Raw genomic sequence first — 201455 nt, forward strand, 5'->3', positions numbered from 1 at the left:
AAGGGCAGGTAGATGGGCCAGCTGCAGTCCTTGGGTGCCGCATGGTTTATAGGTGCCAGATATCGGCGTTGTACTGGGCGATGGTGCGGTCGCTTGAGAAGAAGCCTGCGTTTGCGATGTTTTTAACCATCTTGCGGCCCCATGTAAGGCGATCTTCGTAGTCGGCGAAGGCTTTTTCTTTGGTCTTGCAGTAGTCCTTGAAGTCAGGGAAGGTCATGAACCAGTCCTTGTTGAGGAGTTCGTTGTAGAGACGCTCAAGGTTCTCCTTCTGGCCTACTGCAAGAAGCTCGTCCGATACGATGAAGTCAACGCACTTCTTGAGGTTTGCGTCTTTTTCGTAGTAGTCGCGTGAGCAGTAGCTTGCATCTGCGTAACGCTTGATTACTGTGTCTGAATCTTCACCGAAGATGTAGATGTTGTCATCACCTACAAATTCGTGCATTTCTACGTTGGCGCCATCCATTGTACCGATTGCTACGGCTCCGTTGAGCATGAACTTCATGTTTGAAGTACCTGATGCTTCCTTTGAAGCAAGGGAAATCTGCTCGTGGATATCGCAGGCTGGGATAAGCTTTTCTGCAAGTGTTACGTTGTAGTTTTCAACCATAACAACCTTGAGATATGGGCTTACCTCTGGATCCTTTGCAATGATTTCTGATAAGCAGAGGATAAGATGAATGATATCCTTTGCGATAACGTATGCAGGTGCAGCCTTTGCGCCAAAGATAACTGTGATTGGACGAGCAGGCTTTTTGCCTTCTTTGATTTCGAAATATTTGTTTATTACGTAGAGGGCGTTCATCTGCTGACGCTTGTACTCATGAAGTCTCTTAATCTGAATGTCGTATACGCTGTTGTCGTCAATTTCGATGCCTTGAGTCTTTGCAAGATAGTTCTTGAGAACAGTCTTGCGTGCGTTCTTTACATCAAGGAAACGCTGAACAACTGCATCGTCATTCATATACTGTTCAAGCTTCTTAAGCTCTGTTGCATCCTTCTTGAAGCCAGGACCAATAAGCTCTTCGATAAGCTTAGAAAGCTCTGGGTTGCAATATAGTAACCAGCGACGGAATGTGATTCCGTTTGTTTTGTTGTTGAACTTTTCAGGATAGAGCTCATAGAATTTATGTAGCTCTGTCTCCTTTAATATTTCAGTATGAAGGGCAGCAACACCGTTGATTGATATGCCATAGTGGATATCCATGTGTGCCATGTGTACAAGACCATCCTTGATGATGGCAACATCTGGGTCTGCAACCTTCTTTGCAATGCGGTTGTGAAGCTCGCGAATGATAGGCATGAGCTGTGGAACAGCCTTCATCATAAAGTGGATAGGCCACTTTTCAAGGGCTTCTGCGAGGATGGTGTGGTTTGTGTAAGCTGTGCACTTTGAAACCACATCAATTGCCTCGTCCATTGTAAGCCCACGAATCTGAAGGAGTCGAATGAGTTCCGGTATAACCATTGATGGGTGTGTATCGTTAATCTGAATTACAGCATAATCTGCTAAATCATAAAGGTTTGAGCCCTTTTCTACAGCTTCATCAAGTATGAGCTGAGCAGCATTTGAAACCATGAAATACTGCTGATAAACACGAAGTAATCTACCATTGTCATCAGAATCATCTGGGTATAAGAACAATGTAAGATTCTTTGTAAATTCGCTCTTATCGAAATTAATTCCATCTTTAATAATTGATTCATCTACTGTATCTACATCGAAAAGATGGAGCTTTGTTGTAACTGAATCATAGCCAGTTACATCTATATCATACATACGAGATGTTACATTGAAGCCACCAAAATCAACCTGGTATGTGCGCTCTGTTTTTGTCATCCAGCTGTGCTCTGACATCCATGGGTTTGGTTCTTCATTCTGAAGATTATTATTGAATACCTGCTTAAAAAGTCCCATGTGGTATGCCAATCCAACACCATCACCATTAAGACCAAGTGTTGCAATTGAATCAAGGAAGCAAGCTGCAAGACGACCAAGTCCACCATTTCCAAGTGAAGGCTCAACCTCAATCTCCTCTATTTCTGCAAGAGACTTTCCACAAGCCTCAAGCTCAGCCTTAACCTCATCATATATTCCAAGATTAATAAGGTTGTTTGAAAGGAGCTTACCAATCAAAAACTCAGCGCTGATGTAATAAAGCTTTTTCTTGCCTCCAGCAATCTCCTTGCTCTTAGCCTTATCTTTTACATACTCAAGTAAGCCAACATAAATCTCTTCATTTGTACACTGATCCATGTGGCGACCAAATCGAATCTTAATATACTCATTTGCAGTCATAATTACCCTCCTCGGTGATTAATTAGTTACCATTTACTTGGATTATACTGCTCATATATGGGCTATTACTTGCACAAACCCACTATAAAGTGATACTATTCTATCAAAATAGGAGATAGACACATGATAAATATTAACGATTATCAGTCCATACATGAGGTCACTAGCCACTTTGACTACAACATTCCATACAACACATATCCTTGTACTATTCCGCTGGATTTCGATTCGGTGCCACTGCACTGGCATGAGGATGCAGAGTTTATCTATATAAAAAAGGGTACAGGAATCATTATCATCGACGGGAATGAAAACACTGTAACTGCCGGGGATATAGCGTTAATTTTGCCAGGCAAGGTCCACGGTATTTATCAGCTTTCGGATAATTCTATGGAATACGAAAACATCATTTTTGATTCAAAGATGTTTGCTTCCAACCTGGATGAGTTCTATGACAGATTTCTCATGCCATTTTTCGAGAACACCGTGGATATTCCCCAAGTTTTTAGGCCTGGCGTCACCGGATATGAAAGTATAAAGAAGTATCTGGATAGCAACGACAACATCTCCAGCCACAGAGAAGGGGCATGGGGGCTGGCCATCAAAGGCAATCTCTATCTACTTCTATTTAATTTAGTAACGCTTTATGAAGATAAGATTGATACGAAGAATAAGAAGAAAATCGACAAGCTAAAGCCTGTCATCAAATATGTAGAATTGAATTATGGTAATCAAATCACCGTTGCTGAAATGGCAGATTTGGCAGGTTTTTCTGAATCTCATTTTATGCGATTTTTCAAAGAAGCCTTCGGCGTAAGCTTCATCACCTATCTAAACGACTACAGGCTTTCCATGGCCTCCCGCCTGCTTTTAGAATCTGAGGAGACAATCCTTACCATATCCCAGCAGGTTGGCTTTGAAAATCTCTCCCACTTCAACCGTCAGTTTAAACGCAAATATAATAAAACTCCTAGAGAATACAAAAAAGCATAGCAGCCGTAACTGCTATGCTTTATTTTTACCATTCTAATTAGTACCAACCGTAGGTGTCGTAATCCTCATCCTCGTAGTAGTAATCGTCGTAGTCATAATAGTCATCATAATAATCATCGTAGTAATAATCATCATAATAGTAATCATCGTAGTAGCTATCATATCCGTACAAGCCAAGGATCATCATGTAGATAGCTTCATCATCGCCAGACTTTAATGTCTCACTGATTGTCTTGAGAACCTCAACGTATTCGCTAGGTACCTTTGCTGCCTCAAGGTTGCTAACTGTTGATGACAAATCAACGATCTTGAGAAGGTCAATCATCTCTTCTGAATCCATATTTTCAAGGTCGTAAACTGTTCCGGCCTTTGACATATCTGGCACATCTTCCATTGAGTATGAAAGATTTACCTGAAGAAGTGAATCGTTGTCTGCCATTACATTCATGTCGATTTTACCAGTAGTGCCTTCTGCCTGAACTACGAAATCGTACTGAGCTAATGCAAGGAACTGCATGTCATCCTCGTAGATCGACTCAGTCATTCCTTCGCCAAGTGTAACAAGGAACTCTGCGTTAACGCCGCGTGTCTTTCTATATGTCTTCTGATCGAAGTTCTTAACATCGACAGTAAAGTATTCTTCGTCATCTAATGCAACTGTGTATGTTCCGTTTAAGAACTCATCCTGTGATGTGCCCTTACCATCAATTGTAAGTGTTTCACCCTCTGAATCAACAATCTTTAACTTAAGACCTGAATCAGCGCCATCCTCTGGCATGTATAATGTAAATACTTCGCCATCTGCGTCGTCGTCATATGAGATACCCTTGACGTTGAATGAGCTATCAAGGTAAACATAAAGGACACCAACATCCTTGTTCTTCTTAGGATTCTTTTCAATCTTCTCTAATGTCTTCTTAGCATCCTTCTTTGCATCAGAAATCTCTGATGTGATCTCATCCCAGTACTCTTCTGCATCTGTGTACTCAGAATACTCATCTGACTGAATCTCTGCCTCGAGGAATGGCATAAGCATTTCCTTAAGGTCATCATCTTCCTCAAATGCCTCAGCTAAATCGTATGTAAGCTGAGCATCTGTCTGTGCGTCGATTGTGATAGCGAGCTCTGTGTATGTAGCCTTTACGCCGCTTGCCTTGATTTCCTTTTTGCCCTTTGTGATATCTGCGCCTGCAAGATCCTTCTTGATGATGCTTGCGTAGTTATCAGCAGTTGTGCTCATCTGAGCAGGTGTTGGATATGTCTCTGCGTATGTTGAAAGCTGTGTTGTGTAATCAGCGATTGCCTTAACAATTTCCTGCTTGTCAAAATCTGAACCAACAAGGAATGATGCATCAGAAACAACTTCTGGAGCTGAAATGTAAGCCTCGCCTGCATTTGCATCAATAAGTGCCTGGAATGTAGTAATGTGTGTGCCGTTGATGCTTGCATCTACATCAAGTCCTAATGACTTATCCTGAACATCCATAGCGATTGTTGCACCTGCGCTATTGAACCAAGAAATATCTTCTGCTGTCATGCCCATCTGGTCTGCTAAAAGGCTCTTGATTTTGTCGCCAAGTGTAAAATCTACTGAAAGAGTCATATCGCCATTTAAATCAGCGTATGATTCCTGGATGGAATTGTAGCTAACCTCATATTCCTCAACAAGGCTGCCTGACTGATTGTCGATTGCTTTAGCAAGCATCTTTGCAGGATTGTTGATGAATTTATATGCGAAGAATCCGCCTACTGCAAGAAGTGCAATTACAACCACTACAACGATAGCGATGATAATTCCTTTCTTGCCCTTCTTAGGAGCTGGAGCTTCCTCAGCTGGTGGAATTGGTGACCACTGTGGAGCTGGCTCTGGAGTAGGCTGCTCTACTGGAGCTTCTGCTGCTGGCTGCTCCTCAGCCTGGGCAGACTGCTCAGAAAGCACTTCATCTACTGTAAGAACTTCTTCTGTATTTTCCTCTACTGGAGTTTCCTCTACAACTGGAGCTTCTTCTGTCTCCGATACTTCCTCTACTGTCTCTTCTACAATCTCTTCTACTGGTTCCTCAGCCTGAACCTCTTCTACTTGTGGTTCTTCTACTTCTGGAGCAGCCTCAACAACTGGTTCCTCAACAGGGGCTTCCTGTGGTGCTGGAGCTACAGGCTGCTTTGCTGGAGTTCCACACTTTGGACAGAACTTCGCTGTGGCGCTAAGCTCAAATCCACATTTAGTACAAAACATAAATCTTCCTCCCTCTCACTTTGAGTGTCGTTTGATGGTATTAATTATATACCATAAAATTAAAAAAGCAATACCATAAATTAATAAACTTTTTAAATAGTATAAATCATGGATGCTATATAAATAGTGGAATGTTGGGCAAAATCGCTGTAATGCACGACCTTCTTTGAAGTCGATGAACACAGGCGAAAGCATTGCCGATGCCATGATAAGAATCGGTGTAACGATTCCAAGTCCCTTAATGCTGTGAATGATTTCTCTTATAAAAATGGCCACCACGATGACAACAAAATCATATGCAGCAATGGTCGCAATCTCTCTTCCCAGGGATGTGAAAACACCTCCCCAGTACAAGCCAACAAGTACCATTATTGTCGGAATAAAAATTATAACTAGATAATAAAGCAAATCTCTGAGTACAAAGCACCTGGTCTTCCACCAGATAAACAAACCGCTTGCCTCATCCTCAAGATAATACATGGATGCTGCGATTCCACAAAGGAGAAGCCACAATGCCAAGATTCCACGAAGAGGCATCATCAGATAGTTAGTATCTTCAGATGAATTGTCTGTGCCATCAACATAGCCCATCTCAAAGAGATTGCCATTAATCTCGTAATTATCATATGTTTCGATGATATGATTCAACTGGTCCTCAGTTGGATTATCACCGTACACATTTTTTGAAATATAGTAAATAGCCATTTGTCTGGCGATCATAGGATAAACCCTGCTGGAGAGAACCTCCCTGCCAAGCATGTGGGTAAGACCACTTTCTCGGATAACAATTTCTATCTTTGTTTTGGTCTTGCCCTTTGTGGCCATGTTACCCACAAGGGCATCCAAATCCTCGGGCACAATCCACCCTTCGGTAAGCTGCTGTGACTCCACATCCTTCACCACCGCATCTGCATCGTCATAAAACTTAAAGAGCAGACTTCCTGGATTGGATTCCAGATTCTCTTTCAGCCATTTGGAGCAACTGTCATCACCTGGAATGTAAACGCCGATTGTCATAAGCCCCGATGGTGCAGCACTCATAGCATTTAGCATGAGCACCATCAATGGAACTACCAAAAGCATGGCTATGTAACTTTTCTTTTTTAATAACCTTTTTAATAGTAGTAAGTATTTCATCCTTATTTCATCTTCTGTCTTCTCACAACCATTGCAATTCCAAGGAATGCCACGGTGTAAGCGCACATAATCCAAAAGTATAATCCTGTCTCATCGTCGGTAGTCACACCGCCCATGTATGAAAAAGCCACACCTGACGGAATGAACTCGCCAATTCTTTGGACAATTGCAGGGAAGAATGTCTTTGGATAGAAATATCCAGACACGTATCCCATTACAATGTAAAGCATAAATGCCACCAGAATTTTGTTGATGACACCTACAAGAATTTCAAAAATCATAAATCCTAATGCAGCAAACATGATGGATACAGGAAGCAATTTGCCTGCAATTTCGCCTAGGGCTTTCATCAGATTTACATCTGTCTCCACAGAATCAAGCACTCCAAAGTGTATAGCCACTGCCATCAGTCCAAATATCACTGCCATGCAAATGATGTTGATGGTCAAAAATGGGATATACTCACCAAACACCTGAGCCACCGCACCGATGCCCTTTGATTTCATGAACCTGATTCTTCCATCCTTTTGGCCAAGGAAAAATGAGATGGCACAGAATGAAAGCAGAAGCATGAAGAACAAAAGTATTCCAAGGAAATAATAGGCTGGTGTGGATAGTCCATCAGAAAGACCAAGCTCTGTGATTTCTGCCACATTGGTTCTAACGATTAGCGCCGAAATATATCGCATAAACAAATCGTTTATTTTCTCGGAGCGATAGTTTTTATCGAAGCCCTCTTCCTTCATCAACTGCCTGAGGGTAAGTATGCCTGTCTCGGAATAAATAATGATGTGAGTTGCAATGGATGAAATCTCGTCCATCATTACATTTGAAATACCCTTCTGTCCGGATGTGGCATAGTATTTTAGCTTCGCATCATTTGTCATTGCATCAAGCGCATTGCTAAACTCCTCCGTAATTATGATATACGCAGAAATATCAGCGTTTCTAAGAGCCTGCTTGGCAGCCTCTTCATCATCGTACTCTACCAGCTCAATCATGTATCGGCTCTCATCAAGGGTGCCTACCATGTAGATTCCAAGGCTTATCATTTCATCGTCAGTGTCACCAACAACACCCAGCTTATAGCGCTGCTGCTCAGAGGCATAAGTGTCGCTATAGATAAGTGCATACCCTGTTACGGACAGCAAAAAAGCCACCACTATAATCATTGCGAGTATTCCGGGTAGCAGTTTAAATATTCGTTTATATTGAATTAGCAAATAATCTTTAAACTTTACCATAACTCTATAATCTTCCTATCAAATGAGGAATGTCCCCGTCGTACTTGTAAGGCACAAGCTTCCCTTCCTTAAGGATGAAGCATTTGTCGCAAAGCTCTATCTCCTGCACCTCGTGTGTTGCAATGATCAAAGAACCGCCCTGGCGCTTGAACTGCTCAAAGTAAGTGTAGATTCTCTCCTTGCACACCAAATCAAGAGCCGCTGTTGGCTCATCCAAAAGCATAAGCTTTGGATTGGAATTGATAGCGCAACCGATAGTGAGACGCTTCTTCATACCGCCTGACATTTGATTTACAGGAACCTTTATAAACTGGTCGATTCCAAGCATCGCCAGAAAACCGTCCTGAAGCTCCTTCTTCAACTTGTCAGGTTTGTACCACATGCGCAGATTGTCCCAGGCGGTAAGCTCTGTTATCAGAGGCGTCTCCTGTGGAACGTAGGCCACAAGCTCATTTCTTAATTTTGTATTTTTCAGCAAATCCTTGCCATCAATGTTGAAAAAGCCAGAATTAGGCTTTTGAAGTCCCGCTAGAATTGTAAGAAGTGTAGATTTTCCACTACCATTCTCCCCAAGGATTCCCACAATCTCACCAGGCTCTACCGTAAAGTCGATACCTGCCAAGACTGTGTGCTTCCCATATTTCTTTTTAACATTTTTTATTTCAATCATTACTCAAATAACCCCTTGTAATTGTAGGTTGTATAGAAATCAAGCTCTACATTAATGTATTCCTCGTAGTTGTCCTTAGTAAGTTCATCTGTGCCAGAATACATCCAACCTAAAATCTGTGAATTAATCCAATCACCATGATGACATTCATCACTGTAATTGTCCAGATTTGTTGTGATATCAAACTCATTATTGAATGAGAATAGATGGATATTGTCGCACTCAAGCATTAGCTCGATTGCATATTTTTCCGCTGCTATCCATCTTTGAACTGTTCCAAGCTCATTTTGTGAGCCCCACCATGCAATGGAGTATGGTGTGAAATAATAGTAAAACTGAATGTCCGGATTGTCCGTTGCAAGCTGGACAACATTCTGTGTGATGTTTTCCTCAACCTGCTGCTTTACCTCATCAACAAATGGCTCTCTAGAGGTTGGCTCCGCAAATTCGGTTCTATCTCCTAAAACTACATCCGCTCCAAACTCCGCTGTGTCCATCCAGTTGGCATAATCATCGAAGCTTGTGATACCTGCTTCTTTTCCAGCTGCTGCATCGGCAAGCATTGGCATGCAGATATCGAACAGTACCTCTTTATTGAAGAAATAGTTTACGTCATTGAAGATGTTGTCGTCATATAAGTAATCTGGATAATCACCCAAATCATCACGAATCCTGTTGGCATCATCCATAATGTAGGAATAATCCAGGGGACGAATCACAAGCTTAAGGTCTGGATTCACTTCAATGGCATTTGCAATGTTGTCGTTAAGCTCCTTGTAAGTACCACCAGCAAATGTGGTCTTAATTGAATTAACACCAAACAGCTCATCAACTTCGCTAGTCTTGTAGTTTTCCGCCATGGATGTGCCAATCACCATCGCATCGTAATCAAAGTGCTTGATGATTCCATCGTTCTGGCTTCGCTCGTTATTCAATTCGTAATAAAGGCCTGAAAGTGGTCCGTGATAATGGAAGTATGGATCCACCACAATTATCACACTGGCAAATCCCACCAACAATATCATCAACACCGCTAGCATAGCGGCCATCCATTTTTTACTACTTTTAAACATATATAATCCTAAAAATTAAAATATAAAAATGTGCTGATTCCGCTAAGCGAGAAGATGCTGAGGGCAATCAAAAATGCTGTCCAAAGCATAGTGCTTATCTTTAGCTGGAACGCCTGCATCTTTTGGTTTGAATTCTTTGCACCAAGCACAATAAACAGCGCAAGGAAATAATAGATTCCAACATAAATAAATGGAAGTGAATTTGTAAGTGCAGTTCCATCCAGGAAGTATTTCAACACTGGTGTCTGGAATGCGCTAAGGATGTTCACATCGATGTTGGTGAAATCTACATATAAAATCTGCTTTATAAACTCGATTGCATCGCCGATTGTATCTGCTCTGAAAAAGATAAGTGACATAGCAAAGAATACCTGTGTCAGCATCCATCCAAGGGCAGGGTGCATTTCATCGAAGGTCTTTTTGTTCATGCGAGTGATGATAACAAAGATGCCATTTAAAACTGACCAAACTACAAAAGTCCACTGGGCACCATGCCAGAATCCACTGAGCAAGAATACGATGAAAAGATTGAAGCATGTCCTTACATTTCCACGGCGATTGCCACCGAGAGGGATGTACACATATCTGGTGAAGAATCGACCAAGTGTGGCATGCCAATGATTCCAGAAGCTTGCAATGTTGAGCGTCTTGTATGGACTGTCAAAGTTAACTGGCAAATCTATGTTGAGCATCTTTGCAAGACCTGTGGCCATGTCGCAATATCCGCTGAAATCAAAGTACAGCTGGAAGTAATATGCAATCATTACAAGGATTGCGTTGGTCGCCTTCAGATCTGCCACCTGAGTGTAGCCCCAGTTTACAGCCACACCAAACACATCTGCTATCAATATCTTTTTACCGAGACCCATGGCAAACATGTAGAAGCCCTTTGCCATATTGTCCCAATCCACAGTCTTTTTACTTGGATTTAATAGCTGAGGAATCATTTCATCATGAGTAACGATTGGGCCGGCAACCAGCTGTGGGAAGAAGGTGACATAGCAAGCATATGTAAGAAAATCATACTTAGGCACCTGTCCTCTGTAAGTATCCACGATAAATGAAATCTGCTGGAATGTGAAAAAGCTGATTCCAAGAGGAAGCACTATGTGCATAAATGGCCAGTCGGTTTTAAATATCGTATTTACGTTATCAATAAAGAAATCCATGTACTTGAAATAAAAGATTATTCCTAGGTTCACTGCCACGCCAAGTATCATCACCGGCTTGCAGGATTTCAAATAGCCAACGTTATCTATGGTGACTGAATCCAACTCCGAATTCATTGTAGTCGCTTCAAGTATGGCACCGTTTTGCAATCTTTTCATCCACAGGTAAAACAGATAATTTACGATTACACTGGAAATGATAATCAGCAGATACCCCGGATTGAAATAACCATAAAACCACAATGACATTCCAAGCAGAAAAACAAGACCAAGCTTGTATCGCTTAGTCTTATTAAGTAAAAAATATCCTAGTATGCAAATTGGTAAAAAAACAAAAATAAAAATATAAGAATTAAATAACATCTACTTCCTAGTCCGCAAGTTACGGATACAAGCCTTGGTATTGCTTCGTTCCGAGATTGGTCACTTCAGCAACACCAAGAGCTTGTTTCCTACTTGCTCATCTAAATATTATATTTTTTATTAACCACGGTTAGTGGAGAGCTTGAGCTATGTCGGCGATGAGGTCTTCGCTGTCCTCGAGGCCGCAAGATACGCGGATAAGGCCTGCTGGGATGCCAGCTGCCTCAAGCTGCTCATCTGTCATCTGACGATGTGTTGATGTAGCTGGGTTTAAGCAGCAGCTTCTAGCATCTGCAACATGTGTCTCTATAGCGATGAGCTTGAGCTTCTTCATGAATGATTCTGCTGCAGCTCTGCCTCCGTTGAGTTCAAATGAAACTACGCCGCATCCTCCGTTTGGAAGATACTTCTGAGCCATCTCATAATATTCATCTCCCTCAAGGTTTGGATAAGTAACCTTCTTTACCTCTGGGCAAGACTGAAGGAATTTTGCAACAGCAAGTCCGTTTTCAGCATGACGAGGCATACGAACGTGAAGTGACTCCAATCCAAGGTTGAGTATAAATGCGTTCTGTGGAGACTGGATGCTTCCAAGGTCACGCATGATCTGAGCTGTAGCCTTTGTAATGAAAGCTCCCTCTTTACCAAACTTCTCTGCGTATGTGATTCCGTGGTAGCTGTCATCTGGAGTGCAAAGTCCTGGGAACTTATCTGCGTAAGCCATCCAGTCAAACTTTCCTGAATCAACAATACATCCACCAACGCCTGCGCCGTGGCCATCCATATATTTTGTAGTTGAGTGTGTAACAATATCTGCGCCCCACTCGATTGGACGGCAGTTTACTGGTGTTGGGAATGTGTTATCAACAATAAGTGGAACGCCGTGAGCGTGTGCCACCTTTGCAAATTTTTCTATATCTAAAACTGTAAGGGCTGGGTTTGCAATTGTCTCGCCAAACATTGCACGTGTGTTGTCCTGGAATGCTGCGTTCAACTCTTCCTCAGATGCATTAGGTGAAACGAATGTAACATCAACGCCCATCTTCTTCATTGTAACAGCGATAAGGTTAAATGTACCACCATAGATTGATGAAGATGCAACGATATGACTGCCGCACTCGCATACGTTGAATAATGCGTAGAAATTGGCTGCCTGTCCGCTGGATGTAAGCATTGCAGCTGTACCACCTTCAAGTGCTGCGATTTTTGCAGCTACATAATCGTTTGTAGGATTCTGAAGTCTTGTATAAAAATAGCCTGATGCCTCAAGGTCAAAAAGCTTTCCCATATCCTCGCTAGTGTCATACTTGAAAGTTGTAGATTGTACAATTGGAATCTGTCTTGGCTCACCATTTCCTGGTGTATAACCTGCCTGCACACATCTAGTTCCAATTCCCTGCTTATTCATGTCTTGCCCTCCTGAAATACTAAATAATACAAAAATGGAGTATGAGGTGAATAGTAACGTTCTTTCACCACATACTCCTAAACTTTACCATATTAAAGCGGCATTTTAAATATTAATTCTATCTAATTATTTCATCATAACGGGCTGAAACCTTGGACCAATCAAGCACTTCCCAAAATGCTTTGATGTAATCTGGGCGCAAGTTTTTGTACTTGAGGTAATAAGCATGCTCCCAAACATCAAGTGCAATGATTGGTGTCCAACCTTTGCCCTCTGATAATGGATTGTCCTGATTCAAAGAATTTGATGCATGAAGCTCTCCATTTGAATCTACCGAAAGAAATGCCCAACCTGAGCCAAACTGAGCTGCTGCAAGTTTTGAAAGCTCTTCCTTGCAAGCCTCCACACTGCCAAAAGCTTTGTTTACTGCATCAGCAAGCTTGCCTGTTGGCTCCTTCGCAGCATCAGGAGAAAACATTTCAAAATAAAGATTGTGATTATAATATCCGCCACCCTGATTTCTGATTCCTTTACACAAGGTCTCATCGGAAATCTTATCTAAATTTGCCAGAACTTCCGCTGCTGGCTTGTCATCCACACCAGCTTTAGCTGCAAGATCATTGAAATTGTTTGTATAGGTTGCATGATGCTTGCCATGGTGAGTCTCAATTGTGAGCTTATCAATATATGGCTCCAAAGCATCTGTCGCATAAGGCAATTTGATTTGTTCGTACATGAGTATTCTCCTTTCCTGTTCAGCTGGGCCATTCCTGCCCCTTGGATTTGTATACACATTTTAACATATTGCCTACGCAATTATAATCAAATCTATGTAAAATGTTTCTATAGTTTAGCTAGCCTTAAGTCGCTTACCATTATCCCATAATTCATCACAGGACAAATCAAAATCATCATTCCAGATAATTCCATATCCACCAACATCAACTGATACTGATTCAAATAAAGAACTATCCTCCATTAGTTGATTAAAAGCTGGTATTGTCTCTGCTAAATCTTTAATACTATATTCCTTTGTCTGGCCTTCAACAAAATGAACTTGTAATTTATAATCAGGCATCGCCTTTACATCTTTTATCTTATGAAACATATTTACCTCCTATTCAAGAGAACGTTCCTCTTTTATGGAAATATATCACTATACTTTGACGTGAACAAGAAGAATATTTCCCTCTTACGCTCCAAAAGTATTGAATTTATCATATCCAAAGATTTAATACCTGAAATGCTGTATTTCCAGCACATTTTGGGCTTCAAAAGTATTAAATCAAAGATATTTTTCATTTTAATACTTCAACTCGCCATTTTTATCACCATATTCAACATTGTGACGTTTATCCTAGTATTAAAAATCAAAATTCTTCAATTTAAATACTTCTGAACCTCTATTTCCATCAAAAATCACTGATTTCACGTATTAAAAAATGAAATCTCCTCATTTCAATACTTTTCATTTTTTGCCAAGTATTAGAATTCAATAAATCTTTCTTTCAATACTTCGCACGCCACTAAACGTCCAGTATGCAAGCACCACCTAAGTAATTAACCCTGTGGCTTCGCCACAGTCCAAGTTTCAATCCTGCTTGACTAACATTTATCTGACAAAAGTTATGAAGTCAAGGGAGCGAAGCTCCGAAGGCTTGCCCTTGACTGAAATAACTTGGCAGATATGATGTGTCTAGCAGGTTGAAACAAAAAACCTACCCCAATACTAGGGGTAGGTTTTAGCTAACAATAATTATTCTATTGTAAGTGTTTTATCAGTAGGTACCTTTTCGTATTCCATCACATGGCCATACTGATTATCATCATTTGAAATTCCAACCGATACAGCAATTGTTCCGTCACCATTTTCTTCGATATTCATTCCAATATCATATACTGTTTCGTTTGTTCCATTAACATCGATATATTCATATGTTACTGTTGCCCAGCTATGAGTACTCATATACTCACTCTTCTCAGCTTCGCTTTGGAATCTATGTACGTCAAGGTTTTCTCCATTATTAACATACTCTCCAACTAAATCTTTTCTAAGCTCATATGTAGCTGTACTATCAACATTTACATTATTCCAAACATCTCTCACACTATCAATGTCTGATTCAGCACCAACTGAAACTCTAACACCACTTGTTGGGAAATCCTTGGTAGTAACCTCATAATAAGGCCCATTCTCTTCTGAATTGTTTTCAAATGGCTTAACTTCCTGAAGATTTGGAGTAACCTTTAAGATTACATTCTCAGTAACATCATCTGGAGCCACGTAATTCTCAGTTGCATAAACATAAGATGCACTTAAGTCATGATAAGCACCATATCCAGACTGACCTTTTACGATAAATAACTCATACTTTTGATCACCTACAGTGATTTCGCCAACCTTTGTAAGTTCCTTTGCAATTGCATATGCCGACTTTGCTTCTGGAATTGCAATTACAGCTGCACCTTCATTGCTACTTTCTGCTGCCTTCTGAGCTGCAACAATAGCGCTCTGAATCTGGCTGAAGTTCTTTAAACCAAACTGCTCAGCCATTCTATACTGCTGAGGTGTGATTGTGATTGAAGAATCAGCAAGTGATGTGACAGGAATTCCCGCATGAGCACATGCCTGTAAAGTTGTTAATGTTCTGTTTTCTGCCTTACCAACTGTTGCATAATGAATATAATACTTTGCAATGTCATTTCCATACATTGCCTTTAATTCACCATATGCACTTGAGTAAGCTGATGGATCAAAATTCCAATTACATGTACGACCTTCAAAAATACCATATGAGCAGAAGTGATTAAATAATGCATTGTAATCATCTCCTAATAACTTAACGAGCTCTGGATTCTGAAGCTTATAATATTCAAAATCAAACATTGTAGACATAACAGCTACATCTTCAGCTGAAAGTGTTCCATAGTCTACCATATCTGCATTAGTAGCCTGAGTAAATCCTTCGGCATTTGCTGTGTTAGTTGTTACATTTACTGCAGCAACTAACGATAATGCTGCAATCATCCATAATACGCTTTTCTTCTTCATTAAATCATACCTCCTAAAAAGCTTTTCAATTACAACATTATTCTCCTTAAATCGTTGTTCAGTTTACACTCTAGCGTTATAAATGTCAATATATTTTTAATATTACAGCAATATATAATGTTGCGTATACAAAAACACCTCAGCCTTAGCTGAGGTGTCATAATCATTACTCTGTGTATGCGTTCATTGCGTCGATGACCTGGTTGATTTCGTCGTCGGTGAGCTCTGGGAACATTGGGATTGTTACGCCGTGCTCTGCGAGGTCCTCGGCAACTGGGAAGTCACCGTGTTTGTAGCCGAGCTTGCCGAAGCACGCCTGCTCATGCATTGGAACTGGGAAGTAAACGCCTGTGGCGATGCCCTTTTCTTCCATGTATGCTCTAAACTTTGCTCTGTCGTTTACGCGAAGTGGGTAAACGTAGAAGATGTGCTCGTTGAAGTCAGCAACTACTGGCTTTGCAAAAGCTGTGTTAGTAATCTTCTCGTTGTAGATTGCTGCGATTTCACGGCGGCGAGCGTTCCAATCATCAAGATGTGGAAGCTTAACTGAAAGCATTGCTGCCTGGAGTGCATCAAGACGAGAGTTGAAGCCTACAAGGTAGTTGTAGTACTTTGGAAGATTTCCGTGGAAATCAATCTTTGACTCGTCGAACTCCTGACCGTTTAATCTAGCGTATGTGTAAGCGCCGTTGAGACCTGAACCGTGAACACGGAAAGCCATAGCAGCCTTGTATAAATCTTCGCTATCAGTAACGATGATACCAGCATCGCCTGCTGCACCAAGGTTCTTTGTAGGGAAGAAGCTGACGCATGCCATATCACCAAGTGAGCATGTGTGACGTCCCTTGTATTTAGCGCCTGCAGCCTGTGCACAGTCTTCGATAACAAGTGCGTTGTGGCTATGTGCGATTCTACAAATCTCATCCATATCTGCAGCCTGGCCGTAGATGTGAACTGGAATAACTGCCTTTGTCTTTGATGTAAAAGCAGCCTCAAGCTTGCTTGGATCCATTGTGTAAGTCTCTGGTGTGATGTCTACGAATACTGGAGTAGCACCAACCTGAGCAATTGCCTCTGCTGTAGAAACAAATGTCATAGCTGTTGTGATAACTTCATCACCTTCACCAATGCCTGCTGCAAGAAGTGCAATAACAAGGGCATCTGTACCATTGCCTACACCTACTGCATACTTTGCACCACAGTATGATGCAAATTCATTTTCAAAATTCTGAACCTTTGGTCCTAAAATATATCCGCCTGAGTGAAGCACCTCAAGTGCTGCTGCATCAAGCTCATCCTGCAAAGAAGCGTACTGTCTTTGCACATTCATAACTGGTATCATAATTTCCTCCTAATTTATCCTTTTATTCTACTAACCACTTTACCCTTAACATACTCAACCTCTTCGATTCGCATCATCATGAGGATGACGATGTAGCCACCGATGCCAATTACGGCTGAGAGGCCAAAGATAAGGATGTTGCTATCAAACAAGTGCTTCATCAAAAGCACAACAAGGACTACAAATATAGCTCCTGGAATCTGCTTAAGCAGAACAGGTATGTGTTCAAGGAATCTGTAGTTTTTGATGTGGCGCTTTAGCATCTGTGAGTTAATCAAAAAGTTGACTGTCAAGCTGATGGAGCTGGCAATGGAAATACCCATAACTCCAATGACATGTGACAGCGCAATACTGAAGATGATGTTGGCGCCTACTGCGAAGATTCCTGAAATCATCGCTCGCTTGGTGTCCTTAAAAGAATAAAGTCCTCTTAAAATAATATCACGTACGCCCATACTAGTAAAACCGACAGCGTAACCAATGAGAGCTGCGCTTGTAAGGGCGATGGATTTCTCGCCGAAGTTACCTCGTCCAAAGGCGATAGTAACGATTTCTCTTGCACACATACAAGTGACAAGTGTGATTGGAATCATGATGCAAATCATGACGTTGATGGCCTTTTTCATGGTGTCGATAAGGCTGTCATAATCACCCTCGGCTGTGTATGTGGAGAAGTTTACATATAAAACATCAACCAGGTTGTTTACCAGGATGATTGTTACGAAATCTTCCAATGATACTGAGTATGATAACGCTGATACATTTCCGTGGCCGAGACCTGTGGAAAGGGCACTATCAACAAGCTTGTTTATCTGTGAAACGGAGTTGCCGATGAATAGTGGCACCGCCGTCAAAAGTACTGTTTTAATCTCGGGCACATCCTTGAAGGCTACGAAGGTGAACTTGAAATATCTACGTCCACGAATCAATAGCAATGAGCCGAAGATGATGTAGCTTAAATACTGGGCAATAATCAATGATGTAACTGCCTGCACATTGTAGAGAATCAGGATGCACAGGATGGTTGTGATGCTGGTGATTGCTGATTCGGTACGGCTGACTACGAAATCTTTGTTGGCGTCCATCATGGATGTCCAAACCAATGTGACTACCGCAAACAAGAAGAATGGATAGCAAATCTTTAGGTATTGCTGTAAGTATTCCAGCTCTGTTGGTGTGTAGCCCTGGCCAAGTGCTGATGCGATGTAAGGTGTAATCATGTAAACAATCAGCAACACGAAAAGCACTACCGGAAGCAAGATTTCCAAGCATGCGCTCATCAGCTTTGAAGCCGCTTCCCTACCGCGCTGCACCAAGCAGTGGGTGTAGATACTTACCAGAGAAATGGTGATGGCCCTGATAAAAGCAGATGAAAGCGTGCCTACGAAATTGAAGGCTACAAAATATATATCTGTTTCAAATGTTGTGCCGAAGAAATAAGCTATGACCATCTGCTTAACGAAGCCAAGTAGCTTAAAGCACAAAGTAAGTATCGTAATTACGATAGTTGTGCTTACGATACTTTTTGTCTGTTTACTCATATTTAATTCCTACTAGAAAAGTGATGTGATTGCTGTAAGGATATCTGAGCCGAAGCTTGCAATAACGATACCGAGGATGATAACTAACAATCCTGTTGCTTTCTTCGCTCCAATTTTTTCCTTAAGAAAAATCTTTCCTAAAACTGCTACCCAAATGTAACCTGTTGCCTCAAGGATTGGTCCTAAAGATAAATCCACGCCCTTGTAGCCGATTACTGAGCAAAGTGATGCTCCAAAGAAAACAATGTATGCTCCCATAACCATTGGGTTAAGGTACTCTGCAATTTTGCTTGGGTATTCTTTTTCAGCTGCCTTCTTTAAAACGATTTGTGAGCAAGAGGCGATGAAAGTACCAGTAAGCATGATTAGCATAAATTTATTCATTTGCGCTTACCTCCTCTTTGCCAGCTTTTCCGTTGACTTCCTCATCACCGCTAACAACAAGATATACGCCGATGATAACAACGATTGCACCGATTACTTTTTGAATTGTAATCTGCTCACCAAAAATCAATGCACCCCAGATGAGGCCCCAGATTGTGGTGGCTGCTTTGTTAGCATATGTAGTGATAAGTGGCAGATGCTTAAGAACCTGCTGCCAAGCAATAGCATAAAATCCAAGGATACAAACAACAAGCCCATAAAAGATAATCCACTTGAAGCTTAAAAACTCATAGCCTGAAGCCATCTTGGAACAAATGCTATTTACTGAAAATATCAAAATAATTACATGTAAAATGGCGAACCACTTTATAGTATCTTTTTTCATGAATTTGTCCTACTTTCTTAATTCTTATAAACCATTACAGTATAACGCTAGCTATGCTGAAAATCTAGTTTTGATTATTCAAACGATATTTCTTAAATATTTCATACTGCCTTTGAAGCTCGGTCTCTTCATCTGTCAATAAGCCTTTCGCCTCCAAAACTCTTTCAATAGCCTGAGAAACATCGAGTGTATGATATGGTAAAAACAGTCCTCGCAGTTCCTTAGGCTTTACAATTTTATAGGCTCTTGATGAAGAGATTTCATAAGAATAACAAAAATATCTATAGAAATACCCAATCCAAAACATTTCGTTATTTGTGTATTTCACTGATCCATAATTGGATGTTCCATACTGCTCATTTACTGACTCTAAGATATCAACCGCTTGTAGATTGGTTTCCAACAATGAACCATTATCCAGCTTTTTCGCAATATCACTATGCATATATCTTCTGATGAAAATTTCTGAGCTTGAATTCATTTTTTCTATCGACAATTCAAATGTTTTTGCCTGTATATCACATAGCAATAAGCCATCTTTATCAATTTTTCTTGCCTTCATATTTCATCTCCTTCTCGAGAATTTCATCTATATATTTTCCCTGACCTCTGTAAGTTCTTCTGGCCAACTTTACCTTATCATCTCCAAGTTTGGCCTCTTCTGTTCTTATCTTTTTATAGTAATCCCTCTCGCTTTGTGAAACATAACAACGTTCCAATAACTTTATATGACTAACAGCTTTCTCACTAATAAACACATATTGATTTCCAAGATTTGTAGCTGCCAGGCAATGTTTGCACTGTTCATCAGTGATTTCCCCATTTATAAAGGAGTTTATTATTTGGAACATCCTATTGTCGGCTATTGGGGCAATAATGTAATCACATTCTCTGGATTCTTCAATTATCTTTTTAATTCTGGGATGATTCTTATATTCATCTAAAGCTCCCCGATAATAGGCAATAGTCATCATCCATTCCTGATTCACCTTGTATTCCTTAGACATTAGTCCTTCAGGATTAAAATCTATAATATATGCAGAAGATTTATCAAAGCCCGACACAAAAGATACAGCCTGCTCATAATTTTCTCCAGTATAAAACCCTTTTCCAAAATCGTTATTATCTCTTCCATAGCAAACGTCTATTTCACCTTTAATCTCACTTTTCGCTCCATGAAATAGCTGCTTATGATTGATAGGCAAATTATCTCTACATAGCATTTCTTTCAGTCTATTAATCTTTATATTATTTTTAAAAGCATATTCATATACCATCTCCAATAACTGCTCACTAGGATTTGTAACACCACTTTCATTACGGGATAATGTTATCTGCTGTACACCTAACTCCTTAGCAAGTTCTTCTTGGCTGATACCTAGAATTTCTCTTATAGACTTTAAATCTTGTGAAAAATTATACTCCATTGTGTACCTCCAACTTATTTATATCACATTACTTAAAGAAGTTCAATAAACTTGTTTATATCACATTACTTAAAGAAGTTTGGTGTCCTAATAAAAGCGAGGCCTGCGCCTCGCTTCCTTTTTTTACTTATTCCAGTTTGCAAGCATCTCTCGTACGTAGTCAGTTGTCATGATTTTATCTACTGTGCCCTGTACATCGAGGCGCTTTGTGTTGTGTGATGTGTAGGCATCAGATGCCATTGTGTGAACCTGGCCATCTACGAAGAACTTGTCATAGTTGAGGTCACGGCCGTCTGGAAGTACACGATAGTAGTTGCCCATATCTACGGAACGAACGCACTCTTCGTTTGTCATAAGTGTCTCGAAAAGCTTCTCGCCGTGGCGTGTTCCGATGATTTTTGTGCCTGTATCACCGAAGAGCTGCTGAACAGCCTTTGCAAGGTCGCCGATTGTAGAAGCGTCAGACTTCTGAACAAAGAGGTCACCTGGCTCGCCATGCTCGAAAGCAAACATAACAAGTGCAACTGCCTCATCAAGATTCATGAGGAAACGAGTCATCTCTGGATCTGTGATAGTGATTGGGTTGCCTGCTTTGATCTGGTCGATGAAAAGAGGGATAACTGAACCACGTGAGCACATTACGTTGCCGTAACGTGTTGTGCAGATTGTAGTCTTACCGGCTGCAACACGTGCGTTTGCGCCGATAACCTTTTCCATCATAGCCTTTGAAATACCCATTGCGTTGATTGGGTAAGCTGCCTTGTCTGTTGAAAGGCAAACAACTCTCTGAACGCCTGCCTCAACTGCTGCATGAAGAACATTGTCAGTTCCCTCAACGTTTGTACGAACTGCTTCCATTGGGAAGAACTCGCAAGAAGGAACCTGCTTTAATGCTGCTGCATGGAAGATGAAATCAACACCTGGCATAGCATCCTGAACTGAGCGCATGTTACGAACATCGCCAATGTAGAACTTTACCTTGCCAGCAAGGTCTGGATGCTCAGCCTGAAGCTGATGTCTCATATCATCCTGCTTCTTCTCATCACGTGAGAAGATACGAATCTCCTTGAGGTCAGAATCAAGGAAATGCTTTAAAACTGTGGAACCAAATGAACCTGTTCCGCCAGTAATCATCAAAGTCTTATCTTTAAATAATTCACAATTCATTTCTATACTCCTAGTCCGCCAGTAAATTTACTCTTTCAAAGCTCCCGCAAGCCATCCAAGTTTATGATACTGGCTCATCTAAATTATTTACATTTCTTTGCGCCACACCATTTTGTTAACCACGCCGGTGTAAGACTGAATAATCTTTACTACCTTTGTGGAAACATTTTCCTCTATATAATCAGGAACAGGAATACCATAGTCCTGATTCTCGTTCATGTCAATTGCAGTTGTTACCGCCTGTAATAAAGAATGCTCGTCGATTCCAGCCAAGATAAAGCAAGCCTTATCAAGGGCCTCTGGGCGCTCGGTAGATGTACGGATGCACACTGCTGGGAATGGCTTGCCGATGCTTGTGAAGAAGCTTGACTCCTCAGGAAGTGTACCTGAATCTGAAACTACTGCGAATGCATTCATCTGCAAGTGGTTGTAGTCGTGGAAGCCAAGTGGCTCATGCATGCGAACACGTGGGTCGAGCTTGAAGCCTGTAGCTTCGAGACGCTTGCGTGAACGTGGGTGGCAGCTGTAAAGGATTGGCATGTCGTACTTTTCTGCCAATGCATTGATAGCTGTGAAAAGGCTTGTGAAGTTCTTTTCTGTATCGATGTTTTCCTCGCGGTGAGCTGAAAGAAGGATATACTTCTTTGGTTCAAGGCCAAGTGTCTCAAGAACGTTGCTTGCCTCGATTTGCTCAAGATTTGCATGAAGAACCTCTGCCATAGGAGAGCCTGTTACGTATGTGCGCTCCTTTGGAAGACCACACTCTGCCAAGTAGCGGCGAGCGTGCTCTGAGTATGCCATATTTACATCTGAAATAATATCTACGATACGACGGTTTGTCTCCTCTGGGAGGCACTCATCCTTACATCTGTTTCCAGCTTCCATGTGGAAGATTGGGATGTGAAGACGCTTTGCAGCAATAGCTGAAAGGCATGAGTTTGTGTCGCCAAGAATCAAAAGGGCATCTGGCTGAATTTCAACCATGAGCTCGTATGACTTTGCGATGATGTTGCCAACTGTCTGACCAAGATTGTCACCAACAGCTTCCATATAAACATCAGGATCATCAAGCTGCAAATCCTTGAAGAATACTCCGTTTAGATTATAGTCGTAGTTCTGACCTGTGTGAGCAAGTACACAATCGAAGTACTTGCGGCATTTCTTGATTACAGCTGCAAGTCTGATAATCTCTGGACGTGTTCCTACTATTATCAATAACTTTAGTTTTCCGTTGTTCTTAAACATTTATACATCCTCTCTATATGTATCTGGTCTATCCGCCTCAAGTAATTCGTTGGCCCACATAAGGGTTACCAAATCCTGAGAATCGGAAAGATTGATGATATTGTGGGTGTAGCCAGGAAGCATGTGAACTGCCTGAATCTTTTCCCCTGAAACTTCGTATTCAATCACTGGGAATGGGTTGCCGTTTTCATCAACTCCCACGCGGCGCTGCTGGATAAGACCATGGCCGCTGACAACGATGAAGAACTCCCATTTAGTGTGATGCCAATGCTGGCCCTTTGTGATGCCAGGCTTTGAAATATTAACAGAGAACTGACCTTTGTCAGTAGTCTTTAAAAGCTCTGTGAATGAACCGCGGTTGTCCACGTTCATCTTTAAATCAAAGCACGCCTTTTCTTTTGGAAGGTATGAAAGGTATGTGCTGTAAAGCTTCTTTGCAAAGCTGCCATTTGGAATGGCTGGCATAATAAGTGAATGAGGCTCTTCCACAAAGCTATCAAGAAGCTCCACAATTTCGCCAAGTGTCACTGTGTGTGTGACTGGCACGTGGCAATAGCGACCGTCTGCTGCCTCTACCACCTGGCCCTGGTCATCGTAATTGCAACGATGCTCCTGACCACGAAGTGCTGCAACCATTTCGTTAACCAAATCATCAATATATACAAGAGTGAGCTCTGTGGCTGGGTCGTTTACTGTGATGTCCAAGCCGTTTGCCTTGTTGTGGCAGAATGTGGCAACTGCTGAGTTGTAGTTTGGGCGGCACCATTTTCCAAAAAGATTTGGGAAGCGGTAAACCAAAACCTTCGCCCCTGTCTCCTGCTGATATTTGAAGAAAAGCTCCTCACCAGCAAGCTTGCTTTTGCCGTAATCACTGCCGGCATATCTACCAAGAAGTGTGGCCTGGATAGATGATGAAAGCATAACCGGGCAAGTGTTGCCGTGCTTTTTCAAAGTATCCAAAAGAGTGCTGGCAAAACCGAAGTTGCCTTCCATAAACTCCTCTGTGTTCTGAGGGCGATTGACACCTGCAAGATTGAAAACAAAATCGCAATCAGCGCAGAATCGATCCAACTCCTCTAATGAAGAATTTCTGTCGTATTCATAAATTATCAGGTCCTCATCAACAAAATGGAACCTGTCTCTTCCATCTGCTGCACACTTAAGAGTCTCTACAAGATTCTTTCCAACAAAGCCTGCAGCCCCTGTAATTAATATTTTCAAATCTACTCTCCAATTTGCATAATTAAACTCATTAATTATAGCACAACAATAAAATAAGTGCATTAAACTAAAAAGAGTTCGAAGACAAACTTAATCTGCCCTCGAACTCATGTAAATTATATTGTAAAGAACTGTACGCTTTCGTTGATTGAATCTGCTGCAACTGCAACTGATGAAGCTGCGTTTGAAACAGTGTTACTTGATTCAGCAACGTTTCTTGAGCTTTCAGTTAACTGGTTAACTGTGGCTGTGATTTCCTGGCTTGTAGCCGACTGCTCTTCAGATACGGCTGCCATGTTTGCTGCCACATCATTTACAGTTCCCATTCGCTCAGCCATCTTTGATAATGTGTCACTTGCATCTGACAGTGCAGCTGTGATGGTCTGGAATGTTGTTGCTGCATTATCAATTGCCTCTGAACTATCGTGAATCATCTTTGTGTTGGACTCTGAACGCTCTGCAAGGTCGCGAACCTTCATAGTCATCTCATCAATGATTTCACCGATTTTTCTAGTTGCCTCGGCACTATCATTTGCAAGCTGACCGATTTCGGAAGCAACTACCGCAAATCCTCGGCCGTATTCTCCTGCACGGGCAGCCTCGATTGAAGCGTTCAATGAAAGAAGATTTGTCTGGGATGCGATGCCGCTAATCATATCGATAATCTGGTTAATTTCTACTGCTGCCGCGTCTACAGACTGAACTGCCTCATTCATACCGTTCATAGAAGCAACTACATCTTCCATTCCCTTGCGAACATTTGTCATGTCCTCTGCGCCTACATTGGCCTTATCAACAAGCTCAACCATGCTTGTCTCAATCTGATTTTCAGACTCTGTAAGCTCTGAAACAGTCATTGAGAGAGATGTGGCATTTTCGGCTACCTCTGTAACTGACTCTGCCATGCTTTCCATGTTTGCAAGAATTGTTTCCATGGATCTAGACTGCTCGTTTGCTTCTGTATTTAAAACTCCAGCTGTGGACTGAGAATTCTTTGAATCAGTTTCAAGCTGAGTTGAAATGCCCTGAATGTTGCTTATAATTCCGCGCATGCTTTCGATGAATTTGTTCATAGACTTATTCATGTAAGCAATTTCGTCGTTACCTCTGTCGTCGATTGTAACTGTGAAATCGCCCTGGCTGATATGCTCGATATTTTCTGTCAAAGCAGCTACCGGCTTACGAATCATTTTATTCAAAGTTACATTGAATAAAGCTGCCAGGATAATCATCATTGCAACTACTGCCCCGATGACAATAAGAAGCATGTATAACACATCTGCTAAAACATCTGTTGCCTTAGCATAATTTATAACTTTCCAATCAGTGCCTTCTACTGTGTAAGTTGAAACGAAGTATTGTCCGTCTGCACCATTCACCTTGGCAACCTGACCATCCTCGTTTCCAAGGACAGATGTCATGTTGTTAAATAATTTATTATCAACGTCTACTAAATTCTGACCGCACATCGCTGTATCCTCAGCACTTAGAATCAAGCCCTGTGAAGTAGCCATCATTGCACGACCTGTACCGTATAATGTGACGCTGTTTAAGTAGTCCTGGCATGCAGACATCATAAGATCTGCTGCAATTACACCTTCTCTTCCATCCTTTAAATGAACGTGACGGAGAACTGTTGCACATAGATTTCCTGTGTTCAAATCAAAGTAAGGAACATCATAGAAATAATAATATGAATCCGTATATGCGATACCTTCTTGATACCATGGCTTTTCACGGATATCCATTCCTGGATCCCAACCTGTCAATTCAATGAAGGCACCATCTGATAATGATAGATATGCACCAGTTGGAATCATATCGTAGCGTCCCTTTGTCTGCTGTAAAAAGGCGCGAATCTCAGTATCGTCCTCAAACTGCTGAACCTCGATTGAATCAGCAATAGCATTCAAATAATAAAAGGTAGATTTTAACTCACTATTAATTTCCACCGCATCTGATTTAACAGATTCCTCAAATGATGTGTAAAGAAGCTCATGAATGAGTTTCGTGTCAAATATGCCTACAAGCAATACTAATAACGCTATTCCAACTGCAACAACAGGTAGAAATATCGAAATCAACTTATTGCTAAGTCTTTTAATTTTTCTGTCTTTTCCTATACCATTCGTTTTCAAGTTCTTTCCTCCAGTCAGTAAATCTTGATGCCTCACGAACTCCCCGGTATAAAAAACTAGTTGATTATTATACAGTTTTCACACAGAAAATTAAGTTACCACTTTAGTTTTCAAATTTCAATATGTACTGGCTTTTGTTCATAATCTGCCACGTTGATTGTGTAAGTTTTGTTGCCCTCGGCATCCTCACTTTCAAGAGTGAAGCCATAGTCTCCATAGAAATCCTTCACCATGGAGTTTTTAGCAGTTGGATAATAGTGGGCCACGATTTTACCAACACCCTTTTCCTTGCAGCGGCTGACAAATTCGTTCATCATCAAATCTTCCATGCCACGCTTTAAAACTCGACAGCTCATAAGCCACAATTTGATATCTACAGTGCTGCCATCAATCTCTCCTGCAACAACTGTGACGATGCCGTTGTCGGCGAACTTATCAACAAGCTTGCCTGCCATGCAGATGTGTTTTCCACCTTCCTGCATCTGGCGGATGTCGTCCTCGCTGCAGCGAAGTGTGGTGAGGTTGAACTGATTTGATTTATTTGTAAGCTGTGCCACGCGCTGAATCATGATTGGCTCGAAGCCTGTGATGTAGGCTGTCATATCAAGACTGTCCAGATACTGACCGTAGTCTGCGAAAGCTGCCTGAGCCTTCTTGGCCTCAGCCTTGGCGTGATACATCTGAGTTTTTTTCATGTCCTCGCCGGAGAAGTTGGTAACCTCGAAATATCCTCCGTGGTCAAGAACCTTGATGTAGTTTTCTGCACCATCCATAGCAGGAGTCTCTACACCAAGCTGGCTGTGAACGATCTCTCGCTCCGCCGGATTGTCATCCGCAAATACGAAGCTATCCACTCCAAGTGTGAGCTCCGAAGCCATCTGAGAAAGATTCAAATCCTTTGGATCCCAGTTGGCCTTGATTGAAACGAAATCATCTGGACGAAGGATGCCGTCTGGATGATTGAGGCCAGCGATTGCATTTGCCTCGTCGTTTTTAGAATCAACAGCAAGGACAACGCCGATGTCCTTGAGATTCTTGCAGTAGCTTTGGAACTCAGCATACACCTGTCCCGCTGGAACCTCTGGGCCGATGGCGATGCCTTCCACTCCATCATCACCTACGATGCCGCCCCAAATGGTGTTGTCCAAATCAAGGGCAAGAACCTTTTTGTTGCGTCCGTAGATGGACTTTATAATAGAAGCAACGGACTGAGCCACATAAGGGATGGCGTCCATATTCATGGCGCACTTGTACATGTGCCAATATTTGGCGTCGTTCCACTGAGAAAGGCCGTAATCCTGTGCCAGATAATCGATATCGTTGATGTAAAAGCCTGTGTGATTATTTGCATAATCATAGAAACGCTGATTCAATCTTGAGATGAAATTGCTGCGACCTCTGTAGTCCCAGATGTCACGGTTGCCCATCAATCTGTAGTTTGGTCGGTCAAAATTGTTCTGGATAATTGGGCAGTGGAACTTCTCCTCAAGGGCTGTCCACATAGCCTCGAAATGCTGATACTGATTTTCAAGCAAATCATCCACTGTGGATTTATCCATATCCATCTGTGGAAAATCAGTGATATTTCTCCAGCTGGTGTGGATATATATGATGTCCGGATTCATGGCATCTAGCTCAGGGCTGCCGAACATGGCATCCTGCCAGTACTGACCGTACTCAGACTGATAGAAGCTGGCCTTGATTCCGTGATTCAACAAAAAAATAGAAAGCATATCTACCACATCGTTTGTAGTGGAACCGCCCAGCACTGCAATCTTCTTTTCGATGAGTCCTGGCTTTTCAGATAGCTCTCTGTAAATCTTGGCGCGCTTTCTGCGCAATGTTTTTGTATCTAAAGGATAATTAAAACAATCCATTTTTACTCCTTTTTATAATCTACTTTTGTTTAAATCTATGCTTATTTTAAGGGATTTTATGGTATTATTCTAGTATGAAAAAATACGGACTTGATAGAACACAATTAAAAATTCTGGCAATCATTGCCATGGTGGTTGATCACACCGCTTGGGGATTTGTAGATTTCATGTCTCCTTTAGGACAGTTAATGCACATTTTCGGAAGGCTTACACTTCCTATCATGTGCTTTTTTATCGCCGAGGGATACAGGCACACCAAGAGTCTACAGGAATATATCTATAGGATGCTGGCCTTTTCTGCCATCTCCATAATTCCATTTTATATTTTCTTTCATGAGGAATATGGCTATCGCCAAAATATCATTTTCGATTTGACGCTAGCGCTGCTTTGCCTTTGCGTTTCCGAGGGAAAGATTTTCAAAAAATGGATGAAGATATGCTTGATTGCATTGCTTGTGCTGATTTCTTTTGTCATAGGCGGATGGGTTGTGATGCCAATCATCTACGTTTTCATCTTTTACTATGGAAAGAATTTCAAGGATAAGGCTATCAAATTTACTGGTGCCACTGTGCTTATGAGTGCAGTTCTTTCAGTGATGATAGTACTCAACCAACAGTATCATTTCTCCCAGTATGATTGGACCGTTCAGGAAAGACTTTATTTGCTTGGATTCGTATTTGCGTTAATTCCTTTGTATTTTTACAACGGCGAAAGAGGCAAGGATTTATTTGGCGGTTCCGGCATAGGCAGATATTTCTTCTACATCTTTTATCCTAGCCACTTTTTGCTGCTCGCTTACATAAGACACATCGTTCACGGATATACCTTGCAAAATGCTTACATCGATATCCATGTGCTAGCACTTTTGATTGCGCTGATTATCCTTTCATACGTGCTCACTTTGCACACCACTCGCGCTCAGATGGCAGTTACATTTTTCATGACTAGCGCGACCATGTATTTATTCGGATTTGTAATGGAGATTACCACTTACGACATCGAGGGTGTTTACACTGCCACCAAGCTTCAGTACTTTGCTGAATGCTTTGTGTTTATTGCAATCACTCTTTGCATTCAGGAATTGACTCACACCAGATTGCCATATCCGGTTTATGTTTTTGAGTTTGTTTTCTCCACATTCGTCATGTATTGCATGTTCACCTGGCGAGAGAATCACCTGATGTACAAGGATGTGATTATGGACTATGATGGTCCATTCCCACGAATGTACGTTGTGGAATATGGAATTGTCTTCTATGCATTTGTGTTATACTGCTTGGCCATTTGCTTGATGGCTGTGGTCGTGGGATTTTACTCACTTCGTAATCACGATAATTTACAGAGAAAGCGTCTAAGACTTTTGCTTCTTGGAATGATTACCATGTGGATTCCATATATCAGCAAGATGATTGGTCTTTTTGACAAGTATGAAATCCCTGCTTTAACTATTCCATTTACAGCATATTTCGTTGTTCGTTCTTTGAAGAAATACAGCTACCTGGATTCTGTTGCCTTGGATTTTTCAAATGCAATTAATCGTGGTAATGAAGGAATCCTGGTGGTCGATAGAAACTTCAGCATCATGTATCACAACGAAGTGGTGCACCAGGTATTTGGCCAATTTATGAGATTTGATTCTGCAAAAAACGTGCCTGGGCTTTATGAAGCTCTCACAAGTGGAGAATCTACAATCACAAAGGACGGTCACACTTACGAGACTAGGGTTGAACCTCTTACAGAGCAAGGCCACAATATCGGTTCCATCCTTTGGATTTTTGATTTAACCGAGCATTTTGAATATCTTAGCTCTATAGAGAAATCCGCAAATACGGATTCACTTACAGGACTACTTAATAGAAAAGCTTTCGAGAAAAAAGTGGGCGAGGCCCTTGAAAGGAAGGAAGGCGGCGCCTTCTTTATGGTGGATTTGGACAACTTTAAGCACGTTAACGACAACCACGGTCACGACGCTGGAGATATTATTCTGACTACCCTTTCAAATGTAATCAAGCAAGAACAGACTCGTGACATGAATCACAACCTGATTGCGGGACGTGTGGGTGGTGATGAATTCACCCTCTACTATGAAGGCATCACCGATAAGCGAGCTCTCAGCAATTTCGCTCACTTGCTTATCGACAACTTTGACAACAAACTGCTGGCCACTGATTATCCTGGTGTTACATCCATTTCACTTGGAATTTCCATTACAGGCGGCAGCGAGCTTGCACCAGCCAAGGCATACAATCAGCTTTACAAAGAGGCTGACGAAGCACTATATATTGCCAAGGGTGCGGGCAAGAAGACATTTGCATTTAGGTAAGAATTTCTAAATAAAAATAAGAGCTATCTGTTGGCAATGGCCTTCAGATAGCTCTTTTGTTTTTGCATTAATTTTAGTTATGCGTGGCTAGCCACTACATCCACAATGCTGCCTACATTTTTAAGACCAGCAACTTCGTCCATTGTGAACTGGAATTCAAATTCATCCTCAATCATTTCGATGAGGTTCATCTGCATAAGTGAATCCCATCCTTCAATGTCGTTTGCTGTAGTAGATTCGTTGATTTCAAGGCTTTCATCGTCGAAGGCATCCTGAAAGATTTCGTTTATTTTAGATAAGATTTCTTCTCTGTTCATGGTAATCTCCTTTATTCTAATCCTTTTACTTCGTAAGGAAGGGTCTTTGGCTTTGACCAGTCCAAGGTGTAGTTTTCGAATTTTAGTGTGTTGGCTCCATCGGCGCGCATATCTGCAGCGATGACTGGATAAGCTGCTCCAAGGTCGCAAACGCAAAGACCAAGGCTGTGGCTTTCGCCAGCTTTTGCTACACCATTTGAAACAAGCCATTCATTAGTGATGCTGATTTCCTGGATGACGTCCAAATCACGGACGTACATGCAGTAGCAACGCTTTTCTGTGACACCATTTTTATCTGTGTAATCACCAAAGAAATACTTTGGATGACGATAAGGTACATCAACACACTGCTCTACATAGTGACCGAAGGTGATTCCTTGGTGAGCTTCAATATCAAAGAACAGCTGCTTGCCGTCGTTGTCACGAAGATAGGTGAATGGGCCTGCATCGCCCCAGGCATCCTGATTGCTCATGGCTGCAAGGCGATGTGCGTTCTTGCCCCAAACCATAAAGGAATACATTGGGTGCTTGGTGCGGATGAAATCGGTTCTGTTTTTAAGAATCCAATTGTTGAGGGCACCAACCTCGCCTGGTGTGTTTAAATAGTCGAAGCCATTGCCTCTGCAAAAGTCCCAGGAGAAAACTGGAAACAGAAGTGTGCCTTCCTCTCCAACTAAATCCTGTAACGTATTTACGAATTCATTTAAGAAATCATTTCTCTGTTTTACCTTAACCTGGCATTCGTTTTTGGCAACGAATAAAAGGTTTGTGATGTCGCTGGCAACGTAAACCATGTCGCCGCGGGCAATGCCCAGGGATGCGATTTCGTTTTTTATATCATTTAATAATTCTTGTGATGTCATTTTATCCTCTTATTTTACTTCTACCAAGCCATTTTCATGAAGCTTGTGAGCGATGTCGATTAGCTCTTTTACTGGCACTCCTGTGATTTCCGAAATGCCAATCAAATCGTTGCGACCATCGGCGTAAGTCATGAAATACATCATGGCCATGACTGCATCGTAACTTCCCTTTTTGCTGACTGTTGGGAAAAGACCGCGCTTGCCAAGCTGTGGCTCGCAAGGTACTGTCATGACAAAAGTCTTGTTGTTTTCAAGGGCGTCTACCACCTGAGTGACAACATCATATGCTCCCTGGAATCCCTCTGGGCTAACGAGAGTCATATCATCGGCACTGGTGTGGTACTCTGGGTACTCGCCAAACTTGCTGCGGCAGAAGCAAACCACTGGAAGGTCCACACCTGCGGAATTGTACTGGCGCTCGTCTGAGCCGCGCTTCAAAAAGCTGTAGTCGCTATATTTTCCTTCTGTATGAGTTTTTAGAACATTCGTAAGAACTCTGTCAGCAAGGGTATCTGCGTATTTACTATGTACAATTGAATAATCTCTGTCGTCGCCTACGCAAGAAAGATTAAATCCTGCAACGATATGCTGCTTCATGTGCTGCAAATGATTGTCTGTAGCGATGTATGTGATCGAACCGATTGTCTCTGGAATGATGATGAATCGGTATGTGTAATGACGATTCTGTATCGTTTTTACGTATTTAATAAGCTCACACATCAGCACTGGACCAGAGACCTCGTTGTTGGCCATGGATGGGTGGCAGTCGTATGTGGAGAAGAAAATCTCCTCATCTGATTCACCTGGAAGGACAAGCTCTGCGTAAGTGAGGTTGCCTTCGAAAAGCTCTGAATCGATGTACATGTGATACTTGCCAGGCTTAAGACTATCAAGCTGATTCTGGCTCATGCAGAATCCGTAGCGCTCCTTGTAGTAGCTGGTTACGTATGGAACGATATCAGGCTGATCTGGCAAAGTGAAAATGTGCTGCTTCAACTCATCTAAATCAACCCACTCATCGATTGGGGTAGAATAGCCCATCACATGGAGGTTGCTAACAGCCATATCTACGATGTGATTGCCTGCCTCGTCCTCGATGTAGGCTGCGTTTATCTTCCATTCCTTTGGCACATTCCAGTCGAAAACCTGGGTGCCGCTGGCAACATTTTTTATTTCGAAGGTGATTCCATCATCGCCTGCAATCCTATCGGAACACATCTTTAAAGTCTGGCGAACGCCCTCACCTGTGATGCTTCGGTTGATAGGAAAAAGCTCTGTGGCAAAATCATACATGCTCTGTCCGATTGAACTCATGAATTACTCTCCTAGCTTAACAATTACTTTTCCGTCAATCACTGCGATTGAACCGTCGTTTGGATATGTTGGCATAGCCTGAACCTCAGCACTGTCGGCGTATGTGCCGTCGTCCTCGATGAGAAGGTCGTTGCCAAATCCAAGGTGCTCCTGCATGAAATATCTTGAGCCGCCGTAAGTGATGATGTCGGTGAAGCGAGGATATTTTTCAAGCTGAACTGCCTCAAGCTGGTCCACTGGATCCACCTTGGCATTGGTGCCGTCGGAAAGATTTTCCCAACCAACAAAGACGATTTCCATATCATCGGAAAAGCCCTCAGTGGCTTTGATGTTTGCTACAAGCTCGGTGTAGTAGGCAGTGGCCTGCTCCTCTGCGATTTCTGCCTTCATGTAGGCAGCGTTATCAAGATATATGTACCCCACAGTGAGAACTGCAAGTGAAAGAATCTGAATCCATGTGGCGATTGATGTAAGGCTGCGAATGATGCCTGCCTTAAACTCCTGGGCATCCAGCATCTCAATCAAAAATACTGGAAGAAGGAACACGAAAATATTGCCGTAAACCATAAGTGAATCTACGTGATATTCCTCACTAGTAGAAAGAAGGTAAACCACGTTCATTCCGATTGGAAGGAAGATGAGACCAACCAATGAGACGATTTTCACTGCCGCTTTATTAGCGCTGCGGACCAGCATCACTACAAGCTGGATGATGGTAACGACAACAACAAGCGCTGTGAAAGCTCTGAGATAAAGGAGCGCGTTGATGCCAGCCTGACGGAATCCAAAGAAAGCTGAAAGGCTTTTGATAATCTGGTTTGGAAGAATGGCAAGGCTATAGCCATCGTCCATTCCCTTGTAATCAACGGCTTCGATGCCTTTGATGTGCTGGGTGATAAAGCGCATAACACCCCAGATACCAAGGCCTACAACAAGCTCTGCTAAATATGTGAAACCGCGTTTTGCATACTCACCGATAGAAGTGATTTCATTTTTCAAAACGCCAAGTGTAAGTGACACAAGAAATGCTGCGATTGTAACAGCAAAAAATGCCTGGTAGATACCAAGGCTAAGTGATAAAACAACAGCAGAAAGGATGAAATTTTTCACTGATAAAGACTTGAGCAAAATCTTTGCTGCAAGAACCGCAAGAAGGAGTGCCAGGAAGTATTCCCATGCTGTAAACATGAATGAGAAGATGCTGGTGACTACCGGATATACGGACATGATTGCGCCGATGAAAGCAGCTGCAACCTTTGACTTAATCTGGAACATATCCACAATAAGCATCGCTGCAAAGCCGATAAAAATCAAAGACAAAATGCCGTTGAACACAGGCACTGAGAAAAGCTTTGTGGTCATCATCTGAATGTCGTAGATGAAACCAAGAACCCATCTGCCGGATTCGTATGTGCCTCCAAGTGAAAACAGGCAGGCTGCATTGTCATGATATGAAATGCGGTTGAACAAAACATATCCATGGGCAACAAGACCAGCCACTAAAACAGAAATCATGGCTGTGATCTGTGTGGCTGTGAAATGATTTTTGATTTTCGAAAATGCTGTCTCTATCTGAGATGTGAAATTCATATTATTGCAATTCCTCTCCATCTTTTGTGATTATGCTATCAACGATGTAAATTGGGCGATTCTTCACCTCGGCAAAAATAATTGCAAGGTACTCTGAAACGAATCCAAGAATGATGAACAATACACCAAACATAAAGCAAAGTAAAACAATGATTGTTGAGTATCCATCAGGTGCAGTGCCAAGGAAGTACTGAACGATGGAATAAATCATCAGGATAAACGCAGCCACAAGTGACAGAAGGCCTGCGTAAATTCCCATCTTAAGTGGCGCATCTGAAAAGTTGCAGATGGCATTAAGCGAAAGGGCGATGAGCGACTTAATGTTGTAGTTGCTTTCGCCGGCGATACGTGATGACGCCTCAAACTCAAGTGTTGTCTTTCTAAAGCCAACATTTTGAACATATCCACGAAGGAAGCGAACGCGCTCGCGGTAATCCTTCCTTAAAACAAGGGCAACTCTGCGGGAGATGCCGAAGAAATCTGATGAGTTGTTTTCGAACTTTGTCTTGCCGGAAAGCATATTCATGACTTTGTAGAAGCCCCAAGATGTGACGCGCTTGATAAGACCGGCGTCCTGGCGGGCTGTACGAATCATAGAAATAACATCATATCCCTCATCAAACTTGCGAGCCATATCTGCAAGAGATTCTGGTGGATGCTGCAAATCTGCATCCATGCAAACAACTGCATCGCCGGTAGAATAATCGATACCGGCAATCATGGCAGCTTCGTGGCCACGGTTGGCTGCAAAATTTACAACCTTCACATGATCATCCTGGGCAGCAAAATCACGAAGGATATTGATGCTATCGTCGCGACTGCCATCGTTTACAAAAATGAGCTCGTAGTCCCAGCCAGTCTGAGCAAAATCAGTGGCAAGGAGCTGATTGGTATGCTCGTAAAACTGATGCAAACCAAGGGCCTCATTATATACTGAAACAACAATTGATAATTTCTTAGCCATTTTGGATTAATCCTTTCAGCCTTTGAATGTAGGCACTGTTTCTCTGATCTTCTGTACAACCTCTGGAGCCTCGTTGCTGTATGCAAGAGTCATGAGGCACTGAAGATTCTTTATGAATTCCTCTGAATCAAACTTGATTGGCTCTGCAACGTGAATCAGATGGTTTTCTGTTTCCTTAAGACCTTCCTCGCTCATAAGCTTTTCTTCGTAAAGCTTCTCGCCTGGGCGAAGGCCGATTTCTTCGATTTCAATATCAACGTCTGGACGAAGACCTGCAAGCTCAATCATATTGCGGGCAAGATCCAAAATCTTTACAGGCTCACCCATATCAAGGACGAAGATTTCGCCGCCTGATGCATTTGCGCCTGCCTTAAGTACAAGGCTGACAGCCTCTGGGATAGTCATGAAGTAGCGGATAATGTCGCGGTGTGTAAGTGTGACAGGGCCGCCCTCTGCTATCTGCTTCTTGAAAAGAGGCACAACTGAACCGTTGGAACCAAGCACGTTTCCGAAACGTACTGCAACGTACTCTGTGTGGCCGCTGCCTGCTGGCACCTTTTCAGAATCTGCTGTATCGATATCAACCTGATGAGTGATAAGTGTTGGAAGCATATCCTCGTGGTTGTTGCGAACCATGTTGTCAAAGGTCTGGATGATCATTTCGCATATACGTTTTGTAGCACCCATTACGTTTGTAGGGTTAACAGCCTTGTCTGTGCTGATAAGAACGAAACGGTCGCATCCATATTTCATGGCAGCATAAGCTGTCTTGTATGTACCAACTGCATTGTTTTTGATTGCCTCGCAAGGGCTGTCCTCCATAAGAGGCACGTGCTTGTGAGCTGCAGCGTGGTAGCAGATGTTTGGTCTGTATGTTTCAAAAACTGATTCGATACGACGGGCGTCCCGGACCGAACCGATAAGTGTAACTAAATCAAGCTCTGGATATTTGTGCTTGAGCTCAAGCTGGATATCGTAAGCGTTGTTTTCATAAACATCAAAAATGATGAGCTGCTTTGGACCGTACTTTGCAATCTGGCGGCAAAGCTCGGAACCGATGGAACCGCCACCACCTGTAACAAGAACAACCTTGCCCTGAAGCTGAGCAGCAACATCCTCCTGGTGAAGGCTGATTGGATCACGTCCAAGTACATCCTCGATAGTGATATTCTGAAGATTGCCAGCGCTGATGATGCCAGCCTTTTCAGCGTACATATTTGGAAGCTGCTTGATGCGGCAGTTTGTTTCCTTACAAAGGTTGATAAGGTTACGCTTTTCGCTAGGTGCAAGTGTTGCGATAGCGATGTAGATTTCTTTTATCTCGTACTTTTCAACGGCATAAAGGATTTTGTCGCGGCCACCGATAACCTCTACTCCATCGATGTAACGTCCCCATTTGTTAGGGTTGTCGTCGATGATGCAAACAACCTTAGCAGAACCATTTGCTCCGCCATTTACGAAATTGACATCGCGAAGAATCATACGGCCTGCTGAGCCAGCGCCGATAAGAAGTACGTTTGTATCAGCATTGCCTGCCTCGCGGCTGTCGCGAAGAAGCAAGATAAATCGATATGAAAAACGGATAACCACGCCAAAGAAGAACTGGAACCCGATTCCGAATACGTAGTATGAAATTGGCATTCTGTAGATGAATGCTGTGACGATAACTGCGTTTGCTACGAGTGTTACGGCTGTAGAAAGAACCAATTTCTTGAGCTCGTAGAAGCTGGCGAAACGCCAGATGCTTCGGTACAAGCCAAAAAGCTGGTAAATCACAACTGTAAAGATAGCGTATGGAATGATGATAAGATAATACTTTTCAAGATAATATGGTTCGATATGAGAAAACTGACAATCGAATCTAAGCCACAGTGCAAGAAAATACGAAAGCACAACGGTAATAAAATCGTAGGCAAGTAAGAAATATGCCACCTTGTGCCAATGCTTCATTTTATTCATAATCTCCATTTAAGATTAATCCTCCAGTAAATAAAAAATACGATATCTGGGTAATCGATACTATTCACAGTACCTAAACTACATTCATAATTGAACTCCTTCAGAGTTCTATCAAGTGCTAAAGCACTTGTAATTATTCATGTAGTTTAGGTCACTGATTCCAGTTAATAAATATTTAAGTATTATTCTCTTACAAGCAAGCTTGACAAGAATAAATACTTAAACATTTATTACTGTGAATAGTAACACTGTAAGCCCATGATATCGTATTATAACACATATTAAGTCTAATAATATAGGTAATGACTATTATTTCAAACCAGTTACTTCGTATTCCTGAGTCACAGGATCTGGAATCATTCCATAGTTCTGTGCACAATATTCCTGAAGATCCTCACCAAAGTTTGGACCGTATGTAACTGTAATCTTATCTCCATTTGAAAGACCAGATGATGTATCTGCACGGAATGTGATTCCTTCGTAAATATCATCATCGGATGTGATTTCAAGCTCTACAACACCCTCGCCATCATTTCCAGAGAATGTAACCTTGAGGTCGTCGAAAGGATTGAATGTAACAACATCCTCAAGACCAACTACTGAAAGCTCCTGAGCATCTGCCTCAAGCTTGATACCGTAGTGCTCTGCGATGTAGTCCTCATCGATGCTCCATGAAAGCACAACCTCATCACCGTTTGAAAGGTCTGTAGATGTGTTGAGCTCGTATGTGATACGTGACTGCAAATCAAGATCTGCAAATAAGCCTTCCTTGAAGATGTCCTGTGTGTCTGTAAGGCCAAGCTTATCAGCCTCGCGCTGAATCTTTGAATCAAGCTTTGCATTCTGTGAGAAATCATACAAGAACTCATCATTATCAAATGTGACTGTAGCTGTTCCCATTGAATCGTAACCTGAGAATTCAACTGTAACATAGTCGTTGATATTCATCTTCTTTGGAGCGTTGAGGAAATAGAATACACCACCTGCAACTGCTGCAATTACAACTAATATCGCAATTATAATAAATTTCTTACTTCCTTTTTTCTGTTCATTTTCTGCCATAATAAACCTCCTTAAATTTGGTTTTAGCACTTCAAGAATGATACTACAAATCCACGGGTGAATGCAAACTTATTATGGAAAGCTTTAGAAAGTTTTAGGAATTGCCAGGCATTGGGCGGCGCTTTGCTGTGAGCTCCTCCACATCAATTCGCATAACCGTTACAATAGAAACCATTCTCTCGTCAAACTGGAAATCATCCTTGCCAGTTTGAGTCTTCATGAGAGCTACCAGGGCAGCTATTTTTTCCTGTGGGTCCTCTACAATTGTGACCTTACCAAAGCCCATAGCGCATTCGTAGACTGTGCCGTACTGGCAAGCCATGCGGCCTTCGAAAGGAGCCACATTGCACTCCATTGTGAAGCAGCAGTTTGGGTTCTTCCTAATTATATCCAGCTTGCGCCCCTCGTGAGCACCGTGAAGATAGATGATGTAATGGCCATCTGCCTGGTCCTTCACCACTCCATAGTTGAGTGGCACAACGTATGGCATGCCGTCATCCACCAGCCCCAGGTGCAGGTACTGGCTTGTGTTTAGGATTTCGTCTATTTCTGCTGGGTCTGTGATTTCTCTTTCTCTACGTCTCATTGTGGGTCTCCTTTTTGTATAGTGTTGTTTTCTACTGGCTTAATCATCAGGTTATCTGCTATCGCAGACTTCTTTGAAAACTTCAATGTAGTGTAACCAATGATACTGAATGCTACTGCGCCAACTAAGTTTACTAGTAAGTCCTTCATGGTGTCGATAATTCCAATATCCAGATAGCCTCCAGGCACTGTGTATGATTGGCCATCGGCTGTGTTGATTACTGTGTCTGTAATGTTTTGTATGATAAATGGCATGCCGCTGTCGTTTGGATCAAGTGTGACTGAGCCGATGGTCTGCACTATGAAGTCCTTTTGCATATCAACATAGAAAAGCTGATCCATTGCAAATTCAAAGAATTCCCAGATTACACCTACCGTCATAGAGAAGCAAAAGGCGACAAGCGTCAAATAGAATGGAGACAAGTTAAAATGCTTGCTGCCTCTGTTCAGCAAGTAAATAAGTGAGAATCCAATAGCAGCACACAGGAATCCATTCATTGTATGAAGCATTGTGTCCCATCCTGGGATAATCACGTAATAGTGATTCACTTCACCTAGGATTTCTGCTGCGTAGATGAAGCCAAAGATGATAGCCTGAAACACTGCGGGGAATTCTATCTTCATCTGCTTTTGTAACACTGCTGGCATCAAAAATAATAGAAGCGACAGTATACAGATTGCAGCACTTTCGTAGTTCTGCGTTATGATACATCTGATAAGTGTAAGTATAACCAGCCCACGTAAAATCAAATAAAAGATGAAAGTTCTCTTATTCTTTTTATAGCTATCCACTAGAGAATTCTTGTAATCTATTATCTTCATTCTGCCACCTCATTTCTTGTTAAACTCTTATGGTCAGAATATCAAACCTGGTGTCCAATATCAATGAATTAAATACTAGGAAGATGTGCGAACACCTTAACAGCAATAAGCCCTGTCTATTTTTTACTCTCAGTTAAGTGAAAATCACAGGCTTCTGGCTAGCCACTTAATTTTTTATAAGTGGGGATAGAGGAATCTGATTTTACACTTAACTTTGCAAAATCCAGTTAAGTGGATTTTGCAAACACTATTTTTTTCACTTATATAATTTGCCAAAAAGTTAAGTGAAATTCAGCAGTTTTAATTTTCCACGCAACAATTTTGGGATTTTTGTTAAGTGAATTTTCCAGTCTAGATTTCCCACTTAAGAATGTTAAGTTTTTAAAAAATTTCTTTTATTACACTTAACTCTCCCCCAAAAAGTGCGTTTTTTCTTGAGTTTTCCAAAATCCACTTAACTTCCCCGCTCCCCACATAAAAAAGGCCATGCCGGCGGAGCCGGACATGGCCTTGGTAGCCCAAGAACTGTGATGATTCAAAGACTATGGTTATTCAAAAACTTGTTTTATTCAAAGCAAGCGCGGATAACTTCGATAATTCTATCCTGCTGCTCTGGAGTCATTTTGTTGTCGCTAGGGAGGCAGAGGCCGCGGGCGAAGATGTCGCTGCCCATGTCAAGTGGCTGGCCGTCGGTGCCGAGGGCGCCGCCTGCGATGTATGCGTTGGTAACGGCGCGGCCGTTGCCTTCGCGAGTGATGAATGGGTTCAAGCGATAAATTGGCTGCATGTGCATTGGCTTCCAGATTGGGCGGCCTTCTGCGTTGATGCTTGCGATAGCATCAAGAATTTCAGTAGGGCAGCTCTTGCCGTGCTCAGGTGTGTAAAGCACATCCTGCTCTCCTCGAACCTGTGGGCACATAGCGTCTTTGTCGATGATCATGCATGACAACCAGTAGTTTGGCTCAGAGTTCTCAAAGTCGATTGGGTTCATCTGAACTGGAAGTCCCTTGAAGCCGTCGCGGTATCTTTCGTAGATAGCCTTTTTCTGGGCGATGTGCTCCTCAAGGTGAGGGAACTGGCCGCGGACAACACCTGCGATGACGTTGCTCATGCGGTAGTTGTAGCCAAGCTCCTCGTGCTGGTACCAAGCTGCAGCTTCGCGGGCCTGAGTAGACCACTTGCGAACCTTTTCAGCAGCCTCCTTGCTGTCTGTAAGGAAGCATCCACCAGCTGAGCCAGTGATGATTTTATTTCCGTTGAATGAGATGGTGTTGAACTGACCGAATGAACCAGTCTGAACACCCTTGTATGTAGCACCAAGAGATTCGGCAGCATCCTCAACAAGGATAGCGCCGTGCTTTTCGATGATTGCGTTTAGCTCATCGAGCTTACCAGGTGTGCCGTAAAGGTGAGCGCAAACTACAACCTTTACCTCTGGGTAGATTTCGAATGCCTTTTCAAGGGCAACTGGATCCATGTTCCAAGTGTCAGCCTCAGTGTCGATGAATACAGGGATACCGCCTTCGTAAACTACAGGGTTTACAGTTGCATCGAAGGTCATATCTGTACAGAAAACGTGATGGCCTTCGAGAGCGCCGTGGCCTACCTGAGGCATGCCGTAAGCCTGAATACCAGCAAGCTTGCAAGAAAGATGAAGTGATGCTGTGCCTGCTGAAAGTGCAACGGCATATTTCACTCCTACCTTTTCTGCAGCAAGACGCTCAACCTCTGTGAGGTTTGCACCTACTGTGGACATCCAGTTTGTATCGTAAGCTTCCTGCACGTATTTGATTTCTTCACCGTGCATTGTTGGCGATGAAAGCCAAACCTTATCTTCAAATTTATCAAATGATTTTGTAAGCATATTTATCTCCTTGTTCAAAAACAAAAAATAGCTGTGGCGAACCACAGCTATCATTATACTACAAAATATTTATTTTTCGAGTGGCTTATCCTTTGACTGCTCCGCCGGTTACACCTTCAACGTAGAATTTCTGCATGATGATGAACAAAATAGAGATTGGTACGGCAATCATAAGTCCACCGCAGCAGAAGTATGTGAAGTACTGGTTAACCAGGGCTCTCTGTAAAAGATTAAAAAGGCCTAGAGCCATTGTCCAGTCTGATGCGTCCTTTGACTTAATCATCAAACGAACCATAACGAAATCCATCCATGGATTCAGGAAGGAATTAATTACGGTGTAAACAATCATTGGCTTTGAAAGTGGCACCACAATCTTTGCGAAGATGGTGGCTTCCGATGCGCCCTCAAGCTTTGCTGCTTCGTGCAAAGATACTGGAATTGTGTCGAAGAAGCCTTTCAAAATCAGATAGCCAAGTCCTGATGCACCTGAGTAAAGAATGATAAGTCCTACCACGCTATCTGTCAGGCCAAGCATCTTCAGGATGAAGTACATGGCAATCATTGAAAGTACGCCTGGGAACATGCCGAGGATCAATGAAAAGCTCATGAGCTTCTTTCTACCTTTGAACTCGATGAATGAAAACGCATATGCGGTCATGATTACAAAGATAGATGAAACCAGGCAGCTGAATACACCGATTATCATAGAGTTTTTGAACCATGCTGGGAAGTTAGCAGTTGAGTCTGGTTCAAAAAACAGCTGGTGATAGTTGGCAAGTGTCCAGTGTGCAGGGAAAAAGTGGTTTGTGTTGATTCCCTTTTGTGTGCTGAAGGTGGTGACAACCAGCCAGAAAACTGGTATCAACCAAATGAAAGCCAAGATAGCTAAAAATACGTGTCTTCCGATTATTTTACCTGTTTTTTTCATTATCTATATACCCCCTCTTTATCTCCACCTATCATTCTTGAGAAAGTAAGAAGTGAAAGGGCTGCACAAACTATGAATGTTATGATACCGATAACTGATGCCATCTTGAAGTTCGAGTACTCGTTTGTCAGTCTGAATAGCCAAGTGATGAGCAGGTCAACTTCGGTGGCATGTGAGTTTGCCATAGACATGTTTGTTGTCTTGTAGTTGTATGTTAGCAAATAAATAACGTTGAAGTTGTTGATATTTGCAATTACTGACTGGATTAATGATGGGCCGGTGATGAACATTACGTAAGGCATTGTAATCTTCCAGAAAATCTGGAATTTGTTGGCGCCATCGATTTTTGCTGATTCAATCTGGTCTGATGGGATGTTCATAAGGATACCTGTTGCAACAAGCATCTGATATGGAATACCAACCCAGATATTTACCAGGATGATGGTCACGTGAGCCCAGCCTGGTCGTGACAAGAATGGAATGAAGGCATCGCCTGCGTTTAGTAGTCCGATGTTCTTGAAGAAATCAAGAATACCTACATTTGCACAAAACGTATTTACGATACCATAATCACCAAACATCTTGCTGATAAGAAGCAATGTTACGAACTGTGGAATACCGATTGTGATAACAAAAAGTGTTCTCCACATGCCCTTTAGCTTTGTATCGTCGTGGTTGATGAACTGAGCCAAAAGGATTCCACCAAGGAATGTTGTTGCTGTTGCAAGGACAGCCCAGATTAATGTCCAAACCAAAACTCTTACAAACGCGTAGCCAAATGTGATGGTCTGGCTGGTTGTAAAGAGGTTTACAAAGTTCTTAAATCCAACCCATGTGAACAGATATGTTGGTGGCTGGTGATTCTCATCGTAATTCGTAAATGCGATACCTACCATGAATAGGATTGGAATAATGTTGATAAGAATTACTCCAATACTTGGCAATGTAAGAAGAGTGATGTGGAAGCGCTCGTTTTTGAAGCTCACGATATCTTCCTTAAATGTACTTAGGTGCTCCCCTTCTTCCTGCATCTTTTGAAGGCGATAAACGGCCTTGATGTTTGCAATATATAGTGCCAGAAACGCGATGATAACAAGGATTCCGATGATTCCGTAAAGGAGAATCAGCAGTGAGTTATCAAAGTCATTTACTGTTTTTTGCATAGTTAGTGGATCAAAGATTTCCTCTCTTTGGACTGTTCCAAGAGTATTAAGCTTTGACATGTATGGGGCGAAAACGCGAAAAATTGAGGCGATTACTCCTACCTCAAGCAAAGTCATCAGTATTCCGCGGGCTATTTGTTTTCGTCCGAAATATCCAGCACCCATAATCAAAAGGGAGAGCTTAACCCAGATGTCGCCTTTGGCTATGGATGTGAAAAAGTCTTTAAAATAGTTGCCAATTTTCTTCATAGAATTCTTCCTCTGATTTATAAAAGGGCTTCTCCATTCGGAGAAGCCCGAAAAAGCATTAGTTTTATTCCACTGGCTGAGTAATACCAGCTACTGCATCATCAAGAACTTCCTGACTTACTTTGCCATCGAGGATGTTCTTTCCAAGTGACTCTGCTGGTGTCCAGTAGTTGCCGCCAACTCTCTGAAGCTCTGCGAATTCTGACTGAGCTGCAAGAGCATCAAGTGCTACTGAAGAAGCCTGTGCAAGTGCCTCTGTGTTTGAAGGGCCTTCGCCTGTAGCTGCATAAACAGCTTCCTGTGTCTCAGCGTTTGTAAGGTACTCAGCAAGAAGCATTGACCAACCTGTGTTCTCTGCGTATGCATTAACACCTACGAACTTGTAGCCTGAGTATGAAGCCATCTGCTTGTCTTCGCCGTTAACCTGGAATGTAGGAAGCTTTGTAGCTGCGTAGCCATCGCCATAAGCCTCTGAGAATGCGTTAACATTCCATGTACCAGAAACGTATGCTACAACCTTGCCATCGTTAAGGTTTGCAAGAAGATCATCGTTGCCATAGCTCTTGAATGCGCTTGAAGATGCGATGCTCTGAAGTGATTCTGCAGCTGCAAGACCGTTCTCAGAGTTCCAATCGCAGTTGTTTGACTGATCTTCATTTTCTGTAAGTGTACATCCAGCGCCCTGGAAGATACCGTAGAGGTACCAGCCGTTTGCAACTTCGAAACCAACTTCCTTGCCAAGCTCCTCAGCCTTAGCTGTAAGTGCTTCCCAAGATGCTACATCTTCCTCTGAAAGCTGTGATGAATCATAGTATAAGAAATAACCGTTTGAAGCTGTGAATGGGTAGCCATACTGCTTGCCTTCATACTGTCCAGCTTCAACTGTTGCTGGTGTATCTGCTTCGTTCATATCATATGTGTACTGAGCTGCTACTTCGTTAAGAGCGCCTGCCTTAACAAGTGCCTCGAGCTGATCGTCTGGGAATACATAAACATCAGCTGCTGCCTCAACATCCTCAAGTACACGATCCTTCATATCAGCTTCTGATACGGCACCGATTGTGATGTTGAAATCTACATCAGGATACTCAGCTTCGAAAGCGTCGCAACGCTCTTTCATTACTGTCTGATATTCCTCTGTCTCTGAGCACCAAAGCTCGATGTTTACTGTGCCTTCTGTTGCAGCGATAAGATTTGCGATAGCATCCTCAGATGATGCATCCTCTGTAGCTTCTGTAGATTCCTCTGTTGTTGAACCTGTCTCAGCTGTAGTCTCTTCTGCTGCGCCCCCGCATCCAACAAAAGCTGATGTAGCCATTGCTGAAACAAGAAGTGCTGATAATAACTTCTTCTTCATTATTACTTCCTCCATTTTCTTCATTTTTATACTCCGGTGATTGCGACTTTGCGCAATCGGTTGTTCTTCATACATAATCCTAATGCTTATGTCGTTTTTCGTCAATTAAGCATTTCTGACAACTATTTTATGACATTTTTGTGAATATTACTAATTTGTGCTGTCTCTCATTTGGATATTAAAGTCGCTTAAAGTGAGATTTGTGACATCTTCCCCATCTAAGTTGCGCATAAGCATAGACAAGCCCTCGGCTCCCAGCTTTTTTGCATCGAAATACAAACTGGTGATAGATGGTTTGGATGTAGATAGTAAATTTGAATCGTAAAAACTACACAGCTTGATGTCATCTGGGACAGATAGACCATCATTGTGCAGACAATTAAGAACTGAATTGCAAAGCATGTCGTCCATGCAGACTATGCACTCGGCTCCCTCTGCAATGGCAGTCTTCAAGACTTTGTCCATGCGGTCACTTTTGTGCATATTTAGATAAATCTGATTTTCATCAGCCTTCATTCCACGATTAATAAAGCCCTGGCGGAAACCTGCCAGACGGCTGTGAGTAACGTTGATATTTTCACCACCGCCAATAAGGGCCATGCGAGTGATGCCCTTGTCGATAAGTGTCTCTATCATGCGTGTGGCTGCCCCCTCATTATCGTGATCGATAAAAGGAACACCTGGCTCCATTGGGTCGCCCACTACGATATATGGAATTGCTGCGTCTTTTAGGAAATTGATAACTTTAGAATCCTGCTCGCAACGGCTGACCATAACAGCGTCGATTTTTTTGTTGCGCACTGCGTGCTTTAACGCTGATATGCCGTCGTTATCTGCAAGAATGATAAGAACGTCGTATTCGTATTCCATGGCTCTGTCGCAGACACCTGTCATGAGAGTCTGGAAATATGGCATCTCGCCGAGAGCTGAATCGGCAGGAAAAACCAGCCCCACGTTGAATGTGCGGCTAGCTGCCAAAGACCTGGCAACGGCGCTAGGTCTGTAATTTATTTCTTTGATGAAGGCGTTAACCTTCGCTCTAGTTTCCTCGGAAATTCTACCTTTACCAGAGATTGCTCTGGAAACTGTTGTTTTAGAAAGCCCCAATTCTTTTGCGATTTTATCTAATGTATAACCCATAGTTTCCCCCTAATACTGTGGTCTTCTATCAAGCTATCACAATAGAATCAGTTTTGCAAACGGTTGCGCACATTTTGTTAAATAGTAACAAAATTTGGTGCTGCTATTCGAACAATGCGTCATAGTCATAGTTGCCGTAGAAGTCTTCCATGAAGTCGAAATAGTCCTGGACATTATCCTCAGTGATCTCGTCCTTGCCAGCTGCAATCATTTCCAAAATCTCTGTGTTGTATTCTGGGACGAAGTGGCTCATGTCCTTGAACATATCCAAGTTTTCTGCCACATCTGTTTCCTGAAGGAATGAGTAAAGGTGGACATTGTCATAGCCAAGAAGCATGTTTATAGTATAGCGCTCAGCTGCCATGTAGCGCTCAAGGTTGCCCTGCTGATTCAGGTAGTCGAAATAGTACATGCTGAATGGTGGGAAGAAAATGTAGAAATCCACATCAGGGTGCTCTTCTATCTGTCTGATGAAGTTTTCATTAATGTTTTCTTCCACGATAGCCATGTCTTCCTCTGTAAACTCCAGAGTCTCTTCGCTTTTTTCCTCGCGGATGTAGCTGTCATCCAAAACATCCTTGCCAAACTCAGAGTACATGCCCCAGTTTGAATAGTCATCGAAGGATGTGCCAGCATAGCCTGCGCGGGTAAGGCGCAGGTCGTCGTAAACATCCTGGATTGTGTATTTGTTTAAAAGATATTCCACATCATCAAATGGATCATTGTCGTAGAGGTATGTTGGGTAGAGGCTTTCGTCGTAGCGCATCTGCTCCGCAGTGTTGAGGAGTCCCAGGTAATCCACTGATCTAAAAACCATCTTGATGTCGTTGCCACTTTCAAAAACTGCATCTAAAGTGTCGCTGATTTCCTTATTGGAACCGCCCAAATATGTGAGCTTGATAGAGTTTGTCCCAAAAAGGCGGTCGATGTCGCTGGTCTTGTAGTTTGATGCCATGGATGTGCCAACCAGCACTGCATCGTAATCAAAGTGCTTTGCGATACCGTTGTTCTGGTAGCGCTCCTTGCTAAGGATGTAGGAAATGTGCTGATTCTGTCCGTGATAGTGAAAATATGGATCGATGTAGATGACAACAGCACTCACTGCAGCAAGGCCCACTAATATTACAGCCAAATAGGCGATTATCCAATTTTTAAATTTCCCTTCCATTATTACTTCCCCTAAAAATTGAAATATAAAAATGTGCTGATTCCTGAGAATGAAAGAATGCTCCAAATCATCAAGCATGACATGACAAGCATGTTGATGACGTTTGGCTTGAACTCCTTCATCTTTTCAAAGCCGTTCTTTGGAATCAGTGCGATAAATAGCGCAACCGCAAACATGCCTACCACATCTATGTAGGCGAAGTTTTTGATAACTGGCAGCTTGTCCAAAATCAGGTGAAGCTCCCAGAATGTAAACTGTGATGTGAGCTCCGCGCCAATTGGATCAAAGTGTCCGCCGAAGGCACGGCGGATAAGCTCTGTGGCAGTGGCGATGGAATCTGCTCTGAAGAACACCCACATAATATTTACAAAGAAAAATGTAACGGCCCAGCCGATAATCTTTGGAACCTTGTCGAAAAACTTGCGTCCCATTCTGTGGATGATTGATGCGATGCCGTGGCCCACACCCCAAAGAATGAAAGTGAAGCCGGCGCCATGCCAGAATCCGCTGACAAGGAAAACGATGAAGATATTCACATAGGTGCGAACCTTGCCCTTGCGATTTCCACCAAGTGGAATGTAGATGTAACGTGTCAAAAATCTGGTAAGGGTCATGTGCCATCTGTCCCAGAAATCGTCGATGGAAACTGCTTTGTATGGGCTGTTGAAATTCAGTGGCAGGTCGATGTTGAACATCTGGCCAATACCGATGGCCATGTCGCAGTAGCCACTGAAGTCAAAGTAAATCTGAAGTGTGTAGGCCAGGATGACAACGATTGCCTCGGTAGAGTTGATGTTTAGAATCTCGTCATAGCCGTAGTTTACTGCGCAGCCAAGAGTGTCGGCGATGAGCACCTTTTTTGCCATACCGATAGTGAAAAGATAGATGCCGCGAGCAAAGTTTTCAGCATTGATGTGCTTTTTACTGTCGTCCATAAGCTGTGGAACTAGCTCGTCATGAGTGACGATTGGACCAGCAATGAGCTGTGGGAAAAAGATGACGTAGCAGGCATACTCTAAGAATGAGTAGCAGGCCACATCCCCCTTGTAGCTATCCACGATGAATGATATCTGCTGGAATGTGAAAAAGCTGATACCGAGAGGCAACACGATGTAAAGCAAATTGAACTCTGTCTTGAAGAGCATATTTACTGTGCTGATGAAGAAGTCCATGTATTTGAAATAGAAAAGGACTCCCACATTTCCGCAAACGCCAATAACCATAAGGACTTTTTTCTTGTCCTTATGGCTATGCATTAAGCGGTATATTAAATAATTAAAACATACACTGGAAATGATAATTATGAGATACCATGGATTGAAATATCCGTAAAACCAAAGTGACATGCCCAGCAAAAAGACATTTGCCAGCCTGTACTTCTGGAAAAATCCCAGCACATAGTAGCCTACCAAGCAGTGTGGTAGGAAAAGTAAAACAAAAATATAAGAATTGAATAACATTATAAACCCCTGATAGTACCCTTATTTTTTATCTATAGAGATGCGATTGCGGTTAGCCGATTAACACATGCTTTCCCTCGAATGCGAACCCATAATGATATATCATATCTTCTTGAATGCCTTTATTCAACAGATCTGCATCATAATTTTTATCTTTTATCTGTTTCAAAGCATTTTTGACGGTATCTTCCAAAGTCTTTTCATCATCTGAATCATGAACTTTAAACTCTAAAATATATGCAGGATAATCCTTTTTAATTGGCTCAAGACATACATCATATCTGCCAAATCCACTCTCCCTGTTTGACACTATATGATATTTATCAGCTAATTCAACCAACAAACCTAGCACGAATCCATGATAAAACCTTTCTGGCTCAGCATACTCGGAAGGACGATTTCCAACATCGAATGATGAAAAAGTATTTAACGCAACATCGTTCATGAACTTATTCATGTACTTTACATCATTTTTCAGAAGGGCTTCAATGAAATCATTGTATCTGCTACTTCCACCTTCAAACCAGCGTCGTACCATATCTTCATACATGTGCATTACTTCGTTATTCGTAACAGCGATACGACATTTCTTTCGCATGCCGATTTCTCCAAGCTCTTCCACAATTTTCAAATAGCCTGATGCTAGAAGCATACTGAATACGCCGGATTCATTTCTATCAATCAAATTGAAAACTATTTCTTCATCTATTAAGGTCTCTATAGATTCTCCTTTTAACAGAGCCTCAAACTGCTTTTTAATATCAGAACTTCCCTCGCGAATAAGCTTATCGATCAGCATGTTGCTACTGGTGTTTGCCCAATAAGCATCAAGCTTCTTTGAATCCAAAAACTGGGTGATTGACCATGGATTGTAAATATCATTTTTCGTACCTATTTTAAATCCATCGTACCACTTCTGAACCTCTTTCTTTTGACTAAGCAAATCATATTCATCAAGGGCTGACATTACTTCTTCGCTGGTGAACCCAAAAGTAGATTCATATTTTGCTGTGGTAAGAGATGCAACCTTTAAATTGTTCAGGTCAGAAAAGATTGATTCCTTGCTGACTCTGGTTATTCCGGTCATTATGGCACGCTCCAAATAAATATTGGTTTTAAAGGTAGCGTTAAAAATATTTCTGACAAAGGATGTGATTTCATCCCAGAAACCATCTACATAAGCCTCCTGAAGAGGAGTGTCATATTCATCCATAAGTATGATAACTTTTTTGTTGTATTTTCTATATAAAAGCTCGCAAATAAAATTGATAGCATTGCTGGCCACGGCATCTGGCATATCGTAGCCCACCATATTCCAGTAATCCCTATCCTTGTCAGTTACAAAATCGCTTTCGATAAGATACTGATTTTTGCGATACAAGCTAACGATTTCCTGGATAATCTGCTGCTTAGCCATTTCGTATGTATTGCCTTTGACCGATGCAAAGCTTAATAACAGAGTAGGGTATGTACCCTGGATGTCACGATATTTAGACTCATTCCATATAGCAAGTTTTTTGAATAAATCCCTGGTATCGTCATAAGCGTTAGAAAAGAAATAGTCGAGCATGCTCATATTCAACGTCTTTCCGAAGCGACGAGGACGGGTAATAAGAGTGACAACATCCCCACTCTCCCACCATTCTTTGATGAACATGGTCTTATCTTTATAAAAATAGTTATTTTCTATGATGGTCTTAAAATCCTGATTACCAATAGAGATTTCCCTTGGATTATCTCCGGCTGTGTGTTCAGAAATGTGCCCTGGGTACAAAACTTCTTCCAACGCTGCAATAGTATCCAAACGAGGAGATTCTATTTTCCCACCCAAAACTTTTTGCACTGTACTAAGATTAACCCCTGATTTCGTTGCAATCTGCTCGTAAGTTAACCCCTGTTCAGCTTTTGCCTTTTTTAGATTTTCAATACGTTCATTCATATAATCACCACCCAAATTGCAATTTTGATCTCATAAAATTGCAATTAATTGCAATTTCTTAATTGGAGTATAACAAAAAATTGCAATTTTGTTAACCAAAATTGCAATTTATCATTTCAATATTAAATTCTTATGGCTGCATAGCCTACAGTCATTACGTACATGAAGATCATTATTAGACCTTCTTTTCTCGTGATTTTTCTTTCGGTGAAGGCGTAGCCCCAGGAGACTATGGTTATTACAAGTAGAATCAGAATGTCATATACCGATGCGACGTTGACAGCGACAGGTGAAATAATCGCTGAGACTCCGAGGATGAATAGCAGGTTGAAAATATTTGAGCCCAGGACATTTCCCAGGGCGATACCTAGCTGGCCTTTGCGGGTGGCGATGATGGAAGTGACCAGCTCAGGGAGGGATGTGCCGATGGCTACAATCGTAAGGCCTACCAAGGTTTCTGACATGCCAGCCTGAAGGGCTAGCGTTTTAGCGCTGTAGACTACAAGCTTTCCTCCGGCGATTATCATGATAAGGCCTACGATTATAAATACTGCGCACTGCTTGTTGGAGTATATTCTGACACTGGACATATCCTCCAAAGCACTATTCTTTTCTTTCATGAATATCCAGGCAACATATAGGATGTATGAAAGTAAAAGCCCAGCTCCGCCAAGGCCTGAAATAGTTGTAACATTTTCTGTTACAACCGGGCCAGTTGATTTAAAGTGGCTGATTATGGAAAATCCTCCAATTGCCACAAACACCGCCAGCGTCGACACTGCTGCAACTTTAAAGTCTCTTTTGATGATTCCTTTCTCTACCACCAGTGGGGACAATACAGCGCAGATGCCAAGGATACCAAGCATGTTGAACATATTGGAGCCTATGATATTGCTCAGTGCTATCTCGCTAGATTTTTCAGCTGCTGCCGTAACACTAACCGCTAGCTCTGGAGCGCTGGTTCCGCAGGCCACAATAGTGAGTCCTATAATCAAACCTGATACTTTAAAATTCTTCGCCAATGCAGCGCTGCCATCCACAAATTTGTTGGCGCCGAACACGAGTAGTGCGAAGCCCACTAATAAAATTAAAATTGTAATAATCATCATGCTGGCATTATAGAATGACAAACTAAAGTTTATGTAAGATGCCTAAAATCAATACCACTTTACATAGCTTATACCTGCCTAGCGCATATTTAACTTGTATCTAATAACACTTTAATTGAGGAGGTTTTTATGAACGAGGAATTAACTTGCCCACAAAAAATATTAAGATTTGTTCCTATGGTTGCGTTGCCGCTGATTGTGGGAGGAATCAGCGCATTACTTACAGGAAATGCCATGGATTCGTATCAAGTGATGATACAGCCGCCACTGGCACCCCCTGCCTGGCTATTTCCAATAGCATGGACAATTCTATATATCCTGATGGGCCTAGGTAGCTATTTTCTGTTACTAGCCCCAGCAGATACTACAGAAAAGAAAAGTGCCAAGTGCATCGCCATGATAGTTTACTTTATCCAGCTCTGCTTCAACTTTGTATGGTCGCTGATATTTTTCAACGCAGCGCAGTATACACTAGCCTTCATTTGGCTTATGATTCTATGGGTGATGATTATCGTGATGATATGGAAAACTTCTAAAGTATGTTGGAAAGCCACATTGATGTTTGTCCCTTATCTTCTATGGTGTACCTTTGCAGCCTATCTAAATCTGATGATTGCAATATTAAACTAATCAAAAGTGGGAGCCTTTTGGCTCCCACTACCTTGTTCTAAAACTGAATTAATTCAGCCCAATTATAATCTATTATTTCCCCATCCTTGGTCTTTTTATATGCCTCTTCTGCATGCATATAATCAACTACATCCTTCGTTTTCATCGTATCAAATTTCGTTATAACAGAATTAATAATGCTCTTCTCTTCATTTGACAAAGTTTTTAAATCAAGCTTTTCGTTGTACATTATATGGTATCGCACATTATCATAATCCTCTGCAAGCTCTTCTTCGAAAACAACATTATCCAGTTGTAAAATAGCATCATGACCTATTGGAAGCGCCCCCATATTTGCATGCTGATACACAAGACCTGTCAGAGATTTTTTATTCTTCTGATAAAATAGGATATCAGTATACCAAAGCATTTTCATTAGTTTCACCTTATACAAATACTTCACATGCTTCGCTAGATAGTTAATTACTAATTCTAATTTATCAATATTTAATACCTGAAACCCATTTGTGATAGATGGTTCCATATAGTTCAAATAAAAGCTTTCAAGTTTGTTGCGAGCAATGTTTTCTCTTCCATGCTGTGAAAGTTCTTCATTTATTCTTTCAAGAAAGATAGCTTCTTTATTTTTATTGAAGTTTTCTTTATTTCTAATATAAAAATAATAAAGAACTAATGGATTATTTTTAATCAATCTCAAAATATTGTCATATGGAGCATCCTGAATAGCTTTGCTTTCATAACGGGAAATAGTTGCTTCTCCCCATCCCAGTACCTGTGATAAATCCACTTGAGATAATCCATATCTCTCCCTTATCTCAACAATCTCATACGAAGTTAGTAGTCCCTTTTGCTTGCGATAAGCGTTTCTTGCATTTAGCAAATTTTCATTTTCCATGCTACCCGTTGTAAATTCATTGTCCCCTTTTGAATCTGGACAGATATAATACTTTTCATCATACTCTACTTTTAAGCCTTTTATAATTGTAATTGCTTTTCTTTGCTTAAGCTCTACTTCATGATTCTTTCCACAAATTGGACAATTTATAATAGCCCCCTTTACTATCAATTGATAGTAACACTATTGTACTATCAATTGATAGTATGTCAATTAATATTTCATGAAGTATTAATGAAAAGTGGGAACCTCCCTGAGGTTCCCACTTCCTTTTTACATCAGCACAGTAACCTTGGTTCCTGCGCCCAGTTCACTTTCGATTTGGATTTTGGCGTCGTGGATTTCCACGATGTGCTTTACGATAGCAAGGCCAAGGCCGGTGCCACCGGAGGCTTTGGAGCGGCTTTTGTCTACGCGGTAGAAGCGCTCGAATACTCGGTCTAGGTCACCGGCAGGGATGCCGATGCCGTCATCTTCTACGATGAGCTTTTTGTAGCCGTATTCTTCAAGAACTGAGACTGCCACATGTCCACCTTCATTGCCGTAGCGGATAGAGTTTTGCACAAGATTGTCGATTAGCTCGCGGATAAGATCTGGCCTGCAGCGCACTGTGGTGGATGAACCAGATAATGTGATATCAATGTTTCGCTGGCTGGCAGCCATAGATAATGAATCAAGCTCCTCGGCGGCCAGCTCATACAAATCCACAGTTTCGAACTGCTCGTCATTATCATCACTATCCAGCTCGGAAAGCTTGATGATGTCCTCTATGAGGGCCAGCAAACGATTTGCATTCTTATCTATTTCATCAGCAAAGTGCTTTCTCTTTTCCGCAGGTGTATCATCCGAGCCTAGCAGCTGAGCGTAGCCAGAGATGGCTGTAAGGGGCGTCTTCAGCTCGTGACTAACGTTAGCTGAGAAATCCTGGCGCACCTTTGCGGCTGCCAGCACTTCCTCGTGTTGCTTGCGGATTTTGCTTATAAATGGGTAAAGCTCTGGATATGGCGAGTCCACAAAATCATCGTTGAGCTTGCCTGCCACATCCTCGATTGGCTTCATGAGCTGGCGAGTGAGGATGCGTGAAACCAGCACACATACAAATGATATGAGCAAGATCAGGCCGAGGCAAAGTGGCAATCCACTGGCAAACACCACCCATACTGCGTCCACCTCCTGAGCGATACGCAAGATACGACCGTCGTTTAAGCGTAGGGCATAATAATAGTCCTTCAGCCCCATAGTGTCGGACTGTCTTTCAATCTCTCCGGAACCAGTCTCCATAGCGCTGACAATCTCAGGCCTGTTGGCATGATTATCCATCTGCTCCGCATTTACGGTATTATCAAAAAGCACTGTACCGTCAACATCTATCAAGGTAACTCGCAGTTTTGCGTCCATCAGCTTTGGATTGTCCTCCAAGGCTGCCACATCTGCGGTGTCAAAAAATTCTGTATCTTTAAAAATCTGTGCGGTGACCTGCATATCCTGGTGAACCTGCCGCTCGAACAAAGCGTAGTAGGCCAAGGTCACGCAGAGGGATGTGCAAAGCACTGTGGCGATAATCAGTGCCAAAAATCTAAGGTAAATTTTCTGTGCCATGATACCTCCACTTTACTCAATCACATATCCAACGTTTCTAACTGTGCGAATCAGGCTTCCGCAGCTACCAAGCTTGGTCCTAAGGGTCTTGATGTGCATATCCAGGGTGCGGGATTCCAGCTCGTAATCTATTCCCCAGATTTTGTCCATTATCTGAGTTCGTTTTAGGACAATGCCACGGTTCAGCGTCAGGTATTTCAGCAGCTCGTACTCTTTGTAAGTAAGCTCTATAGTCTGGCCAGCCACTGTCACCTGGTGACGCTGGTCATTTATGGTAAGATCATCGATAGTAATGATTTCCTGAGAAGCCTCCATGGTGCGGCGAAGCAAAGCCTTTACCCGGGATGTGAGTTCCATCACTGAAAATGGCTTTTTGATGTAATCGTCAGCTCCCGTTTCCAGGCCTCGGACCAAGTCGATTTCGCCAGTTTTGGCGGTGACCATAATCACCGGAATGGCGGCAGTAATTTCACTGGAGCGAAGCTGCCTTACTATTTCAAACCCGTTTTCATCAGGAAGCATGATGTCCAGCAGGACAAGGTCGGGTAGATTGTGTTCCAAAACATCAAAAAAGTCTGCCCCGTTGGCAAAGCTGTCGACCTGATAGCCGGCATTTGCCAGGGCAAACTCTTCTATTTCTCTGATATTCTCGTCGTCTTCAACAATGTAAACAAGAGCCATAGTGACCTCCTTCATATGTACATAAACAATCAATCTATGTGATACTATAGTATGATTATCTAAATTTTATGTAAAGAGGAATAACCTGTGCTCACACGATCATCTGGGACTGTGTATTCTGCCAGGCGCACCAGATGCTTCGAGAATGGATAAATTATCATGGTGCTTCCTACGTTAAAAACAGAATGAATAATCGCAATGGCCACCGGCCCAACAGCCGCCGTTAAGAATTCAAAATTAAAAATCATGTTTAATCCATAAAAAGCTAACGTAAATACGGTAACACCAACGACATTAAAGTATAGGTGAATCATGGATGCTCGTCTGGCATTTTTGCTAGCTCCCACTGATGATAGCAACGCTGTGGAGCATGTGCCGATATTCTGGCCCAGGATGATAGGAAGTGCTGCGCCAAAGCTGACTGCTCCCGTCAATGACAGTGCCTGCAGGATTCCAACCGATGCCGATGAGCTTTGGATGATAGCAGTAAACACCATACCAACCAGGATTCCAAAGAATGGATTTGAAACTGCTACCAACATATTTTCAAAATATGGGCTGTGGGCAAGTGGCTCCATAGAAGCGCTCATTGCATCCATTCCAAATATCAACACGGAAAATCCAATTAGCAGATGTGCGATGTTGGTCTGCTTCGCATTTTCCTTTGCCTTCATGTAAAGCACAACGCCGATCATGGCAAGGATTGGTGCGAAGGATGATGGCTTGAGCAGTTTGATAAACACTGCATCGCTTTGGATGCCCACCATGGATAACATCCAGGATGTGACTGTGGTGCCGATGTTGGCGCCCATGATTATGCCAACCGCCTGACGCAGGCTCATCACACCAGAATTTACCAGGCTTATCACCATTACTGTGGTAGCCGATGATGACTGAATCACCGCTGTGACACCAGCGCCTAACAGCACACCATAAATAGTTTTGTTGGTAAGACGCTCCAGTATCTGAGCCATCTTCCCCGAAGCTAGCGCCTGTAGACCGTCTCCCATGAGCTTCATGCCATACAGGAAGAGAGCCAGCCCACCCAGCAGCTTCAGAATCATAAAAATGTCCATTTCATGCCTCCTTAATACAAGAAATTTTCCAAATGGTTGCACTTGTATTATGGAGGGGAAATGTAAAGGGTGGGTAAAATTCGGATTTGTAGCATTGGATAAGATTTGTTATACTTTCCATGTGCTAAATGAAAGTGGCGTATATCAAATAAATCTTATCCGCCGCTGGATTCAGGAACTAAGTTTTACTTAGTTCCTTTTTATATATAAGGTTTTTCCTTATATCCTTTATTAGTAGACTTCATTTTCAGATAATCTGTAAAAGATTCCCCTGGCAACTTTCGATTCTTAGCAAGCATCTTCGACCAAATATCATTTCCATCTTCTTCATTAATCAATCCTTTATTCAATGCTTCTACCAATATCATGCCGGTATCAATATGCTTCAAGTCATATTTATCAATATACGGCGATATATCCCGATAATTATTACTAGCTAAAACACCTTTATAGGCTTTAGCAAGAGCTATTCCCGCCGCCTCTCCATTACCAATTGACTTACTTCCAGCGTTTCCTGAAACAAGTGCTTGATAAATATCATATTCCTCTGTACCTACTTCTATATCCTGAATCCTTGCACTGTTGTCTTCTAACAGACTTTCAGCTCTCCGCTTCAAATGTGGAATAGCTGGATTAGATAACTCATCATATACAGGACTTGGGAATATTATTCGTCCTCCATAAAGTTCCTTTAATATATTTGTATCGTTTATCCACAGAAATGCTGATAAACAATCCGTATCGAAGAAATATTCATTAGTCATTCAAGTTACCTTCCTCCTCTTCGAGATTGTACACAATATCAGCCCTGTAGCCATCCAATAATAACTCTTCTCTCTTGCCGTTTGATATTAGACCTTCGCTAAATAATTCTTCTATTTTACGAATATATTCTCCTGTGGCAAAATATTCTCTATTCGATGATGCTGGTTGGTATAATTCCTTGCCATATCCCAGCAATGCCGCCTCTCTGGAAACAGCGATATCTTTAAAATTCTCTTCTTGCTTTTCATCAATGAAGCCATTGCTTACTAATCTAAACAACATAGCCATATGGCTTACTTGGAAGAACTGCTCTGCTTCTATAACTTTTGCAAGTGTCCACTTTCCATTATTATTTGTTACGTATTGATACAATGCGTCATATGGCATCAACAAATAGCTTGCGAATTTATCAGCTTCCTTTTCAGATTCTGATTGGTTATCGCTCATATTTTTATTACATATTACTTGGCCAACTATATCTTCGTATAATACATGGTATAGTTCATGTGCAAGCGTAAATCTCTGTCTACCATATGATGTTTTTGAATTAATACAAATCACTATATCATTGTCCACTCGGGTACACATACCACTTATTCTATCTGATAATGGATATCTAAGAATAGTAATGTTTTTTTCCTTCCACCCATTAACTATTCCGAAAATATCAATAGGCGAATATCCATCTTCATTCCAACCCCTTCTAGTTTGCAATGCAAGTGAATTTAATTCCTGATCTGTCTTCATCGCTATTTCTCCAATAAATTATTCATAAATCTGATATTTCGTGCTATTTTATTAACTGCCGCTATACTTTCTAGATCCTCCGCTTGAATGCAATTTGCCCTAAAAGCAAATGTCACTGGGGTGTATTCCTCATCTCTTCCAAATAAGTACGCCTCTGTACAACAAAACAAACTACATATTTTTTCAATCAATGACACATTAAGAGCCCTAGTTCCATTTTCAAGTTTTGTAACCATACTTTGATCCACACCAAGATATTGAGCCATTTGCTCCTGAGTCAATTTACTATTCTTGCGCAATTCTTTTAGCCTATTGCTTTGAATATTGTCATCCATATCGAATCCTCCATTTCTTAATTCTATTATAGAGCGCCTTTGTCATAAATTCAATATATTCATTTTTGTTTTTTATGACAATTTCTCTATACATTTGTCGTACCTCCTTTTATTACAGCTTACTACGACACAATTTATTTTTCTCACCTCTGAGGTTTCTTTTTTCCGTATTTTTCATTATTATAAAAGCCATTTTTGCAGTTTTTACGCAAAAATGGCTTCTATATTTGTCACTTTAAACTTTTTATCTCCCACAGCACTTCTTATACTTTTTTCCAGAACCACATGGACATGGATCATTAGGATAAACCTTCTTGCCCAGCTCCACAGGAATACCCATGGCCGATAGTTGAGGTTGAAGCTCCCCAAGTATAGATGCTGCTTTAGAACTTCCTGGAACAATTGTTGGAATTCCTGTGAAGTTATTCGAATGAAGCTCCAACGGTTTGTGTCCACGATTTTCGATGAGGCGAGTGTTATTGTGGGCATCCATTAGAAGATTCATAAATTCACCTATCTGGTCTTCCCCATCAAAAACTGCATCATGCTCATTTAAATCTTTTATTATCTCTGTAGGGCTGTCTCCATTGTAGCTATTCATCCATACATTAAGGCACCATGTTGTAGCTAGCTCACTTTCCATATGTAATTTCTTCATGAAAAATGTGTGCAGCTTCTTATATGCCAGTGAACTAGATTCATAGCAATCGTGTGTTATTTCTTCTATTTGAGCAGCAGATGGAATATAGAAATCCTTGCCAACCTGGCTACGTAGCAGAGGATAGACTTCTCCACTTTCAAATATATCAAAATGTACTAGTAGCCCATACTCTGTATGTAGCTACTTATCTATTCCAGCTTCATTAACCTGTAATTCATCTTCTGGAAAAACAGTGCAGCCTCGGATATCCAGTGGAATCTCTAAGATAATTCCGAGCATGTCCTTTATGCTATCTTTCACTTTGAGATGATATAGTTTATAGATTACCTCCAGCGGTGCCACACCATAGTACTCTCTGAAAAATCGGAGGCACTTTATGAACCAGCCCTTTTTCTTTCGCTCTAAAAGAAAATCTTCATCTTCAATTTTGGAATATACTTCCTTGATTTCATCATAGATTACAAGATCGTCTGTCTCTTCTTCGAACTCTCCGAGGAAGTACATATACAGCTGAAAGCTGTCCATGATTCTATCAATCCCTGTATCCTGAGACGATTTGATTGCCTTTTTAAGCAATGCTAGCTCTGAATCTGTAAGACAAGCCAAGCGTGTTCGCATTATTTCTGGATTGCTCATCCCCGCAACCAGTTTATCAATCATCTCTGCCTTCTTAAGCCTAGAACTGAGTTTGATTTTAAAATTGTCTGCCAGCACTAACAAATCATCTTTGGTGTATTCGTTTAGACGTGATTCTAGTTTCATTGGTTCTCCCTTTTTGTTAACTCTATATTCCTACATCTCTTCCTCAAAATCCTTCTCATAGAACAGATACTTACGACAAGCCAAAAGAATCGCAATACAAACTATACGTATCATTGTTTCCAATGGAGCTTCATGCCCAACTACTAGTCCCCTGGCGATGGCAAATATCAAGACTTCGACTATAGTGTTCATGGAATGCTTTATAAGCATTCTGATGAACTCTATAACAATAACTGCATTAAATGCAGTTATTAAAATATCTTCGATATATTCATCAAATGCCAGCTCAGTCAGGGATACCACATGTATTCCCAATTGGATGCAGCTGTACGCAACACCAACCAACAATATGGCTGCCACTATCTTTTCTAAGAAGCTTGGCATTTTCAGGATGAAATCATGTGCTTTTTCTATGATAGATTTTTTCATGTTGATTCCTTTTTACCTTTGTTCTATTTTCTCAAAGTCTGCCTTAGGATGTTTGCAGATAGGGCAGATGAAATCGTCTGGTAGTTCCTCTCCAACCCACTCGTATCCACATATACGACAGCGCCAGATAGTCTCTCCCTTTGGAGTGGTTCCAACTGCCTCTGGCTTTGGTTTAATGTTGCTTTGATAGTATTCATATGTTGCAGAGGCTGCTTTCGAAAGAACTTCCATGGCTACTGGCTCGCAGATAAAAAGTGTATGAGAGCCCAGGTCTATAGTCTGTTCTACCTTCAATGAAAAGTACGCGTTGGTTCCTACTGTAATATATGGAATGCCGTTTTCTGAGGTCTGGTAATTCGCGGCTGGATAATCAGCAAACTTATCTACATCTCTTCCGGATTGGAAACCGAAATGCTTGAATAAATCAAAAGTAGCATCCTGGCTAATGACTGAGATATTGCACTGTCCAGTGGCTTTCACCATATCGTGAGTATAGTTTGCCTTGTTAATAGCTACCGAAATACGGTTTGGCTCTGATGCGATTTGAATAGCTGTGTTGACAATACAGCCATTAATCTTGTCGCCTTGTACTGCCGTACACACAAACAGCCCATAAGATAATTTGTACATCGCCTTTGTGTTCATTTCACCCATATGCTACCTCCTTTTAAATTGAAGAATATGTAATTAATATAGTTATCTAGTGTAAAGTCGATGTAATAATAAACCCTAATTCTCCCACAACACGTTCTCACCATGTCTCAGCGGATATGTACTCAGCTTTGTTCCATCCAAATCCGCTTTATGCATATCCACTGCAGTAATCTGGTGGTTTTCATAGGTATTGTAATAGTAGATTCCCTTGTCCAAATTACAGCAGGATGTGTAGATGGTGATTTCATACGCATCTTCACCTAGATGTACACATCCCCTCTGCTGGTCCACCGAACCAAGGATATGGAAGAATTGGCTTACACTTTCCAGCTCTGATTCGCCTGATACAGAATTCATCCGGGTGAATGCCGCTTTCACAAAACGGGATGTGGATGATAAATCCCCAGGCAAGCCGATGGCTCCCATGCCTCGGCTATACTGTTGCAAGGATAAGTTTTTAGCAAAAGTATTATGTGCCGGCTCAGTAGAAAGAGCCATATATTTGTTTAACTCAAAGAGCTGAATATCGAAGGTTGGATTATTAGTCATTACTCCAACAGGATTATCGTAAATACGAAGGCCCTCTTTAGTTTGCTCCACAACTATAGACTCTGTTTTATCAGATATCATCCAGTGAAGTGGGGATAAAGGAAGCTGCTCGCTAAAATTCTCATTAATGAGATTGATTCTTTCAAGCAATGTTCTGGCTTCCTTCACAGAAGCACACTGTCCCAAAATCCATGGAATAAACTCGAAGGGAGCAATGTTATCTTTGTCAGGATTCATTTCCTTGTAGTCTGCATTGCCAGGGAAGTTCAGCCCAGCCATACCAACACCTTTTTCATTGATGGCATCATAGAAAAGAGGATAGTCGTCCACCACAAAAGCCATTCCTATTAGCGCATAATGGCTATCCAAATCATTCTGATGCCTAATAGGGAACCTGTAGTTCCTAGGCATGATAGTTACTGTCTCGTGATAAGAAAACTCCAAATCCAGATTTCTACCAAAGTAATGATCTTTGCTATAGTATGTTGCTGCAGTACACATAATAACCTCCCCAAATATTGTTATTCTGTCTTTACCTAGGCGCCTTCCACTGGCTCACCACACCGTCCGGTGTCCCCATGAACTCCTCCATGGTGGCAGATGTTTCGGAGCTGATGCCGTCGCGTTTCACAACAGCCTTCACTGTGTCTACAATGATTTGGAAATCCAGTGCAAATGAGATGTTACGAGCATACCAGACATCCATTGCGAATTTGTCTTCCCAGCTGACTGAGTTGCGGCCGTGGGCCTGGGCGTAGCCGGTGAGGCCTGGACGGACGTCGTGACGGTGGCGTTGTTCCTCGTTGTAGCGAGGAAGATAGCGGACCAAAAGCGGACGTGGGCCAATGATAGCCATGTCGCCAACTAGGATATTAAACAGCTCTGGCAATTCATCCAAAGATGAAGCTCTAAGAAAACGTCCATATTTGTTTAAGCGTATTTCGTCTGGAAGCAGTTCACCGTTTGCATCACGGCGATTGTCCATGGTACGGAATTTAACCAACTTGAACACACGCTCATGAAGACCAGGGCGTTCCTGTGTAAAGAATGGATTTCCGCCCATGAATACTGCTCCTAAAATGATTAGTATTAAAAGTAAAGGGGACAGAACAACTATCCCCACTAATGCTAAAATGAAATCTATTAATCTTTTAAAAAACTTTGCGTACATGCAGCTTACCTCTGCTTATTTAATCTTTGCAGCCGGCACTCCCACATAGGTTCCAGCTTCTTTCAAATCCTTTACTACTACCGCACCGGCGCCAATCATGCAATCATCGGCGACAGATATATTATTGCTTACTACAGCACCAATTCCAAGCCAACATCTTTCTCCAAGTGTTACGGTGCCTGCAGTATGTGCTCCCACTGATATATGTGAGAAGTCTCCGATGGTATTGTCGTGATCCACCGATGAGCATGTATTGATGATACAGCCATCACCTATAGTAGTGCCGGGATTGATGACCGCTCCTGCCATAACAACAGTACCGACACCAATAGTCACATCATATGCAACTACAGCCTGTGGATGAATCAAAGTAACAACATTACACCCATCCTGCACCAATGATTTTTGCATCCTTTGTCGAATAATAGCATTGCCTATTCCAACAAAGAAATCGTATCCATCTGCCTTTGGTCCTGATGTTTCAGATGTCTTTCCGACAACAGAATACTCGCCCAATGTCTTAATGCTTTCATCGTCATCCAAAAAGACAATTTCATCATATCCATTTAACAACGCTGTATCAGCTATAACTTTACCGTGGCCGCTGGCCCCGAGTATCGCAAGTTTTTTCATTTATTTAAAAGCCTCCAAATTAAATATCCATAGCCTTTATTGTATCTTCTACAACTTTCTTCTTATCAAAGATTTCTACCATCCTCTCACGACCTGCTAAGCCCATAGCTTTACGCTCATCTAAAGATAGAGCTAAGAACTTTTTCATGCCTTCATAGAGTGATACAGCATTCTGCTTCTCAATTAAAAATCCAGTAACTCCATTCTCCACAGATTCCATGCAGCCATGAATATTAGTAGTTATGACAGGGCGGCCAGATGATGCCGATTCAAGATTAGTGTTAGCCATACCCTCGTGCCATGATGGAAGTACGAAACAGTCACATGCTTCGATAAAAGGCTTAACGTCATTCTGGAAACCGTGGTTTGTAAGCCAGCCTTCTGCCTGATATTGATTCAATGTATCTGTATAGTCTTCCTCACACCATCCTACCACGTCAAGATGACAAGCTATTCCATCTTTTAATAGCATCTGCATTGCTTGGAACAATTCCTCTACGCCTTTTTCTTTCATAACGCGTCCAACGAACAGGAACTTTACTTCGTCTGTATGATTAGGATAAGGAACCAATGAGTATAAATCTGTATTCACGCCTGCACCATGAAGAACATGAGTCCTATCCTCAGTGATGATATGATTTTCCAAAAAGACCTGTCTATTTCCTTCATTTTCAAACAAAACTACTTTTGCTTTCTTCAATGCCTTTTTATAAAGACTAACCACAAAGCTCTTTAACAAACCATCTTTTTGAAATGCAGTTCCAAGGCCTGTAATATTCACTACATATGGAACTCCTGCCTGTTTACATGCAAGACCTCCATAGATATTTGGCTTTATTGTGTATGTGATGACTAAGTCAGGTGATACTTCTTTTAACACCTTTTTATACAACTTGAACAGTGCTATATCCTTTAGCGGATTCATTCCACGACGCTCAAGTGGAGTATCAATAAATTTACATCCTATCTGGACCAAGTCTTCTACTTTTTCGCCATATGGCAATGCGATATGAACTTCATTGTTCTTTAGTAATTCTTTTATTAAATCACGACGAAACTGATACAGTCCTACGTCATTGTTTGCGATAATTAATATATTCATTCCTTCTACTCAACCCTCAACGAATTAAATCCATAATAATTACTCATATCCACATTTACCCAATCTGCTGGGTCCATATCGATATAGAAATTCTTATAGTTCTCAATATCTGCTGGCATCTCTTGCAATGAAACCACAACATCACTGCCTTCCTCATATGTATCCAGCTTATCCAATATTTTGCTAACAGCACTATGATAATCTTGGAATACTCCATCTTTAAGTTGCGACGCCACTTTGTAAGAAACATTATTCTCATAAGTGAAATTATCTAGCGCCATGCTTGTAAATATGATAACCACCATAAATGTGACTATGAGCTTTCTATTCTCTTCCGTCATCACATTATGCTTTATGAAATCAGATACCACCAATGCTATTACCAGCAGAACGAAGATGATTGATACATCAAGAACAAACAACACTCTATTTGGCATGTTATCGCCTTGGCCCAATGCGACAGGGAACACTGCTACAAACGGAAGAAGAATTGTCCCACATAACATAAGTGCAATATTCTTAACTGATAATCCTTTAGCCTCATAGAATAATAAGCCGCATAAAATCATCAACATGAATACAGTCCAGATGCTTGTGTTACTGTTGAACCATTCTATTCGAGAAACATAAACCTTGATTGATGTAATTATTGCTGAAAACGGATGGATTCCTGAAGAGTCTGCGACATCATGTCTAACATAGTTTCCAGGTGCTGCCACATTCACTAATGCACCTATAACCCAGACAGCGAATATACAAATGTGCCCAATATTAATCTTTTTACACTTAATTGCAAAATACACAACCAGTAACAGAAGTGCATAGCAACCAAAGCCTGATATTATTAAAGAACCACCCATTCCCAGAAAGCCAAGTAACGAAATCAGTACCGCATATACGATATTAATTCTCACATTCTTCCTAATAAATAAAGCCAATCCTACCATTGTAATTATTAAAGGCATTGTATATACTGCCATGCCAGTAAACCAGTAGATGCCCTCATAATATGAATTGTAGGCAGTGAAAACAAAGACAGATAGCAGTATAAACAACACTCTAGTCACCAATGATTTCTGCTCAAAAACTTCCTTAAGCACGGAATTGCAAAGAAAAATGAATGATCCAAATAGTGCAATCGAATTAAAAACTGCAATATACTTTAATCCGTCCAATCCTCCATGCAAAATAGGAGATAATATCGCTATTATCCCCAATCCAGTATATGTTCCTTGCCATGAATTATAATAGTACTTAATATAATTAAAGCCAGTATAACCTCTTTTAAACATGCTTCCCGCACTAAAGTCATCGGCAATCATGACAGAATAAGCACTTGATATTACAGTTGGTGCAATCAAGACTATCAATATAAGAATTCCAACACCTGAAATAAGCGCGTTCCTTCTATTTTTTGAATCGCTCATGATATGCTTATATAATTCTCCAATTCTATTAATCATGTAACTATTTCCTTTTTATTGTCTTACTCCATAGCATTTTCTAGCAAATCCTATAACTGTCTTAACGATGTATTCAATAAGAATGCTTCCCATTATCATTATTGAAAAATAAACTATTCTAGCCACCCATAGATTTTCAAAACTCATGTTATCCATAATGAATGCTCTAAACATTTTATGATATAAGAAAATATAGAGAGTATGCCTTCCTAACACTGATACTTTTGTCCAAATCAAATTTAATGCATTCAAGTTTACAGCCATCAAAACTTGTTCTAACAAAAATACTACAACAAATATTAGAAATGCATATATTAACAAGCTTACACTAGGCGGATTTAAGCCTGCACCAAACTTAAATCTTTGATCTAATTGAAATCTGTCTATGCATATAAAATTTCTCCATAATATCAACAATACTATTCCAACGACCAATAGAAAAACCTTTGTTATTGACTTCAAGCCTGTTAGTGCATTCTTATACTTCTCAAAAAACATTCCCACAAATAATGCAATAATATATGTACCACCAAGCAATTTGCCTCCGCCGCCATAGATGTCTTTAATATTTGTATATAATGTTGTAACCGAAGCAAGATATACCAAACCGCACGCAGTAAGAACAGTAACAATCATCTGTTTCCAAGCATTGTCGCTGTAATTCAATAATCCAAACAAAATCGGACTCACTATAATAAGATGAATATAGAGCAAAACGTAATAATATGGAGCATCTGCACTAAATGTAAGCACCTGTTCCCAGTACATATTGAAATCAAACATTCTGTAATAGTATACAAATACTATAAATGAAGCTATCAAATATGGATAAGTAATAGCCCATACTTTATTCCATATTTTCCTTGGTGTAACACAATTGCAGTATGATTTGTAAGTTGTAACGCCCATCAAGAAAATAAATAAAGTAACACTGTAATAGGAACTAAATGCAATATCCTGATTAAAATATAGAATATTATTTGTATGATCAATAATAACTCCAAATATTGCAATTATCTTAGCTATATCAATCCAACTTTCTCTTTTCGATGTCATGGCTTTCCTTCTTAGAATTTATTAATAGCCTCTATTACTCTATCCTGCTCCTCTTTTGTCATTCCATTATAGAGAGGAATTGAAAGAACTGTCTTTGCATAGTTCTCTGTGATTGGAAGTGAACCTTCTTTTACGCCGAGATACTGATATGCTTCTGAAAGATGTGGCGGAATTGGATAATGAATAATTGTTCCTATTCCATTTTCATCTAAATATTTAATAAGCTCATCTCTATAATCAGACTTGATTACAAACTGATGCCAGATATGAGTAGCGCCCTCACGAATCTGAGGTAACTTAATCTTATCATTATGAAGTTCATTCAGATATCTCTCGCAAATGACACGTTTTTCCTCGGCGAGCTCATCAAGATGAGATAAACGAACTCGTAGCAATCCAGCTTGCATTTCATCAAGACGTGAATTTGCTCCTACAACTTTGTTATAATAACGCTTCTCTGAGCCATAGTTTCTAAATACTCTTGTGTCCTCTGCTATTTTGTCATCATTAGTGACAATAGCTCCCGCATCACCAAATGCACCAAGATTCTTTGAAGGATAGAATGAGAAACATCCTATATCTCCAAATGTACCTGTTGTTTGCCCATTAAACTTTGCCCCATGAGATTGAGCACAGTCTTCTACTAAACGAAGATTATACTTTTTACATAAATCAACTACAGGTGCCATGTTCGAAGCTTGTCCATATAAATGCACAACGAGTACAGCCTTTGTCTTATCTGTAATCTTTTCCTCAATTTTCGAAGCATCAATATTATAATACTCATCTGGCTCAACAAATACTGGTGTTGCTCCATTCATTGTAATGCCCATAACACTGGCTATATATGTGTTACCTTGAACAATTACTTCATCACCTGCACCAATTCCTAGAATTCTAAATGCAATCCAAAGCGCATCTAAACCGCTCGCTAAACCAACGCAGTGCTTTGCTCCAACATAATTTGCAAACTCTTCTTCAAACTGCTTTACCTCGTTTCCAAGTACGTACCATCCAGAACGAAGTACCTCAATCGCTTTATTTTCAAATTCATCCTGATATTTGAAAAAACCTCTATCAAGTCTATTTGGCATTATCTTTTCCATATATCTCATTCCTTCCTTCAATTACATTTCAAATTCCTCAGCTAATATTCCATATAGACACCAATCTACATATTTGCCATCTTTGTATATGTGTTTGCGTAATTGACCTTCTTTTTTAAAGCCACATTTTTCATATAAATGAATGGCTCTTTCATTATCTGCCAGCACAGTTAAATATACCCTATGTAAACCATACTCATTAAATGCTTTATCTAGCAATTCCTTAGATGCAGCTTTCGCTAATCCTTTTCCCCAGGACGCTCTTCTAAGACTAATTGCATATTCTGCAGATTTATTATTCAAACTTATATCCTTGAGACTTATTGTGCCCTGATATTCATCATTTGAATCTGCTATTGCAAAATGAACGCTAACGCCTTCTGTTAATTCTTCCGGTATTTTAGATGATTCACAAAAAGATATCGCATTATCTATTGTCATATCCAACATCTTTTTTTGGAAGCCTTTTTGCACTTCCTCATCATGCATCCACTCCAACATAAGTGGAGCATCATCTACTTTTAATTCACGTAAAACTGTATTCATATATTCTTAATCCCTCTGATGATAAAAAATCATTTGTTCTTCTTTGGTAAGCTTTGTAGTTTCTTCGATATAGCTATTATATTCTTCTGTGTCATTATCTCTTTTGATTAAGTTTCTCGTAAATCCATTTGAAATCACTGCCACGAGAACCGATACTATCAAGAACGTACCAAGAACAATCCCCTGTACTCTAGCTTTTTTGATTGAATTTATCTCACATAGATTAGTACATCCAATTGCTGCTATTGGCATAAAAAACACATAATACCATAGTGTATTTTGCGGATTAGCTTCCCAAATAGAATGAAATAAAAATCCGCCAATAAATACTATTGCAAACAATACAATATTCTCTGGATTTTTAAATTCTATTACTAGCCCAATCATACTGAGCATTAAAATCATAAATTGTAAATAATTTAATAGTTTACTTATATTATATACATGTGGCTCATATAATAGTCTATCACTACCAGCATGTGGTTGCTCATCATACCTATACATGAACTGATTAATCCAAAAACAATCAAAAGTAGGGTTGTTCCACTGTGACGCATTTTTACCCGTAAAGAACTTAACAGCATGTTTCGGATCATGCTTAAAATCATTTACACGCTCTGACAAAAACTCATGGGCAATTTTCTTATGTTCATCGTGATTAAACCCACTTTCTGCATATGTATTAGCGGCATATCCATTATACCAACCGTCATATCGTCTATCCGGCTGCTCAATTAATCCTTCTGCAATCCAAGACTCCGAAGCCATTCCCTTGCCCGCATGTAAGCCACTTATTGAATAGGTTGTAATGTCAACTATCTTATTTGTGCTAACTAGTACTAAAATCAAGGCAAGAGCTATAAATGCTTTTCGCAATTCGAATTTTTTGATTGTTATTAATAGCCAATAAACAAATTCTGCAAAAACGAAAATAAAACTAGTTCCACGAATAAATATAGCCAAGCAGGCAGCTATGAGCGCCATTACTATATTGCTTGTCTTAGCATAATCCCTGTAATCAAGTAGATTTATAATCGATATTGCACACAGCGAAGTGCTTATTATATTTCCATATACAAATGTAGTGTATAGGATAGGCGGAATGAATACGCAGCATAAGATTTGAAGCATTATTTTTGCTCGCACAGAATAATGCTGTTCGATATATCTACACATAACAGCGTACATGGCAACCAACATTAATGTATTGACTAGTCTGTACGCTATAACTGCATGTATACCAAAAATCTTAATAAAGAAATATAACAGGATTATTATTCCTTGCTGCTGTGGATATCTATCAAAATATCCACCTTGTGCAAAAGTGCTTTCAAAGTCGCCACTAGCCCAGCTTTTAGCAATGCCAAACACAGCTCCCTGATCACCAATTGGTCCACTTGGTAAAGTGAGGACTACAAGAAGTGCAATTATAATCATCACCGCATATAACACATATGATATTATTTTCGCGTATCTAATAAATCTATCCTTTAGAACTTTATCTACGATATTTAACAAAACAACTAAAAGTGCAAATGCAAACCAATTTATCACTATGCTGTCTTTTACCATAAAAGTCTTCTGTTCAATATCAAGAAAGCTCGTACTAAATCCTGCAAGTAATACGAGCCAGGCTACAATTCCTATCAGGATGATAATAACTGCTTTTTCTAACCAATCAGCAATTTTGACGTTCATTACTCTTTTTCATCCCCCTTTTCAACTATATAAGGAGGTCTATTTCTAGATGCGTCAAATGTACGCCATACGTATTCACCAAGTATTCCCAAGGAAATCATAACTATTCCAAAAGAAACAAGATTAAATATAAACAAAGTAGTCCATCCTTCAACTTCAATCATACCTGCAACCTTTGCAACTATTTCAAAGATTGCCCATATCAGTCCTATTACAAAGGATGCAAAACCTACAACTTCAACAAATCTTACAGGCATAGTTGAAAAACTGAACAATGTATCTGAAACAAGCTTAATTTTCTTTTTAAGAGTCCACCTGCTAGTTCCTATCTCTCTAACCTTGCGTGTATAATAAACAATTCCTGTTTTGAATCCACTCCAAAGAATTTGACCAGTGATTGCACTGTTCTTCTCATCTAATGAATCTAAAACATTAATAACTTTTCTGTCCAATAAATAAATATCGAATCCGTTCTTTGGCATGTTTGGAAGGGATGTCTTTCTAACTAGCCAATAGTATAGATTTGCAAAACCTGTCTGTGCTTTACTTTCCTCACGAGCCTCACGACAAGCAAGTACAACATTGTTTCCTTGCTTCCAGCTTTCTACCATATCTAGAATTAATTCTGTTGGTTCCTGTAGGTCTGCAGCCTTGATAATTGCACAATCTCCTGTAGACCTCGAAAGGCCACACAGGCATGCTGCGTGGCTTCCAAAATTTCTAGACAGACTATATATTTTAACATGACTATCTATAGCGGCAATTTCCTGCATTACTTGCCAACTGTTATCACCTGAACCATCGTTAACCATCACAATTTCGTAGTCATAGTCAATCTTATTAATAAACTTTTCTTTTAAATCTTCGTAAAGAGGATGAAGATTCCCCTCATTATAGTAAACGGGAATCACTAATGATACTTTCATATTTACTCTTGCTCCCCTTCTTTATTCATAATTTCTACAAATTCATCATAGTCTCTAATGTATTCGCTAGCATCATAATGAGTGCTTGCTAAGCACAATAAAACTGAATCCTCACTGAACTCATACATATCTTTCCAAACCATTTTAGGCAAATATATGCCGGTATGTGGTCGATTCAATGAGTAAACTGTTTCATTTCCCTTGCCATCTTTTACTCGCACTTTACTTGTACCTGCTACATTTATTAGCACGAACTCACTATTGCGATTGGCATGCTGCCCTCTGACCACTTCTGAATCCGAGCCATATATGTAAAAGATCCTCTTAATATCAAATGGAATATCTATTCCACCTTCACATATTACGAGGTGACCTCTGTCATCACCTCTTTCTGTAAATTCCAGCATTTCAGTCTTATTTTGCACATTCATATATCTTTTCTACTCCATTCACATTAAAAAATGCTCGATTCATTTGTCTTTATTCCCTTGACATTATCAATATCAATCTCTGAATAATCATACAAATAGTCTTTTAGCTTCTCTTCGATAATTTTAACACCATGATCATTTGGGAACTTTTCCCACAATCTAGTATTTACAATCGAACGCTGTGGGTTCATTTTTGTATACTGTTTGTCGTGCAATTCTGCTTTTAAACCAGCAGCTTTTTCTACACGAGCTACAGTCTCGTCGTACTTATATAAAAGATCCTCAAATTGAATCTTAATTACATGCTCCGACTCCTCAATTACTCCCTTTCCAGCTTTTCTACAATATAAAAACCAATCACAGAACTTATCTGGATCTGTTGGAAGAACTCCCTCTTTCCAATAGTACTTTTCAGATAAATAAATATCTCTAGGATCTCTATCCACTACAAACACAAATACTTCATCTTCAAAATATTTCATTACTTGCTCTATATTGGAAGACGGAAGAATTTGATCAATTTCCAAATACTCTTTATCTTCTTTATTTAAAGCTCGAAGTAATCTTGAAATATATTTTTGTGTATACTTCAAAAAATCCTGTTCTGTTGGATGGGAATATAATGTTTGTTCATTTTTTAAAATCTTAAATGGTTGACCTGGTATTCTTCTGAAGAAATGATTTGCCAACTGATATAAGTAATATATCTTTGGTCCTTTATCATATAAATCGTAGAACCACCATCCTGTACATTCAAAATCTGTCAAATCGTTAATATAATCAGCAGTAATATCTCTATACTCATTACCATCAAAGAAATTCGAATATCTTTTGCTCATGAAATTACCTTCATTAAAATGAGCCAATTTAGCAAATCGCTTTAATGCATGTCCAGAATTGTGGCGATTATGATTTTCAACTAGATGATATTCCAAATCTCTTACTCCGTCTGTATCATGTAAAAAACGAAATTCAAAATTTGATAAATCCTTTACATTTGAATATTCTGCCACTAAATCTGTAAGTGCACTAGACCCACTTCCATAGTAACTTGCACAGGTTATTACCTTCATTAAATGTTAACTCCTTACTTCGCTATTCTTTTTCCCGAATAAAATTTAAGCATTCTTTTATTAGACCCCATATCATAACTATCATTATTATTCCGATTGGAAACGCTGAAATAATACTAACTGACTGAATATTAGACATGGAACTTTCAGAGAAAATTAATGCTATTGGTAATACAATCAATAATATACACCATAGCAACTGTATAAATACATTTGGTACTTCATCCTCGCCTAAGTTCCTATAGCTATAACTTGCTGCTGTAAATGCAATAGAATCAAATGATGTGGCATAAAAGGCCATCATAGTAAGCAGTAATACTATCATCACTAATGTAGGGAAAGGCATTGTATCTATAACACTTAATATCATATCATACAAATCGCCAGTTGCAGAGTATTCAGCAATAAAATCTTTTGCACCTTTCACCTGGAGCGATAATGAATAGTTTCCTAGAATTATAAAACTAATTATTGTAGAGCCAACTCCAAAGCAATATCCGCCTATTATAGTCTGCTTTATAGTTCTTCCTCTAGATATATTTCCGATAAAAAATGGAGCTGCGATACACCATACCATCCAATATGCCCAATAATATATTGTCCAGTCCTGTGGAAAATTATTCTGGCGCTGTGGATCTACATATGTTGATAATCCAATAAAGTTTTGTATCATTCTACCAAAGGATTCAAAACCATTTTCTATTATATATCTTGTTTGACCTCCAAATAAGAAAACAAATGCTAAAAGGCCAAAGAATAAGAACATACATGCCTTTGCCAGGAGACTAATTCCTCTCATTCCATGGATAACTGCATAAGTATATACGATACAGGTAATAACTAAAATGATTATTGTTATCACTGAACGATCTACATTAATTCCAAATAATCTGGAAACTATTGTCGCCATCAATGGTGTAGCTACGCTAAATGTAGTAGCAGTTCCTGCCAAAAGTGCAAATATAGCAAATAAATCGATAACTCTTCCCAATAATCCATCTGCTTTATTTCCAATTACAGGCCTACAAGCTTCTGAATATCTCTGTCTATTTACTTTCTTGACATGCAACATAAAGCCAAAAGCAACTGCAAGAACTAAATAGAAAGACCAAGGGATGAAGCTCCAATGAAACAATGTATATACATTTGCCCATTCTGATATTGAGCCCAGTTCAGCAACATGTGGATTTGTGGCATACATAATCCATTCAGCAAACGAATAGAAAAGAATATCTGCTGCAAGGCCACATGTAAACATCATACTTCCCCATGTCCAGAATGAATACTTAGGCTTTTCATCCTGACCACCCAGTCGGATATCTCCTATTTTTGAAAAACTCAAATATATCGAAATCAAAAATACACCAATGCCAATTATCAAATAGTATACACCTAATGTGTCTCCAAAAAAGAATCTAATTTTACTGAGTATTTCATTTGATAATTCCGGCTGAATAAAGAATGACCCCGCAACAGTCATAATCAAAATAAATGGTAAAAAAGTTATAAGCCAGTCAATTCTACTTTTATTGTTCATTATTTCCCCCTATCTATTAAATCGTATACTTTGAATATGTATTATCAAGTTTAACTAAGTCTTGAAAACTATCTATTTCTACTAAATCCTCTTTACTAATAGGATTTATACCCAAGGTAAATTCTTTAAAATGACAAAACATTGGCACATCGTCCCAATATATCTGTCTGTTGTCATTTTCAAATTCCAACTGAACAAATTTCTTTAATTTCAATGCATCATCCTTGGTCCAACGACTGATACTATAAAGCTGCCATCCTTTTGAACCTCCCGTGCGAGAGCATTCTGTTACTACTCCATCCTTTTCTTGCATCAACCATTCGTCTGTGTCATTTTCAACCCACGCACCACTATATCCTGATAAATCAAACTCAGGTGCAAGGATTTTATCATTATAGATTAGCTGATCTCCATCCAATATTATGCAAGCTCTGTCTAGCTTGTCCCTTACAGAATAAAGTGATGAGATATTGTTATATTGGTCATAATATCTGTTTTCGACAAGATTGATATTTGGGTACTTTTCCTTAAGTATTTCAAAACATTCCTTCTTATACCCAACGACAATAGTTATATCATTAATTCCATTTTTCATTAAACCATCTATGACAGTATCAATCATGCGAGTTCCATTTACTTTTACCAGTGGTTTAGGTATTTCATCAGTAATAGGACGCATTCTATTTCCAAGGCCTGCCGCCATTATAATTGCACGTTCAACTTTATTTTTCATTAAGCTTCTCCATTTCCTCTATGGCAATCTTGTAATACTCTTTCGCATATCGATATTGCCTAATAGCGTATTCTCCGAATTCTACCCCTAGGCTTAGCTTGTATTCGCACCAGTTTGACCATAATAGACCAGCTATTGCCACATAACAATATATCTTTATTCTATTTTGAACCGAACATTTTTCTTCAAAATATATATCAATCAACTTATCAATCCGTTCTTTATCATACATGCTATAGATACAAAACATAGCAATATCCACGTGCGGATCTTGCATGCCTGCATATTCCCAGTCTGTTAATTGGAGCTGTTCCACCCCAGTTTCATCTGTATAAAAAAGGAAATTATCCGGAACTGCATCAATATGTGTAAGAGCTCTTCTTTCGACATGTTTATCAACATATTCTTTTAACTTCAAGATATTAGCTTTCGTTGTACTATAATCTCGATATATCGACGTTGTATCCCTTAGTTTTTCATAAAACTCTATTTCCTCATACATATCAAAGATATGTTGCACTTCAAGATTTAGGTTGTGAAACTCCCTAAGTTTATCCATGCACCTACGGATATCTTTGTCATCATTAGAATCAGCGGGTCTAACCCCATCTAAAAACTTGGTAATCTTATATCCATTATCTGCATTAATATAAACAGGATCGTCACAAATTCCTTTTCCAGCAATTGCCTTATATACGCTTTGCTCATGATATCTGTTTATTAGCTTATCTGTTCCTTCACCAGGAATTCGCATTATATATTTTTGCCCCAGTGCCTCGAATAAGAACGATCTGTTTGTCATTCCTTTTTTTAATACTTTTATATTTTCTATATCACTTTTTCTGCAATTAAGTGTCTCTGATATAATCGATATTACATCCGATTTAAGACTGTTGGATTTATTATCTAACTCTCTCAATTGCTCGTATGTATTTATCTCGACAACATTGGCTGCATTTATCATTTTCGCATTAATATACATTCTGTCCTTGTCAAATAATGCATCCTCCCAAAATGCATTTTTATTTTTACTGTCATGTTCTAATTCTTCGATTCTTTTTTTAAGCTGTATCGAGTCCTCTCTATTAATATATGAAACTCCAACCATAAAATTGTTATGTGATTGATCATGTGTCTTTACCAATTCCAGTTTTCTATTTATATAGACATTGCTATTATCATTCTGTTCATTTGAAATCATGTACCATGAGTATGCTTCAACTTTAGAAAAAGGATTTGAGAAAAAGTAGATATCAGAAGGCAATATATATGTGTTTGCAATCTTTTCTTTTACTAAATACAGTGAGTGCAAATTATTCTTATCGGCATATTCTGTATTTATAGCCAATTTAATATCATATAAGTCAATAAGATATTCGAAGGCCTCTTTCATAAATCCAACTACTACTGTAATTTCATGTATGCCAACCTCTTTTAATTGTTTAATTAAACGCTCTATTAATGGCTCTCCATCTACTTCCATCAATGCCTTAGGCATGTTCTTCCCAATAGGAACCATCCTCATTCCGTATCCTGCAGCAAGGATAATTGCGTTATGTGGTCGATTAGCTACGATCAATTCAGCACCTTTACTTAACACCTGTAAATCATCATTGATATAATCCTGCTCACAAAGAACTTTTATAGCTTTATTAACACGTCCCAAAGAATATCCAGTATTCATCGCCACTGTTCTTTGGCTGCATTCCTGATTCAAATATATGTTTTTAAGAATATCTAATTCGATTCCGTTCACGTTTTTCTCCTTTCTTATTTTCATGAACATTTTGACAAAAATAACAGTTGCTGTCAACTGTATCAGGAGACATATATTCCTGACAACATAAATCCAGCAACTGTATTTGCCTTGCATACGATATTTATATCGAAATAGTATTATGATTCTGTTAAAAACTCCTCAATCTGCCTATCCATAACCTCAGCCACATCATCCCCATTCATATATGCAACGGACCACTCCACAATCTTTTCCATGGCAGTCTCTACATTCCATACAGGCTTCCAGCCAAATGTATTTTTGAGCTTACTACAATCAAGCTTAAGGAAATTTGCCTCGTGTGGTCCACCATCATGTTTGTTAATCCAGGATGCATGGCCAAGAGAAGTTACGTCAGTTACCTTGTTCCACTTGTTGCAGAACAACTGTACTAATTCACCAGTAGTCCAGCAGTCAACATCATCAGGACCGACATTATAGCTGCCAGCCAGACTTCTGTCTTTATACTGAGCCTCTGCAATCATTAGATATGCCATAACTGGTTCTAATACATGCTGATATGGACGTGTGGAATATGGATTACGAACCACAATCTCTTGTCCTGAAGAGACAGCTCGAATGCAATCTGGAATAATTCTATCATTGGCGAAATCGCCTCCACCAATAACATTACCTGCGCGGCAGGTAGAAACTGCGGGAGCATCACAGCCATATTCCTTCTGATATTCAACATCAGTAAAGAAAGAGTTCTTATAAGAAGATGTTACTAACTCTGAACAAGACTTTGAATTCGAATATGGATCAAATCCATTTAGCTCCTCGTTCTCACGATATCCCCACTGCCATTCTTTGTTTAGATAAACTTTATCTGTAGTCACATTAACAAATGAACGAACGCTTGGTGTCTGACGAACAGCTTCACATATATTAACCGTTCCCATAACATTAGTCTCATATGTGTACACCGGATCTTTGTATGAATCACGAACTATAGGCTGTGCAGCCATGTGAATCACTATCTCAGGCTGAATCTCTTTGAACACCTTTAACAACTGCTCTAAATCGCGAATATCTCCTTCAATAGAATTCATCTGTGATTCCAAATCACATAATTCAAATAAAGAGGGATTTGTAGGTGCTGATAGTGCATAACCTGTCACCTCAGCTCCAGCATTTATAAGCGCTTTACACATCCAGGAGCCTTTAAATCCTGTATGTCCTGTTATTAATACTTTTTTATTCTTATAAAAATATAAATTCACAGCTTCACCTCTACCAACAAATCTATTGAGCCTGCCCCAAATCTCTTAATTCATATTCTGATTTTAATTCTAACCAATCTTTATAATCATCATTCAAATATGAATACCTATCGTCTTTTCGTCTATCTGGCACTCCCAATTCAGAAACAAGATATTCCGAAAAATGCTTTGTAACTTTTTCTGCACCTAAGGCATCAAAATGATTAATACTCCAAAAATCAGATGTATAATCCAATCCTATCTCATCTATATCTCCCGAAAAATCAGCAAATTTAAACCCTGATTTTTCAATCTGCTTTTTTATATAATTCTTTTTGCCAAATTCTGTAGAATTTCTAAAATAAACTGGAGCACAATAGAATACGACTTCAGCATCTATAGTATCTGCAGTTTCTATTAACTCATCCAAATAAAACTGCTCTCGCTCATTTAATGGTTGTTCACTTCCATCATCTATTGCTGTGTCCTCAAGAGAAAAGGCACCGCCTTGATTATGTTCTAGATAACCATAGCCATATGTTATGTCCTTTTCCGAATTATTAAAGTGATTATAATTCACATAATTTGTATGGTATCTATCGATATCAAAATAATAATACCAATATGATTCAAAATCACCTTTCATGTCGTCATTTATTTCTTTTACCAATTTGAACCTATCTAATGTATATTTTCTACTATCCAAATTGTACTTGATAAATAACTCATGATTATCATCATCCCAATCCTGATTACCTGCATAATGTGAATACAAGAACGGAGCAATATCCACCATAATCACCTGTGGTTTTTGTGTTCTTTCAATATCTACCAATGAATACTTCAACGAATTTTCAAATTGGACATTCGTACAATAATTATACGCCACGATACCATAATCATTCCAAGCTTCCATAGGCATAAATGCGGAAAATGTAACCGATGTTCCGCAAAAAACGACATCTACGCTATTATCTTTTAGACTATAGAATCCCATTAACTTTGTATAGCCTCTCACCATGTACGAATAGTGGATTACACTGAATAGTAATAGCACAACGCCTATTACTGCAATAATTAGATTTTTAATTCTTTTATGCATGCTATTACCACCTATCAAAACTGAAAATATATAAACTGCTGAGGATTATATGCAAGGCCATAACAACCATAAGTCAAAACAAAGATTGCTAACGCAATAACAATAACATATCTAAACCATACATCCTGGACAATTATCTTATCAACAACACTTACATTTTTATATTTTTCAAAATCTATTATTCCAAGTATTATTAATGCCACTGTAACACCTTGAACCATATTGACAGGGAATCCCCATGCAATTCTAATAGATTCATATTTCAGCCCTTCAAAATTATCAATATTAGTTATAAAATTGTTTATAATAAACTTAGCCTGTGACCATGATCCTGCTCTAAAAAACAGCCATGCAAAGTCAATTAAAACAAATGTAATGACTGTATCAAGTGCTTTTCTGCAAAAAAGTACAGTTCTTTTCTCATCTTTTCTTAAATGCTTCTTTATGATATCTCCAATTATTTGGTAAATGCCATTTATTATTCCCCATAGAATAAACGAAAATGCAGCTCCATGCCACAAGCCACTTACTGCAAATACAATAAATAAATTAATATACTTTCTTATTGTTCCTTTTTTATTTCCGCCTAATGGTATATATAAATAATCTCTAAACCATGTAGATAAAGAAATATGCCATCTTCTCCAAAATTCCCGAACTGATTTAGCCAAATATGGAGCCTCAAAATTGCTCATCAAATTAATTCCGAGTAAACATGCTGAACCTTTTGCGATTATAGAATATCCATAAAAATCACAATATATTTGAAATGCAAATGCAATTGTAGCAGTGACAATATACCATCCCGAATATGTAATAGTGTCGGAGTATACAGCGTCCACATACATTGCCAAATTATCTGCTATTACCATTTTAACCATCAGACCATAGAGGATGTAATATATTCCCCTTTGAATGTTTTCATACTTAAAACTACTATGTGTCTTTAGTTGTATTAATAGATTCTTGGAACGTTCAATTGGCCCCGCAACTAACTGAGGAAAGAAAGATACAAATAAGGCATAAGTGAAGAAATTTTTCTCACAAGCTATATCTCCACGATACACATCTATTAAATATCCCACTGCCTGAAGTGTAAAAAAAGAAATTCCAACAGGAAGAATTAAATCAAACCCTTGCATTGGTTGTTTTCCAATAATTACAAATATGTTATTAATCCATCTTATAACCATAGCGGAATACTTGAATATTCCAAGTATTCCGAGATTAATACATAAACATACTATCAAACAGGCTCTTCTTTTTAACTGACTAGCGTTACTTTCTGCTAATCTTGATATAATTAATGCACCTAAATATGTTACTGCAGTTGCTGAAAACAATAGTAGCGCATAGCGTGCATTCCAATTCATATAGAAATAATAACTTCCAACAAGAAGCCATAGATTTCTGATTGAAGTCTTTGGTATTAAATAGTAAACCAACACCATTACTGGCAGGTAAACCAAATAAGTTATTGAATTAAATAACATTTATGGTATATATCCCTTTCTAACACCTAGTATATACAGGTATTAACTGTCTATCTCCATATCTCAATATCACAATTGAAATAATGAGAAGGCTTTCTTATAGAATAAGGTGGATAATTCATTATAGATGCAAGTCCACCATAGTGCATTGCAGTAAATAATCCATCTGGATCTTTTGGTATCTTAACATCAATTCCGTGAAGCATACCATGTCCACCTTCTTCAAAGAATTCCTTTTTAAAGGTTCGTTCAATACATGTAATTGCACAAGAGTTCATAAAATATGAATCACACTTCTTGTTCCAGTTAGCACTTTGACTAAAGCATTCGTACATCCATATTAAAAACTGAAGTGGCAAAATGCTTCCTATAGCATGCAATGTCTTCATAAGCATCAGTATACCTTTAGAGACATATCCTTCGTATTCACTATAATCCTTAACACCTCTATGTCCCATACAAAGATTATATATTCCCTTCATACATCCCATGCAGAATGAATGTACCTTGGGATTTGGATGAGCATTGTCCATTACATATATATCTAAGAACATTCTATCCGCAACATCTGCAGTCGCTTTTCCTTGTACCTTTTTGAAGACCTTTGTTGGTAACTTGGATTTAAGATAGAATAGTCTAGGCATACAATCTAAAAACGCACCTCCGCCATAATCTTTATAATCTAGGAATTTGAATGTATCATTATCCCAACGTTTCTTGGCAATCTTTTTCAACTTATTATAGTCTGCGCGAGGCATAGCAATATCGATATCATCATCCCATGGGACCATATCCTGATGGCGCAACACACCTATTAATGACCCACAAATAATGTAGTAATGGAGCCCATATTCATCACAAACAGACTTAAACTCCTCTACTAGCTTATAAAGAATATTGTGAGCCTTTACAATATAATCTTGCTCATCATGCTCAACAACTCCAAAGTTTTCTAGAAGCGCTATTTCCTGACGATATACCATAGTTAAATAATGGAAATCACCATATTCATGTATAGTAGAAATAATGTTATCGTAATCTTTTGCACATATGATAACAACCGTATTATCTATAACTTCATCCCTAAGTTTCACTGGAGAATACACTATTAAATCACCAAATGTATTTCCCCACAAATCTGGATTACTATCGATAGCATATGCTACAGGGCAATCTGGATACTCTTGCAAAAACTTCTGAGCATATAATCCAGTTCCATATATAACTATTTTCTTTGTTGTAGTATGAATGTTATCTATTCCAAGTTCTAATGGGTCACCAGGCACTTTGCCTAAGCGCCTATCAGGAATAGCACTTATAAACTCTACTCCTTGCTCCATACAGTACTTCTTATCAGACTCAAATTCTTTTCCATAAGTTGAGCCATATAGACAAGCATCAAATTGTAACTCTTTATGCATCTCTGGATATCGTAAATGCGAATAGTCCAAAGTAACTACATCATCTATCCACTCTCTAGATAATAAAGAATCTGTTAATATATTCGAATTATATCCTCTAGCCTCTGTATATAAGCGTCCCATAATTAAATCATTTGGAATTCCTATAACAAATCGTTTACAAACTCTTGCAAAGTTCCTTATATATTCTAGCTGCTCATCACCTTTATCATCCATTATTGCCATGGCATATCCCATCTCGTATAGTTTCTGAACTGGTTGATCAACTCTTAATACTCTAATGAATTCCTCAGCTATACCGATTTCTTTCAGTTGTTGTAATATAGCTTCATAGTCCTTGACAGCGATAATAATTCTAACTCTATCTATATTTATTTTTGATAACACTTGTGGGTTCTTAATCTCGCATCCAAAATAACTATTGCCCCACTTACCGGAATTATTATCAACCATAAAAATTGGTTTACGATACTTTCCGTATACTTCCATATAATACGAAGCATACCTCCCCGTTCCAAATAATACTATGTTTCTATTATCACTATCTTCAAATATATTAAATAATTGCGACATTGTAATTATTTACTCCTTTCAATCTCAGCCCAAATAGCAGACTGATTTGCGTACAACATCCATTGTCTGTTGTACCAAAAAATGTAATAATCTTCAAAACCATTATCTTTAAGAATGGATTCAGCTCGTCTAGAATCACCCGAGCAAATAATAGCTCTATATGATTCTCTAGGTACTTTTAATTCTTCAAATTCATCCCAAGAGTATACTTTCATTCCCATTACAGATTCCATTTTTGATTCACCTGGCAATTGCACAAGGTATATAATGTTTACTCGCGACTGATAATACTCTAGACAACCTTTAAACACACTACCATCTCCGAATAGAATAATTGGTTCTGAAATAGTAGATGGATATTTTAGCCCTCCAAATCGCTTTTTATATACTTGGTATGGGACATTAACATCATAAAACCCATGGCGTTGTTTCCATTCGTTGAAGCCAGGTTTCTCAAGGTAGCCTTCGCCATAAGTACTTATCAAAACGTTGTTCCAACCTGCAGGAACATCTAATAATTGCCCCTCATAATTAAGACTGAATGTCTTTTTGAAATCCTTTTTATTGAAATATTTAGCTATATCTAACCTACCATTATAGTGGCAATATATAGCATACTTGCCAGATTCCTTTTGCCCTTCATTCATTTTTGCATAAAGTAAATCTACAAGCTTTTTCTTATCGAACAGCTTTCCAACATATTTATAGGATTTCCATTTCAACATTGGCATATCTCGGAACTGCCTGAAATATCCATATGATTTAGCAAACAACAGCCTTTGCAGAAATCTAATTATTCTTTTCTTACATTTTTCCTTAAAACTATTAGCAAAAACATTGTCCAACGGAAAAATATCTATTCCAATACCTTCACAGACATCTACAAACTCATTTTGAGGATGAATTGCAGTAGTTGATTTATTGCGAAGTTTTAAATATCCACCATAAAAACAATTGTCGTTATATGGTGTCTGTAAAAAATAATCCCCAGAAAACTCAGCTCTTAATGCTGCAAGCTTATCAAAGTCTTCTCTAGGCATAGCAACATCCACGTCATCATCTCCTGGAATCATCCCTCCGTCTCTCATGATTCCGAGTAGTGTACCATAAATTGGATATACCCTAAGCGAATGCTCCTTACAAAAACATAACAACTCAGACAGTAAATCTATCTCTACCTTTTTCACATTGTCGATTAAAGCGATATCCTGATCAAATACTTCTCCACCACCAAGTGGTAGCCAGTTATTCTTAACCCATTCGCTATCGACAAGCTTGTTACGATTTGATTCAATCTGTACTGGCAAAATGTTTTGAGGTTCAAATGAATTCCGACTTGATTCGATGAATAAATAGCCTGTTCCCAATGGGTCAATACTGTTTTGATATACAAAGCCATTTTTATATAGTATACGCTTTAAATCATATGCCTTGTCTCCTCGAGCCATAACAATAAGTTTTGCCTCTTTAGATAGATGCGCATTAGCAATTTTTAACAAATTATCTACTTCATAAGAATTATTCCAGTCATAATCCCAATTGTCTTCAAGATATACTATTACGCAGTTATATGAAGTCAGCTGGCTAAAATCGTTTACACCATAGGTATAGACATTCAAATTATTTCTTTGAGAATAGCGGAATTTAATAGCCTCTGCATACTCACCAGCATCTACTAATACATCAACTTTATTAGCCTTATCGCAGACTGCACCGATAATAGCCCCAAAGTCATCTCCTAAAACCAATACTTTACTATCATCAATAAAGAAATACCAATCTAAAGAATTCCTTCTAACGCAAGAAAGATTCCAGAAAAATCTTTCTCTGGAATCATATCTTAAATAGTCGTCGTAATACTCGCCTTTATTTGTTTTTATAACATTTATTAATGTTATGTTTTGTTGTGGTATTTTCAATTATTGTCTCCTCATTCAATCATTTTGGTGATACCTATAAAAGTTAATACGAATAGATTTAATGTGTTCTATTAAATCATACATAAAAAGGAGGTGTTCATATGTACACTTATACTCGTTATAACAAAGAATTCATAAAAATTTATTTGATTTTAATCCTAACGACAAAACTCAAGCTGCTCTTTATATAGAATACTGCGTAGGCCTACAAACTTTGTTTCTTTGGATTACGTAATACTCTACCATCGAGAATGATTATGACCAAATACTAGCTACTAAACAGATTTCTATACTTCATCAGCTTAACGCTCAACTTGAAACAGAAAATGTGATCTAAAAGAAGCGATTACCCTCCCCTCACTCTGGCAACGATTATATTCTGTCCGAGCGCATCTTAACAAGCTTGTTATCTTAAAACTAAAGGTTCTCCTTATGTTAACCCTTGCTATGAACGTATATTAAGCAAATGAAAAATGAAAATAAAAACTCGGTTGTCAAGGCTCCACCCCTGTAAAAGACTTATATCTTTTTTATTTTGTATATAGATACAACCCAAAGTAACCACATTCTTCGTTAGGTCATTTGACTCCTATTAACATAAAAAAATCATTTAAAACTAGATGGCAATAACCTGACTTCCTAGATTTTCCCCAATCAAATTGAATCTACTAACTTTATTGTATTCCAGTTTTATTATTTACAATACCTTTTGCGTGTTTGAAAATAAAAATCTTTCATGCAAACTACAATTGCTGACTTAAATTGTACTCCTCAAGGACTTCACTTGTTGGTCCAATCTTCATAAACTGTCCGTCATTTATCCATAGAACTCTATCACAGAACTTATCTAAAGTATTCGTAGCGTGAGAAACGATTAAAACTGTTCTATCTGAACACATCAATTCTTCCATTTTTGCAAATGATTTTTGTCTAAAATGCTCATCACCAACAGATAGCACCTCATCAACTAGCATAATATCAGTATCAAGAATTGCTGTTACTGAAAATGATAATTTCGAATACATACCTGAAGAGTAAGTTCTAACTGGTCGGTCTATAAAGTCTCCAAGCTCAGAGAATTCAATAATCTCATCCATGCGTTCTTTAACATAATCATAAGAGCAACCAAGTAACATACCTGACTTTAATATATTTTCTCTACCTGTATTGTTTCCATTGAATCCAATCCCAATTGCCATTAATGATACCCTGTTTCCATGCGTATCAATATTCCCTTCATCAGGTTGGAAAATACCCGCAATTGATCTAAGTAATGTGGTTTTCCCAGAACCATTTCTACCTACAATTCCAACGATTTCACCTTGTTTTACCTCAAATGAAACATCATTAACTGCGCGAACAATCGTACTTCGAGGCACACCACCTCTTCGAATACTTTTCGCTAGCGACATATGCGAAATATCTCTATAATCAATACTCACATGATTACATGTTAACGCAATTTTATTACTCATATTAAATCACCTTTACATAGCTATTCTCGTGTTTAAATACAATATGTATACCAATGTAACTTATCATTAATGCTAACACAATCCACACGCATACTAATGGTACATTGGAAATTGTCCGATACAGAAGCGCATTCCTCATACTATCAATAAAAACTGTACACGGATTTAAGCAAAGCATGACACTGTTTAATGGAGCAGTTAATGCTGTGACAACATCAAAAAAGATACCTGTCAAAAACATTGCCATTTGCAAAAGAATACTTACCGCATAGCTCAAATCATCTACAAAAACTCCAAAATGCAAAAGAACCATTCCAACACCAAATGAGAGAATTAGCATCAATACATACGCTGGAATACAATAAAGAATCTCGATTCCTATATGAACTTTAAAAATCAGTAGCATAACTACTAATACTACGCACGAAAAAAGTAGCTTGATAAAATTTAGTACCATATTGGTCAGCAGTAAAACATACTTTGGGACATAGATCTTTGTTACTATGTCTCTATTAAATCTTACGCATTTTACGCTGTAATTAATAATATGATTGAAATAATTCCACATTAAGAGTGCAGAAAAAATAAAAGTTGCATAATTCTGAATAGAGTTACCCATTACTTTTCCAAAAACAACCACGTAGACTAACATGTTAAAGAATGGTTCTAGAATCCACCAAAGCCTATTCAAATATGAATTTGCAACTTCTGCATTTAAATCAGATTTTGCAGCAAATAAAATATATTCCTTATATATTCTTATATCCTTAAAGAACCGCGTGATTTCATTAATTGGGCCATGATTATCCAAACCACTTTCATCAAACTTTTCTTCAAGTGCATTTAGTATTATCCACAAAAATAAAGCAACACATAACCCACACTCAGCTGTGAATAATCGTTCAAGCAAAGCTGTTTTAGATAACTTCTGCATTTTTTCCACGACAGCAGAATTAAATATTATCTGATTATCCTGCACTTCCATATAAATCTCCAATTCACCCGAAGAAATCTTATCAACTGAAATCGACTTCAGTCCACGATGGAATCGCACTTCTCGAACACTTTTTTCTCCTATTCCTGGCATAATCATAGTAAGGCTATCAATTTTAGAAAGGTCTTCCACAGAAACCGTCAATTCACTAACCTCTACACCTGTATCTACAACTAATGTGACCGGTTGATTCTTCACCGGAAATAATGCACAAACAGCCACAAAGAGGATAAAACACGCACTAATAATCCATTTAGAAATATGAAATACACTCTTTTTCATTTCTAATTACAATAACTTCCTTTCAATCAGTTGTTTTATTTTAGTAGAGCTCGTTTGAGTAGTATACGATAAAAACTCTAAGTGAGCCCCATGTGCCTCGAGCCATTCCTTTTGCTGAAGCCACCATGTGTTATTCTCATAATCACTTCCACAGAACTGAACATCAAAATGAAACTTCTGAAACGCTTCGATTATTCCACCATACTCATACGGTGTAACAAAAACCTCATCCACATATTTACATGATTTTACACACTCGACACGCTCATCTAACGGAATAAATGGTTCTCTCTTTTTTTGATTTCTCACATACTCATCAGTTGCCACAGCAACAATCAAATAGTCACAGTATTCCTTTGCACGTCTAAACATATTAATATGTCCGATATGGTACAAATCAAACACACCTGAAACATATCCCACATGATATTTTCTTTTTCCAAATGCGCTCTTTTCAATCTTTACATTCTGCCTTCCATTATAAATCCTATGCGCATCATATATTCCAATATTGTTTTTTCCTAAATGTAAGAGTTGAGGGACAATATCAACATAGCTTTTAGTGCAAACAATTATTCTCACGTTGTTAGGTAGTTTATTCAACTCTGCAGAACAAATAATCGGAACTCCGTGAAATACTTGTCCCACATTCTCTGTATTATTATCAAATACCGCTTGAATCTGATATTCATTCCCATAAAATGCCATGAATTTATCAGCCCATACACCAGTCCCCCACAAATATACAACTTCTTTGGAATCAAATTCAAAACAGTCCTGCATTAATGTTTCAAATAGCTGTGTTCTATAGCAATCATCAAAAATACGTTGTCGATTTTTTAATACTTCACTTGAGAAAATCTGATGTTTTTCATCCATTTCAATAACATTTTGATTATCTCTTATTCCAAGTACAAAGTCGCGCTCTAAACTATATAGATCATCAAGCAAATCTAACATTTCATATCTTTTAAACAGTTCTTCTCTTTTTACCAGTACTTGTTCTTCATCTACAGCATCATAAACAATCATTATTGAGCGAAGTAGCATCATAAGTGCTGGCACACTCTCTTCCACATATTCCTGATCAAAGAAAACATATCTATGACCATCCCAAAAACTATTTAGCGGCACCAAATCTAAGAATCCTTTTTCTAAAATAGGTCCCAATTCCCCCTGCCGTTCAATAATTGACGACTTTAATATTGCGTTATAATACTCATCAAAAGCCCTAAGAAAAGCCTCCGAGTCACTAAGTAATAGCCCTTGTAGATACACATTCGCGAGTTTGTATTGCATATGTGGCATTATAAGTTTTCCACCTTCAATTTTTGCGTCAACAACAGCTAGTCCTCTCTGCTTAAGATATTCAAGATTATCCCGAAGGCCATAGATATTACTTATTCCACACTCATAATACGCCTTTTTTTCCACATAGTCTGAATGAATAATTGTAATTGTCGACCGTTCTAATCCTCTATCCAAAGCTAGAGTTGCCATTTCAATATCAGAATGCTCTCCGTTTACACTACATTCTACAAAAAATGAGTTTGCAAATTGATGAATCACTCCATTCTTACTCATTTTTTCACACAGAAGACTCTCATCCTCATAAATATCTACAACGGAATCATACCAAGGAATATATCGATTTCTCATGTTCTCAGTCAACGCATAATTCTCAGAAAAAATAAGTTGTGGTCGCTGATAGTTTGGAAAAACAGAATAAAATTTAAACGAATTCAACCCTAGTTCTTCAAGAAGTGATGCAAATTCTTCGTGGCTATAATTGTATCCTTCCTTTTTTTGTCCACAGAAGTATCGCACCCCCAAATCATTATTAAATATAAAAATTACTCTTCCATCACTGCTCAATTTAGATTTTATTGAGCAAAACGTACTTTTATATTCATTACAACTTAACCCACCATAATAAATTACATAGTCATATTTTTTCTGATGGTCACACTCGCAAAAGAAATCCTCAATACTACTCGGAGCATTAATAAACAATATGTTTGCATTCTGTTTAAATTTGTACCAGCAAACTATTCCTTGCCCCATTTTTTCCTGATAATCTAACATATTCTTATCCTATCCTAAAACTATCCCATTACTCCGCATTAAAAATTTTTAATATATTATGCTTGAAAATATTTAGACTAAAATTATTTTTGTAAACAAGATATCCTTTTTTTGCTACGTCTAAAAGTACCGTTTTATTCGTAATAATGTATTCCATTTTTTCACACAAAGATTCAACATTGGGATTACATACAAAACCATCTACATTGTCTGTAATCAAATCTGCTGTTCCGGTATGTGTAGATACAATACATGGACGATAATTCATCATAGCTTCGGTCACTACTACTGGCATAGGGTCATCTAACGATGAACATACAAGAACATCTATTTTTTTGTATAATTCGAACAGTTCCTCTTGTGCCACTGTATCAATCCACTTGATATTTGAATACTTATTTGCAATTCTTTTACTTTTCTCTACATAATCTGGATATAGCTTACAGTCACCAATGATCCAAAACTCAGCCGCCTCTCTCAATTCTGGATTCATTCTACTAATTGCTTCTACAAAGTTTTCTTGCCCTTTACGTTCTTGAACAACGCCTACATTAGCAAAAATAATTCTATTATCGTGTAAAACATACCTATCTGCCAATTTTTCAATTTCATTTGGAATACCATAGAGTAATTCACTACACTCGATATTCTGGGTATGTGAAAGAAATTGTTTTTTAGCCCAATTACCAACGCAAAAGACTCTCGTATTCTCTCCAACATAATTAGGTATAGCAGAATATGCTAAATCATAAACTGCACTACTCTCATGTATCCACCAAATTATTTCTATATCTGATAAATGCATTTTTTCAACAATCTTACCAAATACTAATGTATTAACAAAAAGGTAATCATAGGATTCAAAAGTTCGAATTAAAAAATCGTTACTATCAACAATGGATGAATCAATAGCAACAGAAATACCAGCATCTAAATACTTTTCCCTCAGAGGCCCATCGATTGGAGCATATACACATACTTCAAATCCTTGTTCATGCAATATCTTCAAAGCATAATAGAAAACAATTGGCGCTCCCGTTAACGTAAGTTCATGTGATAATGCAACTACTTTCTTTCCATTTGATTTATTCCTTTTACGTGTAGTATAAAAAAAACTTGTAATGCCTTCTATATAAACAGGCGCCTTATTAATAAACTCCTCGAATCCTATTATCTTATCAGACTCAATTCCAAGATTCATAAGTTGCTTTGTCATTGTAACAGAATACAATGTGCTCATTACAACCACAAAATCATAATTATATTTCTGAATATCTACGGGGCTTATCACCTTCACCCCTTCATAAACTGTTCCGTGCTTATTGCTATTATTATCAGCAAATGCAACAATTTCTACATTACAAAATCTCTTTTTATTATTTTGGAAATATTTCCCTATTCCAAATACTATAACCTTCATATCAAATCTCCCTAGATTACCAAATAGTTATAAAACCCTTTCTCTTCAAGATAATTTTCTATAACTATTTTTAATTCTTCCGATGCAGATATAAGTACTAATGTATCCTTAGTTATCTGTTCAAGATCATCTAAAGTTGTTAAATAACTTAAGATAGATATCTCATTTTCCTCAAAGATTTTTTTTGTTGTATCTAACTTATCTCCACACACACATATATCTTCAATACCATTTAAATACCTATACCTCGGTAGATCAGTAGCCGACCACATCTGTGTAACAGAATGATTCATTTCTATACTATGGCAATAACCTTGTAAATCAAATATAACCTTGTGTATATCAATCCATTCTTCATCTGCCCAATATTGTTTTTGAAGCCAACCATTGATACACTCTTCCAAAAATTCCTCGTGCACTCTAAAAATAAACTTTATCTTACTTGAATAATTAATTCTCTGGAAATTCCATTTATAACTAATATACTTTGCTTTTTCATATACTGGAAGAAAATATTCAAATCCTCTTTCAAACAAGAATTTACGGATTTCCTGGAACTCACCACATATTGCAAAAATATTTGAATTAATATTACTAGATGAATTCTCATAATCCTGCCTATACATTACAATTGGAATATTTACCAGCATCACCCTTTTAGCACATGCCCATACTTTAAACGCAAAAGAAGTATCTTGATATGCAGCACCTTTTGTTGGAAGAAAAGATATATTATTTGAAAAAAGAAAATCCCTTCGATATAATCCAGCCCATAACGAAGGGGCTGTAAAAAACATTGTATCATTCGGTTCTAGTATCTCGTTATATCGATGCCCTCTAAAATTCTCACAGTACTCCTTAGTGTTCGTTTTCGAATAATAAAGATAATAATTTCCCTTGATTACCTCTAAACTATTCTTTTCTGCAACACTAAAAAGACGCTCAACGGAACCATCAACAAGAATGTCGTCACTCTCTAGGATTAATATATACTTTCCTCGTGCTCTCTCTATACCTTGATTCAAACTATCGCCATATCCTGTATTCTTTTTGTCTAAAACTAGAAATCTTGAATCTTTACATGCATACTCACGTATTATTTCTAATGATGAATCCGTAGAACCATCATTTATACAAATAATCTCCATTCGAGATATAGCAATACTACATGCACTATCTAAGCACTCTCTCAAATGTTTTTCAGCATTATAAACAGGGATTAAAACTGTCAATACCAAATCAGTTACCATTTCTTTTGCCCCATCGGGCAATTCTTTTATCATGCTCATTACATGAGCCCTTTCTTTTATAGAAGCTAGTTCTGAATTAATTCTCAGTTCAATGCTATGAAACACGCTCTTATCATCAACTAGACTCCAATACTTTTGAATCACAAACAGTTCTGCTGCAATTCTTTTCTCGCCACTAACTTTATTTACTCCATCTACTGACGGAAAAACATCAATAAGAGGTTCTGCCACATATCCCACTTTAAATCTATGCGCTATTCTAAGCGCCAATTCCCAATCCTCCTTCGTACAGAGCTGTTCTTCAAATCCACCCACCTCATCTAAAACCGATTTCTTAATCACCATAGTGGGCGTACCTACTTTGTTAGTAGATAATAATGTATCAAAAAAGCAATTATGATTAAATTTTTCTTCAACAGGATATACTTGTTCCGTATCATGGAACAGCATCTGAGAAAAAACCATCCCATATTCAGGATTAACATCAAAAAGTTTAAGCTGAGTCTCAAGCTTCAGTTTTTTCCATGAATCGTCACTATCATTAAATGCAATATATTCTCCACGAGATTCCTTTATACCAATATTTCTTGCATATGATACACCGTTATTTTTAGGTAGCTTAATATAACGCACACGGCTATCATTAATCATTCTTACTCTATCTTCCGTATCATCCGATGATCCATCATCAACGACAATCACTTCAAAGCAATCATACGTTTGGTTAAGTATACTATTAATAGAACGTATAATAGTATTTGCACGATTATAAGTTGGAATTATTACTGATACTAACTTTTTATCCATCTCTTTTCCTATTGATTCCTTACAAAAATTATACTTATATCATTTTATGATAATATGCTTCTACAAAGCGCTCCATTTTAAACTGTTCAAATAATAGTTTAGTATTCGCCTTATACTCTGCATACTTTTCTTTATCAAAATACATTGATTTTATAGCGTCTGCCAATTCTCTAACATCTGGTTTGCCATTCTTTAATTCTAGTAACACGCCGGCTTTTTTTTCTGAAATAATCATATTCTTAATATCTCCTATATCAGTAGAAATTACCGGAACCCCATATGCCAAATACTCAATAATAGTATTAGGCAAAGTCTCAGAAGCAAAATATGTAGGTAGCAACCCTATTTCAAAATTTTTAACCCATCCAATCCATTCAGAAGGTTTCTTTAAATCATCAATAAAGTGAACAAACTCATTTGCAGCATACTTAGCTTTTAGCTCATCAATAAACGGACCATTTCCCACCAGCACTAGCTCTAGTTCAGGTATAATTTCTTTAACGCTAATTGTCGCTATTATTGCCTCTTCAAAGCCTTTTTCTCTTATTCCTCTTGCAACAAGTCCTACAACAAATGGTTCTTTAGTTGTAGTCAATTCATTCATTTTCTTTTGAGGCACGTTTTGCAATTCATATCCGTAATATACTCGTGAAATCTTGCTTTCATCAATGTAAACATGGTTGAAAATTTCACGATTTTTTTCTGAACCTATAATAATATTGTCTGCTCTCTTTAGTATTAATTTGTATAAACATTCAAACTCACAATCCACATCAAGATTGTTAATAAGCATTTCATAGCAACCATGCATACATAATAAATATTTCACATGATTAAATGGCAATAACGATAATGCTTTATATGTTATTTTATCTGCCCACCAAATATGACTATTTACAATATCAATATCATGTTTCTTTATAAAGTAAGCCAAGTTTTCTGGAGTCCCTTCACTTTCCAAAACTGTGACACCAGGCATAATCATCTTCTCAATCCGTTTTTCAGCTAAATAAGGACGAGCATTATATAAAAACACCTGATGATATCTACACATATAATTGGCCAATCGAATAATAAGTGTCTGTCCACCGCCCATTTCAAAATCAGGAATTACAAACAAAATTCTTTTTCTTGGTACATTTTGAGCAAACGTAAACTGAGATATACATTTTTTTGTCTGTTCCAACACTTCCCCAGCTTTTTTTGCCACAGTTTCATTACTTTGCCAACTTTCACCATAAAGGCGCTCATATTCGTCAAGAACATGTTGTACAAAAACATCTCTTATTCTCTCAGGAATGATATATTTTGTTGCCAAATACTCTTTTATATCTAACTGTTCAAGGATAAAGTCTATATTGCGCTCTTCTCGATTTATAATGCTCATACTATGCCGACGGTGATAATTCTGTACCTTGGCTGAAAAAGCTATTTTTCCTGTCCCTAGTGCATATATATACGCGAACCAATCACCACACATCTTATATTTTGGCAAGAATTCATCTATGCCATCAAATGCACTTTTTCTAAATACGACACCGCTTGCATTCGGAATGGTATTCATAATTGCTAAATAAGAAAGTATTTCATGCTTGCCATCATTAACATAATCTTTAGTCCATTTTATTTCATCCAACTGCTTTGTATAATCCGTATAAATGAAACCACTGTGTATACCATTCTCATCAATTACTTCTGACTGCACGTACGACAAAGAAACCTCTTCATCCAAAAAGGCCGGTATGCTTGTTTCTAAGAACGACAATTCACACATATCATCAGCTTCAGCAATCCAAACTAACTCATTTTTTGATAATCTAATACCTTTTAGCCACTGTGAAAAACATCCAGCATTCTTTGCATTCGGAATAATACGATATGGGACGTCATACTTCTGTAGCTCATTTTCAGCAACCTTTAAACTATCATCCGTTGAACAATCATCCAAGAACAGAATTTCGCTTGGTTTATGTGTCTGACATGCAATTTCATATATTCGCTGTGGAAGATAATGAGAATAATTGTAATTAGGAATAATTACACTTACTTTAAGTCCACTCGATAATAATTCATCATTATTTCCAGTTGCTTCCTTCACATCTAAATCTGTAATTCGGCAAAAATCAGCATAAGAAAGAATCTTATCTTCCGCTACAAATAGCTCTCTTAATTGTTTATAAACATCGCTTACATCCTTAAGCATAAGAACAATATAATCGAATTGTAGTTTGTCAATGCATTCTGGAGAATATACTTTAAGGCCTTCAAAAAGTATATTCTGTTTCTCTTGATCGTTGTCAACAAAACCAATTATTTCCGTTTTTTTAAAACAGGCCTCCGTCTTCCTATTCTGATAGAAACGCCCTGTGCCAAAAACTAATACTTTCATCTTATAATCCATCCTTATTATTTATTTCCCAATAAAGCCTTCACTTCATCTATGTGTATCCCAATTCCATCACGAACATCAACAAGTGTTTTCTGGTATATCGACTTAATCTTGTTATTATCTAGAACAGAGTACTTAACATCAACAGATCGTTTTTCTACATATTGTACAGAAAGTGCACCTAAATACTGACTTGCATATGCGATGATTTTATTCTGCGAACTACCTATCCCAGAACTAATATTAAAAACCGTTTCGTCGCCTTCATAATAGCATAATGAGCGCAACATACCACAAACATCGCTTATATGAATATAGTCACGTATATTTTCTCCATCGCCCCAAACTGTAATTACATTTCCTTTTATCCCATTTCTCACAACTGCATCTATAAATCCAACCCCACTGGTATAATCCTGACCGAGTCCATATGGATTTGAAATTCTAGCGATATAGGCTTGTAAACCATTCTGCATCACAAAAGTGCGAATTATATTTTCAATACATAGCTTTAAATTTCCATAATGATTAATTGGTGACGTTATTGAACATTCTTTGATAGGTTTATCATAAGCATCACCATACACCGTACCTCCTGATGATAAAAAAATCATTTTTTTGTTATATTTATTCACTAGCTCACACAGTAGAACACTCTGGAAAAGTTCTTCTTTATAACCCAATAAATACCTTTCACTAGAATTTGTTGGCGAAAGTAAACTTATACCATGTATAATTACATCTGCTTTTTGGACAACCATTTCCAGCGTATTATAATCAAAAAAATCTCCTTGTATATATTCTACATTCGGAATTAATACTCTAGGATTCTTTAAATCAAAGCTCAAAACCTTTTCAGTTGTTGCAAGATATTCCACAAGATTTTGTCCTATAAAACCACTTCCACCTAAAATTAATACTCTCATTTATTCCATCCTTTTAACTAAATTATCAATAACTGTTTCCGTGCCACCGCGCAAAAAACAATCTATATAGTACTAAGATACTATGTTCATCTATATGCGTTCTAGAAAAACACTAACGCATCTATTTACAATATATGCAATTGAGGCGGCAACAAGGCTATTGTCCTATTATATCCCATATCTTTGAATCTTTCTATGTCACTTTTTTACCACTAAAAAGTAATTATAATTCGCATTTAATCTAAGAGATTACACAGTGCAACATTCAAATTACTATAAAATACAGGCAAAGAGAACTTATCTCTATATATTTCGTATCCTTTTTTGCCAATTTTTTCTATTTCTTCTTTATCCATTTTCATAATAGCAGTAATCTTATTGGCAACCAATCTCGGATTAGGTTCAACTAAAAAGCCATTTACACCATCAGTAATATATTCAGAGGAACCTGTTTGGGTTGATACAATACAAGGAATTCCCTTCGAAAATGCTTCAGTAATCACAACTGGCATCGGATCCTCCCTTGACGTACAAACTAGAATGTCAATTTTTTCATAAATATCATTAATATCATGATGATTCATTTCATCTAACATAATTACTTCTGAAAAATCTTCAGCCCTTTTTTTTATCATGTCTGCATAATTACGTTCAACTAAGGTAGAACCTACTATATATACTTCCATACTTCTCCTTTCCTCTGGAGAAATATAGCTCAATGCATCAAGTAAAATATCTTGTCCCTTTCGCTTTTGAATAGCCCCAACCATGGCTAGGCGTACCTTTCCGTCCTTAATTATCATTCTATTTGATTCTTCGTTTGGAATGCCATATAACAAAGACTTACAATTTCCATGATAGTAATGTCTATACGTATTGCAGGCAACGCGCCCTACCCCATATACACTTATATTCCTAAACGCATTTTTCTCTCTTGCATCAATTTTCTCCACATTATATATATCCTCACCTTCATGAAGCCACCAAATTGTGGGAATAGACAAACTATCTAAACATTCTACTAATCGGTGTAGTGTAACTGTATTTACCATGCAACAATCAAAATATTCTAAAAATCGATTGAGCCATATATTCCCAACGATAATTGAATCATCTATAAAAACAGTGATTCCCTGTTTTGTATACCTTTCGCGCAATTTCCCGTCAAATGCGGACAAAACAAAAACATCATATCCCATCTTTTTCATATTAACCGCAGCATAAAACAAAACAATTGGCGCCCCTGTTAATGAAAGATCATGTGATACTAGTAACACCTTCTTTCCGCTACCATTTTGCTGATTATCTGCCCCATAGTATATCTTCATGCAACACTGTTTTTCTCCCATTTGTTGCATAAGAGATACGAATTCATTGTATGATAGAATTTTCTCCTTTGGACACCCTAATTGTAATAATTGTTTTGTTATTTCATCTAGGAAACGATCTGTCATAATAACAACCACATCATACTTATACTCACATATAAACTCTGGTGCCAAAACATTTAATTCAGCCAATGCATCACCAGCATAATTATTATCTAGATAACAAACAACATCTACCCCATCAAATACCGTTTTCCTTTTTCTATAAAAACCACCTACACCAAAAACTACTACTCGCATTTTAGTTACCTTTATCCCTCTATAAACCATCTTAATACAGCTATTTTCAAACATTTTATAATAGCTATTACAAATCACAATACACGCAAGTCAAAAACCGTAGAAAAGCTTTTTTCTTTACATACAATACTATTCAACTTATACCCATTACACTCATAGAATCCATTAGCATGCAGTGAGCCTTCTAGATTATAACACATTTCAATATCATCCATCTTATGGAAATATACCACCTGCTTCTTCCACAATTCATTGCATATAAGCAGTATCCTATTCCATTTTGGAGTTATGACAAGAATATGCTTCTACATAGTCATTAGCGGCCTAGTATCCTTTCAGTGAGCTTCCAATTCGAACACTATTTGTGATACCATGGCATTCATTTAATTCTTCTAGTTCCCTGCACCAATGTGACATACTAACTACTAATTAAATATCCTCCATACATTCCGACACATAATTCTTTACTGTATAGCCATCATTATCGTGCCAATATGCGCCATCACCCTGACTCGCATAGTACATTCTGCCTGTTACCGGGACATATATCACACTCATAACTGTCCAATGTTGATATGCCAATGCAATAATCACTATAAACGGCCCATTACTTCTAATGAATTCCTTCGATTCATCTAAAGTATCCTCAACAAAACAATAATCATTACGAAATCATTCGCTGCTATCGTTTTCTTTCCTCAAACAATATAGCATATCACGAAAATGTAGAATGCAATGCCATTCTATTATGACATTAGATTCTTTATCCACATCTGTTTACGCTGTACAATCATCCTTTTTTTCTCTACATGTAGGCTTTCTTCACACTCATATATACCCACGATTGCCTTACCAGCTTTAGCGCGACATTTCTTGGCAATTTCTAATTCTGTATTCCATCTGTAAACTTCAAAATTAAAATGCTCAAAAGAGAGGCGGACAAATTCCTAGACCAAGCAATTAATCCAAGAAAACGTCCGCACCCTCAGATGTATATTCAAATAGTACAATTAACATTTTTTCAATCACTTGAACATAAAAAATATTTTACATTTCTTATTACTTGAACCTCTCGCATAGCCATTAACAAACAATTTATAACATATATCCCAATATTATCCTAAAACGCTCTATTCTTTCCGGATATTCTTGGTTCGTCTGCTCATATACCGACTGATATTTACGCATATAATGATGGCATTTTTCTAAAACCTCTTGATCATTCTGCTTAAATGCCAATTCGGCGACATTACTCGCATGATATGCTAAAAAGCGCTCTAGCCATGGTACTGCGGCCGTTTCAATATTGTGCTCCTTTATATAACTAATAACGATACAATATGACTGTATCCAATCCAATCTCTTTTTTAGGTTATTCGAATGACATCCCGAATCCATACGCTGATAATAATGATAATACGCCCTATTAATATATTTTGCAGAGCAAGCATTAAGGGCCATCCGAGCAAGATATACGACATCGCCACCTATTGCCAAGTTCTCTGGGAAGTCAATGATTTCACCTTTCTCATCATACATCAACGATCTTCTGTAAATTTTGTTCCACATATAAGTAAAGCCACGATATTGATCGCGTTGATAAATATACATAAGTAATTGCTCACGATTAAAAATCTCAGTAGTTACTTTACCTTTGTTAGTTATTTCTTCCGAATTCTCATCATAATCCTTATACCAAGAGCAAGCCACTATATCCACATCATCCTGAACAGCAACTAACATCATTTTTTCATACATATCTAGTTCTAGCCAATCATCGCAGTCCACAAAAGTGAAGTATTCGCCTGTAACCTGACGTAATCCTATATTTCTTGCCACACTCTCACCGGCATTTTGCTGATGAACTGTTTTAATTCTTACATCCTTCTTAGCATACTGATCTACTATTTTGTCCGCTCCATCGGTCGAACCATCATCTATTAGAATTATCTCTAAATTCTTGTATGTTTGTTTACATACACTTTCAAAACAACGTCGCAAAGTTGAAGCAGTATTGTAAACAGGAATAATAATAGATAATAAAGGGATGTTATTTTCCATCAAATAATCCTCCGGGCATTATATTTTTAGTCCCCCAAAGTATCTTGTCATCTCTTCGAATATGTCTTTTATAGTAATTATGATTTATTTTCAATCATTAAAACCAGACACTTTTCTTGATTCTAAAATTAGAACAACACTTTGTAACTATACACAATTTATATACTCAGTATTTTATAAATTATATTATTTTTCTAACGAAAGGTATCAATCTTAGAATATATATGAGGATAAAATATATTATTAGTTCAAATATAATTGATATGACACTAATTACATAATTGTTATAACAAACAACAGACTGCACCTTTTCAAAAATAATTGCAGAACATGAAGTATGTGTTTCAATAAGGAATATACCAAATGTGCATCCGCTAATTTCTGCAATTAGTTTCTTTACAATCTTATTCATCTCAAAGTAATGTAGTAATTCATAAACCAAAACTATTACACCACAGGAAACTCCAAATACATTACGCTGAAGTATCATTTCTACATTTTGATAATTGTTCGTTATATCGATTCCCACTTCAACAATTGTGGTGATTATATTAATAAAACAAACAAACAAACAAAATATAATAACATTTTTCCGTTCTCTTTTATACAAATCTATCAATACAAATCCTAAAACAGGGAACAACACATGCCAACAATTACTTGCCCAATTCGCTGTAAATAGTATAGAATACATTGATATATTATTATATAATCCGTGTAGTCCTAATAATCCATCAACAAAATAGAAAAAAAACGCGACTATTATAAAATATTTTATTTCTTGAACGCTTAAGCCAATGCACATTCTCCTTATCAAGGGAAGCATAATCAAATATGCGCAATATGCGTATAAATACCAATTTAATCTTGTAAATAAAATAATAAAAAAGTTATCATCTGTTCCCCAAATCCAAGTTGCATATAGAGCTAATCCTATCATTACAATTATCATTCTAAGCAATCTTTTCTTTATAATATCAAAAATAGATTCGTTTTTTCCCAATAGCAATATTCCAGAAATCATAAAAAATACAACTGGACCGCAACGTGATATTAGGGACAAAATAACCAATATACAATATCTAAAACTATATACCGGAACATTTTCATACCATGTAAATGATGGTCTATGATTATATAAAACCATAATAATGGCTAATACTCTTAATAGATCTAATTCATAACTTCTCTGTTTCATCCTTTCTATTTTGTATGACTATTTATAAGCAAAAAATCACACTTTCCTTTCATTTTAATATATCATTCAATGCATCTCAGGCGCTGTAGAATATTTAATATTGACTTGAAACTGTATGTAACTAAATAGAATAATACAACAACTTTATCGGAATTATTTATACCAAATGTATCCGATGTACTATTCCCATAACCTTTTAAAAAGCGTTAAAGATATTGGGCTCAAAAGTGATGTTACTACCTCTCAATCCAATTAAACATTCATATCTAAATACCAAACTACTTTACCCATATTTCACAAATTCATCTGAGCGATAATATTGTTGCTCAACCTTTCACTTGCATCACCCTGAAAAATCAATCCAGCTTTCTTATACATACTAAACAAATTTCCTAAATACCTTTTGACATTAAAATTTAAGATATCATCTATCAACTCATCATTATTACTAGCTAGCGTAAATGGAAGTTCCAAATCAAATCCCGGGGTAATATCTTTATTATTGCCAATATGCAATCTATCGTCTATCGCCAGATTCCACATTAACTGTCCTCTATCTTGAGCATACTTTTGTACATCGTCTGCATACAAGAACACCGGCATTCCAGTAAATCCAGCCTCAAAACATGCACTAGAATAATCTGTAATATATACATCCATTCCAGCCAATATTTCATACATATCGTCAGCTTGACTCTCATTTATGATTCTGCCTTCTAACTCTGTATTGCTGTAATCCTCGAAAGTTGATGCCAACTGCGGATGAACTCTCACACACAAATACCAGTCTCCACCAAACTTCTTTTCTAGATTTGTTAATAGCCTTTTAAAATCTATGGACCATATTTCAGAAAAAACAAATCTTTTTCCATCCTTTGCGCCTTCACGGAACGTAGGGGCATACATTACAACCTTTGCATCATCTGGAATTCCATGTTTCCTACGAAAAGCAAGTTTTTGCTGTGTTCTATCTCCATACAAAATATCACATCTTGGAGCACCTGTTTTCAAATATGTCCCATTATAAACTAAGCCTTTAGGCGATACTACCTCACACCATTTGGAATCAATAACCAAATCATCAATCATATCTGAATCATTCTTGCTAACAAGATATGCCATCTCAGAAAAGCCATCACCACGCCACAATCCGGTACATTTAATACCTATAGTATAATGATTAACATTCAAATAGTATTGGCCTTTACGTTTTGTAGTCCCATATGGTTTTCTATAATTATCAATCCACACTTTTGAGCGTGATAACCAGTATGCTCTACTCCATAAAGTATTAGGGACTTTTTTTATATAATCTGGAAACTCCTTGTCCATATTATTTACAAACCACACAAACTTATACTCTGGATGTTGCTTGTGTAATTCCATTACAACATATTTAGGATTACACCCAAATCCACCTTTTCCCTCGAATGTACATACACTAATTAAATTCCTTTTAATCGGAAAAACTCTGCATATGTAAAAGCAGAGTCGGTTTCCAAAAGCTTTAAGTTTTCGATAGTTAATATATTGTTTTTCAGTCATTAATTATCCCTTTGTGACAAGAATTTTTCATATATGCCAGCAAGAGCTATAGATTCTCCTCTAGTAAGCATATATATATTAGCTGAAGAATTTGATTCACCATTTCTTAAATTGCCAACTGCCCTTGTGAACTCCGCTATTTCATATCTGATGCCTGTTCCAAGGAATTTAGATGTATAATTATCTATTCTATTAGGATCTTCATAACGAACTTGAAAATTTGTGGTAAGCCACCATGGTGAAGGCGCTAAAATATATCCCTTGGTTCCAGCGACAATAAGACCACCTTCTGTTTTAACCGCAACACCGTTTTTAGTAGTCGCCAATGCATTTTCATATGTAAAATGAGCTTTAGTATAGGCGTCTAGCCCATTATCCATTTTTACACTTTCAAATCTAACATCCTTATAGTCTTTTCCAAGTAGTTTTATAACTGCCATCAGGCAATAGCTACCAAACTCAGTGAAAGCCCCGCCATACTGCAAATCATTCATTTCACGCTTATCCGGTGCTGTGATGCGCGAAAAGCTTGCCTCCACATCGCAAATATCACCTATTACTCCACTACGAGCAACACTGATAAGCTGTTTAAATCCTGGGCAATATGCAGTCTTAATTGCCTCCATAAGAACTACATTTTTTTCCTTTGCAAGCATAAACAATTCTTCTGCTTCAGCTTTCTTGAATACCATTGGTTTTTCACACAAAACATGTTTGCCTGCTAATATAGCTCTTTTAGCATAATCATAGTGAGTCTCATGAGGTGTAGCTATGTAGACCGCATCTATCTTATCAAGGAACTCATCATAATCATTGGTCCAAAATGCCAACTCATGCTTTTCCATAAAAGGCTTAGCATGATCATAATGGGGATTAAATACGCCTACTGCATTTGCACCAGATACGAGCTTTATTTCATTTGGAAAGCGCTCTGCCACTCTACCAGTACCTGCTATACCAATATTTAGCACAGGACTTCTATCTGTTCGTTTCATTGTTGAAGAAACGTTTTTGGTCCTCGGTAAATATACTACCTTACAATATTGCTCTATATAATCAAAAGTACCTACCCAATCAGAACCTACAGTAAAAATATCTACACCATATTTCTGAATGTCTTCTACCTTTTGACCGGTATGATCTTCTATAACAATTTCATCTACAAAGCCTGTAGCGCGGACATTATCTATACGTGTGATTAATGAATCTACTACATTAAGCTTTCCACGTGTAAGATCGTACTGCTCGGTAGTTATTCCTACTATTAAATAATCACCAAGTTCCTTAGCATGCTTTAGCAAATTGTAATGGCCTTCATGAAACAAATCAAATGTTCCATAGGTAATAACTTTTGTCATTATCTTCCCTTTCCTATTATGTTACTCCTCTAACTGCAGCAACCACAGCTGATCACAAGCATTTCTCGCCGTTGGCAAATATGGTGTGCTTGCCGATTCAAGCTGTATATATAAACCTTTTGATGTCCAAAGGATTTGCTCTGGTCCCTCTGGTAAATGCAATGTTCTATCAGCATTTATGTACTCTGTGTTATCATCTGAATAAATAAACTCAAGCAAAAATCCCTCATACATTTCATATCCTTGAGTCATTAATATAGTCTTGCTTCCATCTGATAGCTCTCTAAATGTCACACCTTGTATTCTTTCAGGAATTGTAACAGTAGAAATCAATGTTGGATTAATGTAATCCGATATATCATATTTATTTAATGCACCGTTAGCCCCATTTGAATAGCTTCCCACATATAAATAGCCATCATCAACAGTCAAAAAGCTTGCTACATGTCCTCCAGCTGCATTATACAGATTTGCATCAAACTGGGCCAATATTTCACCATTATATGAACCATCTAATACAGCAGTCATTGATATAGCATATACCATTCCGTCCATACCGGTTGTCCATAGTATATCATGGTTAGCATCATATGCGATACCTCCCATATGTGCTTTAAATCCTGTGTCTACTATGTTTAACAGATTGCCATTTAAATCCATAATATATAAAACACTGTTGTATTCCCCGCTCTTACTATAAGCAGCAGAGATTAGGTTACCAGAAGTCTTTGTAAAGCCCTGGAACACCATATCAGCGCAATAATCTGGCAACGCTGGATTATCATATAATCCTGGCAAAGCATGACTCCAGATAGCATTATCAGCCAAATATTCATATTCAGGATGGCTTGCTGCCATAGCAACACCAGACTGATTTGTGCACACACCATCGACCCCCATCTTGTACAGATTTTGCATCTGCTGTGGGCTATCTGGTGTCCATACAAAAACTTTACTTCCAGCGTTGTGTATTGCATTTATAAGACTTGTGCTCGCATTTTCCGAATTAATACCATAGTATTCAGCTGGCGTGTCTGAAAGAATAGATTCATTTGCTAGCATTGTATTGCAAAGAATCTGAGTAGATGAATCTATAGTTTTAAATTGTTGCAAATATCCATAATTAAAGGATGCATATACCACTCTGTCGTGCATTCCATTTTGTTCTATGACATTGTAGATAGATTCTACAAATCCATCTACTTTTCCAATATCCTTTAGCTCTAGGTAAATTCTAACATCATCATCTTTAACTAAATCCATTAACTCTTGAAGAGTAGGAATCTTTGTACCTGCGTATCCATCAGAGAACCATGCGCCAAAATCCATCTGGAGCAATTCATCATATGTATAATCAGCAATTTTCCCACTTACACCTGTAATTCTAGTCAAGTCATCGTCATGAAATAATACTAGGACACCATCTTTTGTTTCCTGTACATCTGTCTCAATCCAGTCTACTCCCAAATCCATAGCAGCTTTGAATGATGGCAGCGTGTTTTCCGGTGCGACTGCAGGATAGCCTCGATGCCCTATTACATCCATCTTTTTTCTAGAATCATCTACCGTATTTGCAAGTCCATCGCTGTAGTACCAAGAGTCACCTTGATCTACTATTTGGTATCCCATGTTATCTTCGGTAATAATTGTTCCATCTTCAGCAATACTATATTGCATGTATCCTATTGTTCCACCTGGATTTACAATTGTGTTCTCAGCTGTTATACCTTGTGCCTGTTCTTCTATAGCAGCCACTCTTAAAGCATGATTTCTACCATATCCTATTACTGCTAGCATTAATGCAAATATAATAAGGCTGGCTGTAGCTCTTTTGATATTCTTATCAAAATTCTTCTCTACAATTGTAAATAATAGCGGGTACACGGCCATTATATAGAATCCGATAATCCCGTAAGTAAAGTAGCCCGCATACTTAGATTCCATAAAAAGAGTCAATAAAGATGGTAATACTTTTATTATTAACAATAATGGTACTGCACCAAATACGAATCTTATGGTTTTACGCGAGTTGTTTCCTTCAGTAGAGAATTTTACCCACTTTCTTTCGGCATACCATCCAGCTATCAATCCCATACCAGCTCCACTATTCGCAAAACATCCATAGCGAAGCATTGGCGCAAAGCATATAAACATGCCAACAAGCGTAATAGCCAAATCATATCTGCCTTCATTTGCATCTGCCCACACTATAACTTTAGCAGTGGCATACATGACTACGATTCCTATTAATAATGCTCCAACAACATCCTGTGGAGTATGAACCCCCAGGTAATTTCTCGAAAACATTACTGCTAAGACAACTAGCCAACTAGCGATACCTATAATTCGAGTTTCCTTTTTCTTTTTGAAAAAAACTGTTCCTAATGCTCCCCAGGTAGCTGTTGCTCTTGAAGTATGTCCACTAGGAAATGAAGCATCTCCTGCTCCCGATAGAGCCGCCTCCACAGGTGTAATCCTTGCATCCTTTACCCAAGGCCTCTCTACATTAAAGAAACGTTTAAGAGTGGTATTATAAGTGCAGCCAACTCCTACATTCCACCCCATCAAAGCACCCGCTTTCTTATCAACACACCAATATATAAACGCCATTAGAATGAATGTAGTTAGTGGTGTTGCTAATTCACTTATAAATAAAAACAATTGGTCGAAAACACTTCCACAAGCTAATCTAGCTTTTTGTATAAAAAGCAGGTAACTAATATCCATCTACCATAATCCCCTAAAAGTTTATTCTCTCTTCTTCTATAACAAGCGGTCTATTCATGATTCGCTTGTTCATGCTAAGAACATACTCACCTAAAAATCCGATAAAGAATAACTGTAACGATCCCATTACAGATACCATCAATAGTACCGGATACATTCCAGCTGGAAATCTATCCCAATACAACAGCTTAAGCACGAGATATACTAGCGCAACAATAATACTTATAAACGAAAAGATAAACCCTGCAATAGTTGCCACTCTAAGCCCCATTGTTGTATATGAAGTAAATGATAGCATTGCAGCATCATATAAAGTATAAAAATTATTATGTGTCTTTCCTGCTGCACGCTTAGCCTGAGTATACTCAATATCCTTACGCTTATAACCAAGCTCTGCTACGATTCCTCTAAGGAATGGTGTTGGATCCTTTAAATCTCTAAGCACATCAATAAAGCTTTTATCGTATAAACCGAATCCTGTAAAATGCTCTATCTGTTCTACATCACTCATCTTTCTGATAGTTTTGTAATAGCATGAACGAAGGAAGCGCATGATTTTATTTTCTTTACTAGCAGTTTTTATACCACATACAATCTTGTACCCCTTTTCCCACTCTGCTACAAACTTAGGGATGAGTTCTACTGGATCCTGGAAATCCGCACACAAACTAATTGTGCAGTCTCCTGTGGTTTGGCACATAGCATGATAAGGTGAATTGAACTGTCCAAAATTCTTTGCATTGAAAATTGCTTTAACCTTTGGATTTTCTTTGCAAATTCCTCTGATTAAACTTCTAGTATTGTCCTTGGAACAATTATCAATAAAAAGAATTTCATAATCATACTGAGGAAGTTCTTTATTCATTACATCTATTACTGCCTTGCTAATAGGAACTACATTTTCTTCCTCGTTATAGCAAGGAATCATTATACTAATCTTTTTCATCAAACTTACCTCTTCTACCGATTAATACTTTCCACAAAGGAAACTATTCCTTTGCTAAACTCAATGGTTGGCTGCCAACCTGTATGTTCTTTTATCTTACTAACATCTGGCTGAAGTGAAACGAATGGATTCGCCTTCGTGCCAAAATCTATGATGGATTTCGAATTCAATGTCTCTTTTGCTTCTACTACATAATCCTTAAGTGGCTTGTAATCACCATTTGCAATATTATATATTTCACCAGGACGACCATTCTCACCAAGCGCAATTATAGCCTCTGCTGCATCTTTCACATGTAAATAGTCCCAATTCTGCTCGCAACTACTAAGCTTTACTTCTTCATTCTTACTTAGCTTTCTAAGTAAATCTGGAAGCATGCGCCCACTAGGTTCGTAATCACCATACAAGCTAAATATACGTCCCCACACCCATTCAAGGCCCAGCTGCTCGCAACGTCTTTTGGATAAATACATTGCCGAAACCTTGGCACTGCCATAAGCATTTATTGGCAATGGCATCCTATCCTCTTTAATTAATTCTGATACAACACCATATTCCGCTTGTGAACCAATTCCCACAAAACGTTTACAATTAAGCTTTTTTGCAGACTCAACTGCCTTTAAATTATAAGCTATATTATTATTTTGAACAACAAAATCATCCCGCCCTCCAAACCAGGCGAGATGATAAAATACATCGCAATCAGTGTTAACAGCTTCTGCAATGCTATCAAAGTCATTACAATCACACTCTATTAAGTGTAGGCTGTTATTTGATTTTGAAAATCTATTATTATGTTCTGAGTTTGGGCGAAGTATCGCGTATACCTCGTACCCTTTTTGTAATAGTGCCTCGGTTAAACTGTAGCCAGCAAAACCTGCCGCACCTGTCACAACTGCCTTCATACACATCCTCTTTCAATATACCTTAACTTATAAAGTATAGTATGTTGGCGTCACAAATTCAATTCTTATATCTTTAGAGAGCTTCGAGAGCTCGTCAGATATCCTCTTATTACGCATTTCCGCCTTGTCTGAAAACGCATATTCCAAAGTCTTGTCGTAGTAATCCTTGCCGTAATACTCTGAATACCCATCAAAACCTGCCAGCATTACTGAATTGATTCCTAATGCTTTTAATAGATTCAAGAGCATGATTCCTGAGTTATCTGCAATATCTCTATCATCAGACATATATTTGCAATAATCAACAATATACTTGTCGCTATCATCTGTGGAAAGATTTGATGTAAGTATGCATGGCACATTACAGTTATCTTGCATTTTACGATAGCGCTTCATGTTGTTGCTAAATACGTAGTCCACATCTATATCTTCTGGGCAGAAATTTATAGCAATCTTGATTATTTCTTTATCATTGTAATACTGCTGCAGCTTGTCATCACATTCTTTTAATGTATGGCCTGGAGCAATTAACATTATCTGTTTATTAGCAATTGCCGCTTTTAGCTTTTCAACAGACTTTGAATCATCATAATTTCTACAAAGAAATCTATCATATATCTCTTCTGCTTTTTCTTTAGAAAAGATTGCTCGATTCTCTTCTGGAATGCTTGAAAGGATTTCCATAAAATCACTAGCAGACAAAGAGTCCTTTTCTGCTAAATATATTGCATAGTTTGGATGGCACTTCATAGTTGCTGATATATAAAGTGGCAATGAATATCCCCAAAACTTATCTCTGTATATATCTGCCAGATACTCGTCCATAATCTCAAGCATTGGCTCAATCTTATAGTCAGTATCATAATTTTCATTCATGTATTCAGCAAATAATTCCAAATTAAGGTTTCCAGCACCTCGTCCCATTCCAAATACACAAGCATCTACAAGCACATCTCTTTTAAGATTCAACTCTACAAGTGCTTCTGCATTACCAAAGGCCTGCTGCAAATTATTGTGAGCATGATATGCAAGTGTGATTCCTTCTGCCATGTTGTTATCAGCTATGTATACCATACGCAAAAACTGCTTGCGCTTTATAGCTCCGAATGTATCTACAATGGACATAGCAAAGGGATTTAAGTCATTAAACTTTTTAATTCCATGAATGAATTCTTCATCCGTGTACTCATCCGTATTTACGAAGTTGACAGAAATAAAATATCCTAGTTCCTGGATGTGCTTACAATACTCATAAGCTTCTTCTATTTTATTCTTTTTGAAAATAACTCTTATTCCGTCTATGGATGTCCCATCACATTTTGGAATGCTATCCAGTGCAACTGGTGCACTCATATCAAGCATTCCAACATATTTCATACTAGGGCTCTTTGGTGTTACGAAAGGAATATATGATTCCACCGTCGGAAAAATAGCTCTATCAGGATTAAAATCTGTGTCTTTAAGGAAACCTACTTCCAGGAACTCTATACCTGTTCTTGCTATTTTTCTACAGAACCCCTTTATATTCTGTTCTCCAAACATCCAGTCATTTACATAACCGCCATCTCTCAATGTGCAGTCAAGCAAATTTACTTTTCCCATTCTATTCCTCCATCATAGGAACAATCATTATTTCCTTTAGTTCTTCTCGTGGTAAAAATGGAGCCAAATCCTCAAGTGGTGGGCTTACTAATGTTCCGTCTTCCAATCTCTTTGTAGAGCTCTTTGGTTCCCATGCTTGCTTTGTATCAGTAAATATTTCGCAGAATAATGGTCCTTCTTCAGCCAAGACTTTATCTACCACATTCTTCATCTCTTCATTTGAATGAGCGCTGTAATATGGGTATCCAAAAGCTTTAGCAATTCCCTCAAATTTTGGGAATGACAGATCACCGGATTCCTCACCTATACCAACCTTACAATGTTCTTTAAAGAGATTGTTCTGAGTAAGTCTAATTGAGTGGTAACCATTATTGTTTATCAAAAAGATTTTAATTGGAAGTTTATTAGTGATGACTGTTTGCAATTCCTGCAAATTCATCATGATACTTCCATCGCCTTCGAGACAGATAGTCTCTTTACGTCCACCGCCAATGCATGTACCTATAGCAGCTGGTAATCCATATCCCATGCTGGCTACTGCACTGTTATTAGCCATTCTACTGCCTTTTTTAATAACATATGTCTGGTTGCCAACCACACAACATGCACCATTCGAAACAGCAGTTAAACTATTCTCAGGTAATTTGCTACTCATATATTTTATAAACGCATATACGTTAGCACCTTCGCCAGTTTCATTCCATTTTGAATCATCCACAACTGGATAGTTTCTCTTCCAGCCTTGGCACTTTTCAAGCCAATCATTTCCTTGGAACAGCTTTTCATCTGCAAGACAACGGTTCATTGTTTCAAGAAAATCCTTGGCATCTGCCCAGATTGGCATATCTACATGGATTGTAGGCTTTTTCATTTCCCCTTCATCCACATCAATCATTATAACTTCGGCTTCTCTAGCCCATGTCTTCCAGTTATAACCAACCTGTCTAATAGAAATACGTGTACCAATAGCTACGATTAAATCGGCATTTTGAATAGCCCAGTTGCCAGGTCTATCTCCCATATTACCTGCACGACCAACATATAATGGATTATCATCCTCAATTAAATCAACTGCATTCCAATAGGTAACAATTGGAATATTGAGCTTTTCAGCGACCTGACGGAATACATCGTATCCGCCAGAGAGGCGGATGCCATACCCTGTATGGAATACTGGTCTTTTAGCATTCTTTATTTTCTCGATAACAGTTTTTACTACTTCCTCGCTTACTTTTGGTGGAAGCTTCGCATCATCTTCAGCTGGGTCGTATCCCCTAAGGTCCTCTGTTTCTATATACATACCCTGGTAGTTAACTGGGATATCAATCCAAACTGGTCCTGGACGACCAGTATTTGCCAAGTGCCATGCTTTTTCCAATGAATATCTGATATCCATTGGGTCTTCTATCATGGTTGCATACTTTGTCATTGGTTCTACTGAGCGAACAATATCGTACTCCTGATCACCAACAGCACGAAGTCTTTCACCTGTAAACTGCATAGCGTATCTAGCAGTGGTGTCGTATCTAACCTGACCGCTGATAATAAACATTGGGATAGAATCAAGCCAGCCTCCCAATACTCCAGTGAGTGCATTGGTTCCGCCTGGACCTGTAGTTACACATACTGCCGCTATTTTATTATCAAGTCTTGCATATGCTTCTGCAGCAATCGCACACGCTTGCTCGTGATGATTGTAAGTTACTTTTAATCCTTCATGATGCCCTAGTGCATCATTGAGGTGCATCGCACCACCACCTACAACACTAAATACATCTGTTACTCCATGTTCTACTAAAAAGTTTGCAACATAATCTGCTAATCTTATCTTCATTTTAACGCCTCTTACTGCTGCACAGCCTCAATAATTACTTGAGCCATGTAATCAATCATTTTATCTGTCATTCCTGGATATACACCTACCCAAAATGAATTGTTCATAACATATTCTGTGTTATCCAAGCTACCTGCAACTCTGTATGCATCTGTATCTCTGATTTGATCAAAGCATGGGTGCTTTATCAAGTTTCCAGAGAAGAGCAGACGAGTCTGCACATTATGCTCTTCGATATATCTTGTAACATCATTTCTGCTTACACCGCTTTCTGGCTTTACAGAAATAATAAAACCGAACCAGCTTGGTTCTGAGTTTTCTGCAGGTGTTGGAAGAACAAGTTTATCTGCCACTGCGCTATTTGCAAGTGCGTCATGAAGTCTAGCCCAATTATGACGACGTCTTTCTATAAATGATGGGAACTTCTTAAGCTGTTCTACGCCAACTGCAGCCTGCAAATCTGTAACCTTGAGATTATATCCAAGATGACTGTAAACATACTTATGGTCATATCCCTGTGGGAGCTGACCATACTGTCCGTCATATCTGTGGCCACAGAAATTATCCTGACCAGATGGACAGATGCAATCGCGTCCCCAATCACGGTATGAAAGAATCATTCTATGAAGAAGTGGATTATTAGTGTATACACATCCGCCTTCTCCCATAGTCATATGATGAGGTGGGTAGAATGAGGATGTACCTATATCTCCCCATGTACCTGTGAATCTTGTTTCACCATCAATTGTATACTTTGTACCTAGAGCATCACAATTGTCCTCTACAAGCCAAAGATTATGCTTGTCACAGAACTCCTTTACAGCTTTAAGATCAAATGGGTTTCCAAGTGTATGGGCAATCATAACTGCTTTTGTCTTTGGGCTGAGGGCAGCCTCAAGCTTTGTAACATCGATATTGTACTGAGGCACTGTAACGTCAACAAATACTGGTACCGCTCCATATTGAAGCATTGGTGTAACAGTAGTAGGGAATCCTGCTGCAACTGTGATAACCTCATCACCACGCTTAATCTGTCTATCTCCAAGCTCTGGAGCTGTTAATGCCATAAACGCAATTAAGTTTGCTGATGAACCGGAATTAACCAGATGTGCAAACTTCACACCAATCCACTCAGCAAACTCTTTTTCAAACTGATTTGAAAATCTTCCTGTAGTGAGCCAAAAATCTAGCATGGCATCTGTAAGAGCCTGCATCTCTTTTTCATCATATACTCGAGACGCATAGCTGATACGATCACCAGGCTGAAAATTTTCTTTTGATTCACTAGGCTTTTTAAAATCGTTATAATAATCGGCCACCATGGCCTTTATCTGTTCTCTTGCTTCTTCTTCATTCTTCCAATTGGACAATTCTATTTCCTCCAAACTAATTCTGTTCCCATTTCATCCATGGTGCTTTTCCAGCCTTAATAAGCTTTTCAAGGGTCTCCTTTTCACGCATATTATCCATGCACTGCCAGAATCCCTTGTGGATGTAGCTCATAAGCTCACCTTGCTCTGCAAGCTTCTCTAATGGACCACGCTCAAGGACAGTTCTATCTCCATCGATATAATCGAAAATCTTTGGTTCAAAAACCATGTATCCCGCATTGATAGGCACACCATCATCCAGTTTTTTCTCTCTGAATGATTTTACAGCGTTGTCTCCACCTATATCCAAAATACCCTTAGTCTGATCCTGAAGCACGGCTGTTAGTGTAGCAATCTTATTGTTTTCTTTGTGGAATTCAATAAGCTTATTAATATCTACATCACAAACACCATCGCCATATGTCATCAAGAATGTCTCATTGCCAACGTATTCCTGAACGCGTTTGATACGACCACCAGTCATAGTGTCTAAACCCGTGTCAACGATAGTAACTTTCCATGGCTCAACATTTGATTTATGAATTGTCATTTCATTGGAACCATTTCTGTAATCAAAACTTATATCACTTCTTCTCATAAAATAATCAGCAAACCACTGCTTTATTACCTGCTGTTTGTAGCCAGCGCAAATAATAAACTCATTGTGGCCATAGTATGAGTATTCCTTCATGATATGCCAAATAATAGGCTGCTCGCCTATGTCTACCATTGGCTTTGGTTTATATATTGATTCTTCTGATATTCTGGTACCAAGTCCACCAGCTAGTAATACAACTTTCATTCTAATTACCTTTCATGATTAATTAGTACTGAGCTAAATACTTGTAAAAAATACTATCATCCACACTTGAACAAAAATTCATAGACTCCATAATTTGTTCCTTGCGAGCATATTCAATGCCATTTTCTTTATAATCTGGATAATTATTAATAGTTCTCGCGAATTCACTAACGGTAGTTACACTTCCAAGTAATAGTGAGACAGTTAAAACAGCTATAACCATCTTATTCCTGTTGATAACTAAATCTTTAATCCGCATAACAATATACATATATAAGATTATCTGTGCAGGTATACATGCTCTCATACAAAAATCTACACTAGAACCTATTACAAATATTGGACAAATCAAGAACATGATTATCGATGCTATATAAATATTATCCTTTTTACCTATTCTGTAGGTTAACGCTATATACACACCCACTTCTACCAGTAAAAAAAGAATATAATACAATAAATTATTATCCATTGTTCCTGAATTCTTTGATGGGATAGTATGAATTGCACCATATATAATAAATAACGCACAAAACATTTTTAGTGCTATTATACTTACTTTTTGTATCCTTCTGTATATCTCTATTCTTCTATACTGCTTGCCTTTTAATATATTTCTTCTAACAAGAACTACAACACTGACAATTAATATGGCTAATACCACTATACCTACTAAATTTCGTACATTATTCTTTCCACCGGCTAAAGCAGTATAGCTAATTGCATTATTGCTTAAAAACATAGAACCAACTACAACTGCACTTATTATACCTATAACATTTTCATACGTTATCAGACTAGTAAATGCCTTTTTAATAATGCCACTAATTCCATTATGATTATCCTTGGCACTATTATTCCATATTCTACATAAAGCCATTGGAAAAAGTCCTACTACTGGTAACGGAGCAGAAAACAATCCCGCTGCCATAACCAGCACCATATTTGCATTATTCTCATCTAATACCAATAATGTAACAATCCAACCATATATTGCTTGATTGAACACCCAAAAAAGTTGTGTAGTAAAACTTGAAAACTGATACCCAACAGCCCAATTATCTATGTGCATTCCAAAAGTATATTTAAAAAACGCATCATTATTTCTAAGCAAAAGTCCAATTATATCAAGACCACTAAAAAAAACAAATATCAATAGTGGCCATATATACAACCCCTCATTTTTTTTAGAAATTAACAAGTAAACCAGTGACACCCCTATAACCGCCCAAACATATTGAGCAAAGTACCCCGCATTAACTCCAAACAGCTTTCCAATCATTGCTGGTATAATCCAAAATCCAATGTAGTAAGACATACCATTAGACCCATATGCAGTTCCTTTTACCACTGGCCATTTGTATTCTATTAATATTTCAAATATTTCATTTCTCCATTTATGATCATTATTCTGCCATGTATATCCACCTATTCCAGAAAAATATACCCATAACAGAATAATTGTGATAATAATAACTATTTTGATTATATCTTTTTTGCTTTCTATAATATTAAAAGTCCGGCATTCAGCATTCTTTGCCATTCTATAAAGAGAAACAAAAATAGCTATTGTTAATGGCGCACCTATCAAATATATCTTTGTCCATCCAAATATAAAAAATGCCAGAGGCAATGCTATATAGATATATGATACAATTTTAATTAAATCTAACTTTTTCATTTATTGTTCCCTGATAGTTTTGCGCAGTCCTGCGTATAACACTGTTGATATCAAAATAAACATAACCAATATACTCAACATCTTTTTTTTAGAAGTATATTCCTCGTACGTATTAAATACAAAGGAGTTTGCAATAAACTCTACATCAGCGCCATCGCCAATATCCAATCTAAACATGGTTCCCGCTGGGCAATCCACATTTAAAAGATATGAGCCTCTTCCTAGCTGAATCTTAAAGGGAATTGAATTTTCCTGAGTCATATCTCCATTCTCATCAGCCCAGAATAATTCAGCATATATAACATCTTCGCCATTAGTTTTATAATTCATAAGATTTTCCACATTTGAAATCATAGTAACATCTATTTCAACTTGCTCTACATTTTTGTCTGAGAAAAAATAGATGCATGGATCTCCTGCGTTTGACTTAACTCTTTGACCATCAAATTCATATCCATTTGATGAACACTGCGACCAAGCAGTAATTATTGTTTGTCCTCTTTTTACAAACATCTCATCTTTAAACACGAGTGCTATTAACCCGGTTATTGTAATTGATATCATTAATGTGACTATTATATTTATTTTTCTTTTCATTGCTTCAATCACTCATTGTTTATTTATTCTATTTTTAATCGATACCATTACACTTTTCATATTCTCAATAAAAAATGCATCACGCATCAATAGCAACATCAAAAAGTATATACTAGCTCCAATTATAATCAAACAAAATGTATTGATTATGGACGCATTCATACTTTGTCCTATAAAAAGAAGTATGATCAACATTATTCCACCAGCAATTAGATAATGTATAGCAGAAGTAACTATTTTAACAAAAGATAGCTCTTTTCTAACCATATACAACTGAACAAGTGTAACTACAATTTCCGCAGACACTGAAGCCACAGCCGCACCAATAGATTTAAACTTGCTAATTAGAATCATATTTAAAATAAAATTAACAGCCGCACCAATTAAAACAGATGTCGTAAATTCTTTTTCTTTTTTGGTCGGTACAAAATACTGCATTCCAGTAATATTGCTTATTCCAATTGCTATAATCAAAAAACTTAGTATAGAAAGTACTGGGATAGCTTTCATATAACCTATACCGAGAAACCATGGCACAAAATTACTCGCCGTTCCTATCAATCCGAAACAAAGCGGTATTCCTATAAACCATACAAATCTATAAGCACGATACATATAATTATTAACTATATCTGTTTCGCCTCTTTCAAAATGGTATCCAATTCGAGGTACCATTACAGTACCTAAAGATGTAACAACCGTCAATACTAGCTTAGATATCTTTATTGACTGTTCATAATAACCATTTTCAAATGCATCTTTTGTTATAAGTCCAATCATCGTCTTATCTAAAACTGTATAAATCTGTATTGCTATCGTTGGTATAAATAGAGCTATTACCATTCTTAAATTTCTAGCAGGCCTAATATCTGACCACCTAGGTTTACTTACATATTTAGGAATATATATCCACAAGGATAAATTGCAAAGGAAAACAAAGAAAGTCATTCCAAAGACATATATCCATAAATCTGCCTTAGTTTTCACAAACATAAAAATATATAGTATGCTTAATAATTTGAAAATAATATTTCGAAAAACAATCTTTCCAAATTCCTCTATACCCTGAAAAAACCAAGTAACATTAACTAGAATTGCTAATATTTCAAATGTACAAATATAGTAGATAATATTATTGGCAACAGTTAGAGAAAAAATAATATATATTCCTATAGCAATAGAACTAGTTATTATCTCAAGTATTTTTGTCTCCCAAAACACTTGAGATCTCTTTTCCTTATTATCCTGAACATATGATATCTCTCGCTGCCCATATATAGATATTCCCATTGAAGCGAATAACACAAAATAAGATACAATTGATGCTATATAACTATATGTTCCAATTCCGTCAGCCTCAAGAACTCTAGATACATATGGTGTTGTAATTAAAGGTGCTAGAAAAACTAGCACCTGGTAGCTCATATTATATATATAGTTTTTCTTAATACTTTTCTTCATTAAATGATATTCTTTCTTTTATATCTTTTATGACTTTATTTTTTACATGCATTCTCTAATTATCATCAATTTTATTAATCGCATTAAAATAATTATCATACATTTTACTAACCGTTAAATGCTCTGCATAAAACTCTTTGTTTATCTTTCTCAAAGTATTTCTTTCTTCTTCTGACATATTCTTTATTCTTTGTAAACAGTCAACTGCCTCTTTTTCATTATCATATAAAAATACACCTGGCAAATTAAACTTTTCATAATATTTGTTACCACCAGTTCTACTTGCAAGTATAATCATTCCTAAAGACATTGCTTCAATAAAAACTAAGTCAAAATAAGTTACTTTATTAGGTAAAATGAAAACATCTGCTGCAGCCATGTATGAGTGTGCATCAGTTGTCCAACCTATTTCTATCCATCTTTTATAATCTGGACTCTCAATCGGTCCTAACCGTCCAGCAACAACAATCCAATTATCTTCCGATTTTTCCAAAAAAGATCGACCTATCGTCTTTAATGAATTGTAACCTTTAACTATATTATGACGTCCTGCATAGAAAACAACAAAATCATTCATTGGAATATGTAGTTCTTCTCTTACGACTTTTTTGACACGCAACGCAGTAGCCGGCTTTATTCCAGTCTCTATATATAAATACTTATCCTTTTTTTCTTCCTTAATTATTTTATAATAGTCCCAATTATCTATATATGGCTCTTCTGCTTCTTTACATGGAAACACTAAATAATCTGCACGTTCGAAAGCATATCTATCAATTTCCTCTAGTTTCTTCCCTAGATTTGGAATCAATCTATGATAAATTTTCGAGTAATCCAATGTCTTTTCCATACCAGCTGGCAAAGGAGAATGTGATTGTAAAATAACAATTCCTTTATAATTCTCTAAGTTTTTTTTCTCTAGATATAAATCCATTGTTTCATGGAACTGTATAACTGAATACTTATTTAAATCTACTTCAGATAATGGGGATGGATCCTTAAGCAACTTTTTTATTCTTTTTATATCTCTTAATGAATGTTGTAAATCATAGATTTTTTTAGGAAGATGCCCAACAATTTTTCTGGCGACTCCCATGATATTTTCTGTTGTAGAATCATTTTCTATAAAATCTATTGTAGATTCATTCCTTTTCTTCATTTCATCCCAATAATAATATCCAACTCCTAGTGGGCCACCTCTTGGTGAGAGCTTATTTTTTTGTAAATAGAAAAGTATTCTTGCCACGTTCTCATTCCTCCATCTATTATAGACACTTTATAAACTGTGCTTTTATATAGTTTTTATCAAATGCTCGAGCTCTCTTAAAAGATAAATCACTATATTTCTTGTAAACTTCATCATCATCGTACAAACGCTTTACCGCTTCCGCCAAGCCCGATGCATCATCTACATCTTTCAGGATGCAATATTCTCCTTTATTTGATACCTCCCCACAATCGCAATTTGTCATTACACAAGGTTTCCCAAATGACATAGCTTCGACAATCACGGTAGGGAGTCCTTCCGCTTTACTTGTTAATAGATTAATATATGATGCTTCTATATAGTTTTCTATATCACCGATATTTCCCAAGAAATAACAGTTATCTTCTACACCATATTTTTTTGCCATTTCCTTTACACTATTTATTGTATGTCCATCACCAGCGAATACTATCTTTTCATCTAAACCACATTCAGCTAATAACTTCATGACTTCAATGGCTAAATCTTGTCCTTTTCCCTCATCGAATCTACCAACATATAATATATATTTTCCGTACTTATTCCTTAATAAATCAATTTTACTATAATCTAATTGTCTATCTAAAATATACGTAGGATTATATATTTTCTTTATATCTATATGATGTAAAAACTCCTTGCCCGCATATGCATGATTTTGTTCAACTTCAGAGAGGGTAACTATAGTATTAAAATATTTATACAACATAGCATAGGCATCACATATTGCTAAATAAGAAATCAACGTGCCGTGGCACCAGCATATTTTTTTATTGGACTGAATATAATTTTTTCCTACAAATGACAAATCATTAATATGACCGGCAAATGCTATTGCTACATCATATGTTTTTCTTTTAAAAATCATTTTTTGAAAAAGTTGCTTTATCGTAAGAATTGGAGAAATCAAAGCATAAATATACTTCCCCCACCACCACCTATGTACACCATAGCTATATGTTTCCGGGCAACCATTGTTCGATAAATTATAATCATAATAATTAACGTCGTGTGGTAATTGGTTGATTAATCCATTTTGTTTAGGCTTAAGATTATATACATCAACATCATATCCTGCTTCAATGCACATATTAATATAATCAATACCTACTCTTTCAATTCCTCCTGTGTTCAATCCATCAAACACAAATGCAATCTTTTTATTCATGTTTCATTTCCCGCCATAAAGTAGACTAGTTATTTTAAATATTCCTTCTCTCTCCATTTACTATAGTATCTAACCATAATAGACTTAGGAATTATTGCTGAAATTATTGGTTTCAAACATAAAATCCTCTTATAAAAAGGTACACCAATCAATTTGTATCCATTGTAGAATACCTTTGCTGTCTGTATTCCAGCCTTTAGGCTACGTTTTTTTAAATCTTCTTTGCCTTCTCTATACATATAATGTACATCCTGAATATTATACCCGCTGTACCCCTTAGCATAGAATCTAAACCATAAATCTAAATCCTCAGCACGCATAGTGGCTTCAGAAACTGTATAACCTTCCAAACTGTCATATACTTCTTTTTTCATCATTATAGTAGGATGAGCAAAAGGTGTATCAAAAAGCAAATCACTTTTAGATGGATACTCCTTGCTACGGCGAATACCATGCTTACCCTCGCTATCAAAAATCATTCGCCCACAACCTACGCAATCATATTGCGGATGGTCTTCCAAAAACCTTATTTGACGCATAAATCTATCTGGAAGTGATAAATCATCAGCATCCATTCGTGCAATGAAAGATCCTCGGGCAACCTCTAAACATCTGTTAAGAGTTGCTGCGAGTCGCATATTTTTTTCATTCTTTAATGCAATAATTCGTTTATCCTTTTTTGTGTATTCTTCAATAATTTGATAGGTATTATCAGTTGAACAATCATCACATATAATGAATTCCCAGTCCTCATATGTTTGCGAAATAATAGATTCAATTGCATCTGCAATAGTCTCTGATGCATTATATGCGCCCATAATGACGCTTATTAAAGTATTGTTATCACTCATTTTCTACTCTGTTATTCTCAACGCGTTTTCTTAATATTCCACCTATAAAGAGTATAAAAAACCAATATTTTCTATATCTCCAAGGACAAGTTTCAATAGTATAGTAAATATTGATTGATACTAATAATGACACAAGAACATAATCGAACATTGTCATTTTCATCATTAATAACCTAATCATATATACCAATATAACTATTTCATATCCTACTAAAAGCAAAAATATAACTGTATCATAATCTCTTGAAAATAGTAAAAATACATTATGTGCTATATCCAATGATGGTGTACTCCAACCGCCTAATGGCTGTTGTACACTTAGAATTAAACCTTCTACTATTGATCTATATCTAACGTTACCAAATATACCACCATCTCTTCCTAAGAATGAAGCAGCATATCTATCACCAATTCCTGACACATTTAGTTTTACAAGAATTGTTCCACTAACCAAACATACAAAAGCTAATATACCAATGATAGTAAGGGCTTTTCTATAAGATTTATTCTTATATTTTTTTTCTTTTATTATGTAAATGCACAACATAATAAAAGTCACAACTATCTGTGTAAGTAAACAAATTCTTCCTCTTGCGAAAACAAAATCAACCACCGTAGCTAAAATATTTAATGCTATAATTAAAAGTCCAATTAAAATGTTTTTCTTAAGATATATTAGACCTAAGAATAACCAAGCGGCTATAGCACAAAAACAAAAAACATAAACTGTTCTTGCCATGTGGACACCTGTAAAGAAATCAAGCCAACCATCCCAGCTATCTGTTTCTTCTAAACCGCTATTATGATTTGCATACTGAATAAGGCCTTGTATATAAATCATGATAGTCATAATAACAAGAGCAATCAAACCACGTTTTTCAGATTTATCCTTGTCTGTCATAATATACTTTCCAAGGATGTAAAAGAATGGCCATAACAATACATAATAAACTGTTTCTGGTAATTCGATATTTCTATGAGCATCTATTAATGCTGTTCCAAATCCAGCTAATGTTATAAATCTTAGTGCCCAATCTTCAAATAAATACTTATCATAAATTACAGCATAAATGATAAAGGTCACACTTATTATTGCGAGAACTCTAATATCTATCGCTTGAAACATAAAAGAATATATGCCAACAAAAAAACATATAGCATAAAATAAGATATTGTCTATTCTCTTCATTAAGGTATTCATCTATTTCTCCATTCTATGTTTGTTCATTAAAACTGGAAGTAAATAAATTCCTGTCCAGTAATATCCATTGAAAATATAATCATTATCATACAGCTCCAATAAAGTGCATATCTGATAATAAAGTTTTTGCTTGAAATCCACTCTACTAATAGAGTTTTGTTTTTCTGGTCTCCTCTAGCTCGCATTACACTAGATATAAATAATATCAGTGTTCCTAGCATAAGCATGGCCATATTTCTAATATCTAGTCCTAGTGCCCACAAATCAACTTTTATATTTACAAGGTTTGCAAGGTAGAAAGAGTTCTTAAATACAATAAAAGCATCACTAACACTATTAGCTCTAAAGAATACCCATGCTATATCTACAAATATAAAAGTCACTATAATCTTGCAAACATAAAGTACTTTGTTTTTAGGATTAATTCTCAACGCTTCAAGAAGCTTGTCTGTGTGTGGCTTTAACAAATCCTCGATGATCTGATAAACACCATGAAGCAATCCCCAAAAAATGTATGTAAATGCAGCCCCATGCCACAATCCACTTACAAAGAAAGTAACCATGATATTGAAATACTTTCTAAGCTGACCTTTACGATTTCCACCAAGTGGAATATAAAGGTAATCTCTGAGCCAAGTACTAAGTGATATATGCCATCTACGCCAGAAATCTTTTATAGATGTAGCAAAATATGGAAGATGGAAATTCTCCATCAAATCATATCCAAGCACACGTGCAGCACCAATTGCTATTGTAGAATAGCTCATGAAATCACAATATATCTGTAAGGCAAACAAAATGCTTGCCAATACAAGCTGATAACCAAAATAGCCAGATACATTATTATACACTGTATCTACTAGAATTGCACATCTGTCGGCGATTACAAGCTTTAGGAAGTAGCCCCAAAGCATAGTAAGAAGGCCGCTTCGTACATTGTCATAATTAAACTCACCCGGTGTATCAAGCTGCTTTAGCAAGTTCTTTGAACGCTCAATTGGTCCTGCCACAAGCTGTGGAAAGAAAGAAACAAACAGTGCATATCTGAATAGGTTCTTTTCTGCATATATCTCATCACGATATACATCCATAGTGTAACTGAGAGCCTGAAAAATATAGAACGAAATACCGACTGGAAGTACAACATCCACTGCCGGTACATCCATCACAATACCTAACTTTGCAAATACTCTTTCCCATGTATTAATAGCAAAGTTTATATACTTGAAATAAAAAAGCATTCCAATATTTAATATAAAGCTTGCTGCCACTATCCAATTTTTCTGACGTACTATTATTTCCTCTGACTTGCCAGAATTCTTTACATGCTCCATAAGGATACCACTTAGATATGTAACCAATGTGGAAGCCATAAGAAGCAATATGTACTTTGGATTCCAGCACATATAATAGAAATAACTACATAACAAAAGCCAATAGTTTCTTACTTTCTTTGGAAAAACAAAATACAAAAGCACTGCTATTGGAAAAAATAATAAAAATTGTGTCGAATTAAAAAGCATTTATACTCATCCTTAACTAATAAACATACTCAGAAAATCCAGCTTCATCATTATAGGTAACATTCTTAATACAAATCACTTTTTGATTTACATTATCAATTACCATAATGCTTATTGCATACTCATCTGAAACACTCCAACTAGAATCACTTTGACCTGGCATGGAGATTAATAAACGTTCATCATCATCCTTAATCTCAATCTCATCTACTTCTGTTCCTGCAGTGTTGCAATAATATACTTTTCCCGCATTATCAGTTAATCCTAGGTCATTTGCTTGAGTAATCTTAAAATCTGTACCATCAATAAATGATTCTTCAAATTTATCTATACATCCCTCATTGTCATAAAGAAGAATTGTATAATCTCTATCACCAGCAAACTTGAAGATATCCGCGGTCATATTTTCCATCTGAATGCTGTCGTCTATGGCAAGCATTTGGCGAGGTGTATATGTATCTGCGTCATCAAATATTTCTTTATAATTTTCCTTTATGTATTCGCTAAACTTTAAAGCACCATCATTGTTTAGATGTATTTCATCTGCAAAATCTTCAATTGTAAAAATATGCTGTCCCCAATCAAAATTTACGTTATCGTATTTCTCAACATATTTATTATAAAACTGCTTTACTTCTTCTAAGTATTCATCTGACATTTGAGAATTATCTGGAAGTGGCGGTTTTACAATATGTACTGCTATTCCATTCTTCTGACAAAGAGCTATCGTTTTATCAAAATAAGACTCATACAAGCTGCCTGCTGAAAATTGTGTATATGGTCTTGCTTGAGAAGTTACAAACACTTGATTTCCAAGAGTAGTGTATCTTCCTCTATGTAGCTCAACCTTTTCCATAGCAGCAATATTAGTTTCATAACCTCTGATTTGCTGTGTATCTTCTGGCAACTTATCCTGTGTTAAATAGTTATTAAGACTCACAATATATTTACTAGGAAAATATACTTCTGTGGCAATTAAATCCGCATAAGCTCCATTATGATAAAAAAGACCGGTATCATCCTCTGTCGCATTTGATATTAGCTCAATATTGTCCAGTAAGCTAAATCTATGTGCAGGAACAATCTTATCCCAATATGCTTCTGTATATCTAAAATGTGAATCATGATAACTCAGAAACACATCTGTAGGTGCATCGTTATGTGCAAGATAATCTTTTAGCACATAGTACCCTTCTACTGTTGAAGAACCTCCAATAGAAAGATTTATCATTGAGTCGGATATAACTTCCGGCATGTAGGCACTATTACAAGAACTGTCTCCTATAACAACAACCTTATAATATTTATCCTGTTTGGTTTCCGTAAACTGCTTGTTCCAAAATGTATATGCAAAATCTTCATTAGAGTAATACATTTTTCCAAAACATAAGAACAATGATAGCCCCCAAATAGGAGCTGAAACCAATCCACATTTAATAAATAATTTTATAACTTTATTCTTCAATTTTATGCCTCTTGTGCATCTATATTTTAGTCGATTTGGCGATTAATAAAGATTTACTATTATCGAATCCACCCCGTAATACTTTGATGCACACTGGTTGCAGTTGCCATATTTTGCATCCTCTGTAAGTGTCTCGCGAGGAATTTCATCCAAGCTTACATAGTAGGAATACTGGCACCAGTCCACATTTTCTCTGTCTATAACTACTTCAGCTCCGTCTTCTGCTGCTATTACCTCATTCAAAATATCATCCCAGAAATACCAGCTTTCCTTAATGAGGGCTGATTTCTGATAAATATCGTACTGAATGATTTGCATGTAAGCTCCACCCTTTAATGAGAGCACACCGCCTGCTACGATGCATAGGCAAGCAACTGCCGCCATAACAGATGCTTTCATCTGAAGCTTTAAAGTCTGCTTGAACCAAGCTCCTAATGCAAATACTGCTACTGCAGATCCAATAAAAATCATGTAGTCCTCCACGTAATAAACACGTGGTGTGAACTCTGCATCGATTGTCTTTGCAGAGCCATATACATATAAGAGTAAGCCGCTGAAAGCAGATATGAATATGCAAATGTATCCAAATAGGACTTTGAATATATTAAGCTTACGTTTACTTCCAATATAAAGTCCAAGGACAAAGATTATTGCAAATATTGCTACAGCCCATGGCTTTGTCTGTAAAGTAAGTTTTAATCTAAAGTAAATGCGATAAGCAGTGACTATTATGGCATTGAACAAGCTATTGCCAGCACTGTTTTCATTGGACATTCTAGTGTAATTACCAGGTGCGATAGCCATAAGGATTCCTGAAATGATATATAGCACTAATGGTAATATCTTGCGCTTGATGCTCTCACCATTTTTAAATCCCATGATGAATGATAGTGTTACATACATGGAACCGATAGCCACGCAGTACATCATGCTAGTGCATGTAATCATACCAAGGATAATCATGGCTACATACTTTTCATTGCTTGTAACATCGTCCTGATAACGAAGCATTGCTGCAACTGTGATGACACACATCATCATCATTCCTGAATATCCTGGAGTGCCTGACCACCAATTATAAACATCGCTATAGTAATAGCTTGTTGTTACAAGTAGTGCAACAAGGAATGTTATTACATCAAGCACCACTGCCTTTTCAATCTTAAAAAGGTATTTAAACACAGTTCTAGTAGCCCAAAGCACACCTACCATGATTATGGTATTTACGAAAATCATACATATGCCAAAGCTGTGGCCTGCATTGTCAAAAAGATATAAAGGATTGAACAATACCTGAATTGCGATTGCAAAGATTCCAGAATTTCCAAATGAATTAGTATAGTTCCAAGCGATTCGATGGAACATTTCTACTACACGATTTTTCGACCACCATTCAATAGCCCAGGCAAAATCATCGTTTGCTGGCATTGAGTAAAAGATGGAATATATAAACGGAAGAAAGATGGCTAGGTAGCCAAGAGCTAGTAGCCATCTGTAAAGATTCTCTTTCTTAAACATTCTTATTCTCCATGTCAGAATCATAGTTAATAATGTTCTTGATAACGTACTGCGGAGAATTATTGATGCTGATAAATATACGTCCTACATACTCTCCAATAAGACCAAGCACAAGAAGGATAAACCCTCCAAGTATAAGTATTACTGCTATTGTAGAGCTCCAGCCAAGCATTCTGGTTGGATCTACAAGCTTTCTGATAATGACATAAATAGCGTAAATAAAGCCTATAAATGCTATAAACGAACCGCTGTAAGAAGCAATTCTAAGTGGAATGATAGAGAATGATGTGAAACCATTCATCCAAAGGCCAAGAAGCTTTTTGAATGTATATCCTGAAGTGCCTTCCATACGCTCTCTATGGTTAACACTTACGTTGCAAATATTCTTTGTAGTACGAAGTACAAGGCCGATTACATAAGGGTATGCCCCCTTGTAGTTAAGCATTTCATCCACAACAAAACGACGAGCTGCAAAATAGCTAGAAACATAAAGCTCCTTTGGCTTATTAAGCATAACCTCTGTCATCTTTTTATTGAGATGACTGCCCCAGTTTCTGAAGCCAGAGTGCTGCTTGTGGTCGTACTGAGCATAAACTACATCGTAGCCTTCCTCGATTTTAGCGATAAGCTTATCCACTTCATCTGCTGGTGTCTGGCCGTCATCATCAAGGCAAACCACAATATCGCCAGATACAAAATGAAAGCCTGCCATAAGTGCGGCATGCTGTCCGAAGTTTTTAGCATGGTTAATACCAATGATATTTTTGTTTTCTTCACAAAGCTTTCTGATTACAGAAAAAGTTGCATCTGGGCTACAATCGTTTACAAGGACGATTTCATAATCGTAACCTGCCATAGTCTGCATCTTTTCTTTTATTTCAGCTACTACCACCTGAAGTGTGTTTTCAGAGCGATAGCATGGTATCACAAAGGATATTTTCATTAATTTGTACTCCCGTCACTGTATTTAGACATAAATATTACGTCTTCTGGCTGGCCTTCCACCCACACGTCATCATGTGATTTGTATTCCTCGGTAAAACCTGCCCTAGTGTATGAACGTCTTGCAGGAATGTTTTCTGCAAGAACACGCAGATAGATTTTGTGCATATCCATATGCTTAAAACCGTAGTCACAGATAAGGTTATTAGCCTCTGTTCCACGGCCGCCGCCAAGATATGCTTCCTCACCTATCAAAATGCCAAATTCGCATTTCTTGTTTTCTTTATCGATATGCTGTAAATAAACTGAGCCTATCTTTTTATTGTCCTGTTTATCCCAGATGACAAACTGAACAACTTCGTCAGTGAGGACCTTTGTGCTGATCCACTGGCGCTGCTGTTCAACTGTAATATCTTTTCTATAGATGAATTTAGATTTGATTAAATCGCTATTGCGCCATCTAACAAAATCCTCAGCATCATCAAGCTGCATAGGTGTCAAATAAACTTTTTCACCTTCTAATTTAATACTAGCGTCCATTATAGAAATCCTTTACTACCTTAACAACCTTTGCGTGATCCTCGTCTGTAAGACCATAGTAGAGAGGAAGACGTACCAAGCGCTCGCTCTCCTTTGTAGTGTAAACATCCTCGCCTGCGAAGCGACCGTACTTCTTTCCAGCTGGTGCTGAGTGAAGTGGAATGTAATGGAATACCATAAGGATGTCGTTTTCCTTAGCATAGCTGATGAGAGCTGTACGCTCCTCCAAATCCTTACACTTGAGGTAGAACATGTGGGCATTGTGCTCGCATCCTTCTGGAACTGTAGGAAGCTCTACCTTGCCTGCATCTGCAAGCTCCTTGAAAGCATCGTAGTACTTGTTCCAAGAATTCATTCTATCATCAAAAATTTCCTGAGCCTTTTCAAGCTGTCCGTAAAGGTATGCAGCGTTAAGCTCTGATGGGAGGTATGAAGAACCAGCCTCTACCCATGTGTATTTATCAATCTGTCCACGGAAGAATTTAGCACGGTTTGTACCCTTTTCACGGATGATTTCAGCCATCTCTGTGTTAGCTTCGTCATTGATAAGAAGAGCTCCGCCCTCTCCCATTGAATAGTTCTTTGTCTCATGGAATGAGTATGCACCAAAGTCACCGATTGTACCAAGTGCCTTGCCGTGGTATGTACTCATAACACCCTGAGCAGCATCCTCAACAACCTTGAGGTTGTGACGCTTTGCAATGTCCATGATAGTGTCCATCTCGCAAGCTACGCCTGCATAATGAACAGGAACGATTGCAACTGTCTTGTCTGTGATAGCCGCTTCAATCTTTGTCTCGTCGATATTCATTGTATCTGGGCGAATATCAACAAATACAACTGTTGCCCCACGAAGTACGAAAGCATCTGCTGTAGAAACGAATGTGAATGAAGGCATGATAACCTCATCACCTGGCTTAATATCGCACAAAAGTGCTGCCATTTCTGTAGCATGTGTGCAAGAAGTTGTAAGAAGGACCTTCTTTGCTCCAGTCTTTTCCTCAAACCAAGCATTGCACTTTTTAGTGTATTCGCCATCACCACAAATCTTGTGCTTTGAAATAGCGTCTGTAATATAGTTAATCTCTGTTCCCACACATGGTGGTACGTTAAATGGAATCATAGTCTGCTCCTTTAATTAATGAATAAAATTGTAAATTATTATTCCGTCGAACTCATCTGTCCTTGTGACAGTGACATTTGGGTTGCGTACTGTAACATAATCAATTAACGTATGAGAAACCTCTGTGCCGCAGAAATACACGTTTCCTCCCACGAACTGGTCGATGAAAAGTGTATCAAAACCATTGGCATGAATTTGTTTCCAATACATTGGTGTATTGTACACCCATCCGCCCCAAAATACTAGATTTTTTGGAACGCCATTTTTATACACAGTGAATGGGTCCGCTGGAAGAGCCAGCGACAAATCATAGATGTACATATTGTCAGGGTGCTCTATTGCGTAGTTTTCCAAGCTATTGGACTGATTGATGTCCGCCTCACGATAAATATCATGAGCAACTGTGTATGTATATTTAACCATGTTTGTATCAGGCTTTAATATGAAACCTGCTACCATGATAACTGCCATAAGACCTGCTGCCGCGATAAGAGGCCTTTTGCTTTCAAGCTTTGTAAGCTCACTAATCATCATTGCAACTGATGGCACAAAGAAAATAAATACAAGTGCCTGATATGCTCGCATTGGGAAGCGTGCCTGTATCAAGAAATAGATTGATACCACTGCAAACATTCCAAAGAGGGCATCTATTGTAAGGATAGCTTTTCTATTTATAAGTTTTCTGATTGCCAGGATGTTGCTAAGTAGAAGCAATGCGATCCAGATTACCACCTGGATGTTTACCACCTGACTTGCAAGGATGAGGTTATAAGCACGCTCTACATACTCTCTTTTTGTAAGGCCTGCTCCCTGGTACGCATTTACGATAGTCGCAAAGTTTTCTGTGGTGAGGTTCTCGTCCATGAAAAACCAATTGCTGGCTGCATTGTAAAGGGATTCATCCCAGCCTACTGAAGCGTACACTCCGTTTACATCTTCCTCATATGAAAGGTGAGGATAATCAATCCATGTGCCTGCCTGGGCGTAATATTCGTTAAACTCAGCTATGCCTGTAGCTTTTTCGTAGATAGCGTTACTGCCGAAGGCAAGGGCCATAGCGATTACCATGATGATTGCCTTTTTGATGACAAGCCTTCTGCTGTCTTCATTTTCTGTGAAGAACTGGAAGAACAAAATAATAAGCACTGCTGCAAATCCTACCAAGCCAAACTGCTTACGAATGCCATATGCACAAACCTGCATGATTACCGCAATCACGAATCCGCTTTCTAAAAGCTTTTCTGATTCCATACTTGCAATAAGACTGCAAGCTGCTGCACCTGCAACAAGACCTGCTGTGGCTGTGTACTGCAAAGCTGTTGAAAAATGCATGAAGCAGAAAAGAAACATAATAATGAATGCCACTTTTCCAATGATGCTTTTAAAGCTGGTAGCTATAATCCAAAGGCTGGCTGCCACCATGCCAAGCTCGAATATGGTGTACCAAGCAACGCCTGAATATATTCTATAAAATAAAGCGATTATTCCATAATAATAGAAGCTTCCAAACACAGTGCCCGCTTCCGGTGTGCCGGTGGTGTAGCCTGCCGTAAGGTACATCAACACCTTGTCATCATTGTTTTGGAAACAGATAGGGCAAATAATCCAAAGGGCCGCAAGGGCCACTGCCACTATTACTAATGAAACAAGCCAATTCTTTTTCTGTAATAATTCTTGTATCATTTCCTACTCCTCTTCCTGAACCAAATACTTTGGTCTATTCTTTGTTTCAAGATATGTCTTTGCCAAGTACTGGCCCTGAATACCAAGGCAGAGAAGCTGGATGCCGGATACCAACAGGATGATGCAGACCATTGATGGCCAGCCGTTTGTTGGATCACCGAATATAAGTGTTCTGATAATGATTACTATAATAAATAAAAATGCCACTATGCACATGATGCTGCCAAACAATGACGCCAGTGTAAGCGGCGCTGTGCTGAAGGCCACGATGCCATCCATCGCATAGATGAATAGCTTCCAGAAGGACCACTTAGTCTCTCCTGCTACACGCTCCACGTTTTCAAATTCAAGCCATTTACGCTTGAAGCCTACCCAACCAAAGATTCCCTTGCTAAAGCGGTTGTACTCACCCATAGAAAGAATGGCATTTACAACCTTGCGAGTCATCATCTGGTAGTCGCGAGCTCCGTCCACAATATCAGCACTGCTGATTTTGTTCATAATCTTGTAGAACTTACGAGCAAACCATGAGCGGATTGGTGGCTCACCTTTTCTATCAACACGGCGAGTAGCTACACATTCGTATTCGCCACTTTCAATGCATGAAAGCATCTCTGGAAGCATTGATGGTGGATCCTGCAAATCTACATCCATGATTACCACATAGTCGCCATGTGATTTTTCAAGGCCTGCATATATGCCAGCTTCCTTGCCAAAGTTACGTGAGAAGGATACATAGTGAACACGCTCATCCTGCTGTCTTAATTGCTTGAAGACCTGCAGAGTGTTGTCCCTAGAGCCGTCATCTACGAAAACAAACTCGATATCCACGGCAGCAATCTTGTCTTCCATTTCTTTTATTGCGTTGTAAAAAATCGGTGCTGCTTCTTCTTCATTGAAGCAAGGCACTACAATTGAAAGTAATTTTTTCAATGATTTTTCCTCTTATCTTGGGTAATTTATTGTAATGGATTTCTTTGCATAATAAACATTTGGAAGGATTTGCTGTGAATCATAGAATGCATCCAAATCCACTGCATATACCTCCCCTGGTTCCATTCCTGAGTAAAGGAAGTATTTGTTCCACGAGACATTGTAATCTCTGTCTACAACCACATCCTCATCAGAGCTCTGCTCTATCTCAAGAAGGATTCCATTCCACAAATCGTAGCTTGCTGCTATTTCAGCACGCTTTGCATATACCTCATAGGAAACTGTAGTAGCGTAGCGACCAGTTACGATAAGTGCTAAGGCACCAAGTACAGCTAAAGCAGCTGCTGCAATGTATCCAATCTTTTCTAAATTCGCATTTACGATATATCCAATCCACTGACCAATCATAAGCGCACCAAGGCAGATGGTAATTTCAAACAAGAAATCGAATACATACTGCATACGCACATCAAGGTAAGTGCGAGTCATTCCACGACCATATACATATGGAAGGAGGCATCCCATCCAGATGCAAACTGAGGCAATACCATAAAGGATGATGTTGCCTGGCTTACTTTTCTTACCAGAGCTGATTGCAAAGCCTATGATAACGAGCACTGCTATGATAATCAGTGTGACTGAGCGTTCCTTTAATATAGCCATACCGAAGAACTTTACATCGACAATGGTCTGGATTACTGAATTGCTAACCGACACTTCCTCAGTGTACTGGCTCTGGCGAGCAAAATTGCCAGGAGCTGCCACTGCAATGATGCCTGCCGCGATATAGCAAATCAGTGGTAAATATTTCTTGAAGAGATTTGAAATGTATTTATCAAACTCTTTATTAATCAAAACTATATAAAGGAAGAAAATTCCAAGTGGTATATCCAAAGCTGTAGTGTTGGCAGCAAGTGTGCCAGTGATGATAGCCCAGATATAGAACCTTTTTTTTCCTGTCTGGCCGAAGCGAATGATATAAGCAGCTGCCAGGAACATAAATGCCATATTCATAGGATATGCAATCATGCCAACGTACCAGTTGTATGCCTCTACGTAATAGTAGTTTTCGATGAGCATCACAGCTGTAAGGAAAGTGATTGAGGAAGCAATCAAATCCGAATCAGTGTGATTACGAAGCATGTATTTAACGATTGTCTTTACACCATAAAGGACGGCAGCCATGCAAAGCAAAAAAGCAATAATCATGTATACGCCGTAAGAATGTCCTAAATGAATATGAAGATTAAGTGGGTTTAACAAAAGTTCAAAAACGAAAGCAACCATGGTGCCGCCTCTTTGCAAAAAGAAGAAAGGCACTGCTGCAAAGAATTCAAAAATTGAATTGCCATAAGCATCCCTGCCAAGTGCCATAGCAAAATCGTCGCTAGCAGGAACCGAATAGTATATAGAATAGATATTTGGTAGAAATAAAATCAAATATAAAAGTGCGAATATAATCTTTGTTTTATTCTTGAGAATTTTATCAGCCATTGGGGCCTCCACATATATTTTCTTTCATCTATTGCGATTTTATTATATAATCACATAAGTATTAAAAATTATAACATAAAGCTATTTTTATATCAAAATTAGGAGATTATTCATGATATTCAAATTAGAAGAACGTATTTTGAAGTGGATGGCTGAAAACGTTGTATACATCGCCTTTGGGGCAGCTGTTTTAATCAGCTTTTTTATCAGATATGCGCTAAAGGATGTGTACACTAGCGATGCAGATTCCTGCCTTCTTCCATGGTACTATGCTATAAAGGAAAATGGCGGCATCCGTGGCTTAGCCGTTCCTGTAGAGGGTCTTAATTACAATTTCCCATATCAGTTTTTGATTGCGATTATGACCTACATCCCTGTAAATCCATTATATGGCTACAAGATTCTCAGCTGTATATTCGATTATTTGATGGCTGGAGCGGTAGCTTACTTAGTTTACGATATGGCTATTAATAAGAAGAAAGAGCTTGCATTACTTGCATTTATCGCTGTAAGCTGCTCACCAGTTGTATTTATGGATTCGGCAGCTTGGGCACAGTGTGATTCCATCTATGTATTTTGGATTATCCTTGCAATCATCTTTCTTCGCAAGGAAAAGTATTTACCAACGTTTATTTTTTACGGTATCGCATTTGCCTTTAAGTTCCAGGCAATCTTTATAATGCCATTCTTCCTGTTCTACTATTTTTACAAGAGAAGATTCAGCATTATTTATTTCTTCCTCATCCCAGTGATGATGATTGTGCTGAGCCTTCCAGCTTTAGTGCAGGGCAGAACTGTTAGCGAGATGATTCACATCTACACAGACAACACAAGCCTTCACCAGTCTCTTGCAAATGGCTATCCTACTTTCTGGAGAGTCCTTGCAGACGGAACTGATTACACAGGCGCAGATGCCTATGGCACACTTAAGCATGCCGCTATGGCCTTTGTAGTAATTGTCCTTGGATGCCTGGTTTATATGTGGATTAGAAATGCCATAGAGCTTACAAACCGCAACATCATCCTCATGGCATTTATCATGACATATACCACCATATTCTTCCTTCCTGCTATGCACGAAAGATATGGATATTGCTATGAAATCCTGGCAATCATGATTGCATTTATGATAGCGAAAACAATCCCACTTGCTGTAGCCCTCACATGCATATCACTTACCACTTACGGTGGATATCTGTTCAACAACACAGTAAACGAGTGGACAATGGCTGTTATCAACCTGATAGTTTACATTTCATATATGATTATTCTTAATAAAGAATTAGTTAATAAAGAGATTGCAGAGGCCTAAACCTCTGCAATCTCTTTATCTTAATTTATAAATATTTGTCTGACCGTAGCTGTAGATTAATTCTCCCCCGTAGGCTTCTACTAGTGCGTCTATAGTATCGCCGTTCATTGTGGCGATATACTTTGAATTCAAGTTTCCAACGTTTTCAATGAGGAACTCATCCTCGCAACAATTGATTCCCATCCCCGCAGGAACTGCATACAAATCGTTGAAGTAGGTAGATAAGCTCCAGATGATGGTGTTGTCCCATTCATCGTCGCTATCCAGTGATATGAGCTCTGTAAGCTCTGCCTGGGCCTCTGCCACTGTTTCTATCTGGGCCTGATCTGGCTTTACCAAATCGGTGTAGAAACTGTCTGCTGAAAGCCATGTGGTAAAGAATACAATCACAAGGGACACGATGTTTATCCAGCGGTGTCTAGCCAGCACCGACATAAAGATGATGCCGATAAAGCCGCAGGCCATCAAATGGCGGCAGCCTTCCTTGGAATTGTAAATCGCCCAAAGGGCACATGGAAGTATAAACCATACTAAGGCTGCCGTGATATAGCCTTTTCTTTTATCCTTGAATATCTTGTAGAACACGAAGATGCCTACAAAGAGATATATGATGTACCAACTGCCTCGCACTGACTGTAGCTGCAAAGCCTGCCACATATAATTAAGTGATTCCAGAGCCCCTACTGCTTCCTTTTTTAAAAGAATCAGTGGGTTCACCCAATCGATTGTGACATCTGGTGAGAAGTACTCAGCCAGGCAATAGTGGATGATAAGGGCGTAGCCAAGGGCCGATGCAGCACCTACGATTACCTGATATATCACCTTATGTCCGAAGCCATGCTTTTCCCATGCCATGTAGACGAGCACTAGCACGAAGGCTGCGTAATAGCCACGCATCAGCGACAGATAAAAGAGGCAAACATCCGAGAGTATCATCCAGTATGCTGCGCCAGTTTTGTAATATCTATACATGAATGTGAGGAGCATCAAGAAGAGAACGCAAATCAACACCTCTGGTGATGCCGAAAAGATGTATCTCAATCCTACTGAATATCCAAGCCAAAGTCCGCTTACAACAAGCTGCTGCTTAAGTGTGAGCTTCATAATCGCAGCAAAAGCAACAAGGCCTATTATGGAAATTACGATATTGAAAATCACCGGTGTGGTGTAGGTCCATCCAAATATCTTTCCAATTAAAACGAATGGCAAGTGGATAGCAAAGCTCCATCCACCAAGGTTGCCCCAAAGGGCGTGGCTTTCGTTGAAGCCGTAGAAGCCAAGTGGCTTGCCATATGCAATGATTGCCTCCACCTGCTTGTAGTAAGTAAACTCATCATTCCACTGGGAGCAAGCTATGGAATATTCCGTAAATCCGATACCGTTGTACAACAAAAACAGAATACACCCCAGTATCGGTGTAATAGCAGCTAACCCAATCGCAACATAACGATTATTCTTCAATATTAAACTCCTTTCCTCCCCCTCTTCAGGGCGGGTACAAAAGTAATAGCTAGTAATGTAATTAATGTAACCCCCTCTGAAAAACGCCATGCGAATGGCGCTACGAACTTAACAGACAGTGTGTCGTTAAATCCGGCTGGCACCTGTACCTGGTACTGGTTGCCATCTGTTGATTCAAGCTGATATTCAATGCCAGCTGAATCAAAAGCTCTTATGTATTTAAAATTAAATATAGGAACAAGCACTGTGGCAGATTCTTTGGATTCATTATCTATAAGAATCTGTCGCACGCCTTTGCTATATCCTAAATCCTGAACTGTGCAGTCATCGCCCTCCAGAAGCTCTGCTTCTGTGGCAAGGTCTGATGTATCTGTGCCTACCTGTAGGTAAAGCCCATCTGCAAAGTTTTCCCTTCCCTCTATGGTTTGGATGGTGTAGTTCCTGCAAGACAGTGTGTACATGAACCATCCTGTCTGGGCCAATGCAAGCATCCCTATGCAAATGATTGCAAGGCCGTAAGTGATAGCCTGTTTATCGGGCTTTATAGCCTCCAGAACGGCTCTCAGCGCGTATGTGCCACACAGCGTCCAGCAGATGGTCTGGATGACCAAATAACGGCTAGGATACTGGACTGAGCGCATGATATTTGAAACAGCATTATCTCCCGCAAAGATTCCCCATGGGAAATATGCTGATGAAAGCCAGGCTGCAATGAGGCCGATAATGAAGATGCTAAGGATTCTTTTGAAGCTTGTGTTGGTCAAAGCCAGCTTTTTCTTGAGAATTATCGTCAGTATCATCAGTGCAAATGCCACCACGTGAACCACGCCAAGGCGTGTGTATTCCTCGCCTGCGCTAGTCCATTCGTACATGCTTCCGCTTCCCTCTGGGAACAGGCCGAATACCTGGTCCAGATACAGGCCAAACTTTTGGATGTTTTCCCCTGCTGTACCTACGCTCGCGTTGAAATCGTAGGATGTGTAGCTGTCCAAAAATGGAACCAGGAAGAATGCGTTTAAACACACAATCATGACCAGTGCAAATAATAACTCTTTTATGTGACCGATTGTTGTTTTCAAACAGATGATTAGGAAAACAAATATTGCAAGGGCCACCATAACTGTAGTCAGAATGTGTGATTCGATAATGCCTGTGGTGCCGATTACAAGTGGCATTGTGGTGCGAATCAGACCATCATGATTATCATCGAACAGGATATGGTAAATACCATACACAAGCAGTGGAATGAAAATCATAGCTGTGTATTCGCCGACTGCTGCTCGCATGTACACATTTGAAATATAGTAGCCAGCCAGCATATATGTGGATGTAGCAAGAAGTGCCCATCTCCTATCCTTGAAGATTCCCTTGAAGGAATATGCTGCAATGGCAACGCCGATTATGTTGGTCAAAATCACGTATATGTTGTAGCACCTGTATGTGGCCAAGCCTGCCATGTGTAGCAACGCTGGAACATACAGGAAGATGTTGCCATACATGGTGGTGGAAATATATCCATTGCCATACCAGCCTGTGGTCTCGAAGCGAACTGGGAACTGACCGTTTGAAAGCTCTGTGGCGATGGCTTCGATACGTCCCATGTGGAACCACAAATCGTGACCGTTATAAATGCCATTTCTAAATGCCGGCAGGGAGGCTATCAGGGCCACCCCAGCCAGTATCAAGAAATACAGGCTCGTTAATATTCTTTTGTTTTCTGTTAGTTTTTTTATCATATTATTTTGTGAGCAATACGAAATTGCCTGATCTACCTACCTCTACTGTATATGTGCTGAGAATATACTGTCCTGCCTCTGATTCAACGAACTTCTCATACTTTGAACAGCTCTCATCGATGAGCACGTATGTGGCTGTATTTTCAGGATTAACATTCCAATAATCAAGTATTCTGGTATTGATGTGGGTGCGCATGTAGGCGCTGCCTGCTGCCTGATGAGCATCGCTATTGAGATAGCCTGTGCTGTTGCTTCCGAAAGCGACAAGCAAATAATCATCCTCGGTAACATATGTATCAAGAAGCTCCATCACGCTAAGATTAGCATTGTAATCATCTGGTGTAAGGGCGATACCCTTGAAAGCTCCATCCTCTACCAGCCATCTTTCTGAAACGATGCTGGCGAAACCTCCATTGCCCTCTGCAACCCAGAAGCATCCGAAGAAAAGAGCCGCGATAGTGAGTGCTGTAACAAGGAAGCCCATGCCATTATCATCCTGGCAAGCAATGAGAATCACTGCAAGGACCACATAGTATGCCATGTGGGCTGGCACGGAAATATCCTGGTTTGTAGAAAGAAGCCAAGCGAACTGTGCCACTGCCGATGTTGCAAAAATGAACTGAAGCAAAATATTGCCACTGAGGCTGTTGTTGCTGTACTGGCCAATGACTGTGTAGTCAGCCTTTTTCTCTGGCTGGATAAGAACTGGAAGCCAGAAGAATGGAAGCAAGCAGCCGTATGCAAAGCGTGAATCGCTGATGCTATCTGAGCGAAGCGCGCAAATTGCAAGCATGAACACTGCCCAGTAAAGTGACAATACAACGCCAAGGCCATACTTATCTACGTAGCGATACTTTCCAAGAATCTTTACAAATAAAACTGGAAGATATGCCACTACTGCGAACACTGCGTATTCTGCAAGCATCATGCCGATGCGGACTGGAAGGCTCTGGTCGTAATCTGAATCCTCTAGATACTGAAGCTGTGGAATGATATTGCCAAGGCCTGATGTAAGCTGCAGATAAAGAATCACAAGTGCTGCTATCACAAGGCATGTAGCAAGATAAATCCAGAATGGCTTTATCATTTCGTATCCCTTGTAGCTAAGGATGAGAAGGATCACGCCGAAGCATACTGGAAGGATAATCATGGATGGGTATGCAATAACTGCAATACAGCTAGCGATTCCCATAAGTACTACGTATGCAGGCTTGCTTGTAACAAGGAAGCGAATGCCGTATGCAATGAAAAGCAATACTCCAAAATCGCAAATCGATTTATACGAAATAGCCTTGTAGCTCATTATGAAAAGGAATGCGAATAAGCTAGCGTAGAAGGCTCCATTCTCATACTTTGTTCTCTTTAAAACTGAATAAAGGTAGATGCAGATAGCAAGCCTGATTATCGTATATGCGATACGAAGATAGAGAACCAATCCAATTCCAAGTGGATAGATAAGTGGCTCTAACGCAAACTCGTAAAGTGCAAACAGTGGATATGTGAAAAGGCCTCCCATCTGAAGTGGGCCCCAGGCATCCACAAACATCCTCTGCCCCTGGAAGATTCCCTTATAAATTGCCAATACGCCGTTTTCATCTATAAAAAGGCCTGTGTTCAAAGTGATGATTGCCCACACAAGAGCAGCCAGGCCCAAAATTCCTCTTAAAACTCCCTTTTTCTCTTCAAAAAAACCCATTAGTATCTCCTTAAATTATGCCGCCTATGAGAATAAGCGTTTTTGCACATAGTTCAATTTATTATATCATAGGCTAATCGCCGGAAAAAGTACAAAATAAGGGCCTAGGAAAACCCTAGGCCCCATAATACATATTTTGCTAATTATTTAACGCCGATACCAAGTACTGGTGCATAATTAACTGTCTGTACTGGAAGTGCTCCAGCCTTAACAGCTGATGTTGAACCAAGTACCATATCGTATACAGAGTATACTGTGATACCGTTTCTGAATGCATCACCAAGTGTTGGTGTTACACGCCATGTAACTTCCTCTGGATGTGTTGCATAGTGAACATAGTATGCAACGATGTCATCGCCATAAGCTGCACGAAGATCAACGTTTCTAGTAGCATAAACATCTACGTTGAACTGTGCGTTTGGCTGACGCTCTTCCCAAAGGCCACATGCTAAGAAGTGAGCAAACAATGTCATGTCGCAATCTGTTGTGTAGTAATCGAATCCATAATAATCCATTACATCAGCATTTGCGCTTGCATAAAACTTTGCATCAAACATTGAATAGAGGCACTGAACTTCCTCAGTAGTAAGCTCTCTTCTGTACTCATCTGCACGGCTAGCAGCTGATGCGCTAGTAGTGAATACTGATACTGCAAATACTGCAGCAAGTGCAAGAGAGAGAACCTTTGCAATCTTGAATCTCTTCATAATAGACACCTTCCTTTTAAATTTAACCCCATTTCCCTATTTTATGGAATTATTCTAATTCGAGTCTACTCCATAAGCATGTTGAAATCAAGAATAATTTCTGAACAATTGATGAATAAAAAATTGCTATAAAAAACTCCATCGCCCAGTTCTTAGGCAATGGAGTCTGATTTACTTATATTCGCTTTCTGTAATGAAGTTCTTCTTCACATCCGCAAATACGGTATCCAAGATTCGCTTTGTGTTCTGGCTGCGCTCAGGGTTGTCCTGGTGGCCATCAAGCGAATTGTCCACGAAGTTGAGCTTGCCGTTCTTGCGGCCATCGAAGCCTGCGAAGCTAAGCTCCTTGACGCCGAGCTTAACAAGAAGGTTGATGAGCATCAATGTGGAATCGTCATTGTATTCGTCGTTGAAATATACAAGCTCGTTGTAAGCGATTGCTGCGTCGTAGCTTTCGATATCACGCATAAGGTTTGAAGTGATAACTAGCTTGCTATCGCCCTTTTTATCCTTGATGCTGTCGTAGCGCTTTGTGTTTGTAAGGAAGATGATATCGGCACCTGCCTCTGGCACAAAGTTTACTGCGATAGTGCATGTGTCAGCTGTCTTTGCTGCTGCGATCTTGTCCGCAGATGTCTTGAGACTCTCGCCTGGAGCCATAACAAGGATGTTTTTGTAGCCTGCAAGGATGTCTGAAAGATTCTTTAAATCTGCCTTGTCATCGTATTTAACATCCATGTACTCCATGTAGAGCTTGTCGATGTATTCCTCGTTGAAGGTCTCTGCCTCGGAAGGGTCCACCTGTGAAAGGATACGCTGGATGTCCTTTGTCTTGAGACGCTTTTTGTTGATCAAATGCTCTGCATATGTACGGTGTAAGTAGTACTTTGCAGAAAGGGCGTATGGAATTGCATAGCCCCATGGCTCGCGAGCCTTGATTGGTGCGATGTAGTCGTCAATTGCATCATAGATTGGCTCCAGGGCGTAGCTTGTTCCGTATTGCTCATTCATGTAATCTGCAATCTGCTCGATGCAAAGGTTGCCAGGCACACGGCCCATTCCAAGAAGTGAACCATCAATAACGATGTTTCGTGTTGGGTTGGCAATCTGAGCTACGTGCTGAGCAAGGTTGTATGCCAAGCCAAGATTCTCGTGTAAGTGAACACCGATTGTGATATCTGGAAGAAGGTTGTTCTCTACCAAATAATATCTGTGTGAAAGGTCGTTAACACGCATTACGCCGAAGGTATCTACGATTGAGAAACCGTATGGGTGAAGCTCGTTAACCTTTTCAAGGACCTCGATATATTCCTTATCTGAATAAACGTTGTTGTTTACTGGGTTGATGAAGACCTTGTATCCCTTGTCCATAAGGATGCGGGCTGTCTTGAGGCCCCAGTCAAGGCGCCATCTCTTGAATGAAAGACGGATGTATTCGATAGTTCCGTCGCATGGCTCCAAGTGCTCCAAATCGATGAAATCTGCCATAAGTGAGAAATGAGAATGACCTCTATCCTCTGGCAAAATTCTTTTAACATCCTCGATTGTGTAGAAACGAGCTGTGTCCTTGTCATTGACGCTGTCCCAAAGGAAACCAACCTCGATAATATCTACGCCTGCCTCTACCAATCCTTTGATTGTGTTTTTGATAACTGACTCGCCGAATTTACCCTGGACGATGTGGCCACCGTCACGGAGAGTACAGTCTAATAATCTAATGTGCTGTTCCATAAAAAACCTTACTTTCTTACTTTAACTTTCCCTTTGACTTGAGGAATGTGTATACTGCATCTGCCAACTCGAAATCGTCAGCGTTATCAATATCTACGCACTCTGCTGCATCGCACTCAACGATGTATGGGTTGAGACCGCATCTTGCGTGAGTCTCTGCGAAGCACTCCTTTGTGAATACGTATGGAGATGGGTTCTCTGTGTAGAATGCTTCCATATCCTGTGTACGTGGTGGGTTGCTCAAATCGAAATTGAATGGCTTGCCATCCTTCCAGAAGAATGTCTGATGCTTCTGGCCTGCAAATGCAGATGATGCCTTGCCCTGCTGCACTGCCTCAATGCACTCTTTGATGTGCTCTGTAGTAGTGAAAGGTGCTGTGGCATGGCAGAGAATGTAAACATCAGCCTCTACCGTCTTTACGAATTCCTCGTAAATTGCACGACCCTTGCAGAACTTGTCATCAAGGAATGTAGGGCGCTCAAGGAACTCTACTCCCTCAGGCAAATACTCTTTGATAGCTGGGTTGCTGCAATAGCAGTAAACTTCATCGATGCAATCACCCTTGAGGGCTGCAAGCTTTTCAGTTATAACGCGCACAAGGGGTGTGCCGTCTGAAAAGCACTTAGTATTCTTGCCTGGTAATCTTTCGTTATTCATCTTTATTGGTACAAAAGCTACTGTTTTCATTTTATATACCTCTCTATGTAGTTACTTATATTCGCAAATGCGTTAGGTTCAAACATACCATCTGGATCTACTTTGCCGGCGCGACCTGTTTTGATAAGGTCCACAACCTGCTCTGCTGTATTCACCAGCGGCACATTCTTTTCTTTTATAAAATACTCCATATTTACGGCGGTGTCACCATAGTTTAAGAGGATGGTGTCGCAGCCGAAGCCGATGCCTTCCCACACTGAAGCTGTGCGGGTGCTGACAACCACGCTTGATGCGGCAAGGTATTTGAAGATGTGATTTTCGTTGTTAGAAATCACATCAAGTTTGTCGTTTACAAGCCAAGGATAACGCTTTTTGTAGTAGCCAAACTCCAGTGGATGGAGCTTGTAGATGATGCGGTATTCCTCCCCAATCATATCTGCCACTGCTGCTGCCACCTTGCTGATTTGCTCGCCCTCTGCAAGGGTTGAAATGAAGCAGATGGTTTTGTCGTCCTTTGGATTTTCTGCCTGGTAGTGGGCTCTCTGCTTTTCGAAAAATGGGAAGCCTACTGTGATCATATTTACATTGTCAGGCAGGTGCACAATTGGAAGCTGTGTCTCGCTGTAGATGAGCTCGTCGTCTGGAAGCTCAGTGAGATGATCCTCTGGATTGTACTGCATTGGTGTGTGAGTAGGGAATGCGAAGCCGTGGCTGTATTCCGCGGTGTGGATGCCCCTCTCGTGACCAAGCATGCTCATAGCGTAGCTTTCCATTGCGTAGTAGCAGATTTCGATGATGAGCTTTGGATTAGCCTTGTCCAAAATCTTGCCACAATATTTCTTTGTGATATCGATGTAGTACATTCTATCAACGATATCAGGAATAAGCTTTTCTCTTAAATCCGGGCCAAATTCTGTTTTGATTGCATCAAGGATTGGACCGATTTTTTCTGTAACGGCAGCTGTGCGCTGCTGGCGCTTCTTAGTATTGAATTTCTTTGAAAGCTTTACTGCCAGGTTGGTCTGGAATGCCACCCTATCAGTAAAATAGACATTGTCCATTCCGTTAGGTGTGCAATGTCCGTGGTTTTCTGGATGCTCAAGAATTACGCTGTTGTACTTCTTTGCTATCTCATCGCAGTAGATGTCCTCGTAGATACCAGTGTCGGCATTCTTGGTACGACGACCGTTTCCGATGAAAAGCACATCCACATTTTTATAAGTGAAAGGCTTTAGGGCATTGATGGCCATCCTGATGAGCTCAGACTTTGTGAACCCCTGGGCATCGCCCTCGGTACGGCCCACCGTCTCGGCCTTGATGGCATTGTGGATTTCGTATCGATACAAAGCCCACACATGCATGCCCTCAATCTCTATTTGGTTACATTTGTGCTCTCGCTCGAAGGCGAGGAAGTTCTCAATCGTTGGTTCTTTCATCGTAAGTTCTCTCTGAAATGATATAACGTGGGCGAGCCTTTGTCTCCATGTAGGTCTTTCCAACGTACTCACCGATTACACCAAGTGAGATGAGCTGGATGCCGCCAAGGAAGCATACTGCCACCATGATACTAGACCATCCGGCATTTGTATTGCCAAGGAAGTGCTGTACCACTGAATATATAAGCAAGATAAGGCTGATGAAAGCCACGAAAATACCGAATCCTGTAATCATGCGGATAGGCTTAACACTAAGGGATGTGATGCCATCGAATGCAAGGGAAAGCATCTTTGAAAGTGGGTAGTGGCTTTCGCCGGCGATACGCTCGTTTCTTGCATAGTAAACGCTAGTGCTCTTGAAACCTACAAGTGGGAACATTCCGCGAAGGAAAAGGTTGACCTCCTTGAAGTTTGCAAATTCGTTAAGCACGCGGCTTGAAACTAATCTGTAATCAGCGTGGTTGAAAACAACCTCTGCGCCCATGCCATTTAAAAGCTTGTAGAAGCTTTCAGCTGTGAAGCGCTTGAAGAATGTATCTGTAGCGCGGCTATTGCGAACACCATAGACGATTTCGCATCCGTCCAAATATGCATCTACCATTTCGTTCATAGCATTGATATCGTCCTGACCATCGCAGTCGATTGAGATAGTGATGTCACAAAGATCCTTTGCTTCCATAAGGCCTGCAAGAACTGCGTTCTGGTGACCACGGTTGCGGCTCTGTGTGATGCCAACGAAGTGCTCATCCTGCTTTGCAAGGTCCTTGATAATTTCCCATGTAGTGTCCTTTGAACCATCGTTTACGAACATTACGCGAGACTTATCATCGATTTTGTCTGCTGATACAAGCTCCTTGATCTTATCTAGGAACATTGGAGCTGTGATAGGTAACACCTTTTCTTCGTTGTAGCATGGAATAACTATGTAAAGTACTGGTTTCATTTTAATCTCCTTAATATAAAGCCATGATTTTATCAATTTTCGAGCTATCTCCCCAAACTGCCTTTGAGTCGTATGGGCGATCTGGGAATGTGCCGTAAGCAAGGCTGATAGAGAACCCATTGTCTTCGATGAATTTCTCTACGCGGTCTGCAAGCTTCATTGGCTTGCCTGTGCAGCACTCGATGATTCCAAGCACTTCATCCTGCATAGCTGCCTTAGCAACCTGCTCACAGAATAAATCGTAATCTGTGAAATCGTACTGATTCTGGCCTGTTGTGAATGGGAATGTGGTGTCGCCTGCCTCTGCTGCAGCTGTGAGCTTAGAGAAAATGCTGCAACCCTTGTGAGCGTTACCAACTATATAGTAGCCCCTGAGCCACTGAAGCTTCACGCCTGTCTCCTTGCAGAGGAGCATGGTAGCCTGGCGAAGGGCATTCTTTGAAATACCGTAAAGTGACTGTGGTGCGCATGGTGTGTCTGCCTTGATGCAGCCTTCCATGAAGCCGATTTCGTGCATGGTGCCCATGACACACATCTTTCTGATGCCGGCACGGCACATCTTTGAAATGAAATCGTAGTGATGTGGCAAATCGTTCATATGATTTTCTGAAGCGTGGCGGAAACCGTCGCGCCAAGCCAAGTGAATCACAACATCTGGCTTTTCGAAATATCCATATGGGTCCTCAAGTGTGAAAAGATCTGCGTCGATTCGCTTTGCACGTGGGTCCACGTCGTCTGTGTGGAAATCCGTAGCAACGACCTCTGCGCCGAGATCAAGCATAGTCTTTACCACACCCTGACCTATATATCCATTTGCACCTGTAACTAAATACTTCATAATATCTCCTAATCCAAATCCGCCAGTTACATCCACAAGCCTGAGTATTTCTCCGCTCGATAACACATCTCGCTTGAGAAATCTCAGAGCTTGTTAATTACTGGCTCACTTAAATGTTAAATAAGTTATCTATCCAAGAGTGGATACTATATTTACGGCGTACCTGCTCATTTTCAACATATGGGCTATCAAGCCATTGCTCATCCGGCAATACGAAGGCTGAGTAATCACCTGATGCCTCGGCTTCGTCGCATTTTGCAGGTAGGTTTTCGAGAACCACCGCATTATTTTCATTATAGAACTCATAGTCCCGTAAATAAATGTTGTTTGTTACCAACTTTCGCTTGATTCCAAGGGTTTCCATTGTACGCATTGTCAATCCTTGCTGCTTTTCATGGGCGAGGTCGATGACTGCCTTGGAATGCTTCACCATGTCACGGATGGCATCTGGGCTGAATGGCTCGAAGCTTACAATATCCATATCAAGGTTCTTTACAAGCTTAGGGTCCTTCAGCTTTTTGCCGCGATATACGCTAGGATTCAGATAGAGCTTAAGGCAAAGATTTTTGTCCTTGTTTGCCTCCTTGAATGCCTTGAAATATCTGTATCTGAATGGGAAGAAGGCTGAAACACTGACGTAATCGTACTTGTATTCCTGCACCTCATCCATGTTGTTTGCATCGAATTCATCTGAATAGAAAAGTGGAAGAAGCTTGTAGTCCATATCGGAATTAGCTGCGTCCACGGAATCGAATGTGCCTCTCCAGTCGAAGAGACGGCCAAGCTCGCCTTTGTGGCGCATGTTTTCAAAGGAATCCCATGAATAATAGATGGATTTTCCGTTGGCCTTGAGGGCGTGGAGCTTTAGCTCGTGGATAGTCAATTCGTTTAAAACATTGCCGCGGATGACCAAAAGATAGTCATATCCGCCTGCCGGCATCTCTGCCAAAATCTGATTGGTAAGCTTTTTGTTGAACCTATCAAAAATGTTTGGCTTATGGAAGATGCTCTCAATATTTTTCATAATCAAGAACTTTGTCTTTTCTGGCTCCTCATCGTAGAAATGAGGGTTGGCGCCGCGGGCCACCAAGTCCTTCTTTATCTCGTTCTGATAAGCGTAGAACTTTGGCATGATAATAAGAATGTTCTTGGATTTTAAATCTACTTTGTAATCAAACTCTGTATTCATCATAATCTTGCAATAGTTTCCTCTGCTTCCTTACGGATGATTTCTGGATTGAAGACCTTGCGGAAACGATAGTATTCCACTGGTCTGCCGCCGTACTCTCGGAAGCTGTGATTTATCTGCTTTACAACGCTGCCTTCGAAGTCGAACTTGAGGCCAAGGTCGTGGGCCTTTTCGATTGACTTGTGGACAAGTGCGTCGTATGTCTGAAGTCTTGAGTGCTCTGGAATTGGGCCGCCTGCATCAAGATAAAGGCTTTCCTCGTCCCAAACTAAAAAGCTAAGTGAAAGAACTTCATCGTTCTCACCGAGAGCTGCAAAAACTTCGCCTGCATTGTGTGCGTAGGCTGCTTCGTATATACGATGCCACTGCTCTCTTGAAAATGGAACTGGCAAATTCTGGCGAGCGAAAATCTTTTCATGCTCGGTGTAGAATGTATCAGCGTCGATGGTGCCGAAGTGGTGGACGTTTTTCTCGCCCTTACGGATCATGTTTTTGTACTTGCTGCTGATGTTTTTATCAACCTGGTCCATATCGGATGTATCCTCGATAACGTATGTGTAGCGAGGAATTACGCTATATCTGTGCCAGAAAAATGGAAGGAAGTTCTGGTACTTGTACTGGAACTGCTGCTCGTAAATATCGAGGCCCATGCTTTCGATGAACTCGATGGCAGCGTCACAGATTTCTTCCTCGTAGCTAGCGCGCTTTGCAAGGGACTGTGGGTCCTTTGGGTAGCTGACAATCAAGCCATTTGTCTGTGTGAGAGGTGGCTTGGTGATACGCTTTATTCCGTTTTTCTGTTCAAGATAATATGGCATAGCAGCCCAGATACGGCCGCCCTTTTCATAGAGCCATACATCCCAATTTTCAGGGCCTACTACAGCATCAAGCCACCATGGCTTTGAATAGATGCACACGTAATTGTCCTGGCAAAATTTTTCAAACTGTTCTTTATTACTCATTTTATCCTCTTTAGCTTTTAAGCTGTGTAGATTCTTCTTGCGATTACTTCGTAATCAAACTGAAGCTTTGCGAATGCAAATGACTTGGCCTTTGTCTGCTCCAAAAGCATTGGTGTTTCTGTGATGCTCTTGAATACGTTTACCATATCCTCAACTGTCTCCACGAAGAAGTAGTTTTCGCCGTTGCAATCGCTGTATGTTGCATCCTTGTAGGTCTCGTGTGGATATGTCATGTTGGCGCAGCCGCAGCACATGGCAGTCTCGAATGTGGATGACTGGCCGCCTGGCTGGCAGTACAAATCAACACCTGCAAGGAATTCCTCGATTTCTTTGTTGACCTTCCATCCCATGAAGCGGATACGATTGTCCGACTCCAAAAGTGGGCGAAGGGTGGATTCCATATCCTCTGGAATGGAACCGAATACAAACAGGGCAAGACGTGGGTCGCTGACCTGTGTGAATGCCTGCAAAAGCTCGGCTGTGCGCTTGCCTGCTGAAAGCTTTCCTGAGTGAGCCATGATGATGGCGTCCTGTGGAAGGCTATATTTATTGATGATGTTCTGGCGAGCTTCGCGCTGCTGCTCGGTAGAATAAATGATTCCGCCGATGGCCATGAACTCCATCTTATTGTCTGGAATGCCATAGATGTCCTTGAGCCAATCTCTCATCTGCACGCCAAGGTAGAGAATCTTATCAACCTGTGGCAACGCCTTGTGAACGAAGTGGCCGTGGATGAATTTGTAGAATGCCTTGCTAAGTGGTGTCATAGCTGAGTTTGTGTAATCCTCGTGGCTATCCATGAAGAAAAGGCACTCTGGATGGTGCTTGCAGTAATCTGCCACATCCATCATTTCGAATCCGCACACACCGTGATAAAGGATGGTGTCTGGCTGGATTTCCTTGAGATATTTCTTGAGCTTGCGGCACTTTTGGATTTTTTCTGTCCAAAGGTCGCTGTTGAAAACTCGGTCGTATTCTAATCTGATAAGGCGGGCGCCGTTGTCGAGGATTCTGTCCTCCTCTGGGCCCTTCACAAGCTTGCTGCCCTCGTAATGATAGACGTCCGTGATGATAGTAACTTCGTGGCCGTCCTTACGATTCATAGCAATTAACATGTTCTCCTGGTAAAGCATCCCTTCTGTAAAGTGAGATGGCATTCCTATGTGTAAAACTTTCATTGTAAACTCCTATTAATGTGGCATTACCACGGCGCGTGGGCGTGGGGCTGATACCACGGAATAATCTGGAACACTTTTGGCGATAACAACATTGCCGCCGATGCAGCAATTGCGCCCGATTTTTACTCCTGGAAGAATGAGCACATTGTTGCCGATAAGTGTGTTTTCTCCGATTTCGATTGGCTTGGTAGATATTGGCTGGTCCTGGATTGGAGCGTCCAAATCTGCGTAGCCGTGGGCGCAGTCATTAATCATGACATTGCCACCGATTCCAACATTGTCGCCGATTGTGATTCCGCTTGCGCAGAAAATGTGGGCGTTCTGGCCGATGGTTACGCCGTTGCCAATTTTGATGAGTGGATTGAACTGCACTCCGTCCTTGTATTCCAAAGTCTCCATGCGAAGGCCTGGGAGGATGTAAACTTTCTCGCCAAGCTCTACGTTCTGAAGGTTAGTCAAGCGCAATGGCTTTGACATAACACAGCGCTTGCCTACTTTTTTGAATTTGTGAAAATATCTGATGTAGTTAACTAAGTCACGTACATCTCGTAATCTATTCTTGAGAAATTCCATTATAAATCTCCAAATAATTTCTATACATTACCGCGTTGTCGTAGTGCGCTACGGCGTATGCGCGGATTTCGTCTGCAGTGAGGCCACGGCTGAGCTGTGTGCCGATGGCTTTTTGCAATGCCTCCAATGTGGCGGCATATTTCACATCTGCATCGCCAGCGATGTCTACGCGGACGAAGGTGCCGTAAGGCTCTGGCGCGGTTTCCTTGGTGCCGCACTCATCCAATCCTACAACAGGTGTGCCGCAGCACAATGCCTCGATGCAGGTGGTTGGGAAGTTTTCAGCCTTCGAGCATATTATAAACAAATCTGCCTCAGAATACCAACGAGCCAGTTCGTCCTGGTCCTTGGTGCGGGCGATGAGCTGCACATTTGCTGAGTGACGCTTTGTTTCATCAGCCCCTACAAGCACAAAATGTGTATCTGGCATAGTCTCTGCCAAATCAACTACCATCTGGCCGCCCTTGCGCACATCCATGATGTTTGGCGCAACTGCCAGGATGAGCCTAGCATCGGCTGGGATGCCGAACTGGCTACGGATGGCGTCGTCCTTTTGACGTGGATAGAAAATGCCATCGGTATCTATTCCGTTATGAATAACCTGGATGTTGTTACCATACAGGTATGTTTCCATTGTTTTGTCAGCCAGCCACTTGGAAGGTGTGACGATTGCCTTAAGATTCAGGCCATCCATGGCAGCCTTTTTCTCTGCTAGAAGCTGAGCTGTTTTGTCGATTGCCAGCGAGCTAACGTACTGACGAAGATATGGGCAGTTGCCACATCCGCTTTTATAGCCCTGGCACTCGTATGCGAAGCCGCATTTGCCTGTGTACATGTATTCGCAGTGGAAGGTCCACACGACAGGAATCTGCTGCTCCTTGAGGAACTCCAGCAACTCTGTGATGTTTACAAAGTATGCGTGAAGCTCGTGTATGTGAATCAAATCCGGCTTAAAATCCTTGATGTACTGGATAAGATTTGCTGTGGACTTTGGCGAGTAGCAGCCGTTTTTGCCAGTGATTCTAGCAAGCAGCGCGTGCTTTTTTGTCTCCCAATCCAGACCGAATTTGTATATGCCTGGTTCATCTATGACATCTCCACGGCCGTAGGCGATACGGGCCTCGTGGCCATCAGCGTTGAGGCGACGATAAAGGTCGTACACTATTTTGCCTGTGGAGCTGTATTTACAGTTAACATCTAATAAAAGAATCTTCATGGTTTCGTCCTTGATTTACTCAGAGTAAATTCCTGCCTCGGTGAGCTCTTCCTCGGTAGGAGCTGTGATGAGGACTGCCTTGAGGCGGCCGTAGTATACGAACATGCTTCCGCCTGCTGCTGCGTGGGCATGGCCGTTTTCGATAACATCCTTCAGATCAGAAATGCCTCCTGCGCCGCCGCATGCTGTAACAGGGATATCTACGGCGTTAACCACCTGATTAACAAGGTCGATGTCGTAACCTTCCATCATTCCATCGCGGTCGATTGAGTTAAGGAAGATTTCGCCAACGCCAAGCTCCTCGGCATGCCTCGCAAGCTCTACCGGGCTCATATCGATGACCTTTGTGCCATCGCAGATGACGCACTTGTACTGGCCGTTTACCACCTTTGCATCGATGGAAGCAACCACCGACTGGGAACCTGCAAGTGCAACTGCATCCTTGACAAGCTGCTCATCCTCTACAAGGCTTGTGTTCAAAACCACCTTTTCGTAGCCGATTGCAAGAAGCTTGCGAACCTGGTCCAAAGTTTTGATGCCGCCGCCGTATGAAAGTGGCATGAATGCTTCAGATGCCATATCTGTAAGAAGCTCGAAGTCTGGCTCCAATCCCTTTTTGCTGGCAGAAATATCAAGCACTGCCATCTCGTCGATGCCCTTGCGGTTGAAGATTTTCAGCGCGTTGACTGGGTCACCAAGGTATGTTGGCTTTTTGAAGTTTATTGTCTTTATCAAATCCCTATCATCAATAAGAAGAACTGGGATGATTCTTGGTCTATTAAACATAATTACCTCTTTTGGCTATTGCTAACACTTCTTAGTAAAATTTTCTAATAGTCTCATTCCGAAGTCGTGGCTCTTTTCCGGATGGAACTGGACGCCGTACACATTGCCTCTGTTCACTGCGCAGGCGAATTCGTATCCGTAGTCGCATGTCATCATCACATCCTCAGCATTCTTGCAAACAGCGTGATATGTGTGGACGAAGTAATATCTCTGGCGACCTTCGATTCCATCTAAAAGTGGCACGTCCTTTTTGAACTCCACGATATCCCATCCCATGTGAGGAACCTTGAGGTTCATTTCTGCTGGGATGTCGAAGCGCTTGCAGCTGAAATCGATAAGGCCAAGGCCAGGGAGCTGACCTTCCTCGGAACCATTTCCAAGGAGCTGCATGCCAAGGCAGATACCAAGGATTGGCTTGCCGTTTCGTGCTTCTTCTTTAATTAAATCTACAAGGCCTGTTTCATTGAGCTTGCCCATGCCGGCATCGAATGCACCAACGCCTGGCAAGATAATTTTATCTGCTGCCTTGATTTTCTCTGGGTCTGCAGTGATTACACTTTTCTCGCCTATAACTTTTAACATATTGGCAATGGAACCTAAATTTCCCAAGCCGTAATTAATTATTGCTACCATAAAATCTCCTATATATTACTGTCCAAGGCCAAACCTCATTCGCATTTTGCTTCGCAAAATACTCATGTCGTTTTGGTCCTGCAATGCAGGATGATACTCGTAAAATGTATTTCTCATTCTTGCAAGCAAGATTCGGCATACATTGTTACAAGTCTCACCTTGACCAGTCCTTTAGAATCGCATGTTACGTTTTTCAATGCCAAGGATTTGGCAAATCTTTACTCCGAGACGAATCATCCACATAGAGTTTTTGTAGTCGTCTGGGGTGTGGGCTGGGGAGTTGATGATCTCATCGAATTCCTCAGTCGAAATGCCAAGCTTCTTTGCGATGTATTCCTTATCCTGCTCCATCTGGTCTGTGTCGTATGGGTTAGTCTTAAGCTTTTCAAGTGCCTCCTCGCGAGTCATTGTACCAGCTAAAATCTGGGTTGAGAATACATTCTTTCTGGTGTCGAATCCAAATTTGTATGGAAGGTAATATCCCTCGAAGAATCTGGTAAATACGTTTTCATAGTGCTTGTTTTCGTATTTTGTCCAGCCGTATTTCTCGTGCAAGAATTCCTCTGCCTTTGCCTTGTCATACACTACGTAATCAAGTGGATAGAAACGCTTCATTCCGTAGACATATTTGTAGAGCAAACGATACTTGAGGATACCACAGGTTGGGTATGTCTTCAGTGGGCGCTTGCCGAATTTCTTATGAATGTCTTTGTACATACGAAGGTCGTTCATATAGATCCACTCTACTGGTGGACGAACGAACTCTGTACTGTTATTTGAGCCAGTGAGCACCCATTTGATGCCATGCTTTACAGCATAGTTGTAAAGGGATGCAAAGATTGCATGATCCTGAGGAGCATCGCAACTGCTGATTCCTGACTTAAACATAGAAAGCTGGAAGTCGCTCATCTCCTTCCAGTTAATAACATCTGTATACATATCAAGGTCCATGCCCTTGACGATTTTTTCAATATTTTCAACGGCTACGTTCAGGTTCCATCCTGTATCTACAACGTAGATAAGTGGACGAAGATGCATAACTTCCTTTGCAATATATGCAAGGTAAGAACTATCTGCACCGCCTGACATACCAAGGATACAATCGTAATCCTTGCCCTCTCCGTCTTTACGAATCTGGGCTGCTACCTTTTCAAGCTCTTCCCTGTTCTCCTTATTAGGATTCCAGTATGGCTTGATATTTTTCTCGAAGTTGCGACAGTGGTCGCAGACACCCTGCTCATCAAACTCAATCATTGAATCAGTTGTGTCCATCACACACTGTGTGCAGCGCTGATATTCTCTCTTAATCTTAGGAATATATATTGCCATAAATACCTCTAGTCCGCTGATTCTCTACTCTATGTTCATCAGTTACGGTCTCAAGCCTGACATCTTACTCCGCTCAACAACACGTTTCGCTTGAGCAAGAGTCAGAGCTTTATACCTACTGATGTTCTTTACTATAAAGAATCAGCTCATCTAAATTATTTCACCATTTAATTACGGTTTATTTCATCCAATATTTCGTCGGCGCTAACCACTTTGTCGAAGCCTTCTGTGCTTTCCTTCTTGAAGACAATGCGGATAGTCATGAGGATGAGTTTCAAATCAAGCAAAAAGCTATAGTTTTCAATGTACATCAAATCGAGCTTAATTTTGTCGTAAGCTGATGTGTTGTACTTGCCATAAATCTGAGCGTAGCCTGTGAGTCCTCCCTTTACCTTGTTTCTGAATTCAAATTCAGGAATGGCTGCAGTGTATTTTTCCACGTGCTCGGTGCGCTCTGGACGAGGGCCGACGATTGACATATCGCCCTTAATAATATTGAAAATCTGTGGAAGCTCGTCGATACGAGTTGCACGGATTACATGTCCTACTTTTGTGATGCGGTCATCGTCATCTGTGGCTGGGCGCTGCTCGGCATCCTCAACCATGCTTCTGAACTTCAGGATATCGAATACCTTGCCATCCTTTGTAACGCGGGCCTGCTTGTAGAATACAGGGCCATGGTCCTCAAGCTTGATTGCAAGTGCAACGATAAGCATAAGTGGTGAAAGTACCACTGCAGCAATGACGCAAAGAATCACATCAAAGATTCTCTTAACGATTTCCTGCTCAGGTGTGAGGCCTGTTGTATTAATCATCACAAGTGGAGTATCGAACTGGTGAATGCCCTCACCACCAGAGATGATAACATCAGAAATCTTTGGAGTGATATATGTCTCGATTTCGTGCATGTAGCAGTACTTCAACAAATCGTTTCTCTGCTCAGCACTAACATCCGAAATTACGATACCATCATAATCAGCAAGCATCTGGCAAATCTTATCAATACCCTCATCGATGCTGACGATGTTTTTGATATTGTAGCTATCTGCTCTAGTGTCCATCTTGAGCTTCAGTCCAACAGACTCTTTATTTCCGTACACCATCAAAAGCTTGCTGGCCTTTGAGTGGCGCTCATATATTGCAAAGAAAATGTAAACGCTGATTCCTGAGAGGAGGAAATCTCCGACGGTTAAAAGAAGCATTGGCTTCACTGGAATCATGATGTTTGCCATCAAGCAGAGCTGCAAGTATGTAACCGCATTTACGATAAAGATTGCAATCCATTGTGAGAACAACACATCCGCGATTTTTAAAATGCCATATTTGAAGCCCTCACACAAATGGATGATTACAAGCATCAATATGAAGTATATTCCCATGAGCACATACTTACCACGGCCCAGGAATGGGAAAAAATACTCCCTATCAAATATCATGTATTTCCAAACGAAATAGTATGCAACTGCCATGATAGCAAGCTCTATAACGCTCTCTATTTTTCTTATAGTATTCTTATTCTTCAAACCTTATTTCTCCTAGAAACAACATTCAGTAGTCTATATAAATTTATTACAAAATGCAATCCTTAACATTATACCATTATCTGGGCCAAAATGCTCATTTTATTAATATGGAAAACCCAGGGTTTATTTCAACCTGCTTGTTACAGGATACCCATCCAGTCAGCGAGTCAATGATGCCCTTCGGCGCTTCGCGTCATTGACACACTGCCTTTTGATGGGTATACGGTAATCAAGCAGGTTTGAAACTGGGACTGTGGCAGAGCCACTAGTCCATGAATAGATGGCGACACGCGGATTGGAGCTTTCTGCAATACGGCGTGTCTGTATTTCACTGCCCCGACACGAAGATTACGCTATGCTTCATTTCTTCGTGTCTCTAATTCGCCTTTTCGACACGTAAATTCTACGATTCCCTTATTCTTCGTGTCGAAAAACTCCTCTTCCGACACGAAGATTCCAGCATTTACTCAATCTTCGTGTCTTTTTTTCTTTCATAGACACGAAGATTAAAGCTTCATCCATTTCTTCGTGTCTTTCACTCAAGAAAATGACACGAAAATCGCTGACTTCTTCAATTCTACGTGTCTAGCAGTTCTATTTCAGACACGAAAATCCCCGGTTTTCCCGAATCTACGTGTCTTTATACTTTTTTGTAGACACGAAAATCCAACCTATCTCCTGTTCTTCGTGTCTGCGCCTCCCGCCTGGTGCTGGTGGCTTCGCCACAGTCCCAGTTTCAAACCTGCTTGACCACCCCATATCAGTCGGAGGGCTAGAGTCAAGAGGCGCAGCGCCGCAGGCCTTGCTCTTGACGCTGGACCGCAGGCTGATATGCTGTGGCTAGCAGGTTGAAACAACTCTACCGGCTAACCTACCAAACTAAAGCAAGCCTCCACCCCTGCAATTAGCTATCACAGCAGCACTTCCCCTCATCTACACATGAATATGCCATTTTCTAGTTTCAATTCACTCCAACCCCGACACTAAAATCCCGCCTTCCAGCTTTTCTTCGTGTCTCCAGCCCTTCCTTGGTACTGGTGGCTTCGCCACAGTCCCAGTTTCAAACCTGCTTGACCACCCCATATCAGTCGGAGGGCTAGAGTCAAGAGGCGTAGCGCCGCAGGCCTTGCTCTTGACGCTGAACCGAAGGCTGATATGCTGTGGCTAGCAGGTTGAAACAAACTCTTCAGGCTAGCCAGAAAACTAGAGAAAGCCTCAGCCCTTGCAATTGGCTATCACAGCAGCACTGCCCCTCTTAAAACAAAAAAGCGCCCCGAAGGGCGCCAGATATTCTATTCTTGTTCTTCCTTTTGATACTTTTCGCGGATAACGAACTGTGGTGAGTGGTTGCCGTTGATGAAGATACGGCCAACGTATTCGCCGACGATTCCGACCATAAGCATCTGAAGACCACCAAGTACTAGTGTGGCAGCCATCATGGTTGGCCAGCCAGGGACGTCGCCGTGGTGGATTGTCTTTATAATGATTACTCCTGTGAGCAAGAAGCCCATGATGCAGGATACAAATCCAAGGCATGATGTAAGGCGAAGTGGCTTTACAGAGAATGAAATGAATCCATCAAACCAAAGGTTTAAAAGCTTACTAAGTGTGTAAGTGCTTTTACCCTCCTCGCGAGCCTTGTGCTCTACGTATACATTAGCTGTGTTATCTGTGCAGCGAAGGATCAAGCCCCAGATGTATGGGTATGCTCCTTTGTATTTAAGCATTTCGTCACGGACAAATCTGTTGATTACAAAGTAGCTGTTGAGCTGTAGTGACTTTGGCTTTCCAATAAATGATGTAGCCATCATATCGTTGATGTCGTGACCAAACTTCTTGAAGAGAGTATCCTTTTTAGTGCGATACTTTCCGAAGACAGCATCATAACCCTTTTCAATCTGCTCCAAAAGCTTGTGAGCTTCGTATGGAGGGTTCTGTCCATCGTCATCAAGGACTATTATGTATTCGCCAGTTGCCTGAGAAAGGCCGCACATTGTAGCGCCATCCTGGCCGAAGTTTTTGGATAGGTTGATGGCAACTACTTCTGAATTTTTATCAGCTAGCTCACGAAGCTTGGCATATGTGCCATCTCTTGAACCGTCGTTTACTAATACAATTTCTTTATTGTACTCTTCGGAAGGAAACTCCTTGCAAATGTCTTCTACCACTGCTTCAATAGTATTCTCGCTATGGTAGCAAGGAATTACGAAGGATATTTTCTTTTCAAATTTTTCCATATACACTCCAGTCTTATTCTAGCATTATTTGATGTGTCTAAGTAAAACCCCTGCTATATAATCCATGTCCCCTGTGTCATATGTCTGAGTAATTGGTAGTGGTACCAAATACTTAGAAAGCTTCTTCTCAAAGCTGTTTGTTTCTTTGGATTCTTCAATCCATCTCCACCAACGTGGAACGTATATCTTGTTTTCAACAAGCATCTCCCTGAGGCCTTCCTTTTCAAACAAGAATGGATAGACCATAGGTGCTCCATTTTCCAGAACTGGCTTTAGTTCGTTGAGCTCTCCCAATAACTCATGAAGCCTGTTGAAATTTGCAATTCTTTTTTCATTAACTGATGCCAAATCGATGCCACCCATCATTGCCTCTGTAAGCTTTGACATGTAGGCCATGCCTTCAACGTTGATGTGCTCTTCGTTGTCCTTTGACATAGCGTAGGCTGCGTTTGGACCAGCCTCGATTGCCTTTAATAAAAAGCCTGCTGCATCAGCACTTTCACCTGTTGGAATGTCCAAGCGAGTGAGCTTGTCCCCCACCAGGTATGCTCCGTCTGCCACGCCGAAGAACTTACGGCAACTGTATGCTGAGTAGGTGCCTCGCATCGGCTTAGTGAAAAAGCCCTGGGTATTATCGAAAAGCACGTGGCTGTGCTCAGCGATAATATCCTGCTGCATTACGTGAGTCATGATGCCAAAGTAATTCGTATATACGAAGAGAGCTCTGTCATCAAAACCGCCCTCTGGCTCGATTGGCATCAGCTGTTCGTCAATGTTGTAGTATTTCACTTCCACACCAACTTCCTGCAATCCTGCCTCCACTGTCTTGCAAGTGTAGTAAGGAATGTAGCAGGATTTGAAGCCGCCAGCTAATGCAGCGTAGGCAATAGCATTTCTTCCAGAGTTTAAAGCTACGTAGTCGAAACCTGGGAAGAAGTCTGTATTCAGTTTCTTTAATTCAAGTGGAAGACATCCTCCGTATTCTCGCAACTTTTTATCCTCCAATTATTTGTCGAATCTTCCTACGAAGTCCATTGTGCTGCAGTCCTTCATTGGGAATTCAACTGATTCACCTGTTGCAGCTGATTTATAAATAGCAAGAACCATTTCAAGGGCACGGCGACCTGCCTCACCATTTACGTATGGCTCTCTGTCGTTTTCGATAGCGTCGATAACATCGCGGTAGAGCTTTGTGTGACCAAATCCGTATACGTTTGGAGGAAGCTCTGAGCATTCCTTCTTAACCTGCTCTGGCTCGTCGATGTAATCTGAGAAGTTCCACTCCTCAAGAAGGTTTACAGCATCGCCACCGGCCTTAACTGTACCCTTGTCACCAAAGATGTAAAGTGTCTCCTCAAGGTTCTTAGGGAATACGTCAGTTGTTCCTTCGATGATACCGTAGCTGCCGTTTGCGAACTGAACGAGGGCGATACCAAGATCCTCTGCCTGGATGTAGTCGTGCTTTAATCTGTCAGTCATACCAACAACGCGAACAACATCGTCGCCCATCATCCAACGGAGAAGGTCGATATCGTGGATACACTGATTCATAAGTGCGCCACCGTCCTGCTCCCATGTGCCTCTCCATGAAGCACGGTCATAGTATTCGTGGTCACGAGCCCAACGGATGTGAGCTGTACCGTATAAAAGACGACCGAATCTGCCCTTTTCAAGAGCTTCTCTAATCATCTGGATTGACTTGTTGAATCTGTTCTGGTGGCAAGCGCAAACCTTAACGCCCTTCTTGTGACCTGCCTCGATGATTCTATCTGCATCTGCAAGTGAAAGTGCGATTGGCTTTTCGATGATTATATTGCAACCAGCCTCGATGCAATCGAGAGCAATCTGTGCATGCTTGCCTGACTCTGTAGCGATAGCTACAAGCTCTGGCTTCATCTCCTCGAGCATCTTTTTGTAATCTGTGTATTGCTTAACATAATCAGCATCAAGATCGAATTTCTTGATTTTGTCCTCTGTGTTTTTAAGGTCAAGATCGCAAAGTGCAACTAAATCAAGGCCTGTCTTCTGTGATGCTACTACGTGATTTGGTGAAATACGTCCGCATCCAATAATTGCATATCTCATTATTTATCCTCCTGTTTCAACAAACAATACGCCACTAAATAAGTGTAGTACGGTGTCATGTATTTATAGAACATATCGATGCCTAAATCCATGAACACAAATGAAATCATAAATGAAAATATAATCAACTTTGCCATTTTGTTTTTGGTAAAGAAAGATTTGATGATTAAGTAAACCGGGAACCAGTAGTACATTACAAATCCGAAGATTCCGAATGAGAACAAAAGCTCCAAGTAATTCATGTGAGTGTGAATGTTGCGGTAGGCAATTTCCACTCCATCGTTTGGTCGGTACTCTTCAAGCTGTGAGTATGCCATCTGCTTGAATGCGTAGAAGCCGTGTCCGAAAATTGGATGCTCCCAGAAGTGCTCCTTCACCGCTGCGATAACGGCCATTCGCTGGCCTGTGCTGGTGTGCAAATCGTAGTCTGTAGAACCTACGCCTGAAATCATCTCCACGATTCGCTCGCCGATGATGCTGTAGAGTGCTGGGATAACCATGACTGCAACAGAGCCGCAAACGGCGATAATCACAAGGATGATGATGTTTCTACGGATTGTCTTTTTGTCCTTGGCTGCTCCAAGTAACATCACTGCAAATACCAGGATAATTGGAAGCACCGATGATTTGGAACCGGATGCAAAAATCTGTCCGATTGCAAGGATGGCTGCCCATAGGTAAGCCTTGAACTTGCGGTTTATGATGAGCTGATACATCAGTGGTATCAGCATGATAAGCAAAAGATTTCCTGTATCAACACAGGTGCCTGCTGGTGTTGCGCCAACTCGGTAAGCATTGCCCATGAAAAGCTGCTTCCAAACTGGATCGAAAAGCAAGCTTGTAACAAGTGTAAGTGGAATGACGATGCAGCCTGCCTTTGAAATCACATCAAGCATATCATCCTTGTGATGAAAGAGAATCACCATTATGAGGATGGCCGGAACCACTGTGAGGATGTGGTACTGACGGCTGTACATGTCAGTGTAAACTCCCAATTTAAAATGTCCGTAAATGAACACTAAAATCGAAAATGCAAGAGCCCATGCCATGGCCGGATTGAGCAGAGCCTTTTTGGTGGTGGCTTTGTCCTTTACAAAAAGAGCAAGGCACCATGCCACTCCAAGGGCATTCGCCAATACATTGGCCAGTACGTACTGCATTCCAAGGGCGATGCCAAGGTCGCATCTGGCGTACACGATGGCTGCCACAATTATTATGGATATAAGTCGTTTATGTTTGTAAATCTTATCCATCTAAATCTCCAATAGTTAATCAAAAACAAATGTGTTTGGCGCAGATTTGAACCAAACCAAGCGCACGCCGGCTTCGCTTAAGTAAGCTGCCAAAGCGCCTGCTGTATAGTTAGGGCTGGTCATGATTGCATCGGTTGTATCGAAGATAGCAACCTCCGGGTCGACCAACTCATAAAAGCCTGTTTCGGTAGGCATGCTGTTGTTGCCGTGATGTCCGCACTGAAGGATATCTGCCTTCAATTCATCGCCGTAAGTCTCCACCAAATATTTGGCCATGTACTCACTGTGGCAATCTCCACAGATAAGTATACTGCGATTTGGTGTAGCCATTTTAAACACTAATGAATCGTTATTTGGAATATCCTCGGCACAATCTACAACAACATCATCGAAAGCGTTGTAAAAAGTAATAGTCAAATCGTCGCTGAAGGTCAAAACATCGTCTCTTTGCACATAGTTGATGTTGTCTGCCTCAGCTGTGATTTCCTGGAACTTGTTGAAGGAATCAACATCATCCCATTCCTGAGCCACGCTGTAGAACAAATCAGCATCGAGCGGTGTGATGTAAACCTGGTCGATGATGATGCCCTGTGGGTCCTCATAAATTGCGTTGAAGGCGTCGATGTGATCCATGTGATAATGAGTGATTATCCAGGCATCAACCTCTCCGCCCAAGGCTTTGATATTCTCACGAAGTGTGTCGTCGTTTTCACCGTGACCTCCGTCGATGACGATAAGTGTGCCATCGTTTTTGTTGTACATGGTATAGCACATACACTGCAAATCAGAGCCATCATCGTATTCTGTCAAAACCCAATCGCCGTAGATTGGAGTGAGAACTGCGTAGTAAGTGGTGCGGCCGTAAAGCTTGAAGCCGTAGTTGAGATATGTGTTAAGGATATCTTCAACGGCTGAAACAACCACGTAATCAACATTATTTTCAGTACAATAATCTGCAACGATTTCTGGATTAGGTGTTGGGTTTGTAAGCTCGTAAGCCTCCTCCGGAATATCGCGGCCGTATGGCATTGAAAATCTGCTATCGATTTGGCGCAAATAAATGGCCACATCCTGAGGTGCCATGATGCGGATGGTGTCGCCTTCGTAGTCAGCGAAAATATCGCTGATGGTGATGACATCCTGTGGAACCTTGTTGCGGTTTTCTGCCTTTGTGAACCAATCCTGAGTGTAAAGGCAACTGCCGCAAATACATACAACTGCAAGACTTGCAAGAAGTGCAAAAAGCTTTTTCCTGCCCTCAAATCTCATCACGAAAAGTGTGAGGCCGTATGCCACAATAATCAGCACCGGAAGGGCACTGTAAAGGCGCAGATAGTACTGCTCGAATGTGCCGTCGTTTAGAATCCATTTTCCTATGATAAGGGTCAGTGGATTATATATGAAAACTAGCACCAGGCCTGTGTACCACAGGAAGGTGTATCGTTTTATTTTTTCTTTTTCAAAGTGCATTATCAACCCAAGGGCAACCACGAAAAGCAGTGCAAATGCAAGCTTGCCCCAGAAGGTGGCTGAAATGCCGGTTATGATATTAATCCATTCCATAAATTTATAAAGAATTTAGGCTCCCATTGTCTCTGAAGTAACAGTGCAACGCAGATGTAGACAATCGACTGCACGAATGGTCCGAAAAGACCTGCAAGAAGATATCGCACTCCGTATATTTTGCGGTGATAAATGGACATGGAAATGAAGATTCCAAGAACTGTCATCACCATTACAAACACTGTAGAAACTGTAAGTGAGCATGCGCCAAGGGATATAAATGCGATGGCGAAAGCCACATTGTTATCTAGCTCGCTGGCGAAAACACGCGAGAGGAAACAAATCAAAAATGGGACAACCAGGGCAGTAAGGACTGCCTTGCCCTGCCACAATGTACATAGCAGGCGGAAGGTTGGGGAATAGTGTGAAAACATTCCCATGATGTATGCCGTGGCTAGGATGACCATGAAAATCATTCTATCTTCTACCTTGGCAAACAAAAACTTGGCCATGTAAAAATAGATGCCGTATGCCACCAAAAGCAGGATGACTGGCAAAATTGTATGGCAAACTGTTGTGACATCAAAAGACGAAACAACAGAAAGGTACGAAATGTATGTGGTCCATGACTGGGCTGCGCGCTTTGGTGATGTGTATGGCGCCTCGCCAGTGATGAAGTTTACATTTGTGATCATATCGCTATCAATATCATCCACAGAAGTGACCACGTAATCGTAATCATCGTAAGACCATTCGTTGACTTCGTATCGATATGATGCATAAAGCTGAAGCACAACAAGGATAGTAAAGATTATCGCATATACGGTAGTCAGCTTGTTGTATTTTACTTCGTGAAGCATAGTGTTGATGCGAATTCTGTAGGCAAGGATATCTTTTTTGAATGTCTTGAAATCAAGGACAAGCCACAAGATAACCAAAGCTGCCACAATCACTGAATATGTGATAGTCAGTCTGTGGAAGCCGCCTACAACCAGCTGGGTAGTCATGGTTTTGTTTTGGTACCAGAGGAAGCCAAAGTTCAGCAAAAAGAAAATGGACTGGGCGCCAAAGAAACCAGTGACGTATCTAACTGTAGGTGATTTTAAAATATGGTTTTGCGATCTGTATGTAATTAGTCTGCCCACTGCTACAGGAACGAGCGTGAAATGTAGCAGGAAGGCTAAAGCTCTAATTAAAATCATTATTTATTCTCATCTAATCTTTTTTGTAAAAGGCATTTTGCAAATTCAAAGTCGATTGGATAATCGATGTCGATTGAATCCTCGCGCTTCATGATGTATGCAACTGTGTTGTCGCAGTAGTATGTGCGCTTTTCCTTGAGGAGCTTGTAATCCAAAATGTAGATGGCTCCGTTTGGCACGATGTATGTCTCGTTGTTCTGGCGGTTTGTCATAGTGATGCCCTGGCCAAAACCTGCGTTTTCAACACGGCCCTGCTCGTTGAGCTTGTGATACCAGCTAGCTGGGACCTCTGCCTCTGCAAAGGAAATAAGTGTAGTGGCACCATCATTTTTGAACTGCTCCAATGCCTCATCGATGTGCTGCTCTGTACGGAGAGGCACTGTTGGAAGAAGCACCATGAACTTTTCAATCTGCTCTCCTGTTTCGTTCATGACAAACTCAGTTGCATGAAGATAAACATCGATGGCAGATGCTGTATCGCTTGAGAGCTCTGCTGGACGCATAAATGGAACCTCGGCTCCGTACTCACGTGCAACTGCAGCGATTGCCTCATCATCTGTGGTAACAATGACGCGATCTACGCCCTTAGCTTTCTTGGCTGCTTCTATCGTATATGCGATAAGAGGCTTGCCACAAATCTCTTTTATGTTTTTTCCTGGGACTCCCTTAGAACCCCCACGTGCTGGAATAAATGCAATCATTCTAGAAATCTCCCCACTGGAATAATTCGTCGGCTTCGATGTCGCGCTTTAGTTCTTTGCCGATGAGCATCTCGTAGAACTTAGGTGAGATGGCTGTACCTGGGCGCTTGTAGTCGAGATCTTCCTCTGTGAGGATGTGGCCCTTCTTGAGGTCGTGAGCTGCTACGATTGAGCGCTTGTACTCCTCACGCTGGTGCTTGCTTTCGTTTACAACCTTGCGGAAGCTTCCCATCATCTTGTAGCCCTGCTCTGCAGCGTCGCAGATGATCTTCATTTCCTCTGGGTTTGCTGAGATCTTGTGATCCCATCCCTTCATGTTTTTGTCCATTGTGAAGTGCTTCTCGATGATGCAAACATTCTTTGCAATAGACATGATAGGTGCAACCACACCAAATGTATGATCAGAGTATCCTGTAGGATATCCAAATGCCATGCGGTACATATCGATGTTGTTGAGGTTAACCTGCTCGTCTGCTGGTGGATAGATTGATACGCAGTGAAGTACGCAGATCTCGTGGCATCCGCCTGCCTCGATAGCTGCGATAGCGTTAACAACATCATCCATGCCTGTAAGACCTGTAGAGATAACTACTGGTACGCCCTTGCTTCCGATGTACTTGAGGAATGGTACGTTTTCAACGTCCATAGAAGCAACCTTGATGAATGGAACGTGAAGCTCATCAACAAGAAGATCAACGCCTGCCTTGTCGAAAGGTGTTGATGTGAAATCGATGTCTAGCTCGTCGCAGTATGCCTTAAGCTCGTGATGCTGCTCCTTTGAAAGAGCGTAAGCTTCTACGATTGACTCAAGTGTATAGTCTGTTCTGTTGCGATAGTCATCGCCTAAGAAATAGTTGTCGTCGTAATTCTTCTTTGAGAATACATTGCTCTTTGTGAAAGACTGAAGCTTGATGCAATCAGCACCGCACTCCTTTGCTGTCTTAATCATTGTCTTTGCAAGCTCCATATCACCATTGTGATTTGCTCCAAGCTCTGCAATTACGTATGGCTTTTTGCCACCTGTTACCATATCCTGATAATTAAATCTCATAGGAATCCTCCATTAAAATATTGCTCCACCAATAACCGTTGCGGTCATGGCTTGTATCTATTGAATCAATATCCAGCTTCTGCAAATCCTGATACAGGCGCTCGAAGTATGGATATCTCTTTGCCAAGTTTTTATAGTGTGTCAGCTTTACCTGGTACTCCTGCTCCACATTGTGGCTGGTGCCGACCTGATTGCTATCGTGAATACGATAGATGGTGTCGGCATTGTCAACAAGCTTACCTGGGCCAATGTCCATGAGAAGCCTTGTGAAGAAATACCAGTCAAACACTGGGCAATCTCCCTCTGAAAGTGTGGCGATGAAATCGTCGGTCAGCATGTGGAGATTAATTGCTGTGGTGCCCATTCCAATGAAGTTGGACTGGGAAATAAGCCTTGCACTATCAACTGTTTTAGGCATGTTTTCAAGGACAGTTTTGCCATCCTCTGTAACTAATCCATTATAGTAGAAAGCATATGATTTGTCTAATTGGTAGGCCTCCTTGAAAGCCCCGATTCTGGTTGGCACGAATGTGTCATCTGCATCGCAAACCACCAGCAAATCATAGCCTAGCGCCTTGGCTTTCTTTATCATCTCGATGCGGGTCTGGGCGATGGTGCAGCCCAGCGGACGCAGGTTGAGATAATAATCACATTTATTCTTTATGTCTAGGCGCTCAATATCTTCATCTGTGTAATTATCATTAGTTATCAACAAGTCGAAGTCTTTATCCTGCTGGTTATCCACGGATGTGAGTAAATCCTTGAGGAAAACTTCCGCCTGCTTGTATATAACTGTCCCTAAAACAGCTTTCATACTGCTTACCTCTTGTTATTTTTAGCCTACAAATGCATCCATCTCGTCCATGAGAGTCTTCTTGTCGAAGTGGGCTTTGTTGTAGTTGCGAGAGTTCTCGCCAAGCTGAGCAAGACGCTCTGGTGAAAGTTTGCTCATGGCGATAATACTTACCGCAAGCTCCTCTGCGTCTCCGATGTCTGAGCACATGCCACAGTCGGCCTCGTTGATGATGCGGGCTGTTTCGCCGCGGGCTGAGGCAATGATTGGCATTGCACAGGCCATGTAGGACTGAAGCTTTGCTGGGATTGTCTTTGCAAAAAGCTCATCATCTGCAAATGATATGAATGCTGCATCGCCTGTTGCAAGAAGTGCTGGCACTTCCTCTGGCTTTACTCTGCCTGCAAATTCAAACATATCCCACACACCATGCTGAGTGATGGAATGCTCAAATGACTTTCTGGCTCTACCATCGCCAACGATAGTGAATCTGATATTTCTGATTCCCTCGTCGCGAATCTTTTTAGCTGCAAATGGAAGGATTTCCAAGCCCTGCGCCTGGCCAATGTTGCCTGTGAAGATTACATTGAAGCCTTTGTGCTCCTTCTTTGGCTGAGGCTGATAGAATTCCTCGGCGTACTGTGGCCAGAAGGAAACCTTATCCTGCTCGTCCTCATCTACAAGCTTGCGAATCTCTGTTACGAAGCTTGGGCTCGTGCCCCAGATGTGAGTGCAGCCTTTATAGATTTTTCTAACCATTCGCTCAATTGGCTTGAGCACAAATGGCGAGTGGATTCCTGTAATCATTTCCACGTTGTCAGGCCATAAATCCTGAACATACAAATAACATGGGATGTGATGCATTCTTGCATATCTCACTCCCACCTTACATTGATTCATAGGAGATGTTTCAAACATGAACACCTCGTCAGCCTTTATCTTTGTGAACAAGCTCCACCAAAAGCCAAAGAATGGAAAACTAAAGTAATTCATTACCAATCCAAACTTGCCTTTTCCTCTGGCGATGAGAGGAATGCGGTGGACTTCCACGCCATTTATTGTTTCTTTTGTATTTTTGAACCAGCCATAGCCTGGGTAGAATTTACCCTCTGGGTAATTTGGAATGCCTGTGACTACAGTTACTTTGTAGCCGCGCTTCACCCATTCGAAGGCCATGTCGTTTATCCTAAATTGCTCAGGATAGAAGTACTGGCAAATTATCAATATATGTTTTTTCAAATTTATCTCTCGCTAGTCGAAACGGCGTACGGTTTTGGCTGGGACGCCGACGACTTCGCATCTTCCCTTCGTGTTTTTGATAACGCAAGAGCCGGCCCAGATGTGGGTCTCGTCTCCGATGGTCTTGCCCTGTACGATTTGGGCGCCGGTACCAACTTCGATGAGGTTGCCAAGTGTGCAAGCTCCAGAAATGTTGGCGTTAGGGTTGAGGGTGTTGAAATCACCAAGTGTGCTGTCGTGGGCCACGGTACAGTTGAAGTTGATAAGGTTCTGGTTGCCGATTTTTACATCAACTGTGAGGATGGCGCCTGCGCAGATAACATTGCCCTCTCCCATTTCAACACTATCTGACAAAGTTGCAGATGGGTCGATAAGATTAGGGAAGTGCACATGAGGATTCTTTTTATAAAGCTCGTACAAAAACTTTCTGCGCTCCATTGAACCCATGGCGATGACTACGTCTAAATCCTCGGTAGCTTCAGTAACAAAGCTATCGTCGCCAACTACGCCTTCGCCTGGTTCAATATCTATATAACCTAATATGTTCCATGTTGGATTTACTGCATTAATGCGCTCTGCCAGCCACTTTGTCTCTTTGCCGGCACCGCCTGTTCCTGCAATAACTAAGTTTCTCATATTTTCTCCAATTCAAATCTCTACTAAAGTTAATTAGTGCTTGCTGTCTGTTATAGCAATATTCTGGCCGCTGATCATATCTGCGCCGTCAGAAAGAAGGAATGCAAGTGTAGGCACAACCTGGTCTACTGTGAGGTTCTTGCCCATTGGCATATCTGCTGCATTCATTTCCTTGATAAGGTCTGGAAGGTTGTCAAGGAAGCGTGTCTCTATCATCTCTGGGCTGACGCCGTTAACTGTGATTCCCTTGTCTGCGTACTCAACAGCAAGTGACTTCATAAGGCCAAGAAGGGCGTATTTTGTAGTAGTGTAGACGCTCTTGTACTTTGGTGGCATGCCCACTGTGCATGATGTAAGCATGAAGATAACCTTGCCATATTTTTGCTTTGTCATAAAGGGCAAAAAATCGCCCAGTATATCAACTATTGGACGAAGGTCAGTCTCGGTTGCTGCTGCAAAATCACACCAACCGAGCTTTTTGAATTTTTCATTTTCCATTGGTGCTGCTGCAAGATGTACCACGTGATCAGGCTTGAGTTCTCTTTCAGCCATAAAATCAAGCATCTTTCTCACGGACATTGCATCAGCAAAATCAGCCTGTACCATAACAAGCTTTTCCCCAAGCTTCTCCTCCAACGGAAGAAGACGTGAAGCGCTGCTGCGATAGTGAGCCACGATGGTATCGTAATTGTCAGCCACCAATTCAATAAGTGCAGTTCCTAGTTCAGAGGACGCACCGGTCACGAATAATGTCTTGTTTTCTCTCATTTAATCTCCCTCTATACCACAAGGATACCCATGGTTCCTCGGAGTACCTTTTTTCCATCCTGATTTGTGATGGTTACTTTTAATTCAAGACGCTGGACGCTTTCCACAAGCTCTGTGATTTCGCCTGTGACTGTGAGCTCGTCGCCGATGTAGACTGGCTTTGCGAACTTTGTCTCCACCTGCTGGATGAGGCTGCGCTCACCAGGGATGTAGACACCAGCTAATGTAGAGAGGAAGCTTGCTGTGAGCATGCCATATGCCACGCGGCCTGGATGGCCCTTTTCCTTTGCAAACTCCTCGTCATTATGTAGAGGGTTGACATCTCCTGTGATGCCCTTAAAAGCATCAAGCATGGCCTCAGTGATTGAAACCTTGAAGCTCTCTGTCATCCCCACATTTAATTCATCAAAAGTATAGTTATTCATTAAAGCTTACCTACAATAGTATCAACCATTTCGCCTACGTTCTTGAGGGCCTGGATTTCTTTCATGTCGAACTTAACGTTGAACTTCTTTTCACAAGCTACAACGAGGTTGATCTGCTCAAGTGAGTCCCAATCCTCGATGTCGTCAGCTGTTGTTTCATCTGTGAGTTCGATATCATCATCGTCAAATACATCTCTAAAAATATCTGTTAATGTTTCGAATACTTCTTCTCTTGTCATTATTAATTCCTCCAAAATCAGTTAATTAGTATATTCCAATTGCGTTCAAAACCTCTGGTGCTGCCATGCCATCTCTCAAGTGAAGTAAGAAGTAGATGGTGCCGCACAAGCCAACCATAAGGGCTACGTTTTGAATCAAAATCAAAGCGAGTGCTTTTTTGTCTTCCTTTGCATCTGTTCCAAGGGCGATGCACATGCACATGTAGACTGGAATCAGATAGCGGTAAGAAATCTGGATACGCTCACTACCCTCAGCAGGTGTGAAACGTACAAGGCAGCCTGCGAAGATTGCAACTACGCAAATCAAAAGGCCTATGCCGATGATTACGTACTGCCATTTCTTGAGGCGTTTTCCTTTATTTATTATCAATCCCAAAATGAGAACGATAAGCATTGTAACTACGCAAGCCATTGGTACTGTCGCGTTGAGCTTGATGTGGCCAAGCTCAGAGCCGATTACGTGATGGATGTTGTACCAGAAATCGACCTTGATTCCTTCCCATGCAAACTGAAGTGTGCCAAGTGGGTCATCCAAAACATCGTACATACTGTATGCTGCACGGCTGGCATCCTGCTCGATGGTTGCGTGATTGTGAGCAAGCACGAACATATCGTAAAGGATGTACATGTATTTGCCGGCGAATTTCTTTACCACAAGAAGTGCTCCTGCGATAAATGCGCCTGCCAATGTGTACTCGTACCATTTCTTGCTCTTGCCAACATCGGTCCACCATTTCTTAAGTGGAATGGCGAAGAACCATACTGCAAACAGGGTGTAAACCATTTTGTTTGGTATGAGAATCACCACGATGATGGCTATCAAATATATGTGCCAAGCATGAAGCTTCACATTTTCCTGGCTGAGATATAGGCATGTAGTCAGCAAAATGAATGAAAACAGGATGCTCATGTTGTCGTATGAATATGATGAGCAAAGCTGCAAGGTGGTTGGGAAAAGTGAGAACATCAGCAGCTGCAGCTTTCCAACAGGAAGCAGCTTGATGCAAATCCAACCAGCCAGCACAAGGGTCAAGCTGTTCATGATTCGACCCATGAAAACTACACCGGAAAAACCGAATCCAAGGAGACGGGCGATTGCAATTCCAAGGCCGGAAAGCAAGTAGCGCCTTGCCTGGGTAGGCTTGGTGTAGCACTGAACCAATTCCTTCATATCGTCATCTGTGTGGAACCAGTTGCCATCGGCCAAAATCTGGTACTGATATGGGAATGTGACATCGATGTAAGGCAGCTTGTAGTAGTCTTCTGCACGCATATAGAAGTAAGATGTACCTTCAATCCAGTTGCCGTAGCTACCTGGAGTGGTGTCGAAGTCGTGGTCTTTTATTCCTAGATAAATGTTGGAGCAATGGTATGCGCTATAGAAATGCTGCACCTCATCGGCTCCGGAAATAGGAGGCATAACGAACTGCATGCAGATGCTCCAGCCGATTGCCAAAACCAGATAGATTTTTGAATAACTCCACTCTTTATCTAGAAGCAAAAATCTTGCAAGGTAGATAGTGAGAGCTATCATCACAATCAATATTAGGGCGAAATAACCGTTGTAAAATTTTGTCTTTGTAGTGTCGAATACGTTGAGGCAGAAGAACACAATTGAAAAGATGATTCCAAATGCGCTGACTAAAACTGTCCCCAGTTTAAACGCCTTATCCATTGTCATTGGATAAAAGAAACTCTTTAATTTTTCCAAGGATAATCCTCTCTATCTATTATTTATTAATTCCACGTAAGCGATTTTCCATCTTGCCAAGCTCATCAAGCTGGCCCATGTCCATCCAAGTGTTTTCGTTGATTGGGTAGACACCAACCTTCTTACCATCGTCCTTCAAGCGGTTGATGATATCTGGGAAGCCGATGAATTCGTCATCGTTGATATAGTCCAAAACCTCTGGCTCTACGATGTAGATGCCTGTGTTTGTGAAGAAGCTGAACTCTGGCTTTTCCTTCATATCAAGGATGTTGCCGTGCTCGCCAAATTCAACGACACCGTAGGCAACCTGGAAGTTGCGAAGTGAGCAAACCATGGTAATCATGTTGCCCTCAGCCTTGTGGTGAGCGTAAATCTTTGAATAATCTTCCTCGATAAGAATGTCGCAGTTTGTAAGGATGAAAGTCTCATTAACCTTGCCACGAAGAAGTGAAAGACCGCCGCCTGTACCAAGTGGCTTGTCCTCATCAACGTACTCGATAGTGTATGGCTTTTCAACCTCACCGAAGTATGACTTGATCATATTTTTCTTGTGATTAACTACAAGAATCATTCTGCCGATACCGTACTCTGCGAAGCTATCCATGATGAGCTCTGCGATTGGCTTCTCCCCAACTGGGATAAGTGGCTTTGGCAAAATGCGAGTGTATGGGTAAAGACGAGTACCCTTGCCGCCTGCCATCATGACAACCGGGCAAGATAACTCGCTCTGCTTTTTATAATGATTTTCACTCCAGAAGACTGTGTCGATAACAACGCCATTTTCATCTACGATTGGCAAGCCTTCGATGTTGTGGCGGCGCAAGAAATCTCTTGCCTCCTCCTTTTCATCGGCCTTGAGGCTGCGTGGCTTGTAGTTTGCGATTGTGCGCACTTCATCATTTAAATCTCCACCTGAAAGAATGAATCTGCGAACGTCGCCCTCTGAAAGGGCCGCAATTAATTTGTTATTGTCATCAACAATGAAGGCTGTTCTTCTGCCGCTGGCATCGAATGTTCTCATAGCCTGAAGAACAGAATCTTCCTCATGTATAAATACATTTTCCATAGAATTTACTCCGCAAAAGTCTTTACCACGTCGAGTACGCGGCGTACGCCGGCCTCGTCGAGGTTTGTTGAGCATGGTACGTTTACAACGCGTTTCCAGTACCATGGTGCTTTTTCAAGTTCGAATGTGCGAGCTCCCTGATATGGAAGCTGATCTGAGATAAGTCCCCAGATTGGACGAGACTGGATATGGGCTTCCTTTAATGCTTCGATGAGCTGGTCGCGGCCCTTCTCGTCATTTTCAAATACTACTGAGTAGAACCAGTAGTTGCTGCGGATGCCTTCTCTGAAATCCTGAACGTGAAGTCCTGACATCTTGTCGATAGCATCCTTGTATAAATGATAGTTTGTTGTCTTTGTCTTGATGAAATCTTCAAGCTGCTCTAACTGAGCCATTCCAAGTGCTGCCTGAAGGTTTGTCATTCTGTAGTTGAAGCCGATTTCATCGTGGATGAAGTTGGCCTGGTCTGCCTTGGCCTGAGTTGTCAAATGCTTTGCGTGAGCAAGAAGCTTTTCATCATTTGAAACAATCATTCCGCCACCGCCTGTGGTGATGATTTTGTTTCCGTTGAATGAATAGCAACCCATATCACCGATTGTACCAGCAAACTTTCCAGCGTACTTGCCCTCTGTGTAGTATGTTCCAAGTGCCTCTGTTGCATCCTCTACAACCTTGATGTTGTACTTTTCAGCGATTGGCATGATGGCTTCCATGTCGGCCATGTTTCCGAAGACATGTACTACTACCATAGCCTTGATGTGACGGCCTGTCTGTTTGTCGATAAGCTTGCCATCTGTGAAATCGCACTCTGTCTCGCAGAACTTCTGAAGCTTCACTGGGTCCATGCAAAGGCTATCGTCGCAATCCATGAATACTGGCTCAGCGCCGATGTACTTTGTAGGGTTAACTGCTGCAATGAATGTAAGAGTTGGAACGATGACAGCATCTTCACGAGTAACCCCACTGAGGAGTAAGCTGATGTGAAGGGCTGATGTACCATTCTGGGTGCTGACTGCACCTGGAGCCTTTACATACTCTGCAATCTTCTTCTCAAAATCTGAAACATATGGGCCCGCTGTAGATACCCACTCAGTCTCTACTGCATCTGTGACATACTTTAGCTCGTTACCTTTCAAATTTGGAACAGATAACGCTATAAATTCATCTGACATTTCTATTACCTCTAAATATTGTAAATATCAACTTTATATTTATCCATGTTCTCTCGCAAAAATGCTACCGTCTCGGCGAGGCCCTGCTCGAATGTATACTGTGGCTTCCAGTCTGTGAGCTCAAGGATCTTCTTGTTGCTTCCAAGGAGACGGTTTACCTCAGACTTCTCTGGGCGAAGGCGATCTTCGTCGCAAATGATTTTTGCATTAGGGTTGATCTGGCGGATGAGCTCCTCAGCGAGCTGTCCGATAGAGATTTCCTTCTGTGTTGCGATGTTGATTTCCTGGCCGATTGTCTTGTCGCTTTCATACATAGCGATGAAGCCGTGAGCTGTATCCTTTACATAGTTGAAATCACGTGTAGGAGTGAGTGAGCCAAGCTTGATTTCCTCCTTGCCAGCAAGAAGCTGTGTGATGATTGTAGGGATAACGGCACGTGCTGACTGACGTGGTCCGAATGTGTTGAATGGACGCACGATTGTTACAGGCAAATCGAATGAACGGTAGAATGACTCTGCAAGTCTATCTGCACCGATTTTTGTAGCTGAGTATGGAGACTGGCCCTGGTATGGGTGCTTCTCGTCGATTGGAACGTACTGTGCTGTTCCGTAAACTTCTGATGTAGAAGTTACTAATACTCTGGCTGTGCCAAGGTCTCTGGCTGCCTGTAAAATATTAAGAGTTCCCTTGATGTTTGTATCAACGTAAGCATCAGGGCTGTGATAACTAAATGGAATTGCAATAAGGGCTGCAAGATGAAATACTGCATCGCATCCCTTCATAGCTTCACGAACACCATTAGGGTCGCGAACATCACCAGCGAATACCTCAACGTGATCCATAATATCCTTTGGAAGTGTGTCGAGCCATCCCCAGTTGTTGAATGAATTGTAGTAAACGAATGCACGAACTTCATAGCCCTTCTTTACTAACTCTTCTACTAAGTGTGAACCGATGAATCCATCTGAACCTGTAACTAAAACTTTACTCATTTTCTTTTACCTCTAAAAAATAATCATACATAGACTTTGCTATAAGTGAAATGTTGTCTGGCTTTAAGCGATCGGCGCTGAGCACGTATGTGTTGCCGACGCGAGCGCAGCTCATATAGGCTGCCAAATACTTGATAACATCCTCTCGAGATGGCTGTTTCCAGTTTGCCATGGCCTCAAGATAATTGTCATAAATATCTTCCATGCGCATAATGCCTGGTGCATTCTTGTAGAGAATGTCGCCACCCATGATGACTGGTCTGCGAAGAAGCATGGCTTCCTGACCAGCTGTGCCAGTAAGTGTTGCAACGCACTGGCAGTTTTTGATGAGGGCGAAGGAATCCTCCCATGGGTCGATAAGGACGATGTTTGGATATTTCTTCAACTCCTCGTAGAAGCTGTTGTCCCTGCTGCCAAGGAATGAATAGTGCTCCTTTGCGTAAATCAATGTGTCAGCTGGTACTGACTTTGCCAAATTGTCCAGGAAGAAAAGCTGCTTCTCATATTTCTGAGCGCAGACAATTGTGGATGCCTCTGGCTGAAGATGCAAAGGATAGTAAACAAACTTCTTTGATAAATCTGCCTTGTTGTAATACTTCTTGCTCTTTTTATATCTTCTATAAAATTTCCATGGATCAAAGGCTGTCTCGTAGTCCTTGTAGTACATGTAGTTGCCCTTGTCCAATGTGTGCGGATTGAAAAATCTCTGACGAATCCAAAACAGTGGCAAAATCAAAAAGCTTGGCTTGAACTTTGGCACCTTGCCTGAGAAGTTCATGAAGGCTGGCTTTGAATGCTTTTCCTCGAAGGAGTTGAGATAATCCTCAGCCTGCTTTAGCTGCTCGTCAGTGTAGCTTCTGTCCAGATAATCATCTGGCATGTTGTAAATCATCTCGAATGGGTCGTTCAAGATGTAGTGATGAGTCAAATCCATTCCAACGGAGCGCATCAAAAGCAATGAATAGAACTTCGCTCCTGTCTTCTTTCCAACTAGGTATGCTGCATAGGTGAAAAGTGTGGCGATAACTTCATCGAAATAAAAATCTATTTTGTATGTGGTGAACACATACTCCCAAAATGCAAACAAGCCTGCGGCTGTGTGCACGCAATAATCGTAATCTCGGTTGATTAAAAATCTATCTGTGTAGATGTATTTCCACATTGGTGCCGCGTCGTACTTTTTCTCGTACTCACAAAGCTTTTCCAAAGTGAATTCGTCCCAATGGGCGTTCATGAATTCTGAAAGAACTACAACGGTAACTGAATCGCCGTATTTGCTTTCAACGTACTGCTTCTCCTTGGAATCCAGCACAACAATTACGCCATTGGCCTCGCTATCGTGTTTTTCTTTTATATCCTTAAATATCAATGGGGTGTAGTCGAGGAAGGCCTCGCGCCCCATAAAACATAAGTTAAGCATTTTTATCTCCTAAAGAAAATTAACTTAGTAAGTATACCACAGACCACTAGTATGGTAAACAAAGCCAAAGCTGCGGCAACATAGATGTTTTCTATGAGCATGTAATAAAGTATGCCAGGGATGACGATGGCTAAAAGTGGCAGCCAGCTGTTGGCGAATAATTTCAAGAATGAGTAGTTGAACTTTCTTGAAAGCTTAATCATCAAAAGCAATGAATAAAGGGCGTAGCTCATGCCGGTGCCGATGGCAACCATGTTGATGCTTCGCTCTACAAAAACAACCAAACCGGTTGAGAAAATCACATTGAAAATGCAAAGCGCAACTGAGTTTGCAATCAGTGATTTGTTTAGCTTCAGCACGCTGAAAATGTTTCCGAAAAGCATGGTTGTGGAATAGATTGCAACGCCGATGATAAGAATCTGAGTTGCAGGAGTTCCATCTGTGTACATTGGCATAAACATCTGCACGAAGATTGGCATGATGAAGAATACGCAAACACATGCTGCTCCGGAAATAACTGATGTGATGTTGGTGAAGTAGCTGGCTTTTTCAAGGAGCTGCTTTTCATCTTTGTTGGCCCCATACAAATGTGAGACCTTTATGTAAAACACCTGGGAAATTGTCTGTGGAACAAGCACCATAGTGGTGAATCCCATCAACGGAACTGAGTAAACTCCCAAGTCGTCAGTAGTCAAAAATCCAAGGATAACGAATTTATCCACGCTTTGAACCAATGTCCAAATTAAGCTGTTGATTAAAAGTGGAAGGCCGCCGATAATCATGACTTTCATATATGAAAAGTCGAAGCTGAGGCGCACTCCCTTAAGTGCATTCTTGCGAAACAGGATGATTCCAAGTAACGCTGATGACATTGTCATGGCATAAAGGCCGTAGTAGCCAACCAGGTTAAGTGCAGCGACGCCGATTCCAAAGGCAATGATTGTGCGAAGGAATCCGATAGCTGCGGAATAATTGTATTTACCATTCATTCTGACTGTGGCGTTTGACATGTCGTCGAAGCTTTTCAGCAGAATCATGATTGGGCACATGGCGTAACCGAAGGCATAATAAGCCTGATACTGATCAGCACCAACGCGGCCGCGATAGTAAAAGAAAACCCATGCTTCAAATACCACAAAAATGATGAGGTAAACCATCAGCATGAATGTGGCTGCTGTGTTTTTCAGTTTATTTGCTGTTGCATAATCCTTGCGGCCGAGAGCCTGAGGATAATCCCTGTTGTAGGCGTTGAGCACGCCGAACTGGGCATAATTCATATAGGTCTGGGCCAACAGGCAAGTGCTGTAGATACCCAGTGGTGTTACAGGAACAAGAGACTTTGAGTATACGCTGAAAATAAATGATATTCCCGAGCAGATAACAGTGGACATAGTCACTAATATGAAATCTGCGCTTTTAATTTTTTCTAGCAGTTTGGTAAGCATCCTCATAAATCTTCTTTACTTCTTCCATGTATGTTTCAAAATTATTTAAGTCTTTGGCACGTCTTCTAGCGCCATCAGACTTGATTCTGTATATCTCCTGATTATCCAGAAGTTCGTTGATGTTGGAAACAAATGCCTCTCTATCCACAGGCTTCTTGTCTGTGCCGCATACTTTTCCACAATCATCATTGACGGTGGTGATAAGTCCACCAACCTTGCTTACAAGCACAGGCTTGCCAAAGGCCATAGCTTCCACAGCTGCCATACCGAAGCCTTCGAACTTGGAAGGAGCCACAAGAATCTTCGTCTGATTCATGTAGATGTATGGATTGTGCTGAAGGCCGACCATCGTTATATTGTCGGAAAGATTGTATTTTCCAATTAATTCAAGGCACTCGCTTCCTAAATCGCCACCACCAACAATGATGGCTTTCACATCAGGATGAGTTTCCTTGACCTCTTTAACAATTCTTACGAACTCGTAAGGGTTCTTGTCATCTGTAAGATATCCTACGAAAAGCAAGTCGGACTTGTACTTTTCCAGCTTTTCTTTTGACATCTCTGTGCCTGGTAAATATCCCTTTTCAAAAATCTTTACAGCGTTGAAAGGTGTGCCGAGGACCACAGTTTTACCTGCCATCTTGTCCTTGAACCATGCTTTCTCTTCCACGATTTTGTTTGGAATAATTATCTTTGTAAAGTTTTTACATGCTCCGCCGTAAATTACGGATTTAGGGCCAATTTTCTGAACCCATTTTGGCACAGAATAAATGTGGCTGATGATTGGAATAGTGTCCGTCACCTTTGTGCACATGAGGCTGCAGTCATATTCATAGGCATGAATGATATCTGGCTTTACCTCATCAATTGCCTCTTTAATAGCATTTTCATCAACCTTTTCAACACCGATGTATTCGATGTCATGCTCCAGCAGCTTTGTTTCAACAGAGCCAGTGGCTGTGAGATACACGCTTTGAATATCTTCTGGCATGGCGTTGATTATATTAATCGCAACGTTTTCCATGCCACTATATGTTGATGACTTAGATACATGTAAAACTTTCATAGTACTTCTACCCCCGCAAAAAGTTACGTTTATAGGTTACTATATATTTCTTTCATTCTTGCATTCACGTGAACCTTGTCGAAATTTTCCATCACGGCTACGTTATGTGAGCCCATGGCTCTGCGGTCGATTTCGGCCTTTGCCATCATTCGATCAAGGGCTGTCACAAGTGTGGAAGCATCCTTGGAATCGAAAAGATATCCGCCTACGCCTTCTTCAATCAAATCCACATTTCCGCGGATACGGCTGCAGACAACTGGCATGCCCACTGACATAGCCTCCATCAATGCAACCGGAAGTCCTTCCTGATGAGATGGGAACACGTAAATATCGCTGGCTGCAAATACATCCGCTACGTCGCTTCTAAAGCCAAGCATCTGAATCTGCTCCTGAAGCCCAAGCTCGTTAATCTTGTTCTGAAGCTCCTCCGCGATTTTGCCTCTTCCGGCGATAAGATATTTAATCTTGTAGTCTTTGCCGGCATCCTTCATCTGTTTCAAGGCTTCAAAAACTTCCATGTGGTTCTTACGAGGAATCAGCTCGCCCACCGACAATAAAACGGTTGTTTCATCATCGATACCAAGCTCTTTTCTGATTCTTTCGCGACCGTCTGCACTGGCTACAAATTTGTTTGTATCAACGCCAGCACCTGGTACGTAAACCACTTCCTTGGCCTTGAACTTTTGAGCATTTTTATAATCTTCCTGATTGATGGTTATCAACAGGTCGGTAAATTTACTACAGTACTTTTCCACATTGTAGAACACCAACCAGTTCTTAAGTGGTGCTCCTTTGAAGAAATGGAAACCATGCGCTGCGTAAATAACCTTTGTGCCGTAAAGCTTTCTAGCCTTTCTGCAAGCCAGGCGGCAGATAACTCCGCCGATTGGCGACTGGGTGTGGACAATTTCATACCTGTTTGTCTCCACCTCGTGCTTTAGTTGCTTATATGCCTTGGAAAGCTCTGAAATATTGAAAATCTTTCTAAGACTGGCTGTCTCAATCACACGACAGCCAAGGTCATCAAGCATCTTTCTGCGAGTCTTCATAGCCTCCGGTGAAAGTGCGCTATCATCATCTGCCCAGCAACAAGCCACATCTACTGTGTAGCCAAGGTCCTGCAAAATCTTGATGTTATCGATATTGAATTGTGTCACCATATACGCTGTATGCGCATGCATCAAAGCTTTTTTACTTGCGGACATTTGCATTAACCTCGCCTTCAGCAACACCTTCTGTGGCATCCTTTGTAAAGATAACACGAAGGGTCATAAGGATGAGCTGGATGTCCAAGAATACTGAACATTTCTCAACGTAAATCATATCCAGCTTTAGCTTGTCATAGGATGTGGTGTTGTATTTGCCGTAAACCTGGGCGTAGCCTGTAAGGCCCGCCTTTACGTGAGTACGGAATGCAAACTCTGGCACATCCTTTATGTATTCTGCAATGATTTCTGGACGCTCTGGACGAGGGCCAACAACTGACATCTCACCCTTAAGGATATTGAAGAACTGTGGAAGCTCATCAATACGAGTAGCTCTGATAAAATGTCCAATTGGTGTGATTCTATCGTCGTTCTCGCTGGCAAGACGTGCCTTTCCATCCTTCTCCGCATCTGTAATCATTGAACGGAACTTCATGATTTTGTATTCTTTTCCACCAATAGTGCAGCGAGTCTGTTTATAAAAGACTGGGCCGCCGTCGTAATTGTGGATAAGTATAGCTGTCACAAGCATGACTGGTGAAGAAAGGATGATTCCGATAAGTGAAATCACGATATCACCGAGGCGCTTGAGTGTAGCTGAAATGCCATCCATTCCAACATTCTTGCAAAGGTAAAGAGGTGTATCGAAAAGGTTAACCTCCTCTGCGCCCTTGATAAGGATGTCTGAAATCTTTGGTGTGAAATATACACGCTTATCTGTTGCGAAGCAGGCCTTTACTATGTCGTTTCGGATTTCTGATGGAACGTCATTTACAAGAACTGCGTCGTAGTTTTCAAGCTCACGGATAATCTTATCAAGTGGCTCCATGCAGCTCATTTCGCCTGTGATTCGATACTTGTCTGCACGACGATTCATCTTGCGAACAAGGTCGTTTTCGTATTCTCCGTAGATATTTAAAATTGTGAAAGGTGGGAACACTGCGCGATAAAGCTTTGTGCTGACATATGTAATCACAAGCACTGCAATAGCATCTGCAATTGTAAGCACGATGATGTATGCCAATGTCATCCACATCAACTGCTTGATACGTGTCATCAAAATTACGATTACAAATTCAAGCATGTTTACAAGTCCCATGGCAATGGCCTGAGACATTGTGAGGATTGATATTCTTCCACTTCCGATGTTGAAGCCTTTGAATGTGTTGATCATGAGAACTGTCAAAACCACATAAAGGCCGATCATTAAATAGTTACCGATACTCAAGAATCGCTGTGACATAAGCATCTGTAAACGCATATACCACATAACGCCAAAGAGCGTGGCTAGTACTGCGACTAAAACCACGCTACTTACGAAGCGAAACATTCTTTTGCCAGTTTCTATATTTCTTACGTTTTGATTCATAATACTCCTACTAGAAACTCTTATTCATGTCTACATATCCCTTGATTCCTGGAACTGAACCCTTGCTAGAGTACTGCCACATGTTCTTTCTTCCTGAATATGTACATGATGTATTGTATTGTGCAATCCATACGCTGCATGAGCTTGGCACTGAATTTGCATCCATCAAGCTTGTCATCCAGTTCTTGCTGCAGTAAACGCCTGCCTTATAGCCAGATGACTGAACTGTTGAAACGAATGCGTTGAGGATTGCCATTCGCTGTGCTGTTGAAAGTGAGCCCTGTCCACGAACCTTGTCCTCCATATCGATGAAGATTGGGTATGAACATCCGCCTGCTTTCTGAGCCATAGCTACTGCCATTGATGCTTCCTGAACAGCCTCTGCCTCGTTGAGGGCAGTTGAGTAAATGTAAACACCTACGCTTACTCCGTTGGCCTTGGCTCCGGACATATTCTTGTAGAAATATGGATCCTCATGGAGCTGTCCATCATACATACCTCTGTAACCGCAACGAACGATTGCAAATGAAACTGCTGACTTAGCCTGTGACCAGTCGATGTTTGCCTGATACTTAGAAACATCGATACCTGTTCCCTTGTTTGCTAAAACGCCATCTGTTCCGAAATCGTAGCTAACACCCTGGATTACCTGAGTGCCTGTTACCTTATTGCCGTTCTTGTCAAAGTAGTATGTATTGCCATCAATTGACTGCCAACCATAGTATGTATAGCTAGCTTCTTTGTAATAATACTTTTTGCCTTTTTCATAATCAGCTGCAGTTGCTTCCTTTGTGCACTGCTCATCAAGATAGAGCTGGTTGCCAGCTGCATCCTTAAGCTTTTCTGTCGAATCGCCTGAGCCGTATCCTGATACTGTATATGTAACAGCAAGTGTGTTATCTGTTGCTTTGTCTGAGAATGTTGCTACACCCTTAAGTGTGTAATCGCCATCCTTTGTAACTTTGAAAGTACCACTGCCGTTTGACATTGTAACAGCTGTACCATTTACTGTGACGCTACCAACATTTGCAGAAGCCTTGATTGTGAATGTGCCAGCTGAGTAGCTCATATCGAGGGTAGCTTCTTCTGTTACTGTATCTGTATTTGCTGCTGTCTTAATAATTCGAGCTGCAAGAGCAGTTGTTCTTACACCAAAATTATTAGCAGCTACAACAGCATTGGCTTTTCCATTTCTTCTAGCGTCTGTTACCTGCTCTTCTTCTTCAACTTTCTTATATGTAAATGTTACTTCGGTTGTACTTTCTGTAACAGTTACAGAATCCGAACATGTATAACCATCTATTTTCTTTGGAGTAATTGTTTCTCCAACTTTCTTTGAAACTGTTTCATCAGGTTCATTTACGCCTGAATAATGAATAGTTACTGATACAGTCTTAGGTTCTTCCTGCTTTTTTGTATATGTAAATGAGTACTCTGTCTGACCTGCAACCACAGTAGCTGACTCAGGACTAACTGTGTAGCCTTCTACTGGGTCAGGAGTAATGGTATCGCCAACCTTTACACCCGTTTTTGTTTCAGATGTTTTATTTGGGTGTCCTGTATACTTTAATGTAACATCAAATGTCTTTTCTTCTACAGGATTTGCCTTGTACACAAATGTAATAACAATGTCAGCATCTGCCACTGTGCCCTTTTTATTTGTAGCATCAGTCTTTAATGTATATCCTTGGATTGATGGAGCGCTTTCTTCGTAAGCTTCTCCAACATTCTTTGTATAAGTCTTTGCTGCTTGGATTTCTTTGTTGCTCTCATCCACATATTTAACTGTAATTGAGTGTGATGTAGCCTTCTTTGTAACATTATGTGTTACTTTTACTTTGCCCTCACCCTTTTTTGTAGCCTTGCTAGCTTTTGCATTTGACTTTGGAGCAACTGCCTCGGCCTGCTTAACCTCACCTGAGCCGTTTTCAACCTTCTTAGATTCAACGTACTCAACTGTGTCTGTAAGCTTGTTCTCTACTGGAACCTCTGCAGCGGCAGCCTTCTGTCCATCCTCGGAAGCCACATCCTTCTTAATCTGCTTTGTGATTTCCTTCTGAACCTTATACTCTACCTTGTCCTTTACATTGGCTGCAGTAGTGTATGTTACAGGCTCGTAGCTAACTTCTGTGTCCAAGTCGTTTACTAAGCAAAGTACATAGTCGCCAGCTTCCATATCTGTCTGAGTGATTACACCGTCCATATCATCATCTGTATAAACGGTACCTTCTGCCTCATTAACAGCTACTGTGTAAGCCTGAACTGCTGTCTCTTTATCAAGATATAAAAGATACAATGGATCTGAGCTGATATCTCCAGTCTGAGTCTCAACTACATCACCGTTTTCATCTGTAACAGTGACTGCTGCATTTCTATCCTGGAGGATCTGCATAATCTGGAATGAGTTAGTTGGTATTGTAACTGTTGCCTCATTGCTTGCAGTCTCTGTTGTATCCTCTGAAGTATCTTCTGATTCTTCTGAATCATCCTTAGAGAAATCAATCTCTTCTCCATCCACTGGGAGGGCATCGCTTTCTTCCTCAGAACCTGTTTCCTCTGTGTCTGTTGAGAAGTCGTAATCCTTTGTGTACTCAGCAATCTGAGCATCAATATCCTTGATTGCGTCAACATATGACTGGAGGCTTTCCGCATTTTCTTCAGTCAAAAGCTTTACTTCAAAAGGAATTCCTGTGATAGGATTGTCGTTCTCATCTGAGATGTAGATTGTCAAATCCTTCTCTAATGATTCACTTGTTATTTTTACATTAACAAATTCTGGGATATAGACATCATTATTAGCAGCCTGTTCTGTGACCTCTACAACCTCAACTGGCTCTTCATCGTCAGTCACGAGATTGTAAACACCATAGCCGCCTGCACCTGCCGCTGTAACACCAACAGCACTGGCAACGGCGATACTGGCCGCCTTATGCGATGCTATAAAGAATTTCAAACTCTCCCATAATTCTTCCATTTTATAATTCTCCCAAATAAAATCTTAAGCGTTGATATTTCTCTCTGCGCAGTAATCCTTGAAAGATGCGTTTACCTTATCTTTGTCTGAAAGGATTAAATCTGCCTCAGTCATACCCTCTGGGATTGGCCACTGAACAGCGATATCTGGATCGTTGTACATAAGACCGCCCTCATCGTTTGGATGATAGAAATCAGTAACCTTGTAGCAGAACTCTGCATAGTCGCTGACTACTAAGAATCCGTGAGCGAATCCCTTTGGAATCATGAACTGCTTTTTGTTCTCCTCTGAAAGAAGAATTCCGTAGTGCTTTCCAAATGTAGCTGATCCCTGGCGGAGGTCAACTGCTACATCATAAACTTCACCTTTGATTACACGAACAAGCTTGTCCTGTGGGAAGTTTTTCTGGAAGTGAAGTCCACGAAGTACACCCTTCTTGCTTGCAGACTGATTGTCCTGTACAAAGACATAATCAAGTCCTTCTGCTTTCATATCATTTTCGTTGTATGTCTCCATGAAATAGCCACGCTCATCACCAAATACCTTAGGAGTGATAACGCAAAGGCCTTCAATACCATTTACATTTTTCTCAACTGTAATTGCCATTTTCTTTATCTATACTCTTTCTAATTTTTTTATAAACCGTTTGATACGTCTACTAAGTATTTACCATATTCTGTCTTCATGAGTGGCTCGGCAAGCTTGAGGAGCTGCTCCTTGTTGATGAAGCCACGCTTGAATGCGATTTCCTCGATGCATGATACATACATACCCTGGCGCTTCTGGAATGTGCTGACGAACTCAGCAGCTGCAAGAAGCATGTCGTGGTTTCCTGTATCAAGCCATGCAAATCCACGGCCGAGTGTCTCAACGTGAAGATTTCCACGGTTTAAGTATTCGTTGTTAACAGCTGTGATTTCAAGCTCACCACGTGCTGATGGCTTGATTGTCTTTGCGATTTCTACTACTGAGTTGTCGTAGAAGTAAAGACCTGGAACTGCGTAGTTGCTCTTTGGCTGAGCTGGCTTTTCCTCGATAGAAATAGCTACTCCGTTCTCATCGAACTCAACAACGCCGTACTCTCTTGGGTCACGAACATAGTAACCGAAGATTGTTGCGCCTGGCTCTGTTTCTGTACGATGTGCTGCTGTCTGAAGCACCTTTGAGAATGACTGGCCATAGAAAATGTTATCGCCAAGTACAAGTGCTACAGCATCTTTTCCGATGAAATCTGCGCCGATGATAAATGCCTCAGCGAGTCCGTTTGGCTGCTCCTGAACGGCATACTGAATATCCATGCCAAGCTGGCTACCATCACCGAGAAGCTCCTTGAATACAGGAAGATCTCTTGGTGTAGAGATGATAAGAACCTCGCGGATGCCTGCAAGCATAAGTGTAGACAATGGATAATAAATCATTGGCTTATCATAAATTGGCATAATCTGCTTAGAGATAGCTTTAGTTAATGGGTATAATCTTGTGCCGGAACCTCCAGCCAATATAATTCCTTTCACTTAAAATTCCTCCTTTACGCAATCCAATGCAGCCATAACCACCTTGTCCATGTCGTAGTATTTGTACTGACCAAGACGGCCTCCGAAGATAACACCTGACTCGCTTGATGCAAGCTTTGCGTAGTCTTCGTAAACTGCATTATTTTTATCGTTGTTTACTGGGTAGTAAGGCTCAACGCCTGGCTGCCACTCGCTTGAGTATTCCTTTGAAATGATTGTGGTTGGCTGTGTGCCGAACTCAAAGTGCTTGTGCTCGATGATACGAGTATATGGCACATCGGCTGCAGTGTAGTTTACAACTGCGTTGCCCTGGTAGTTGTCACAATCGATTTTTTCTGTCTCAAATCGAACTGAGCGATATTCCAAATCGCCATAGCAGCTATTGTAATACTCATCAATCTGGCCTGTGAAAACAAGCTTATTCCAAGAAACCTGGCTACCGTCATTGAGAGTTCCCTCTGTAGACTTTGGTGCGTTTTCTACGCCGCCAACCATGTCGAAGAAATCCTGCTCAAGCACAACATCTGCGCCCTGAAGCATCTTTTCAACGATCTGAGTGTAACCGCCCATTGGGATTCCCTGGAATCTATCGTTAAAGTAGTTGTTGTCGTATGTAAATCTAAGTGGCAATCTCTTGATGATGAAAGCTGGAAGCTCGTCGCATGGACGTCCCCACTGCTTCTGTGTGTAGCCCTTAATGAGCTTTTCATATACATCTGTTCCTACAAGAGAAAGTGCCTGCTCTTCCAAATTCTTTGGCTCTGTGATGTTAAGCTCCTTGATCTGATCTGCAATCTTGGCCTTAGCCTCTGCAGGAGTCTTGATGCCCCACATCTTTGAGAATGTGTTCATGTTGAATGGAAGATTGTAAAGCTCGTCGCCATAAACGGCAACTGGGGAATTGATGTAGTTGTTGAACTCAGCGAACTGGTTCATGTATTCCCAAATCTTTTTGTCACTAGTGTGGAAGATGTGTGCGCCGTAAACATGCACATTGATTCCATCTTCTTCTTTTGTATAAATATTTCCAGCTATGTGGTTGCGCTTGTCGATTACTAGAACCGACTTACCTCTTTTCATAGCTTCGTAGGCGAAGGTTGCACCAAACAACCCTGCGCCTACTACTAAATAATCATATTTTTTCATATTATTTTCCTGAATACATATCTGTATAGTATTTCTGGTAATCACCGCTTGTTACGTTCTTCATCCACTCCTCGTGCTCGAAGAACCACTTGATTGTCTTCTTGATGCCTTCTTCGAAGCATGTCTCTGGATACCAGCCTACTGCAGCCTTAATCTTATCTGGAGCGATAGCGTAACGACGATCATGTCCCTTACGGTCTGTAACATACTTGATAAGGTTCTCAGAAACGAGCTCCTTACGTGGGTCTCCCTCTGGAAGCATCTCCTGAAGTGTGTCAAGGATGATGTGGATAATCTGGATGTTCTGCTTCTCGTTGTGTCCACCGATGTTGTATGTCTGGAAGAGCTCACCCTGCTCCTGAACCATATCGATTCCCTTAGCGTGATCCTCTACGTATAACCAGTCACGTACGTTCTTTCCATCACCGTATACTGGAAGGTCCTTGCCCTGAAGCGCATTGTTGATGATAAGTGGAATGAGCTTCTCTGGGAACTGGTAAGGGCCATAGTTGTTAGAGCAGTTTGTAATGTTTGCAGGGAACTTGTATGTATCCATGTAAGCCTTTACAAGCATGTCTGATGAAGCCTTTGAAGCTGAGTATGGTGAATGTGGATCGTATGGGCTTGTCTCATAGAAGAAAGCGTTGTCATCATCTGGAAGTGATCCATATACTTCGTCTGTTGAAACGTGAAGGAACTTCTTGCCTTCCTTGAATGTGCCATCTTCAAGCTCCCAAGCTTCCTTTGCACAGTTAAGCATTACAGCTGTACCAAGTACGTTTGTCTGTACGAAAACTTCTGGGTTCTTGATTGAACGGTCAACGTGTGACTCAGCTGCGAAGTGAACAACTCTGTCGATGTCGTTCTCAGCAAAAATCTTGCGGATAGCTTCCTTGTCGCAGATATCAGCCTTTACGAATGTATAGTTATCGCGGTTTTCAACGTCCTTGAGGTTCTCAAGGTTACCTGCGTATGTAAGCTTATCTACGTTGATGATACGGATTTCATTATCATATTTCTTAAACATGTAATGAATGTAATTTGAGCCGATGAAACCAGCTCCACCAGTTACTAAATATGTTCTCATTTTAATCTCCTTTTTGGCGGGCAAATCACTTAGATATTCTATGATATTTGCCCGATTTAAATCACATTAATAATAATATATTTATTAAACGCGTGAAAAAGGTTTCATGCGTCCATTAACGGTTTATGCGAGGTACTCGCGGAGGGCGTCTTTCCAGTCGGCCATCTTGTAGCCGCTTGTAAGACGAAGCATGTAGTTGTCGAGGATGCTGTAGTGAGGTCTGTCGGCACTAGCTGGGTTCATCTTTTTGTATTCCTCGCTAGTAACGTGGTTAACCTTTACATTGATGCCCTTAAGCTTGAAGATTTCCTCTGTGAAATCTGCCCAGTTTGTGTCACCTTCACATGTGCCATGGAAGATACCATAGTTTTCTGTAGGCTCAAGGTGATGAATCATGCGGGCAAGCTCTACTGCAGATGTTGGCGAACCAAGCTGGTCGCAAACAACTGAAAGCTCGTCATGTGTCTCAGCAAGAGAAAGCATAGTCTTAACGAAGTTCTTTCCATCGCCGTAGAGCCAAGCTGTACGTACGATAAACCACTTGTCTGCAAACTGCTGAACGAACTTTTCACCTTCGTATTTTGTCTTGCCGTAAGCACTGATTGGTGATGGCTGATCAAACTCTGTGATAGGCTTTGTTGCATTGCCAGGGAAGACATAGTCTGTGCTGACATGCACAAGCTTTGCTCCAACCTTTGAAGCTGCGATAGCCAAGTTTCTTGGACCAAGTGCATTAAGCTTGTAAGCAAAATCCCAGTCCTTTTCACAGCCATCTACGTTTGTAGCTGCTGCGCAGTTGATGATGACATCTGGCTTCTTATCTTCTACGAAGCTAAGAACTTCTTCCAAATCCATAATGTTGAGTGGAGAAATCTTTTCTCCCTCTACTACGTCTGTGAGTATGAATTCTACTTCATTTCCATACTCTTTCTGAATGGCACGACCAAGCTGGCCGTTGCATCCTGTTACTAAAATCTTTCTCATTTTATTTCCTCTTTAACTTTATGCAAATTATTTGCTATTTTAAATGTCTTTAGCTTTCGCTATAAGACGATTATAAGCACTAAACATACTGCGAATTGAGGCACGAGTAATATTTGAGCTTACGCCAACGCCAAATGTGGTGTTGCCATGACGCTCGTCGCGCATCTCGATGTATGCTGCAGCCTTTGCTCCAGAACCCTGTGCTTGAGCAAGTGTATGCTCGGTGTAGTCAATAAGTGAGAAGTCAAGCTCTGGTACGCACTGCTTAATTGCAAGCTTAACAGCATCGATAGGACCGTTTCCTTCAGCCTCTGAGTGGAATTTCTCTCCGTGGTAGCTGAAGTCAAGAATAGCAACTGTATCGTCTGTATCCTTGTCGTCCTTGATAACAACATATTCCAGTGTGAGTGGCTCCTTGTTTTCCAAGTACTGAGACTTGAACGCCTCCATAATGCGCTGAGGTGTAACCTCGCCGCCCTGCTTTTCTGAAATGTACTGAACAACATCAGCAAATTCACGCTGCATCTTCTTTGGAAGCTTGAAGCCGTAAACTGTATCCATAACGAAAGCAACGCCGCCCTTTCCAGACTGGCTGTTGATACGAACCACTGGCTCGTACTTTCTTCCGATATCGGCTGGGTCGATTGGAAGATATGGCACCTCCCAATACATATTTTGGCGACTGCGCATTGCAGAAACGCCCTTGTTGATTGCATCCTGATGTGAACCAGAGAAAGCTGTAAATACAAGCTCGCCTGCATAAGGATGTCTTGCATCGGTAGGCATCTTTGTGACTCTCTCACATACCTCCACGATTTCTTTTATATCATCAAGCTCAAGCTCAGGATCAACACCCTGAGAGAACATGTTGTAAGCAATTGTAAGAATATCTACATTACCTGTACGCTCACCATTTCCAAGAAGTGTGCCTTCTACGCGGTCCGCACCTGCAAGAAGTCCAAGCTCCGTGATAGCAACGCCTGTACCTCTATCATTGTGAGGATGAATTGAAAGGATGATGTTATCTCTGTCTTTGAAGTGAGTGCTCATCCATTCAATCTGGTCTGCATAAACATTTGGTGTGTTCATTTCTACTGTGGCTGGCAGGTTGAAGATGATAGGTGCATCTGTTGCATGATTCCATGTATCCTGAACAGCTGTACAAATATCAAGAGCGAACTCAACCTCTGTGCCTGTGAATGATTCTGGTGAATATTCAAGCTGAAGGTTGCCGTTGTAACGGTCAAGTCTGTCCTTTACCATCTGTGTGCCTGCTTTGGCAATTTCGATAATCTCTTCTTTGTCTGCATTGAAAACCACATCTCTTTGAAGAGTTGATGTGGAATTGTAAATATGGAAAATAACATTTGGTATTCCCTGAATAGCCTCGAATGTGCGGTCAATCAGTTCCTCGCGGCACTGAGAAAGTACCTGAACCTTAACATCTGAAGGGATTTTATTTTCCTTAACGAGTTGTCTTAAAAAGTCAAATTCTATTTGGCTTGCTGCAGGGAAGCCAATCTCGATTTCTTTAAAACCAAGTTTTAGTAGGAGGTCGAATAGTTCCATTTTTTCGTCGACATTCATTGGCTCGACGAGGGCTTGGTTGCCGTCACGTAGGTCTACTGAGCACCAAATTGGAGCTTTGGTAATCTGCTTGTTAGGCCATGTACGCTGTGGAAACTCTAACACTGGGTTTGCTTTGTAACGCTTGTAGTTCAACATTATTCTTCCTCCTAGTCTTGTATCTCGCATGCCCCAAAGACTTTCTCTCGCTTGTTATGTTCTACTTTAGTTGGTTTCTCGCCTGTTACTATCACAAGCATGATGAATTCTCCGGTCAACAACACGTTTCCCTTGAGAATTATCATAGCTTGTTATAGACAGGCTATTTTAACCTATGTGTCAAACATAAAAAGCTATTTTTACTCTTAGTACATGCTACTTTTTGTCTATGTATGAATTTGTTGAACAAGACCATTTTTTGATGGGCTTGTAACAAAATCATTAACTGTAAATAATAACTATTCTCCGAGTCCTCCCTCGATAGAATTGACGATATCCTCCAAGGCTGCAGCTTCGTCCTCGCCATCGCAGATGATAGTGATTTCTTCGCCGGCTTTGACGCATGCTCCCAGCACTCCTAGTACTGATTTCGCATTCGCCTCGTAATGATTATCAGTTGTGAATGTAACCTTAGAAGTATATTTCATGGCAGTCTCGCATAAGACCCCTGCTGGTCTTAGGTGCAAGCCTGTGGCATTAACAATCTTTACTTTTCTTGAAACCATATCAAATATCCTAGTTTAGTTTACAACATTGTGTTAGTAATCAATTCAGCCAATGCGTGTGCATCTGCATCGATTTCTTCCTGATTCTTGCCTTCAATCATAACACGAACGAGTGGCTCTGTGCCTGATGGGCGGATGAGTACACGTCCTTCGCCAGCGAACTTAGCCTCAAGCTCGCCGATTGCCTTTGCAATTTCAGGATACTCCATGTAGCTTTCCTTCTTGTGGTTTGGGACCTTGGCATTAACAAGTGCCTGAGGTAATACTTCCATAATAGAAGCAAGCTCAGAAAGTGACTTGCCTGTCTCCACAAGAACTCTGAGTAAGTGAAGGGCTGAAAGGAGTCCGTCACCTGTGGTGTTGTCATCTAAGAAGATAACGTGACCACTCTGCTCGCCGCCGATATTATAACCGTTTGCAAGCATATTTTCCAAAACATATCTATCGCCAACCTTTGTTGACTCAACATTGATGCCCTGTTCCTTTGCCATCAAAGTGAATCCAAGGTTTGTCATTACTGTAACTACACATGTGTTTTTCTTAAGTGTGCCCTTATCCTTCATGTGCTTTGCGCAGATAGCCATTACCTGGTCGCCATCAACAAGACGTCCCTTTTCATCTACAGCAAGCATTCTGTCGGCATCGCCATCAAATGCAAGACCGATGTTAGCATTCTCTGCAACAACACGAGCCTTAAGCTCATCCATGTGTGTACTTCCGCAGTTTGAGTTGATGTTTGTGCCGTCTGGATTGTTGTGGATTGTGATAAGCTCTGCACCCATCTCTGAAAGGCAAGCAACGCTAGTTCTGTAAGAAGCGCCCTCTGCACAGTCGATAACAATCTTTAATCCTGACAAGTCCATAGGTACTGTCTGCTTTAAGAAATCAACATACTCACGGCCAAGGTCGAATCTGAAATCTACCTTTCCGATTTCTGCGCCTGTTGGAAGGCTGATACCCTTCATATCGCTCTCGATGAGCTCCTGAATTTCGTCCTCAAGTGCATCTGAAAGCTTGAAGCCTTCACCGTTGAAGAACTTGATTCCGTTGAATTCCATTGGGTTGTGGCTGGCAGAAATAACAACTCCTGCATCTACCTTATGCTTACGTGTTAAGTAAGCGATTGCTGGTGTAGGAAGAACTCCTACGTAAACTGCATTAGCACCAACTGAGCAGATACCACTCATAAGTGCTGAAGCAAGCATTGTTCCTGAGATTCGTGTATCGCATCCTACGATGATTGTAGGCTGATGTGATGCTTCTTTTGTAAGTACATAAGCGCCTGCCTGGCCCAAAGCCTTTGCAAGCTCAATAGTAAGTTCTGAGCCAGCAACTCCTCTGACTCCGTCTGTTCCAAATAATCTTCCCATATTACTCCTCTGAATCTTCTGTTGCCGCTGATGTATCTTCAATAACGGTAACTGTCACCGATGTATTTTGAATGGTGACCCCTTCAATATTTTCAAACTGAACCACAACTGTCTGTGATTCTCCAACTGTAAGGTTGGTGCAGTCAATTGTGCCTTTGATGCTGCTTGCATTCAAAGCTGAAAGTGCATCGGATGTACCGAATACATTGACTGTCACTGAAGAAGCATCCAGTGAAACTGCAAGCCCTTCAGGAATGTTTGTAAGTGAAATGTTGTCTGCGCTGACTTCTGCTGTGGAAGCTGTTTCGCCAGACATCAAAACATATATTGTAACCTTTGATGACGAGCCATCTGCCAAAGTAATGCCTTCAGGCATGTAAGATGAAATATCTACCGTGGTGGTAAATGAACCAGTCAAATCTGAAAGGTTGATAACTGTATCAGGTATAGTGATTGAAGTGACATCATTAAGGGCTGTCGCCTCTCCCTTTATACCAACTGATGAAGGATCAGTTTTAATGGAATCAAGAGTCAGGCTACTATCAAGCGTGCCGCTTGTCTTGACTACTAAATCCACAGTTTTGATATTAGAGAAGGTAACACTAACACTAACTGTAGACACCGAAAGCGTAAGTTCCTTTGAATCCACTTCTTCGCCTTCAGAATCATAGAACTTAGGAATAACACTCTCTGTGAAGTTGCTTGTAACACCTGTGATGTTGGCTGAAGCAACTACTTTATCAATTGTAGAAACCACATCCTCAGGACCAGTAACTGTGATAACAGTAGGGCTGCTTGTGACAGAGTCTACTGTCAGGCCAGTTTCAATTGTACCTGTAGTCTGTGCTTCGATAACAAAGCGTTCTGTCTGCTCATCCTCAAGAACTACATATAGGTAGTTTTGCTTGCTTGAGATGGTGATGTAGTTTGCATATGATTTTGCCGCAATTGTGACAGGGATACGCTCCTCATTTTCCAGACTGTTCATATCTGCTGTAGCAGAGAAATCTGAAGGAGAAAGCTTTTCAATGATGGAACGCTTTGCAGTAACTCGGAAGCTGACTGTGTTGACGCCATCCTTTATTTCATAAAGCTTTCCTGCCTCCTTTAGGACATCTGCATTGGTGACTGTAACAACAGCCGTGAATGTCCTAGTCTGGGTTGGGTCGTCGATATTTACAACAACCAGCCAAAGCAGGAAGGAAAATACTACTGCTAAAATCTTAAGTCCTACGTCCTTTGTAAGGGCATTAATAATTTTTTGCTTCATGCCATACCTCCTTCCGAAGTATTGGCTGTGCCGTCCTCTTCAACATCAGGATTCTGTATGCGCTTAAGCTCTGCAATAAGCTCATCCTCCTTGACGTCGCGAACGATGCGTCCCTCTCTTGCGTATGATACTGTTCCAGTTTCTTCTGAAACAACAATTGTAAGGGAATCGGAAACCTCACTGATACCAACAGCTGCTCTGTGGCGAGTTCCCAAATCCTTTGATAAAGCCATATTGTCAGAAAGAGGAAGGTAGCAAGTTGCAGAAACAACTCTGTCTCCTCTGACGATAACAGCACCATCGTGAAGTGGTGTGTTTTTCTCGAATATATTGATAAGGAGCTGTCTGGTTACGAGAGCATCCAGACTGATTCCTGTTCTTTCGAATTCTGTAAGCTGCATATCGTTTTCGACAACAATAAGTGCACCGGTTTTAACTGCTCCCATTTCGTAGCATGCAGAAACCATACCGGTGATGGTTGAGTCGTCGAATTTCTTAGCACCTGGCTTGAGCAGGTTCCAAGTGAAAAGTGATGTAATTTTGCGTCGACCGATTTGTTCCAATGCGCGACGAAGCTCTGGCTGGAACACTACAATCAACACTGTGACAGCAACTGATACTAATTTCTCGCCCAACCAGAGGATAGTGTTCATCTGGAAGATCGCTGCAAGCACAAAAAACAGCATGATAAAAATGACGCCTCTAATAAGCATCCAAACCCTGCTGTTTTTCACCCATACCAATAAGTGATATACGAAGTATGCAATTATGAAAATTTCAATTACATCTGTAATGGAAACATCTGGAATATTTACATTGAAATAATCATCGATGAAGGCATCTACAGCATTGACAAAATCAACCAATGATCCACTTCCTTACTACCCTGTCGGGAATTATATTTTCTTTACTTCTTTTTCTTCTTCTACAATTCTGATCTTTGGTACTGCAGTTACATAATAGTAATAATCATCATCCTCAAACTGAACCTTTTCAATTCGTGAGTAGTCCAAATCAAGAATGAAGTAATTCAAAATGAAACCTACAACTAAGACGATAATATTGCCAAGGATGAGCCCTGGAATTTCGCCCTTTTGGCTAGTAAGTAAAAATCCTGCAATCATGATAATGAACTCTACGGCTACGCCTGCAAAGTTTGCAACTATCCATGACATATTGATGCTAGCCTGACGAAGTAAATAAACAACTAAAAACATTGCAACCATGGCAGCCAAGAAGAAGTAGAACATCTTGCTCTTAAGAAGCTGCTCATTTAATAAAGAAAAGACTGAAACATCGCTAGTCTCATCAAGGATTGCAGCTGCATTGTTTTTGATTACGTGTAAGTAGTATGCGGTAACTGTTCCGCAGATAACTGAGCAAAGCTCGTTGATATTTGACATAAGGCCAGTGCCAAGTGCCATAACATATGGTGAATGGAATGAATAGCACACTGGAACCATGACCATATTGTAAGTATTTTTGCTTCTAAAATATGCACAAACGAGATAGCCAATGACCACCAATGCTAGTGCAACAAGAGCAACCTGAGCACCAAGCTCCGCTAAATCAATCAATAAAACTAACAATAAAATTAGGGAAACACCCTGAATAGGGAAAAATGCGCTTATTATGGTAATGATAATAGAAACCCAAAGCTGGCTAACTGTATCATTGTAGCCAAAGTTGGATTTGATGCACATAAGACCTACGAAGGCAATAAGTGCGCTCCATATTTTCAAAAAAATCATTTCTCTGGAGAGAATGAATCTTCTAATGTCATCTCGTAATCTGATAAATGCGTTCATTTTATATTGATCCTTTAGTATATTTCTTCTTTGTTTCTAGCAAGTAATGGTTTGGTCTGTTGAGCTTCATCCTCGTACATGAGGTTGAGCTTTGAGTATTTAGCTGCCAATTCTTTGATGAGACGTTTGCCCATTCTGTACTGCTTTGCAGCCCTGCGACGGGTATTGTGAACATGTACGATGATGTACAAAGCGTATACCAACAACCCGATTAAAATCATAAGTAAAATATACATTGTGGTGATATTCTCAAGGACATTGCCTGTAATATACAAAACAATTCCTACATAAATAACCGCAAAAAATACTGTGCCGGCGAGGAAGCCTCCCCAGCCATGTAGAGCTATGTATTCTTTTTTGGAGTAGCGAAGCATAGGCTGATATTCAGGGCCTAATTCCTTTTCGAAAATGGCCATGGATGTCATGTGCTTTACGCGCTCTTCATTTATCATAACAATCCTCTCATCTTTTTACCTAGTAATACAGAATGAGTATAGCATAAAATTGGCTGAAAAAGAAATACCCACTAGCTTTTGCTAGCAGGTATTTGAATTAATGCACTATTTTTCAAGGAAACGCATCTTATTTTTATTATCTGGTTTTTTCTTTGGCTCCTCAATTGGCTTTGGTTTTTCAATAGATTGAGCCAGAGAATTTGCCATAGTATTTTTACAATTTTCGCAGAATCTACCGGTTTTGATACTAGCGCCACAGTTTTCGCACTCGATACCAATTGGTGAATCGTCAGTAAACTGTAATCTTTCCTCACGAATCCACTGACGAAGCTGATTTGTGCTAACTTCATTGTCTTCTGAAATCTGCTGAATGCTAGCACGTGGATTATCCTGGATATAACTCTTTACCTCCTGGAACTTCTTCTCCAAATCGTCGCGACATGCAGGGCACATGTTAGGATTGCCTCCTATATAATTGAACAATCTGCCACAAGTTCTACAATTACGTACCTCCATAGATGATTCCTCCTACTTTAGTCGCTGCACTCGCCAATGCAGACGCACATACCAAATACCTCTTTTACTCCCCCACTCTTCAACACCCTGGCCACTTCGTCCATCGTTGTGCCAGTTGTGTAAATATCATCAACTATAAGTACTTTTCTAAATTGTACAACATTTCCCGTTATTATAAAAGCTTTTAACAGATTTTTCTTTCTTTTTGTACTATTTAGTTCTTTCATTGCAACAGTATCTCTTTCTCGTCTGACAATTTTATCAGCGATGGGTATGCCTGTTGCCTTACTTAGCGCCTTTGCAAATACCTCTGCCTGGTTGTATCCACGCTTCTTTTCTTTGGGGCCGTACATGGGCACCGGAACAATAACATCTACATTAATGGCCTTTAGCCAGCTGCCATAATTTTTCATTGCGTGAGTTGCAAAAACTTTGCCGTAACATCTCCTATTAGAATACTTGAAGCGGTACATGGCTTCCTTCATGCCGCCTGTGTATCTGAACACTGCCTTTGCCTGATCAAAATGATGCTTGTTTTCCTTACAATTATTGCAGAATTCTTCTGACGGATTATTGATAGGGCCGCCGCATTTTATGCAATAGGTACCTCCCACCAGTTTCACTTTTGGGGCGCATTCCTTGCAGATTCCCATATCTTTTTCTATTTTTAATAAAACTTTATCGCAAGCCACACATCGTTTTGGATATAATAACTCTAGGCAAAAGTCTATAATACCTTTGTCGAATTGTTTCATAAGACTCCTATTTGACTAATTTGGGATTTCTAATTATTATTTAGTAACTGAATCTTTGAAAGGAACAATATGAAAAAAAGATTTTTAAGCATAGCATTAGCTGCTACTCTCGGTCTTTCAACAGTTGCCTGTGGAAGCAACAACGAATCCGAGTCTGAAAAAGAAGTTAATGAAGAATCCACTGAGGATTCATATCAATATAATATATCAGCACTCTTATCCGAAGACAATACCTACAATGAAAATCTACTAAAGGGCTTTTCTGATGCCCTTTCAGATTATCTAGGTGATGAGCACTTTGTAATCACTACATCTTCTGTATCAGAGGATGCAGACAGTGAAACCATTGCAAAAGATGCAGTAAAAAACGGTTCGGATATGATTTTCACTGCTGGAAAGCAGACACTTTCATCAGCAACATCTGCTACAGATACCATTCCAATCATCGCCACTGGAATTATCGATTTCAAGGGCACACTTAGAATCGCCAGCCTTGATGGAAAATCCTGGGACAAAACTACAGGCAAAAATGTTACCGGTATCAGCAGCAAGCCAAGCATCGTTGACCAGGTATCTCTTATGATAGAAGCAACTGACGATTTACAGACTGTCGGCATTTTCTTCTCACCAGAGGACACCGATGCCATCTATCAGAACGAGATTTTCGAAGCATATCTGGATCAGGCGGGAATCCCTTGGAAGGAATATTTGATTCCAGCATCTGATACAGCAACAGATTATGCAGCGGAGGAAGAAGCACAAAATTCCACAGCTTTGACTCCTAGTAAATTCGTTGCATTCTCTGCAAAAGAGGGAATGGACAACAATGTAGTTGCTCTTAACGAGGACTCTGTTTTAGGTTTGAATTCACCATCATCTACACGAGTTGCTCTTCAGTCAGATTTCTGGACTGGTGGCAAGGTAGTTCGCACATCAAGCAAGGTTGATGATGAGACTTCGGAGGACGCGGAAGAATCAGAAGAATCTGGTGATTCGGATAATACTAAATCTTCAAGCAGTTCATCATCTGAGGAATTGGAAGATGAAATCACTCTTGAGTCTCGCATCCAAGAAGCATGCGATGAGTGTTCAGCAATTTACATCCCATTTGGCAGCATGCTTACAGACCAGATGGATGTTATCGGAGAAATCGCTACCGAATCAAAAGTTACTGTTGTTGCCGGAGACACAACAATCGGTGAAAACGCACTTGTAACACTTTTCTCTGACCCATATTCACTTGGATATGCTGCCGGCAAAAAGGCAGTGCGCGTATTCAACGGAGACGATATTACAACAATCAAAATCGGCTACGGAAGCGCAGATGATTCAGTTAAGCTATACAATGGAAAAATCGCTGAGGAATTTGGAATGGAATTCCCTAAGTCATTCAGCGAAATTGACGAATTTTTAAGCACATATGTGTACGGCAGCAATACCGCCCGCTATTCTATTGCAGGAGAATAAATTCATGATTTTACATGTAATCAAATCCAAAATATATTCAGGGGCAGAAAATGTTGTCTGTCAAATTATTAAAGGTCTTTCAGATCGTGAGGAGTTCATTTATATGGCTCCTCATGGTCCTATAGAGGACAAGCTCAAATCTATCGGTCTATACGACAATTACTACGGCATCGATAAGCTTGATGTCGCTTCAATAAAGGCAGCTGTTGAAAAGTTTCATCCAACAGTGGTTCATGCCCACGATTTCACAGCTAGCGTTCTTTGCGCCTTTGCGCTTAAGGGCAGCGTGCCTATCATTTCCCATCTACACAACAATCCACCATGGATTCAAAAATTTCATTATAAGACCATTTCTTATCTAATGGCTTGCAAGTATATTGACCATATTTTGATGGTTTCTGATGCTGTCAGAGATGAGTATCGCTACACCAGCAAGATTAAGTGCCCTATCACTATCGTGGGAAATCCTTTTTCTGTGGATGGGGTTAAGGCTCAGGTGAAGCAGGAGCTTTTTGAGGCTGATGGTTCTGGCGGTTCGGGTGAAGCCGTCAGTTTGGTTGGTTCTGGGGCTGATGTTTCAGGTGGCACCGGGTTTTGGGATGTTTCGGAGTTTCAGCGCTACGACAGTGATTTACTTTTTGTGGGACGTCTTACAGAGCAAAAGAATCCTATGCTTGTGCTTGAGGTTGCTAAAGAGTTAGCTGAGGCCGGACTAGTGAAGCGAGTTCGAATTGTAGGTGATGGTGAGTTGATGCCAGAGCTTCAGCAGTTCGTTACTAATGCAGGACTTTCTGATGTGGTTGTTTTGGAAGGATTTAAGAAAAATTCTTATGACTATATGGCATGCACAGAAGTTTTAATGATGCCTTCAAAGTGGGAAGGATTTGGGCTAGTTGCACTTGAGGCAATGTCTCTTGGCGTTCCTGTTGTCAGCACAAATAGCGGCGGACTAGTGAAAATCATGGATGATAGCTGTGGCTTCGTCTGTGAAGGCAAGGATGAATTTGTGGCTGCTATCACATCTCTTCTGACTGATGCGGATTTATATGCCAGCAAATCTTCTGGTGCAACCAAGCGTGCCATGGAATATAATAATATCGATGAGTATTGCGGAAAGCTGCTAGACATTTACAGATCATTTCAATAGAAGGTATGATGGCAGTCGCAATGCTGTTTAACAATCATTATTGGAGATAATTTATGACAAAAAAAGAATACAAGGAATTACTCAGAAGTGATTTTTTAAGATATTCGAATGATGATACTTTTATCGGCCGTTTCAAGGCCTATAAAATGAAGCCTGGCTATGCTTGGAGCTACTGGTACAGAAAGCTCTGCTACCAGAATTCACATAGCTGGATGAAGCCTCTGGCCTTCATCACCAGGCTTCGCTTTCATAGTGTTGCTGTTAAATATGGTATCGATATTCCAAGCCACATCAAGCCAATTGGGGCGGGGTTCATGATTGATCATTTTTCATGCATCGTCATTCATGTGGACGCTGTCATCGGAAGCGGCGTCACAATCCGCCAGGGCTGCGTTGTTGGCACAAACGGCCGCGGCGTGCCAGTGATTGAGGATGGCGTAGACATCGGCGCCGGCGCAGCAATCATCGGGCCTATCACTGTAGGCAAGGGTGCCCGCATCGGCGCCAACGCAGTGGTTGTTCACGATGTCCCTGCCGGAGCCACAGTTGTTGGCAACCCAGGGCATGTAGTGAGCAAATAGCTGCGCCTCGGACGATTGTTATTCGTCGTGGGTCGATAGGATGACTATATATTTCTGTGATGAGTGGGAATATATAGTCATTTTTGTTGTGTTCTGACTGTTTCTGACTATATATTTTTATTAGTTTTAGTATATATAGTCATCTTGACTCTTTTGGACTATATATTTTTAAATTCTTTAGATTTATATAGTCATGAAGGCTGATTTTGACTATATATCCTCAGCTTTTCTTGTTTTATATAGTCATAAGCTGCTGTGTGGGACTATATATTTATCTATTGTGTG

At 40.1% G+C, this 201455-nt stretch carries 167 protein-coding genes and 3 pseudogenes; 7 read left to right on the top strand and 163 right to left on the bottom strand.

The window, feature by feature from the left end; all coding sequences use genetic code 11:
- Positions 1-46: 46 nt before the first annotated feature.
- On the bottom strand, positions 47-2296 hold the full coding sequence (locus BMY66_RS09945) for a glycogen/starch/alpha-glucan phosphorylase (RefSeq protein WP_090395031.1): 2250 nt from the start codon (positions 2294-2296) through the stop codon (positions 47-49).
- A gap of 123 nt (positions 2297-2419) precedes the next feature.
- Here BMY66_RS09945 and BMY66_RS09950 point away from each other — a divergent pair, with 123 nt between their 5' ends.
- Complete coding sequence (locus BMY66_RS09950; protein WP_090395032.1) at positions 2420-3289, top strand: AraC family transcriptional regulator; 870 nt, start codon at positions 2420-2422, stop codon at positions 3287-3289.
- Positions 3290-3326: 37 nt separating this feature from the next.
- On the opposite strand, the gene BMY66_RS09955 is transcribed toward BMY66_RS09950, so the two are convergent.
- The 21 genes from BMY66_RS09955 to BMY66_RS10055 all read right to left on the bottom strand — a co-directional run bounded on the left by BMY66_RS09955 (position 3327) and on the right by BMY66_RS10055 (position 28368).
- Positions 3327-5525: a zinc ribbon domain-containing protein gene (locus tag BMY66_RS09955; protein WP_090395033.1), complete on the bottom strand. Its 2199-nt coding sequence runs from the start codon at positions 5523-5525 to the stop codon at positions 3327-3329.
- A 15-nt stretch (positions 5526-5540) separates the two neighbouring features.
- Positions 5541-6662: an ABC transporter permease gene (locus tag BMY66_RS09960; RefSeq protein ID WP_090395034.1), complete on the bottom strand. Its 1122-nt coding sequence runs from the start codon at positions 6660-6662 to the stop codon at positions 5541-5543.
- Positions 6663-6664: 2 nt separating this feature from the next.
- Positions 6665-7834 carry an ABC transporter permease gene (locus BMY66_RS09965; protein WP_177175647.1) on the bottom strand — a complete coding sequence of 390 codons (1170 nt, stop codon included), beginning with the start codon at positions 7832-7834 and terminating at the stop codon, positions 6665-6667.
- 76 nt (positions 7835-7910) lie between these two features.
- Complete coding sequence (ccmA, locus tag BMY66_RS09970; RefSeq protein WP_044935398.1) at positions 7911-8576, bottom strand: heme ABC exporter ATP-binding protein CcmA; 666 nt, start codon at positions 8574-8576, stop codon at positions 7911-7913.
- On the bottom strand, positions 8576-9649 hold the full coding sequence (locus tag BMY66_RS09975) for a hypothetical protein (RefSeq protein WP_143064529.1): 1074 nt from the start codon (positions 9647-9649) through the stop codon (positions 8576-8578). Before BMY66_RS09975 ends, ccmA begins: the two co-directional genes overlap by 1 nt.
- 8 nt (positions 9650-9657) lie before the next feature.
- Positions 9658-10977 carry an MBOAT family O-acyltransferase gene (locus tag BMY66_RS09980; RefSeq protein ID WP_242942704.1) on the bottom strand — a complete coding sequence of 440 codons (1320 nt, stop codon included), beginning with the start codon at positions 10975-10977 and terminating at the stop codon, positions 9658-9660.
- Between the two features lie 334 nt (positions 10978-11311).
- A complete protein-coding gene (locus BMY66_RS09985; RefSeq protein WP_033151909.1) occupies positions 11312-12589 on the bottom strand; it encodes an O-acetylhomoserine aminocarboxypropyltransferase/cysteine synthase family protein in 1278 nt (425 codons plus the stop codon).
- Positions 12590-12707: 118 nt separating this feature from the next.
- Positions 12708-13325, bottom strand: a complete 618-nt coding sequence (locus BMY66_RS09990) for a superoxide dismutase (protein ID WP_090395038.1) — start codon at positions 13323-13325, stop codon at positions 12708-12710.
- Positions 13326-13439: 114 nt separating this feature from the next.
- Positions 13440-13697 (bottom strand): DUF2442 domain-containing protein, encoded by a 258-nt coding sequence (locus tag BMY66_RS09995; protein ID WP_090395039.1) that lies wholly within the window; start codon positions 13695-13697, stop codon positions 13440-13442.
- Between the two features lie 648 nt (positions 13698-14345).
- Complete coding sequence (locus tag BMY66_RS10000; RefSeq protein WP_090395040.1) at positions 14346-15641, bottom strand: hypothetical protein; 1296 nt, start codon at positions 15639-15641, stop codon at positions 14346-14348.
- 166 nt (positions 15642-15807) lie between these two features.
- Positions 15808-16983, bottom strand: a complete 1176-nt coding sequence (locus BMY66_RS10005; RefSeq protein ID WP_330387103.1) for a DegT/DnrJ/EryC1/StrS family aminotransferase — start codon at positions 16981-16983, stop codon at positions 15808-15810.
- A gap of 14 nt (positions 16984-16997) precedes the next feature.
- On the bottom strand, positions 16998-18524 hold the full coding sequence (gene murJ, locus BMY66_RS10010) for a murein biosynthesis integral membrane protein MurJ (protein ID WP_090395042.1): 1527 nt from the start codon (positions 18522-18524) through the stop codon (positions 16998-17000).
- Positions 18525-18536: 12 nt separating this feature from the next.
- Positions 18537-18908 (bottom strand): EamA family transporter, encoded by a 372-nt coding sequence (locus tag BMY66_RS10015; RefSeq protein WP_074789868.1) that lies wholly within the window; start codon positions 18906-18908, stop codon positions 18537-18539.
- The gene (locus BMY66_RS10020; protein ID WP_090395043.1) at positions 18901-19293 is read right to left on the bottom strand and encodes a DMT family transporter; all 393 of its coding nucleotides are present in this window, start codon (positions 19291-19293) and stop codon (positions 18901-18903) included. The genes BMY66_RS10015 and BMY66_RS10020 overlap by 8 nt, the downstream gene beginning before the upstream one ends.
- Before the next feature lie 64 nt (positions 19294-19357).
- On the bottom strand, positions 19358-19855 hold the full coding sequence (locus BMY66_RS10025; RefSeq protein WP_090395044.1) for an antitoxin: 498 nt from the start codon (positions 19853-19855) through the stop codon (positions 19358-19360).
- Entirely contained in the window at positions 19836-20720 is an 885-nt protein-coding gene (locus BMY66_RS10030) for a DUF3990 domain-containing protein (protein WP_090395045.1), read from the bottom strand. The genes BMY66_RS10025 and BMY66_RS10030 overlap by 20 nt, the downstream gene beginning before the upstream one ends.
- Positions 20721-20843: 123 nt before the next feature.
- Complete coding sequence (locus tag BMY66_RS10035) at positions 20844-21887, bottom strand: polysaccharide biosynthesis protein (RefSeq protein ID WP_044935370.1); 1044 nt, start codon at positions 21885-21887, stop codon at positions 20844-20846.
- Between the two features lie 87 nt (positions 21888-21974).
- Entirely contained in the window at positions 21975-23132 is a 1158-nt protein-coding gene (wecB, locus tag BMY66_RS10040; protein ID WP_044935367.1) for a non-hydrolyzing UDP-N-acetylglucosamine 2-epimerase, read from the bottom strand.
- Positions 23133-24353 carry a polysaccharide biosynthesis C-terminal domain-containing protein gene (locus tag BMY66_RS10045; RefSeq protein ID WP_090395046.1) on the bottom strand — a complete coding sequence of 407 codons (1221 nt, stop codon included), beginning with the start codon at positions 24351-24353 and terminating at the stop codon, positions 23133-23135. It lies immediately after the preceding gene.
- 116 nt (positions 24354-24469) lie between these two features.
- On the bottom strand, positions 24470-26491 hold the full coding sequence (locus BMY66_RS10050; protein WP_090395047.1) for a methyl-accepting chemotaxis protein: 2022 nt from the start codon (positions 26489-26491) through the stop codon (positions 24470-24472).
- Positions 26492-26601: 110 nt separating this feature from the next.
- On the bottom strand, positions 26602-28368 hold the full coding sequence (locus tag BMY66_RS10055; RefSeq protein WP_090395048.1) for an HAD-IIIC family phosphatase: 1767 nt from the start codon (positions 28366-28368) through the stop codon (positions 26602-26604).
- Positions 28369-28442: 74 nt separating this feature from the next.
- On the opposite strand from BMY66_RS10055, the gene BMY66_RS10060 reads away from it, so the two are divergent.
- Complete coding sequence (locus BMY66_RS10060) at positions 28443-30692, top strand: TraX family protein (RefSeq protein ID WP_090395049.1); 2250 nt, start codon at positions 28443-28445, stop codon at positions 30690-30692.
- Between the two features lie 77 nt (positions 30693-30769).
- On the opposite strand, the gene BMY66_RS10065 is transcribed toward BMY66_RS10060, so the two are convergent.
- The 18 genes from BMY66_RS10065 to BMY66_RS10150 all read right to left on the bottom strand — a co-directional run bounded on the left by BMY66_RS10065 (position 30770) and on the right by BMY66_RS10150 (position 52545).
- The gene (locus tag BMY66_RS10065) at positions 30770-31009 is read right to left on the bottom strand and encodes an acyl carrier protein (protein ID WP_090395050.1); all 240 of its coding nucleotides are present in this window, start codon (positions 31007-31009) and stop codon (positions 30770-30772) included.
- 11 nt (positions 31010-31020) lie between these two features.
- Positions 31021-31872, bottom strand: a complete 852-nt coding sequence (locus BMY66_RS10070; protein ID WP_090395051.1) for an AAC(3) family N-acetyltransferase — start codon at positions 31870-31872, stop codon at positions 31021-31023.
- A gap of 9 nt (positions 31873-31881) precedes the next feature.
- Positions 31882-33186, bottom strand: coding sequence for a DUF4910 domain-containing protein (locus tag BMY66_RS10075; RefSeq protein WP_090395052.1), 1305 nt, complete (start codon positions 33184-33186; stop codon positions 31882-31884).
- A gap of 3 nt (positions 33187-33189) precedes the next feature.
- Entirely contained in the window at positions 33190-34776 is a 1587-nt protein-coding gene (locus BMY66_RS10080) for a glucosyltransferase domain-containing protein (RefSeq protein ID WP_177175648.1), read from the bottom strand.
- A gap of 1 nt (position 34777) precedes the next feature.
- Positions 34778-35740 carry a glycosyltransferase family 2 protein gene (locus tag BMY66_RS10085; RefSeq protein WP_090395054.1) on the bottom strand — a complete coding sequence of 321 codons (963 nt, stop codon included), beginning with the start codon at positions 35738-35740 and terminating at the stop codon, positions 34778-34780.
- A 15-nt stretch (positions 35741-35755) separates the two neighbouring features.
- The gene (locus tag BMY66_RS10090; RefSeq protein WP_090395055.1) at positions 35756-37708 is read right to left on the bottom strand and encodes a polysaccharide biosynthesis protein; all 1953 of its coding nucleotides are present in this window, start codon (positions 37706-37708) and stop codon (positions 35756-35758) included.
- 300 nt (positions 37709-38008) lie between these two features.
- The gene (locus BMY66_RS10095) at positions 38009-38761 is read right to left on the bottom strand and encodes a hypothetical protein (protein ID WP_090395056.1); all 753 of its coding nucleotides are present in this window, start codon (positions 38759-38761) and stop codon (positions 38009-38011) included.
- Between the two features lie 94 nt (positions 38762-38855).
- Positions 38856-39347: a pyridoxamine 5'-phosphate oxidase family protein gene (locus tag BMY66_RS10100; protein ID WP_090395057.1), complete on the bottom strand. Its 492-nt coding sequence runs from the start codon at positions 39345-39347 to the stop codon at positions 38856-38858.
- Complete coding sequence (locus tag BMY66_RS10105) at positions 39344-40168, bottom strand: DUF2238 domain-containing protein (protein ID WP_090395058.1); 825 nt, start codon at positions 40166-40168, stop codon at positions 39344-39346. The genes BMY66_RS10100 and BMY66_RS10105 overlap by 4 nt, the downstream gene beginning before the upstream one ends.
- Positions 40169-40733: 565 nt before the next feature.
- Positions 40734-42032 (bottom strand): DegT/DnrJ/EryC1/StrS family aminotransferase, encoded by a 1299-nt coding sequence (locus BMY66_RS10110; RefSeq protein WP_090395059.1) that lies wholly within the window; start codon positions 42030-42032, stop codon positions 40734-40736.
- A gap of 85 nt (positions 42033-42117) precedes the next feature.
- Positions 42118-42960: a sugar ABC transporter permease gene (locus BMY66_RS10115; protein WP_033151948.1), complete on the bottom strand. Its 843-nt coding sequence runs from the start codon at positions 42958-42960 to the stop codon at positions 42118-42120.
- Positions 42960-44372: a carbohydrate ABC transporter permease gene (locus tag BMY66_RS10120; RefSeq protein ID WP_090395060.1), complete on the bottom strand. Its 1413-nt coding sequence runs from the start codon at positions 44370-44372 to the stop codon at positions 42960-42962. The genes BMY66_RS10115 and BMY66_RS10120 overlap by 1 nt, the downstream gene beginning before the upstream one ends.
- 64 nt (positions 44373-44436) lie before the next feature.
- On the bottom strand, positions 44437-45729 hold the full coding sequence (locus tag BMY66_RS10125; protein ID WP_090395174.1) for an extracellular solute-binding protein: 1293 nt from the start codon (positions 45727-45729) through the stop codon (positions 44437-44439).
- Between the two features lie 150 nt (positions 45730-45879).
- Positions 45880-46869, bottom strand: a complete 990-nt coding sequence (locus BMY66_RS10130; protein ID WP_049960282.1) for a LacI family DNA-binding transcriptional regulator — start codon at positions 46867-46869, stop codon at positions 45880-45882.
- Between the two features lie 103 nt (positions 46870-46972).
- Positions 46973-48037, bottom strand: a complete 1065-nt coding sequence (locus BMY66_RS10135) for a hypothetical protein (RefSeq protein WP_090395061.1) — start codon at positions 48035-48037, stop codon at positions 46973-46975.
- A gap of 11 nt (positions 48038-48048) precedes the next feature.
- Positions 48049-49497, bottom strand: a complete 1449-nt coding sequence (locus BMY66_RS10140; protein ID WP_090395062.1) for an MBOAT family O-acyltransferase — start codon at positions 49495-49497, stop codon at positions 48049-48051.
- 52 nt (positions 49498-49549) lie between these two features.
- Complete coding sequence (locus BMY66_RS10145) at positions 49550-51436, bottom strand: AAA family ATPase (protein ID WP_090395063.1); 1887 nt, start codon at positions 51434-51436, stop codon at positions 49550-49552.
- A gap of 122 nt (positions 51437-51558) precedes the next feature.
- Entirely contained in the window at positions 51559-52545 is a 987-nt protein-coding gene (locus tag BMY66_RS10150; protein WP_090395064.1) for a calcium/sodium antiporter, read from the bottom strand.
- 129 nt (positions 52546-52674) lie between these two features.
- Between BMY66_RS10150 and BMY66_RS10155 the strand changes: the two genes are divergently transcribed.
- Complete coding sequence (locus BMY66_RS10155; RefSeq protein WP_090395065.1) at positions 52675-53175, top strand: TspO/MBR family protein; 501 nt, start codon at positions 52675-52677, stop codon at positions 53173-53175.
- A gap of 37 nt (positions 53176-53212) precedes the next feature.
- Here BMY66_RS10155 and BMY66_RS10160 read toward each other — a convergent pair whose 3' ends face one another.
- From BMY66_RS10160 to BMY66_RS10490, 67 genes and pseudogenes are all read right to left on the bottom strand, one after another.
- Positions 53213-54241, bottom strand: coding sequence for a type II TA system antitoxin MqsA family protein (locus tag BMY66_RS10160; RefSeq protein WP_090395066.1), 1029 nt, complete (start codon positions 54239-54241; stop codon positions 53213-53215).
- Between the two features lie 102 nt (positions 54242-54343).
- Positions 54344-55579, bottom strand: a complete 1236-nt coding sequence (locus tag BMY66_RS10165) for a sensor histidine kinase (RefSeq protein WP_242942705.1) — start codon at positions 55577-55579, stop codon at positions 54344-54346.
- A gap of 102 nt (positions 55580-55681) precedes the next feature.
- Positions 55682-56350 carry a response regulator transcription factor gene (locus tag BMY66_RS10170; protein WP_090395068.1) on the bottom strand — a complete coding sequence of 223 codons (669 nt, stop codon included), beginning with the start codon at positions 56348-56350 and terminating at the stop codon, positions 55682-55684.
- 107 nt (positions 56351-56457) lie between these two features.
- Positions 56458-57426: pseudogene (locus BMY66_RS10175) on the bottom strand (Na/Pi cotransporter family protein); the annotation flags it as partial.
- A gap of 200 nt (positions 57427-57626) precedes the next feature.
- Complete coding sequence (locus BMY66_RS10180) at positions 57627-58190, bottom strand: PIN domain-containing protein (RefSeq protein ID WP_090395070.1); 564 nt, start codon at positions 58188-58190, stop codon at positions 57627-57629.
- The gene (locus tag BMY66_RS10185) at positions 58183-58938 is read right to left on the bottom strand and encodes an ImmA/IrrE family metallo-endopeptidase (protein WP_090395071.1); all 756 of its coding nucleotides are present in this window, start codon (positions 58936-58938) and stop codon (positions 58183-58185) included. Before BMY66_RS10185 ends, BMY66_RS10180 begins: the two co-directional genes overlap by 8 nt.
- Before the next feature lie 2 nt (positions 58939-58940).
- Positions 58941-59273, bottom strand: a complete 333-nt coding sequence (locus BMY66_RS10190) for a helix-turn-helix domain-containing protein (protein WP_044935314.1) — start codon at positions 59271-59273, stop codon at positions 58941-58943.
- A 244-nt stretch (positions 59274-59517) separates the two neighbouring features.
- Positions 59518-59601, bottom strand: a pseudogene (locus BMY66_RS13990) (SEC-C metal-binding domain-containing protein); the annotation flags it as partial.
- Positions 59602-60114: 513 nt separating this feature from the next.
- Positions 60115-60696 carry a hypothetical protein gene (locus BMY66_RS10200; protein ID WP_090395073.1) on the bottom strand — a complete coding sequence of 194 codons (582 nt, stop codon included), beginning with the start codon at positions 60694-60696 and terminating at the stop codon, positions 60115-60117.
- Between the two features lie 30 nt (positions 60697-60726).
- Positions 60727-61125: a hypothetical protein gene (locus BMY66_RS10205; RefSeq protein ID WP_090395074.1), complete on the bottom strand. Its 399-nt coding sequence runs from the start codon at positions 61123-61125 to the stop codon at positions 60727-60729.
- Between the two features lie 12 nt (positions 61126-61137).
- A complete protein-coding gene (locus BMY66_RS10210) occupies positions 61138-61770 on the bottom strand; it encodes a flavin reductase (protein ID WP_090395175.1) in 633 nt (210 codons plus the stop codon).
- 84 nt (positions 61771-61854) lie between these two features.
- A complete protein-coding gene (gene bsh / locus BMY66_RS10215) occupies positions 61855-62829 on the bottom strand; it encodes a choloylglycine hydrolase (protein WP_090395075.1) in 975 nt (324 codons plus the stop codon).
- A 31-nt stretch (positions 62830-62860) separates the two neighbouring features.
- Positions 62861-63499, bottom strand: coding sequence for a sugar transferase (locus BMY66_RS10220; RefSeq protein ID WP_090395076.1), 639 nt, complete (start codon positions 63497-63499; stop codon positions 62861-62863).
- A 15-nt stretch (positions 63500-63514) separates the two neighbouring features.
- The gene (locus tag BMY66_RS10225; RefSeq protein WP_090395077.1) at positions 63515-64132 is read right to left on the bottom strand and encodes an acetyltransferase; all 618 of its coding nucleotides are present in this window, start codon (positions 64130-64132) and stop codon (positions 63515-63517) included.
- A gap of 19 nt (positions 64133-64151) precedes the next feature.
- Positions 64152-65234 (bottom strand): glycosyltransferase family 4 protein, encoded by a 1083-nt coding sequence (locus BMY66_RS10230; RefSeq protein ID WP_090395078.1) that lies wholly within the window; start codon positions 65232-65234, stop codon positions 64152-64154.
- A gap of 5 nt (positions 65235-65239) precedes the next feature.
- Entirely contained in the window at positions 65240-66697 is a 1458-nt protein-coding gene (locus BMY66_RS10235) for a DUF6056 family protein (RefSeq protein WP_090395079.1), read from the bottom strand.
- Positions 66698-66712: 15 nt separating this feature from the next.
- Positions 66713-67753 (bottom strand): acyltransferase family protein, encoded by a 1041-nt coding sequence (locus tag BMY66_RS10240; RefSeq protein ID WP_090395080.1) that lies wholly within the window; start codon positions 67751-67753, stop codon positions 66713-66715.
- An 11-nt stretch (positions 67754-67764) separates the two neighbouring features.
- Positions 67765-68859, bottom strand: coding sequence for a DegT/DnrJ/EryC1/StrS family aminotransferase (locus tag BMY66_RS10245; RefSeq protein WP_090395081.1), 1095 nt, complete (start codon positions 68857-68859; stop codon positions 67765-67767).
- A 21-nt stretch (positions 68860-68880) separates the two neighbouring features.
- The gene (locus BMY66_RS10250; protein ID WP_090395082.1) at positions 68881-69405 is read right to left on the bottom strand and encodes a GNAT family N-acetyltransferase; all 525 of its coding nucleotides are present in this window, start codon (positions 69403-69405) and stop codon (positions 68881-68883) included.
- A 6-nt stretch (positions 69406-69411) separates the two neighbouring features.
- Positions 69412-71103 (bottom strand): glycosyltransferase family protein, encoded by a 1692-nt coding sequence (locus tag BMY66_RS10255; RefSeq protein WP_090395083.1) that lies wholly within the window; start codon positions 71101-71103, stop codon positions 69412-69414.
- Positions 71103-72029, bottom strand: a complete 927-nt coding sequence (locus tag BMY66_RS10260; RefSeq protein WP_090395084.1) for a glycosyltransferase family 2 protein — start codon at positions 72027-72029, stop codon at positions 71103-71105. Before BMY66_RS10260 ends, BMY66_RS10255 begins: the two co-directional genes overlap by 1 nt.
- A 2-nt stretch (positions 72030-72031) precedes the next feature.
- Positions 72032-72460: a sugar 3,4-ketoisomerase gene (locus BMY66_RS10265; protein ID WP_090395085.1), complete on the bottom strand. Its 429-nt coding sequence runs from the start codon at positions 72458-72460 to the stop codon at positions 72032-72034.
- A 23-nt stretch (positions 72461-72483) separates the two neighbouring features.
- Positions 72484-73533, bottom strand: a complete 1050-nt coding sequence (locus BMY66_RS10270) for a hypothetical protein (protein WP_090395086.1) — start codon at positions 73531-73533, stop codon at positions 72484-72486.
- A gap of 22 nt (positions 73534-73555) precedes the next feature.
- The gene (locus BMY66_RS10275) at positions 73556-75070 is read right to left on the bottom strand and encodes a BCCT family transporter (protein ID WP_044935257.1); all 1515 of its coding nucleotides are present in this window, start codon (positions 75068-75070) and stop codon (positions 73556-73558) included.
- A 16-nt stretch (positions 75071-75086) separates the two neighbouring features.
- Positions 75087-75803, bottom strand: coding sequence for a sugar phosphate nucleotidyltransferase (locus tag BMY66_RS10280; RefSeq protein ID WP_090395087.1), 717 nt, complete (start codon positions 75801-75803; stop codon positions 75087-75089).
- Positions 75793-77559 carry a phosphotransferase gene (locus tag BMY66_RS10285; RefSeq protein WP_242942707.1) on the bottom strand — a complete coding sequence of 589 codons (1767 nt, stop codon included), beginning with the start codon at positions 77557-77559 and terminating at the stop codon, positions 75793-75795. The genes BMY66_RS10280 and BMY66_RS10285 overlap by 11 nt, the downstream gene beginning before the upstream one ends.
- 140 nt (positions 77560-77699) lie before the next feature.
- Positions 77700-78803 carry a CDP-glucose 4,6-dehydratase gene (gene rfbG / locus BMY66_RS10290; protein WP_090395088.1) on the bottom strand — a complete coding sequence of 368 codons (1104 nt, stop codon included), beginning with the start codon at positions 78801-78803 and terminating at the stop codon, positions 77700-77702.
- Positions 78804-78825: 22 nt separating this feature from the next.
- Complete coding sequence (locus tag BMY66_RS10295) at positions 78826-79779, bottom strand: hypothetical protein (RefSeq protein ID WP_143064530.1); 954 nt, start codon at positions 79777-79779, stop codon at positions 78826-78828.
- A 119-nt stretch (positions 79780-79898) separates the two neighbouring features.
- Complete coding sequence (locus BMY66_RS10300) at positions 79899-81377, bottom strand: MBOAT family O-acyltransferase (protein WP_090395090.1); 1479 nt, start codon at positions 81375-81377, stop codon at positions 79899-79901.
- A gap of 50 nt (positions 81378-81427) precedes the next feature.
- A complete protein-coding gene (locus tag BMY66_RS10305; protein ID WP_090395091.1) occupies positions 81428-83371 on the bottom strand; it encodes a LicD family protein in 1944 nt (647 codons plus the stop codon).
- Between the two features lie 5 nt (positions 83372-83376).
- Positions 83377-85290, bottom strand: coding sequence for a LicD family protein (locus tag BMY66_RS10310; protein WP_090395092.1), 1914 nt, complete (start codon positions 85288-85290; stop codon positions 83377-83379).
- 743 nt (positions 85291-86033) lie between these two features.
- Positions 86034-86702 (bottom strand): ABC transporter ATP-binding protein, encoded by a 669-nt coding sequence (locus tag BMY66_RS10315; protein ID WP_242942709.1) that lies wholly within the window; start codon positions 86700-86702, stop codon positions 86034-86036.
- Between the two features lie 64 nt (positions 86703-86766).
- A complete protein-coding gene (locus BMY66_RS10320; protein ID WP_090395094.1) occupies positions 86767-88041 on the bottom strand; it encodes an ABC transporter permease in 1275 nt (424 codons plus the stop codon).
- Between the two features lie 6 nt (positions 88042-88047).
- Complete coding sequence (locus tag BMY66_RS10325; protein ID WP_090395095.1) at positions 88048-90126, bottom strand: adenylyltransferase/cytidyltransferase family protein; 2079 nt, start codon at positions 90124-90126, stop codon at positions 88048-88050.
- Between the two features lie 28 nt (positions 90127-90154).
- Positions 90155-91546 (bottom strand): glycosyltransferase family 4 protein, encoded by a 1392-nt coding sequence (locus BMY66_RS10330; RefSeq protein WP_090395096.1) that lies wholly within the window; start codon positions 91544-91546, stop codon positions 90155-90157.
- A gap of 11 nt (positions 91547-91557) precedes the next feature.
- Positions 91558-93603, bottom strand: a complete 2046-nt coding sequence (locus tag BMY66_RS10335; protein ID WP_090395097.1) for a glycosyltransferase family 2 protein — start codon at positions 93601-93603, stop codon at positions 91558-91560.
- Between the two features lie 34 nt (positions 93604-93637).
- Positions 93638-95992, bottom strand: coding sequence for a glycosyltransferase (locus BMY66_RS10340; protein ID WP_177175649.1), 2355 nt, complete (start codon positions 95990-95992; stop codon positions 93638-93640).
- A gap of 17 nt (positions 95993-96009) precedes the next feature.
- The gene (locus tag BMY66_RS10345) at positions 96010-96918 is read right to left on the bottom strand and encodes an NAD-dependent epimerase/dehydratase family protein (protein ID WP_090395099.1); all 909 of its coding nucleotides are present in this window, start codon (positions 96916-96918) and stop codon (positions 96010-96012) included.
- 236 nt (positions 96919-97154) lie between these two features.
- Positions 97155-98600 (bottom strand): glycosyltransferase family 4 protein, encoded by a 1446-nt coding sequence (locus tag BMY66_RS10350; RefSeq protein ID WP_090395100.1) that lies wholly within the window; start codon positions 98598-98600, stop codon positions 97155-97157.
- A gap of 375 nt (positions 98601-98975) precedes the next feature.
- Positions 98976-99197 (bottom strand): annotated as a pseudogene (locus BMY66_RS10355) (inositol monophosphatase family protein); the annotation flags it as partial.
- A 444-nt stretch (positions 99198-99641) separates the two neighbouring features.
- Entirely contained in the window at positions 99642-100607 is a 966-nt protein-coding gene (locus BMY66_RS10360) for a glycosyltransferase (protein ID WP_090395102.1), read from the bottom strand.
- 181 nt (positions 100608-100788) lie between these two features.
- The gene (locus BMY66_RS10365) at positions 100789-101805 is read right to left on the bottom strand and encodes an acyltransferase (protein ID WP_090395103.1); all 1017 of its coding nucleotides are present in this window, start codon (positions 101803-101805) and stop codon (positions 100789-100791) included.
- A gap of 294 nt (positions 101806-102099) precedes the next feature.
- Positions 102100-103350: a CDP-glycerol glycerophosphotransferase family protein gene (locus tag BMY66_RS10370; RefSeq protein ID WP_090395104.1), complete on the bottom strand. Its 1251-nt coding sequence runs from the start codon at positions 103348-103350 to the stop codon at positions 102100-102102.
- Positions 103350-104708, bottom strand: coding sequence for a Gfo/Idh/MocA family oxidoreductase (locus BMY66_RS10375; RefSeq protein ID WP_090395105.1), 1359 nt, complete (start codon positions 104706-104708; stop codon positions 103350-103352). The genes BMY66_RS10370 and BMY66_RS10375 overlap by 1 nt, the downstream gene beginning before the upstream one ends.
- Before the next feature lie 21 nt (positions 104709-104729).
- Positions 104730-107318, bottom strand: a complete 2589-nt coding sequence (locus BMY66_RS10380; RefSeq protein WP_177175650.1) for a glycerophosphodiester phosphodiesterase family protein — start codon at positions 107316-107318, stop codon at positions 104730-104732.
- Between the two features lie 130 nt (positions 107319-107448).
- Entirely contained in the window at positions 107449-108381 is a 933-nt protein-coding gene (locus tag BMY66_RS10385) for a glycosyltransferase family 2 protein (RefSeq protein ID WP_090395107.1), read from the bottom strand.
- 14 nt (positions 108382-108395) lie between these two features.
- Positions 108396-109286, bottom strand: coding sequence for an NAD-dependent epimerase/dehydratase family protein (locus BMY66_RS10390; RefSeq protein ID WP_177175651.1), 891 nt, complete (start codon positions 109284-109286; stop codon positions 108396-108398).
- 27 nt (positions 109287-109313) lie between these two features.
- Positions 109314-110888, bottom strand: a complete 1575-nt coding sequence (locus BMY66_RS10395) for a beta/alpha barrel domain-containing protein (protein ID WP_090395109.1) — start codon at positions 110886-110888, stop codon at positions 109314-109316.
- Between the two features lies 1 nt (position 110889).
- Positions 110890-112722, bottom strand: coding sequence for a thiamine pyrophosphate-binding protein (locus tag BMY66_RS10400; protein ID WP_090395110.1), 1833 nt, complete (start codon positions 112720-112722; stop codon positions 110890-110892).
- An 11-nt stretch (positions 112723-112733) separates the two neighbouring features.
- Positions 112734-114092 (bottom strand): lipopolysaccharide biosynthesis protein RfbH, encoded by a 1359-nt coding sequence (gene rfbH / locus BMY66_RS10405; RefSeq protein WP_090395111.1) that lies wholly within the window; start codon positions 114090-114092, stop codon positions 112734-112736.
- Positions 114093-114108: 16 nt separating this feature from the next.
- On the bottom strand, positions 114109-114894 hold the full coding sequence (gene rfbF, locus BMY66_RS10410; protein WP_090395112.1) for a glucose-1-phosphate cytidylyltransferase: 786 nt from the start codon (positions 114892-114894) through the stop codon (positions 114109-114111).
- A 22-nt stretch (positions 114895-114916) separates the two neighbouring features.
- Positions 114917-116575 carry a hypothetical protein gene (locus BMY66_RS10415; RefSeq protein ID WP_090395113.1) on the bottom strand — a complete coding sequence of 553 codons (1659 nt, stop codon included), beginning with the start codon at positions 116573-116575 and terminating at the stop codon, positions 114917-114919.
- Complete coding sequence (locus BMY66_RS10420) at positions 116576-117184, bottom strand: hypothetical protein (protein WP_177175652.1); 609 nt, start codon at positions 117182-117184, stop codon at positions 116576-116578.
- The gene (locus BMY66_RS10425; RefSeq protein WP_090395115.1) at positions 117185-118633 is read right to left on the bottom strand and encodes a flippase; all 1449 of its coding nucleotides are present in this window, start codon (positions 118631-118633) and stop codon (positions 117185-117187) included.
- 55 nt (positions 118634-118688) lie between these two features.
- Positions 118689-119879, bottom strand: a complete 1191-nt coding sequence (locus tag BMY66_RS10430; protein WP_090395116.1) for a glycosyltransferase family 4 protein — start codon at positions 119877-119879, stop codon at positions 118689-118691.
- A gap of 19 nt (positions 119880-119898) precedes the next feature.
- Complete coding sequence (locus BMY66_RS10435; protein ID WP_090395117.1) at positions 119899-121047, bottom strand: glycosyltransferase; 1149 nt, start codon at positions 121045-121047, stop codon at positions 119899-119901.
- A gap of 29 nt (positions 121048-121076) precedes the next feature.
- Complete coding sequence (locus BMY66_RS10440; protein WP_090395118.1) at positions 121077-121898, bottom strand: glycosyltransferase family 2 protein; 822 nt, start codon at positions 121896-121898, stop codon at positions 121077-121079.
- Positions 121891-123099, bottom strand: coding sequence for a hypothetical protein (locus BMY66_RS10445; RefSeq protein WP_090395119.1), 1209 nt, complete (start codon positions 123097-123099; stop codon positions 121891-121893). Before BMY66_RS10445 ends, BMY66_RS10440 begins: the two co-directional genes overlap by 8 nt.
- Before the next feature lie 26 nt (positions 123100-123125).
- Entirely contained in the window at positions 123126-124505 is a 1380-nt protein-coding gene (locus BMY66_RS10450) for an MBOAT family O-acyltransferase (RefSeq protein ID WP_242942710.1), read from the bottom strand.
- A gap of 133 nt (positions 124506-124638) precedes the next feature.
- Positions 124639-126087, bottom strand: a complete 1449-nt coding sequence (locus tag BMY66_RS10455) for a hypothetical protein (RefSeq protein ID WP_090395121.1) — start codon at positions 126085-126087, stop codon at positions 124639-124641.
- A gap of 42 nt (positions 126088-126129) precedes the next feature.
- Positions 126130-127605: a DUF6056 family protein gene (locus BMY66_RS10460; protein ID WP_090395122.1), complete on the bottom strand. Its 1476-nt coding sequence runs from the start codon at positions 127603-127605 to the stop codon at positions 126130-126132.
- Positions 127598-128548 carry a glycosyltransferase family 2 protein gene (locus BMY66_RS10465; RefSeq protein WP_090395123.1) on the bottom strand — a complete coding sequence of 317 codons (951 nt, stop codon included), beginning with the start codon at positions 128546-128548 and terminating at the stop codon, positions 127598-127600. Before BMY66_RS10465 ends, BMY66_RS10460 begins: the two co-directional genes overlap by 8 nt.
- Positions 128548-129087, bottom strand: a complete 540-nt coding sequence (locus BMY66_RS10470; RefSeq protein ID WP_090395124.1) for a GNAT family N-acetyltransferase — start codon at positions 129085-129087, stop codon at positions 128548-128550. Before BMY66_RS10470 ends, BMY66_RS10465 begins: the two co-directional genes overlap by 1 nt.
- A complete protein-coding gene (gene rffA, locus BMY66_RS10475) occupies positions 129077-130210 on the bottom strand; it encodes a dTDP-4-amino-4,6-dideoxygalactose transaminase (RefSeq protein WP_090395125.1) in 1134 nt (377 codons plus the stop codon). The genes BMY66_RS10470 and rffA overlap by 11 nt, the downstream gene beginning before the upstream one ends.
- 15 nt (positions 130211-130225) lie before the next feature.
- Positions 130226-131893, bottom strand: a complete 1668-nt coding sequence (locus BMY66_RS10480; protein WP_090395126.1) for a hypothetical protein — start codon at positions 131891-131893, stop codon at positions 130226-130228.
- Between the two features lie 3 nt (positions 131894-131896).
- Entirely contained in the window at positions 131897-132826 is a 930-nt protein-coding gene (locus BMY66_RS10485) for a glycosyltransferase family 2 protein (RefSeq protein ID WP_090395127.1), read from the bottom strand.
- Positions 132827-132838: 12 nt separating this feature from the next.
- Complete coding sequence (locus tag BMY66_RS10490; RefSeq protein ID WP_090395128.1) at positions 132839-134320, bottom strand: hypothetical protein; 1482 nt, start codon at positions 134318-134320, stop codon at positions 132839-132841.
- Positions 134321-134432: 112 nt separating this feature from the next.
- Between BMY66_RS10490 and BMY66_RS10495 the strand changes: the two genes are divergently transcribed.
- Positions 134433-135632: a glycosyltransferase 87 family protein gene (locus tag BMY66_RS10495; RefSeq protein WP_090395129.1), complete on the top strand. Its 1200-nt coding sequence runs from the start codon at positions 134433-134435 to the stop codon at positions 135630-135632.
- Between the two features lie 15 nt (positions 135633-135647).
- Here the strand turns inward: BMY66_RS10495 and BMY66_RS10500 are convergent, their stop codons facing one another.
- The 56 genes from BMY66_RS10500 to BMY66_RS10775 form a co-directional block, all read right to left on the bottom strand.
- Complete coding sequence (locus BMY66_RS10500; RefSeq protein ID WP_090395130.1) at positions 135648-137093, bottom strand: hypothetical protein; 1446 nt, start codon at positions 137091-137093, stop codon at positions 135648-135650.
- A gap of 2 nt (positions 137094-137095) precedes the next feature.
- Positions 137096-138829: a hypothetical protein gene (locus BMY66_RS10505; RefSeq protein WP_177175653.1), complete on the bottom strand. Its 1734-nt coding sequence runs from the start codon at positions 138827-138829 to the stop codon at positions 137096-137098.
- Between the two features lies 1 nt (position 138830).
- On the bottom strand, positions 138831-140525 hold the full coding sequence (locus tag BMY66_RS10510; RefSeq protein WP_090395132.1) for a hypothetical protein: 1695 nt from the start codon (positions 140523-140525) through the stop codon (positions 138831-138833).
- 143 nt (positions 140526-140668) lie between these two features.
- Positions 140669-141232 carry a hypothetical protein gene (locus BMY66_RS10515; protein WP_090395133.1) on the bottom strand — a complete coding sequence of 188 codons (564 nt, stop codon included), beginning with the start codon at positions 141230-141232 and terminating at the stop codon, positions 140669-140671.
- Between the two features lie 171 nt (positions 141233-141403).
- Positions 141404-142963 carry an aldolase catalytic domain-containing protein gene (locus tag BMY66_RS10520; protein WP_090395134.1) on the bottom strand — a complete coding sequence of 520 codons (1560 nt, stop codon included), beginning with the start codon at positions 142961-142963 and terminating at the stop codon, positions 141404-141406.
- 16 nt (positions 142964-142979) lie between these two features.
- Complete coding sequence (locus BMY66_RS10525; protein ID WP_090395135.1) at positions 142980-143651, bottom strand: acylneuraminate cytidylyltransferase family protein; 672 nt, start codon at positions 143649-143651, stop codon at positions 142980-142982.
- Positions 143648-145057, bottom strand: a complete 1410-nt coding sequence (locus BMY66_RS10530) for a hypothetical protein (protein WP_090395136.1) — start codon at positions 145055-145057, stop codon at positions 143648-143650. Before BMY66_RS10530 ends, BMY66_RS10525 begins: the two co-directional genes overlap by 4 nt.
- Positions 145038-146000 carry a glycosyltransferase family 2 protein gene (locus tag BMY66_RS10535; protein ID WP_090395137.1) on the bottom strand — a complete coding sequence of 321 codons (963 nt, stop codon included), beginning with the start codon at positions 145998-146000 and terminating at the stop codon, positions 145038-145040. Before BMY66_RS10535 ends, BMY66_RS10530 begins: the two co-directional genes overlap by 20 nt.
- A 10-nt stretch (positions 146001-146010) precedes the next feature.
- The gene (locus BMY66_RS10540; RefSeq protein WP_090395138.1) at positions 146011-146838 is read right to left on the bottom strand and encodes an NAD-dependent epimerase/dehydratase family protein; all 828 of its coding nucleotides are present in this window, start codon (positions 146836-146838) and stop codon (positions 146011-146013) included.
- A 109-nt stretch (positions 146839-146947) separates the two neighbouring features.
- Positions 146948-148030, bottom strand: coding sequence for a WaaS/CpsH family glycosyltransferase (locus BMY66_RS10545; RefSeq protein WP_090395139.1), 1083 nt, complete (start codon positions 148028-148030; stop codon positions 146948-146950).
- Complete coding sequence (locus BMY66_RS10550; RefSeq protein ID WP_090395140.1) at positions 148027-148989, bottom strand: GNAT family N-acetyltransferase; 963 nt, start codon at positions 148987-148989, stop codon at positions 148027-148029. Before BMY66_RS10550 ends, BMY66_RS10545 begins: the two co-directional genes overlap by 4 nt.
- 17 nt (positions 148990-149006) lie before the next feature.
- Positions 149007-150167: a glycosyltransferase gene (locus BMY66_RS10555; protein WP_090395141.1), complete on the bottom strand. Its 1161-nt coding sequence runs from the start codon at positions 150165-150167 to the stop codon at positions 149007-149009.
- 12 nt (positions 150168-150179) lie between these two features.
- Positions 150180-150740, bottom strand: coding sequence for an acyltransferase (locus BMY66_RS10560; RefSeq protein ID WP_090395142.1), 561 nt, complete (start codon positions 150738-150740; stop codon positions 150180-150182).
- A complete protein-coding gene (locus tag BMY66_RS10565; RefSeq protein ID WP_090395143.1) occupies positions 150721-151956 on the bottom strand; it encodes a glycosyltransferase in 1236 nt (411 codons plus the stop codon). The genes BMY66_RS10560 and BMY66_RS10565 overlap by 20 nt, the downstream gene beginning before the upstream one ends.
- Positions 151957-151971: 15 nt before the next feature.
- On the bottom strand, positions 151972-152742 hold the full coding sequence (locus BMY66_RS10570) for an AglZ/HisF2 family acetamidino modification protein (protein ID WP_090395144.1): 771 nt from the start codon (positions 152740-152742) through the stop codon (positions 151972-151974).
- Positions 152743-152763: 21 nt separating this feature from the next.
- A complete protein-coding gene (gene hisH, locus BMY66_RS10575; RefSeq protein ID WP_090395145.1) occupies positions 152764-153375 on the bottom strand; it encodes an imidazole glycerol phosphate synthase subunit HisH in 612 nt (203 codons plus the stop codon).
- Between the two features lie 171 nt (positions 153376-153546).
- On the bottom strand, positions 153547-154704 hold the full coding sequence (locus tag BMY66_RS10580; RefSeq protein ID WP_044935128.1) for an N-acetyl sugar amidotransferase: 1158 nt from the start codon (positions 154702-154704) through the stop codon (positions 153547-153549).
- A 167-nt stretch (positions 154705-154871) separates the two neighbouring features.
- Positions 154872-156227: a sugar transferase gene (locus BMY66_RS10585; RefSeq protein WP_090395146.1), complete on the bottom strand. Its 1356-nt coding sequence runs from the start codon at positions 156225-156227 to the stop codon at positions 154872-154874.
- Positions 156228-157519: 1292 nt separating this feature from the next.
- Positions 157520-158464: a glycosyltransferase family 2 protein gene (locus tag BMY66_RS10590; RefSeq protein ID WP_090395147.1), complete on the bottom strand. Its 945-nt coding sequence runs from the start codon at positions 158462-158464 to the stop codon at positions 157520-157522.
- 24 nt (positions 158465-158488) lie between these two features.
- On the bottom strand, positions 158489-159454 hold the full coding sequence (locus tag BMY66_RS10595) for a hypothetical protein (protein WP_143064533.1): 966 nt from the start codon (positions 159452-159454) through the stop codon (positions 158489-158491).
- A 15-nt stretch (positions 159455-159469) separates the two neighbouring features.
- A complete protein-coding gene (locus tag BMY66_RS10600; protein WP_090395149.1) occupies positions 159470-160549 on the bottom strand; it encodes a Gfo/Idh/MocA family protein in 1080 nt (359 codons plus the stop codon).
- Entirely contained in the window at positions 160549-161802 is a 1254-nt protein-coding gene (locus BMY66_RS10605; RefSeq protein ID WP_090395150.1) for an O-antigen ligase family protein, read from the bottom strand. The genes BMY66_RS10600 and BMY66_RS10605 overlap by 1 nt, the downstream gene beginning before the upstream one ends.
- 15 nt (positions 161803-161817) lie before the next feature.
- Positions 161818-163365: a ComEC/Rec2 family competence protein gene (locus tag BMY66_RS10610; RefSeq protein ID WP_090395151.1), complete on the bottom strand. Its 1548-nt coding sequence runs from the start codon at positions 163363-163365 to the stop codon at positions 161818-161820.
- A complete protein-coding gene (locus BMY66_RS10615; protein WP_090395152.1) occupies positions 163344-164507 on the bottom strand; it encodes a DUF6077 domain-containing protein in 1164 nt (387 codons plus the stop codon). Before BMY66_RS10615 ends, BMY66_RS10610 begins: the two co-directional genes overlap by 22 nt.
- On the bottom strand, positions 164507-165208 hold the full coding sequence (locus BMY66_RS10620) for an acylneuraminate cytidylyltransferase family protein (protein WP_090395153.1): 702 nt from the start codon (positions 165206-165208) through the stop codon (positions 164507-164509). The genes BMY66_RS10615 and BMY66_RS10620 overlap by 1 nt, the downstream gene beginning before the upstream one ends.
- Before the next feature lies 1 nt (position 165209).
- Positions 165210-166259, bottom strand: a complete 1050-nt coding sequence (locus BMY66_RS10625; RefSeq protein ID WP_090395154.1) for an N-acetylneuraminate synthase family protein — start codon at positions 166257-166259, stop codon at positions 165210-165212.
- Positions 166249-167073: a glycosyltransferase family protein gene (locus BMY66_RS10630; RefSeq protein WP_090395155.1), complete on the bottom strand. Its 825-nt coding sequence runs from the start codon at positions 167071-167073 to the stop codon at positions 166249-166251. Before BMY66_RS10630 ends, BMY66_RS10625 begins: the two co-directional genes overlap by 11 nt.
- 21 nt (positions 167074-167094) lie before the next feature.
- Positions 167095-168291 (bottom strand): glycosyltransferase family 4 protein, encoded by a 1197-nt coding sequence (locus BMY66_RS10635; protein WP_177175654.1) that lies wholly within the window; start codon positions 168289-168291, stop codon positions 167095-167097.
- Positions 168292-168303: 12 nt separating this feature from the next.
- Entirely contained in the window at positions 168304-168927 is a 624-nt protein-coding gene (locus tag BMY66_RS10640) for a NeuD/PglB/VioB family sugar acetyltransferase (protein ID WP_090395157.1), read from the bottom strand.
- Positions 168928-168960: 33 nt separating this feature from the next.
- Positions 168961-169695, bottom strand: a complete 735-nt coding sequence (locus BMY66_RS10645) for an SDR family NAD(P)-dependent oxidoreductase (protein ID WP_044938812.1) — start codon at positions 169693-169695, stop codon at positions 168961-168963.
- Between the two features lie 11 nt (positions 169696-169706).
- On the bottom strand, positions 169707-170120 hold the full coding sequence (locus BMY66_RS10650; RefSeq protein ID WP_090395158.1) for a MaoC family dehydratase: 414 nt from the start codon (positions 170118-170120) through the stop codon (positions 169707-169709).
- Positions 170120-170359: an acyl carrier protein gene (locus tag BMY66_RS10655; RefSeq protein WP_090395159.1), complete on the bottom strand. Its 240-nt coding sequence runs from the start codon at positions 170357-170359 to the stop codon at positions 170120-170122. Before BMY66_RS10655 ends, BMY66_RS10650 begins: the two co-directional genes overlap by 1 nt.
- Before the next feature lie 25 nt (positions 170360-170384).
- Positions 170385-172070 carry a DUF2142 domain-containing protein gene (locus BMY66_RS10660; protein ID WP_090395160.1) on the bottom strand — a complete coding sequence of 562 codons (1686 nt, stop codon included), beginning with the start codon at positions 172068-172070 and terminating at the stop codon, positions 170385-170387.
- Positions 172071-172089: 19 nt separating this feature from the next.
- Positions 172090-173136 (bottom strand): sugar phosphate nucleotidyltransferase, encoded by a 1047-nt coding sequence (locus BMY66_RS10665; protein WP_044938825.1) that lies wholly within the window; start codon positions 173134-173136, stop codon positions 172090-172092.
- A 5-nt stretch (positions 173137-173141) separates the two neighbouring features.
- Positions 173142-174308 (bottom strand): LegC family aminotransferase, encoded by a 1167-nt coding sequence (locus BMY66_RS10670; protein ID WP_090395161.1) that lies wholly within the window; start codon positions 174306-174308, stop codon positions 173142-173144.
- An 11-nt stretch (positions 174309-174319) separates the two neighbouring features.
- Positions 174320-175300: an NAD-dependent 4,6-dehydratase LegB gene (locus BMY66_RS10675; RefSeq protein WP_090395162.1), complete on the bottom strand. Its 981-nt coding sequence runs from the start codon at positions 175298-175300 to the stop codon at positions 174320-174322.
- Positions 175293-176720 carry a capsular polysaccharide export protein, LipB/KpsS family gene (locus BMY66_RS10680; protein WP_090395163.1) on the bottom strand — a complete coding sequence of 476 codons (1428 nt, stop codon included), beginning with the start codon at positions 176718-176720 and terminating at the stop codon, positions 175293-175295. Before BMY66_RS10680 ends, BMY66_RS10675 begins: the two co-directional genes overlap by 8 nt.
- A gap of 2 nt (positions 176721-176722) precedes the next feature.
- On the bottom strand, positions 176723-178165 hold the full coding sequence (locus BMY66_RS10685; protein WP_177175655.1) for an oligosaccharide flippase family protein: 1443 nt from the start codon (positions 178163-178165) through the stop codon (positions 176723-176725).
- Positions 178137-179231, bottom strand: coding sequence for a glycosyltransferase family 4 protein (locus BMY66_RS10690; protein ID WP_044938839.1), 1095 nt, complete (start codon positions 179229-179231; stop codon positions 178137-178139). Before BMY66_RS10690 ends, BMY66_RS10685 begins: the two co-directional genes overlap by 29 nt.
- Positions 179232-179260: 29 nt before the next feature.
- Entirely contained in the window at positions 179261-180436 is a 1176-nt protein-coding gene (locus BMY66_RS10695; RefSeq protein ID WP_177175656.1) for a glycosyltransferase family 4 protein, read from the bottom strand.
- A complete protein-coding gene (locus tag BMY66_RS10700; protein ID WP_090395166.1) occupies positions 180423-181805 on the bottom strand; it encodes an exopolysaccharide biosynthesis polyprenyl glycosylphosphotransferase in 1383 nt (460 codons plus the stop codon). The genes BMY66_RS10695 and BMY66_RS10700 overlap by 14 nt, the downstream gene beginning before the upstream one ends.
- 10 nt (positions 181806-181815) lie before the next feature.
- A complete protein-coding gene (locus BMY66_RS10705; RefSeq protein ID WP_090395167.1) occupies positions 181816-184779 on the bottom strand; it encodes a GH25 family lysozyme in 2964 nt (987 codons plus the stop codon).
- Between the two features lie 24 nt (positions 184780-184803).
- Positions 184804-185385, bottom strand: a complete 582-nt coding sequence (rfbC, locus tag BMY66_RS10710) for a dTDP-4-dehydrorhamnose 3,5-epimerase (protein ID WP_074789944.1) — start codon at positions 185383-185385, stop codon at positions 184804-184806.
- 29 nt (positions 185386-185414) lie between these two features.
- A complete protein-coding gene (gene rfbA / locus BMY66_RS10715; RefSeq protein ID WP_044938848.1) occupies positions 185415-186293 on the bottom strand; it encodes a glucose-1-phosphate thymidylyltransferase RfbA in 879 nt (292 codons plus the stop codon).
- Positions 186294-187439 carry a UDP-galactopyranose mutase gene (gene glf, locus BMY66_RS10720; RefSeq protein ID WP_044938851.1) on the bottom strand — a complete coding sequence of 382 codons (1146 nt, stop codon included), beginning with the start codon at positions 187437-187439 and terminating at the stop codon, positions 186294-186296. It abuts the gene before it with no gap.
- Position 187440: 1 nt separating this feature from the next.
- Positions 187441-188526 carry a dTDP-glucose 4,6-dehydratase gene (gene rfbB / locus BMY66_RS10725; RefSeq protein ID WP_044938855.1) on the bottom strand — a complete coding sequence of 362 codons (1086 nt, stop codon included), beginning with the start codon at positions 188524-188526 and terminating at the stop codon, positions 187441-187443.
- A 123-nt stretch (positions 188527-188649) separates the two neighbouring features.
- The gene (gene rfbD, locus BMY66_RS10730; protein ID WP_090395168.1) at positions 188650-189510 is read right to left on the bottom strand and encodes a dTDP-4-dehydrorhamnose reductase; all 861 of its coding nucleotides are present in this window, start codon (positions 189508-189510) and stop codon (positions 188650-188652) included.
- Between the two features lie 39 nt (positions 189511-189549).
- The gene (gene leuA / locus BMY66_RS10735; RefSeq protein WP_090395169.1) at positions 189550-191235 is read right to left on the bottom strand and encodes a 2-isopropylmalate synthase; all 1686 of its coding nucleotides are present in this window, start codon (positions 191233-191235) and stop codon (positions 189550-189552) included.
- Positions 191236-191534: 299 nt separating this feature from the next.
- Positions 191535-191801 carry an HPr family phosphocarrier protein gene (locus BMY66_RS10740; RefSeq protein ID WP_044938863.1) on the bottom strand — a complete coding sequence of 89 codons (267 nt, stop codon included), beginning with the start codon at positions 191799-191801 and terminating at the stop codon, positions 191535-191537.
- Between the two features lie 20 nt (positions 191802-191821).
- A complete protein-coding gene (gene glmM, locus BMY66_RS10745; RefSeq protein ID WP_044938866.1) occupies positions 191822-193171 on the bottom strand; it encodes a phosphoglucosamine mutase in 1350 nt (449 codons plus the stop codon).
- 1 nt (position 193172) lies between these two features.
- Positions 193173-194441, bottom strand: coding sequence for a CdaR family protein (locus BMY66_RS10750; RefSeq protein WP_049960428.1), 1269 nt, complete (start codon positions 194439-194441; stop codon positions 193173-193175).
- Positions 194438-195307 (bottom strand): diadenylate cyclase CdaA, encoded by an 870-nt coding sequence (gene cdaA / locus BMY66_RS10755; RefSeq protein WP_044938869.1) that lies wholly within the window; start codon positions 195305-195307, stop codon positions 194438-194440. Before cdaA ends, BMY66_RS10750 begins: the two co-directional genes overlap by 4 nt.
- A 30-nt stretch (positions 195308-195337) precedes the next feature.
- Positions 195338-196249, bottom strand: a complete 912-nt coding sequence (locus BMY66_RS10760) for a hypothetical protein (RefSeq protein ID WP_090395170.1) — start codon at positions 196247-196249, stop codon at positions 195338-195340.
- 14 nt (positions 196250-196263) lie between these two features.
- Positions 196264-196701, bottom strand: coding sequence for a hypothetical protein (locus tag BMY66_RS10765; RefSeq protein WP_044938874.1), 438 nt, complete (start codon positions 196699-196701; stop codon positions 196264-196266).
- Positions 196702-196809: 108 nt separating this feature from the next.
- Complete coding sequence (locus BMY66_RS10770; protein ID WP_044938876.1) at positions 196810-197220, bottom strand: FeoC-like transcriptional regulator; 411 nt, start codon at positions 197218-197220, stop codon at positions 196810-196812.
- 17 nt (positions 197221-197237) lie between these two features.
- The gene (locus tag BMY66_RS10775) at positions 197238-197975 is read right to left on the bottom strand and encodes a ComF family protein (RefSeq protein WP_090395171.1); all 738 of its coding nucleotides are present in this window, start codon (positions 197973-197975) and stop codon (positions 197238-197240) included.
- A gap of 69 nt (positions 197976-198044) precedes the next feature.
- Between BMY66_RS10775 and BMY66_RS10780 the strand changes: the two genes are divergently transcribed.
- The 3 genes from BMY66_RS10780 to BMY66_RS10790 are packed head-to-tail and all read left to right on the top strand — an operon-like array spanning position 198045 to position 201170.
- The gene (locus BMY66_RS10780) at positions 198045-199442 is read left to right on the top strand and encodes an ABC transporter substrate-binding protein (protein WP_090395172.1); all 1398 of its coding nucleotides are present in this window, start codon (positions 198045-198047) and stop codon (positions 199440-199442) included.
- Positions 199443-199446: 4 nt separating this feature from the next.
- On the top strand, positions 199447-200589 hold the full coding sequence (locus BMY66_RS10785; RefSeq protein WP_177175657.1) for a glycosyltransferase: 1143 nt from the start codon (positions 199447-199449) through the stop codon (positions 200587-200589).
- Between the two features lie 53 nt (positions 200590-200642).
- On the top strand, positions 200643-201170 hold the full coding sequence (locus BMY66_RS10790; RefSeq protein ID WP_049960429.1) for a serine O-acetyltransferase: 528 nt from the start codon (positions 200643-200645) through the stop codon (positions 201168-201170).
- Positions 201171-201455: the final 285 nt, after the last annotated feature.

Source organism: Pseudobutyrivibrio sp. C4, from assembly GCF_900111635.1.
Classification (GTDB): Bacteria; Bacillota; Clostridia; order Lachnospirales; family Lachnospiraceae; genus Pseudobutyrivibrio; species Pseudobutyrivibrio ruminis.

What these genes read in the sequence shown, in the direction of transcription:
- BMY66_RS10095 (WP_090395056.1), bottom strand. Translation starts at nt 38,761, where the DNA reads ATGGCAGAAAATGAACAGAAAAAAGGAAGTAAGAAATTTATTATAATT.
- BMY66_RS10345 (WP_090395099.1), bottom strand. Translation starts at nt 96,918, where the DNA reads ATGAGAGTATTAATTTTAGGTGGAAGTGGTTTTATAGGACAAAATCTT.
- BMY66_RS10535 (WP_090395137.1), bottom strand. Translation starts at nt 146,000, where the DNA reads ATGAAACCAGTACTTTACATAGTTATTCCATGCTACAACGAAGAAAAG.
- BMY66_RS10700 (WP_090395166.1), bottom strand. Translation starts at nt 181,805, where the DNA reads ATGAATCAAAACGTAAGAAATATAGAAACTGGCAAAAGAATGTTTCGC.
- BMY66_RS10260 (WP_090395084.1), bottom strand. Translation starts at nt 72,029, where the DNA reads ATGAAAGTATCATTAGTGATTCCCGTTTACTATAATGAGGGGAATCTT.
- BMY66_RS10150 (WP_090395064.1), bottom strand. Translation starts at nt 52,545, where the DNA reads ATGATGATTATTACAATTTTAATTTTATTAGTGGGCTTCGCACTACTC.
- BMY66_RS10790 (WP_049960429.1), top strand. Translation starts at nt 200,643, where the DNA reads ATGACAAAAAAAGAATACAAGGAATTACTCAGAAGTGATTTTTTAAGA.
- BMY66_RS10395 (WP_090395109.1), bottom strand. Translation starts at nt 110,888, where the DNA reads ATGGGAAAAGTAAATTTGCTTGACTGCACATTGAGAGATGGCGGTTAT.
- BMY66_RS10200 (WP_090395073.1), bottom strand. Translation starts at nt 60,696, where the DNA reads ATGAAACTAGAATCACGTCTAAACGAATACACCAAAGATGATTTGTTA.
- BMY66_RS10135 (WP_090395061.1), bottom strand. Translation starts at nt 48,037, where the DNA reads ATGGAAGGGAAATTTAAAAATTGGATAATCGCCTATTTGGCTGTAATA.
- BMY66_RS10570 (WP_090395144.1), bottom strand. Translation starts at nt 152,742, where the DNA reads ATGTTTAATAGACCAAGAATCATCCCAGTTCTTCTTATTGATGATAGG.
- leuA (WP_090395169.1), bottom strand. Translation starts at nt 191,235, where the DNA reads ATGTTGAACTACAAGCGTTACAAAGCAAACCCAGTGTTAGAGTTTCCA.
- BMY66_RS10690 (WP_044938839.1), bottom strand. Translation starts at nt 179,231, where the DNA reads ATGAAAGTTTTACATGTATCTAAGTCATCAACATATAGTGGCATGGAA.
- BMY66_RS09990 (WP_090395038.1), bottom strand. Translation starts at nt 13,325, where the DNA reads ATGTACGAACAAATCAAATTGCCTTATGCGACAGATGCTTTGGAGCCA.
- BMY66_RS10350 (WP_090395100.1), bottom strand. Translation starts at nt 98,600, where the DNA reads ATGTTTGAAAATAGCTGTATTAAGATGGTTTATAGAGGGATAAAGGTA.
- BMY66_RS10100 (WP_090395057.1), bottom strand. Translation starts at nt 39,347, where the DNA reads ATGAGACGTAGAGAAAGAGAAATCACAGACCCAGCAGAAATAGACGAA.
- glmM (WP_044938866.1), bottom strand. Translation starts at nt 193,171, where the DNA reads ATGGGAAGATTATTTGGAACAGACGGAGTCAGAGGAGTTGCTGGCTCA.
- BMY66_RS10505 (WP_177175653.1), bottom strand. Translation starts at nt 138,829, where the DNA reads ATGATAAAAAAACTAACAGAAAACAAAAGAATATTAACGAGCCTGTAT.
- BMY66_RS09985 (WP_033151909.1), bottom strand. Translation starts at nt 12,589, where the DNA reads ATGAATAAGCAGGGAATTGGAACTAGATGTGTGCAGGCAGGTTATACA.
- BMY66_RS10465 (WP_090395123.1), bottom strand. Translation starts at nt 128,548, where the DNA reads ATGAAAATATCCTTTGTGATACCATGCTATCGCTCTGAAAACACACTT.
- BMY66_RS10555 (WP_090395141.1), bottom strand. Translation starts at nt 150,167, where the DNA reads ATGAAAGTTTTACACATAGGAATGCCATCTCACTTTACAGAAGGGATG.
- BMY66_RS10205 (WP_090395074.1), bottom strand. Translation starts at nt 61,125, where the DNA reads ATGAAAAAATCTATCATAGAAAAAGCACATGATTTCATCCTGAAAATG.
- BMY66_RS10470 (WP_090395124.1), bottom strand. Translation starts at nt 129,087, where the DNA reads ATGGACGCTAGTATTAAATTAGAAGGTGAAAAAGTTTATTTGACACCT.
- BMY66_RS10230 (WP_090395078.1), bottom strand. Translation starts at nt 65,234, where the DNA reads ATGAATATATTAATTATCGCAAACAATGACGTAGGACTGTATCAGTTT.
- glf (WP_044938851.1), bottom strand. Translation starts at nt 187,439, where the DNA reads ATGAAAAAATATGATTATTTAGTAGTAGGCGCAGGGTTGTTTGGTGCA.
- BMY66_RS10155 (WP_090395065.1), top strand. Translation starts at nt 52,675, where the DNA reads ATGAACGAGGAATTAACTTGCCCACAAAAAATATTAAGATTTGTTCCT.
- BMY66_RS10105 (WP_090395058.1), bottom strand. Translation starts at nt 40,168, where the DNA reads ATGAAGATAATAGATTACAAGAATTCTCTAGTGGATAGCTATAAAAAG.
- BMY66_RS10665 (WP_044938825.1), bottom strand. Translation starts at nt 173,136, where the DNA reads ATGGAAAATGTATTTATACATGAGGAAGATTCTGTTCTTCAGGCTATG.
- BMY66_RS10780 (WP_090395172.1), top strand. Translation starts at nt 198,045, where the DNA reads ATGAAAAAAAGATTTTTAAGCATAGCATTAGCTGCTACTCTCGGTCTT.
- BMY66_RS10035 (WP_044935370.1), bottom strand. Translation starts at nt 21,887, where the DNA reads ATGAATTGTGAATTATTTAAAGATAAGACTTTGATGATTACTGGCGGA.
- BMY66_RS10090 (WP_090395055.1), bottom strand. Translation starts at nt 37,708, where the DNA reads ATGGAGATTATGAATAAAATGAAGCATTGGCACAAGGTGGCATATTTC.
- BMY66_RS10480 (WP_090395126.1), bottom strand. Translation starts at nt 131,893, where the DNA reads ATGATACAAGAATTATTACAGAAAAAGAATTGGCTTGTTTCATTAGTA.
- BMY66_RS10180 (WP_090395070.1), bottom strand. Translation starts at nt 58,190, where the DNA reads ATGACTAATGAATATTTCTTCGATACGGATTGTTTATCAGCATTTCTG.
- BMY66_RS10615 (WP_090395152.1), bottom strand. Translation starts at nt 164,507, where the DNA reads ATGATTTTAATTAGAGCTTTAGCCTTCCTGCTACATTTCACGCTCGTT.
- BMY66_RS10750 (WP_049960428.1), bottom strand. Translation starts at nt 194,441, where the DNA reads ATGAAGCAAAAAATTATTAATGCCCTTACAAAGGACGTAGGACTTAAG.
- BMY66_RS10240 (WP_090395080.1), bottom strand. Translation starts at nt 67,753, where the DNA reads ATGACATCGAAAAGAGAAAGTTGGATTGATATAGCTAAGATAATTGCA.
- BMY66_RS10510 (WP_090395132.1), bottom strand. Translation starts at nt 140,525, where the DNA reads ATGGGTTTTTTTGAAGAGAAAAAGGGAGTTTTAAGAGGAATTTTGGGC.
- BMY66_RS10675 (WP_090395162.1), bottom strand. Translation starts at nt 175,300, where the DNA reads ATGAGTAAAGTTTTAGTTACAGGTTCAGATGGATTCATCGGTTCACAC.
- BMY66_RS10255 (WP_090395083.1), bottom strand. Translation starts at nt 71,103, where the DNA reads ATGAACGTCAAAATTGCTGATTGGTTAGAAAAAGCAGTTATTATCATC.
- BMY66_RS10225 (WP_090395077.1), bottom strand. Translation starts at nt 64,132, where the DNA reads ATGAAAAAACTTGCGATACTCGGGGCCAGCGGCCACGGTAAAGTTATA.
- BMY66_RS10380 (WP_177175650.1), bottom strand. Translation starts at nt 107,318, where the DNA reads ATGGCGTTTATATATTGGTGTGTTGATAAGAAAGCGGGTGCTTTGATG.
- BMY66_RS10650 (WP_090395158.1), bottom strand. Translation starts at nt 170,120, where the DNA reads ATGAATAACTATACTTTTGATGAATTAAATGTGGGGATGACAGAGAGC.
- BMY66_RS10120 (WP_090395060.1), bottom strand. Translation starts at nt 44,372, where the DNA reads ATGAAGAAAATTGGCAACTATTTTAAAGACTTTTTCACATCCATAGCC.
- BMY66_RS10115 (WP_033151948.1), bottom strand. Translation starts at nt 42,960, where the DNA reads ATGAAAAAAACAGGTAAAATAATCGGAAGACACGTATTTTTAGCTATC.
- BMY66_RS10580 (WP_044935128.1), bottom strand. Translation starts at nt 154,704, where the DNA reads ATGGCAATATATATTCCTAAGATTAAGAGAGAATATCAGCGCTGCACA.
- BMY66_RS10705 (WP_090395167.1), bottom strand. Translation starts at nt 184,779, where the DNA reads ATGGAAGAATTATGGGAGAGTTTGAAATTCTTTATAGCATCGCATAAG.
- BMY66_RS10080 (WP_177175648.1), bottom strand. Translation starts at nt 34,776, where the DNA reads ATGAATTTCACATCTCAGATAGAGACAGCATTTTCGAAAATCAAAAAT.
- BMY66_RS10530 (WP_090395136.1), bottom strand. Translation starts at nt 145,057, where the DNA reads ATGAAAGAACCAACGATTGAGAACTTCCTCGCCTTCGAGCGAGAGCAC.
- BMY66_RS10375 (WP_090395105.1), bottom strand. Translation starts at nt 104,708, where the DNA reads ATGACAAAAGTTATTACCTATGGAACATTTGATTTGTTTCATGAAGGC.
- BMY66_RS09980 (WP_242942704.1), bottom strand. Translation starts at nt 10,977, where the DNA reads ATGAAAAGATTGCAAAACGGTGCCATACTTGAAGCGACTACAATGAAT.
- BMY66_RS10760 (WP_090395170.1), bottom strand. Translation starts at nt 196,249, where the DNA reads ATGAACGCATTTATCAGATTACGAGATGACATTAGAAGATTCATTCTC.
- BMY66_RS10365 (WP_090395103.1), bottom strand. Translation starts at nt 101,805, where the DNA reads ATGAAACAGAGAAGTTATGAATTAGATCTATTAAGAGTATTAGCCATT.
- BMY66_RS10140 (WP_090395062.1), bottom strand. Translation starts at nt 49,497, where the DNA reads ATGTTATTCAATTCTTATATTTTTGTTTTACTTTTCCTACCACACTGC.
- BMY66_RS10775 (WP_090395171.1), bottom strand. Translation starts at nt 197,975, where the DNA reads ATGAAACAATTCGACAAAGGTATTATAGACTTTTGCCTAGAGTTATTA.
- BMY66_RS10765 (WP_044938874.1), bottom strand. Translation starts at nt 196,701, where the DNA reads ATGATAAATGAAGAGCGCGTAAAGCACATGACATCCATGGCCATTTTC.
- BMY66_RS10520 (WP_090395134.1), bottom strand. Translation starts at nt 142,963, where the DNA reads ATGGAACAGCACATTAGATTATTAGACTGTACTCTCCGTGACGGTGGC.
- BMY66_RS10210 (WP_090395175.1), bottom strand. Translation starts at nt 61,770, where the DNA reads ATGAACACAAAGGCGATGTACAAATTATCTTATGGGCTGTTTGTGTGT.
- BMY66_RS10655 (WP_090395159.1), bottom strand. Translation starts at nt 170,359, where the DNA reads ATGACAAGAGAAGAAGTATTCGAAACATTAACAGATATTTTTAGAGAT.
- BMY66_RS09945 (WP_090395031.1), bottom strand. Translation starts at nt 2,296, where the DNA reads ATGACTGCAAATGAGTATATTAAGATTCGATTTGGTCGCCACATGGAT.
- BMY66_RS10425 (WP_090395115.1), bottom strand. Translation starts at nt 118,633, where the DNA reads ATGAAGAAAAGTATTAAGAAAAACTATATATATAATATGAGCTACCAG.
- rffA (WP_090395125.1), bottom strand. Translation starts at nt 130,210, where the DNA reads ATGATTCCATTTAACGTACCACCATGTGTGGGAACAGAGATTAACTAT.
- BMY66_RS10170 (WP_090395068.1), bottom strand. Translation starts at nt 56,350, where the DNA reads ATGGCTCTTGTTTACATTGTTGAAGACGACGAGAATATCAGAGAAATA.
- BMY66_RS10130 (WP_049960282.1), bottom strand. Translation starts at nt 46,869, where the DNA reads ATGGGTTATACATTAGATAAAATCGCAAAAGAATTGGGGCTTTCTAAA.
- BMY66_RS10085 (WP_090395054.1), bottom strand. Translation starts at nt 35,740, where the DNA reads ATGGCTAAGAAATTATCAATTGTTGTTTCAGTATATAATGAGGCCCTT.
- BMY66_RS10385 (WP_090395107.1), bottom strand. Translation starts at nt 108,381, where the DNA reads ATGAAAAAGATTAGTATAATGATTCCTTGCTATAACGAGGAAGAAAAT.
- BMY66_RS10360 (WP_090395102.1), bottom strand. Translation starts at nt 100,607, where the DNA reads ATGGAAAATAACATCCCTTTATTATCTATTATTATTCCTGTTTACAAT.
- BMY66_RS10540 (WP_090395138.1), bottom strand. Translation starts at nt 146,838, where the DNA reads ATGAAGTATTTAGTTACAGGTGCAAATGGATATATAGGTCAGGGTGTG.
- BMY66_RS09965 (WP_177175647.1), bottom strand. Translation starts at nt 7,834, where the DNA reads ATGATTATAGTGGTGGCTTTTTTGCTGTCCGTAACAGGGTATGCACTT.
- BMY66_RS10670 (WP_090395161.1), bottom strand. Translation starts at nt 174,308, where the DNA reads ATGTCAGATGAATTTATAGCGTTATCTGTTCCAAATTTGAAAGGTAAC.
- rfbB (WP_044938855.1), bottom strand. Translation starts at nt 188,526, where the DNA reads ATGAGAACATATTTAGTAACTGGTGGAGCTGGTTTCATCGGCTCAAAT.
- BMY66_RS10600 (WP_090395149.1), bottom strand. Translation starts at nt 160,549, where the DNA reads ATGAGATATGCAATTATTGGATGCGGACGTATTTCACCAAATCACGTA.
- BMY66_RS10065 (WP_090395050.1), bottom strand. Translation starts at nt 31,009, where the DNA reads ATGAACAGAGAAGAAATCTTATCTAAAATAAACGAAATCTTTCAGGAT.
- BMY66_RS10490 (WP_090395128.1), bottom strand. Translation starts at nt 134,320, where the DNA reads ATGGCTGATAAAATTCTCAAGAATAAAACAAAGATTATATTCGCACTT.
- BMY66_RS10185 (WP_090395071.1), bottom strand. Translation starts at nt 58,938, where the DNA reads ATGAAGACAGATCAGGAATTAAATTCACTTGCATTGCAAACTAGAAGG.
- BMY66_RS10030 (WP_090395045.1), bottom strand. Translation starts at nt 20,720, where the DNA reads ATGGAGTATAATTTTTCACAAGATTTAAAGTCTATAAGAGAAATTCTA.
- BMY66_RS09960 (WP_090395034.1), bottom strand. Translation starts at nt 6,662, where the DNA reads ATGAAATACTTACTACTATTAAAAAGGTTATTAAAAAAGAAAAGTTAC.
- rfbF (WP_090395112.1), bottom strand. Translation starts at nt 114,894, where the DNA reads ATGAAAGTTGTATTACTAGCTGGTGGACTTGGTACCAGAATATCAGAA.
- BMY66_RS10560 (WP_090395142.1), bottom strand. Translation starts at nt 150,740, where the DNA reads ATGGAATTTCTCAAGAATAGATTACGAGATGTACGTGACTTAGTTAAC.
- BMY66_RS10280 (WP_090395087.1), bottom strand. Translation starts at nt 75,803, where the DNA reads ATGAAAAATAAAGTTGAACGTGCAATTATAATGGCGGCAGGCCTTGGA.
- bsh (WP_090395075.1), bottom strand. Translation starts at nt 62,829, where the DNA reads ATGTGTACTGCAGCAACATACTATAGCAAAGATCATTACTTTGGTAGA.
- rfbD (WP_090395168.1), bottom strand. Translation starts at nt 189,510, where the DNA reads ATGAGAAAGATTTTAGTAACAGGATGCAACGGCCAGCTTGGTCGTGCC.
- BMY66_RS10340 (WP_177175649.1), bottom strand. Translation starts at nt 95,992, where the DNA reads ATGAAAGTATTAGTTTTTGGCACAGGGCGTTTCTATCAGAATAGGAAG.
- rfbC (WP_074789944.1), bottom strand. Translation starts at nt 185,385, where the DNA reads ATGGCAATTACAGTTGAGAAAAATGTAAATGGTATTGAAGGCCTTTGC.
- BMY66_RS10450 (WP_242942710.1), bottom strand. Translation starts at nt 124,505, where the DNA reads ATGTGCTGGAATCCAAAGTACATATTGCTTCTTATGGCTTCCACATTG.
- BMY66_RS10645 (WP_044938812.1), bottom strand. Translation starts at nt 169,695, where the DNA reads ATGAGAGAAAACAAGACATTATTCGTGACCGGTGCGTCCTCTGAACTA.
- BMY66_RS10270 (WP_090395086.1), bottom strand. Translation starts at nt 73,533, where the DNA reads ATGAAGGTAATAACCTGTGCAAGTTACTATGGAAGTGGGTCTAGTGCA.
- BMY66_RS10055 (WP_090395048.1), bottom strand. Translation starts at nt 28,368, where the DNA reads ATGGATTGTTTTAATTATCCTTTAGATACAAAAACATTGCGCAGAAAG.
- BMY66_RS09995 (WP_090395039.1), bottom strand. Translation starts at nt 13,697, where the DNA reads ATGTTTCATAAGATAAAAGATGTAAAGGCGATGCCTGATTATAAATTA.
- BMY66_RS10740 (WP_044938863.1), bottom strand. Translation starts at nt 191,801, where the DNA reads ATGGTTTCAAGAAAAGTAAAGATTGTTAATGCCACAGGCTTGCACCTA.
- BMY66_RS10390 (WP_177175651.1), bottom strand. Translation starts at nt 109,286, where the DNA reads ATGAAGGCAGTTGTGACAGGTGCGGCAGGTTTTGCTGGCTACAGTTTA.
- BMY66_RS10440 (WP_090395118.1), bottom strand. Translation starts at nt 121,898, where the DNA reads ATGAGTGATAACAATACTTTAATAAGCGTCATTATGGGCGCATATAAT.
- BMY66_RS10190 (WP_044935314.1), bottom strand. Translation starts at nt 59,273, where the DNA reads ATGGATGACAATATTCAAAGCAATAGGCTAAAAGAATTGCGCAAGAAT.
- BMY66_RS10630 (WP_090395155.1), bottom strand. Translation starts at nt 167,073, where the DNA reads ATGAAAGCTGTTTTAGGGACAGTTATATACAAGCAGGCGGAAGTTTTC.
- BMY66_RS10275 (WP_044935257.1), bottom strand. Translation starts at nt 75,070, where the DNA reads ATGAACAATAAAAGTAGAATTGACTGGCTTATAACTTTTTTACCATTT.
- BMY66_RS10245 (WP_090395081.1), bottom strand. Translation starts at nt 68,859, where the DNA reads ATGGAAAAGATAATGCCAAATAGACTTGATAGAGGTTTTTTCAAATAT.
- BMY66_RS10545 (WP_090395139.1), bottom strand. Translation starts at nt 148,030, where the DNA reads ATGATGAATACAGAGTTTGATTACAAAGTAGATTTAAAATCCAAGAAC.
- BMY66_RS10315 (WP_242942709.1), bottom strand. Translation starts at nt 86,702, where the DNA reads ATGTCGCTAGCGAAAAGTATTCGAAGAGGTGGTGTGCCTCGAAGTACG.
- BMY66_RS10550 (WP_090395140.1), bottom strand. Translation starts at nt 148,989, where the DNA reads ATGAGTAATAAAGAACAGTTTGAAAAATTTTGCCAGGACAATTACGTG.
- BMY66_RS10320 (WP_090395094.1), bottom strand. Translation starts at nt 88,041, where the DNA reads ATGAAAAAGAGTGTATTTCATATTTCTAAATGGATTATTAGTGCGTGT.
- hisH (WP_090395145.1), bottom strand. Translation starts at nt 153,375, where the DNA reads ATGGTAGCAATAATTAATTACGGCTTGGGAAATTTAGGTTCCATTGCC.
- BMY66_RS10265 (WP_090395085.1), bottom strand. Translation starts at nt 72,460, where the DNA reads ATGAATGTGCAAAATAAGACTGAAATGCTGGAATTTACAGAAAGAGGT.
- wecB (WP_044935367.1), bottom strand. Translation starts at nt 23,132, where the DNA reads ATGTTTAAGAACAACGGAAAACTAAAGTTATTGATAATAGTAGGAACA.
- BMY66_RS10125 (WP_090395174.1), bottom strand. Translation starts at nt 45,729, where the DNA reads ATGAAGAAGAAGTTATTATCAGCACTTCTTGTTTCAGCAATGGCTACA.
- BMY66_RS10590 (WP_090395147.1), bottom strand. Translation starts at nt 158,464, where the DNA reads ATGGAAAAATTTGAAAAGAAAATATCCTTCGTAATTCCTTGCTACCAT.
- BMY66_RS10370 (WP_090395104.1), bottom strand. Translation starts at nt 103,350, where the DNA reads ATGACTGAAAAACAATATATTAACTATCGAAAACTTAAAGCTTTTGGA.
- BMY66_RS10495 (WP_090395129.1), top strand. Translation starts at nt 134,433, where the DNA reads ATGATATTCAAATTAGAAGAACGTATTTTGAAGTGGATGGCTGAAAAC.
- BMY66_RS10330 (WP_090395096.1), bottom strand. Translation starts at nt 91,546, where the DNA reads ATGAAGGTTATAGTATTTGGAATAGGGAAATATTTCCAAAATAATAAA.
- BMY66_RS10300 (WP_090395090.1), bottom strand. Translation starts at nt 81,377, where the DNA reads ATGTTATTTAATTCAATAACTTATTTGGTTTACCTGCCAGTAATGGTG.
- BMY66_RS10620 (WP_090395153.1), bottom strand. Translation starts at nt 165,208, where the DNA reads ATGATTGCATTTATTCCAGCACGTGGGGGTTCTAAGGGAGTCCCAGGA.
- murJ (WP_090395042.1), bottom strand. Translation starts at nt 18,524, where the DNA reads ATGAGTAAACAGACAAAAAGTATCGTAAGCACAACTATCGTAATTACG.
- BMY66_RS10305 (WP_090395091.1), bottom strand. Translation starts at nt 83,371, where the DNA reads ATGTCGCAATTATTTAATATATTTGAAGATAGTGATAATAGAAACATA.
- BMY66_RS10785 (WP_177175657.1), top strand. Translation starts at nt 199,447, where the DNA reads ATGATTTTACATGTAATCAAATCCAAAATATATTCAGGGGCAGAAAAT.
- BMY66_RS10220 (WP_090395076.1), bottom strand. Translation starts at nt 63,499, where the DNA reads ATGTACGCAAAGTTTTTTAAAAGATTAATAGATTTCATTTTAGCATTA.
- BMY66_RS10515 (WP_090395133.1), bottom strand. Translation starts at nt 141,232, where the DNA reads ATGAAGAGATTCAAGATTGCAAAGGTTCTCTCTCTTGCACTTGCTGCA.
- BMY66_RS10605 (WP_090395150.1), bottom strand. Translation starts at nt 161,802, where the DNA reads ATGGATAAGATTTACAAACATAAACGACTTATATCCATAATAATTGTG.
- BMY66_RS10695 (WP_177175656.1), bottom strand. Translation starts at nt 180,436, where the DNA reads ATGTCCGCAAGTAAAAAAGCTTTGATGCATGCGCATACAGCGTATATG.
- BMY66_RS09955 (WP_090395033.1), bottom strand. Translation starts at nt 5,525, where the DNA reads ATGTTTTGTACTAAATGTGGATTTGAGCTTAGCGCCACAGCGAAGTTC.
- BMY66_RS10640 (WP_090395157.1), bottom strand. Translation starts at nt 168,927, where the DNA reads ATGAGAAACTTAGTTATTGCAGGAACAGGCGGTGCCGGCAAAGAGACA.
- BMY66_RS10610 (WP_090395151.1), bottom strand. Translation starts at nt 163,365, where the DNA reads ATGGAATGGATTAATATCATAACCGGCATTTCAGCCACCTTCTGGGGC.
- BMY66_RS10685 (WP_177175655.1), bottom strand. Translation starts at nt 178,165, where the DNA reads ATGCTTACCAAACTGCTAGAAAAAATTAAAAGCGCAGATTTCATATTA.
- BMY66_RS10145 (WP_090395063.1), bottom strand. Translation starts at nt 51,436, where the DNA reads ATGAATGAACGTATTGAAAATCTAAAAAAGGCAAAAGCTGAACAGGGG.
- BMY66_RS10525 (WP_090395135.1), bottom strand. Translation starts at nt 143,651, where the DNA reads ATGAAAACAGTAGCTTTTGTACCAATAAAGATGAATAACGAAAGATTA.
- BMY66_RS10460 (WP_090395122.1), bottom strand. Translation starts at nt 127,605, where the DNA reads ATGTTTAAGAAAGAGAATCTTTACAGATGGCTACTAGCTCTTGGCTAC.
- BMY66_RS10025 (WP_090395044.1), bottom strand. Translation starts at nt 19,855, where the DNA reads ATGAAGGCAAGAAAAATTGATAAAGATGGCTTATTGCTATGTGATATA.
- BMY66_RS10335 (WP_090395097.1), bottom strand. Translation starts at nt 93,603, where the DNA reads ATGGATAAAAAGTTAGTATCAGTAATAATTCCAACTTATAATCGTGCA.
- BMY66_RS10435 (WP_090395117.1), bottom strand. Translation starts at nt 121,047, where the DNA reads ATGAATAAAAAGATTGCATTTGTGTTTGATGGATTGAACACAGGAGGA.
- BMY66_RS09975 (WP_143064529.1), bottom strand. Translation starts at nt 9,649, where the DNA reads ATGTTTAAAAGTAGTAAAAAATGGATGGCCGCTATGCTAGCGGTGTTG.
- BMY66_RS10680 (WP_090395163.1), bottom strand. Translation starts at nt 176,720, where the DNA reads ATGCTTAACTTATGTTTTATGGGGCGCGAGGCCTTCCTCGACTACACC.
- BMY66_RS10770 (WP_044938876.1), bottom strand. Translation starts at nt 197,220, where the DNA reads ATGGAGGTACGTAATTGTAGAACTTGTGGCAGATTGTTCAATTATATA.
- BMY66_RS10400 (WP_090395110.1), bottom strand. Translation starts at nt 112,722, where the DNA reads ATGAAGATAAGATTAGCAGATTATGTTGCAAACTTTTTAGTAGAACAT.
- BMY66_RS10625 (WP_090395154.1), bottom strand. Translation starts at nt 166,259, where the DNA reads ATGAGATTTAATTATCAGGATATGGTAACAGGTGGCAAAAAGCCATAC.
- BMY66_RS10295 (WP_143064530.1), bottom strand. Translation starts at nt 79,779, where the DNA reads ATGGGATTCTATAGTCTAAAAGATAATAGCGTAGATGTCGTTTTTTGC.
- BMY66_RS09950 (WP_090395032.1), top strand. Translation starts at nt 2,420, where the DNA reads ATGATAAATATTAACGATTATCAGTCCATACATGAGGTCACTAGCCAC.
- BMY66_RS10015 (WP_074789868.1), bottom strand. Translation starts at nt 18,908, where the DNA reads ATGAATAAATTTATGCTAATCATGCTTACTGGTACTTTCATCGCCTCT.
- BMY66_RS10020 (WP_090395043.1), bottom strand. Translation starts at nt 19,293, where the DNA reads ATGAAAAAAGATACTATAAAGTGGTTCGCCATTTTACATGTAATTATT.
- BMY66_RS10000 (WP_090395040.1), bottom strand. Translation starts at nt 15,641, where the DNA reads ATGAAGAAGAAAAGCGTATTATGGATGATTGCAGCATTATCGTTAGTT.
- BMY66_RS10250 (WP_090395082.1), bottom strand. Translation starts at nt 69,405, where the DNA reads ATGAATACAGTTTTACGTGAATTAAAAGTAGATGATGCTCCACTTATG.
- ccmA (WP_044935398.1), bottom strand. Translation starts at nt 8,576, where the DNA reads ATGATTGAAATAAAAAATGTTAAAAAGAAATATGGGAAGCACACAGTC.
- BMY66_RS10415 (WP_090395113.1), bottom strand. Translation starts at nt 116,575, where the DNA reads ATGAAAAAGTTAGATTTAATTAAAATTGTATCATATATCTATATAGCA.
- BMY66_RS10325 (WP_090395095.1), bottom strand. Translation starts at nt 90,126, where the DNA reads ATGTTAGATTATCAGGAAAAAATGGGGCAAGGAATAGTTTGCTGGTAC.
- BMY66_RS10070 (WP_090395051.1), bottom strand. Translation starts at nt 31,872, where the DNA reads ATGACATCACAAGAATTATTAAATGATATAAAAAACGAAATCGCATCC.
- BMY66_RS10060 (WP_090395049.1), top strand. Translation starts at nt 28,443, where the DNA reads ATGAAAAAATACGGACTTGATAGAACACAATTAAAAATTCTGGCAATC.
- BMY66_RS10110 (WP_090395059.1), bottom strand. Translation starts at nt 42,032, where the DNA reads ATGCTTACAAAATCATTTGATAAATTTGAAGATAAGGTTTGGCTTTCA.
- BMY66_RS10445 (WP_090395119.1), bottom strand. Translation starts at nt 123,099, where the DNA reads ATGAATACCTTAATGAAGAGAATAGACAATATCTTATTTTATGCTATA.
- BMY66_RS10565 (WP_090395143.1), bottom strand. Translation starts at nt 151,956, where the DNA reads ATGAAGATTCTTTTATTAGATGTTAACTGTAAATACAGCTCCACAGGC.
- BMY66_RS10005 (WP_330387103.1), bottom strand. Translation starts at nt 16,983, where the DNA reads ATGATACCAGTTATGAATGTGCAAAGACAGTACGCTTCTTTGCAGGAT.
- BMY66_RS10075 (WP_090395052.1), bottom strand. Translation starts at nt 33,186, where the DNA reads ATGAGTTCAATCGGACAGAGCATGTATGATTTTGCCACAGAGCTTTTT.
- BMY66_RS10235 (WP_090395079.1), bottom strand. Translation starts at nt 66,697, where the DNA reads ATGATTAATAGAATTGGAGAATTATATAAGCATATCATGAGCGATTCA.